At 65.2% G+C, this 225559-nt stretch carries 216 protein-coding genes, 1 tRNA gene and 2 pseudogenes (2 of these 219 only partly in view); 94 read left to right on the top strand and 125 right to left on the bottom strand.

Features of this window, described 5'->3' with window-relative positions; genetic code table 11:
* The 3 genes from waaC to TK49_RS07520 all read right to left on the bottom strand — a co-directional run.
* Positions 1-482 carry the 5' portion of a lipopolysaccharide heptosyltransferase I gene (waaC, locus tag TK49_RS07530; RefSeq protein WP_045786157.1) on the bottom strand. 517 nt of this gene lie to the left of the window's left edge, so only the first 482 of its 999 coding nucleotides appear in the window; the start codon lies at positions 480-482; its stop codon lies off the left edge, out of view.
* Positions 483-525: 43 nt separating this feature from the next.
* Positions 526-1911 carry a phosphomannomutase/phosphoglucomutase gene (locus tag TK49_RS07525; RefSeq protein ID WP_045787799.1) on the bottom strand — a complete coding sequence of 462 codons (1386 nt, stop codon included), beginning with the start codon at positions 1909-1911 and terminating at the stop codon, positions 526-528.
* Positions 1912-1982: 71 nt separating this feature from the next.
* Complete coding sequence (locus TK49_RS07520) at positions 1983-2726, bottom strand: GumC domain-containing protein (RefSeq protein ID WP_240479950.1); 744 nt, start codon at positions 2724-2726, stop codon at positions 1983-1985.
* A gap of 121 nt (positions 2727-2847) precedes the next feature.
* Between TK49_RS07520 and TK49_RS07515 the strand changes: the two genes are divergently transcribed.
* Entirely contained in the window at positions 2848-4143 is a 1296-nt protein-coding gene (locus TK49_RS07515; protein WP_045785571.1) for an ISL3 family transposase, read from the top strand.
* Here the strand turns inward: TK49_RS07515 and TK49_RS24545 are convergent.
* The 3 genes and pseudogenes from TK49_RS24545 to TK49_RS07505 form a co-directional block, all read right to left on the bottom strand.
* A complete protein-coding gene (locus tag TK49_RS24545) occupies positions 4097-4345 on the bottom strand; it encodes a hypothetical protein (protein WP_157773994.1) in 249 nt (82 codons plus the stop codon). The two genes, TK49_RS07515 and TK49_RS24545, sit on opposite strands and share 47 nt — an antisense overlap.
* Positions 4335-5459 carry an MraY family glycosyltransferase gene (locus TK49_RS07510; protein WP_045786156.1) on the bottom strand — a complete coding sequence of 375 codons (1125 nt, stop codon included), beginning with the start codon at positions 5457-5459 and terminating at the stop codon, positions 4335-4337. Before TK49_RS07510 ends, TK49_RS24545 begins: the two co-directional genes overlap by 11 nt.
* A gap of 18 nt (positions 5460-5477) precedes the next feature.
* Positions 5478-6023, bottom strand: a pseudogene (locus TK49_RS07505) (glycosyltransferase); the annotation flags it as partial.
* A 136-nt stretch (positions 6024-6159) separates the two neighbouring features.
* Here TK49_RS07505 and TK49_RS07500 point away from each other — a divergent pair.
* On the top strand, positions 6160-7455 hold the full coding sequence (locus TK49_RS07500) for an ISL3 family transposase (RefSeq protein ID WP_045785571.1): 1296 nt from the start codon (positions 6160-6162) through the stop codon (positions 7453-7455).
* Here the strand turns inward: TK49_RS07500 and TK49_RS24080 are convergent.
* The 10 genes from TK49_RS24080 to rfbB form a co-directional block, all read right to left on the bottom strand.
* Positions 7409-7819: a glycosyltransferase family protein gene (locus tag TK49_RS24080; RefSeq protein ID WP_240479946.1), complete on the bottom strand. Its 411-nt coding sequence runs from the start codon at positions 7817-7819 to the stop codon at positions 7409-7411. The two genes, TK49_RS07500 and TK49_RS24080, sit on opposite strands and share 47 nt — an antisense overlap.
* Before the next feature lie 78 nt (positions 7820-7897).
* Positions 7898-9040 carry a non-hydrolyzing UDP-N-acetylglucosamine 2-epimerase gene (gene wecB, locus TK49_RS24075; protein WP_082076297.1) on the bottom strand — a complete coding sequence of 381 codons (1143 nt, stop codon included), beginning with the start codon at positions 9038-9040 and terminating at the stop codon, positions 7898-7900.
* Positions 9041-9223: 183 nt separating this feature from the next.
* Positions 9224-10138 carry a glycosyltransferase family 2 protein gene (locus TK49_RS24070; RefSeq protein ID WP_157773993.1) on the bottom strand — a complete coding sequence of 305 codons (915 nt, stop codon included), beginning with the start codon at positions 10136-10138 and terminating at the stop codon, positions 9224-9226.
* A gap of 11 nt (positions 10139-10149) precedes the next feature.
* Complete coding sequence (locus tag TK49_RS07490; RefSeq protein WP_276203701.1) at positions 10150-11160, bottom strand: EpsG family protein; 1011 nt, start codon at positions 11158-11160, stop codon at positions 10150-10152.
* A 25-nt stretch (positions 11161-11185) separates the two neighbouring features.
* On the bottom strand, positions 11186-12283 hold the full coding sequence (locus TK49_RS07485) for a glycosyltransferase family protein (RefSeq protein WP_045786153.1): 1098 nt from the start codon (positions 12281-12283) through the stop codon (positions 11186-11188).
* Between the two features lie 10 nt (positions 12284-12293).
* Positions 12294-13553 carry an oligosaccharide flippase family protein gene (locus TK49_RS24065; protein ID WP_157773991.1) on the bottom strand — a complete coding sequence of 420 codons (1260 nt, stop codon included), beginning with the start codon at positions 13551-13553 and terminating at the stop codon, positions 12294-12296.
* 19 nt (positions 13554-13572) lie between these two features.
* Complete coding sequence (gene rfbC / locus TK49_RS07475) at positions 13573-14127, bottom strand: dTDP-4-dehydrorhamnose 3,5-epimerase (protein WP_045786151.1); 555 nt, start codon at positions 14125-14127, stop codon at positions 13573-13575.
* Positions 14124-15002, bottom strand: coding sequence for a glucose-1-phosphate thymidylyltransferase RfbA (gene rfbA, locus TK49_RS07470; protein WP_045786150.1), 879 nt, complete (start codon positions 15000-15002; stop codon positions 14124-14126). Before rfbA ends, rfbC begins: the two co-directional genes overlap by 4 nt.
* A 10-nt stretch (positions 15003-15012) precedes the next feature.
* Positions 15013-15930 carry a dTDP-4-dehydrorhamnose reductase gene (gene rfbD, locus TK49_RS07465; RefSeq protein ID WP_045786149.1) on the bottom strand — a complete coding sequence of 306 codons (918 nt, stop codon included), beginning with the start codon at positions 15928-15930 and terminating at the stop codon, positions 15013-15015.
* A complete protein-coding gene (gene rfbB / locus TK49_RS07460; RefSeq protein ID WP_045786148.1) occupies positions 15920-16984 on the bottom strand; it encodes a dTDP-glucose 4,6-dehydratase in 1065 nt (354 codons plus the stop codon). Before rfbB ends, rfbD begins: the two co-directional genes overlap by 11 nt.
* A gap of 218 nt (positions 16985-17202) precedes the next feature.
* Here rfbB and TK49_RS07455 point away from each other — a divergent pair, with 218 nt between their 5' ends.
* Positions 17203-18057, top strand: a complete 855-nt coding sequence (locus TK49_RS07455) for a symmetrical bis(5'-nucleosyl)-tetraphosphatase (RefSeq protein WP_045787796.1) — start codon at positions 17203-17205, stop codon at positions 18055-18057.
* Between the two features lie 10 nt (positions 18058-18067).
* Here TK49_RS07455 and TK49_RS07450 read toward each other — a convergent pair whose 3' ends face one another.
* From TK49_RS07450 to TK49_RS07420, 7 genes are all read right to left on the bottom strand, one after another.
* A complete protein-coding gene (locus TK49_RS07450) occupies positions 18068-18886 on the bottom strand; it encodes a lysophospholipid acyltransferase family protein (protein ID WP_045786147.1) in 819 nt (272 codons plus the stop codon).
* The gene (locus TK49_RS07445; protein WP_045786146.1) at positions 18873-20150 is read right to left on the bottom strand and encodes a dihydroorotase; all 1278 of its coding nucleotides are present in this window, start codon (positions 20148-20150) and stop codon (positions 18873-18875) included. Before TK49_RS07445 ends, TK49_RS07450 begins: the two co-directional genes overlap by 14 nt.
* Before the next feature lie 7 nt (positions 20151-20157).
* The gene (locus TK49_RS07440; protein WP_045786145.1) at positions 20158-21129 is read right to left on the bottom strand and encodes an aspartate carbamoyltransferase catalytic subunit; all 972 of its coding nucleotides are present in this window, start codon (positions 21127-21129) and stop codon (positions 20158-20160) included.
* 70 nt (positions 21130-21199) lie between these two features.
* The gene (gene pyrR / locus TK49_RS07435; RefSeq protein ID WP_045786144.1) at positions 21200-21718 is read right to left on the bottom strand and encodes a bifunctional pyr operon transcriptional regulator/uracil phosphoribosyltransferase PyrR; all 519 of its coding nucleotides are present in this window, start codon (positions 21716-21718) and stop codon (positions 21200-21202) included.
* Positions 21715-22158 carry a Holliday junction resolvase RuvX gene (gene ruvX, locus TK49_RS07430; protein ID WP_045786143.1) on the bottom strand — a complete coding sequence of 148 codons (444 nt, stop codon included), beginning with the start codon at positions 22156-22158 and terminating at the stop codon, positions 21715-21717. The genes pyrR and ruvX overlap by 4 nt, the downstream gene beginning before the upstream one ends.
* The gene (locus tag TK49_RS07425; RefSeq protein ID WP_045786142.1) at positions 22151-22723 is read right to left on the bottom strand and encodes a YqgE/AlgH family protein; all 573 of its coding nucleotides are present in this window, start codon (positions 22721-22723) and stop codon (positions 22151-22153) included. The genes ruvX and TK49_RS07425 overlap by 8 nt, the downstream gene beginning before the upstream one ends.
* 83 nt (positions 22724-22806) lie before the next feature.
* On the bottom strand, positions 22807-23559 hold the full coding sequence (locus TK49_RS07420; protein ID WP_045786141.1) for a 16S rRNA pseudouridine(516) synthase: 753 nt from the start codon (positions 23557-23559) through the stop codon (positions 22807-22809).
* Between the two features lie 77 nt (positions 23560-23636).
* Between TK49_RS07420 and TK49_RS07415 the strand changes: the two genes are divergently transcribed.
* Positions 23637-25184 (top strand): cryptochrome/photolyase family protein, encoded by a 1548-nt coding sequence (locus TK49_RS07415; protein ID WP_045786140.1) that lies wholly within the window; start codon positions 23637-23639, stop codon positions 25182-25184.
* 65 nt (positions 25185-25249) lie between these two features.
* Here the strand turns inward: TK49_RS07415 and TK49_RS07410 are convergent, their stop codons facing one another.
* From TK49_RS07410 to TK49_RS07385, 6 genes are all read right to left on the bottom strand, one after another.
* Positions 25250-31171 (bottom strand): hybrid sensor histidine kinase/response regulator, encoded by a 5922-nt coding sequence (locus tag TK49_RS07410; RefSeq protein ID WP_045786139.1) that lies wholly within the window; start codon positions 31169-31171, stop codon positions 25250-25252.
* Between the two features lie 83 nt (positions 31172-31254).
* Positions 31255-33486, bottom strand: a complete 2232-nt coding sequence (locus tag TK49_RS07405) for a methyl-accepting chemotaxis protein (RefSeq protein WP_045786138.1) — start codon at positions 33484-33486, stop codon at positions 31255-31257.
* A 208-nt stretch (positions 33487-33694) separates the two neighbouring features.
* The gene (locus TK49_RS07400) at positions 33695-34240 is read right to left on the bottom strand and encodes a chemotaxis protein CheW (protein WP_045786137.1); all 546 of its coding nucleotides are present in this window, start codon (positions 34238-34240) and stop codon (positions 33695-33697) included.
* Between the two features lie 76 nt (positions 34241-34316).
* Positions 34317-34685, bottom strand: coding sequence for a response regulator (locus TK49_RS07395; RefSeq protein ID WP_045786136.1), 369 nt, complete (start codon positions 34683-34685; stop codon positions 34317-34319).
* Between the two features lie 30 nt (positions 34686-34715).
* A complete protein-coding gene (locus TK49_RS07390) occupies positions 34716-35231 on the bottom strand; it encodes a response regulator (RefSeq protein ID WP_045786135.1) in 516 nt (171 codons plus the stop codon).
* A gap of 281 nt (positions 35232-35512) precedes the next feature.
* The gene (locus TK49_RS07385; protein WP_003261842.1) at positions 35513-35695 is read right to left on the bottom strand and encodes a rubredoxin; all 183 of its coding nucleotides are present in this window, start codon (positions 35693-35695) and stop codon (positions 35513-35515) included.
* Positions 35696-35897: 202 nt separating this feature from the next.
* Here TK49_RS07385 and hemL point away from each other — a divergent pair, with 202 nt between their 5' ends.
* Positions 35898-37199, top strand: a complete 1302-nt coding sequence (gene hemL, locus TK49_RS07380; protein WP_045786134.1) for a glutamate-1-semialdehyde 2,1-aminomutase — start codon at positions 35898-35900, stop codon at positions 37197-37199.
* Positions 37200-37288: 89 nt separating this feature from the next.
* Here hemL and TK49_RS07375 read toward each other — a convergent pair whose 3' ends face one another.
* The 3 genes from TK49_RS07375 to dapA all read right to left on the bottom strand — a co-directional run bounded on the left by TK49_RS07375 (position 37289) and on the right by dapA (position 40414).
* Positions 37289-38518 (bottom strand): S1 family peptidase, encoded by a 1230-nt coding sequence (locus TK49_RS07375; RefSeq protein WP_045786133.1) that lies wholly within the window; start codon positions 38516-38518, stop codon positions 37289-37291.
* Positions 38519-38605: 87 nt separating this feature from the next.
* Positions 38606-39049, bottom strand: coding sequence for a hypothetical protein (locus TK49_RS23730; RefSeq protein ID WP_052698598.1), 444 nt, complete (start codon positions 39047-39049; stop codon positions 38606-38608).
* Between the two features lie 456 nt (positions 39050-39505).
* On the bottom strand, positions 39506-40414 hold the full coding sequence (gene dapA / locus TK49_RS07365) for a 4-hydroxy-tetrahydrodipicolinate synthase (protein WP_045786132.1): 909 nt from the start codon (positions 40412-40414) through the stop codon (positions 39506-39508).
* A gap of 406 nt (positions 40415-40820) precedes the next feature.
* On the opposite strand from dapA, the gene TK49_RS07360 reads away from it, so the two are divergent.
* From TK49_RS07360 to TK49_RS07275, 18 genes are all read left to right on the top strand, one after another.
* Positions 40821-41447 carry a LemA family protein gene (locus tag TK49_RS07360; RefSeq protein WP_082062813.1) on the top strand — a complete coding sequence of 209 codons (627 nt, stop codon included), beginning with the start codon at positions 40821-40823 and terminating at the stop codon, positions 41445-41447.
* 22 nt (positions 41448-41469) lie between these two features.
* Entirely contained in the window at positions 41470-42321 is an 852-nt protein-coding gene (locus TK49_RS07355) for a TPM domain-containing protein (protein ID WP_045786131.1), read from the top strand.
* 17 nt (positions 42322-42338) lie between these two features.
* A complete protein-coding gene (locus tag TK49_RS07350) occupies positions 42339-42863 on the top strand; it encodes a TPM domain-containing protein (RefSeq protein WP_045786130.1) in 525 nt (174 codons plus the stop codon).
* Between the two features lie 635 nt (positions 42864-43498).
* On the top strand, positions 43499-43714 hold the full coding sequence (locus TK49_RS07345) for a hypothetical protein (RefSeq protein ID WP_045786129.1): 216 nt from the start codon (positions 43499-43501) through the stop codon (positions 43712-43714).
* 525 nt (positions 43715-44239) lie between these two features.
* Positions 44240-44416: a Flp family type IVb pilin gene (locus tag TK49_RS07340; RefSeq protein ID WP_027678035.1), complete on the top strand. Its 177-nt coding sequence runs from the start codon at positions 44240-44242 to the stop codon at positions 44414-44416.
* Positions 44417-44538: 122 nt separating this feature from the next.
* Entirely contained in the window at positions 44539-45081 is a 543-nt protein-coding gene (locus TK49_RS07335; RefSeq protein WP_045786128.1) for an A24 family peptidase, read from the top strand.
* A 363-nt stretch (positions 45082-45444) separates the two neighbouring features.
* On the top strand, positions 45445-46302 hold the full coding sequence (cpaB, locus tag TK49_RS07330) for a Flp pilus assembly protein CpaB (RefSeq protein WP_045786127.1): 858 nt from the start codon (positions 45445-45447) through the stop codon (positions 46300-46302).
* A 149-nt stretch (positions 46303-46451) separates the two neighbouring features.
* On the top strand, positions 46452-48335 hold the full coding sequence (locus TK49_RS07325; RefSeq protein ID WP_045786126.1) for a type II and III secretion system protein family protein: 1884 nt from the start codon (positions 46452-46454) through the stop codon (positions 48333-48335).
* 28 nt (positions 48336-48363) lie between these two features.
* Positions 48364-48672, top strand: a complete 309-nt coding sequence (locus TK49_RS07320; protein ID WP_045786125.1) for a hypothetical protein — start codon at positions 48364-48366, stop codon at positions 48670-48672.
* Positions 48673-48753: 81 nt separating this feature from the next.
* On the top strand, positions 48754-49947 hold the full coding sequence (locus tag TK49_RS07315) for a CpaE/TadZ family protein (protein ID WP_045786124.1): 1194 nt from the start codon (positions 48754-48756) through the stop codon (positions 49945-49947).
* 45 nt (positions 49948-49992) lie between these two features.
* A complete protein-coding gene (locus TK49_RS07310) occupies positions 49993-51357 on the top strand; it encodes a TadA family conjugal transfer-associated ATPase (protein WP_045786123.1) in 1365 nt (454 codons plus the stop codon).
* Positions 51358-51369: 12 nt separating this feature from the next.
* Positions 51370-52347: a type II secretion system F family protein gene (locus tag TK49_RS07305; protein ID WP_045786122.1), complete on the top strand. Its 978-nt coding sequence runs from the start codon at positions 51370-51372 to the stop codon at positions 52345-52347.
* Positions 52348-52408: 61 nt separating this feature from the next.
* Positions 52409-53353: a type II secretion system F family protein gene (locus TK49_RS07300; protein WP_045786121.1), complete on the top strand. Its 945-nt coding sequence runs from the start codon at positions 52409-52411 to the stop codon at positions 53351-53353.
* Positions 53354-53398: 45 nt separating this feature from the next.
* On the top strand, positions 53399-53845 hold the full coding sequence (locus TK49_RS07295) for a TadE/TadG family type IV pilus assembly protein (RefSeq protein WP_045786120.1): 447 nt from the start codon (positions 53399-53401) through the stop codon (positions 53843-53845).
* A gap of 31 nt (positions 53846-53876) precedes the next feature.
* Positions 53877-54899, top strand: a complete 1023-nt coding sequence (locus TK49_RS07290; RefSeq protein WP_045786119.1) for a TadG family pilus assembly protein — start codon at positions 53877-53879, stop codon at positions 54897-54899.
* 29 nt (positions 54900-54928) lie between these two features.
* On the top strand, positions 54929-56239 hold the full coding sequence (locus TK49_RS07285; RefSeq protein WP_045786118.1) for a glycosyltransferase family 87 protein: 1311 nt from the start codon (positions 54929-54931) through the stop codon (positions 56237-56239).
* A gap of 57 nt (positions 56240-56296) precedes the next feature.
* The gene (locus TK49_RS07280) at positions 56297-57370 is read left to right on the top strand and encodes a glycosyltransferase family 2 protein (protein ID WP_045786117.1); all 1074 of its coding nucleotides are present in this window, start codon (positions 56297-56299) and stop codon (positions 57368-57370) included.
* 17 nt (positions 57371-57387) lie between these two features.
* Positions 57388-57834 (top strand): GtrA family protein, encoded by a 447-nt coding sequence (locus TK49_RS07275; protein ID WP_045786116.1) that lies wholly within the window; start codon positions 57388-57390, stop codon positions 57832-57834.
* Between the two features lie 15 nt (positions 57835-57849).
* On the opposite strand, the gene TK49_RS07270 is transcribed toward TK49_RS07275, so the two are convergent.
* The 5 genes from TK49_RS07270 to TK49_RS07250 all read right to left on the bottom strand — a co-directional run bounded on the left by TK49_RS07270 (position 57850) and on the right by TK49_RS07250 (position 63363).
* Positions 57850-58935 carry a M48 family metallopeptidase gene (locus tag TK49_RS07270; protein ID WP_045786115.1) on the bottom strand — a complete coding sequence of 362 codons (1086 nt, stop codon included), beginning with the start codon at positions 58933-58935 and terminating at the stop codon, positions 57850-57852.
* A gap of 18 nt (positions 58936-58953) precedes the next feature.
* Entirely contained in the window at positions 58954-60030 is a 1077-nt protein-coding gene (locus tag TK49_RS07265; RefSeq protein WP_045786114.1) for a YjgN family protein, read from the bottom strand.
* Positions 60031-60240: 210 nt separating this feature from the next.
* Positions 60241-61884 (bottom strand): chaperonin GroEL, encoded by a 1644-nt coding sequence (gene groL / locus TK49_RS07260; protein WP_045786113.1) that lies wholly within the window; start codon positions 61882-61884, stop codon positions 60241-60243.
* Between the two features lie 92 nt (positions 61885-61976).
* Complete coding sequence (gene groES / locus TK49_RS07255; RefSeq protein WP_045786112.1) at positions 61977-62267, bottom strand: co-chaperone GroES; 291 nt, start codon at positions 62265-62267, stop codon at positions 61977-61979.
* A gap of 757 nt (positions 62268-63024) precedes the next feature.
* Entirely contained in the window at positions 63025-63363 is a 339-nt protein-coding gene (locus tag TK49_RS07250; RefSeq protein WP_157773990.1) for a hypothetical protein, read from the bottom strand.
* 143 nt (positions 63364-63506) lie between these two features.
* On the opposite strand from TK49_RS07250, the gene TK49_RS07245 reads away from it, so the two are divergent.
* The 3 genes from TK49_RS07245 to TK49_RS07235 are packed head-to-tail and all read left to right on the top strand — an operon-like array spanning position 63507 to position 66966.
* Positions 63507-64355, top strand: coding sequence for a gluconate 2-dehydrogenase subunit 3 family protein (locus TK49_RS07245; protein WP_082063015.1), 849 nt, complete (start codon positions 63507-63509; stop codon positions 64353-64355).
* On the top strand, positions 64352-66121 hold the full coding sequence (locus tag TK49_RS07240; protein ID WP_045786110.1) for a GMC family oxidoreductase: 1770 nt from the start codon (positions 64352-64354) through the stop codon (positions 66119-66121). The genes TK49_RS07245 and TK49_RS07240 overlap by 4 nt, the downstream gene beginning before the upstream one ends.
* Complete coding sequence (locus tag TK49_RS07235; protein ID WP_157773989.1) at positions 66118-66966, top strand: c-type cytochrome; 849 nt, start codon at positions 66118-66120, stop codon at positions 66964-66966. Before TK49_RS07240 ends, TK49_RS07235 begins: the two co-directional genes overlap by 4 nt.
* 126 nt (positions 66967-67092) lie before the next feature.
* Here the strand turns inward: TK49_RS07235 and groL (TK49_RS07230) are convergent, their stop codons facing one another.
* The 3 genes from groL (TK49_RS07230) to TK49_RS07220 form a co-directional block, all read right to left on the bottom strand.
* Entirely contained in the window at positions 67093-68715 is a 1623-nt protein-coding gene (gene groL, locus TK49_RS07230; RefSeq protein ID WP_045786109.1) for a chaperonin GroEL, read from the bottom strand.
* 84 nt (positions 68716-68799) lie between these two features.
* Entirely contained in the window at positions 68800-69117 is a 318-nt protein-coding gene (gene groES, locus TK49_RS07225) for a co-chaperone GroES (RefSeq protein ID WP_045786108.1), read from the bottom strand.
* Between the two features lie 174 nt (positions 69118-69291).
* Positions 69292-69918 carry a hypothetical protein gene (locus TK49_RS07220; RefSeq protein ID WP_045786107.1) on the bottom strand — a complete coding sequence of 209 codons (627 nt, stop codon included), beginning with the start codon at positions 69916-69918 and terminating at the stop codon, positions 69292-69294.
* Between the two features lie 190 nt (positions 69919-70108).
* Here TK49_RS07220 and TK49_RS07215 point away from each other — a divergent pair, with 190 nt between their 5' ends.
* The 3 genes from TK49_RS07215 to TK49_RS07205 all read left to right on the top strand — a co-directional run bounded on the left by TK49_RS07215 (position 70109) and on the right by TK49_RS07205 (position 71337).
* The gene (locus tag TK49_RS07215; RefSeq protein WP_045786106.1) at positions 70109-70549 is read left to right on the top strand and encodes an Hsp20/alpha crystallin family protein; all 441 of its coding nucleotides are present in this window, start codon (positions 70109-70111) and stop codon (positions 70547-70549) included.
* Between the two features lie 23 nt (positions 70550-70572).
* Entirely contained in the window at positions 70573-70998 is a 426-nt protein-coding gene (locus TK49_RS07210) for an Hsp20/alpha crystallin family protein (RefSeq protein ID WP_045787791.1), read from the top strand.
* A gap of 90 nt (positions 70999-71088) precedes the next feature.
* Positions 71089-71337 carry a hypothetical protein gene (locus tag TK49_RS07205; RefSeq protein ID WP_045786105.1) on the top strand — a complete coding sequence of 83 codons (249 nt, stop codon included), beginning with the start codon at positions 71089-71091 and terminating at the stop codon, positions 71335-71337.
* A gap of 37 nt (positions 71338-71374) precedes the next feature.
* On the opposite strand, the gene TK49_RS07200 is transcribed toward TK49_RS07205, so the two are convergent.
* On the bottom strand, positions 71375-72424 hold the full coding sequence (locus TK49_RS07200; RefSeq protein ID WP_045786104.1) for an AI-2E family transporter: 1050 nt from the start codon (positions 72422-72424) through the stop codon (positions 71375-71377).
* 334 nt (positions 72425-72758) lie between these two features.
* On the opposite strand from TK49_RS07200, the gene TK49_RS07195 reads away from it, so the two are divergent.
* A complete protein-coding gene (locus TK49_RS07195; protein ID WP_233902528.1) occupies positions 72759-74534 on the top strand; it encodes a GGDEF domain-containing protein in 1776 nt (591 codons plus the stop codon).
* Positions 74535-74608: 74 nt separating this feature from the next.
* Here TK49_RS07195 and TK49_RS07190 read toward each other — a convergent pair whose 3' ends face one another.
* Positions 74609-76411: a methyl-accepting chemotaxis protein gene (locus tag TK49_RS07190; RefSeq protein ID WP_082076339.1), complete on the bottom strand. Its 1803-nt coding sequence runs from the start codon at positions 76409-76411 to the stop codon at positions 74609-74611.
* Positions 76412-76639: 228 nt separating this feature from the next.
* On the opposite strand from TK49_RS07190, the gene TK49_RS07185 reads away from it, so the two are divergent.
* Both TK49_RS07185 and fghA read left to right on the top strand, forming a co-directional pair.
* Positions 76640-77746, top strand: a complete 1107-nt coding sequence (locus tag TK49_RS07185) for an S-(hydroxymethyl)glutathione dehydrogenase/class III alcohol dehydrogenase (RefSeq protein WP_045786101.1) — start codon at positions 76640-76642, stop codon at positions 77744-77746.
* A gap of 11 nt (positions 77747-77757) precedes the next feature.
* Positions 77758-78621: an S-formylglutathione hydrolase gene (fghA, locus tag TK49_RS07180; RefSeq protein ID WP_045786100.1), complete on the top strand. Its 864-nt coding sequence runs from the start codon at positions 77758-77760 to the stop codon at positions 78619-78621.
* A gap of 18 nt (positions 78622-78639) precedes the next feature.
* On the opposite strand, the gene TK49_RS07175 is transcribed toward fghA, so the two are convergent.
* The gene (locus TK49_RS07175; RefSeq protein ID WP_045786099.1) at positions 78640-79152 is read right to left on the bottom strand and encodes a hypothetical protein; all 513 of its coding nucleotides are present in this window, start codon (positions 79150-79152) and stop codon (positions 78640-78642) included.
* Between the two features lie 238 nt (positions 79153-79390).
* Here TK49_RS07175 and TK49_RS07170 point away from each other — a divergent pair, with 238 nt between their 5' ends.
* Genes TK49_RS07170 through TK49_RS07155 form a run of 4 tightly spaced genes read left to right on the top strand, consistent with a single transcriptional unit; the run spans position 79391 to position 83203 of the window.
* Positions 79391-80170, top strand: coding sequence for a paraquat-inducible protein A (locus tag TK49_RS07170; protein ID WP_045786098.1), 780 nt, complete (start codon positions 79391-79393; stop codon positions 80168-80170).
* Positions 80167-80904, top strand: a complete 738-nt coding sequence (locus TK49_RS07165; RefSeq protein WP_045786097.1) for a paraquat-inducible protein A — start codon at positions 80167-80169, stop codon at positions 80902-80904. Before TK49_RS07170 ends, TK49_RS07165 begins: the two co-directional genes overlap by 4 nt.
* Positions 80901-82544 carry a PqiB family protein gene (locus TK49_RS07160; RefSeq protein WP_045786096.1) on the top strand — a complete coding sequence of 548 codons (1644 nt, stop codon included), beginning with the start codon at positions 80901-80903 and terminating at the stop codon, positions 82542-82544. The genes TK49_RS07165 and TK49_RS07160 overlap by 4 nt, the downstream gene beginning before the upstream one ends.
* Positions 82541-83203 carry a PqiC family protein gene (locus tag TK49_RS07155; RefSeq protein ID WP_045786095.1) on the top strand — a complete coding sequence of 221 codons (663 nt, stop codon included), beginning with the start codon at positions 82541-82543 and terminating at the stop codon, positions 83201-83203. The genes TK49_RS07160 and TK49_RS07155 overlap by 4 nt, the downstream gene beginning before the upstream one ends.
* 9 nt (positions 83204-83212) lie before the next feature.
* On the opposite strand, the gene TK49_RS07150 is transcribed toward TK49_RS07155, so the two are convergent.
* Complete coding sequence (locus TK49_RS07150; RefSeq protein ID WP_045786094.1) at positions 83213-84676, bottom strand: aminotransferase-like domain-containing protein; 1464 nt, start codon at positions 84674-84676, stop codon at positions 83213-83215.
* A 194-nt stretch (positions 84677-84870) separates the two neighbouring features.
* Between TK49_RS07150 and TK49_RS07145 the strand changes: the two genes are divergently transcribed.
* Positions 84871-85209 (top strand): hypothetical protein, encoded by a 339-nt coding sequence (locus TK49_RS07145; protein ID WP_045786093.1) that lies wholly within the window; start codon positions 84871-84873, stop codon positions 85207-85209.
* A 23-nt stretch (positions 85210-85232) separates the two neighbouring features.
* On the opposite strand, the gene TK49_RS07140 is transcribed toward TK49_RS07145, so the two are convergent.
* Both TK49_RS07140 and TK49_RS07135 read right to left on the bottom strand, forming a co-directional pair.
* Positions 85233-85442, bottom strand: coding sequence for a lysozyme family protein (locus tag TK49_RS07140; protein WP_045786092.1), 210 nt, complete (start codon positions 85440-85442; stop codon positions 85233-85235).
* Positions 85439-85729, bottom strand: a complete 291-nt coding sequence (locus TK49_RS07135) for a hypothetical protein (protein ID WP_045786091.1) — start codon at positions 85727-85729, stop codon at positions 85439-85441. Before TK49_RS07135 ends, TK49_RS07140 begins: the two co-directional genes overlap by 4 nt.
* A gap of 179 nt (positions 85730-85908) precedes the next feature.
* Here TK49_RS07135 and TK49_RS07130 point away from each other — a divergent pair, with 179 nt between their 5' ends.
* Positions 85909-86493, top strand: coding sequence for a hypothetical protein (locus TK49_RS07130; RefSeq protein ID WP_045786090.1), 585 nt, complete (start codon positions 85909-85911; stop codon positions 86491-86493).
* Positions 86494-86605: 112 nt separating this feature from the next.
* The gene (locus TK49_RS07125; protein ID WP_045786089.1) at positions 86606-87238 is read left to right on the top strand and encodes a hypothetical protein; all 633 of its coding nucleotides are present in this window, start codon (positions 86606-86608) and stop codon (positions 87236-87238) included.
* A 38-nt stretch (positions 87239-87276) separates the two neighbouring features.
* Here the strand turns inward: TK49_RS07125 and TK49_RS07120 are convergent, their stop codons facing one another.
* The 3 genes from TK49_RS07120 to TK49_RS07110 form a co-directional block, all read right to left on the bottom strand.
* Positions 87277-89454, bottom strand: coding sequence for a TonB-dependent receptor (locus TK49_RS07120; protein ID WP_045786088.1), 2178 nt, complete (start codon positions 89452-89454; stop codon positions 87277-87279).
* An 83-nt stretch (positions 89455-89537) separates the two neighbouring features.
* A complete protein-coding gene (locus tag TK49_RS07115) occupies positions 89538-89909 on the bottom strand; it encodes a hypothetical protein (protein WP_045787790.1) in 372 nt (123 codons plus the stop codon).
* A 145-nt stretch (positions 89910-90054) separates the two neighbouring features.
* Positions 90055-91041 carry a DUF6685 family protein gene (locus tag TK49_RS07110; RefSeq protein WP_045786087.1) on the bottom strand — a complete coding sequence of 329 codons (987 nt, stop codon included), beginning with the start codon at positions 91039-91041 and terminating at the stop codon, positions 90055-90057.
* Positions 91042-91272: 231 nt separating this feature from the next.
* Here TK49_RS07110 and TK49_RS24755 point away from each other — a divergent pair, with 231 nt between their 5' ends.
* Entirely contained in the window at positions 91273-91443 is a 171-nt protein-coding gene (locus TK49_RS24755; RefSeq protein ID WP_164490895.1) for a hypothetical protein, read from the top strand.
* A 9-nt stretch (positions 91444-91452) separates the two neighbouring features.
* Here TK49_RS24755 and TK49_RS07105 read toward each other — a convergent pair whose 3' ends face one another.
* A complete protein-coding gene (locus TK49_RS07105) occupies positions 91453-92670 on the bottom strand; it encodes a cyclic di-GMP phosphodiesterase (RefSeq protein WP_045786086.1) in 1218 nt (405 codons plus the stop codon).
* Positions 92671-93021: 351 nt separating this feature from the next.
* On the opposite strand from TK49_RS07105, the gene TK49_RS07100 reads away from it, so the two are divergent.
* Positions 93022-93372 (top strand): hypothetical protein, encoded by a 351-nt coding sequence (locus TK49_RS07100; protein ID WP_045786085.1) that lies wholly within the window; start codon positions 93022-93024, stop codon positions 93370-93372.
* A gap of 43 nt (positions 93373-93415) precedes the next feature.
* On the opposite strand, the gene TK49_RS07095 is transcribed toward TK49_RS07100, so the two are convergent.
* From TK49_RS07095 to TK49_RS07085, 3 genes are all read right to left on the bottom strand, one after another.
* Positions 93416-93934 (bottom strand): MarR family winged helix-turn-helix transcriptional regulator, encoded by a 519-nt coding sequence (locus TK49_RS07095; RefSeq protein ID WP_045786084.1) that lies wholly within the window; start codon positions 93932-93934, stop codon positions 93416-93418.
* A 74-nt stretch (positions 93935-94008) separates the two neighbouring features.
* Entirely contained in the window at positions 94009-95145 is a 1137-nt protein-coding gene (locus tag TK49_RS07090; RefSeq protein ID WP_045786083.1) for an ABC transporter substrate-binding protein, read from the bottom strand.
* Positions 95146-95176: 31 nt separating this feature from the next.
* Positions 95177-96457: a flavin-dependent oxidoreductase gene (locus TK49_RS07085; RefSeq protein ID WP_045786082.1), complete on the bottom strand. Its 1281-nt coding sequence runs from the start codon at positions 96455-96457 to the stop codon at positions 95177-95179.
* 165 nt (positions 96458-96622) lie between these two features.
* Here TK49_RS07085 and TK49_RS07080 point away from each other — a divergent pair, with 165 nt between their 5' ends.
* The 4 genes from TK49_RS07080 (at position 96623) to TK49_RS07065 (ending at position 100920) form a co-directional block, all read left to right on the top strand.
* Positions 96623-97336 (top strand): GntR family transcriptional regulator, encoded by a 714-nt coding sequence (locus TK49_RS07080; RefSeq protein WP_045786081.1) that lies wholly within the window; start codon positions 96623-96625, stop codon positions 97334-97336.
* Positions 97337-97382: 46 nt separating this feature from the next.
* Positions 97383-98060: a DUF2848 domain-containing protein gene (locus TK49_RS07075; RefSeq protein WP_045786080.1), complete on the top strand. Its 678-nt coding sequence runs from the start codon at positions 97383-97385 to the stop codon at positions 98058-98060.
* 22 nt (positions 98061-98082) lie between these two features.
* Positions 98083-99429: an amidase gene (locus TK49_RS07070; RefSeq protein WP_045786079.1), complete on the top strand. Its 1347-nt coding sequence runs from the start codon at positions 98083-98085 to the stop codon at positions 99427-99429.
* A gap of 168 nt (positions 99430-99597) precedes the next feature.
* Entirely contained in the window at positions 99598-100920 is a 1323-nt protein-coding gene (locus TK49_RS07065; protein ID WP_045786078.1) for an MFS transporter, read from the top strand.
* A 332-nt stretch (positions 100921-101252) separates the two neighbouring features.
* On the opposite strand, the gene TK49_RS07060 is transcribed toward TK49_RS07065, so the two are convergent.
* Complete coding sequence (locus TK49_RS07060; protein WP_045786077.1) at positions 101253-102665, bottom strand: methyl-accepting chemotaxis protein; 1413 nt, start codon at positions 102663-102665, stop codon at positions 101253-101255.
* Positions 102666-102789: 124 nt separating this feature from the next.
* Complete coding sequence (locus TK49_RS07055) at positions 102790-105504, bottom strand: sensor domain-containing protein (RefSeq protein WP_045786076.1); 2715 nt, start codon at positions 105502-105504, stop codon at positions 102790-102792.
* Between the two features lie 174 nt (positions 105505-105678).
* Between TK49_RS07055 and TK49_RS07050 the strand changes: the two genes are divergently transcribed.
* The 3 genes from TK49_RS07050 to TK49_RS07040 are packed head-to-tail and all read left to right on the top strand — an operon-like array spanning position 105679 to position 108058.
* Entirely contained in the window at positions 105679-106854 is a 1176-nt protein-coding gene (locus tag TK49_RS07050; RefSeq protein ID WP_045786075.1) for an alpha-D-ribose 1-methylphosphonate 5-triphosphate diphosphatase, read from the top strand.
* Between the two features lie 5 nt (positions 106855-106859).
* The gene (locus TK49_RS07045; RefSeq protein WP_045786074.1) at positions 106860-107627 is read left to right on the top strand and encodes a DUF1045 domain-containing protein; all 768 of its coding nucleotides are present in this window, start codon (positions 106860-106862) and stop codon (positions 107625-107627) included.
* Complete coding sequence (locus tag TK49_RS07040; protein WP_045786073.1) at positions 107624-108058, top strand: MgtC/SapB family protein; 435 nt, start codon at positions 107624-107626, stop codon at positions 108056-108058. The genes TK49_RS07045 and TK49_RS07040 overlap by 4 nt, the downstream gene beginning before the upstream one ends.
* Here the strand turns inward: TK49_RS07040 and TK49_RS07035 are convergent.
* The 3 genes from TK49_RS07035 to TK49_RS07025 all read right to left on the bottom strand — a co-directional run bounded on the left by TK49_RS07035 (position 108055) and on the right by TK49_RS07025 (position 110620).
* Complete coding sequence (locus tag TK49_RS07035; protein WP_045786072.1) at positions 108055-108861, bottom strand: hypothetical protein; 807 nt, start codon at positions 108859-108861, stop codon at positions 108055-108057. The genes TK49_RS07040 and TK49_RS07035 overlap by 4 nt on opposite strands.
* Before the next feature lie 19 nt (positions 108862-108880).
* Entirely contained in the window at positions 108881-109240 is a 360-nt protein-coding gene (locus tag TK49_RS07030) for a hypothetical protein (RefSeq protein WP_045786071.1), read from the bottom strand.
* A gap of 195 nt (positions 109241-109435) precedes the next feature.
* Positions 109436-110620, bottom strand: coding sequence for an MFS transporter (locus TK49_RS07025; RefSeq protein WP_045786070.1), 1185 nt, complete (start codon positions 110618-110620; stop codon positions 109436-109438).
* 183 nt (positions 110621-110803) lie between these two features.
* Between TK49_RS07025 and ku the strand changes: the two genes are divergently transcribed.
* The 4 genes from ku (at position 110804) to mobB (ending at position 116577) form a co-directional block, all read left to right on the top strand.
* Positions 110804-111712, top strand: a complete 909-nt coding sequence (gene ku / locus TK49_RS07020; RefSeq protein ID WP_045786069.1) for a non-homologous end joining protein Ku — start codon at positions 110804-110806, stop codon at positions 111710-111712.
* 18 nt (positions 111713-111730) lie between these two features.
* Positions 111731-114352: a DNA ligase D gene (ligD, locus tag TK49_RS07015; RefSeq protein WP_045786068.1), complete on the top strand. Its 2622-nt coding sequence runs from the start codon at positions 111731-111733 to the stop codon at positions 114350-114352.
* 153 nt (positions 114353-114505) lie between these two features.
* Positions 114506-116065 carry a D-alanyl-D-alanine carboxypeptidase/D-alanyl-D-alanine endopeptidase gene (gene dacB / locus TK49_RS07010; RefSeq protein ID WP_045786067.1) on the top strand — a complete coding sequence of 520 codons (1560 nt, stop codon included), beginning with the start codon at positions 114506-114508 and terminating at the stop codon, positions 116063-116065.
* Positions 116062-116577: a molybdopterin-guanine dinucleotide biosynthesis protein B gene (gene mobB / locus TK49_RS07005; protein WP_045786066.1), complete on the top strand. Its 516-nt coding sequence runs from the start codon at positions 116062-116064 to the stop codon at positions 116575-116577. Before dacB ends, mobB begins: the two co-directional genes overlap by 4 nt.
* Positions 116578-116650: 73 nt before the next feature.
* On the opposite strand, the gene TK49_RS07000 is transcribed toward mobB, so the two are convergent.
* From TK49_RS07000 to TK49_RS06950, 11 genes are all read right to left on the bottom strand, one after another.
* Positions 116651-117682 carry an SGNH/GDSL hydrolase family protein gene (locus tag TK49_RS07000; RefSeq protein WP_045786065.1) on the bottom strand — a complete coding sequence of 344 codons (1032 nt, stop codon included), beginning with the start codon at positions 117680-117682 and terminating at the stop codon, positions 116651-116653.
* A gap of 140 nt (positions 117683-117822) precedes the next feature.
* A complete protein-coding gene (locus TK49_RS06995; RefSeq protein ID WP_045786064.1) occupies positions 117823-118833 on the bottom strand; it encodes an L-threonylcarbamoyladenylate synthase in 1011 nt (336 codons plus the stop codon).
* A gap of 14 nt (positions 118834-118847) precedes the next feature.
* Positions 118848-120083 carry a 5-(carboxyamino)imidazole ribonucleotide synthase gene (locus tag TK49_RS06990; RefSeq protein WP_045786063.1) on the bottom strand — a complete coding sequence of 412 codons (1236 nt, stop codon included), beginning with the start codon at positions 120081-120083 and terminating at the stop codon, positions 118848-118850.
* A gap of 19 nt (positions 120084-120102) precedes the next feature.
* Positions 120103-120612: a 5-(carboxyamino)imidazole ribonucleotide mutase gene (gene purE, locus TK49_RS06985; RefSeq protein WP_045787789.1), complete on the bottom strand. Its 510-nt coding sequence runs from the start codon at positions 120610-120612 to the stop codon at positions 120103-120105.
* Positions 120613-120628: 16 nt separating this feature from the next.
* Positions 120629-121564, bottom strand: a complete 936-nt coding sequence (locus TK49_RS06980) for a phosphoribosylaminoimidazolesuccinocarboxamide synthase (RefSeq protein ID WP_233902524.1) — start codon at positions 121562-121564, stop codon at positions 120629-120631.
* Positions 121565-121677: 113 nt separating this feature from the next.
* On the bottom strand, positions 121678-122742 hold the full coding sequence (gene fba / locus TK49_RS06975; protein ID WP_045786061.1) for a class II fructose-bisphosphate aldolase: 1065 nt from the start codon (positions 122740-122742) through the stop codon (positions 121678-121680).
* Between the two features lie 81 nt (positions 122743-122823).
* A complete protein-coding gene (gene pyk, locus TK49_RS06970; protein WP_045786060.1) occupies positions 122824-124263 on the bottom strand; it encodes a pyruvate kinase in 1440 nt (479 codons plus the stop codon).
* Positions 124264-124311: 48 nt separating this feature from the next.
* Complete coding sequence (locus tag TK49_RS06965; RefSeq protein ID WP_045786059.1) at positions 124312-125523, bottom strand: phosphoglycerate kinase; 1212 nt, start codon at positions 125521-125523, stop codon at positions 124312-124314.
* A 130-nt stretch (positions 125524-125653) separates the two neighbouring features.
* On the bottom strand, positions 125654-126550 hold the full coding sequence (rarD, locus tag TK49_RS06960) for an EamA family transporter RarD (protein ID WP_045786058.1): 897 nt from the start codon (positions 126548-126550) through the stop codon (positions 125654-125656).
* 60 nt (positions 126551-126610) lie between these two features.
* On the bottom strand, positions 126611-126934 hold the full coding sequence (locus tag TK49_RS06955) for an AzlD domain-containing protein (protein WP_045786057.1): 324 nt from the start codon (positions 126932-126934) through the stop codon (positions 126611-126613).
* Positions 126931-127725, bottom strand: a complete 795-nt coding sequence (locus tag TK49_RS06950; RefSeq protein ID WP_045786056.1) for an AzlC family ABC transporter permease — start codon at positions 127723-127725, stop codon at positions 126931-126933. Before TK49_RS06950 ends, TK49_RS06955 begins: the two co-directional genes overlap by 4 nt.
* A 323-nt stretch (positions 127726-128048) precedes the next feature.
* Here TK49_RS06950 and TK49_RS06945 point away from each other — a divergent pair, with 323 nt between their 5' ends.
* The 5 genes from TK49_RS06945 to TK49_RS06925 all read left to right on the top strand — a co-directional run bounded on the left by TK49_RS06945 (position 128049) and on the right by TK49_RS06925 (position 131517).
* On the top strand, positions 128049-128246 hold the full coding sequence (locus TK49_RS06945; RefSeq protein WP_045786055.1) for a zinc-finger domain-containing protein: 198 nt from the start codon (positions 128049-128051) through the stop codon (positions 128244-128246).
* A gap of 61 nt (positions 128247-128307) precedes the next feature.
* Complete coding sequence (waaF, locus tag TK49_RS06940) at positions 128308-129333, top strand: lipopolysaccharide heptosyltransferase II (RefSeq protein ID WP_045786054.1); 1026 nt, start codon at positions 128308-128310, stop codon at positions 129331-129333.
* Between the two features lie 47 nt (positions 129334-129380).
* Positions 129381-129821 carry a YybH family protein gene (locus tag TK49_RS06935; protein ID WP_045787788.1) on the top strand — a complete coding sequence of 147 codons (441 nt, stop codon included), beginning with the start codon at positions 129381-129383 and terminating at the stop codon, positions 129819-129821.
* Between the two features lie 36 nt (positions 129822-129857).
* Positions 129858-130943: a YheT family hydrolase gene (locus TK49_RS06930; RefSeq protein WP_045786053.1), complete on the top strand. Its 1086-nt coding sequence runs from the start codon at positions 129858-129860 to the stop codon at positions 130941-130943.
* On the top strand, positions 130936-131517 hold the full coding sequence (locus tag TK49_RS06925; RefSeq protein ID WP_045786052.1) for a DUF2946 family protein: 582 nt from the start codon (positions 130936-130938) through the stop codon (positions 131515-131517). Before TK49_RS06930 ends, TK49_RS06925 begins: the two co-directional genes overlap by 8 nt.
* Before the next feature lie 9 nt (positions 131518-131526).
* Here the strand turns inward: TK49_RS06925 and TK49_RS06920 are convergent, their stop codons facing one another.
* The gene (locus TK49_RS06920; RefSeq protein ID WP_045786051.1) at positions 131527-133236 is read right to left on the bottom strand and encodes a beta-barrel assembly-enhancing protease; all 1710 of its coding nucleotides are present in this window, start codon (positions 133234-133236) and stop codon (positions 131527-131529) included.
* A gap of 106 nt (positions 133237-133342) precedes the next feature.
* Between TK49_RS06920 and moaC the strand changes: the two genes are divergently transcribed.
* On the top strand, positions 133343-133819 hold the full coding sequence (gene moaC / locus TK49_RS06915; RefSeq protein ID WP_045786050.1) for a cyclic pyranopterin monophosphate synthase MoaC: 477 nt from the start codon (positions 133343-133345) through the stop codon (positions 133817-133819).
* 44 nt (positions 133820-133863) lie between these two features.
* Here moaC and TK49_RS06910 read toward each other — a convergent pair whose 3' ends face one another.
* From TK49_RS06910 to recA, 10 genes are all read right to left on the bottom strand, one after another.
* Positions 133864-134346: a pilin gene (locus TK49_RS06910; RefSeq protein ID WP_045786049.1), complete on the bottom strand. Its 483-nt coding sequence runs from the start codon at positions 134344-134346 to the stop codon at positions 133864-133866.
* Between the two features lie 181 nt (positions 134347-134527).
* Positions 134528-136267, bottom strand: a complete 1740-nt coding sequence (locus TK49_RS06905) for a PglL family O-oligosaccharyltransferase (protein WP_205624845.1) — start codon at positions 136265-136267, stop codon at positions 134528-134530.
* A 74-nt stretch (positions 136268-136341) separates the two neighbouring features.
* Complete coding sequence (locus TK49_RS06900; protein ID WP_045786047.1) at positions 136342-136845, bottom strand: pilin; 504 nt, start codon at positions 136843-136845, stop codon at positions 136342-136344.
* A 247-nt stretch (positions 136846-137092) separates the two neighbouring features.
* Positions 137093-137617: a pilin gene (locus TK49_RS06895; protein WP_045787787.1), complete on the bottom strand. Its 525-nt coding sequence runs from the start codon at positions 137615-137617 to the stop codon at positions 137093-137095.
* Between the two features lie 183 nt (positions 137618-137800).
* Positions 137801-138496 carry a TerC family protein gene (locus TK49_RS06890; protein ID WP_045786046.1) on the bottom strand — a complete coding sequence of 232 codons (696 nt, stop codon included), beginning with the start codon at positions 138494-138496 and terminating at the stop codon, positions 137801-137803.
* Positions 138497-138665: 169 nt separating this feature from the next.
* Positions 138666-139547 carry a succinate--CoA ligase subunit alpha gene (gene sucD / locus TK49_RS06885; RefSeq protein ID WP_045786045.1) on the bottom strand — a complete coding sequence of 294 codons (882 nt, stop codon included), beginning with the start codon at positions 139545-139547 and terminating at the stop codon, positions 138666-138668.
* Positions 139548-139638: 91 nt separating this feature from the next.
* A complete protein-coding gene (gene sucC, locus TK49_RS06880) occupies positions 139639-140805 on the bottom strand; it encodes an ADP-forming succinate--CoA ligase subunit beta (protein ID WP_045786044.1) in 1167 nt (388 codons plus the stop codon).
* A gap of 66 nt (positions 140806-140871) precedes the next feature.
* Complete coding sequence (locus TK49_RS06875; protein WP_045787786.1) at positions 140872-141498, bottom strand: DUF2889 domain-containing protein; 627 nt, start codon at positions 141496-141498, stop codon at positions 140872-140874.
* 289 nt (positions 141499-141787) lie between these two features.
* Positions 141788-142267: a recombination regulator RecX gene (gene recX / locus TK49_RS06870; RefSeq protein ID WP_045786043.1), complete on the bottom strand. Its 480-nt coding sequence runs from the start codon at positions 142265-142267 to the stop codon at positions 141788-141790.
* Between the two features lie 95 nt (positions 142268-142362).
* Positions 142363-143421 (bottom strand): recombinase RecA, encoded by a 1059-nt coding sequence (gene recA, locus TK49_RS06865; RefSeq protein WP_045786042.1) that lies wholly within the window; start codon positions 143419-143421, stop codon positions 142363-142365.
* A gap of 257 nt (positions 143422-143678) precedes the next feature.
* Between recA and TK49_RS06860 the strand changes: the two genes are divergently transcribed.
* From TK49_RS06860 to TK49_RS06825, 8 genes are all read left to right on the top strand, one after another.
* The gene (locus tag TK49_RS06860) at positions 143679-144386 is read left to right on the top strand and encodes a response regulator (protein WP_045786041.1); all 708 of its coding nucleotides are present in this window, start codon (positions 143679-143681) and stop codon (positions 144384-144386) included.
* Positions 144379-145929: a sensor histidine kinase gene (locus TK49_RS06855; RefSeq protein ID WP_045786040.1), complete on the top strand. Its 1551-nt coding sequence runs from the start codon at positions 144379-144381 to the stop codon at positions 145927-145929. Before TK49_RS06860 ends, TK49_RS06855 begins: the two co-directional genes overlap by 8 nt.
* Positions 145926-146231, top strand: coding sequence for a DUF4212 domain-containing protein (locus tag TK49_RS06850; RefSeq protein WP_045786039.1), 306 nt, complete (start codon positions 145926-145928; stop codon positions 146229-146231). The genes TK49_RS06855 and TK49_RS06850 overlap by 4 nt, the downstream gene beginning before the upstream one ends.
* 211 nt (positions 146232-146442) lie before the next feature.
* Entirely contained in the window at positions 146443-148146 is a 1704-nt protein-coding gene (locus TK49_RS06845) for an MFS transporter (RefSeq protein ID WP_045786038.1), read from the top strand.
* Between the two features lie 53 nt (positions 148147-148199).
* Positions 148200-148276, top strand: a tRNA-Met gene (locus TK49_RS06840).
* A gap of 115 nt (positions 148277-148391) precedes the next feature.
* A complete protein-coding gene (locus TK49_RS06835; RefSeq protein WP_045786037.1) occupies positions 148392-149438 on the top strand; it encodes a site-specific integrase in 1047 nt (348 codons plus the stop codon).
* Between the two features lie 142 nt (positions 149439-149580).
* Complete coding sequence (locus TK49_RS06830; protein ID WP_045786036.1) at positions 149581-151611, top strand: ATP-dependent nuclease; 2031 nt, start codon at positions 149581-149583, stop codon at positions 151609-151611.
* On the top strand, positions 151604-153100 hold the full coding sequence (locus TK49_RS06825; protein ID WP_045787785.1) for a UvrD-helicase domain-containing protein: 1497 nt from the start codon (positions 151604-151606) through the stop codon (positions 153098-153100). The genes TK49_RS06830 and TK49_RS06825 overlap by 8 nt, the downstream gene beginning before the upstream one ends.
* A 25-nt stretch (positions 153101-153125) precedes the next feature.
* Here TK49_RS06825 and tnpC read toward each other — a convergent pair whose 3' ends face one another.
* The 9 genes from tnpC to mobC form a co-directional block, all read right to left on the bottom strand.
* Positions 153126-154655, bottom strand: a complete 1530-nt coding sequence (tnpC, locus tag TK49_RS06820; RefSeq protein WP_009238807.1) for an IS66 family transposase — start codon at positions 154653-154655, stop codon at positions 153126-153128.
* A 62-nt stretch (positions 154656-154717) separates the two neighbouring features.
* Positions 154718-155062: an IS66 family insertion sequence element accessory protein TnpB gene (gene tnpB / locus TK49_RS06815; protein ID WP_146049720.1), complete on the bottom strand. Its 345-nt coding sequence runs from the start codon at positions 155060-155062 to the stop codon at positions 154718-154720.
* Positions 155050-155421 carry an IS66-like element accessory protein TnpA gene (gene tnpA / locus TK49_RS06810; protein ID WP_004633552.1) on the bottom strand — a complete coding sequence of 124 codons (372 nt, stop codon included), beginning with the start codon at positions 155419-155421 and terminating at the stop codon, positions 155050-155052. The genes tnpB and tnpA overlap by 13 nt, the downstream gene beginning before the upstream one ends.
* A gap of 380 nt (positions 155422-155801) precedes the next feature.
* Positions 155802-156386: a hypothetical protein gene (locus TK49_RS06805; RefSeq protein ID WP_045787784.1), complete on the bottom strand. Its 585-nt coding sequence runs from the start codon at positions 156384-156386 to the stop codon at positions 155802-155804.
* A 71-nt stretch (positions 156387-156457) separates the two neighbouring features.
* A complete protein-coding gene (locus TK49_RS06800) occupies positions 156458-156775 on the bottom strand; it encodes a hypothetical protein (RefSeq protein ID WP_045786035.1) in 318 nt (105 codons plus the stop codon).
* A 54-nt stretch (positions 156776-156829) separates the two neighbouring features.
* Positions 156830-157048, bottom strand: a complete 219-nt coding sequence (locus tag TK49_RS06795; protein ID WP_045786034.1) for an antitoxin VbhA family protein — start codon at positions 157046-157048, stop codon at positions 156830-156832.
* Positions 157049-157062: 14 nt separating this feature from the next.
* Positions 157063-157428, bottom strand: a complete 366-nt coding sequence (locus tag TK49_RS06790; RefSeq protein ID WP_157773988.1) for a hypothetical protein — start codon at positions 157426-157428, stop codon at positions 157063-157065.
* Between the two features lie 23 nt (positions 157429-157451).
* On the bottom strand, positions 157452-157727 hold the full coding sequence (locus TK49_RS06785; RefSeq protein ID WP_045786032.1) for a hypothetical protein: 276 nt from the start codon (positions 157725-157727) through the stop codon (positions 157452-157454).
* 416 nt (positions 157728-158143) lie between these two features.
* Positions 158144-158671, bottom strand: coding sequence for a plasmid mobilization relaxosome protein MobC (gene mobC / locus TK49_RS06780; RefSeq protein ID WP_052698595.1), 528 nt, complete (start codon positions 158669-158671; stop codon positions 158144-158146).
* Between the two features lie 544 nt (positions 158672-159215).
* Here mobC and TK49_RS06775 point away from each other — a divergent pair.
* The 3 genes from TK49_RS06775 (at position 159216) to virB5 (ending at position 161426) form a co-directional block, all read left to right on the top strand.
* Positions 159216-159584: a hypothetical protein gene (locus TK49_RS06775; RefSeq protein ID WP_045786031.1), complete on the top strand. Its 369-nt coding sequence runs from the start codon at positions 159216-159218 to the stop codon at positions 159582-159584.
* The gene (locus tag TK49_RS06770) at positions 159581-160636 is read left to right on the top strand and encodes a TrbL/VirB6 family protein (protein ID WP_045786030.1); all 1056 of its coding nucleotides are present in this window, start codon (positions 159581-159583) and stop codon (positions 160634-160636) included. Before TK49_RS06775 ends, TK49_RS06770 begins: the two co-directional genes overlap by 4 nt.
* 100 nt (positions 160637-160736) lie before the next feature.
* Positions 160737-161426, top strand: coding sequence for a P-type DNA transfer protein VirB5 (virB5, locus tag TK49_RS06765; protein WP_045786029.1), 690 nt, complete (start codon positions 160737-160739; stop codon positions 161424-161426).
* 494 nt (positions 161427-161920) lie between these two features.
* Here the strand turns inward: virB5 and TK49_RS06760 are convergent, their stop codons facing one another.
* Both TK49_RS06760 and trfA read right to left on the bottom strand, forming a co-directional pair.
* Complete coding sequence (locus tag TK49_RS06760; RefSeq protein ID WP_082076292.1) at positions 161921-162748, bottom strand: toll/interleukin-1 receptor domain-containing protein; 828 nt, start codon at positions 162746-162748, stop codon at positions 161921-161923.
* A gap of 764 nt (positions 162749-163512) precedes the next feature.
* A complete protein-coding gene (gene trfA, locus TK49_RS06755; RefSeq protein ID WP_052698594.1) occupies positions 163513-164409 on the bottom strand; it encodes a plasmid replication initiator TrfA in 897 nt (298 codons plus the stop codon).
* A gap of 355 nt (positions 164410-164764) precedes the next feature.
* Here trfA and TK49_RS06750 point away from each other — a divergent pair, with 355 nt between their 5' ends.
* The 4 genes and pseudogenes from TK49_RS06750 to TK49_RS06735 all read left to right on the top strand — a co-directional run bounded on the left by TK49_RS06750 (position 164765) and on the right by TK49_RS06735 (position 169015).
* On the top strand, positions 164765-166060 hold the full coding sequence (locus tag TK49_RS06750; RefSeq protein ID WP_045785873.1) for an ISL3 family transposase: 1296 nt from the start codon (positions 164765-164767) through the stop codon (positions 166058-166060).
* Between the two features lie 33 nt (positions 166061-166093).
* Positions 166094-166819 (top strand): annotated as a pseudogene (gene phcS / locus TK49_RS06745) (two-component system sensor histidine kinase PhcS); the annotation flags it as partial.
* An 8-nt stretch (positions 166820-166827) separates the two neighbouring features.
* The gene (phcR, locus tag TK49_RS06740; RefSeq protein ID WP_045786027.1) at positions 166828-167934 is read left to right on the top strand and encodes a two-component system hybrid sensor histidine kinase/response regulator PhcR; all 1107 of its coding nucleotides are present in this window, start codon (positions 166828-166830) and stop codon (positions 167932-167934) included.
* Positions 167935-168007: 73 nt separating this feature from the next.
* Positions 168008-169015: a response regulator gene (locus tag TK49_RS06735; protein ID WP_045786026.1), complete on the top strand. Its 1008-nt coding sequence runs from the start codon at positions 168008-168010 to the stop codon at positions 169013-169015.
* A gap of 38 nt (positions 169016-169053) precedes the next feature.
* Here the strand turns inward: TK49_RS06735 and TK49_RS06730 are convergent, their stop codons facing one another.
* From TK49_RS06730 to TK49_RS06695, 8 genes are all read right to left on the bottom strand, one after another.
* Complete coding sequence (locus TK49_RS06730) at positions 169054-170445, bottom strand: THUMP domain-containing class I SAM-dependent RNA methyltransferase (protein ID WP_045787780.1); 1392 nt, start codon at positions 170443-170445, stop codon at positions 169054-169056.
* A 14-nt stretch (positions 170446-170459) separates the two neighbouring features.
* Complete coding sequence (locus tag TK49_RS06725) at positions 170460-170882, bottom strand: CopD family protein (RefSeq protein WP_045786025.1); 423 nt, start codon at positions 170880-170882, stop codon at positions 170460-170462.
* Positions 170883-170940: 58 nt separating this feature from the next.
* Positions 170941-172221: a glutamate-5-semialdehyde dehydrogenase gene (locus TK49_RS06720; protein WP_045787779.1), complete on the bottom strand. Its 1281-nt coding sequence runs from the start codon at positions 172219-172221 to the stop codon at positions 170941-170943.
* Positions 172222-172282: 61 nt separating this feature from the next.
* Entirely contained in the window at positions 172283-173359 is a 1077-nt protein-coding gene (gene holA / locus TK49_RS06715; RefSeq protein ID WP_045786024.1) for a DNA polymerase III subunit delta, read from the bottom strand.
* Between the two features lie 17 nt (positions 173360-173376).
* A complete protein-coding gene (locus TK49_RS06710; protein WP_045786023.1) occupies positions 173377-173889 on the bottom strand; it encodes an LPS-assembly lipoprotein LptE in 513 nt (170 codons plus the stop codon).
* A 30-nt stretch (positions 173890-173919) separates the two neighbouring features.
* A complete protein-coding gene (gene leuS, locus TK49_RS06705; protein WP_045786022.1) occupies positions 173920-176553 on the bottom strand; it encodes a leucine--tRNA ligase in 2634 nt (877 codons plus the stop codon).
* Positions 176554-176727: 174 nt separating this feature from the next.
* Positions 176728-177519 carry a 4-hydroxy-tetrahydrodipicolinate reductase gene (dapB, locus tag TK49_RS06700; protein WP_045786021.1) on the bottom strand — a complete coding sequence of 264 codons (792 nt, stop codon included), beginning with the start codon at positions 177517-177519 and terminating at the stop codon, positions 176728-176730.
* A gap of 123 nt (positions 177520-177642) precedes the next feature.
* Positions 177643-178299, bottom strand: coding sequence for an outer membrane protein assembly factor BamE (locus tag TK49_RS06695; RefSeq protein ID WP_045786020.1), 657 nt, complete (start codon positions 178297-178299; stop codon positions 177643-177645).
* A 154-nt stretch (positions 178300-178453) separates the two neighbouring features.
* On the opposite strand from TK49_RS06695, the gene fur reads away from it, so the two are divergent.
* On the top strand, positions 178454-178885 hold the full coding sequence (gene fur, locus TK49_RS06690) for a ferric iron uptake transcriptional regulator (protein WP_045786019.1): 432 nt from the start codon (positions 178454-178456) through the stop codon (positions 178883-178885).
* Between the two features lie 70 nt (positions 178886-178955).
* Here fur and TK49_RS06685 read toward each other — a convergent pair whose 3' ends face one another.
* The 13 genes from TK49_RS06685 to TK49_RS06625 form a co-directional block, all read right to left on the bottom strand.
* Positions 178956-180005 carry a LysR family transcriptional regulator gene (locus TK49_RS06685; protein WP_045786018.1) on the bottom strand — a complete coding sequence of 350 codons (1050 nt, stop codon included), beginning with the start codon at positions 180003-180005 and terminating at the stop codon, positions 178956-178958.
* 292 nt (positions 180006-180297) lie between these two features.
* Complete coding sequence (gene gap / locus TK49_RS06680) at positions 180298-181296, bottom strand: type I glyceraldehyde-3-phosphate dehydrogenase (protein WP_045786017.1); 999 nt, start codon at positions 181294-181296, stop codon at positions 180298-180300.
* Positions 181297-181373: 77 nt separating this feature from the next.
* Positions 181374-183389 carry a transketolase gene (tkt, locus tag TK49_RS06675; RefSeq protein WP_045786016.1) on the bottom strand — a complete coding sequence of 672 codons (2016 nt, stop codon included), beginning with the start codon at positions 183387-183389 and terminating at the stop codon, positions 181374-181376.
* Between the two features lie 118 nt (positions 183390-183507).
* Positions 183508-184656 carry a galactonate dehydratase gene (dgoD, locus tag TK49_RS06670; RefSeq protein ID WP_045786015.1) on the bottom strand — a complete coding sequence of 383 codons (1149 nt, stop codon included), beginning with the start codon at positions 184654-184656 and terminating at the stop codon, positions 183508-183510.
* Positions 184657-184676: 20 nt separating this feature from the next.
* Positions 184677-185303: a 2-dehydro-3-deoxy-6-phosphogalactonate aldolase gene (locus tag TK49_RS06665; RefSeq protein WP_045786014.1), complete on the bottom strand. Its 627-nt coding sequence runs from the start codon at positions 185301-185303 to the stop codon at positions 184677-184679.
* Positions 185300-186106: an SDR family oxidoreductase gene (locus TK49_RS06660; protein ID WP_045786013.1), complete on the bottom strand. Its 807-nt coding sequence runs from the start codon at positions 186104-186106 to the stop codon at positions 185300-185302. The genes TK49_RS06665 and TK49_RS06660 overlap by 4 nt, the downstream gene beginning before the upstream one ends.
* A complete protein-coding gene (locus tag TK49_RS06655) occupies positions 186103-186987 on the bottom strand; it encodes an aldose 1-epimerase (protein WP_045787778.1) in 885 nt (294 codons plus the stop codon). The genes TK49_RS06660 and TK49_RS06655 overlap by 4 nt, the downstream gene beginning before the upstream one ends.
* Positions 186968-187882 (bottom strand): SMP-30/gluconolactonase/LRE family protein, encoded by a 915-nt coding sequence (locus tag TK49_RS06650; RefSeq protein ID WP_045787777.1) that lies wholly within the window; start codon positions 187880-187882, stop codon positions 186968-186970. The genes TK49_RS06655 and TK49_RS06650 overlap by 20 nt, the downstream gene beginning before the upstream one ends.
* 10 nt (positions 187883-187892) lie before the next feature.
* Positions 187893-188840, bottom strand: coding sequence for an L-arabinose ABC transporter permease AraH (araH, locus tag TK49_RS06645; protein ID WP_249262918.1), 948 nt, complete (start codon positions 188838-188840; stop codon positions 187893-187895).
* A gap of 77 nt (positions 188841-188917) precedes the next feature.
* Positions 188918-190453 (bottom strand): L-arabinose ABC transporter ATP-binding protein AraG, encoded by a 1536-nt coding sequence (gene araG / locus TK49_RS06640; protein ID WP_045786012.1) that lies wholly within the window; start codon positions 190451-190453, stop codon positions 188918-188920.
* A gap of 33 nt (positions 190454-190486) precedes the next feature.
* A complete protein-coding gene (locus tag TK49_RS06635) occupies positions 190487-191491 on the bottom strand; it encodes an arabinose ABC transporter substrate-binding protein (RefSeq protein ID WP_045786011.1) in 1005 nt (334 codons plus the stop codon).
* A gap of 70 nt (positions 191492-191561) precedes the next feature.
* A complete protein-coding gene (locus TK49_RS06630; RefSeq protein WP_045786010.1) occupies positions 191562-192581 on the bottom strand; it encodes a 2-dehydro-3-deoxygalactonokinase in 1020 nt (339 codons plus the stop codon).
* Positions 192582-192613: 32 nt separating this feature from the next.
* On the bottom strand, positions 192614-193678 hold the full coding sequence (locus tag TK49_RS06625) for a porin (RefSeq protein ID WP_045786009.1): 1065 nt from the start codon (positions 193676-193678) through the stop codon (positions 192614-192616).
* Positions 193679-193854: 176 nt separating this feature from the next.
* On the opposite strand from TK49_RS06625, the gene gcvA reads away from it, so the two are divergent.
* From gcvA to TK49_RS06605, 4 genes are all read left to right on the top strand, one after another.
* On the top strand, positions 193855-194781 hold the full coding sequence (gene gcvA, locus TK49_RS06620; RefSeq protein ID WP_045786008.1) for a transcriptional regulator GcvA: 927 nt from the start codon (positions 193855-193857) through the stop codon (positions 194779-194781).
* Between the two features lie 77 nt (positions 194782-194858).
* Entirely contained in the window at positions 194859-195281 is a 423-nt protein-coding gene (locus tag TK49_RS06615; protein ID WP_045786007.1) for a VOC family protein, read from the top strand.
* A 43-nt stretch (positions 195282-195324) separates the two neighbouring features.
* Positions 195325-196074: a 16S rRNA (uracil(1498)-N(3))-methyltransferase gene (locus TK49_RS06610; RefSeq protein WP_045786006.1), complete on the top strand. Its 750-nt coding sequence runs from the start codon at positions 195325-195327 to the stop codon at positions 196072-196074.
* 84 nt (positions 196075-196158) lie between these two features.
* Positions 196159-196752 (top strand): YidB family protein, encoded by a 594-nt coding sequence (locus TK49_RS06605; protein WP_045786005.1) that lies wholly within the window; start codon positions 196159-196161, stop codon positions 196750-196752.
* Positions 196753-196818: 66 nt separating this feature from the next.
* Here TK49_RS06605 and TK49_RS06600 read toward each other — a convergent pair whose 3' ends face one another.
* Entirely contained in the window at positions 196819-197766 is a 948-nt protein-coding gene (locus TK49_RS06600; RefSeq protein ID WP_045786004.1) for a LysR family transcriptional regulator, read from the bottom strand.
* A 181-nt stretch (positions 197767-197947) separates the two neighbouring features.
* On the opposite strand from TK49_RS06600, the gene TK49_RS06595 reads away from it, so the two are divergent.
* From TK49_RS06595 to araH (TK49_RS06565), 7 genes are read left to right on the top strand one after another with little or no spacing between them, the layout of a single operon-like run.
* Entirely contained in the window at positions 197948-199684 is a 1737-nt protein-coding gene (locus tag TK49_RS06595; RefSeq protein ID WP_045786003.1) for an IlvD/Edd family dehydratase, read from the top strand.
* Between the two features lie 13 nt (positions 199685-199697).
* On the top strand, positions 199698-201041 hold the full coding sequence (locus tag TK49_RS06590) for an MFS transporter (protein ID WP_045786002.1): 1344 nt from the start codon (positions 199698-199700) through the stop codon (positions 201039-201041).
* A gap of 39 nt (positions 201042-201080) precedes the next feature.
* Positions 201081-202004: a dihydrodipicolinate synthase family protein gene (locus tag TK49_RS06585; RefSeq protein WP_045786001.1), complete on the top strand. Its 924-nt coding sequence runs from the start codon at positions 201081-201083 to the stop codon at positions 202002-202004.
* Between the two features lie 3 nt (positions 202005-202007).
* Positions 202008-202946: a Gfo/Idh/MocA family protein gene (locus TK49_RS06580; protein WP_045786000.1), complete on the top strand. Its 939-nt coding sequence runs from the start codon at positions 202008-202010 to the stop codon at positions 202944-202946.
* A gap of 54 nt (positions 202947-203000) precedes the next feature.
* Entirely contained in the window at positions 203001-204005 is a 1005-nt protein-coding gene (locus TK49_RS06575) for an arabinose ABC transporter substrate-binding protein (RefSeq protein ID WP_045785999.1), read from the top strand.
* A 57-nt stretch (positions 204006-204062) separates the two neighbouring features.
* Positions 204063-205592 (top strand): L-arabinose ABC transporter ATP-binding protein AraG, encoded by a 1530-nt coding sequence (gene araG, locus TK49_RS06570; protein WP_045785998.1) that lies wholly within the window; start codon positions 204063-204065, stop codon positions 205590-205592.
* A gap of 46 nt (positions 205593-205638) precedes the next feature.
* On the top strand, positions 205639-206649 hold the full coding sequence (araH, locus tag TK49_RS06565) for an L-arabinose ABC transporter permease AraH (protein WP_045785997.1): 1011 nt from the start codon (positions 205639-205641) through the stop codon (positions 206647-206649).
* Between the two features lie 79 nt (positions 206650-206728).
* Here the strand turns inward: araH (TK49_RS06565) and TK49_RS06560 are convergent, their stop codons facing one another.
* The 3 genes from TK49_RS06560 to TK49_RS06550 all read right to left on the bottom strand — a co-directional run bounded on the left by TK49_RS06560 (position 206729) and on the right by TK49_RS06550 (position 210577).
* Entirely contained in the window at positions 206729-207340 is a 612-nt protein-coding gene (locus tag TK49_RS06560; RefSeq protein WP_045785996.1) for a barstar family protein, read from the bottom strand.
* On the bottom strand, positions 207337-207768 hold the full coding sequence (locus tag TK49_RS06555; RefSeq protein WP_045785995.1) for a ribonuclease: 432 nt from the start codon (positions 207766-207768) through the stop codon (positions 207337-207339). Before TK49_RS06555 ends, TK49_RS06560 begins: the two co-directional genes overlap by 4 nt.
* Positions 207769-208231: 463 nt before the next feature.
* Positions 208232-210577 carry an NADP-dependent malic enzyme gene (locus tag TK49_RS06550; RefSeq protein ID WP_045785994.1) on the bottom strand — a complete coding sequence of 782 codons (2346 nt, stop codon included), beginning with the start codon at positions 210575-210577 and terminating at the stop codon, positions 208232-208234.
* A 255-nt stretch (positions 210578-210832) separates the two neighbouring features.
* Between TK49_RS06550 and thiL the strand changes: the two genes are divergently transcribed.
* Genes thiL through TK49_RS06535 form a run of 3 tightly spaced genes read left to right on the top strand, consistent with a single transcriptional unit; the run spans position 210833 to position 212950 of the window.
* Positions 210833-211840 (top strand): thiamine-phosphate kinase, encoded by a 1008-nt coding sequence (gene thiL, locus TK49_RS06545; RefSeq protein WP_238587551.1) that lies wholly within the window; start codon positions 210833-210835, stop codon positions 211838-211840.
* Positions 211837-212415, top strand: coding sequence for a phosphatidylglycerophosphatase A family protein (locus TK49_RS06540; RefSeq protein WP_045785992.1), 579 nt, complete (start codon positions 211837-211839; stop codon positions 212413-212415). Before thiL ends, TK49_RS06540 begins: the two co-directional genes overlap by 4 nt.
* A 34-nt stretch (positions 212416-212449) precedes the next feature.
* Positions 212450-212950, top strand: a complete 501-nt coding sequence (locus TK49_RS06535; RefSeq protein WP_045785991.1) for a CinA family protein — start codon at positions 212450-212452, stop codon at positions 212948-212950.
* A 5-nt stretch (positions 212951-212955) separates the two neighbouring features.
* Here TK49_RS06535 and TK49_RS24050 read toward each other — a convergent pair whose 3' ends face one another.
* Positions 212956-213171, bottom strand: a complete 216-nt coding sequence (locus tag TK49_RS24050) for a metal transporter (RefSeq protein WP_082062858.1) — start codon at positions 213169-213171, stop codon at positions 212956-212958.
* Positions 213172-213211: 40 nt separating this feature from the next.
* Positions 213212-214027: an orotidine-5'-phosphate decarboxylase gene (pyrF, locus tag TK49_RS06525; protein ID WP_045785989.1), complete on the bottom strand. Its 816-nt coding sequence runs from the start codon at positions 214025-214027 to the stop codon at positions 213212-213214.
* Between the two features lie 214 nt (positions 214028-214241).
* Between pyrF and corA the strand changes: the two genes are divergently transcribed.
* Entirely contained in the window at positions 214242-215204 is a 963-nt protein-coding gene (gene corA / locus TK49_RS06520; protein ID WP_045785988.1) for a magnesium/cobalt transporter CorA, read from the top strand.
* A 9-nt stretch (positions 215205-215213) separates the two neighbouring features.
* Here corA and mtgA read toward each other — a convergent pair whose 3' ends face one another.
* From mtgA to mpl, 7 genes are all read right to left on the bottom strand, one after another.
* Positions 215214-215918, bottom strand: coding sequence for a monofunctional biosynthetic peptidoglycan transglycosylase (gene mtgA / locus TK49_RS06515; RefSeq protein ID WP_045785987.1), 705 nt, complete (start codon positions 215916-215918; stop codon positions 215214-215216).
* A gap of 24 nt (positions 215919-215942) precedes the next feature.
* Positions 215943-216869 carry a shikimate dehydrogenase gene (gene aroE, locus TK49_RS06510; protein WP_045785986.1) on the bottom strand — a complete coding sequence of 309 codons (927 nt, stop codon included), beginning with the start codon at positions 216867-216869 and terminating at the stop codon, positions 215943-215945.
* Positions 216869-217783, bottom strand: a complete 915-nt coding sequence (locus TK49_RS06505) for an energy transducer TonB (protein ID WP_045785985.1) — start codon at positions 217781-217783, stop codon at positions 216869-216871. The genes aroE and TK49_RS06505 overlap by 1 nt, the downstream gene beginning before the upstream one ends.
* Before the next feature lie 53 nt (positions 217784-217836).
* Positions 217837-219915: a ribonuclease catalytic domain-containing protein gene (locus TK49_RS06500; protein WP_045785984.1), complete on the bottom strand. Its 2079-nt coding sequence runs from the start codon at positions 219913-219915 to the stop codon at positions 217837-217839.
* Positions 219916-220056: 141 nt separating this feature from the next.
* Positions 220057-220635 carry a chorismate--pyruvate lyase family protein gene (locus tag TK49_RS06495; protein ID WP_045785983.1) on the bottom strand — a complete coding sequence of 193 codons (579 nt, stop codon included), beginning with the start codon at positions 220633-220635 and terminating at the stop codon, positions 220057-220059.
* Positions 220632-221255, bottom strand: a complete 624-nt coding sequence (locus TK49_RS06490; RefSeq protein ID WP_045785982.1) for a YqiA/YcfP family alpha/beta fold hydrolase — start codon at positions 221253-221255, stop codon at positions 220632-220634. The genes TK49_RS06495 and TK49_RS06490 overlap by 4 nt, the downstream gene beginning before the upstream one ends.
* 6 nt (positions 221256-221261) lie before the next feature.
* Positions 221262-222647 carry a UDP-N-acetylmuramate:L-alanyl-gamma-D-glutamyl-meso-diaminopimelate ligase gene (mpl, locus tag TK49_RS06485; protein WP_045787776.1) on the bottom strand — a complete coding sequence of 462 codons (1386 nt, stop codon included), beginning with the start codon at positions 222645-222647 and terminating at the stop codon, positions 221262-221264.
* Positions 222648-222727: 80 nt separating this feature from the next.
* Between mpl and TK49_RS06480 the strand changes: the two genes are divergently transcribed.
* The 5 genes from TK49_RS06480 to accC all read left to right on the top strand — a co-directional run.
* Positions 222728-223402: a hypothetical protein gene (locus TK49_RS06480; RefSeq protein WP_045785981.1), complete on the top strand. Its 675-nt coding sequence runs from the start codon at positions 222728-222730 to the stop codon at positions 223400-223402.
* A 63-nt stretch (positions 223403-223465) separates the two neighbouring features.
* Positions 223466-223990 (top strand): TlpA family protein disulfide reductase, encoded by a 525-nt coding sequence (locus TK49_RS06475; protein WP_045785980.1) that lies wholly within the window; start codon positions 223466-223468, stop codon positions 223988-223990.
* A gap of 183 nt (positions 223991-224173) precedes the next feature.
* Positions 224174-224641 carry a type II 3-dehydroquinate dehydratase gene (gene aroQ / locus TK49_RS06470; protein ID WP_045785979.1) on the top strand — a complete coding sequence of 156 codons (468 nt, stop codon included), beginning with the start codon at positions 224174-224176 and terminating at the stop codon, positions 224639-224641.
* A 140-nt stretch (positions 224642-224781) separates the two neighbouring features.
* Positions 224782-225249: an acetyl-CoA carboxylase biotin carboxyl carrier protein gene (gene accB / locus TK49_RS06465; RefSeq protein WP_045785978.1), complete on the top strand. Its 468-nt coding sequence runs from the start codon at positions 224782-224784 to the stop codon at positions 225247-225249.
* A gap of 132 nt (positions 225250-225381) precedes the next feature.
* Positions 225382-225559, top strand: the 5' portion of a protein-coding gene (gene accC, locus TK49_RS06460) for an acetyl-CoA carboxylase biotin carboxylase subunit (RefSeq protein WP_045785977.1). The gene runs 1190 nt beyond the window's last position; 178 of the gene's 1368 nt are visible here — the first part of the coding sequence; it begins with the start codon at positions 225382-225384; its stop codon lies off the right edge, out of view.

The raw sequence follows: 225559 nt of genomic DNA, 5'->3' as shown, positions 1-225559 counted from the left end.
GTATAGCCCAGCGCCTCGGCCACCATGCGGCGCGAACGCTCGACCACGTGGATGCGCGGCTCCATCATGATCTTGCGTTGATAGAAGAGCCTCGCCAACGGCTCGTAGCCCGCGCCGTCCGTACGGTTGCCGAGCCCCGCGACGAAGCCATTCGGTGCGAGCTTGGCCTGCGCGGCAATCAGCGCCGTCTTGATCAGCCCCTGCGTATCGAGCACGGCATCGTACGGCCGCGTGCGCAGCGCACGCCGAAACGCCGCCATCTCGTTCCACGTCTTGCCAGCGCCGAGCGACTTGCGCCAGCGCCGCAGCGCAAACGGAATCACCTCGCGCACGCCGCGCACGATGCGCACGATGCCAGCAAAGCCCTCCTCGACCACCCAGTCGATCTCGGCCTCCGGATGCGCGCGCAGGATATCGGCCACCACCGGCGTGCAATGCACCACATCGCCAAGCGACGACACCTTGACGATCAGCACACGCATGCCGCCATCCTTTCCCCCAACCTCATGAGTGCGAACCGCTCGATCAGAACGGCAGTTGCGCGTCCGGCTTCTCGGCCAGGATCGCGCGGCGGAACTGCGCCTGGATGCGCGCCATGGCGGCATCGTTGTCCGCCTCGAAGCGCATCACCACCACGGGCGTGGTGTTGGACGGCCGCGCCAGGCCGAAGCCGTCTTCGTATTCCACGCGCACGCCGTCGATGCGGATGACTTCCTTGGCGCCCTCGAACGTCGCGTTCGCCTTGATCTTGTCCAGCAGGGCGAAGGGCTCGCCCTCGGCGCACTTCAGCTGCAGCTCCGGCGTGCAGTGCGAGTTCGGCAGGGCATTGAGCGTGGCGCTCGGGTCGGCCAGGCGCGAGACGATCTCGAGCAGGCGCGCGCCCGTGTACAGGCCATCGTCAAAACCGTACCAGCGGTCCTTGAAAAAGATGTGGCCGCTCATCTCGCCGGCGAGCGGCGCGCCGGTTTCCTTGAGCTTTGCCTTGACCAGCGAATGACCGGTCTTCCACATCGTCGCGCGGCCGCCGTGCTCGCGGATGAACGGCGCCAGCTTGCCCGTGCATTTCACGTCGAAGATGATCTCGCCGCCCGGGTTGCGCGAGAGCACCTCCTGCGCAAACAGCATCAGCTGGCGGTCGGGGAAGATCACCTGGCCGTCCTTGGTCACCACGCCGAGACGGTCGCCGTCGCCGTCGAACGCAAGGCCGAGCTCGCAGTCGGTCGTCTGCAGCGTGCGCACGAGGTCTTGCAGGTTCTCGACGTGCGCCGGATCCGGATGGTGGTTGGGGAAGTGGCCATCGACCTCGCAGAAGAGCTCCGTCACCTCGCAGCCCATCGCCCGGAACAGCGCCGGCGCGAAGGCCCCCGCCACGCCGTTGCCGCAGTCCACGGCAATCTTCATCGGGCGGCTCACCTTGACGTCGGAGACGATGCGGTCGATGTACTGCTGGCGGATGTCCACCTGCACGTACCCGCCCGCGCCTTCGGTGAAGTCGCCCTGCTCGATGCGCGTGCGCAGCGCCTGGATCTCATCGCCGTAGATGGCCTGGCCGGCGAGCACCATCTTGAAGCCGTTGTAGTCCGGCGGGTTGTGGCTGCCGGTGACCATCACGCCCGACGTGGCGCGACGGCCGGCCAGCTCGATGTTGGTGCCGAAGTAGACCATCGGCGTGGCGACCAGCCCCAGATCGATCACATCGACGCCGCTGGCGCGCAGGCCGTCCGCGAGTGCAGCCAGCAGCTCCGGACCCGACAGGCGGCCATCGCGGCCGATCACCACGGCCGACTCGCCCTTGGCGCGGGCGGCGGAACCAAAGGCCCGGCCGATGAGGCGGGCGGTGTCAGCGTCGACGGTTTTTCCGACGATGCCGCGGATGTCGTAGGCTTTGAAGATGGTTGGGTTGATTTGCATCGGCATATGCCCTGTTTCAATCGTTGTATATCAAGAAAGGCGGAAGGGTCACTGGCCAGCGGAGACAGTATTTACGCACCACAGCGAAGAATGCCCTGTCGGCAGTCGCTGTACAGGCCCCAGATCACCGCCACCAGCAGGCCGAACGCCAAGCCCCCTGCTGCAAACACGAGTCCATGCGGGAACACGTGACGCCGACTGACATACATCGGCCCGAAGAGCCGGGTATTGAACGTCCGCTCAGGGTTCAGTTGCTCTCGGATGTTGATCTCGCGTTGGCGTAACACTTGAAGCTGCTTGTCATTCTCAGCCATCAGGCTGGCCAGCAGCACACTTTCCGGAAAGGTCGCCGCACCCTTAGACTGATCGCGGGTACGCGCCAGAGCTGAAAGCTGTGCCTTCCTCGCCTCTTCCGACGCGATCAGGCGAGTGACTTCAGCCATATTCGCGTTGATCTTATCCATGGAGGGCTTGGCGAGTGCAGCGTGGGCGCTTATCAGCTCATCCAGAAAGGCCTTTGCATACCGCTGTGCATCTGCCTGGGAGAAACCGCGCACGGTCACCTCAATCAGGTCGGCATTCTTCAATTGCGCGGTCTTCAGAGAACGGCGGATCAAATCCGTACTGGCGTTTTCCCCAACCGTAACGGGTAGCCCAAGTTTCTGAAGAACCACATCCTCGAACTGCGGCAATTGCAGGCGCTCCACCGCACGGCCCGGTGTTTCGACGAGCGTCACAGGAGATTGCGGAGTCTCGTTGGCAATCTGGCCAATCTGGACGACCGCACTGGCCTCCCATTGCTGGCTCTTCGTCATTTCGTGTGGAACCCAACAGTCACAATGACTCCTGGTCGTCGAGCCCGGTGGGCATGTGTGCAGGCCGCTGGCCGGCCTGTGCACATGTCCACGAGGCGTGTTTGATCAGGAGGATGAGTCCATGGGCATTGCCGTAGAAGCTCTGTTCACCAGCGCGCTGGGCTTGCAGCCGCCGTGGGTCGTCGATGACGTCAGGCTCGACACGGCCAAGCGGCGTATCGACTTCGAGATCGGCTGCCACACCAGCAGGCTCGCCTGCCCGGCATGCGGTGCGGCCACGCAACCGGTGCACGACCGGCTGCGCCGATCCTGGCGGCACCTGGACTTCTTCCAGTTCGAGGCCTGGCTGCACTGCGACGTGCCGCGCGTGGCCTGCGGTGCCTGCGGCAAGACCACGCAGGTGGCCGTGCCCTGGGCGCGTCCGGGCTCGGGCTTCACCGCGGCGTTCGAAGCGCTGGCGCTGACCTTGTGCCTGGACCTGCCGGTGCGCCAGGCCGCCGAGTTGCTGCGCTGCAAGGACAAGCGGCTGTGGCGGCGCATCGAGTTCTACGTCGCGCAGGCGCGTGCGCTGGAAGACTTCGCCGGCGTGCGCACGGTGGGCATCGACGAGACCAGCCTGCGGCGCGGGCAGCACTACATCACCGTCGTGCACGACCTGGATCGCAAGCGGCTGCTGTTCGCCACCGAGGGGCGCGAGCACCGCACGGTGGTGGAGTTCGCCGAGGATCTGAGGGCCCATGGCGGCGATCCCGCCCAGGTGCGGCACGTGTGCATGGACATGAGCGCGGCCTACGCCAAGGGCGTGGCGCTGGCGTTGCCCGAGGCGCAGATCAGCTACGACCGCTTTCACGTCGTCTCGATGGCCATCGAGGCGATGGACCAGGTGCGCCGCGCGGAGATGGCCACCGACGCGCAGGCGGTGCGAGCCGCGCTGGGCGCTGGCGGCCGCAAGACGCTCAGGCAGCTGCTGTGGGGCATGCGGCGCAACCCCAGCAGCTGGAGCGCCCGCCAGCTCCAGGCGATGCACTGGCTGCAGCGCTCGACGCTCAAGAGCGCGCGGGCGTGGCGGCTGAAGATGGCGCTGCGCGCGGTGTACGCACGGGCCACAGCGCACAACAGCATCGAACAGGCCGCATCCGACCTCAGGGCCTGGCTGAGCTGGGCGCGGCGCTGTCGGCTCGAGCCGTTCAAGAAGCTGGCCGCCACGCTCAAGGAGCGGTTCGACGCGGTGGTGCGCGGCATGGTCGATCACCGCAGCAACGCCTTCGTCGAGGCGATGAACGGACTGCTGCAGCAGGCCAAGCGCGCCGCGCGCGGCTTCAGGACGAGCCAGAACTTCATCGCCATCGCCTACCTGCGCATGTCCAAGCTCAAGCACCTGCCGGCCAGCCCGTTCGCGCCGGCGATGCCCCAGTGACAGTGTTGCTTTCCACACGAAACGACATGGAGCCCCATTGCTTCGGCATAGCCAACGCGATAGCGAAAGCCACCGCTGCGGCAACCACCGCGGTGAAACCCAGTTTCCTTAGATGGCGACGGATGAACAGCAGGACCTGTGCCACCGTCATCATCGCCGCGTCCTCGTCGGCCGCATCATCACGGTATTGATTAGTGTTCATGATGCTTTTTTACCCGATGGTGCCTCTTGACAATCAGCCAACGCGGCGACTGGAACCGAACAATGCGCCAGTAGAGCCAAACATAGAAAAAGATAAAAACAGCAACAAATGCCAGCAAAGCGATCTCGTTATTCCAAAATAGCGTCGCCGGCAGCACGGCCATCAGGCTGAGCAACCAGAGATAGGGCGACGTCATGGAATTCCGCCGCAGCCGGTGCCGTTCGTCCTTGCTGCCTACGGCCCAGCGCATGACCCGCTGATAGATCAGGGTGTGAAGATGCACCCCGTCCGGATATCCAGCCGGTACACCCTTCAAGATACGCCTGCGATAGATCGAGAACAGCGTCTCGAAGATCGGATAGATCACCATCAGTACGGGATACCAAGCTGAAACGCTGCCATTGCGCAGCACCAACAGAATGCTGCACTCCGCCAGCACGAAGCCGATCATGTAAGCACCGCCGTCTCCCAGGAAGATGTGCCCCGCGGGAAAATTCCAGATGAAGAACCCTAGGATCGCGCCGATCATCGCGAACGCGATGGTTAAGATCAACGTGTCGCCCACATGGAACGCAACATAAGCAAGCGAGACGAACATCATCATCGCCACCATGGAGGCCAACCCATTGAAGCCATCGATGATGTTGATGGAATTGGCGAGCCCCGCCACCGCAACGGTCGTGATCACGATGGAGACGATGGGAAAGGCCAACGCCAGATCGATCAGGTGGAAGTCGATTCGGACGATCCTTGCGTTTAGAAAGTAGACCGCTGCCAAAGCAGCGGCCATGGTCGCGAGCAACCGCTCACGCGGACTAACGCGCTTGGTCATGTCTTCGATGAAGCCTGCAACGAAAGCAGGCAGGACGCAGACCACCAGCAACAGAAACGGATATCCCACCTGCTTCGGGTCTCGTATCCATGCAGCGACGGCAGCAGCAGTCAGCGCTAGCACAATGCCAAGCCCGCCGATGCGCGGCACAGGCTTCGCATGAAACTTCTGCACACCGTCCAGATCCCAGTCCGCCGTGATATGGGCGTGCAGACTCGAATACCGGATCACCATCAACGTCACGGCAAACGACACAAGAAACGCTATCGACAATGTAAGCATAGAGTTGCGCCCAGTTTTCTAACGTCCGGCAAGCGGGCGCATCGCATTCACACGTGCCAGTGTTTCTTTGTTCAAAAGCCGTCGCTCCGTATCGACAAACCAGCCAAAACGGTTGAAATACAGAAGGGCCGAACGAATGTGCTCGCGCAGGAGCCGCGGCGAACGGTACGACCCTTTACCATGCTCATGCACCACCTCGGCCTGCGGCAAGAACATTACTGCGCCCAGCTTCGCGGCCCGCCGGCAGATGTCAACGTCTTCGAGGTACATGAAATACCGAGGATCAAACCCTCGTAAAGCTATGAAAGCCTCTGATCGAAACGCCAAGAAGGCTCCGGACAGGTTATGAACCTGAAGCTCGCGATCATAGCGGAACGCATGTAGTTCATATCGCGCATCGGCCGCCGCGTAGAGCTGTCGGGGTGCAAATCGCCGCGCGAACAGGTTCCAAGGCGTCGGTAAAAGCTTGCATGAACGATACAGCTGGCCGTCAGGCGACACAATGCGAGGCCCCACCAGCACGACGTCCGAACGCTGACACAACGTATCAACCAACGCCCGCACGCGGCTCTTCGTCATTTCGTGTGGAACCCAACAGTCACAATGACTCCTGGTCGTCGAGCCCGGTGGGCATGTGTGCAGGCCGCTGGCCGGCCTGTGCACATGTCCACGAGGCGTGTTTGATCAGGAGGATGAGTCCATGGGCATTGCCGTAGAAGCTCTGTTCACCAGCGCGCTGGGCTTGCAGCCGCCGTGGGTCGTCGATGACGTCAGGCTCGACACGGCCAAGCGGCGTATCGACTTCGAGATCGGCTGCCACACCAGCAGGCTCGCCTGCCCGGCATGCGGTGCGGCCACGCAACCGGTGCACGACCGGCTGCGCCGATCCTGGCGGCACCTGGACTTCTTCCAGTTCGAGGCCTGGCTGCACTGCGACGTGCCGCGCGTGGCCTGCGGTGCCTGCGGCAAGACCACGCAGGTGGCCGTGCCCTGGGCGCGTCCGGGCTCGGGCTTCACCGCGGCGTTCGAAGCGCTGGCGCTGACCTTGTGCCTGGACCTGCCGGTGCGCCAGGCCGCCGAGTTGCTGCGCTGCAAGGACAAGCGGCTGTGGCGGCGCATCGAGTTCTACGTCGCGCAGGCGCGTGCGCTGGAAGACTTCGCCGGCGTGCGCACGGTGGGCATCGACGAGACCAGCCTGCGGCGCGGGCAGCACTACATCACCGTCGTGCACGACCTGGATCGCAAGCGGCTGCTGTTCGCCACCGAGGGGCGCGAGCACCGCACGGTGGTGGAGTTCGCCGAGGATCTGAGGGCCCATGGCGGCGATCCCGCCCAGGTGCGGCACGTGTGCATGGACATGAGCGCGGCCTACGCCAAGGGCGTGGCGCTGGCGTTGCCCGAGGCGCAGATCAGCTACGACCGCTTTCACGTCGTCTCGATGGCCATCGAGGCGATGGACCAGGTGCGCCGCGCGGAGATGGCCACCGACGCGCAGGCGGTGCGAGCCGCGCTGGGCGCTGGCGGCCGCAAGACGCTCAGGCAGCTGCTGTGGGGCATGCGGCGCAACCCCAGCAGCTGGAGCGCCCGCCAGCTCCAGGCGATGCACTGGCTGCAGCGCTCGACGCTCAAGAGCGCGCGGGCGTGGCGGCTGAAGATGGCGCTGCGCGCGGTGTACGCACGGGCCACAGCGCACAACAGCATCGAACAGGCCGCATCCGACCTCAGGGCCTGGCTGAGCTGGGCGCGGCGCTGTCGGCTCGAGCCGTTCAAGAAGCTGGCCGCCACGCTCAAGGAGCGGTTCGACGCGGTGGTGCGCGGCATGGTCGATCACCGCAGCAACGCCTTCGTCGAGGCGATGAACGGACTGCTGCAGCAGGCCAAGCGCGCCGCGCGCGGCTTCAGGACGAGCCAGAACTTCATCGCCATCGCCTACCTGCGCATGTCCAAGCTCAAGCACCTGCCGGCCAGCCCGTTCGCGCCGGCGATGCCCCAGTGACAGTGTTGCTTTCCACACGAAACGACATGGAGCCCCGCACGCAGCCTGGTTTGACGACGATATCGGGGTTCACCACCAGATGGATGGCAGACCCGACCTGCTCCAATCGATCTAGGACGACGTTATGTCCGCGGCCGAACCCGACATTGCCAGGCGCATCGAGAATTTCGACGTGTTTGCCCGCCAAGCTGGCGTAGCCGCCTTTTTTTTCAGAGTTGTCCACCAACAAGACATGAACGCGCAAATCCGCCTGCAACGATTTGACACACTGGTGGATCTGGTCTACTGAATTGTTGTATAGAACGATCGACGCCGTGATATTGTTCACGATCTGCCAACGGTCAATCGGAAAATTATTGGCCATTTAAAATATCACGCCAGAACCTCAACAATCGGGAACACCCCATAACCAGCACCTCATTATATAAAAACTAGCATTACGTCAATCATTCAAATCGCCATTTTTCCAATAGCTTCTCAATGCGGAAACAATCCGCTCCGCTGCGGTGCCATCGCCATAGGGATTGTGGGCAAATGCCATACGCTCATACTCGACTCTATTGTCGAGCAGCAACCCGACCGCATCATTGATTCGGTCGACATCATTGCCAACGAGTTTCACTGTACCAGCCTCCACAGCTTCAGGCCGCTCAGTTGTTTCACGCATTAGCAGCACTGGCTTACCCAAAGACGGAGCTTCCTCCTGAATACCGCCAGAGTCCGTCAGAATCAGGAAGGATCTCAACATTAAAAATACAAATGGCAAATATTCTAACGGCTCAATCAAATGAACGTTGGGCAACCCTCGAAGAACTCTATTTACGGGCTCTCGCACATTCGGATTAAGGTGCACTGGATACACAAAGTCCACCTCCGCATAGCGCTGAGCGAGCTTAGCGATTGCCACGCAAATTTGTTCAAATCCTCTACCAAAATTCTCTCTTCTATGTCCTGTAACAAGAACAATGCGCCGATCAAATCGGATACTCGGAAATCTGGCCAGCAAATCATCAGATAGATACCTATCACACTCGATTCGATCCCTTATCTCCAGAAGGGCATCAATAACAGTATTTCCAGTAACAACGATTCTCTCTGGCGCAATATTCTCATTAACGAGATTTTTGCGGGCCATCTCTGTAGGAGCAAAGTGCAAATTTGCTAGCACTCCGGTCAATCGGCGGTTCCCTTCTTCGGGCCAAGGAGACATCAGATTCCCTGTTCGCAAGCCAGCCTCTACATGACCCACCGGCACTCTCGCATAGTACGATGCTAATGTCGCAGCGAACGTCGTGGACGTATCCCCATGCACCAACAGAAAATCGGGTTTTACATCATTCAATATCACGCGCAGCTCGGTCAAAATGCCCGTCGTAATTGAAAACAAATCCTGCTGCGGCCGCATAATATCAAGATCAAAATCCGGCTTGATCGAAAATAAATCCAAAACTTGATCAAGCATCTCACGATGCTGCGCTGTCACACAGACCATCGAATCGATTTCTGAGTATGCCCGTAGCGCGTGCACAACCGGTGCCATTTTTATTGCCTCAGGGCGAGTGCCAAACACGGTCAGTACTTTCATGAATAATCCCAAACTTGGGCAGTCCCTTAGATCGCATCAGTTAACAGATAGTGGCTGCCGCATAACCTCGAAACAGCATCCCGGCCATAACCCACATGCCCAAAACAACAAACAAACAAACATCCGGTAATCTGCGTCCCGCCCTATCCATTCCTATATCTGGAATCCATCAGCAGAACACTTTTATAATTTCCTGTACAAACGCGGCCAAAGATCGGAGGCAACACCAGACTTCAACCGCACACCATCCCAAGCAGCAATCATTATTGCAAAAATCTTTCTAAATTTATCGTGCTCATATAATATTATACATACCATCTCATGGAGCATTCTACCTAGATTGCGAAGAAAAAATGCAGGATAGATTTTAAAATATCGAATGGAGAGAATTATCCCATTACGGAATATATAATATCGACGAATCGGTGCATGATTGCTGGGACGCAGGGTGATTCCGAGAAATCTTCGCTCGGAACGCTGGCCTATTGCATGTTGCAGAACGGCACGCGTCTCCATGAAAACTGGGACACCGTGCTGCGCCGCACGCAATGCATACTCGGTATCAACGTGATCGATAAAAAATGATTCATCAAATCCTCCGAGAATCCTTCGTGCTTTACGCGATATAACGCTTCCCGAAGAAATTACGGCAAAGACCCGATGTCGCCCAGGGCGAAGGCACTCAAATCGCTCCGTGCGATAGGACCATTTTGTCAAAATGGGCAGCGTTAAATGCTTTCCTAGATTCACATCGAACACTGCGGGACCTAGGATGAAAGGCTGATCGCCCAATTCCTTGGCCGACTCTTCTAACTGTTCAATGCAATCTAATGTTATACGAGAATCTTGGTCGAGCAATATGACGAGATCGGGGTCACTTTGTAGACCTTCTAGCGCTCTATTAAACGCGCCTGCAATCCCGCCGTGATTTTTATTCACGCATACAGTGATGCCGCGACCACTCCAGTCCGGTACTTTGCAAGGTACGGGGCTGTTATCCACGACCACAAGTTCGTCAAAGTATTGCGAAATGCGTTCTATATTTGCAACGTCATCAACGCTTGGGTTATACAAAACAACCACACCGCCCTTAGTCAAACCTGGCCGTATCATAGAAAGATGGGCTGAATAAAATAATAATTAACAAATGAAAGCGCGATGACCGCAAAAAACATCGCCCTCCCGATTAATATATTTCTGCAAGCAACGATCAATGCCGGGAGCAATGGAATTGCAACAACGTCCAATAATTCACTAATACGAAACGCAAAAACGGGGACACTTGATAATGCGAAATAGGAAACGATTGACAAGGTCCAAATCTTAAAAATCGGCTCAAATATAAAATATTCTTTACACAACCTCTCATATCGGGCGGCCAGTGTAAACCATATAACCACCTTTAGAATCACCTCAACATTAAACAGATGTATTTCGGCGTGCTCGCCTGCGGCCAACAGCTCCAGATAATTCTCCACCTTCGGTACGTAGCTCGCAAAGAAATTAATTAGCGCGCCGTTCATATTGAGCGCAGCGAACAGAAGGCCGCTAGCCACAAGGGGGATCACCGATGAAAGCTTTCTATTCGCAGCCCCGCAGATCGGATATAGCACTATATATATTATTGCTGACTGATGAAATGCAGTTGCTATCAGAACACATATAAGATAGCGCGCCCACCTTCTTTGATGGAGAAATGGTAGGCTGCACAAAAAAATACCTGTAGCAATGCCCGCTCTCACTTGAATCATCTCATGCAACAAAAAATACTTCGAGATATAGACTAAGATGGAGAGCGCGATAAATTGGCTGCTGCGGCAAATCCCAATAATCTTTAGAAATACACCTATTGACGCAACAATCCAAAGATACGAGGCTGCATCTAGGTCAAGCCGCTTCGCCAGCCACGAAAGAAGCATAAAGGCGGGCTCGAAGGGCCCACTCATGAGACCATCGGCAAAGGTATATTTCGTATATTCCTGTAGATAAATCTCAGTATCCGCGGTCGCAAGTCCAAGCCGGAGCGCCGCCGCAGGGATCAACACCCCACAGAGCAATAGGACATTAAGAATGGAAGAAGGCGTAAGCCACCCTCTCCTTACATGCGAACTAGATATCACTTGTGACCTTATCAATCGCGCTGCATTACTCCAATGCCATCCTTTTCCGTTCGATTAATATCTCGGTTAGCGCTGTCACGCCGACCTGATATTGACTCATGAGACGATCAAGACAAACGAAGTTCTTCTTCTGCATAGCAAGAATATCTGCACGGCCAGGAGGTTCGCTAATCTCACTTAACAGTACGAATGAAGCACCCAAGCGTGAAAAATCGCCAATATTCATATTCAATACCACGGGGATTATTCCATACGCCATATATTCTATTGCCTTGGTCGGACACGCCACGCTATTGATGATATTATCGTCACGCAGCAAGAAACCGAACTCGGCCCTCTCGTAATATTTCCCAACCTGATTATGCGGGCAGGATAAAAACTCGGCCTCAATTCCCTCATAACGCGCTGCCTTCAGGCGCAAAATATCGGGATTTGGCGTCAGAAATACATACTTATAGTTTTTATTTTTACTGGCAAATTCGAGCATCAAATCGATATTTTGCCAAACCTGCGTACCACCCGCATAAATTATTGTTGGCGGGTATTTACTTGGTGAAATCTGCTTTTCCATATTTCCCATCATCTGCATATCGAAGATGGGCAAAATTAGAGATCGCGCGCTGCCCGGGTATTTTTTGGCCAGATGGTCCGCCATACGTTGTGTCACGCAGACCAGCGCTGTACTCCTGTATGCGGCCACACGTTCTCCCACAGATCTGATGAGAGCCCTCATGGGTTTCCCCTCAGCGCGGGTCTCCTCCGGCACCACTCCGTGGACGTCTGTCACAACCTCTTTGCCCAAAAGGTAGGCAGGCAAGGCAAAGAGAACGTTGAACACCGAATGAACATACACCCGCTCGGCAGCAAGGATTAATTTCAGGATAAACAGCCAATGCAAAAAGAAGTTCACTCGGTGGACGGCTACAATGCCTCGCTGCTCTGAAACCCGCCTGCAATGTCGACGATAGGAAACGACAACATACTGTCGCGGAACGTTCTCTATGAGACCGTCGATTGCAGCGACGCGCTGCACCATGCCATCGCGCTCATTCTCCGGAGAGGGGTAGGGTCCAAAAAATAGAATCATAGTCAAACGGTAAATATTCTCGCGAATTTCGTCCATGAAGTCTCAATTAGTGCGAATGGAGCTCACGCACAATTGACCTGACCGAGAAAATCAAGAGCATCGTTAGTATTAATTCGCCCCCAAGCATTCCCATGACTACGCCCATCTCCGCCTTCACAGGCGTCAAAACGAACATAATTAGAAGAGTACCAAGCGCTGCGAGGAGAAATGCGTGGGCGTATGCACGCCCTCGCCCCATTGCGCTCAGTATCTGGACTCCCAGCACATTATTTATTACGCCGAGAACGATCCATGGGCACAAATATCTAATTATTGAAGTATAGCGAGGATCCGTCCAATGCAAAAAATCCAACATCCGTGGGGTCGCTATGTACAATAGCGCCGTACCGATAACTGCAGGCAAGAGTAACCACGTCGCGGTTTTCCTCACTGAGCGAAAGCCCTCTTGCGGAGATTCCGCAAAATTTGCCGCATTTACTGGGTAAACACTCTGACTAATGGGAGCCATGCAGCCTACTGCCGCTCTTATAATTTTCTCGGCGGCCGCATAAACACCGACCAGGGACGCGGGGAAGAATAGGCCCAGCACGATTACGCTGCTGTTTGCTAACACCCCTGCCCCCGCTGAGGTAAGAAAAAATGGCGCACCGACGCGCAGTTCGCGTACCATAGTTCGAAAATCTACGGCGGCAAGTTCAAACAGACCTTTACCGCGAAGATTAAAAGTGAAAACAATCGCCACTACCAAGGGTGGAATCGAGTACGCGCAGACTGCAAACAATACATCACTCGGGCCGCGTACAAAGATGAAAATGGCTACTGCGCCAGCCCATTTTGAGAGCCCCGTTGCAATCGCCACAACTTTCATATTGTTAATACCCTGGTAATACCACAATGGCGTAAGCGCATTTCCAATTGCGCCACCCATCATCAGTAAACCGGCGATGAACGATTCGCCTCCTCCGGACCAAAGATAAAGCACAGGCAACGCGAGGGTGCTTACAGCAAAAACAAGCAAGAATTTGCAAGCATGAATCGTTGAAACGTACTCTCTAAGAGTGGCGACAGGCGAAGATGCATAAATAGCGATGTGCCGCGTAGCCGACGTTGAAAAGCCATAGTCAGCGAGGAGCTGGATGTATACGGCCAGCGCCTGCGCAAAGGCGATCACACCAAAACCTTCAGGCTTTAGTCGTGATACAAGCACGGGCAATGTGATAAGCGGAACAACATAATTACTGCCTTGAGCGAGAAGCAGAAAAACTATGTTCTTCAGCAATGAGCTGTGGCGACTGACTGACGTCAAGATATACGTCGAGGAGAATTTACAATTCGAAAATCTCTGCGTTCTGTAGTCCTCGAGCACTCGCATCTTTGCTTGATAACAGCGGTTGCCCGATACTTGGCCAAGCAATGCCAATGTCCGGATCATTCCAAACAATGCTGCGCTCGTGCTCCGCGTACCAATAGTCCGTTGTCTTGTACAAGAATTCCGCGTAATCGGAAGTCACAACAAAGCCGTGTGCGAAGCCCTCGGGCACCCACAGCTGACGCTTATTCTCAGCCGATAACGTCACTCCAACCCACTTACCAAAGGTCGGAGAGCTCTTGCGCAAATCCACGGCAACATCAAAAACCTCACCCACAACCACGCGCACGAGCTTGCCCTGCGGATGTTGGATCTGATAGTGCAAGCCACGCAGCACGTTGCGCGCTGAGCGCGAGTGGTTGTCCTGGACAAACGTCCGCTTGACGCCGGTAGCCTGCTCGAAGCTACGCGCATTGAAGCTCTCGAAGAAAAAGCCGCGATCGTCACCAAAGACCTTGGGCTCTAGGATCAAAACCTCTGGAATGGCGGTAGGAACAACGTTCAGATTCATTTGACGGTTTCCGAAATGATGTGCTGCAGATACTTCCCGTAGCCGTTCTTGCTCAGCGGCTTTGCCAGGGCGGCTACCTGCTCGGCGCTAATCCAGCGATTGCGATATGCAATCTCCTCCGGACAAGCCACCATCAAGCCCTGTCGGTTCTGCAATGTCGCAATGAACATCGCAGCTTCCAGCAACGAATCGTGCGTGCCTGTGTCAAGCCAAGCGTAACCGCGCCCCATGATTTCAACGTCGAGCTGGCCTTTCGCGAGGTAGTGCTTATTGACGTCGGTAATCTCGAGTTCGCCGCGAGCTGACGGTTTGATGTCAGCGGCGATGTCGCAGACCTGGTTGTCATAGAAGTAGAGCCCGGTAACGGCGTAGTGCGAACGCGGCTTCGCCGGCTTCTCCTCCAGGGAAAGCGCCCGGAAGTTCTCGTCGAACTCGACGACACCGTACCGCTCCGGATCATGGACGTGATACGCAAAAACGGTCGCCCCCGTCTCCTGAGCAGCCGAACGCGTGAGCTGAGCCACGAGGTCATGACCGTGGAAGATGTTGTCCCCCAGGATCAGCGTCGAAGGATCATTCCCGACGAAGTCGCGCCCAATGATGAACGCCTGGGCCAGCCCATCCGGCGACGGCTGTATGGCGTACTGCAGGTTGATGCCCCACTTGCTGCCATCCCCCAGCATTTCGGTAAAACGCGGCGTGTCTTCCGGCGTCGAAATGATCAGAATGTCGCGAATCCCTGCCAGCATCAGCGTGGACAGCGGGTAATAGATCATCGGCTTGTCGTACACCGGCAGCAGCTGTTTCGAGACTGAGCGGGTGATCGGGTAAAGCCGCGTGCCGGAGCCGCCGGCCAGAATGATGCCTTTACGCATTGCAGTGCTTTCAGGAAAAGAGTTGATCCAGCAGGAAGTGGACACCCTGCTGCCAGTCCGGCAAATGGACATCAAACGTTTCGGTCAGCTTAGTGGTGTCCATGCGAGAGTTGGCGGGGCGCGGGGCAGGCAACGGATAGGCTGTCGCCGGGATCGCTTCGATGCTCTCCGGATCAACTTTCAGTTCCACTCCACGCGCTTTGGCATAGCGCAACACGGCGGTGGCGTAACCGTGCCAAGTCGTTTCACCCGCTGCCGCCAGGTGATACAAGCCACCAGGAAATGCCGCTCGATCAGCCGGCAGCCAGAAGCGCGCAATGATCTGCGCCGTCACATCGGCGATGAGTGAAGCCGTGGTGGGCGCGCCAAACTGATCCGCAATCACGCGTAGGCTATCCCGCTCGCGGCCCAGTTTCAGCATCGTCTTAGCAAAGTTGCCGCCGTGTGCACCTGCTACCCAGCATGTACGCATGACGAGCGCCGTCGCGCCTGAAGCGGCAATCGCCTGCTCACCGGCAAGCTTGCTCTTGCCATAGACAGACTGCGGATTAACCGCGTCGGTCTCGACATACGCGCCGTCTTTGGTGCCATCGAACACGTAATCGGTGCTGTAATGAACGAGCAGACTTCCGAGTGCTTTCGCCTCTTCTGCAAGCACGCCGGGAGCAACGCCGTTGACCGCGAATGCAGATTCGGCATCTGTCTCGGCCTTGTCTACAGCGGTGTAGGCAGCCGAGTTGACGATGACATCCGGCCGGTACTCGCGTACCAAACGGCGGAGGGCATCCGGTTGGGTCAGGTCACAGGCCCCACGATCGAGCGCAATCACTTCACCAAGCGGAGCAAGGCTGCGACGCAGCTCGAACCCGACCTGGCCGTTGCTGCCCGTAACGAGCAATCGAGGAGCAGCCGATGCTTTACGCTGCATATTGCTTCGCCACCCAGTTGCGATATTCGCCCGAAACGACGTCCTGCACCCACGCCTGGTTGTCGAGATACCACTGAACAGTCTTGCGCAACCCGGTCTCGAAAGTTTCGGCCGGTTTCCAACCAAGCTCACGCTCGAGTTTTCGTGCGTCAATGGCGTAGCGGCGGTCGTGGCCGGGGCGATCCTTTACGAAGGTGATCTGATCGCGATAGGAGCCCGTCGCCTTTGGCTTGAGTTCATCCAGCAGGTCGCACAGGGTATAAACGACGTCGAGATTGGTCTTCTCATTCCAGCCGCCCACGTTGTACGTCTCGCCCAGGCGGCCACGTGCGAGCACCTCACGAATGGCCGCGCAATGGTCGCCCACATACAGCCAGTCGCGCACGTTCTGCCCATCACCGTACACCGGCAAAGGCTTGCCGCTGAGCGCATTGGTGATCATCAGCGGGATCAGCTTTTCCGGAAAATGGTACGGACCGTAGTTGTTGGAACAGTTGGTCGTCAGGACCGGCAGCCCATACGTATGGTGATAGGCGCGCACGAGGTGGTCCGATGCTGCCTTGGACGCGGAGTATGGGCTGTTCGGTGCATACGGCGTGGTTTCGGAGAACTGCGGGTCGGTCGGGCCGAGCGAGCCAAAGACCTCGTCCGTCGAAACATGCAGGAAGCGGAATGCACCCTTGGCTTCGTCGTCGAGTCCACCCCAGTAAGCACGTGCAGCTTCCAGAAGGGTGAAGGTGCCGACAATGTTGGTCTGGATGAACTCGCCGGGGCCATGGATGGAACGATCCACGTGGCTCTCGGCAGCAAAGTGAACCACTGCACGCGGCTTGTACTGTGCGAACAACTGATCGAGCGCCGCACGATCGCAGATGTCCGTCTGGGAGAATACGTGGCGCGGATCGTGCTCCACGCTGGCGAGCGTCTTCCGGTTGCCGGCGTAGGTCAGCTTGTCAACGTTGACGATGCCATCCGCAGCGGGGTTCGCCAGCCAGTTCAGAACAAAATTACCGCCAATGAAGCCAGCACCGCCAGTGACGAGAATATGGGCCAAAACTATGTGCTCCTTGTCGCGCGACTCGCGCACGCGGGCTAAGCCCGCACCGCGCCTGAGGTGCGAGAACGATCAACTTTGTTAAATGCAATAAGAAGTGGCGTATTCTAGCCGACGCTAGGGTTAGCCCTGCCAAACGGCCGAATGTTTTTGTAGCGCGTTGTAACACTTGGGACGCGGACATCCCATCCTGGGACAATGCGCCGCTTTTGATTCACATTCTTATTGTGTCAATCCTTCCCCACGCCATCGGCGACCTCCAGGGCTGCTGCTTCCCCCTCCAAGCCCTCATGGCCGCCCTCCCCCCCAACACCCCCCTGCGCTTCGTCGGCGACCTTATCAACCGCGGCCCCGACTCCCTGGCCACGCTGCGCCAGGTGATCGCCCTATGCGAGGCGGGGCGGGCCCGCACCGTCCTGGGCAACCACGACATCCATCTCCTGGCGGTCGCTGCCGGCGTACGCAAGCCCGGCAAGCGCGACACCATCGCCGACATCCTGGCCGCACCGGATTGCGACCAGCTCATCACGTGGCTGCGCCATCAACCGCTGGCGATCTTCGAAAACAGCTTCCTGATGGTCCATGCCGGGGTACTGCCCCAATGGACCACCGGCGACGTGCTGGAGCTCGCGGGCGCAGTCGAGCGGGAGCTGCGCAGCGCACACTGGAAGACCTTCCTGGCCGACGCGTTTGGCAACCAGCCGGACAAGTGGAGCCCCGATCTCGTCGGCATGGACCGCTTGCGCCTGACGATCAACGCCCTCACCCGCCTGCGTTTCTGCAAGCCCGACGGCACGATGGAGTTCGAGACGACGGATGCCGACGGCGCGCCGGACGGCCACATGCCGTGGTTCGACGTGCCCGGTCGCCGCACACGCGGCACGCCGATCGTCTTTGGACACTGGTCGACGCGCGGGCTGGTGATGCGCGACGACGTGATGGGCCTGGATACGGGCTGCGTGTGGGGCGGCAAGCTCACAGCGGCCAAGCTGGCGCTGGCGCCGGCCGATCGAAGCGTCGTGCAGGTGTCGTGCGAGCAGGCGCAGGACCCGCTCGCCCACAAGGCGAAGTAGCTGAAACGCCCTAGCCCGCGCGGTGGATCAGCGCGGCGACGGCCTGCTCGCTGTGCGCGGCCAGCGCGCGACGGTCCATCTCCGGGGCCATCGCGGCCCCCACGAAGACTTCCACCACCAGCGGCGGCCCGTTGAGGATGGCGTTGACGGAATCGAGCAGCGTCAGGTCGTCGATGTACGCGGGGATCGTCGTCAACTCGCCCGTGGCGGCGATGCGATAGCGCAGCGCCAGCGGGCGGATCGGCGTGCCGGCACTCACCGGCGCCTGGAACAGGTTGGCGTGAAACGGCAGCAGTTGCAGCCCGCTCGACGTCGTGCCCTCCGGAAACACGCACACCACATCGCCCGCGCGCATCGCGTCGGCGATGGCGTGCATGATGCGGTGCGCGTCGCGCTTGCGGGCGCGCTCGACAAACAGCACGCCGGTCTGGGCGCACAGCCAGCCGATCACCGGCCAGGAGCGGATCTCCGATTTGGCAACGAAGCGCGGCGGGTGCCAGCTGTTGATCGCGTAGATGTCGAGCCACGACACGTGGTTCGACACCAGCATCGAGCCGGCCAGGTCCTTGGCGTCGGCGGTTTCGCCGCGCACGACCAATGAGACGCGGAACAATGCCAGCAGCTTGCGCGACCACCGCTGGATCAGCGCCTGCCTGGCGCGCGGCCCGATCCACCAGAAGAGCAGCGCGCAGGTGACGATGCCTTCGGCCAGATGCACGAGCAGCCGCAGCTTGCGCAGCACGAACTTGCGCTGCGGCACGGACGCCGCTGGAGCCGAAGACGTGGCCTCGGGCGCGACGTCGCTCATGCCGCCGTCACTGCGCGTCATAGGCGAGATGGCCCGCGACCAGCGTAGCGCGCACGCGGCCGGTCAACTCGAAACCGAGGTACGGCGAGTTCTTGCCCTGGCTGCGCAGGCTGCGCGGCTCGACCTTCCACGTCGCCTCGGGGTCGAAAACGCACACATCGGCCATCGCACCGACTTCCAGCGAGCCCGCCTGCAAGCCCAGCACACGGGCCGGCTCGCTGGTGATGCGCGCGAGAGCCTTCGGAAGCTCGACCTTGTGCTCGGCGGCCCAGCGCAGGGTCAGCGGCAGCAGCGTTTCGAGGCCCGTCGCGCCGGGCGAGGCCTCGGCAAACGGCAGCAGCTTCTCGTCGTCGTCCACGGGCGTGTGGTCGGAGCAGATCGCGTCGATGGTGCCGTCGGCCAGGCCGCGCACGATGCCGTCGCGATCACGGCCCGAGCGCAGCGGCGGCACGAAGCGCATCTGCGAATTGAAGTAGCCGATGTCCACGTCCGTCAGCGATATGTGGTGGACGTTCACGTCGCACGTCACAGGCAGGCCTTCCGCCTTGGCGCGGCGCACGAGCTCGACGCCGGCGGCCGACGACAGGCGGCACAGGTGCACGCGTGCGCCGGTGCTGCGCATGAGTTCAAAGATCGTATGCAGGCGCACCGTCTCGGCCATCACCGGCACGCCTGAGAGGCCAAGCCGCGAAGCCAGCGGCCCGCTCGCCGCCACGCCGCCCTTGCCCAGGTACGGGTCTTCAGGGCGCAGCCAGACCGTAAAGCCGAACGTCTGCGCATATTGCAGCGCGCGCATCAGTACCTGCGTGTCGGCCATCGGCGCATCGGCTTGCGAGAAGCCCACGCAGCCCGATTCGGTCAGCTCGGCCATCTCGGTCAGCACCGCGCCTTTCAGGCCGACGGTCAGCGCGCCGAGCGGATACACGTGCGCCTGGTTCAGGTTGCGCGCGCGGAACTTCAGCATCTCGACGAGGCCTGGCTCGTCCAGCACCGGGTCGGTATCCGGCGGGCACACCAGTGACGTGACACCGCCCGCCATCGCCGCGGCCATTTCCGACTCGAGCGTCGCCTTGTATTCGAAGCCCGGCTCACGCAAGCGGGCAGACAGATCGATCAGGCCCGGGCAAACGATCAGGCCCGTCGCGTCGATCGTCTTGTTGGCATGGAAGTCCGCCGGTGCGTGGCCCACGCCCACGACCTTGCTTGCCGCGATGTACAGATCCTGTTGCGCGTCGATGCCGTTGGCCGGGTCGATCAGGCGGCCACCTTTGATATGCAGTTTCATCGGTTTCTTAGTCGTTGTTGCCAGCCACGATGCCCATCACGGCCATGCGGACCGCGATGCCGAACGTCACCTGGTTCAGGATCACCGACTGCACGCCGTCGGCCACGGCGGAGTCGATCTCCACGCCGCGGTTCATCGGGCCTGGGTGCATCACGATGGCGTCGGGCTTGGCCAGCGCCAGGCGCTCCTGCGTCAGGCCATAGGCCTTGAAGTACTCCTGCGCGGACGGCAGCAGCGCACCGCTCATGCGCTCGTTCTGCAGGCGCAGCATGATGACGACGTCAACGCCCCGCAGCCCCTCTTCCATGCTGTGGAAGACCCGCACGCCCATGTGTTCGAGGCCGCTCGGCAGCAGCGTGCGCGGCCCGATGGCGCGCACTTCGGCGCAGCCCAGCGTCGTCAGCGCGTGGATGTCGGAACGCGCCACGCGCGAGTGCAGGATGTCACCGACGATCGCCACCGTCAGGTTGGAGAAATCCTTCTTGTAGTGGCGGATGGTGTACATGTCGAGCAGCCCCTGCGTGGGGTGCGCGTGGCGGCCATCGCCGGCGTTGATCACGTGCACATGCGGCGCAACGTGTTCGGCAATCAGGTACGGCGCGCCCGAACTTGCATGCCGCACGACAAACATATCGGCCTGCATGGCCGACAGGTTGTTGATCGTGTCCAGCAGCGATTCGCCCTTGCTCGTGGACGACGCGTTGATGTTCAGGTTGATCACGTCCGCCGACAGCCGCTTGGCCGCGATCTCGAACGTGGTGCGCGTGCGCGTGGAGTTCTCGAAGAACAGATTGAACACGCTCTTGCCGCGCAGCAAGGGCACCTTCTTGACCTCGCGGTCGGCGTCCGAGACGGACACGAACTGCTGCGCGGTGTCCAGCACGTGCGTGAGGATGTCGCGCGACAGCCCCTCGATCGACAGCAGGTGCTTGAGCTCGCCGTTTTTCGTGAGCTGCGGGTTGGCGAAAGTCTTGGGCATGAGAAACGAAAAGCGACGAGGTCAGGTCAAGTCAGGACAGGACAAAGCAGAAGCGATGCAACGCGCAAGCTCAGGCACCCTTGGGCTCGCGCGTGAACGTGAAGCGCGCGGCGCTGCCCTCGCCCGTTTCGCTCAGCACGAGCGATTCGTTGGCGGGCAGCGAGACGCGTTCACCGATGTAATCCGGCGCCACAGGCAGTTGGCGTTCGCCGCGGTCCACCAGCACGGCCAACTCCACCGCCGCGGGGCGGCCGTAGTCGAACAGTTCGTTGATGGCCGCGCGGATGGTGCGGCCGCTGGCCAGCACGTCGTCCACCAGCAGGATGCGGCGCTCGTTCACGTCGAATGGCAGCGTGGTCGGCTGCGCCTTGGCGTGCAGGCCCTTCTTGGCGTAGTCGTCGCGGTGCAGGGCGACGTTGACGACGCCGTATTCCGACAAGCCGAGGTCATGCGCCAGGCGCTTGGCGATCCAGGCGCCGCCGCTCACGATTCCGGCGATCGACCAGGTGTGGCCCTCGGCCATGCGCGTGCGCAGTTGTGCAACGAGGCTCTGGTACAGCGCCTCGGCATCGATCTGTTGCGATGTCATGCGAGTTCGTCGAAAAACTGTTGGAGGATGATGCGCGCGGCCTCGGCGTCGAGCACATCGTCGGAAGCCCCGGCATCCTGCGCGGCGATCGACGAATAGCGCTCGTCCACCCACGTGACCGGCAGGCCGTAGCGGCCGTGCAATTGATTGCCGAAGCGCTTGGCGAGCTTGATCATCGGCTGCTCTTCGCCATCGGGGTGTACGGGCATGCCGACCACGAAGCCGACCGGCTGCCATTCGTTGACCAGGCGCGTGATCTGCGCAAAGCGGAAATCGACCGAACGATTGGGAATCGTCTCCAGCGCCCGTGCCGAGCGCGAGATCGTGTTGCCCAGCGCCACGCCGATGCGCCTTTCGCCGTAATCGAATGCCAGCAAGGTGCCTTCGGCCGGCACGCCGGCGTGGACCGCCCGACCCGCAGACAATGCGGGCTCAGGCATGCCCTGCCTCGCCCGACAGCATGGCGGGGTTGATGCCGAGCAGGTTCAGCGCGGCAGCAAACCGCTCCTCGGCCGGCACGTTGAAGATGATGTCGGGATCGGCCTGGACGGTCAGCCAGCCGTTGCGGCCGATTTCGTCTTCCAGCTGGCCGGCGCTCCAGCCGGCATACCCGAGGGTCAGGATGAAGCGCTGCGGCCCGCCGCCCTGGGCGACGGCTTCGAGCACATCCTTGGAGGTGGTCATTTCCAGCCCGCCCGGCACCACCAGCGACGACGAATACGCGCCCGTGGCGTCATGCAGGACGAAGCCGCGCTCGGTCTGCACCGGGCCGCCGTAATAGACGGGCTGTTCTGCGAGGGGGTGGATTTCGAGCTTGAGGTCGATCTTGTCGAACAGCGTCGCCAAGTCGATGTCGATGGGCCGGTTGATCACGAGGCCGAGCGCGCCGCGCTCGTTGTGCTCGCACATGTACACGACCGTGCCCGAAAACGTGGAGTCCGCCATGCCGGGCATAGCGATGAGGAACTGGTTCGTGAGATTGATGGGTGCGTCCGGCGAGGCCATGCGGCTAGTTTACCAAAAGGGCCCGATCATCGCCCCTTCCATTTGGAGGAAACGGCGCGGGGCGCAGGGTTTTTTGTGGCGGCTCAAGCACCCGAGCTATCGGGGCGTGCCGGCGTGGCATTGAGCGCCTCCAGGTCTGCCGGCTCCAGCCAGCGCCACGCGCCAGGGGCCAGATCGTGGCCCAACGACAGTCCGCCGATGGCGCTGCGGTGCAATGCGGCGACGTGGTTGCCAGCCGCGGCAACCATGCGTTTCACCTGGTGATACTTGCCCTGCGTGAGCGCCATGCGCAGGTGGTGCGAGTCCACGCGCTCGGCCCAGGCGGCGGCGACGTTCTCGTCTTCATCGGCCAGCAGCACGCCGGCGCACAGCCGGGCGACCTGCGCATCGGTCACGGGCTCGGCGGTGGTGATCTCGTACACCTTGGGCACCTGATGACGCGGGCTGGTGAGCGTGTGGACGAACTGGCCGTCGTCGGTGAGCAGCAGCAAGCCGGTGGTGTCCTGATCGAGCCGTCCGACGCATTGCACGCCGCGCTCGCGCAGCGGCACCGGCAGCAGCGTGTAGACGCTCGGATGATGCTTCGGCTTTTGCGAGCACTCCACGCCGGCAGGCTTGTTCAGCATCAGGTAAGCGCGAGCGTGGTACGTCCAGCGCTCGCCGTCCACGTCGAGGACCAGCCCGGCGGTATCGACCAGCGCGTCGGGGTCTTCCATCTCGACGCCGTCGATGGACACGAGCCCCGCCAGCACGAGGTCCTTGCAATAGCGGCGCGTGCCAAACCCCTGCGATTGCAGGATGCGGTACAGCGGGAGACGGGCAGGAGAATCAGCCATGACGACAACGTGAAAAAGAAAAAGCGCGCCGATTTTGCGATACGCTCGGCCGATCCGAAACCCACCGACCACACAGCATGCCGCCCACCGGACCCCGCCAACCCTATGACATTGGAGCGCATTTCGAGCGCGGACTGGTGTGGTTCCGGCGCGACCTGCGGCACATCGACCACGCGGCGCTGCATTATGCCCTGCGCCACTGCCGCGAAGTCTATTGCGTGTTCGTGTTCGACCGCGACATCCTGGATGCGCTACTTGCGCGCGGCCTCAAGGCGGACCGGCGCGTGGAGTTCATCCTTGCCTCCGTCGAGGAACTGCGTAGCGTGTTGCGCGAGGCCGGCGGCGACCTCATCGTCGTGCACGACCACCCGCGCGAGGCCGTCCCGCGCATCGCCCGCCAGCTCGACGTGCAGGCCGTCTTCGCGAACCACGACGAGGAGCCCCAAGCGCAAGCCCGCGACGAAGCGGTGCGCAAGGCGCTGGCGCAGCAGCCGTGCGCCTGGTTCGACTTCAAGGATCAGGTGATCTTCGAGCGCAGTGAAATCGTGAACGGCCAGGGCAAGCCATACGGCGTGTTCACGCCCTACAAGAACGCGTGGCTGGCGGCGCTCTCGCCGTTCGATGTGCGCGCGTATCCGACGGAGCCGTACTTTGGCGCGCTCGCCAAGCCGCACGCACTTGCACGCGCCACGCCTTCGCTGGAAGCGCTGGGCTTCGTGCGCTCGAATCTCTCCGACATCGCCTTGCCTACCGGCATGCGCGGCGCCCAGACGCTGCTCGACGATTTCGAAGGCCGCATGGACGACTACCATGCGCGGCGTGACTTCCCGGCCCTGCGCGGGCCCAGCTACCTGTCGACGCATCTGCGCTTTGGCACCATGTCGATCCGCACAGCAGCCGCGCACGCGCATGCCGCCATGCTGCGTGGCAGCCGGGGTGCGGCAACGTGGCTGTCGGAGCTGATCTGGCGCGATTTCTATTTCATGATCCTGCATCACCGCCCGGACCTGGCCGATGGAGCGTCGTTCCACCCGGAGTTCGACCGCATCCGCTGGGTAGACGGCGAAACCGGCGACGCGCGCTTCGCGGCGTGGAAGGCGGCGCGCACCGGTTACCCGCTCGTGGACGCCGCCATGCTGCAGATCCACCAGAGCGGCTACATGCACAACCGCCTGCGCATGGTGGCAGCCAGCTTTCTGATCAAAGACCTGGGCGTCGACTGGCGGCGCGGCGAGCAGTACTTTGCCGACGTCCTCAACGACTTCGACTTCGCCGCCAACAACGGCGGCTGGCAATGGGCGGCATCGAGCGGGTGCGATGCGCAACCGTGGTTCCGCATCTTCAACCCCGTCACGCAATCGGAGAAGTTCGACCCGCAGGGCCGCTTCATCCGCAAGTACCTGCCGCAGTTGGCGAAGCTGCCCGACCGGTACATCCACGCGCCCTGGACCGCGCCCGCCGACGTGCTGAAGGCAGCGGGCGTCGTGCTCGGCGAGACCTACCCGCGGCCCATCGTCGACCACGCGGGCGCACGCGCGGCTACGCTCGAGCGCTACGCGATCACCAAGGCAAACCGCACCTCGGGCGCCGAAGCGGCTGCATTACGCAAGAGCGGCAACGAGTGAAGCGCGCACCAAACGCAACGGGCCGGTAACACACCTGCCCGTTGTCGTTCCTGCGCGGCGGGGCATCACCCCAGGTTGGCGGCCGGCGCGCGTTCGCCGATCAGCGTGCGCAGATGCTGCAGCAGCTCCTCTTCGTTGTACGGCTTGCCGAGGTAGACATTCACGCCGATCTCCGCTGCGTAGCGGCGGTGCTTGTCCGCCGTGCGCGAGGTGATCATGATGATCGGCGTGGCCCCGATGCGCTCGTCCGCGCGTACGTTGCGCGTGAGGTCGAAGCCGTCCATGTGCGGCATTTCGATGTCGACGAGCATCGCGTCGGGCGTGATCTCCTGCAGCTGACGCAGCGCATCCACACCATCGCGCGCGAGCACGGCCTGATAGCCGGAGCGCGTCAGCAGACGCTGCGTGACCTTGCGCACCGTGAGCGAATCGTCGACCACCATGACGATCGGCGCGGTGGCCAGGCCCGGCACTGCATCGGTGCTGCCGTTGCGCTGCAGCTCGGCCACCGCGCCCGTCGTTTCCTGGTCGGCTTGCGGCAGGCCCAGTGCGGCGGCTTCGCGCTCGAAGCGCTGCGTGAGCACCACCGGGTTGTAGATCAGGACGATCTCGCCGTCGCCCAGCGTCGTGGCACCGGCAATGCCCTCCAGGCGTGCGAGGTGCGGGCCGATGTGCTTGACCACCACTTCGCGGTTGCCGATCACTTCGTCCACGTGCACGGCGGCACGGTCCGCACCGCTGCGCACCACAACGGCCGGGGAATACTTGCGCCCACCCGTAACGGCCTGCGCCTCTTCAAGCAGCGCGCCGAAGTAATGGAACGGCACCGGACCGCTCGGCAATTGCAGCGCCGCCGCGTTGTACGCCTCGGCAAGCGCCTGTGGGCGCAGCTGCTGCACGTGGTCGATCATGCCCGACGGGATCGCATACACACGCTCGCCCACGCGCACCAGCAGCACCTGCGTAATCGCCGTCGTCAACGGCAGGTGAATGGTGAAGCGCGTGCCGACGTCGGGCGTGGTCTGCAGCGAAATCCGGCCGCCCAGGGCGACGGTCTCGGCGCGCACCACGTCCATGCCGACACCGCGGCCCGCCAGCTCCGACACCTGGTCGGCGGTGGAAAAGCCCGGCGTGAAGATCATCTCGGTCAGGCGCGCGTCGCTCGCTTCCTCGTCGGGGGCCAGCAACTGGCGCTCGAGCGCCCGCGCGCGGATGCGGTCGAGGTTGAGGCCCGCGCCGTCGTCCACGAAATGCAGCACGACCTCGTTGCCTTCCTGCTGCACTTCCAGCGTCAGCTCGCCGGCCGGGGCCTTGCCCTTGGCGCGGCGCTCGTCGGCGGGCTCGATGCCGTGCGCAACGGCGTTGCGGATCATGTGCTCGAGCGGTCCGCCCATGCGGTCCAGCACGCTGCGGTCCAGCTCCACCGTACCGCCCTTGATGAACAGGCGGACTTCCTTGCCGGTTTCGGCGGCGGCCTGGCGCGCCACGCGATACAGCCGATCGGCCACCGTATCGAACTGCACCATGCGCGCGCGCATCAGGCTGCGCTGCAGGCCGCGCGTGAGGCGTGCCTGCGTTTCCAGGTCGAGCGAAGCCTGATCGAAGCCGCGGAACAGGTTCTGCTGCACCGTCGCCACGTCGTTCACGCTCTCGGCCATCATGCGCGTGAGTTCCTGCAGGCGCGTGAAGCGGTCGAACTCCAGCGGGTCGAACGCTTCGGCGTGCGCGGCGGCGTCGGCAATGCGCGACTCCATCTGCGTTTCGGCCTGGATCTCGATCTCGCGCACCTGGGCACGCAAACGCGCGACGTTGTCGTTCAGTTCCGACAGGTACGTCTTGAGCGCATCGACCTCGGACTCCAGACGCGCACGTGCCGCACCGACTTCGCCGGCGTCGTTGATGAGGGCATCGAGCGCGCGCGCCTGCACGCGCACCATGGCGCGCTGGCGTTCGGCCACTTCCAGGGCTTCGGCTTCGGCGCTGCGCGTGCCGGCGAGGTCCACGCTGGTCGTCGCGGCCACGGCCGGCAGCATCGACGCGCCGGACGGGGCCTGCGCGTCAGGCGCGACCTGCTGCGGCTCAGCCGCATCGGCCAGGCCCGCATCGAGCGGCAGCACGTTGCCCGCGCCCAGCGCATCGACGTGCGCCTGGATGCGGTCGAACCAGACGTAGAGCTTGCGGAACAGGGCGTCGTCCACGCGGTTCTGCCGCAGGCCGGCCTCGATGGCGCTTTCCATTTCATGCGCGGCCTGGCCCAGCGTCATGGCGCCGGCCATGCGTGCACTGCCCTTCACGGTGTGCAGATTGCGCAGCAGCAGGCCGGCGGTGGCGCGGTCCTGCGGTGCGGCTTCCCACGTGCGCAGTTGCTGGCCGAGCTCCGGCAATGCGACATGCGCCTCTTCGAGGAAGATTTCGAGCAGCGCCGGGTCCAGTGCGTCGGTCGGCGCCTGCCGCACGAGTTCGGCGACGGCGGGTTCTGCGGCGGGCGCCTCGTATACCGGCACGAGCGACGGCGTGATCCCGGTCGGCTCGAATGCGGCTTCGTCGGCCAGGCCGGCGGTTTCGTTCTCGGCTTGTTCGGCGTCGGTCAACACCGGCGGCGCGGGCTCCAGCGGCAGGCGCGGGCGCACCAGCACGCGCTCGCAAAGCTCTCCCAGGCTACGACGCAGCGACTCGTCGGCATCGGGCCACACGCTGGCGGCAAACTGATGCAGCATGCCGCGCATGCGCTCGACGGCCTGGTCGAGCAGGCGGAAATCGCCCGGGTGCATCGCCACCGGGCGGCTGTGCAGGTTCAGCAGCACCTGCTCGAGCGCATCGGCCAACTGGCGCACGGGCTCGAGTTCGACCACGGCGGAGCTGCCCTGCAGCGTGTGCGCGGCACGCAGGGCCAGCTCGCTCGGGGGCGTGCGGCCTTCGTGGCGCCATTCCGAAAAGTCGACGCCCAGGCGCCGGATCAGGTCATCGGCTTCCTGCAGGTAGACGTTGTACAGCGCCACGCTGATGCGCACCGGCCCGATCTCCTTCACGCCGTCGTCGTGTGGGGTCTCTTCGGGGTCGCCGGTCTGCGCGAACGGGAACGGGATCACCTTGGCGTCGCCATCTGCGGCGGGCGCGGCGTCCGAGTCGGCGGGCGGCGCCGTGAATGCGGCGATGGAAGCGCCGGACTCGACGTCCGCGTCTTCGGATTCCGCTTGCAAGCCTTCGGCCTGCACGTTCGGAGCCTCGGGCTCCGCAGCGGCCGGTTCGTCCCAGACGAGCGACGATGCATCGTTGACCGGCGCGGCGGGCGCCGCCTCCTGCGGCTGCGCCACGGTCTCGAGCCACACGAACGGCCCGCCATGGCGCACGCGCTCGGCCGCCGCGACGAGCGGTTCGATCGGGTGATCGGCCTGCGGCGACTGCGCAATGGCCGCCGCCCATGCCGACAGTTCCGATTCGGCGCGCGCGAGCAACGCAGCGAGGTCGTGCGTGGGCACGCGGCTCTCGGCAAGCCACACGTTCATGACCTGTTCGATGGCCCAGGCCGCTTCGCCGTAGCGCGTGAGGCCGACCATGCGGCCGGAGCCCTTGAGCGTGTGGAACGCCCGGCGCAGCTGCGTGAGCAGATCCAGGTCGGAGCCGGCGGCCACACCGCCCGTGCCGGCATCCGCGGCGGCGTGCAACGCTTGCAGATCGGTCCGCACGCCGGCCAGCACGTCTTCGGCTTCGGACAGGAAGATGTCGAGCAGTTCGGCATCGATGGATTGCGTGTCACGCGCAGGCACGGCGGGCGCGGGGCCCGTTGCCGGCACGGCCACCGGCGCGGCCAGTGCGGCCTGCAGCCGCTCGAGCGCGCCGGCGCTGCCCACCTGCCAGGCATCGAACTGGGCCAGCGCCTCTTCCAGACGGCGGCGGCGGGCCGGGTCGTCGTCGATGGCGGCGGCGTCACGCGCCTGTTGCAGCGCGGTGCGCAACTCGGCGGCCAACGGGTCGGCGGGGTCAACCGGCTGCTTGGCCAGCAGGCGATCCAGCAGCGCGTGCAGCGGCGACGCGGTATCGGCCTCGATCGCGCTGCTGGGTTGCACGTCGGTATGCGTTTCGCGGCGGGTGAGCATGCCCGATTCCGCATCGAATGCGAACGCGCGCCAGGCGGTCTCGCGCTCGGTCGGGGTCAGGCGACCTTCGATGACGATCTCGTCGATCTGCGTGCTGCTCAGCTCCGTGCCGGCAGACAGCGCGTCGAGCAGGCTCTGCAGGCCGCTCACGTTGGCAGCCAGCGCGGCGAGATGGCTTTCGCGATCGGCGGCTGCACCGCTGCCGGTGGCCTGCAGCGCGGCGATGGTGGACTGGGCGGCCGCGGTCGCATGGAGCGCCTCGCCGGCGTCCAGCGCTGCGAAGGCGTTGTGCATCTCGCCAAACAGCCGCGCAGCCTCGTTCAGGCTGCCGCCCTCGTCGCCCTCGCGCTCGAACGCATCGAGGTGCGTTTCGGCAGAGGCCAGCAGCGTCTGCAGCGCGCGGACCTGTTCGGCACGGGTGCGGCGCTGCGCGATTTCGTGGGCCAGCAGCGTCAGCCAGGCGGGAGCCGGTTCGGCGTGATCGCGCTCAACGGCGCCCACATGCTCGGCCAGTTCGCCGCAGCGGGCGGCAAACCAGGCGCTGCGCAGGTCGCCGGATTCGCCATGCAGCGCCCACGGTCGCGCCAGCATGCGCGACAGGAATTGCAGCGTGGGCACCACGTCGTGACCGCGCGCCTCTGCCAGCCGTTGCGACAGATCGCGCAATGCGGGCTGGCCCAGCGTGTCGGTATGCAACGCGAGCGTCTGCAGCGCGGCGTGGAGTTCCTCGGCGTCGGGCGTAGGCTGCTGGCTGAGCGCGTCGAGCGTGCGTCCGACGCGCTGCAGCGTCTCGCTGGCATCGGCGGGCAGCAACGCGTAGTACTGGCGTGTATGCAGGGCGCCGGCCGGTGCGTGCGTGGGCGGAATCGCAAACGCCTGGACGCAGGCGACGATGTCCGGGCCCAGGGTGTCGTCCCCGACCGGCGCGGCAGGCGCGTTGCCGTAGGCCATGCCGGCCAGCAGGTACAGGGCGTCGTTCAGCAGGCCCTGCGGCAGTTGGATGTTGTTCTGCGAATACTGGCGCAGCAGCAGGTTGACGCGCGCGGCCAGCCGCTTGGCCATCAGGTCGGCCGGCACGAGGCCCGCGCGCAGCGCACCGAAGGTGAGCGCCAGCACGAGCCAGAGATCGCGCTGGAGGTGGTCGCCGGCGCGGCGCGGTTCGCGCTCGAGTGCGCGGATGTTGTGCAGCAGGTCTTCCAGCGGCGCGTACGCGGCGGCAGCGGCGGCCGGGTCGGCGTCGGGGCCATCCACGCCGGCCGGGGCGCGCAGCGCGGTCAACAGCGCCAGCTCAAACTTGCGGCGCAGGCGCGCCAGGCCCGCCAGGTCACGCGAGGGCAGCAGCAGCGCCGGCAGGTGGCGCAACTCGTCGGCCCACAGGTCGGCCGGGTGGATGCGCTCTTCGCCCAGGCGGGCGAGCACGGCCTGATACGGCTGGAACAGGCGCAGCGGCTCTTCGGCCATGCCGGCCATCAGGTCGGCCACGTATTCCTGCAGCGCCTGCACGGCGCGCGAGAACACGTCCAGCGTCTGCACATCGGCCGGCACGGTGCCCGCATCGACGGCTTCGAGCAGGCGCTTGGCGGCCTGGCAGTACACCTCCACACCGCGCAGGCCGACGATCAGCAGCGCACCGGCAGCCTGGTGCAGGTACTGGCCGGCCAGGCGCAGCGACGTCGTATCGCGCGCGCCGAGGACTTCCGGATGGGCAATGACGTCCGCCGCGTATTCGCCGAACTCACGCACCGCGTCGTCCAGCGCGGCGCGCATGTTGGGCACAACCCAGGCGAGCGCAGAAAGGTCGCGCGCCGGCACGGAAGACGGCGCGCGCGCAGGGGCTCCAGCCGCCTCAAAGGAAGCGGTTTCGGGCTGGGCGGAAGATGGATGACGCATGTGTGCTTCCAAAAAGCAGGTGGCGGTTGCCGCGTTGACCGCTTGGCGCTCCCGCCCGAAATCCACTGACGACGTGACGCCGATCAAGCGATGCGGAACCGCGCCACCGAGTCACGCAGTTCTTCGGCAAGCTGCGTGAGCTGGCGCACCGACTGCGCAGTCTGGCGCGTACCGTTGGACGTCTGTTCCGTGATGTGCAGGATCTGTTCGATGTTCTGCGCAACGTCCGAAGCCAGCGTCGCTTCGTGCGAGGTCGTCTGCGAAATGCTCTCGATCAGCTCTGCAAGCTGCCGCGACACGCGACCGATCTCCACCAGTGCGGCACCGGCGTTATCGGACAGCTTCGCCCCTTCCACCACACCCGCCGTGCTGCGCTCCATGGCGTGCACCGCGTCTTGCGTGTCGGTCTGAATCGTGCGGATCAGGGCGCCGATCTGCTTGGCTGCCTCGGCGGAACGTTCTGCCAGGCGCTGCACTTCTTCTGCCACCACCGAGAAGCCGCGGCCGGCTTCACCAGCGGAGGCCGCCTGGATGGCGGCGTTCAGTGCCAGCACGTTGGTCTGCTCGGTAATGTCCGAGATCAGCTCCACGATTTCACCGATCTCCTGCGACGATTCGCCCAGGCGCTTGATCCGCTTCGAGGTTTCCTGAATCTGGTCACGGATGTCGTTCATGCCCGAGATCGCGTTCTGCACGGCCTGCTGGCCTTGCTCGGCAGCGGCCAGCGAGGCGCGTGCAACGTTGGCCGATTCGGCTGCGCCGCGCGAAACCTGCGTAATGCGGTCCGCCATCTCCACCACCGACTGGCCAGTCTGGCGAATCTGGCGCGACTGTTCTTCCGATGCGGCCACGAGGCTTTCCGACGTGCTCTGCACCGCCGACGATGCCTGCGTCACCTGCTCGGCCGTCTGCTGCACCCGGCCGACCAGCTCGCGCAGTTCTTCCACGGTGTAGTTCACGGAGTCGGCAATGGCGCCGGTAATGTCTTCCGACACGGTGGCCTGCTTGGTCAAGTCACCGTCTGCGATGTCCTGCAGCTCGTTCATCAGACGCAGAATGGCGGCCTGGGTGGCGTCGTTGTTGCGCTTTTCCACCATCCGGCGCTCTTCGGCTTCACGCTGACGCGCTTCGGCTTCCATCGTTCGCACGCGCGAATCGCGCAGGTACAGGGCAGCGAGGCCCGCCAGGCAGACCACGGTGAGGATGGCCGACAGCACCACCGCGCCGAGGGTCAGCGGGCGGTTGCGCACGCTGCTCGCATACGCCGACTGCAGATCCGACAGGTCGGCACGCAGCTTTTCGTTGTCGTTGAAGATCTGCTGCTGCGCGCGCTTGGCGGCGATCAGGCCCGGCAGGTTCTCGAGGATGATCTGCGTGGTCTTCTGCACGTTGTCGAAACGCGTCGACAATTCTTGCAGGTAACCCTTGGTCTCGGGGTCGGTGGCGGGCGACAGGCGCAGCGCTTCGGAGCCGTTGAGCAGGCCGTTCAGCGTTTCGCGGAAGGTGTTGGTGTCCTTGCCGAGCAGGAACGCCGTTTCCGGGTTCACGCCTTCACCGGCCAGGAACTCGTTCATGTTCTTACCGAGGCGCTGCGTCAGCATCACGAGCTGCGACGAGGCGGCCACTTCACGCGCCGGCGCGTTGGTCTGCAGCTTCATCGAGGCGATCTGCTCGGCTTCTTCCAGCAGTTCGGGGTTGGACGCGTTGAACACGTTCAGCGTCTTGCCCACCGCCACCAGCGTCTTCTCTTGCGCGAGCACCGCCTGGGCGCTCTTTTCGCTGCGCTTCCATTCTTCGATGGACTTGTCGAGCAGCGCCTGGGCGTCGCCGCCCGAGGTGGCGCGCACACCGCGATCGGAGTTGCCGTTCTTGAGCGCGTCGAGATTGTCCTGCAGGCGCGCGCGGCTCTCCTTGAGCTGGGCGAACGCGTTGGCGTTACCGAGCAGCGCCACGGGCACCGCCTTGGCCAGACGCTGCGAGTGCATCAGCGTGTCGCCGGCGATTTCAATCTGGACGGAGCCGTTATTTGCCTGGCGGTTATCGAGGTACACGGAAATCAGCAGGGCCAGCAGGCCGAGCACCAGGCCGATCGTGAAGACACGCTGCTGCGCCGCAAACGGCACGCGCTCCATCCAGCCGACCACGGCGTCGATGGGCGTGCGGCCCAGCTGCGTGGGAGGGCCGGCAGGATCGTCGTCATCCACGTGGGGCGCATTGTCCGACTGCGCCAACTGCACGGCGGCGGCCGACGCCCCTTCCGCTGCAACCTCCGGCGCCCCTGCCCTGCGCCCCGCGTTGAACCACTTGAACCCCATAGGACCCCTCTTGTCTTGTCGACGCCGCCCCCGTCTGGTTGGGATCGACGGCATGGATTTCCCATCCGCGTCCACGCCTTGTCATGCCTGGCGTGGTCCGCACCTCTTGCCCTGTGCGCGCCCGCTCCCGTCGCGAACGCGCCCAATCGCTTGTTGTGTGCTGGCGGGCCGATCGAGCGGCCCGGTCGGTACTACGTATGCCGCACGGTCACGCGCGGCTGCGGCCCACCTGCAGGAAGGCCGGATCGGCCAGCAACTGCCGCACATCGAGCTCGCGCCACAGGGTGCCCTGCGCATCGCGCCAGGCGCGGCCCTGCCACGGACGGCTCTCTTCCGTGGCCACGTCAGCCGGCTGCAGATCGGTCAGGCTGCGCAAGCCCGCCACACGCGGCACGACGATCGCGCACGCCCGCTGCGGGTCCTTGGACAGCACCACGATCTTGGCGCCGGGGCCCGCGGCCGTGGGCGCCTCGCCGCAGAACAGGCCGAGGTCGATCACGCCGAGCAGGTTGCCGCGCGCATTCACGAGACCGAGGTACCACGGCTGCGTGAGCGGCACGCGCGTGGGCGCCTGGTAGTCGAGCACCTCGCCCGTGTCGGTGAGCGACAGAAGCCAGTGGCGCTCGCCGACCTGCACGCCGAGGAAGCCTTCCGCCGACGACTTGGCGCGCGCCTCCTGCAGGCGGCGTGCGAGCATCGCCTGGTATTCGTGCAGGCGCTGGCGCGAGGTCAGATTGGTGCGCTGTTCGTTCACGTCTGGCTCATCTCCGTGCTGCATCTGTGCTGCGCGCCCGACTTGGCGTCGCGAGGTTGAACAAGTTGCTGCGGCGTTACTGCGCCAGCTTCGCGATCTTGTCGAGCAGGTCTTCGGCCTTCACCGGCTTGACGATGTAGTCCGACGCGCCCTGGCGCATGCCCCACACGCGGTCGGTCTCCAGCCCCTTGGTCGTGCAGATGATGACCGGGACGTCCTTGAAGCGATCGTCCTTCTTGATCGCGCGGGTCGTCTGGTAGCCGTTCTGGCCGGGCATCACCACATCCATCAGGATCAGGTCGAACGGCTCGGCCTCGAGCTTGGCCATGGCCTGCTCGCTGTCGGCCGCAACCGTCACCTTGAAACCGTTCTTGCCGAGGATCTCCGACAGGTGCAGCGCTTCGGTCGGAGAATCATCGACCACCAACACTTTCTTGATTGCCATACAAACAGTCCTTCGTTAAGGGAGATGCCATCACTGCGCGGCCAGGGCCTGGGCCGGCGCCGCGGGCAGATGCGTCTGGACCGCCTCAAGCAGCGCTTCCTTCGTGAAGGGCTTGGCGAGGTGATCCACCGCCCCGACCAGCCGGCCGCGCGCACGGTCGAAGATTCCGTCGCGCGAAGACAGCATGATCACGGGTGTGGCATGAAACTTCGGGCTTTTCTTGATGAGCGAGCAGGTCTGGTAGCCGTCGAGATTCGGCATCAGGATGTCGCAGAACACGAGATCGGGCTTCAGGTCACCGACCTTGGCCAGCGCATCGAAACCGTCTTCGGCCAGCACGACCTGGCAGCCGGCCTGGGAGAGAAAGATCTGCGCGGTACGGCGGATGGTGCTGGAATCGTCGATCACCAGGACTTTGCAGCCCGCAAGCGGCGTCACAGCACTGGCCAGCGTGGAAGACGCCAGCGGTTGGGAGTCGGTCAGTTGTTCCACCCGCGCGGTTTGCATCATGTTCTCGCATTGCGCGACCACGGGTCGCCACGACATTCTGACCGGATGGATCGCGGCAAATCGCCGCGCAGCGCGCCCGAACGGCCACGCTGGCGACGACTTCAAAACTACGCCCCCCGGCCCGCTTATGAAGTGTGAAGCTCAGAATTTGACGAAGTGTGACAAGTCACCTATTCGCCGTCAATGGCGCCGGCTTGTCGCCGACCGCTTGTGGCATGGAAGCGACGAGACCTTTCGGATGCGTCACTTGCCGATATCTGGCGGCTGGCAAGAGGGCAATCGCTCACTTGCCGGCCGTGGGACAGGTCAGATCCGGATCAGATCTGCACCATTTCGAAGTCTTCCTTGCGCGCGCCGCACTCGGGGCACGTCCAGTTGATGGGCACGTCTTCCCATTTCGTGCCGGGGGCGATGCCGTCGTCGGGCGCACCCTGTTCTTCGTCGTAGATCCAGCCGCAGATCAGGCACATCCACGTCTTGTATTCAATCTGTTGTTCCATAGGGCAAAGCTTCGGTGGTTCCGTCTATTAAAATGGCAGGCCAGATGGTACCCAAACCCGCCCCGGCACGCCAGAACACGCACGGCGGCGGCGCGGCGTTTGACTGCATCCGGCTGGCATCTGCGTCAAACCACTGCATATCCGACTTCAAACCGCGCCGCTGCGCCATTTCGCGTGGCGCCACTCTATTCCACTCGTTTCCATGTCGACTCCTTCCCGTAGCGCTGCCCTGTTTGAACGTGCCCAGAAGACCATCCCCGGGGGCGTGAATTCGCCCGTCCGGGCCTTCCGCTCCGTGGGCGGCACGCCGCGCTTCATTGCCAAGGCAGCCGGCCCGTACCTGTGGGACGCCGACGGCACGCGCTACATCGACTACGTCGGCTCGTGGGGCCCGATGATCGTTGGCCACGCACATCCGGACGTCGTGCGCGCCGTGCAGGAGGTGGCGGCCGACAGCTTCTCGTTTGGCGCGCCGACCGAGGCCGAAGTCGTCATGGCCGAGGAAATCTGCAAGCTGGTCCCATCGATCGAGCAGGTGCGCCTCGTATCGTCGGGCACCGAGGCCACCATGAGCGCGCTGCGGCTGGCACGCGGCTTTACCGGCCGCGACCTGATCGTCAAGTTCGAAGGCTGCTACCACGGCCACGCCGACAGCCTGCTGGTCAAGGCGGGCTCGGGCCTGCTGACGTTTGCCGACACCACGCAGAACGCACCTTCGTCCGCCGGTGTGCCCGAAGACGTGGTCAAGCACACGATGGTGCTGCCGTACAACGACGTTGGCGCGCTGCGCGAGGCATTTGCGCGGCACGCTAACGAAATCGCCGCCGTGATCGTCGAGCCGGTGGCCGGCAACATGAATCTCGTGCGCGGCAGCACCGAGTTCCACCAGACCATGCGCTCGCTATGCACCGAGCACGGGGCCGTGCTGATCTTCGACGAGGTGATGACGGGTTTTCGCGTGGCACTCGGCTGCGCGCAGGCGTTGTACGGCATCACGCCGGACCTGACGTGTCTGGGCAAGGTCATCGGCGGCGGCATGCCCGCTGCGGCGTTTGGCGGCCGGCGCGACATCATGGGTTTCCTGGCGCCGCTGGGCAGCGTGTACCAGGCCGGGACGCTGTCGGGCAACCCGCTGGCCGTGGCGGCGGGTCTCACCACACTGCGCCTGATTGCCGCCGACGGTTTCCACGACCGCCTGGCCGCGCAGACACGCAAGCTCGTCGATGGGCTGTCCGAGATTGCACGTGAAGCCGGCGTGCCGTTTGCCGCGGACAGCGTCGGCGGCATGTTCGGCATCTACTTCCGCGAAGGCGTGCCGACCAGCTTCGCGGAAGTGACCCAGAGCGACGTGGGCCGCTTCAATGCGTTTTTCCACGCGATGCTGAATGAAGGCGTGTATCTGGCGCCTTCGGCTTTCGAGGCGGGGTTCGTTTCCTCAACGCATGATGATGCGGTTTTGGATGCGACTTTTGCGGCCGCGCGGAAGGCGTTCAAGGCCATCTGACCCGACCGGATTGAGGAGCGAGGCCGCGCAGGCCTCCCTTTCGTTTCCCGTCGTATCCGGGATTGGAGCCGCCGCTGTGCGGCTCCTTGTCATTCAACGCGGTGTTCGACGAGTTCGAGCGTTTCGGCAAGCACATCGGCGCGATTTGAATAGCCACCTGAAAATCGCACAACGCGCCCAAGCTCAGGGGCATACCAAAGTGTCGCCTTGTATGGAACGGAGCTGGAGCCCATGCCGTTCATGTAGCCACCCCGTTGCAGGTAGCCGCGATAGGCAATGCGGATGGCCCGATAGGTGCCTGCCGCCACCCGAATCGTCTCTTCCTGCTCGGCAATGCCCTCCAGGCTGATGTCGGTCCCCCGCTTCGATCGGCTGTACGCGACCTTCCAGCGATTCCCCACCTTCACGTTTGGCGGCACCCAGCCGCCCGGAGGCGTAGCCACGTCAAACTCGCCCCCAATCGAGGTATTGATGCGGTCAAGCCTGCCATCGAGAAACTCAACGCGCGCGCCCTGGTTGAAGAACACGCGGCCGTTGTCGATTCGGTCAACGCGGTAGGAGACATCGTGGCTTCTGCGAGTGAGGTCGTCGCGCAATTGGTAGCGCCAGACTTCACCCACCTTCGGCGAACCAACTGAGGACGCCTGCGTCGGTACGGCATCTCCCGGTCGATTGACCGCTGCCGCCCGGTAGCTGGCCATAGCGGCAACACCGCGCGTGCGAATCTCCGGAATCCAGGCGGCCGGAACCGCCTGCTGGCGCGCGTCCTTGGGCGAGCCCGGGCTGACGAGAATCCCTACCAGCCGCCCGCTCTCATCGAACAGGCCACCGCCGGCAGCGCTGGCATCGGCCGCAACCGAAGCGTCGATGCGATCGAGCTTGCCGTTGGTATCCGCCTGCAGGCCGGCGATCGTCGCCGTGCGCACGACGATCGCGTTGCCGCTGACCGACGCGGCCACGACCTTCTGCCCGAAGCCGGGTGCGACCGCTACCGACAACGGCACGCCGGGTGCATTCAGGTCAGGCACTTTCAGCAGGCACAGGTTGCGCTCCACATCCGGTGCCTCGAGCGTGGCGCCGTAGCTGACGTTGCCGCGGCGCACCGCAATCGTCCTGGAGCCGGCCAGCACATTGCAGGTGGTGACGATCTGACCCGGCCCGATCGCGACACCGGACCCGGCGCGCAACAGGGTCTCCTGCTGCCCGTGGGCCTGGACGGCATAAACACTCGCGTTCAACTGCTCCAGGTCGAGCGCGAAAGCGGGCGTGGCAGCAGCAGAAAGCAATCCGAGAACAACGGGCAAACGGTAGGTGTGCATGGCAGCGAAGGACGGGAACGGTAGAACAGGCGCGGGCGGACGTTGCACTGCCCGGCATCGCAACATGTAAAGGCTGATGGGCACGGATCAGCGCGGCAGCACGTCGCGCAGGTCGTCCATCGTTGGGCGCTTGGGCTCGCGGCCAGGCTGAACCGGCGCGCTGGGCTGCACCGCTGGCACAGACGGGTTGCCGGACGTAGCCGCGCCCGAGGCCGGCGTGCCTGACGCGACGATCACGGGGCCGCTGTCGCCCCCGCCGTTGCGTGCATCGATGACCACGCTCTCGCCCATGCTCACCCGGATCAATTCCGGATAGTCGTAGGCCGCGCCCGAGCTGGTATCCACCACAACGCCAATCGCCCCGCCAAACAGGATGTTGCCGAACGCAAGCGCCTTGGTGGCGGAGACCACCGTCGCCTGCCCTGCATCCATCCCATCCTTGTCGCACCGGACGGTCAGGTTGCCGTACGCACGGCCAATCGTGACCGTGCCGGGTGTCGTTACGTAGTAGGTGCCCTTGCTGTTGACCATTTCACAGCGCGCGCCGTCCACAGGACGTTCGGCTTGATGGGTTTCGACGGAGACCACCTGCCCGGTGCCGCCGACAATGGACGCGCAACCGCTAGCCAGACTCGTGCTGGCAATGACCAATAACAGCGTTGACCGCATTTTCCCTGACGCCCTGGTGTTGTTTTTCTATTTCTTCCGATATCTGCGTTCTGGCAGATGGCCGGTAATGTAGCGCGGGGATTGAACCGGACGCGCCCTACTTCAGCAGGGTGGCCAGCATAATCGAAATTCTTGGCCGCCCACAGTATTGCCAGTTTGATTTGCCAGTCGCGCATAACGCTCGAACGGGCCAGGCTTGATGCATTCACCCTTTCAAGAAACACCGCCGCATTGCAATCACTCGGCCAGGCGGCGCGGAATTCAACAGGCCTTGCTTGCGGAAAGCGACATACGGCGGCGCGCCACAGCCAAATGCAATCAAACCGCCTTCACTGCCTCCGCCAGTTCGGCGCCGATTTCCTCGGAGGCGGCCACCATGGGCGGCCGCAACACGTTCTTCACCAGCCCTTCGGCGGCTAACCAGGCCTTCAGCGGCCCCGGGTTCGTCTGCGCAAACAGCAAGCGGATCACGGGCGCCAGCGCATGATGCAAGCGCCGCGCATCGTTCAGGCGTTGTTCATGCACGGCTCGCGCCATCTCCACAAACAGCTCGGTCCGCACATGGGCGGCCGCAATGATCGCGCCCACGCCGCCCGCGCACAGCGTGCCGAATGCCTGGGCATCCTCGCCCGCCAAGACTTGCAGCCGGCCGTCGGCAATCACGCGCTGCGTCTTGTCGGCATCGCCGCCGCAATCCTTGATGCCATGGATGTTCGGGTGCGCGGCCAGCGCGAGCAGCGTTTCGGTCTCGATGGTGACACCAGTGCGATACGGGATGTCGTACAGCAGCACCGGCACGCGCGACGCATCGGCCAGGGCAGTGAAGTATTCGATGAGCCCAGCCTGCGATGGGCGGATGTACGAAGGCGCCGGGATCAGGAACGCGGCCGGACGATGCCCGGCAAGGCGCAGCATGCGCTCGTGCACCGGTGCCAGCGCGCTGCCCGACAGGCCCATCACGACCGGCAGGCCATCGGCGGCGGCACGCACGGTATCGAGCACGTCGGCCTGCTCCTGATCGGTGAGCGCGGCCGCCTCGCCCGTGCTGCCGCACGCGACGAAGCCGGCGACGCCCAGGCCGCGATAGCGCACGACCAGCGCATACAGCGCGCCGTAATCGACCGAGCGCGCCGCATCCTCGGCAAACGGCGTGACGATGGGCACCCAGATGCCCGCGTACGACGGACGCATGCTGGCGGACGAGGGGGTGAACGGGTTTTCAAGCATGACAACACTCCTGGACGAATCAACGACCGATCGAAGACCGTCAGGAGAGCATCGGGAAGGCAGGCCCGCGAGATGCGGGTGAGTAGATCAACCGTGTCGAACCGCTGGTTGTCCGCTGTTCCGTCGCCCATCTGACGGAACAGCGCTCCGGTCAGACGAGCGGCTGTTTGGAGGCTTTTTTGGCGCGTGCGAGCGTCGACGCAACCCACCGGCTGAAGGCCGGTGCCGTGCGGTTCGACGAGGCAGGGGAAATCACGCGCATGGAAATTGTCAAAAATGTCCCAATACCGTACTGATGTGCGACCGGAGCGTCAAGCGCATAAGCTAGAGATGGCCGGAACGCCGTGAGACGATGTCGGTCTCATGCCACATCTGTTGCCGATTGTTCGATCCAGAAGAGGACTTCATGACCCCTGCCCTGACCTTCCGCTCGACGCGTTTCTCGATGCTGCGCGCGCTGGCGCTGTCGCTGGCCGTGCTGGCTGCACCGCTCCTGTCGGCCTGCGGCTACAACGACTTCCAGTCGAAGGATGAAGCCACCAAGGCCGCCTGGGCCGAGGTCGTCAACCAGTACCAGCGCCGCGCCGACCTGATCCCGAACCTGGTGAACACGGTCAAGGGCTATGCCTCGCACGAAAAGGACACGCTCGAGGCCGTGACGCGCGCCCGGGCGGCCGCCACGAGCATCCAGGTCACGCCGGAAACGCTCAACGACCCCGAGGCGTTCAAGAAATTCCAGCAGGCGCAGGGCGAGCTCTCGAGCGCGCTGTCTCGGTTGATGGCGGTGTCGGAGAACTACCCGCAACTCAAGGCCGACCAGTCGTTCCGTGATCTGCAATCGCAGCTCGAGGGCACCGAGAACCGCATCACCGTGGCGCGCCAGCGTTACATCAAGTCGGTGCAGGACTACAACGTGCTGGCCCGCAGCTTCCCGACCAACCTGACGGCCAAGGTGATGGGCTACCAGGTCAAGCCGAACTTCACGGTCGAGAACGAGAAGGGCATCTCCACCGCCCCGGCGGTGAAGTTCTGACAAGCACTTGAACCTGCCCCCCATGCCGATGCGCGTGCGTGCCTTCTTCGCCCTCCTGCTGACAGCGGCCCTGTGGCTGATGGCAGCGTTGCCCGCGCGTGCGCAGACCGACATGGTCGCCGTGCCGCCGCTGGCCGCGCGCGTGACCGACCTGACCGGCACGCTCAGCGCCGAGCAGCGCGGCGCGCTGGAACAGGTGCTGGCCGACTACGAACAGCAGCGCGGCAGCCAGATCTTCGTGCTGATGGTGCCGACCACCGCGCCCGAGCCGATCGAGGCCTACGGCATTCGGGTGGCCGAAGCGTGGAAGGCCGGGCGCAAGGGCGTGGACGACGGCGCGATCATCCTCATCGCCAAGGACAACCCGGCATCGCTGCGCAAGATGCGCATCGAGGTCGGGCGCGGGCTGGAAGGCTCGCTGACCGACCTGCAATCGAAGCACATCCTCCAGGACGTGATGGCGCCACACTTCCGCCAGGGCGACTTCTATGGCGGGCTGTCGGCGGGCATCTCGGCCATCCAGACCGTCATCGCGCAGGAAAACCTGCCGCCCGCCGAGCGCGCCAAGCGGCAGCAGAGCAGCGGCATCGGAGATTGGCTGCCGGTGCTGTTCCCGCTGGCGATCATCGTGTTCTTTGTGCTGAGCGCGGCCATGCGCTCGGGAGGCCGTGTGACGGGCAGCCTGCCCGGGCGGCCCGGTTCGCGCGTGGTGCTTGGCAACCGTGGCTGGGGCCCGGGCGCCATGGGCGGACTTGGCGGCGGGCTGGGCGGTGGCTGGGGACGCGGCGGGGGTGATCTCGGTGGCGGGGGCGGCGGCTTCGGCGGAGGGGGCGGTGGCGATTTCGGCGGGGGCGGCGCCTCCGGCAACTGGTAACGACAGACGACGCGACCATGGCTTCCCATACCCGACACCATCGCGGCGCCCGCCGGGCCCTGGCCCATCTGCTCACGACGCCGTCGCGCGCGCGGCGCGCGTTCCCGCTCGCCGATCTGCAGCAGCTCGAAGCGGCCGTGCGAGAGGGCGAACAACGCCATCGCGGCGAGGTGCGCGTCGTCATCGAAAGCGCCCTTCCCGTGCGCGATGCGTGGGCCGGCATCACGCCACGCGAGCGCGCCCGCACGCTGTTCGGCCTGCTGGAGGTGTGGAACACCCGCGAACACGTGGGCGTGCTGCTCTACATCAACCTCGCCGACCACGCGGTCGAGATCCTGGCCGATCACGGCATCGCCGCCAAAGTCGACGCGCACACGTGGCGCGCCATCTGCGACACGATCACGGGCGGCTTTGCGCAGCGTGTGTCGATGGCACCCGTGCTGGAAGCGCTGGCGCAGATCAATGACCTGCTGGCCACGCATGCGCCGTCCGACGGTGCGCCGCGCGCGAATGAGTTGAGCGATCGGCCGGTCGTGCTGTAACCGCTCTGCGCTTGAGCCCTTTTCGCCTGCTGCCGCGTCCGCCGTGTTTCACGACTGAAACCGTTTTGACCGGCGCCCACTCGCCATCGCTGTCGGCCGTGCGCCTAATCCTTCCGCATGAGCCGCCCGACGCCACCGCATCGGGCATCGAGGTCAGGCCCACCGTCCGCTCTAGGCTGTCTGACCGATCACGCTGTCCCCTCTTCCCTGAACCCCTATCCAGAGCGGCCCCGCACCCGCGCCGCCACGGTCGGCTGCCACGCACCGGAGCGTGTCTCGTCCAAGGCCGCCATGTTGCAGGAATGCACGCATTCACAGCGTCCACGTGCATGCGGGCTAACCCGCGGGTTGTTTGCGCATACAGCGCCTTCGCATCACTTTCACGTTTGGCGTTTGCGCAAATCGAAAGTGCGTAACCGTTTGCTATATCGCATCGCGCACAATGCGCGCCCGGTGCCCGGGGAAACAAGGCGCGCCGCTTCGTCGCGTCCCCGCCCTTACCCGCGTCCCTACCCTTTGAAAATCAAGGACTTGGCTGCAATGGCACGCTCGTCGCTCTATGGCTTCCGCCGCCATAGCGCGGCGCTGTTTAGGAACAAAAGAGCATAAGCGCCATACACCTTGGGGGGTGCGATGTGAAAACCAGGGACGCACACATCAAGCACTGCCAGACCGGCGCGGCCACTGTGGAGTACGCGCTACTGATGGTGATGGCGGCGTTGGTGCTGGTCAGCGTCATGGCGAGCGTCGAAACCAGCGTGGGCGATTTCTGGAGCAACGCGGTATCGGTGTTGATGACACCTGGTGGGTTCGGATCATCGGGCTCGCAGGGCGGTGGTTCGGGTGGTTGATATTCCGAGGCCTGGGTAGCACGCAATCGCTGCACGAGCCAGTCGCACACAGCGCATGCCGGACGAGCAGCGCAGCGAACAGAACAGAACAGAACAGAAGACGTACGGGGAAGTTGTCAACGCGCTGGCACAAAGAGGCCAGCCGGCTGCAGGGACCGGCAACCCGCCGGGAGCGCCTGTGGCGAACACCGAAGTTGTTGCACTTTCAGGCGTGAGCCGGTCCCTGGAGGAATGGTGGACCAGCCCACGGCGCCCAGTGGGCACCTGCTGCGATTTGCGGCGATGTCCGGGCGAGCGACCACCAGCGGCCACGCCGGTGCGAGCCCTGAGAACTGGTGAAGTCGGGGGAGCCTCTTGGTGTTGTCGTGCTCCGGAACATGCTGGCCTTCGCGCCGGTGTGGCACCGGTGTGCGCACACGATCTCCGGAACCCCTGGTTTGGCCTTGGCCGGCTTGTCTGGCCAGAACCCAGCGCCCGATCTTCAGCGGTGCGCCTTTCCTTGAACCATGACGTGAGGAGATTGAAATGAAAGCCATGATCAAGCGTTTCGTGCGCGAAGAAGACGGTGCAGCCGGCGTGGAATACGCACTGCTGCTGGCCTTTGTGGCTCTGGTGATGGTGACCTACGGCACCACCGTCAAGACCGCGGTCGGCGCCATCTGGAATTCGATCGCAACCCAGCTGTCGACGGCCGCCGCCTGAGCAGTGCCAGTGCGCCCAGGTCAGGTCCGGCAGCCCCGGGCCTGATCCGGCCGAATACACGCTGGCCCGCGGCACCCGCTGCCGCGCGGACAGCCAGAACAATCGCCCGAGAGGAACCCGAGATGACCACCCTGACAAGCCTGAGCGCCCTGGCGAACCTCAGCCTGATCGTGCTCATCGTGATGGCCGCGGCGAGCGACGTGCGCTCGCGCCGCATCCCGAACTGGCTGGTGGCATCGGGCCTCGTGGCAGCGCTTCTCGCGCAATGCCTCACACAGGGCTTCACCGCTGGCGCGCTCGCCTGGCTCGGTGGCGCAGCGGTGGGCATGGGCCTGTGCATCGGCGTCTATCTGCTCGGTGGCATGGGCGCCGGCGACGTGAAGCTGATGGGCGCGATCGGTGCCTTCATGGGGCCCTTCGGCGCCTTCCACATTGCCTTCGTGAGTTTTCTGGCAGGCGGGGTGCTCGCGCTTGCCATGGTGTTGCTGCGCCGTGACGCGCAACGCTCGTTGGCAGGAGTTTCAACGCTGCTGATGTCGCTGCCGTTCGGTGGCAAGGCCGTGCCTTCGCCGGACAGCGGGGGCAAGCGCAGCGGAACGATCCAGTTGCCGTACGCGGTGGCGTTTGCCGCGGGCACGTTGCTGGTGAAGTGGGGAGTGTTGTAGCCGAGGGGGGAACCCCTGACGCGTGCCGATGCGGTGCAAGACAAGCACACGGCGTCGCCGCAGCCAGCCTGACGGAATGAACGCCACCAGGCACGCGCCAGACACACAAGGCATCAAGGACCACGCAAGAACGGTCCGGGACCGGGGAGAAGTGACATGCGTCAATCCAGTCGCACCATCGGGCAAGCCAGGACCTGCGCGGCGCCCCATCGCCACGCCTGTGGACCGCGTCCATCCTGGCACGCACCGCCCGCCTCCCCCTCTTCTTCGGCTGACCGGCGCCTTGGCCGGCCGTGCATGCCCGCTACGTGTCTTCGGACCAGGTGGCGGTGGGATTGAGAACCATCCGAGTGGGGTTGGGAAATGAAAAACCTGCGCATTCTCTCCATGTTGCTGATCGCCACGATCGCCGGCCTTGCGGCGGTGGTCTTCGCCTCGCGCTGGCTCACGCAGCAAAGCAGCAGCGGCATCACCAAGGTGGCCGTGGCCGCCGCCGACATTGACCTCGGCCAGCGCCTGTCGCCGGACTTCATCAAGGTGGTGGACTGGCCGACCGCCAGCCTGCCGCCCGGCGCCATCTCCGACGCGCAAGCGCTCAGCGGCCGCGTCGTGCGCGCCAGCCTGACGCGCGGCGAGCCGGTACTGGAATCGAAGCTCACGCCGCAGGGCACGGCAGGCGGCTTGTCGGCCGTCATTGCCGAAGGCAAGCGCGCCATCACCGTACGGGTGAATGACGTGGTGGGCGTGGCGGGCTTCGCGCTGCCGGGCAGCTACGTCGACATCATCGTCAACACGCTGCAAGACAACAAAGACGGCAAGGCAGCGGCGAGCGATCGGTCCGATCAGTCGATCTCGAAGATCGTGCTGGAAAAGATCCTGGTGCTGGCCGTCGCGCAAGAGGTCAACCGCGACGACACCAAGCCCAAGGTCGTGAACGCCGTCACGCTGGAAGTCACACCTGAACAGGCCGAGAAGCTCGACCTCGCACGCAGCGTGGGCACGCTCTCGCTGGTGCTGCGCAACCAGATCGACCCGCAACCCGCCGACACCACCGGCGCGACCAAGAGCACGCTGCTCAAGGAGCCCAAGATCACGGCGGCCGTGGCGGTGCCGGTGGTCAAGACGGTGCAGGTGGTACGCCGCGTGGCTGCTGCGCAGCGCGCACCCGGCAACTGCATCGGCGTGATTGCCGGCGTGGATCGCGGCGCCGAGTGCTTCTGAAGCGAAGCGCATCACCCAAAAGTCACGGGCAACGATCAACAACACAACAGGAAGAACAGACCAAAGGCCCCAGGAAGAGGGCTCCGGCACGGTCACAGGCAACACATAACCGGCCTTGTCTTGCAGAACAACCAATCTGGGGGATCACCATGAACCGACTCATCACGCAACGCGGCGAGACACGCTGCATGGGGACGTACATGAAGGCGACTGCAACCGCAGTGGCCATGTTGGCGGGGCTTTGGGCAGGTGCGGCGCACGCGCAGGTCGGTGTGGAATCCGCCATCCTGACCAATAACGCGGCGGCGCCAGCCAAGCCGATGCGCATGTCGGCCAGCGGGCCGATCCAGCTGACCATCGGCAGCGCAAGCAACGCAGAAGCCAGCCGCGATTCGGCACCCAAGGGGCCGAACTGCACCGGCGCCATGCGCGAACACAGCGAGGTGACCGTCCCCATCGGCAAATCGACGATGGTGCAGCTGCCGGAAGCCGTACGCAGCCGCACCGTCGGCAACCCCCGCGTGGTGCAGGCGATGCTGGTGTCGCCGCAGACGCTGTACGTGCTGGGGCTGGAAGTCGGCTCCACGAACATGATCGTGCAGGGCCGCAGCGGATCGTGCACGGTCATTGATGTGTCGGTGGGCGCAGACCCGGCCGGCCTGCAAGCCGCGCTGCGCCGCCTGGTGCCGGGCGCGAAGAACGTTGAAGTCTCTGCCGCCGCCGACAGCATCGTGCTGGGCGGCACGGTGAGCGATTCGGTGCAGGCGCAGAAGATCCTCGACATCGCCAATGCGTTTGTCACGCGTCAGGCGCGCGGCCCCGTGCGAGAAGAAGGCGGCGGTGGTCAACAAGCCACCGGCCAGATGAATGCAGGCGGGCAGAACGGCGCGCCGCTGCGCAGCCCACGCATCATCAACATGATGGCGGTCGAAGCCCCGCAACAAGTGATGCTGGAAGTGAAGGTGGCGGAAGTCTCCAAGACCCTGATCGACCAGATGGGCTCGGCGCTCAATGTGGCCGGTGCCTTCGGCAGCTGGTCGGTCGGCGCGCTCGCCAACTTCCTCTCGGGCTCCAACGACATCGTCAACTTCAGCAAGAACAACCGCCTGCCGCTGAAGTTCGCCCTGGATGCGCAGAAGGGCGACGGGCTCGTCAAGGTGCTGGCAGAGCCGAGCCTGATGGCGATCAGCGGTCAGGAAGCGAGCTTCCTTGCCGGCGGCAAGATCTTCATTCCTGTCGCGCAAGGGGCTGCGGTGGGCGGTGTCTCCACCATCGTGCTGCAGGAAGAAACGTTCGGCGTGGGCCTGCGTTTTACGCCCACGGTGATGGAAAACGGCCGCATCAACCTGAAGGTTTCACCGGAAGTTTCGGAGCTCTCTCCGACCGGTGTATCGGTGACCTCACCCAACACCAACAACACGCAGATCCTGCCGCTGATCACCACGCGGCGCGCTTCCACCACGCTGCAGGTGCATGACGGCCAGAGCTTTGCCATCGGCGGGCTGATCAAGAACAACATCACGGGCAGCCTGAAGGCCATCCCCGGTGTCGGCGAGTTGCCGGTAATCGGTGCGCTGGCGCGCAGCACAAGCTTCCAGCAGGACCAGACGGAGCTGGTGTTCGTGGTCACCCCGCGCCTGGTCAAGCCGCTGCCCGCCGATTACCCGCTGCCGACGGATACGTTCGGTCAGGTCAACACGGGCGAGATCCTGCTCAACGGCAACATGGAAGGGCACAAGGCCAAGCCGGTCAAGGCACCGGCCGCGATGGCCGCCCCGGCTTCCTCACTGCCGGCACCGAAGGCTGCCGAAGCTGCACCTGCAGCGCCCGCAGCCCAACCTGTTCAAGCGCCAGCCCCCACCGCGAGCGCTTCGGCTGCAGCCGACACCGCAGCCGAAGCGCAAGCCCCCGCAGCCGCCACGGTACCTGCTGCACCGGCCCACAACGGCACACCGCCCGCGCCGGCTCCCATCGCGCCGGCACCGAAGGCACGCCGCTTCGTGTCGATGGGCGAACAGCCCTTCCACGATTGACCCGATCGCAACCTTCAAGGAGACGATCATGAACATCACCTCGAAGCTGGCGCGGGCCGGACGCTGCAGCGCAATCGCCCTCACCCTGGCTGGCTGCATGACGACCACCCCGGAGTACGACAAACACTTCGGTGAGGCCGTCCGCTCGGTGCGGGCCATGCAGACGCTCAACCCGAGTGCATCGGCCAACACCAACCCGGTCACGGGCGTGGACGGACGTGCCGCCACCGCCGCCATGGACCGCTACAACACCCAGTTCGTCAAGCCGTCGGCCGATGTCAGCGCCTTCACGGTGGGTGTGGGATCGGGCAGGAGCCTGAGTTCGGAAGACCGGTAGATCGCACCACGCAAGAACGCTGAAAGAGGAAAACGCGCCGCCACCCGCGGCGCGTCACCAGACGCTCACAGGAGCCCGGCCATGGCCAAGATCGCTCTCGTATCCGCCGACGAATCGCACCTGCAATACCTCGCGGGGCTGATCGCACAGGCCACCAGCCACGTCGTTCACCGCACGTGCGCCGCGCCCGCCCAGGCACTCGGTAAGCCAGGGCTTGCGCAGGGCGCGGATCTGCTGATCCTGGAGGCTGCCACCTTCAGCGCCGACGACATCCAGCAGCTGCGCCGCCTGACGACGGACCGCCCCGACACGCTCTGCATGCTGCTGACGGAAAACCCGTCCGCCGACCTGCTGATGCGGGCCATGCGCGCGGGCGTGCAGTGCGTGCTGCCGTGGCCGCCCGACGCGCACGAGTTTCGCGACGAGCTGCAACGCTGCACGAGCCACGCGCTGTCCGGCTCGCGCAACGAGGGCCAGGTGCTGTCGTTCCTGTCGTGCAAGGGCGGCAGCGGTACCACCTTCACCGCCGCCAACTTTGCGCATGTGCTCAGCGCACGGCACGGCAAGCATGTGCTGCTCGTCGATCTCTGCCAGCAATACGGCGACGCCGCCTTCCTGGTGACGGACCAGACCCCGCCGGCAACGCTGGCCAATGTCTGCAACCAGATCGACCGGCTCGATGCCGCCCTGCTCGATACCTGTGTCACGCATGTCGGCCCCGACTTCGACGTGCTGGCCGGCGCGGGTGACCCGATCAAGGCCGGCGAGATCAAGGCGATGCATCTGGAACGCCTGCTGACGCTCGCCGCATCGATGTACGACGTGGTCGTGTTCGACCTCGGGCAGGACATCAACCCGGCGTCGATCCTGGTGCTGGACCACAGCAGCGCGATTTACGCCGTGCTGCAACTGAATCTCGCCTACCTGCGTGCCGGCCGCCGGCTGATGGAGATCTGCCACTCGCTCGGTTATCGCGCAGAACGGCTGAAACTCATCGTCAATCAGTACGAGAAGCGCGTGCCCTTCACGCAGAACACCCTGGAAAGCGCCTTCGGGATGCCGGTCTCGCATGTGCTGCCGTATGACCCGGCCACCGTGCGCGACTCTGTCAACGAGGGCCGCCCAGTCCTGGACGTGGCCGAGAACAGCCCGATCAGCCGCGCGCTGACGGACATGGCGCGGCAGCTCTTCCCTGCCACGCAGCCGCAGCGCGACGGCCTGCTGCGCAAGCTGTTCGGCCATGCCAACCATGTACCGGCGCCGGTGCGGGCCTGACAGGCGCCCGACACGTCTCTAACCCTCGATCGCGTGGAGCCCATCATGTCACTGCGAGAACAACTCTTTCAGCAAGCCGGCGAGGCGCTACCGCAACGCGTGACGAACGCGAACGGCTCGAATGGCCACACCAGCGCGGCCTATCAGCAAGTGGCGCAGGACGTGCACCAGATCATCATCGACCGCGTGGAACTGAGCCGCCTGCAGCAGCTCACGCCCGAGCAGATCAAGCGCGAGCTGGCGCAACTGGTCGAGCGCATCGTCGATGAAGGCAAGCACCAGCTCAATGAGAGCGAACGCCGCCGCCTCGTCTCCGACGTGCAGGACGAGATGCTCGGCTACGGGCCGCTCGAACCGCTGCTGGCCGACCCGACCATCTCCGACATCCTCGTCAACACGCACAAGTATGTGTACGTCGAACGCCGCGGCAAGCTCGAGCTGACCAGCGTGACGTTCCACGACGACGCGCACCTGATGCGCGTGATTGAAAAGATGGTGTCGCGCGTTGGCCGCCGCATCGATGAATCGAGCCCGATGGTCGATGCGCGGCTGCCCGATGGCTCCCGGATCAACGCGATCATTCCGCCGTCGGCGATCGATGGGCCGCTGCTGTCGATCCGGCGCTTTTCCGTCAACCCGCTGACGATCCAGGACCTGGTCAACTTCCGCACGATGACACCGGAAATGGCGCAGCTGCTCGATGCGATGGTCAAGGCCAAGCTGAACATCCTGATCTCGGGCGGCACGGGCAGCGGCAAGACCACGCTGCTGAACATCCTGTCGGGCTACATCCCGGCAAACGAACGCATCGTCACCATTGAAGATGCGGCCGAACTGCAACTGCGCCAGAACCATGTGCTGCGCCTGGAAACGCGCCCCGCCAACATCGAAGGCCGCGGCGAGATCACGCAACGCTCGCTGGTGAAGAACGCCCTGCGGATGCGGCCCGATCGCATCATCCTCGGCGAAGTGCGCGGTGCCGAAGCGCTCGACATGCTGCATGCGATGAACACGGGCCACGAAGGGTCGCTCGCCACCATTCACGCGAACACACCGCGGGACGCACTCACGCGTCTCGAGAACATGGTCAGCATGGCGGGCCTGCAACTGCCGCCCAGGACGATGCGCCAGCAGATCACCTCGGCATTGACGGTGGTCGTCCAGGTGACGCGCCTGACCGACGGCAATCGCAAGCTGGTGAGCGTGCAGGAGATCACCGGCATGGAAGGCGAAGTCGTGAACATGCAGGAGATCTTCACCTTCCGCCGCAAGGGCATCGACGCGGACGGCCGCATCAAGGGCCACTTCTGCGCGACGGGCGTGCGGCCCAAGTTCTCGGAACGTCTGCAGGCCTTCGGCATCCATCTGCCGGAAACCCTGTACGACCCGTCGGTGCAATACGAGGTCTAAAGGAGAACCGACATGGACACCATGGTGATCGGTTTCACGCTCTCGGTTTTCGTGGCCATTGTGCTGGGCGTATCCGCTGCGTATCTGTGGTGGGACAGCCGCCACAGCCAGACCGCCAAGCGCCTGAGCCAGCGGCTGAAGATGGCGCTGCTCAGCAGCGCACGGCACGGCGCCGACGAGAGCATCCTCAAGCAGCGCGTGCTGGCGGAATCGCCCGAAGTGGCGGCACTGCTGGGCCGGCTGCCACGCGTCAATCGGCTCGACCTGCTGTTGCTGCAATCGGGGCTGGACTGGTCCGTCGCCCGCTTTCTGGCGCTGACGCTTGTGGTGCCCGTGGTGGTGTTCGTCGGCATCTCGCCGTTCAATCCGCCGTGGGTCGCCTCGCTTGCATTGGCCGCTGCGGGCGCCTCGTTGCCGCTGTTCTACGTGCTGCATCGACGCACGCGCCGGCTGATGAAGCTCGAAGCGCAACTTCCGGAAGCCACCGACCTGATCAGCCGCGCGCTGCGTGCCGGCCACTCGCTGCCGAGCGCGCTGGAGATGGCGGGCGATGAACTGCCGCAGCCGATCGGCGCCGAGCTGGCGATGGTGTTCAGCCAGATCAACTACGGCGTCTCGTTGAACGACGCACTCGCCGGCCTGATCGACCGCGTGCCGGTGGACGACCTGCGCTACCTGGTGATCGCCATCCTCATCCAGCGCGAATCCGGCGGCAACCTGGCCGAGATCCTGGACAACGTGGGCTCGCTCATTCGCAAGCGCCTGCAATTGCTCGACAAGGTGCGCGTGCTGTCGGCAGAGGGCCGCCTCGGCGGCTGGATCCTGACCGCGCTGCCACCGGGCATGGCACTGGTGGTCTACCAGTTGAACCCGGAATTGATGTCCACGCTGTGGAAAGACCCAACGGGCATTCAGATGATGTGGTCGGCCATTGTGATGACCTGCGTGGGCGTGTTGTGGATCCGCCAGATCGTACGCATCCACATCTGACACGACACGGCGCCATAGAGCACAGAACAGAATTCGGAGGCGGGGGCAACCCCGGACGGATATGCACATCGCACAGACAGTCTTGCTTGGCGGCACGTTCATCATCGTCTTTGGCGCGGTGCTGGTGGCGCTCAATGTGCTGCGCCCGAGTGCGCTGCAGCGGCGTCTCGGGCAGATCGACCGTGAAGCGCCCAGCCTCGTGCCGCAGGACACTTCCAACGACTGGCTGCACAAGATCAGCCGGATCGCCAAGCCGCTGGCCAAGGCGTCGCTACCCAAGGATGGCTGGGAATCTTCCGACCTGCGCACGCGCTTCGTGCATGCCGGCTGGCGCTCGCCGGATGCACCCGCCATCTACTTCGGCATCAAGACGCTGCTGGCGATCGGGCTGCCGCTGCTGCTGTCGGTGGTGCTGCTGGGCCGCTTTGACGCCAACCATCAGAACGAATTCCTGAGCGTGCTGTTCGGTGCCGCGCTGCTGGGCTTCTACCTGCCGAACATCGTGCTGCGCGCAAAGATCCGCCGCCGCCAGCGCGACATCTTCGAAGCGTTTCCCGACAGCCTGGACCTCATCATGGTGTGCGTGGAAGCGGGCCTCGGCCTGGATGCCGCCGTGCTGCGCGTGGTGGAAGAAATGCGGACCGCGCGTCCCGCGCTGGCCGAAGAGTACGAACTGCTGACACTCGAACTGCGGGCCGGCCTCGCACGGGAAAAAGCCCTGCGCAACCTCGCCGCCCGCACCGGCGTGGAAGACGTCAGCATGCTGGTGGCCATGCTGATCCAGGCCGACCGCTTCGGCACCAGCGTGGCCGAATCGCTGCGTGTGCATTCGGACATGCTGCGCACCAAGCGCCACATGCTGGCCGAAGAACGCGCCGCCAAGATCGGCACCAAGATCCTCTTCCCGCTGATCTTCTGCATCTTCCCGTCGCTGTTTGTCGTGCTGCTGGGCCCCGCAGCCATCCAGGTGATCGGCGCACTGCGTTCGGTCGCGGCCCAACAGTAAATCGAAGTCAGACAGCCGACCCGCCATCGCTTCAAGGAGACCATCATGCGCTCCCGTGCCTCCCAACGTACCGCGCACCGCCCTGCCCGCACGCGCAAGATGCGCGGCGCGGCCGGCGTCGAGTTCGCCCTGGTCTTTCCGATCCTGCTGCTGGTGGTGTTCGGCATCGTCGAATTTGGCGCGGCGTGGTACGACAAGGCGGTCATCACCAACGCCAGCCGCGAGGCCGCGCGCGCGGGCGTGGTGTTCAGCAACCCTGTGCCCACGAGCACGAAGATCCAGAGCGTGGCGACCAACTACTGCCAGAACCGACTGGTGACGTTCGGTGCCGCAGCCAACTGCACGGTGGGCGCGGTGACGACCTGCTCGGCCTCCGGCAATCCACTCACGGTGACGGTGTCGTACACGTTCACGGGCCTCGTGCTCGGCAAGCTGGCGCCATTTACAGGATCGCTGGCGATGAGCGCGCAGACCACCATGCTCTGCGAATAGCCCGCAGCTCCTGCACTGTGCGAGGTATGCCATGACCCAGCAAGCCCTCTCTCTACGGCAACGCGGCGCGGTCGGAATGATTGCCCCGATGCTGCTGGTTGTCTTCCTGTCGATCGGTGCGATCGCCGTCGACGTGGCGCACCTGTATGTGGTGCGCAATGAGCTGCAGAACGCGGCGGACGCGGCGGCACTGGCAGGCGCGGCGGGGCTCAACCCGATCAGCCCCACGCCGCAGTGGAGCAACGCCGTCACCAAGGGCACCAACGCCGTCACGCTCAATGCTTCCGATGGCACAAAGCTCGCCACCGGCACGGTCACGGCCGGCTACTGGAATCTGACCGGCACCCCGGCCGGCATGCAAGCGCAGAGCATCACACCGGGGAAGAACGACGTGCCAGGCGTGCAAGTGACCATTACGCGCGCATCGGGCGTCAACGGTGGCGCCGTCAAAGGCTGGTTGACGTGGGTGTTTGGCGGCGGCACGGCGGACATCCGCGCCACGGCGGTCGCTGTCATTGCCGCGCCGGGCACGGCCAACCCGGGGGCGCTGTTTCCGGTGGCACTCAACAAGTGCCTGTTCGATCTGTATTGGAACTCCACCACCAACCAGCCCATCAACGACCCGGCGACCGGCCAGCCAAAGGTCCTTCAGATCAACACCAGTTATGGATCGGGCAGTGGCACTTGCGCCAGTGGCGAGTGGACGGGTTTCAACGGCCCTACCGATGCGAACACCGAGAAGGGACTGGTTAGCAGCGGCAACCCGACAACGATCAACGTTGGCGACAGCATCAACATCTCAACCGGGGTGAAGACCAGCGTCTACAACGCAATCCCGTCGCTTCCGTACACCGTGACGATGCCCGTGGTGGCCAACGTTGTGCCCGGCTCAAGTTCGCCTGTGGTGGCGTTTGCCGGCTTCACGATCACAAAGGTCGTCACCAACGGATCGCATTCCTACATCGAGGGCAACTTCACTACCAACACGAAAGTCAGTGGCGGCGGTTCCGGCACGAACTACGGCGCCTATGTGCCGCCGCGCCTCGCAAACTAGGCTCACAGACCATTCACGGAGAAGGCGCCATGGTCCAGTCGAATCAACAGCAACACACGCAGCCGGTGGCCGATCGTCATTGGATCAACGCCGGCACCGTGCGCAAAGGCAGCAAGCTGGCGCTCGCTGTCTTCCTGCTGATCTTCACGCTGGGTGCGTGGGTGACGAACGGCTTCACGGATACGCGCATTACCGGGCCAGGGTCGGACTTCTCGGTGTTCTGGGGCGCGTCGCACATCGCCCTCCATGGTCACCCGCTCGACGCCTACGACATCGACAAGATCATGGTGGTGATCAACCAGTTCGGCACGCTGGAAGCGGGCAGCGATCGCATCCTGCCGTGGCTCTATCCGCCGACCTTCCTGCTGGTGGTGCTGCCGTTGTCGCTGTTGCCGCTGTGGCCGAGCTATCTGCTGTTCATGCTCGCCACCGGCGGCCTGTATGTGAAGGCCACAACCCGGCTGCTTGGTGACAAGGTGGATGCGCGCCAGCACGCGTGGATGTCGGTGGTCAGCTCGCCGGCCGTGTTCGTGACGGTGCTGATGGGGCAGAACTCCATGCTCACCGCGGGGCTGGCCGCTACGGCCGTGGCATGGCTCGACAAGCGGCCCGTGCTGGCCGGCATCGCCATGGGCCTGCTCGCCATCAAGCCGCAACTGGCGCTGCTGTTTCCAGTGGTGCTGCTCGTCACCCGCGCATGGAAGACGATGGCCAGCGCGGCAGTCACCGCGGTTCTGTTCGCCGCCATCAGCGTTGCCGTCTGCGGCTGGGACACCGTGCCCGCCTTCATCCGGAGCGCGCACTGGGCCGAGACCAACCTCGTCGAACACGGCGGCACCGCGTGGTATGTCATGCCGACTTTCCTCGCGGCGGCGCGCGCAGCCGGCATCGGTATCAAGCTGGCCTATGCGATTCAAATGTCGGTGGCCGTACTGGCAACGCTTGCCGCCGCCATCGTGTGGCGCCGCACGAGCGATACCGGGCTGCGTGTTGCTGCGCTGGCAACCGCCACGCTGCTCATCTCGCCTTATGTGCGGGCGTATGAACTCACGTGGCTCGTCGTGGCGATCGCGGGCTACGTCAGCCATGGCATTCGCTTCGGCCTGTCGGGCATGGAGCGCGGGCTGCTGGTTGCGGCATGGCTGTTGCCGGTATTCGAATTCACCAATCCGTTGTTCCAGCTACCGCAGGTCGGGCCGTTTTTCCTGGTGGCGATGATGGCGATGACCGTGCACCGAACGCTCACGCACGCACGCGTGCACACCGCCACCAGCGCCAGCTCCGGCCTGCCGGCTGCGACAGCCATGCCGGCAGCGGCGAACGCACGCACCACCGCATAAGCATCGACAGACCCGTCATAGGTCTGCATATCGTCATCAGAGTTCTTGGGGGAAGTCATGCAACCGAATCATCAAGACCCACACGACGCGCCTCTGCTTTCCCTCGTCGTACCGTTCTACAACGAAGGCGATGCGCTGCACCTCTTCTTCGCCCGCGTGGTGCCGATCCTGGAATCGATCAGCACCGTGCAGTTCGAGATCGTGTGCGTGAACGACGGCAGTACCGACGATACACTCGCCAAGCTCGTCACCGTCTCGCATGCCGACCCACGCGTGCGCGTGGTCGACCTGACACGCAACTTCGGCAAGGAAGCCGCGCTCACCGCCGGGCTCGACGAAGCGCAGGGCGATGCCGTCGTTCCCATCGATGCTGACCTGCAGGATCCACCCGAGTTGATCCCGGCGCTGGTCGCACACTGGCGCAACGGCGCAGAAGTCGTGCTCGCACAGCGCGCCAATCGCGCATGCGACTCCTTCCTCAAGCGCGTGACGGCGGCCGCGTACTACCGCATCCACAACCGCCTCTCCGACCTGAAGCTGCCGGAGAACGTCGGCGACTTCCGCCTGATGGACCGCGCCGTGGTGAATGCCCTCAAGCAGTTGCCCGAGCGGCATCGCTTCATGAAAGGCCTGTTCGCCTGGGTGGGCTTCAGCACCGTGATCGTCCAGTACGAACGTGAGAAACGCAGCGCGGGGACGTCAAAGTTTTCCGGCTGGCGCCTGTGGAATTTCGCGCTTGAAGGCATCACGAGCTTCAGCACGCTGCCGCTGCGCAGCTGGACGTACCTTGGCGCACTCGTGGCCGCGCTGGCGTTCTGCTACGGCGCCTTCATCATCGTGCGCACGATGCTCTTCGGTGTGGTGGTCCCAGGTTACGCCTCGGAGCTATCGCTGATGCTGTTCTTCGGCGGCCTGCAGATGATCGGCCTGGGCATGATCGGCGAATACGTCGGCCGCATTTACGATGAAGCGAAGGGCCGACCGATCTATCTCGTCAAACGCCGCTACCAGGAGCGCCGGCCGCGCAGCCGCGTCCCCGGCAATGGCAGCCGGCAGGTCATCCCGATTGCCAGCGCGCGCACACGCCAGCCGCAAGGCGAACGCCAACGCAGCCACGCCACGCGCCGCTGAAGCAACGGAGCCACATCATGCGACAAACCGAATCCAGCGTCATGGCCGCATTGGCTGGCAGGCTGCCGCCGCCTCTGGCGCATTGGCTGCCGGATCCGGCCATGCTGATGCGCATCTTCCGTTTTGGGGTGTCGGGCGTGGTGGCCACCGGCGTGCACGTGGCGATCGCCACCGCGCTCATCAACGGAGTGTCGGCGTCTCAGGTGACAGCCAATGGCGTGGCATTTGTGTGCGCCAATGTGTGCTCCTACCTGCTCAATGCGCTGTGGAGCTTTTCGGCCAAGCCGGGCGGCGCCAATTTCCTGCGCTTCTACGCCGTTTCGCTGCTGGGCCTCGCGTTGACGCTGGCGATCTCTTGGACGGCCCAGACGCTGGGCCAAAGCTACTGGATCGGGCTGACGGCCATCCTGGCGACAGTGCCGCCGTTGACCTTCGTGCTGCACCGGTGCTGGACGTTCCGCTGAAGGCACGCCGGTGCGTCAGTCGGCCTCGCCGTCGCTGGCACCATGCGTCCGATCAAAACGCCGCAGCGTCTCGATGCGCTCGCGCGTGAGCGGATGCGACGAGAAGAACGCCGAGGCGTCGTCATCGCGGGCCGCATCGCGCTTCTTGTTGGCATGCGCCTTGCGCGTGCCGGCGTGCGTGTCTTCGAGTGCCTGCAGCACGTCGGCAAACGCACCGACGGACAGGCCGTTCTCCTGCAGCATCCTGGCGGCGTAGCGATCGGCGTCACGCTCGTAGTCGCGGGAGTAGCGCAGGGTGAGCATCGCCGCCGGCACGCCGGCCAGAATGCTGGACACATCGCCAAACAGCAGCGCCGCCGTGGCGCCGATCGCCGATGACTGGATCAGCTGACGCAGCCCGTGGCGGTACTCCACGTGGCCCGCCTCATGCGCCAGCACACCGGTGAGACCATCGCCCTCGCCCACCAGCGTCACCAGGGCGTCGGTCAAGATGATGTCGCCGCCGGGCAGCGCGAAGGCGTTCGCGCCCAGCTTGCCCGCGTCGCGGAACACGATGTTGTAGGTGTGCGTGGCCTCGTGCGGCGTGCGCAGTGCGGCAAAGCGCGCGCGGATGCGCTGCTGCTGCGCTGCCGGCAGCTTGCTCGGCTCGAGCCAGCGCTCGTCCAGCGCCCGCAGCGTGCCGTGCCCGAGCTGCGTCTCCACACGTTGCGGCACGAGGTTCGCCACCACCTTGGCGCCCCACGGCAGGCCGTACCGGTAGCCCAGCACGAGCACCAGAATCATGGCCACGAGCGCACCCAGAGCAAGCTTCCAGCTGTTCTGCGCCAGCACCACCCAGCCTTCGTGATATCCCGTGCGATGCAGCAGCGCATTGAGCGCCGCCTGTTCGGCCGCGTCGCCGATCTCGCAGAAGGCCCCGTCGGCAAACGTGATCAGGCGCGGCGCATGCTTGACGCGCTCCGACACCCGCAGCGTGGAAAGCGGCGCACGGCGCAATGGCGTGCCCTCGGGGTCGAACAGCACCGCCTCGCCCGCCTCGACGGCGAGGCGCACTGGTTGCGCGCGCGAGGTGCGGCCGTCAAAGTAGGTGGCGAGAATCACGGGCGGGGCCTTGCGCGGTTACAGGGCGATGTCGATGTCGTACCAATCCACGGCGGCGTCGCCCAGCGCGCCGACCTTGGCGGTCTCGCCGGCGACAAAGGTATCGAGCGAACCGGCCGCCAGCATCGTCACCGAATCGAGCTTGTAGCGCAGCGTGCGTACGCGTGCAAACGGCGTGAACAGCCCGACGGTGATCACGGTCAGCACGGCGTTCGAGATGAAAATCCAGAACAGCTTCGCTGCGCCCACCTGGCTCTGGAAACGGTGCGCACCCAGCGTCGTGTGGTTCCACACCACGTTCTGCAGGCGCGACATGAAGTACGGGGTGAGAAACAGCATCGCCGCGTAGGTCAGCACGACCGTCAGCCCGATGGCGAGGATACGGCCGGCGCTGCCATGCCCCTTGCCGACCGAGACACCCAGCAGCAGCAGGACGCCAAATGCCACCACAAGTGCGAGCACCGCCAGGCCGAACGTGCGCAGGTACACGCCGTAGAAGTTGCCCGGCGTGCCGGAAAAATCAAACGGCGTGGTGCCGAAGCGCGTGTTCTTGTGCTGATAGCGCTTGAAGCGCTGATGCGCCAGCGGCGCCAGCAGATACAGCGAGAACACACTCAGGATCGGCCACACCAGGAACACCATGTAGCCCTCGGCATCCTTGCCCGCAAAGGCAAAGCGCAGGCCGCGATAGCTCGAGTTGGCCATGCGGAACCGCAGCGAGCGCACCAGCAGCCACGGGAACACCGCCGCCAGCAAGACGAGGAACACCAAGCCCAGCACCGGCGATGAATGGCTCAGCACATTGAACGCCAACGCCAGCACGAAGATGATCGCCCGGCCCTTGAGAATGGCGATCGGGCTGCCGTGGTAATCAAAGCTCGACCCTGCCAGTTGCGTGTTGCGATAGAAATACTGCAGCGTGCGTACCTTGGCCCAGGCCGAGTAGATGCCCAGCGTGACGATGGTCAGCAGCAGGTTGACGATCCAGATGCGGAAGTATTCCGAACCGCTGCCGATAAAGCGCAGGCGCAGCGGCCGCGGGACTGCCGGAGCGGGCGCGCTGCCCAGGACGGACTCGCTGGCGATGTCGTTCATCTTGTTCCCTTCCCTGAGTTGTTGTGATGTCCCGCTTGGCCACGGGTGGGCCGATTGTAGCGAACCGGCCGCCCGGCACCGTTAACAGCGCCTTAACAAAGCGCCGGCGCGCGGGCAACAAAAAACCCCGCGGGCTCGCACCCACGGGGTTCTTGTCTGGAACGACCACCGGAAGATCCAGCGGTCGGGCCGGTCTGCCGGACAGGCAAATTACATCATGCCGTCCATGCCGCCCATGCCACCCATGCCGCCCGGCATTGCCGGAGCTGCATCGTCCTTCGGCAGTTCGGACACGGCGCAGTCCGTCGTCAGCATCAGCGATGCAACCGAAGCGGCGTTCTGCAGCGCGGTGCGGGTCACCTTGGTCGGGTCCAGCACGCCCATTTCGACCAGGTCGCCGTACTCGCCGGTGGCGGCGTTGTAGCCGTAGTTGCCCTTGCCTTCGATGACCTTCGCCACCACGACCGACGCTTCTTCGCCAGCGTTGGTGACGATCTGGCGCAGCGGCTCTTCCATCGCGCGCAGCACGATCTTGATGCCGGCGTTCTGGTCAGCGTTGTCGCCTTGCAGGTTCGAGATGGCAGCGCGGGCACGCAGCAGCGCAACACCGCCGCCAGCCACGATGCCTTCTTCCACGGCAGCGCGCGTAGCGTGCAGCGCGTCTTCCACGCGGGCCTTCTTTTCCTTCATTTCGACTTCGGTGGCAGCGCCAACCTTGATCACGGCAACACCGCCAGCCAGCTTGGCCACGCGCTCTTGCAGCTTCTCACGGTCGTAGTCCGAGGTCGCCTCTTCGATCTGGGCACGCACTTGCTTGACGCGCGCTTCGATGTTCTTGGCATCGCCGGCACCGTCGATGATCGTGGTGTTTTCCTTGCCGATTTCGACGCGCTTGGCTTGGCCCAGGTCGTTCAGGGTTGCCTTTTCCAGCGTCAGGCCGACTTCTTCAGCGATGACCTGGCCGCCCGTCAGGATGGCGATGTCTTCCAGCATGGCCTTGCGGCGGTCGCCGAAGCCCGGAGCCTTGACGGCAGCGGTCTTCAGGATGCCACGGATGTTGTTCACCACCAGCGTTGCCAGGGCTTCGCCTTCGACGTCTTCAGCGATGATCAGCAGCGGACGGCCGGCCTTGGCCACTTGCTCGAGCACCGGCAGCAGGTCGCGGATGTTGCTGATCTTCTTGTCGAACAGCAGCACGAACGGGTTGTCCAGCTGGACAACCTGCTTTTCCGGGTTGTTGATGAAGTACGGCGACAGGTAGCCGCGGTCGAACTGCATGCCTTCCACGACGTCCAGCTCGTCGGCCAGCGACTTGCCGTCTTCCACGGTGATCACGCCTTCCTTGCCGACCTTGTCCATGGCTTCAGCGATGCGCTGGCCGATGGATTCGTCGCTGTTAGCCGAGATGGCGCCAACCTGGGCGATTTCCTTGCTGGTCGTCGTCGGCTTGCTGATCTTCTTCAGCTCTTCGACGGCGGCTGCCACGGCCTTGTCGATGCCGCGCTTCAGGTCCATCGGGTTCATGCCGGCGGCAACGTACTTCATGCCTTCGCGCACGATCGACTGGGCCAGCACCGTTGCGGTGGTGGTGCCGTCACCGGCGTTGTCGCTGGTCTTGGAAGCGACTTCCTTGACCATTTGCGCGCCCATGTTCTGCAGCTTGTCCTTCAGCTCGATTTCCTTGGCGACCGACACACCGTCCTTGGTCACGGTCGGGCCACCGAAGCTGCGCTCCAGCACCACGTTGCGGCCCTTCGGGCCCAGGGTCACCTTCACGGCGTTGGCGAGAATGTTCACGCCTTCGACCATCTTGGCACGTGCGGCATCGCCGAACACTACGTCTTTAGCTGCCATCTTGAGAATCTCCGAAATCTTGGGTGTTGCCCGCACCGTTGTGCGAGCAAGGAAAACCGTTTACTGGTAAGCCGTTGCGACCGAGCGCACGCTTACTTTGCCACCACGGCCATGATGTCTTCTTCACGCATGACCAGCACTTCCTGGCCATCCACCTTGACGGTCTGGCCGGCGTACTTGCCGAACAGCACGCGGTCGCCGACCTTCACATCCAGCGCGATCGCATTGCCCTTGTCGTCTTTCTTGCCCGGGCCGACGGCCAGCACTTCGCCTTGATCCGGCTTTTCTGCGGCGGCGTCGGGGATGACGATGCCGGAAGCGGTCTTCGTCTCGTTGTCCAGGCGCTTCACGATCACGCGATCATGCAAAGGACGCAGGTTCATACAAACTCCTCAATGCAAAGTGAGTGTTTATTCACAAAAACGCGCCGCACAAGCGCGGCGCATCGGGAAAGCATCGGGGGCCGGAGCCCATTGTTAGCACTCCTGCCCGGCGAGTGCTAATTATAGGGATGGGGTATGACGATTTCAAGAACGGGGATTGCCCGGGGTGTTTGGCGAGATTCACTCAACCTTGAACTCTCCCCCGTCCGCGCCCCCTTCCCTCGAAGACCGGCTGCCGCTTCCGGCCCACTGCGGACAGCCACATAAACGGCCTGTACGTCTGACAGGCCGCCAGGGAGATACGCCTGTGCCGCGATGGCGCCGTTCAGGTCGGTGCGGTTCTTGGTGAGCCTGCCTGTGTCGGATGACGTGGGCGCGGGGGCTGGGTGGTGATGCCAGGGGAGACGGGTACGACACGGGGCGGTGCCCGCTTTTGACAGATGGCATGTCGGCCTCTCCAAGTTGGATCGGAGGCTCCCCATCTGGTTGCTACACGGGGTGGCGGGCCTGACGGCGCGGGTAGCAAACCGGCCCTTAGAGAACGACCGGCGGACCCGAAGGTCTCCCCGCCCGGCCCGCCATGAAGACCACAAGCGAACGAAATCGGACCGTCGCTTGCGCGACAGTCTCTCTAAGGATTGCTGTGCAGGTTGCTACGCCCGGCTGCCGTTGGTGCGGCAGCGCCGACGTGGGCGTCTTTCACGGTGCGATTCGCGTAGCGAAACGGACTGGACCGTGGCTCCACGTCGTCTTCCCATCATGGCTTGCGCACGGGCTCACCGCGCATGTCGGCCGAGCCGCCCGATCCGGCTGCAGCGCCGGTACCCGGCAGGCCGTCGCTTCCACCGGAGCCGCGCGAGCCTGCAGAGGTGCCGGCGCCATCCGTTGAGGAAGGCGCTGCCGCAGTGGGCAGCCGAGCGTCCTTTGGATGCGTGCGCGGCCCGCGCTTGCCATGCGTGGCCTGTGCGTCCGACGCAGCAAGGGGCGCGGAGGCGGCCCCCGGCGCCGGCGGTACCTGCGCGAATGCTGCGTCCACGCCGCACAAGAGCGCGAGCCACAAGGCGGCTGCCTTCCGTGTTGGCTGCATCGTGCGCATGTCGGCCTCCATGTCGTGCCGGCACACAAGCAGTGCGCGTGCCCGGCGTGCCGCTCGCGCGCGGCGTTGTCACGCTTCTTGCTGCAACGCTGCGCGGCCCCGCGCGTGCGGGAAGCAAAGACCCCGCAACACGGAGCGCAGACATGGACGACGACTTCAAACCGGTTCGACGCCGCTTGCTGAAGGCCCTGGGCATCACGCTTCCGGTCTCGACGGCGGTGTTTGCCGACGCGCAGCATCCGCCCACAACCAGGCCATCGCCTGGGCAGTCCGCCGCATCCACGCCAGGCTCCGATGCGGCGGAACACGTGAGTCTCTTCTTCAACGTCGACGAGCGTGCGGCAGTCGATGCGATCGTCGCGCGGCTGATTCCGGCGGATGAACTCGGCCCCGGCGCCAAGGAAGCCGGCGTGACGACGTTTCTCGACCGGCAACTGGCGGGCACGTTCGGGCAGGGCGCCAATTTCTATCGACACGGTCCCTTCCAGCAAGGCACGCCGGAACAGGGCTACCAGCTGGCGCTCACGCCGGCCGAATGCTATCGCCTCGGGCTTGCCGGGCTGGACCGGGTGTGTGCAAGCCGCTATGGCGGCCGGCGCTTCGCGCAGCTCGATGTCGCCACGCAGGACGCCATGCTGCGCGAGGCCGAAGCCGGCAAGCTCGACCTGGGCGCCGTGCCGAGCGCGGTGTTCTTCCAGGCGTTGCTTGACGGCGCCATCGAAGGTTTCTTCTCGGACCCCGTCTACGGCGGCAACCGCAACATGGTCGGCTGGAAGCTCGTCGGCTTTCCGGGTGCGATGGCCAGCTTTGCCAACGACATCGAGCGCCACAACGTGCCCTACACGCGGCCGCCCGTGCCGATCGCCACGGCGCATGGGCATGCCATGCCGCCACCGCAGTCCCAGGTGCAGGCGCAGCCCGTGGCCTTCGTTGCGCTCGCCGGCAACGCGGTATGCCGCAGCCAGCCGGCCGCCAACGGGGGTGGCGAATGAGCAAGACGCTGCCAGCAGTGGATGCCGTCATCATCGGTGGCGGGTGGACGGGCGCCATCATCGGCAAGGAGATGGCCGCCCGCGCCTCGCGCGTGGTTGTGCTCGAACGCGGGCAGCCGCGCTGGCCGTCGCCGGACTTCCAGGCACCGGCCATCCATGACGAACTGAAGTACGCGCGCCGGCATGCGCTGCACCAGGACACGGCCACCGAAACCTTCACCTTCCGCAACCGCACCGACCAGGTGGCGCTGCCGATGCGCCGCTGGCAGTTTGCATATCCGGCCACGCATCTGGGCGGCGCGGGCAACCACTGGTCCGGCGCGTACTACCGGTTCGACCCGACCGATCTCAAACTGCGCAGCCACTACCGCCAGCGTTACGGCGAGCACATCTTCGACGCCGACCTCACCGCCCAGGACTGGCCTCTCACCTACGACGAGCTCGAACCGTACTACGACCGTTTCGATTACCTGATCGGCGCCTCCGGATTTGCCGGCAACCTGAAGGGCCAGCTGCAGCCCGGCGGCAACCCGTTCGAGCCGTGGCGCTCGCGGCCCTATCCGAACCCCCCAATGAAGGTGCCGTATGCGTCGGCGCTGTTCGGCACGGCCGCGGCGGCGCTGGGCTATCACCCGTATATCCAGCCGTCTGCGCTGTGCACGCGCGCGTATGTCAACACCGAAGGCCTGGCGATGAACCCGTGTGTGTATTGCGGCTTCTGCTCGAACTTCGGGTGCGAGCATTTTGCGAAGGCGTCGCCGCAGGTCTGCGTGCTGCCGGCGGCGCTCAAACTCAACACGTTCGAATTGCGCACCAATGCGCATGTGCTGAGGGTGGAGCTCGACCAGGCCCGCCGGCACGCGCGGGGCGTGACGTATGTCGATGCCGCCGGGCAGGAGGTCTTCCAGCCCGCGGAGATGGTCGTGCTGTGCGCATTCAGCATCAACAACGTGCGGCTGCTGTTGCTGTCGGGCATCGGCAGGCCGTACGACCCTGCCACCGGCCAAGGCGTGGTGGGCCGCAACTACACGCACCAGACCACCTCGGGCGTGAACCTGTTCTTTGACGAGAAGACCTGGCTCAACCCGTTCATGGGTGCCGGCGCGGCGGCCGTGACGATGGACGACTTCAGCGCCGACAACTTCGACCACGGGCCGCACGGCTTCGTCGGCGGCGGCTACATCCAGATCCAGGTGGTCAGCGGCGCGCCCATCGGCTACCACCCGACGCCGCACGGCACACCGCAATGGGGCAGCGCATGGAAGCGGGCCGTCAAGCGCTATTACAACCACTCCGCATCGATCACCATCACCGGCTCGGCCATGCCCACGCGCGGCGGCTACCTCGACCTCGACCCGACGTACCGCGACGCCTGGGGCCAGCCGCTGCTGCGCATCACCTACGATTTTCCCGACAACGACATCCGCATGTCGGCCTTCCTGACCGAGCGCGGCAATGCCATCGGCAAGACCATGCACGGTGTGGTCGCCACCGAGCCCGGCCCGCGCAAGCGCCCGTACACGGCAACGAGCTATCAGTCCACGCACCTTACCGGCGGCGCGGCCATCGGCGACGATCCGGCCACCAGCGTCGTGAATCGCTTCGGGCAATGCTGGGACGTGCCGAACGTGTTCGTCACCGGGGCGAGCCTCTTCCCGCAGAACTCCAACTACAACCCGACCGGCACCGTCGGCGCCATGGCCTACTGGATTGCGGAGGCCATCAACACGCGCTATCTGAAGTCGCCAGGAAAGGGGCTGGTATGAGCGCCGGCCGGCCCCCATCGCGCCGATTGCCCACCGCGCTGTGGCTGCTGCCTTCGCTCGGCATTGCGCTGCCGCTTTGCGTGGCCGTTTATGCCGTGCTGTCAGACCGCGGCATGCCGTTGCCGCGCAAACCGCAGGCCCCGCAAGAGAGGGGCCAACCACCGGCGCCGGTCGTGCGCCGCGCCACGGATTTCGTACCGAAACCCGCAGCGTGGTCCGCGCTGCTGGCCGGCGCGCCGCGCGATGACGCCGCACGAGGGCGGCGGCTGGTCACGCAGGGCAACGGTGCCGTGCCGCCAGCGTGCGCGAGCTGCCATGGGTCGAACTCGCCTGCCCCGCAGCCGTTTCCCACGCTGGAAGGCCTGCCGGCCGAGTACATCGTCAAGCAATTGCTCGACTACCGCAGCGGCGCGCGGCAGTCTTCCATCATGCAGCCCGTGGCAAACGAACTTGCCGACAGCGATATCGCGGCCGTCGCACGGTACTACGCGGCGTTGCCGCGGCCCGCCGGGGCGACGCTGCCAACATCCGGCCCGGCCGCAACGCTGCATTGGGCCGGCGAGAACGCGCGCGCGTTGCCCGCATGCGCCGACTGCCATGGCGCATCCGGCGGTGGCGGCGGTCCGGTCCTGCCGCCGCTCACGGGGCATCCGAAGGGCATGGTGGCCGCGCAGCTCAATGCGTTCCGCGCGGGCACACGGGCCAATGATGACGGCGCGATCATGCGCGCCCTCGCGCATCGGCTGACGGATGCGGAGATCAACGCGCTCGATGGTTTCTACACCGGTGCGGCGGCGCCCGCTGCGAAGGGGCAGAACGTACAAGGCACGCAGGACGCGCGGTAAGACCACAGGGGCGTGCGGTATCGGCGGCGCAAAAAAAAACGGCACCGCGGCAAACAGCCTGCGATGCCGAAGTGCAGTTGCACCGGCCGGCGAGCCGACCGGTGGATGGCAGCACAACTGCTCAGGTCAGTAGTCGAGCTCCGGTGCCGGCGCAGCCGCGGGCTTCTCTTCCTTCGGCGCTTCGGCAATGGTCGCGTCGGTGGTGAGGATCAGGCCGGCAACCGATGCCGCGTTCTGCAGCGCCGTGCGCGTGACCTTGGTCGGATCGACCACGCCCGCTTCCACGAGGTCGCCATATTCGCCGGTGGCGGCGTTGTAGCCGAAGTTGCCCTTGCCTTCGAGCACCTTGGCGATCACCACGGACGGCTCTTCACCCGCGTTGGAGACAATCGCGCGCAGCGGTGCTTCCAGGGCCTGCCGCACGATGCGGATACCGGCGTCCTGGTCGCTGTTGGCGCCCTTGAGGTTTTCCACCGCCGAGCGTGCACGCAGCAGCGCCACGCCGCCGCCCGGAACGATGCCCTCTTCCACCGCCGCGCGGGTGGCGTGCAGCGCATCGTCCACGCGGTCCTTTTTCTCCTTCATTTCCACTTCGGTCGCTGCGCCAACCTTGATCACTGCCACGCCGCCGGCCAGCTTGGCCAGGCGCTCCTGCAGCTTCTCGCGGTCGTAGTCGCTCGTGGCTTCGTCGATTTGCACGCGGATGGACTTCACGCGTGCATCGATGCGTGCCTGGTCGCCCGCCCCGTCGATGATGATCGTGTCGTCCTTGCGCACCTCCACGCGCTTGGCGCGACCCAGGTCTTCGAGCGTGGCCTTCTGCAGCTGCTTGCCGGTTTCCTCCGAGATGACCGTGGCGCCGGTGAGGATGGCGATGTCTTCGAGCATGGCCTTGCGGCGATCGCCAAAGCCCGGCGCCTTGACTGCCGCCACTTTGAGGATGCCGCGCATCGCGTTGACCACCAGCGTGGCCAGCGCTTCGCTTTCCACGTCTTCAGCAACGATCAGCAGCGGCTTGCCGGCCTTCGATGCCGCTTCCAGGATGGGCAGCAGGTCGCGGATGTTGGAGATCTTCTTGTCGTGCAGCAGGATCAGCGCGTCGTCCAGATACGCCGCCTGCTTCTCGGGATCGTTGATGAAGTACGGGCTCACGTAGCCGCGGTCGAACTGCATGCCCTCGACCACGTCCAGCTCGTTCTCGAGCGACTTGCCGTCCTCCACCGTGATCACGCCTTCCTTGCCGACCTTCTCCATGGCGTCGGCGATGATCTTGCCGATGGCTTCATCCGAGTTGGCCGAGATGGCACCGACCTGCGCGATCTCGCGGTTGGTCGAAATCGGCTTGGACAGGTTGCGCAGCTCGTCGAGCACGGCACTCACCGCCTTGTCGATGCCGCGCTTGAGATCCATCGGGTTCATGCCGGCGGCCACATGCTTCATGCCTTCCTGCACGATGGCCTGGGCGAGCACGGTGGCGGTCGTGGTGCCGTCACCGGCAATGTCGGCGGTCTTGGAGGCGACCTGCTTGACCATCTGCGCGCCCATGTTCTCGAAGCGATCCTTCAGCTCGATTTCCTTGGCGACGGACACGCCGTCCTTGGTGATGGTCGGGGCGCCGAAGCTGCGCTCGATGACGACGTTGCGGCCCTTGGGCCCGAGCGTCACCTTCACGGCATCGGCAAGCACGTTCACGCCCTTGACGATGCGGGCGCGCGCGCTGTCGTGGAATTTGACGTCTTTTGCACTCATGTTCGTTGCTCCGGGGTAAGTCGTTGACTCAACGCGTCGCGGAACGGCGGGTCAGTGTGCGGGATCCGCGACCGGTAAGCGGCTTCAGGCAGCCTTGCGCGCTGCCTCGGCGTCGGCTTCCACCACGCCCATGACGTCTTCTTCGCGCATGACGAGCAGCTCCTCGCCGTCAACCTTGACGGTCTGGCCGGCGTACTTGCCGAAGATGACTTGATCGCCGACCTTCAACTGCAGTGCACGCTGCGTGCCGTCCTGCAGCAGGCGGCCGGTACCGACCGCGATGACTTCACCCTGCTCGGGCTTCTCGGCGGCCGAGTCCGGGATCACGATGCCCGAGGCCGTCGTCCGCTGCTGCTCGATTCGCTTGACGATAACCCGGTCGTAAAGGGGACGAATCTTCATTTCCATCTCCTGAGCGATAACAGATCACCAAAAAGGAATCCGGCTCCGCACCGCTGCCGGACCGGGATGGCCGAGGGGCGCGCAAGCCGTGCCAGAACTTGGCGGATTGCGAAATAGAGGCGCTCCGCGCCGCCTTCAAGAGGCGGCGAATTCGCGAATTTGTAACAATATGTTTCAGCGAAGCAGGATGCGCCGCACCTCGCCCAGGCGGTAGACCTTGCGGCCGCGGCCCCCGCGCGGCTCGGGGATGACGGGACACGGCGGGCGCCGTCCGCCATCGGACTCCAGCGTGTCGTCGGGCTCGTCCAGCGCGCGCCACAGGCCGCCCTTGACGGGACGGAACAGCCAGCGCACGTAGCCGGCGTCTGCGGCCATCTGCATCAGCTCGCCGCGGTCGGGCGCGCCGTCGACAAGCGCTTCATCCGGTGCGCTGTCGGGGTAATCGCCGAACGCCTGCCGGCACGCGAGCGCTTCGCGGGCGGAGGCGCCGACCACGTTGCAGCCGCGCTGCTCCACGCGCTCCAGATCCCACGCGCCGAGTTGCCACGCCGCGTCGAGCAGCGCCTCATCCACAGCTTCAAAGCGATGCCACGGCTGTCCGAGCTGGAGGGCCGAGCCGGGCACTGGGCGCGGTGGAATGTCGACCCCCGGCAACACGAGCGGACTGGCGCGCCGGAACCCGTGCCAATGCAGGATCGCCACGAGCGGCGTGTTCACCCGCCGCACCGCCGTCACCGTCACCGCCACGAGCGGCAGACCGACCGCTTCCATCTGTTCGTGCACTGCGTCGAAAAGCTCCATGAAGCCTCCCAATGACGTGTCCAACGGCCTCTTGAAAACCGGGCTTGCCGCCCTATTTTAGGTGTTGCTCAGGCAGTCGCGGTTCACGCGCTGCGTGTTTCGATTTGTTTGTCAGTGGGCCTGCTCGCGGACGGACGAACTGGAGCGCGTAGTCCGGTTCAGCTTCCGTGCGGCCCGTAAGGAGCCCATCATGAGCGACATGTTTTTCGGCACCGACCTGCTGGGCGAAATCGATCGCCTGCAACGTCAGATGGCCACCCTTTTCGCGGGGTTCCCCGCGAGCCTGCGCGCCACGCGCATCGGCGCGTTTCCTCCCATCAACATCGGCAGCACCGACGAGTCGGTCGAGATCGTCGCGTTCGCGCCGGGGCTCGACCCCGCACAGATCGACGTGTCGATCGACAAGGGGCTGCTCACCATCAGCGGCGAGCGCAAGCGCCCCGACATGGATTCGTCGGATGAGACGCGCGTCTACGCCGACGAGCGCTTCGCCGGCGCCTTCCGCCGCGTGATCGAGCTGCCACAGGACGTGGACCCGGACAAGGTCAGCGCGCGCTACGTCAACGGATGCCTGACCATCAGCGTCGGCAAATCGGAGGCGTCGAAGCCGCGTTCGATCACCGTGCAATGAACACCGGCATGTTGGAGGACATCATGAGCGATACCACCCAATTGGCCACGCACGCGCAAGCCGGCAACAGCGCCGTGGCCCGGCACGATCACGATCGTGAACCGCCTGCAGCGCGGCAGACGCACATGGCGCCGCCTGTCGACATCTTCGAGAACCGCCACGGCATCACGCTGTACGCCGACCTGCCTGGCGTGGCACGCGACAAGCTGGACGTGCGGGTGCAGGACGGCACACTGACCATCGAAGCCGATCTCGTCGTGCCCACACCAGCCGGCCTGCGGCTGCACCACGGCGAAGTCCGGCACCCGCACTTCGCGCGCACGTTCGTGCTGAGCCCCGACTTCGATGCATCGCGCATCGACGCGCAACTGCGCGATGGCGTGCTCAAGCTGACGATCCCGCGCCGCGACGAAGCCAAGCCGCGGCGGATCGAGGTGAGCGCCGGCTGACCGCGCAGCAGCTGCTGCACCGTTTCGCGTTCACACGCGCATTGGCACCGTGCCCCCTGGTTACGGTTGGATTGTTGCTAGGAGACAGAGATGCTGAGTCCACACGAATTCGCCACCTTGATGCTCGTCAGCCAGTCGCCCGAGCAGGTCGACATGAACCGCGCGGAGCTCGATACGCTGCTCGAGCGGCAGCTGGTCATGCTCGAGAAGTCCGCAGAGGGCCATCGCCGCGCGCAGCTGACGGACAGGGGGCAATCGTTCCTGGAAGCGCTGAACCCGGACGAGCGACGCAGGCGCAGGATCCTGCGCGAGACGCCCAGCCCCGAGCGCATGAACTGAGCGCCGCGCTGGCCGTGCCACCCCCGCGCGGCCGGCGTCACTCGCCCTGCGCTCGCACGAAGATGTCCCAGCTGGCCATGAACAGCGCGGCCACGAGCGGGCCGATGACGAAACCGGTGATGCCGAACAGTTCCATCCCGCCGAGCGTCGAGATCAACACGACCCAGTCGGGCATCTTGGTGTCCTTGCCTACCAGCAGCGGCCGCAGCAGGTTGTCGACCAGGCCGATCACCCCGCCGCAGAACGCGATCAGCACCACGCCCTTCCAGACCGCGCCGGTCATCAGAAAATAGACCGCGACCGGCACCCAGACGATGCTCGCCCCGATGGCGGGCAGCAATGACAGGAAGGCCATCAGCGCGCCCCACAGCACGACCCCCTCGATGCCGAGCACCGCGAAGATGAAGCCGCCCAGCAGGCCCTGCACCAGCGCCACCACGATGTTGCCCTTGACCGTGGCGCGCACCACCGTCGTGAACTTGGTCAGCAGCAGGCGCTTGTGCTCTTCGTCCATCGGCAGCGCGCGGCGCACGTGGCGGCCGATCGCCGGGCCGTCGCGCAGCAGGAAGAACACCATGTAAAGCATCACGCCAAAGCCGATGACGAACTGGAACGTGTTCTGCCCGATGCTGAGCGCCTGTGCCGCGGCAAACTGGCTGATCTGCGCCGCGCCATCGGCAAGTTTCTTCTGGATGCCCGGGATGTTGGTCAGGCCCGCCTTGGCGAGCAGGTTCTGAAGCCCCGTCGGCAGCGCCTGGATGAACTGCTGCAGGTACCGCGAGTAATTGGGCTGCGCGGTCTGCAACTGCTGATACCCGACCGTGATCTCCTGCACGATGGTGGCCGCCACGAAGATGACGGGCAGGATCACCATGAGGATGATGAGTACCAGCGTGGCCAGCGCGGCGAGGTTGTGGCGCTTGTCAAGACGCAGCACCAGCCAGCGCTGCACCGGCTGGAACAGGATCGCGAGGATCACGCCCCAGAACACCGCGCCGAAGAACGGCGAAAGAATCCAGCACAGGCCGGCAGTGACGGCAAACAGCAGCAGGTAGAAGAATTTCTGTCGGTCGTGTCCGCTATCCATGATCGTTCGACGAGGGTGTATCGGGGCAAGGCCGCGCTCGGCGGAGGTTCAGGACCGAGTATGCCCGCTCAGGCACCGTTGTCATAGCTGCCGCGGCAGTACTGGACCCGGCAGACACGCGCACGCGCCAGAAAAGGCCGCGCATGCAGTCAACCCACCTGCCGTGGGGGCGCTTACATTTCCGCCACAGTCGATTTTCATTTGTTTGCACTCTGGGGGCCCGGGCGCGTTTCAATGCGCCCATCACGATGCCTGCGTCTTGCCGGTCGCGCGGAGTGTGGCCTGTGCGGCACCGCCTTCCGAAGTACCGGTCCGGACGCCCATGCTTTCGGTCATGTCTTCTGAAATGTCGATGGACAGGCGCTTTGGCACGGCAGTCGCCATCGTCCTCGTTCCAGTGCTGTCGTTATCATGCTGGCTGCTGGGCTATGCGTGGCTCGCCTACGGTCGCGCGGACGCCGCCGCGCACAGCCTTGAGGCGCTGCGCGTGGTGCTGCTGACCATGGAGAAGATCTCGGCCGAGCGGGGCCCGACCAACGGCGTGCTCGGCGAAGACCTGCCGATACCGGCCGAGCGCCAGGCCGCCCTGCTGCGTGCCCGCGCCACGAGCGATGCGCATCTGGCGCAATTGCTCGACGTGCTGCGCCCCGAACACTGCCGCCTGTGCGACGCCGACACCGACGCCGCGCGAGGCGCCCGCGCCAGCCTCGCGGCAGCACGCGCCAACGTCGACCGCCTGATCGCCCTGCCGTTGCGGGCCCGCGAAAGCAGCGCGCTGACCGATGCCGTTGACCGCATGATCGCCGTCATCCCCGAGCTGTTTCCGGTGGTGAACCTGCGGACGGCCACCGTCGGGCGTGGCGACCCGGACGCGCTCAACTGCCTGCTGCTGGCGCGGCTTGCCGCCGACCTGCGCGAATACGCCGGCCAGCTCGGCTCCCGCTTTACCGGCGCGCTGGCCCTGCGGCGCGCGCTGACGCCGGAGGAGCAGTTCGCCATCGAACGGACGCGCGGGCGCATCGAGCAATTGCGCCACCTCATCGACACGCGCACCAACGGCCGGCTCGCCCTGACGCAGCACGTCACGACCCCCCTGAATGCGCAGTACTTCGTCGAGGGCCTGCGTTATGTCGATGCGGTACGCCAACAGGCCAGCCGGCCCGGCGGCGCGGACATCTCCACGGCGGAGTTCGCCGAGCATTACGTGCCGACCATGCGCGCCATCACGGATTTCCGCGACAGCGTGCTGCGCGTGGCCGAAGAGGAGATCCGCAAGCACCGGCGCGCCATGCTGCTCGTGCTGATCGGCTCGGCAGCGGCGGTACTCTCGGCGCTGGGGGCGCTGGCGTGGATGACAGTGTCGTTCCGCCGCGATGTGGTGGCGCCGTTCGTACGGGCCACGCAGTTGATCGACGCCATCGCGCGCGGCAACCTCGGGGTGCACATCCCGACCGGCTACGCACGGCGCGAGATCCGCGCGATGTTCGAGGCGATTCGCATACTGCGCGTCTACAGCATCGAGCGCCGCCGCCTGGAGATCGAGCGTGCGCACCTCATGGAGGAACTGGCGCGCATGGCCGAAACCGACCCGCTCACCAAACTGCTGAACCGCCGCGCCTTCGAAGACCGCGCCCAGGCGATGTGCACATCGCCGCAACCGAAGGGAAGGCTGGTGGCGCTCATCATGTTCGATGTCGATCACTTCAAGCAGATCAACGACACCTACGGCCACGGCGTGGGCGACGAGGCCCTGCGTACCGTTGCCGGGCTGTGCCGCACCGATGGGCCTTCGGCCGACGTGGTGGCGCGCATCGGCGGCGAGGAGTTCGCGGTGATGGTGTGGGCAGACAGCGTGGCGCAGGCGCGCGACGTGGCCGAACGCCTGCGCCGCCGCATTGCCGACGTCAGGGTGCCGACGGGCGCGCAGCCGCCTTGCCGGATGACGGCCAGCTTTGGCGTGGCAGTGGTGCCTACCGCCGACCGGCCCTCGCCCGAGTTGCTGCTGCGGCGCGCCGACCGCTTGCTCTATGCCGCCAAGCTGGCCGGGCGCAATTGCGTGATGACCGACGCGCCGCCTGCTTCACCGGACCTGTCGACCGCTGCGCAATAGCCTGCAAAGCACAAGGCCGGGCGCCCGCATCAGCAGCGGGCCCGGCCTCGTCAGCCGTTGCGACTGTGCGGCACTCAGTGCGAAAGCCGGAACATCCCCACCGCCTCGTTCAGGTTGCGGGCCTGCTCCTCCAGCGATTCCGCGGCGGCGGCGGCCTGCTCCACGAGTGCGGCGTTCTGCTGCGTCACCTGGTCCATCTGGTTGACGGCCTGGTTGACCTGCTCGATGCCGCTGCTCTGCTCTTCCGACGCGGCGGAAATCTCGCCCATGATGTCGGTCACGCGCTTCACCGCATCGACGATCTCCGCCATCGTCACGCCAGCCTGATCCACCAGCGCCGTGCCGTTGGCGACGCGGTCCACCGAGTCGTGGATCAGCGCCTTGATTTCCTTCGCGGCACCGGCCGAGCGCTGCGCGAGGCTGCGCACTTCGCTGGCCACGACGGCAAAGCCGCGGCCCTGCTCGCCGGCACGTGCCGCTTCCACCGCGGCGTTCAACGCCAGGATGTTGGTCTGGAAGGCGATGCTTTCGATCACGCCGATGATGTCGGCGATCTTCTTGCTGCTCTCGTTGATGCCGCCCATGGTCTGCACGACCTGGCCGACCACCTCGCCGCCGCGCGTAGCAACGTCCGACGCCGTCACGGCAAGCTGGCTGGCCTGACGCGCGTTGTCGGCGTTCTGCTTCACGATGCTCGTCAGCTCTTCCATGCTCGATGCGGTTTCTTCCAGCGAACTGGCTTGCTCTTCCGTGCGCTGCGAGAGGTCTGCGTTGCCGGCGGCAATCTCCTGCGCGGCCGAGCGCACCGAATCGCTGCCCAGGCGGATCTGCTGCATCACCGCGGTGAGCTTGTCTGCGAAGGTATTGAACGAACGCGCGATCTGGGCGACTTCGTCTTCGCCGTCGGACGGCAGGCGCTTGGTGAGGTCGCCGCTGCCCGAGCCGATGTCGTCCATGGCATCGCGGATCCTCGACAGGCGGCGGAACGCACGTGCCGTCATCGCACCCACGATGAGTGCCGCAACGATGGCCACGCCCACCAGCGCGCCAATCGACGTCATCACCAGCGAACGCAGGCCGGCAGTGGCATCGGACTCGTCTAGCGCAACGATGAGACTCCAGTCGGTGCCCTTCACGCCCTGGCGCCAGAGCAGCTTGGGAACGCCGTCAATCGTGACTTCCGTGAGCTTGTCGACCTGCCCCAATGCGGCCAGCGCGCTCTCAGTGAGCGCCGCGGACAACTCGGTCGCCGGCTTGAGGGTGAGCTTGTCGTTGGAATGCGCGACGATCTTGCCTGCGGCATTGACGAGGAAGCCAAAGCTGGCAGGGGTCGGCCGGATGGACTTCACGTTCGCGATCACGCTGTCCATGGCCACATCACCGCCGATCACGCCCTTGAGCGCGCCACCCTGCAGGATAGGCACCGCAAAGGTTACAACGAGCTGCCCCGTGCTCGCGCTTACGTACGGCGGCGTCACCACCGGCTTACCTGCTTCCACCGCCTGCTTGTACCAAGGCCGCGCGGTCGGGTCGTAGGTGGGCGGAATGCCCTCAGGGTTCGAGAACTTGTACGACTTGTCGGGGTACCCGACATAGATGTTGATGAAGCCGCCAGCCTGATGCACGGCCTTGAACAGCGGAACTGGATCGGCGCTGAGCGCGACGTCCTGCAGCGACGCAACCATCTGCGTCTTGGTGGCGACCCACTCGTCAATGGCGGAAGTCCGGCCGCGCACGTTCGCCTGCAGGCTCAGCCGGGCCGATTCTTCGTTGTACGAACGCGTGACGAGATAGTTGAGACCGCCAGCGAAGGTCAATGCGCCGACCACGATGGCAACGCAGGTGAGCAAAATGCGAGTACGGATGGATGCAAGCACGGTATGGTTTCCTACGAGGCCCATGGCGGGGGTTCCGCCATGTAAGGCATGCGGCACGCGGCCCTGTCGGCCTGCCGTCGCACAAGAAACGGCCGTCGTAAGAAAATCTGAAGTCTGATGTGCCGAACATGACGTTGCTGGCACGTTGCCGCGGCAGACATCGTCCTACAATCGCACTCACTACGCTGCCCGGGTCGGGCTGGCTCCACTTCAAGAAAAGGAATGCGCATGAAAACGAAAGCCGCCATCGCCTGGAAAGCCGGTGCTCCGCTCACCGTGGAAGAAGTCGACCTGCAAGGCCCGCGTGCCGGCGAGGTGCTCGTCGAGATCAAGGCGACCGGCATCTGCCATACCGATTACTACACGCTCTCGGGTGCCGACCCGGAAGGCATCTTCCCGGCGATTCTCGGCCATGAAGGCGCGGGCGTGGTGCTGGAGGTGGGCGCGGGCGTGACGTCATTGAAAGCGGGCGACCACGTGATTCCGCTTTACACACCGGAATGCCGCCAGTGCAAGTTCTGCCTGTCGCGCAAGACGAACCTGTGCCAGGCGATTCGCGCCACGCAGGGCAAGGGCCTGATGCCGGACGGCACGTCGCGATTCTCGCTCGATGGCAAGCCGCTGTTCCACTACATGGGCACGTCAACGTTTGCGAATCACATCGTGGTGCCGGAAATTGCGCTGGCGAAGATCCGTCCCGACGCACCGTTCGACAAGGTCTGCTACATCGGCTGCGGCGTGACGACGGGCGTGGGCGCGGTGGTCTACACCGCCAAGGTGGAAGCCGGTGCCAACGTGGTCGTGTTCGGTCTGGGTGGCATCGGGCTGAACGTGATCCAGGGCGCCAAGATGGTCGGCGCCGACAAGATCATCGGCGTGGACCTGAACCCCGCGCGCGAGGCGATGGCGCGCAAGTTCGGCATGACGCATTTCATCAACCCCAACGATGTGGAAAACGTGGTGGACCACATCATCCAGCTCACCGACGGCGGCGCGGATTACTCGTTCGAATGCATCGGCAACACGAAGGTCATGCGCCAGGCGCTGGAGTGCACGCACAAGGGCTGGGGCCAGTCGATCATCATCGGCGTGGCCGAGGCCGGCGCGGAGATCAGTACACGCCCGTTCCAGCTCGTGACGGGCCGGCAGTGGAAAGGCTCGGCCTTTGGGGGCGCGCGAGGCCGGACCGACGTGCCGAAGATCGTCGACTGGTACATGGAAGGCAAGCTCAACATCGACGACCTCATCACGCACACGCTGCCGCTGGATCGCATCAACGAGGGCTTTGACCTGATGAAGCGCGGCGAGTCGATCCGCTCCGTCGTGCTGTACTGAGGCGCCACGCGATGACGAGTCCGACACCCGTGCTTGAACTGATTTCGGAGCACGCCTGCTTTGGCGGCGTGCAGCGGTTTTATCGGCATGACTCAGCGGTGATTGGGCTGCCGATGCGCTTCTCGGTCTACCTGCCGCCGCAGGCGCTGGCCGGCACGCGGTGCCCTGCGCTGTTCTATCTGGCCGGGCTGACGTCTACGGAAGAGACGTTCGCCATCAAAGCCGGCGCGCAACGCGTGGCCGCACGCGAGGGGCTCATCCTGATCGGGCCCGACACCAGCCCGCGCGGCGCAAACGTCCCCGGCGAAGCCGACCACTGGGATTTCGGCATCGCCGCCGGTTTTTATCTGGACGCGACGCAGGCCCCGTGGCGCGAGCACTACCGTATGGAAAGCTACGTCGCGGACGAGCTGCATCACATTGCGCGCGTGGCGTTTCCCGTGGCACCCGGACGCATCGGAATCTTTGGGCATTCGATGGGCGGCCACGGCGCGTTGACGCTGGCCCTGCGCCATCGGGAACGCTTTGCTTCGGTGTCGGCGTTTGCACCCATCGCGCACCCGTCGGTGTGCCCGTGGGGCATCAAGGCCTTCACCGGGTATCTCGGGGAGGACCGCACCGCCTGGGCGGCGCACGACGCTACGCAATTGATGCGGCTGGCTTCATGCCCGTTTCCCGGCGGCATCCTGATCGATCAGGGCGAGGCCGACAAATTCCTCGCCGAGCAGTTGTATCCGGAAGACTTTGCCGCCGCGTGCGCCGCAGCCGGGCAGCCGCTGCAACTGCGCCGCCACCCCGGCTACGACCACGGCTACTACTTCATCGAGACCTTCATCGAAGATCACCTGCTGCATCACGCAGCGCAACTGCGTTAGCAGCAGGTTAGCGGGCGGTTAGCGGCCGCTCCCACCGCCGCTGCCGCCCGCGGCGCCGCCGGCGCCCCCGCTGCCTGCTCCGCCACCGACGCCGCCACCGACACCGCCCGAGCCGGCAGCACCGCCGCCATTGCCCCCGCCCGGCGCGCCCATCGAGCCGCCGGTACCCGGGGCGCCGACCCCGACCCCGCCCGAACCGCCGCCGGTCGTGCTGCCGGTCGAATCGTTCGCGCTGCCGCCATAGCCGCCGCTGGAACCGGAGCGCGACGATGTATTGCCGGAGCGCCCTTGCTTGCCGGTGGCATTGCGATTACGGGTGGCGTCCCGGCCGCTGCCCGTCGAGCCGCCATTGACGGCGGTGCCCCCCGTGCCCGTGGCCGTTGCGTCGGTGCTGGTACCGCCGGCCGGCGACATGGTGCTGCCCCCCGCCGTGCTGTTCGATTGGGCCGCCCCCGTCTGGGCATACGCCGCCGCGGTACCGCCTGCCAGCGCCAGCGCGACTACAAGAGAAGATGCACGGAGATACGTCATGAATGGCTCCTTTGAGGTTGAGGATGTGCCCCTCCAACTCAGCAAGGGCCGTTCCGCCATCACCCGGTGCCCATCGTCGAACGCGCTGATTGGCGGGATATTTGCTTGTGACCGTGCGTCAAAATGCGGAAGCCGGCACTCAGCTATACATTCAACCCTGTATGTATAATCGCCTGCCCGACTGTCGGTGCGCCGTCCCGCGTGAATTCAACGCTGCCGCTGCGCCTTCAGCCCGACGATGGAGGTGTTAACCGTGAAATTCCCCTTCCCGCTGCCGCGATCATGGCGCGCAGCGGGCGATGCCCTCGACGCCAAGGCCGCCCCGGTCGCGCAACCGCTGCCGGGCGATCCGGATGCCTGGATCGCCTGCGAGCATTGCGACACCCTGCATCGCCACGAAGTCATTGCGCTCGATGAAGAGGCGCACTGCACGCGCTGCGGCGTGAAGCTGTACCGCAACCAGAGCGAGCGGCTGTCGGTGCTGCTGCCGCTGGTGGTGACGGGCCTCATCGTCTACATCGTCGCGAACATCTTTCCGATTGCCGAGATGAACGGCGGCGGCAACCGGCACGCCACCACGCTCTGGGGTGCCATCGTGGCGCTGTATGACTACGACATGCTGTTCACTGCCGTGCTGGTGGCGCTCACCACGGTGTTTTTTCCGCTGATGTACATGTCGGTGCTGGCGCCGCTGCTCATCGCGCGATGGCGCGGGCGGCAGCATCCGGCCGCCGCGCTGGTGCTGCGCGCGGCAGCGTTGATTCGCCCGTGGGCGATGGTCGAGATCTTCATGCTGGGCGTGGTGGTGGCGCTCATCAAAGTGGCACGCATGGTGTCGCTGGAAGCCGATGCAGGCTTGTGGGCGTTTGCCGCGCTGACCGTGTTCCTGACGGTGGCGTTGTCGATCGACCTGCGGCCGTTCTGGCGCGAGATCGGCCTGACGCTGCCGCCGGGCTCGCAAGTGGACGCGCCCACGGGCGTAGATGCCGCCGCCCGGCCTGGGGAGAAGCGCTCATGAGCAGCGCCACCACGCCTGCCTCCGCACAGCCGGCGCAACAAGCCCGCCCGCTGCGCGCCGCCGCGCATGGCCTGGTGACATGCGAGCGCTGCGGCCTGCTGGCGCGCATGCCCGAATCAGAGGCCGCCACGCGAGCGGTGCTGACCCACGAAGACGCGCCCGACGAAACCGCCCCAGCGCCAGTCTGCCCGCGCTGCATGTCGCCCCTGCACGTGCGCAAGCCCGACAGCCTGGCGCGCTGCTGGGCGCTGCTGATTGCGGCAGCCGCCATGTACCTGCCGGCCAACCTGCTGCCGGTGATGATTACCGACACCCTCCTCGGCACGCAGCAGGACACCATCATGAGCGGGATCGTCTACCTCTGGACGTCGGGCTCGTGGCACCTGGCCATCATCGTGTTCATCGCAAGCTTCCTGGTGCCGCTGGCCAAGCTCGGCATCCTCGCGGTGCTGTGCCTTTCGGTGCAGCAACGCTGGCACTGGAACCCGCGATTGCGCACGCGCCTGTATGCGCTGGTCGAGATCATCGGCCGGTGGTCGATGCTCGATGTGTTTGTGGTGACGCTGCTCGCAGGTCTTGTGCACCTCTCGACGCTGGCCGTCATCAAGCCCGGCCCTGGTGTCGGCCCGTTTGCCGCCGTGGTGGTGCTGACCATGTTCGCCGCCCGCTGTTTTGATCCCCGCCTGATCTGGGACGTCATCGACGAGCCCGATCCCGAAGAGACCGATGTATGACCGACCCCGTCGATAACGAAAACATTCCCGCGCCGCGCCGCACGAAGCGCAAGCGCTGGCTGCCCTCGCTGATCTGGCTGGTGCCGATCGTGGCGCTCGTGGTGGGCGCCACACTCATGGCGCGGGTGATCCTGGCGCGCGGCGCGCAGGTCACCGTCACGTTCAGCTCGGCCGAGGGCATCGAGGCAGGCAAGACGCGCGTCAAATACAAGAGCGTCGATATCGGCGTGGTCAAGGCGGTCGGGCTGACCGACGACCGCTCCGGCGCCGTCGTGCTGATCGAACTCACGCATGACGGCAAGGCGTTCGCCGCATCGGACACGCGCTTCTGGGTGGTGCGCCCGCGCGTGGCGGCCGGCAGCATTTCGGGGCTCGGCACGTTGCTCTCCGGCGCCTATATCGGCGTGGACGGCGGCCGCTCGCAAGAGAAGAAATCCGTCTTCAGGGGCCTCGACACACCGCCGGCCATTTCGGCCGACGCGCCCGGCAAACAATTCACGCTGCACGCACCCGACCTGGGCTCGCTCGACATCGGTGCGCCGGTGTATTTCCGTCGCGTGCGCGTGGGCCAGGTGACGGCTTACGACATCGACGCCGACGGCAAGGGCGTGACGTTGCACATCTTCGTCAACGCGCCGTTCGACAAGTTTGTGGCACGCGGCACGCGGTTCTGGAACGCCAGCGGCATCGACCTGAAGCTCGACGCCAATGGGCTGAAGGTCGATACGCAATCGCTGCTGACCGTGGCGCTCGGCGGCATCGCGTTCCAGACGCCCGAGGAAGCCGATCACGAACCGGCTGCGTCCGACGCGCAGTTCCAGCTCGTGCGCAACGAAACTGCAGCGCTAAAGGACCCGGAACACCTGTCGCAGACCGTGGTGATGTACTTCCACCGCTCGCTGCGCGGCCTCAACGTGGGGGCGCCGGTGGAGTTCAAGGGCATCAATGTGGGCGAGATCAAATCGATCGGCATCCACTACAGCAAGAAGCGCCACGAGTTCGTGCTGCCCGTGACGGCTACGCTGTACCCGACCCGCTTCGGCATGGACATCCGCGACGACAATCCGCAGCACGCCGCCGAAGACGTCCGCACGCAGTTCGATGTGCTGGTGAAGAACGGCATGCGCGCGCAGCTGAAGAGCGCGAGCCTGCTGACGGGCCAGCAGTTCGTGAACCTCGACTTCATCGACGCAGCGGACCGCGACAAGACTCCGCCGCGCTTCGGCATGCGCGATCGTGACGGTGCGTACGTCTTCCCGACTGCCGACAACCCGACCGACGACCTCGAGGCGCAGATTGCCGGCATCGCCAAGAAGCTCAACAAGGTGCCGTTCGAGCAGATCGGACAGGACGTCCACCGCACGCTGACCACGCTCGACGCCACGCTCAAGCAGACCGAGCAGTTGGCCAAGACCGTCAACAGCGACCTCGCTCCGCAGATGAAGGAGACGCTGGCCGAGGCCCGCCGCACGCTGGATTCTGCGCGCCAGGTCTTCTCTGACGATGCCCCGCTGCAACGCAATGCGCGCGATACGCTGGAACAGGTGGCCAAGGCCGCCGCGTCCGTGCGCGTGCTGACCGACTATCTGGACCGCCATCCGGAAGCGCTGATCCGGGGCAAGGCAAAGGACGCGCAATGATGCCGATGCAAACGACGATGCTGTCTTCTTCTGTGCGCCTGGCCTGCGCGGCCGGCGCGGCTGCAATGGTAGCGGCGTGCGCCTCGCCCGAGCCGACGCTGCACACGCTGTCGGCGCGCCCGGCCGCCGCCGACACGGTGCGCTTCGAGCGGGCCTTCCGCCTCTCGGGCGTGCGGGTGCCAGACCGCCTCGACAAGCCGCAGATCGTGCTGCGGACATCGGACAGCGAAGTGCAGGCGCTCGAGCAACAGCGTTGGGCCGCACCGTTCGGCGCGGAGTTACGGGATGCGTTGTCCGTCAATCTGGCGGCGGCGCTGGCCGCGGTGGACGTCGGCGGCGGCGCGGCGCCCGCCGGCGTGCCGCTCTACCGCATCACTGCCGACATGCGCAGCTACGATGCGCGCCCCGGCCAGCGCGTCGCGGCGCTGCTGACCTGGCGGGTCGCGCGCGACGTCGCCAAGCCGGATATGGCGCAGCCCGCCGCCGCCGCACTCACGTGCCAGACCGCGCTGAGCGAGCCGGTGGCCGGCGACCAGAACGCAGGCGTCGATGCCGTGGTGTCCGCCACGCAGCGCCTGGTGCAGCAGTGGTCGGCGCAGATTGCGCAGAGCGTGCAGGGGCTCGAATCGCCGTCCTCCGTGCCGGCGTGGTGCCGGTAAGGCGATGCGTCAGCGCTCTGCGAGTTGCTGCGTGAGCCGGCCGAGCGTGGTGAGCGCCGCTTCCAGGTCGGCCGAAGGCGGCAGCCCGAAGCACAGCCGGAAGTAATGATCGAACCGGTTCAGGTTCGAGAACATCGTCCCCGGCGCAATGCGGATGCCCTGCGCCAGCGCCGCATCGAACAGCGCCACCGACGACACATTGGCCGGCAGTTCCACCCACATCGCCAGACCGCCGGCCGGCACCGACAGCCGCGTGCCGGCCGGAAAACATCCCGCGATCGACTCCGCCATCCGCTCGCGCTGCTCGCGCAAGGTCTGCCGAAGCGTGCGCAGATGCCGGTCGTACGCGCCCGATGCGATGAAGCGCCCGGCCATCACCTGCGACCACGACTCGTTCGGTCGCGACTGTGCAAACTTCAGCATCTGCACGCGCTCGTGCCAGCGGCCCGCCGCCATCCACCCGAGGCGCAGGCCGGGCGCCAGCACCTTGCTCAGTGACGCGCAATAGATGACGTTGCCTGTGCGGTCCCATGCCTTGATTGCCTTCAGCGGCGTGGGGCTGTCGGCCAGTGCGCTGTAGGTGTCGTCTTCGATCAGCGCGATGCGATGCGCATCGCAAAACGCCGCCATCCGCCGCTTGGCCGCGTCAGGCATGATGCTGCCCAGCGGGTTCTGCAGGTTCGGCACGACCACCACCGCCCGGATGTTGCCGTAGGCCTGCACCGCCATCTCCAGCGCCTCGATCGACATGCCCGTGCGCGGGCTGGTGGGAATCTCGACCGCGCGCATGCCAAGGCTTTCCAGCACCTGCAGCAGCCCGTAATACGTGGGCGATTCCACGGCCACCGTGTCGCCGGGCTGGGCGACGGCGCGCAATGCCAGATTCACTGCCTCGATGCAGCCGTGCGTGACCACCACGTCGTCCGGCGCAATCTGCACGCCCATGTCCAGCGCCCGGCGCGCCACGGCGGTCTGCAACTCGGGATGCCCGTTCGGTCGCACAGCCTGCGTGAGCAGGAGCGGATGCCGGCGCAGCATCTGCGAGGCAATCCGGTTGAGCGCTGCCGATGGATACAAGGTGGCGGCCCCGCTTGCACCCGACAGGTCGACGCGCAGAGTAGCCTGCTGCCCGCGCGCCACGATGGCCGACACGCGCGCATGCACGCCCACGTAGGCAGCGGGGTCGGGCGTTGCCACCTCCGGCTCCTTGACGGGGGCCAGCAACGCGCGGCGCGGCTGGCGCACGAAGTAGCCGGAGCGCTCCCGCGCCTCGAGCCAGCCTTCTGTCTCGAGATGCCGGCATACCTGCAGGGCGGTCGACAGGCTCACACCGTGCGTGCGCATCAACGTGCGCACTGACGGCATGCGCTCGCCGGGCGCGAGGACGCCGCTGCGGATGGCGCCGAGGTAGTGATCGGCCAACGTGCGATACAGCGGCTGTGCGGGCGGCGGAGTCAACTCGGCGACGGACATGGCGGGCGATAACACGGTGAGGTGCCCGGCACATCATGCCGGGCACGGCCACACCGCAACAGATACAGAGAGCACAAAACTGTACCGCAACAGATGTACGCCGGTGCGCCGCTGTTGCGTCCCACACGGCCGGCTCTGTGCCTGTTGCGGCACGGCGCACCACCCTACGCTGCCTTCATGTTCAGGAGATCGACATGATCGCAACGACGACACCCTCTCTCGAAGCGCTGCGCCTCGGTGCCGCACAGAACGGCCTGCACTGGTTCGCGGCCGGGACCACGCTGATCGTGCTCGAAGGGCGCGCCCAACTCGAACCTCCATCGCGTACGCAAGCCCCCGTGCGGCACACGGTCGACGCCGGGCACGCGCATGTGCTGGAGACCTCGGGCTGGTGGCACCTGTATAGCGCAGGCCGCAGCGGCGTCCACCTGCGCGTGGTACCGCCTGCTCACCCTGCGCTGCAACGCACTTGGCTGCAGATGTGGCAGTGGCTGGCAAGATCGACTCAGCCACGCAGGGTCTCGCGTGGCTGAGTGGTCAATGGCAGGACGCCGCGCTAGCGACGCTCGCCTGGAGGCGCATGCGGCGCCTGGGGCCGCTTGCCGTCATCCTTGCGAATCGACGCGTTCTCGAAGTCGCCCGGGTCTTCTTCGCCCACGCCGCTTTCGCTCGGGATCGCCGGGGCCGCGGGCCGGGCGGTCGGCTCGTCCGCGGACGGCTCCGGGTGCGCCTGCTCGCCGTGGCCGGGCCGGTTCTCGGTGCTCATGGCTGCTTGCGGCTGTTCTGATGCTGCCCCAGGCGCTGCTGGTTCTGCGGCATCTGGCCCTCTTGCGCGGCGGCGCGGCCGTCTTCGGTGGGCGTTTGCGCGGCGCGCTTGATGGACTGGTCGGTGCTGTGCTGCCGTGGCGAGCGCAGCGCGCGGTCCGCCTCTGAACTGTCCTTCGTGCCTCCGTGCGCCTGGCTGTGCTCGGTGTGGCGGTCCCCCTGGTGCATGCCCTTCTGGTCAGCCGGCTCGGCAGTGGGCTTGTGCTGTTGCTGTGCATGTTGCTTCATCGTCGGACTCCTTGTCGATTGCGGGCCGCTCAGGCGACGTGCCCGCAGCGCACACCTCACGCAACCCGCGTGCCGCCGTCACAGCGCAGAGCAGTCCTCCCGGTTGGCGCGCGCGGGTATCCGCCTTGCTGGAACTGCGGTGTCGCGCCCTGGCGCACTCGCATGCATGGAGATCCCACATGGCAACCAGCAACCTGTATCGCACTGGCGAAGCACCTGCTCAGACCGGCAAGGGCCACGGCACCGAAGCGCTTGGCCCATCCGACAGCTCGGACACCGGCAGCGACGTGGTCGGCGGCCCCGGCCTCGGCAGTGATGTTGAAGACCGCTTCGACGACGACCCCGCCGTCCACCCGCATGGCAACGCGGCCAACCGCACGGCCGGCGCAGACCTGGGCGACGTCGAGCTCGACAGCGACACCGACTCCACAGGCACCGGCGAGCGCCGCGCCGCGGGCCACGATTTCGTCACCCGCGAGGGCGGCGACCTGATGCCGGACACGGTGCGCGACGTGCGCGACCCGGGCGTGGAAACGCTGCTCGACGACGAAGCCTTCGAGCACGCCACCGGCCTGGCCGGTGAAAACGACGACGCCGACGCGCCCGACGCGGTCGACCTGGACGAAGCGCCCATCGAGCCGCAGCCCGGCACGCGCGATGTGCCGGTGCAGTCGCCATCCGGCGGCACCGATTGGTCCGACGACATGCGCCGGAACCGCCCGACTTACAAAGGCAAGCGTGTGCCGGGTCAGCACCGCAGCTAGCGAAGGGCATGGGTCTGCACGCGGCAGCCATCGCGTCTAGACTGGTGGCGGCCGCCGCAACCGGGCAGCGGCCCGCCGCGCCCGCGCCGGGCGTACATCCTGGCCCCTCCCGATGATCCGTCTTCCCCTCATCCTTCGTACGGCCGCGCTGGCAGCGGCGTTGGCCGCCGCCTTCCCGATGGCGGCCTCCGCGCAGAATGCGCAGGCCCCGGCCCGCGTGCGTGCCACCATCGACGCTGTCCACGGCAACGCCCTCGACGTCACGGACACCGCCGGCAACCAGGCCACGGTGGCGCTGCCGGCGGACCTCAGCGTGACCGAAGTCGCGCCGACCGAGCCGTCAGCCATCCGCCCCGGCAGCTACATCGGCACGGCCGCCGTCAAGCAGCCGGACGGCACGTTGCGCGCGCTGGAAGTGCATGTGTTTCCCGAAGCCATGCGCGGCACCGGCGACGGCCACCGCCCATACGACCTCGGCCCCGACAGCACCATGACCAACGGCACGGTCGAGCAGGCCGGCGCCGTGACGGCTGCCCAGGGCCGCACGCTGTCGGTGAAGTACAAGGATGGAGAGCAGCGCATCGTGGTGCCGGCCGACGTGCCCATCGTCACGTTCGCGCCGGGCCGGCGTGATGCGTTGAAGGCCGGCGCGCACGTCGTCATGTTCGTACGCGCCGACGCGCACGGCACGCTGACGGCGCAGCGCGTGCTGGTGGGCAAGGACGGGATGGTCCCGCCGATGTAAGGACCGCGCGGGCCGGCCTCGCGCGCCGGCCCGCCTTGTTAGAACGGCTTGCTGACCGAGAGCAGGAACGTGCGGCGCGGCGCGAACTGCGGCGCACCCACGCCGATACCCGTGCCATCGCGCAGCTGGTAGCTGCGGTCGAAGACGTTCAACACCGTCAGGCGCGTCTTGAACTTGCCGAGCATCGGCAGGTTGAAGTCGCGCGCGGCACCCACGTTCATCTGCCAGTAGGCCGGCAGGCGGTCGGTATTGGCAAAGCCGTTGCGCAGGCCGCTGCCGAACAGCACATCGGTCATGTACGTCGTGCCGGCATACCGATACGACACGCCGGCCGACGCGGTCAGGCGCTGGTCGTGATCGAGGTTCACCCAGTGGTTGTTGATGTAGGCCAGCTCCTCGGCGTCGAAGTTGAACTGGCCGGTCTCGATGCCCTTGCCCTGCGCGCGCGACACGGCCACATTGAGGTACGCACCGAAGTTGCCGTTGCGGTAGTTCGCGCTGCCTTCCAGGCCATAGATGCGGCCGCGCTCGAAGTTGAACGCCGAATACAGCAGCGCGTTGCCGAACTGGCCTTCGTCCTGCAGATGGCGCACGTCGCGGTAATACGCATCGAGCCCGAGCGTGAGGTGCGGCGTGACCTGGTGCGAGACGCCGATATCGAAGTAGTTCGAGCGCTCCGACCTGACCGCCGTGTTGGCATCCGACGGCAGCGCGTTCGTCGTGCCGGCAAAGGCCTGCACCGAGGTGGTATCGAACTTCTCGGTGGGTGGCGGCGTGAAGTACCGCGCATAGCCGGCATGCACGCGCGTGCGCGGCGTCAGGTCATACGTCACGCCCAGGCGCGGACTCAGTTGCTGCTCGCTGACGATGGTATTGACGTGATCGTAGCGTGCGCCGTAGTTGACGGTCAGCTTGTCGGTGGGCTTCCACTCGTCCTGCAGGTAGACGCCCAGGGTCGTGCCGCTGCCGCTGTGGTTGTCGACGATCGTGAACGGCGTGGTGCTGGTCTGCGCGCCGGTGTCATCGGCGGGGAAGACGCTGGAGGTGTTGTCGGCCACGTAGCGCTCGCGCTGCGCGAAGACGCCGAAGCGCAGCGTGTGCTTGTCACCGAGCTTGTAGCTCGCATCGCCCTGCACGCCGTACGCCTCGTTGCGGCGCGTGATGTCGGCAGCCACGCCGTTGTAGACGAGGTCGCCAATCGGATCGGGCATGTAGTCGATGCGGCTCGCGCGGCGGAACACCGACACCTGGTAGTCCAGCCTGGACGACACCTTCTGCTGGTACGTCAGGATCTGGAAGTCGGTCTTCTCGCGCTGGTTCGCATTGAGCGCCTCCGATGCCGGCGGTACCGCGCCATCGAGCGTGAACTGCGGCGCAAGCCCGGGGCGCGTGGGAATCTGGAAGCGCCCGTTGGACGTGCCGAACATGAAGCTCACGCGGCTGTCGTTGTCGAGCAGGTACGAAAGCATGCCGAACGACTTGTTCTGCGTGGTGTGGTCGTGCGTGGCGTTGCGGTTGCCCGTGGGGTTTTCGATGCCGAGGTTGTTCTCCAGGAACACGCCCGACAGGTAATAGCTGAAACGGTCCTTCGTGCCCTGGATCTGGGCGTTGACCTCGTGCGTGGCGTTGCTGCCGAGCACCGTGCCGATCTCGCCGCCGAAGGCCTTGGGCTCGCCGTCCTCGTCGGAGGCAGCGCCCTTGGTGGTGATGTCGACAATGCCGGCGGTGCGATAGCCGTACTGCGCCGGCAGCGCGCCGGTCAGCACGTTGATCTGGTTGGCGAAGCGCGTGTCGAGCATCTGGCCGAAGCCGCTGATCGGCTCGGGAATGATCACGCCGTTGATGCGGTACTGCAGGTTGGAGTGGTCGCCGCGCACGTGCAGCTGGCCGTAGGAATCCTGCACCACGCCCGGAGCCTGCAGCAGCACCTGGTTGAGCGGGGTCGCATCGCCCAGGGGCAGGCGGGCGATGTCGTCGGTGTCGAACTTGTAGACGGAGCTGCCGGTGTCGGGCGAGAGCGCGTTGCGCGCGGCATCGAGCCGCTTGGCGCTCACGCGGGTTTCGCTGAGGTCGCGGACACTGCCGGCCGGCGTGGCGGCGTTGCCGGCGTTGGCGGCAGGCGGGGCGGCTTCCTGCGCGAAGGCGGAAGCGGCCGCAAAAGGTGGCAGGACGGCGGCAAGCGCCATCACCAGCTTGGCGGGCTGGAACGGAATCATGGACAGACCTTTGAATCGAGCGGATGCGTCAGACAGCGGCTCGCGCGCGCATCACCACACGGAGCCGACGGGCAAGGCAGGAATCAAAGGGGGAACGGAGGATCGCGCGAACACACGGCCACCGGAAAGACCGGCGCGCCTGCACGGAAACCGATGCGCGGAAAGTGCCAGCGCCGGGTATGGGCCAGGCCCATCGCCGCCAGCATCGGCAAGGCGGCCGCAAGCGCTGCAAACGCTGCGCATTGCAGGCAGACGGCATGTTCCTGCGCGGGGCTGCGCTCGGTGCCGCCGGGCGTGGCCGCAGCGGTACTGACAATGCGGGGGCCGCCGCTGGCTTCCTCGCCCCAATGCGACAGCGCATGCCGCAGCGCGCCCTGCTGCCCAAACAGCAGGAACGCGGTCAGCAGGCAGGCCAGCCAACGCAATTGGAGGAAGGAGGAGCGGAACGAACGCACGGTCAGGGACGCAGATGCCGGCGCCCGACGCGATAGGGCATCGCGCGCCAACATGCAACTAAGTTGCGAATTCTGACACCGGCCGCCTGATTCAGCAATCCGTCAGGCGGGGGGCAGGACAACCCGCAACCGTAGCGCCTTTGTGTTACAGCCGCGTGTGCGCAAACCCCGCAGCCAGACCGGTCGGCAAACCGAGGCCCGGCACGGACACGCGCTTCCAGCTGGCCCGCGTCTTGCGGGCTGCCCCGGCGCGTTGCGCGGGTGCGCCCACTTCGGCGGCGTCGTGCAGCCCCGCCAGCCATGCGCCGTAGTCGAACCAGCCGTCACGCACGAGCTGCTCGCCCACGCAGTTGGCGAAGCGGTCGGACTTGGGCAGGAAGCACAGTTCGAAGCCTTCCGTCTCGCGGCGGCCATGCATCCAGCGATGCGGCACCTGGTGGCTCGCCAGCGCCTCGGACAGGCGCGTGCCATAGCGCTGCTGCGCCTGGCGGCGGGCACCGATGACGTGGAAGCTGTCGAGCAGCCGGCGCAGCCCGAGCGCCGAGCGCACGTGGCGCACCTCGGCGTCGACAAGCAGTTCGCGGTTCTGCGTGCGCGCCTGCAAGACCAGCGCAGCAAAATGGTGCGCGCCCCACTCGTTCATGTAGAACAGTTCGCCGCCGGCAAAATCGTAGGCACGGAACACGTTGACCTGATCTGCGTAGCGGAACACGTGGCGCCGGTTGGCAGCAAAGTCGGCGTCGGTGCTGTGTGGAATGCGGCGGCAATGCTGATGCGCGAACACCAGCATGCTCGGGAACGAATGCACCGAGCACGGCGACTGCGCCAGCCCCGTCACGGCGCGGATATCGACCTTGCAATGCTCGCGGCGCATGCCCACAAGCTGGCTTAGATGGTGGTGCAGTTCATCGACCCAATCAGCGTGCGGCAGATGCTTCGGAAACAGCTGATGCGCCGGCTCGGCGAGGCCGCCCTCAAGCAGGAACGGCACGCTCTTGTGCCAGATATCGAGTTTCCAGTGCGACAGCGCATCGCTTGGCGTGCGGTGGTGCGCAACCGATTGCGTGATGCTGAAAGCGCGCGACTGCAACACCCAATGCGACGCCGCGTGCAGCAGATTGGAAACGTTCATGTCACCCCCCGGAAGACTGAATCGTTCGTTTGCGGATGGCCGACCACGCTCTGGCTCTGCGGCGCAGGTTCGGCAACGTCAGGAACAACGACTCAAACGTACCCCACTTTAGAGGGGTGTGCCATGAAGTTTGTTGAAGTCCGTGTTAATAAAAATACACATACGGCGTGGGGGCTTGCCAGGCGCGCGGCGTGCTGCAAGACGGGGCATCCCCACCCGCAGGAGAGCGCGATGCCCACCCAGCCAGGCCGCACCCAAACCGACACGACGCAGCCGCCGGCCCCGTCCAAACCCGGCGCCGCGCCCGAGCAGCGTCCGCGCCAGCCCGGCGACAAGCTCGTTCCGTCCGACACGCGGCCCGACAACCCCGACCGCAAGGAACCGCCCGTGGAAGACGTCTGAGCCGCGCGCTCAGACCAGGCACATGTCGGAGACTTCCTCGTCGGACAAACCCCACGTGGTGGCGTCTTCCACGCTGACGATGGCGTCGTCCGACTTGCTGAGGCTGATGCGCTCGGGGCGCACGCGCGTCTTGGTGTTGCCCGAGTAGAACACGACCACGTCCGGCTTGAGCGCGGAGGCCTCGTTCTGGTTGACGACCACGCCGAGCCGGTTGGTGCGCAGCTTGACCAGCGTGCCCACCGGGTAGATGCCCACGCTGCGCGTGAAGGCCTGGAAGATGGTGCGGTCGAACTGCGTGTCGGTGCGCGCCATCATGTACTTGAGCGCCTGCGCCGGCGACCACGCATGGTGATACGGGCTGCTCGAGGTGAGCGTGTCGTACACATCGCAGATGGCACCCATCTTGGCCCACAGGCTGATGCCGTCGGCCTTCTGGGCGTCGGGGTAGCCGCTGCCGTCGATGCGCTCGTGGTGGTGCAGGCAGATCTCGCGCGCGATCTCGCTGAACTGCCCGGTGCCCACCAGCAGGTGGTGGCCGCCCACGGCGTGCGTCTGCAGCAGCGCGAGTTCGTCCTTGGTGAGGGCCGTGCTCTTGTCGAGCAGCGTGCGCGGCATGGCCGACTTGCCAATGTCATGCACCAGCCCGCCCAGCCCGCATTCGCGGATCTCGTCTTCAGGCAGGCCCAGCGTCTTGGCCAGCGCAACCATCAGCGCGCAGACCGCAAACGAGTGCAGGTACGTGTAGTCGTCCTTCGTCTTCAGGCGCGCCAGGGCGATGAGCGCATACGAGTTGCGTGCCAGCGAATTCGACACGTCGTCCACCAGCAGCAGCGCCTTCTCGGTTTCGAGCGCCCGGCCCATGCGGGCCTCGGCGAACATGTGGCCGAGCGTGGCCTTGCCGTTCTGCACCAGCTGCTGAGCGTGCTTCCACTCTTCCTTGAGCGACGTGGGTGTAATCGGCGGCCGGGCGGCAAGGGTCTCGCGCGTCAGTGGTTCAGGCTCGGGTACCGCTGGCGCAGAGGTCGGCATCAGGTTGGCAGGCAGTACGTCTTCGCCGCGTTCCGGATCGATCCAGACCTCGGTGATGCCCGCCTTGCGGATGTCCTCGATCTGTCCCTGGTTCGACAGCTGGAACTGCGTGCGCCAGAACGGATGCTTGAGCCATGACCCACCCAGCTTCATGACAAACATGCCGACACGCAATTGGCTCGCATCGATTTGCTTCATACCCTGCCTACCTCGGCTCGAAGTCCGGTTTTCTGATTGAAATAAGGGGCGGCATGCCTGCCGGCGCTGGCGCCGTCCTCGCCTTGACGTGGGTGCTCTGGGCCACAGCGAGTCGAGCCGCGCTTGGCCTATCGGCACGAGCCGGCAAAACTTGAGGGCGAATGTGGCGCGGACCGCATACCCCAGGGCCAAGGGGAGGCTCGCGGCGTGGCTGTTCGATTCAAACGGGTAAAGCGTCAAGACCCTCCCGTGTCGGGCTGGCAGACGGCGCCAAGCGGCGTACACTAAGCCCAGGGTGGGTGCACACCGGCCATGTATGCGGCTCCAGTGTGATCAGGCCCTCATGGATGCATGCACGATATGACCCCAGATCCCGCGTCCCAACGCAAGCAGCCCGGCCCCGACGACTTCGCGCTCAACCGCGAGGCGATCCGCTGGCTGGCGTCCCTGCCCGACGAAGTGCGGCCGATCGAGCTGGGCCGCAGGTTCCCGCGCATCATCAACACGATCGCCGCCAAGTGGGTGGACTTCATCGGCTGCCGGCGCTACCTGAACAGCCTGCAGATGGATGACCGCGGCGGCCGGCAGGGCTTTCCGTTCGAGATCGTCCAGGAAATCTGCACGCTGCGCGAATACTTCGATTCGCTCTACCCGCCCGAGAAGGATCCGTGGCAGAAGGCCATGGACGCCGACAAGCGCTGATCCGCCGTGGCAAACCGGACACGGCCCGCATGCGGGCCGTTCGTCATTCAGGCGCGGCGGCCGGCCCCGCGGCGAGCTTGTTGAGCAGCGCGAGCAGTGTCCGCCGTTCGTCGCCCGACAGATGTGCCGTCACACGGGCGTCGTGCTCGGTGACGGCACGTGTGATGTCCTCCAGCGTCGTCGCGCCCCGGGCCGTCAGCACGAGCCGGAAGGCGCGCTTGTCCTTCGGGGACGGCTGGCGCTCGACCATGCCCATCTCTTCGAGCGTGTCGACCAGCAGCACCGCGCCCGAGCGCGCCACGCCCAGGATGTTCGCCAGTTCCGTCAGCTTGAGGTTCGGGTTGTGCGCGATGACGGTCATGGCCGAAAAGCGCGGCGGCGTGATGTTCCACGCCTGCAGCGAGCGCACGAAATCTTCGTAGATGTGCAGCTGCGCGCGCCGCACCGCATAGCCGACCAGCCCGTCGAGGGCGCCATATTCCACATCGGCGAGGTGCGGGTTGAAGTGGCCGGATGCGGCCACGGCGGGGTAGAGATCGTCGGCTTTGGGCGTGCGCGGCATGGCGTTGGCGGTGGTGGCGGAGTCTCGGGATGATCGTCGGCGGCGTGCCGCTTGACCATGCGCGCACGCGCGCTTCAGTTCAGCAGTTTCCACTTGCCGTGCTCGATGGTCAGCAGCACACGGCCGCGCGCATCAAAGCCGAAGTGGTCGGCGGCCGTGTAGTTCAGCACCCCATGCGAGACGACGATGTCGCGCTCCGACTCCAGCGCCGTCTTCAGCGCCTGACGGAACTCGGGCGTGCCCGGCCGGGCCTGCTTGAGCGCCACCGGCACGATACGCTTGAGCACCTGCAGCGCGTCCCACGTGTGGGCGCCGAACTGGGTGCGCGTGTCCGGGCCGTTGGCCTTTTCGTAGCGGGTGACGTACTCGAGCGCCGTCTTCTTGCTGGGATGGCTGTCGGGCAGCTGCTCGGCCACGATCACGGGGCCCGCCGGCAGGATGGCGCCATCGACCGTCTTGCCGCCGATGCGGATCAGGTCCTTCGTCGCCGCGCCGTGCGTCTGGTAGATCGGGCCCGCATAGCCGCGATCGCGCAGCGACGTATGCGGCAGCGCAGCGCCCGTACCGGCGCCGGCCACCAGGATCGCATCGGGCTTGATGCTGACGAGCTTGGCCACCTGCCCGGTCACGCTGGTATCGGCGCGCGCATAGCGTTCCACATCGACGATCTTGATGCCGCGCGGCGTGGCGGCGGCGGCGGTGAAATCCTTGAGCCAGCTCTCGCCGTACGCATCGGCAAAGCCGATGAAGCCGACGGTCTTGACGCCGGACGCCGCCATGCGCGCGGCAATCGCCTCGGCCATCAGCGAGATCGGCTGCGCGAGGCGATACGTCCAGTCGCCCTTGCCCGGCTTCAGCTCGACCGGCGCGAGCGACAACTGCGGCGTGTGCGATTCGGTCGCGACCTCGGCGATCGCAATCGACGGCGCCACCGCCGACGAGCCGACGATGATGTCGACGTGGTCTTCCGTCACGAGCTTGCGTGCCATGCGCGTGCCGGTGGTTGGGTCCGACGCGTCGTCCACCACCACGAGGCGCAGCTTTTCGCCGCCGATGCTGTCCGGGTAGAACGCCAGCGAATTCTTCTGCGTGATGCCCAGCGACGCCGACGGCCCGGTGGTCGACAGGCTCACGCCCACGACCACGTCGGCATGGGCAGTGGTCGCAAGCAGCAGCGCGACAGCGGCGCAGATGGTGCGGCGAATGGTCATGGTCCCCTCTTCTTTTCTGGTGGTGTTGTCGTCAGGCCGGCGCGCCGCCGCCGCGGGCGGGCATGGGCGGCTGATCGCGCAGCGACTGCGGATCGAAACCGGCGAGTTTCTTGTAGCGTATCGCAATCCCTTCCAGCTCGGCGCGTGGGATCACGTCATCGATGCGGGAAAAGCCCTGCGGCGCGCGTTCGTGCGCAAGCTGCATGACCTGTTCCGGCCCGTTCAGACGATTGCGCAGCACGATGCCGGCCGTGCGCGGCAGGCGATCGGCCTCGTACTCGCGCAGAGCGATGCCGATCTCGCGTGTGCTCAGCAGGCAATCGATCAGCGCGCGCGCGTCGAGAATCGCCTGCGCGCTGCCGTTCGAGCCGATCGGGTACATCGGGTGCGCCGCGTCGCCCAGCAGCGTGACGCGGCCGAACGTCCAGCGCGGCAGCGGATCCTTGTCGACGAGCGGGAATTCGTACACGGCCTGCGCGCCGTCGATGAGCGCGGGGATGTCGATCCAATCCCATTTCCAGTCGGCAAAGGCGCTGCGAAAGATGGCACGGTCGACTTCGCGGTTCCAGTCGCTGCGCGGCGGCGCCTCGTCGGGCACGCGCAGCTCGGCGATCCAGTTGATGCGCGAGCGGCCCTGCTGGCGCAGCGGCTCGGAGATGGGGTAGGCGACGAACTTCTGGTCCTGGTGGCCGGCCATGAACATCGTGCGGCCATCGAGATACGGTTGCCCTTCGGTGACGGCCCGCCACAGCATGCGGCCGGCAAAGCGCGGCGCGTCGCCCGTGGGGTAGAACTGACGGCGCACGGCGGAGTGGATGCCGTCGGCACCGATCAGCACGTCGGCCGACGATTCGACGATGGCGTCATTGGCGCGGTCGCGCAGCGTGAAGCGCACGGGGCCGCCGCCCTCGCCAGTCGACCGGACCGCCTCGAAGCTGTGGCCGAGATGCACGGCGTCGCGCCCGAGCCGCTCCATCACGGCATCGGCCAGCGCCATCTGGAATTCGCCGCGGTGGATGGAGAACTGCGGCCAGTCATATCCCGCCGCCAGCCCGCGCGGCTCCTGCCAGATCGGCTGGCCGAAGCGGTTGTAGTACGCCAGCGCCGACGTGCGGATCGCCAGCGCGCCGAGCGTGTCTTCGAGCCCGAGTTCGCACAGCTGGCGCGCCGCGTGCGGCAGCAGGTTGATGCCCACGCCCAGCGGCCGCAGCGTCTGCACCGCCTCCCATACCTCGACCTCAAAGCCCTGCCGCTGCGCCATCAACGCAAGCGTGAGCCCGCCGATGCCCGCCCCGATGATGGCGATCTTCATGGCTGTCTCCGTCCAAATTTTTGTTGCAGTCTATAACAATTTTTCCGGATGGCCAGACCGCGTGCATCAGGGCAATCCCTAGCCCGGAGCGATGGCGCGATCGCTTGACGCTCTGTGAGATATCACAATACCATCACTCGACTTTTACAGATTCGAGGTTCTGCGATGTCGCGCCCGATCAAGCTGGTTTCTCCCGGCGCCGCCAACCCTGCCCCGTTTGCAGTGGAACCGGCCGCGCACGCCCCCAAGGGCGCGGCCATGCGCGAGCTCGCCTATGCCGAGATCAAGCGCCGCATCATGGCGTGCGAGTTCCGCCCCGGCGAGCCGCTCAACGAGGCGCAGCTCGGTGCGCTGCTCGGGCTCGGCCGCACGCCGATTCACCAGGCACTGCATCGGCTTGAAGTCGAAGGGCTGGTGCAGATCCTGCCGCGCAAGGGCGTGCTGGTGACGCCGCTCTCGCTCAACGACGTGCTCGACATGATCGAGGTGCGCGCGACCAACGAAGTGCTGTGCGTGACGCTGGCCGCCGAGCGCGCCCACCCCGCCGACCTGGAAGCCATGCGTGCCATCGTCGACGCATCGCCGGCCCTGATCGAGCAGCGCGACATTGCCGCGCTGGCGGCGCTCGACCTCAAGTTCCACCTCGCCATTTCGGCTGCCTCGCGTAACCGCGTGCTGGCCGAATTGCTGCGCGGGCTGCATGAAAAGCAGGCGCGCTTCTGGTTCCTCTCGCTTTCCGAGCCGCAACACCTGCAGAACGTGTACGACGAACACCTCGCCGTGCTCGACGCGCTCGAGCGCCGCGACGTGCCCGCCGCGCGGGAGGCCATCCGCGAGCACATCGACGAGTTCCGCCGCACGATCATCCGCACGCTCTGATTTCGATTCCCCCTTGGCTTGTTTTCCCGCTTCTTCCGGATTCCGCATGACCACGCTGCACCTGAACCTCATTGGCCACGGCCCCATCGACGTGACTGTCGACCACCTCGTCATTGCCGGCTGGACCGGCCGCGACGCCGAGGCCGTCGAACACCACATCGCCGAACTCGAAGCGATCGGCGTGGCGCGCCCAGCCCGCGTGCCGTGCTTCTATCGCGTGTCGGCGTCGCTCTTGACCACCGATGCGCGCGTCGAGATTCCCGGCGCCGATTCGTCCGGTGAAGCGGAATTCGTGCTGTATTCCACGCCGATGGGCCTGCTGGTCGGCATCGGGTCGGACCATACCGACCGCAAGGTCGAAGCCTATGGCGTGACGGTCTCCAAGCAGATGTGCGCCAAGCCCGTGAGCCGCGACGTGTGGCGCTTCGACGCGCTGGCCGACCACTGGGACAGCCTCCAGATGAAGACTTGGCGCACACGCGACGGCCAGACCGCGCTGTACCAGGAAGGCAGCGTCACGCGCATGCTCGACCCGCGCGACCTCATCCGCCGCTACACCGGCGCCGACACGCTGCCGGTGGGGACCGCCATGTTCTGCGGCACGCAGCCGATCATCGGCGAACTCGGTTTTGGCGAGGCGTTCGACATGGCGCTGATCGACCCGGTGTCGGGCAGCGAGCTGCGCCATCGCTATGCTGTCCACACCCTGCCTGTTGAAGGCTGAAGCGCCCACCGGAGATTGCCGCATGACGACGCCCCGCCCCAACACCATCCGCGCACTCGCCGCCGACCTGGCTGCCGGCCGCACCACCAGCGTTGCCTTGACTGAAGCCGCGCTCGAGCGTGCCGAATCGCACCGCGCCTCCGGTGGTGCCGCGTACGTGAGCCTCGATGCGCAAGCCGCGCTCGCCATGGCGCGTGCCGCCGATGCCGCACGCGCGGCAGGCAATGTGCCCTCGCTGCTGGCCGGGCTGCCGGTGTCGATCAAGGACCTGTTCGACGTGGCCGGCCAGGTGACGGCCGCCGGCTCCCGCGCACTGGCCGACCGGCCGCCCGCCACCGCCGACGCCGCCGCCGTGGCGCGCCTGCGCGCAGCCGGTGCGGTGCTGCTCGGCCGCACCAACATGAGCGAGTTCGCGTTCTCGGGCCTCGGCCTGAACCCGCACTACGGCACGCCGCGCACGCCGGCCGACAACGCGCGAGCCGCCGGCGGCTCCACGTCCGGCGGCGCCGTCACCGTGGCGGGCGGCATGGCCGTCGCGGCGCTGGGCACCGACACGGGCGGGTCGATCCGCATTCCGTCGGCGTTCTGCAATCTGACCGGCTTCAAACCCACGGCGCGCCGCGTGCCGATGACGGGCGGCGTGCCACTGTCGACCTCGCTCGATTCGGCCGGACCGCTGGCGAACTCCGTCGATTGCTGCGCCATCGTCGATGCCATCCTCAGTGGCGAGACGCTCGACACCGATGCCGTGCCGCTGGCCGGCTTGCGCCTCGGCGTCACGCAGGACTACGTGGGCGCGGGCCTCGACGACACGGTCGCCAGGGCATTCGACCGCGCCGTGGAACAGCTCGAACGCGCAGGCGCACACATCGTGCGTTTCGAATTTCCCGAACTGCTCGAACTGCCGGAGATCAACGGCGGCGGCGGGCTCACGGCCGCCGAGGCCTGGGCGTGGCACCGTCCGCTGCTGGCCCGCGCCGAGGCCCACTACGACCCGCGCGTGGCCGCACGCATCCGCCGCGGCGAGCAGATGGGCGCGGCGGCGTACATCGACGTCATGCAGGCACGCGCACGCATGATTGCCGCCGCACGCAAGCGCCTGGCCAACTTCGATGCGTGGCTGATGCCGACGGTGGCCATCGTGCCGCCCGAAGTCGCCCCGCTCGAAGCCGACGACGCACAGTTCTTCCGCACCAATGCACTCGCGTTGCGCAACCCGAGCGTGATCAATTTCCTGGACGGCTGCGCGCTGACGCTGCCTGCCCACGCCGCTGGCGAACTGCCGGCGGGCTTGTCGCTGTGTGGTCTCGCGGGCGACGACGCGCGCGTCCTGCGTGTCGGCCGGGCGGTGGAGGCTGCGCTGCGTTGATCGGCTAGCACGAACCTGCCGCCTGCCGCTGGGCCACGCGGGCGGTTCTCTTCAATCACCACGAAAAAGGCGCGCCGCAGACGCGCCCGGCCCTACTCACGCCTGCGTTTCGTCGCACAAAGCGGCACAACGAAGCGCCGGCAAGCTCTCACGCTATCGGAGGAAACCATGTCGCAAATCCAAGCCTTGCCGGCCCACCCCACGGATCCGGCCAGCAGCCCCCCTGAAGACGCCGCGCTGGAGGCCACCTACCGCCGCATCGCCATGCGGCTCGTGCCCTTCCTGGTGATCCTGTTCATCCTCGCGTGGATCGACCGCGTGAACGTCGGCTTCGCCAAGCTGCAGATGCTGCAGGACCTGCAGTTCAGCGAAGCCGTCTACGGCTTGGGTGCCGGCATCTTCTTCATCGGCTACTTCCTGTTTGAAGTGCCGAGCAACCTGCTGCTGGAAAAGATCGGTGCGCGCAAGACGCTCGCCCGCATCACCATTCTGTGGGGCCTGGCCTCGATGGCGATGATCTACGTGAAGACGCCCACGTCGTTCTACGTCATGCGCTTCCTGCTCGGCATCTTTGAAGCCGGGTTCTTCCCGGGCGTGGTGCTGTACCTGACGTACTGGTTTCCCTCCGCACACCGCGCGCGCATCAACGGCTTGTTCATGACGTCGTTTGCAATTGCCGGCGTGGTGGGCGGCCCGATTGCCGGCTTCATCATGAGCCGCATGGAAGGCGTGGGCCACCTGGCCAACTGGCAATGGCTGTTCCTGCTCGAAGGCATTCCGTCGGTGCTGGCCGGCTTCGCGGTGCTCGCCTGGCTGCCCGAAACACCGCGCCAGGCCAAGTGGCTGTCTGCTGCGGAGCAAGACGCCGTCATCCGCGCCGTCGAGGTGGAGAACCGCGACCCCGCAAAGCACGCCTCGTTTGGCGCGGCGCTGGCCAACGCCCGCGTGTGGATCTGCGCGCTGATCTACTTCTGCGTCGTCAGCGGCAACGCCACCATCGCCTCCTGGACGCCGTCGATCATCAAGGAGCTTGGCGTGCAGGGCAATTTCCAGATCGGCCTGATCGCGGCCATTCCGTTCATCGCCGGCACGATTGCGATGGTCTGGAACGGCGCGCATTCCGACCGTACCGGCGAGCGCCGCATGCACTGCGCCATCGCCGCTCTCATCGCCAGCGCCGGCCTCGTCGCCACCGGCGCGCTGCTCGGCACTCCGCTGCTGGCGCTGCTGGCCCTGACCGTCGCCGCCATCGGTATCCTCGCCGCGTTCCCGGTGTTCTGGTCGATCCCCGCTGTCTTCCTGGCCGGCACCGCAGCCGCAGGCGGCATCGCCCTCATCAACTCCATCGGCAACCTCGCCGGCTTCGTCGCGCCGTACATGATCGGCTGGCTGAAGACCAGCACCGGCCACCTCTCCGCCGGCCTCTACTTCGTAGCCGCGCTGGAGCTGGGCGCCGCCGTCCTGGTCATCCTGGGCACGCGCAAACACTAAGCCCCAACAGCAAACAGACCATCGTCGCGCCAATCCCCGCGCCGCGATGGTCTGGCCGTTGAGGTTCCTGCCCTAGATGGCGCCTTGAATTTCTGTTGCAGGGAGGAAAAAGGAAGGAGGCCTGTCTGAGCGCAGCGAGTTTGCCTCCTTCCCCTCCCTGCGACAGAAATTCAAGGAGTGGGTCGCCATCTCGGGCACGCCTTTCTTTGCTTACCTTTCTTTGGCAAGACAAAGAAAGTAAGTCGGCCCCGGCAGGGGACGAAACAAGCGATGCACGATCAACAACAAAACCCCGCAAGCGGGGTCCCAAACCCCACCGCGCGTTACGGTCTTCAACTGACCACCTTGTAACCCATCCGGAACCCACCCCAGTGGCGGCCCCTGACGTAAATCGGTGCCGACACATCCTTCATCATCACGAACGTCCCGTTCCCCATATCCCGCCGATAAGTCTGCAGCAAGAACGCCTCGGTATTGCGCGCAGCCCCCAGCCCCGTGCGGTCAGTAAAGAGCCGCCGGTTGCGGCTGTTCGCAGCATTCCATGCCGGATCACTGCCCTGCGGCTGCGAGAACTTCAGGTTGTGCGTGGGCAGATAGCCGTTGTTGTCCACCGCGGCACAGAACACCACCCGCGGGTCCAGCGCGAGCAGCGGCTCCTGCACCGCAGGCAGTGCGCGATCGGTCAACGCGGTAAAGCGCGTCAGGTACTGCGGCGGGTCGGTATTCGGCACCGGCTGATACGCGCGGTCGAACAGGTCGGCCTCGCTGATATCGCCACGCGCCAGCGCCGATTCAAACAGCACACCGATCTTGCGCGCTGCCGCCTGCACGGCCTCGATGAAGGGCGTGTCGCCACCCTTGACGCCGGTCGATGCCGTCAGCCGGATCAGCGTTTCCGAAGCGCCCAGCAGACCGGCCAGCTGCTGCTGCGCGCTGTCGATGTTGTGGCTCGACTGCTTGACGCCCTCGGCCATGGCGTCCACCTCGTGCGCGAGTGACGCGCATTCCGCCTCGATGGCGGCGGTGGACTCGGCAATGCTGGTGGCTTCGGCGTCAAAGCGTGCGATGGCCTCGCCGGCCACGCCGATCACCGCGCCGATGGCCTGCGTGCCCGCGTCCACGCGCTGCGCGCGCGACACGTTGGCGCTGCTGTCGCCGATGAGCTTGTCGGTCTGGCCGGACAGATCGGCCAGCGTGGTCTCGATACGCCGCGTGGCGTCGGCCGTCTGTCCTGCCAGCTGCTTGACGGCACCGGCCACCACCGCGAAGCTGCGGCCCGATTCTCCGGCGCGCGCGGCCTCGATGGCGGCGTTGATGGCGAGCAGGTTCGTCTGCTTGGCAATCTGCGAGATCTGTTCTGCAGCCTGGGCCACCTGCGTGAGCGCCTCGCGCAGGGCGGCAACCTGCTGCTCCATGCTGGCCACGCCGACGGCCAGTTCGCGGATGTCCCGCAGCGACGCATCGACCGTGGCCCGCGAGCCGCTCACCTCCTCGCTGGCGTGCGAGGCCACTTCACGCGCGTGGCGCGCTGCCACGGCGATGTCGTGGTTGCCGCGCATGGTGGCATCGGCAGCGGCGCGCAGCTGGTCGAACACGTCGGCCTGGCGGCGCAGGCGCGCAGCCACGTCCTCCACATTGCCGGACACCTCGCAGATGCCGATGCCGACGCGGCCGGCTTCTTCGGCAATGCGGGCCACCAGGTCAGGAGAGGCATTCGGGCCGCGGCCCCAGGCGAATGGCTTCACTTGCGTTGGTCTCCGGTTGTTGTTGTGTCGGCCCCACGATGGCGCGGGGCAACCCTCTACGGGGGTTATCGGCGCCGGCGGGCGCCCACTTGAGTGACGCTACCTGCCCGGGCTTACGCAGGCATTACGCGAGTGCCGCGCGGCCCCGGCGCAGCCGCGCCTCGTAGGCCTCGGCCGTCATGGGCGGCCCGAACAGGAAGCCCTGCAGCTTGTCGCAGCCGGCGGCCTGCAGGAATTCCGCCTGCTCCAGCGTCTCGACGCCCTCGGCGGTGACGCTCATGTCGAGCGACGCGGCCATCGCCACCACCGCGCGCGAGATCACGACCGAATCGCGATGGCGCGGAATGCCCGAGACGAACGACCGGTCCACCTTGAGGTTGTCGATCGGAAAGCGCTGCAGGTACGACAGCGAGGAGTAGCCCGTGCCGAAATCGTCGATGGAAATGCGCACGCCCAGCGCCGTCAGGGCATCGAGCATCGGCATCACGGCGGCGGTGTCGCGCATGAGCAATCCCTCGGTGATCTCCATCTCGAGCGCGCTGGCGGGCAGGCCGGCCTCGTCCAGGCAACGCGCGATGGTCGGCACCAGCCCCTCCCCGAACTGGCGCGGCGAGAGGTTCACCGCCACGAAGAACTCCGGCATGCAGGTGGCGCGCCAGTGCGCAGCCTGGCGGCATGCCTGTGCCAGCGTCCACGCGCCGATGTCGTTGATGAGCCCGGCGTCTTCGGCCACGGGAATGAACTCCGCGGGCGACACCTCGCCGAGTTCCGCACTGTGCCAGCGCAGCAGCACCTCGGCGCCGACGATGTCCATCGCTGTGGCGTCGACGATCGGCTGAAAGCGCAGCGAGAGCTCGCCCGCACCGAGCGCGCGGCGCAGGTGGTGCTCGAGCTGGAAGCGCCGCTGTGCACGCTGCGACAGGCGCGCGGTGTACACGCGGTGCTGGTTGCGCCCGTTCTGCTTGGCGTTGTACATGGCGGCATCGGCGCTGCGCAGCAGCGTGGCGGCATCGGCGCCGTGCTCGGGGTACAGCGCAATGCCGATCGACGCGCCAAGGTAGTACTCGATGCCGCCGGTGGAAAACGGCTGCGCGATCGCGCGGACGATGCGCCTGGCCAGCCGCTCGGCCTCGCCGAGCGAGCGCACGTCGTCGAGCAGCACGACGAATTCATCGCCGCCGAGGCGGGCCAGCGTATCGCTCTCGCGCACGCAGCCCGACAGCCGTTGCGCGACGATGCGCAGCAGGTGGTCTCCGGCCTCATGGCCGGCCGTGTCGTTGACCTTCTTGAAGCCGTCCAGGTCGAGAAACAGCACGGCCACCTGGCGGTGCTCGGACGCGGCCCGGTCCATCACGGCCTGCATGCGCTGTGAGAAGAACGCGCGGTTGTACAGGCCGGTGAGCGCATCGCGCTGCGCCAGGAACGTCAGCTGCTGCTGCGCGGCGCGCGCGGGCCCGATGTCGTTGAACGAGATGAGCACGGCCGATGGAGCCTCGTCGCCGGGGCGGATGATCGGCAGCACGTTTTCGTGCACCCATACGATCTCGCCGTCCACGAGTTCGAGACCGATGGTCAGACCCAGCAGCGGACGTCCGGTGTTGAGCACCACGCGCGTGGGGCGCTCGTCAAACGGGATCTCGGTGCCGTCTTCGCGCAGCGAACGCCGCATCAGCGCGAGATGGCTGGTGCCCACCGGTGAGACGGGGCCCGCGCGCAGGATGCGCCGCGCGCTCGGGTTGCACGCGAGGATGGTGCCGTCGGCCGCCTGCACGACGATGCCCTCGGTCAGGTTGTCGACGGCCAGGCGGTAGCGCTCTTCGCTCTCCTGCAGCTCGCGCGCGATATGCGCCTTCTGAATCGCCACGCCGACGATGTCGGTGATGGCGTCGAGCAGGCCCATCGCATCGGCCGTCGGCGCGCGCGGCGTGTCGTAATAGATGCCCATCGCGCCGATCATCTGCGCGTTGTCGCCGCGGATGGGCGTGGACCAGCACGCGCGCAAGCCGAGCGGGACCACCAGCTCGCGGTAGTCGTCCCACAGTGGATCGGCGAGGATGTCCTCCACCACCACGCGCCGGTTGAGGTACATGGCGGTGCCGCAGGAGCCGTGCGCGGGGCCGATCGCCAAGCCCACGAGCCCCTGCGAGAGCACGGACGGCAGCGACGGCGCGACGGCTTGCGTAACGTGCTCGCCGTCGCTGCACAGCAGCACGGAACACATGGCGCCGTCGCCAAGCAGCCCTTCCACCAGCCGGCATACCTCGGCGAGCAGGTCAGGCAGCGGAACATTGCGCGAGCTCAGTTCGAGCACGGTTTTCTCGCACCGCAGCAGTTCCTTGGCGCGCGCGGTTTCCGCGGCCAGGGCGCGGTAGTTGGCTTCCGATTCGCGCAGCGCCTGTTCGGCCTGCTTGCGCTGCGTGATGTCGCGCGCCACGACCTGGATGGCGGTGCGCCAGCCAAGCTGCACCGGGGCGGAGAGCACCTCCACCTCCACCGGCGTGCCATCGCAGCGCAGCAGCGTCTGCTCCACCGGCGGCAGACCCGCGCCGTGTTCGACCATCCAGACGCGCCGCTGGCGGGCCAGTTGCACCGAGTTATCGTGGACGAATTCATCGAGCTCGCGGCCGACGATATCCCGCGCGCTCTGCCCACCCAACAGCCGAACGCCCGCCTCGTTGATGAAAACGATGATGTCGTCCGCCACGATGTACAGCGCATCCGGCATTTGCCGGACGAGTGCCTCGTAACGATCGTCAGCGAGCGGCAGCGGCCTGGGGGCGTCCGGGACGGTCGCATCCTGTCCGGGACGGTCAGGCCGCTCGGTGGAAGTGGCGTCCATATGGCCTGGGCTGTTTTCTGAGATATCGACCAAGGCAGCCGGAAAGTTAAGGCGTTCGGATGGGGCTCCCCACTACAGAGTGGGACAAACGACCGAGGCGCCGACAGCCGGCACGCCGGTTGCGGCACAATGCCGGCACGACACCGAACAAGTGCGCACACCGAAGTGGGCCCTATGCAATCGTTTTCGTCCTCTGTCGGCCACGTGGCCGGCCTCGTTTCGCGCCGCACCCTCCTCGCCGACGGCCTGGCGGAAGCGGCCGTGCAATTCCGCGACGGGCGGATCGTCGCATGTGACGCCCAGCCGACGCGCGGCATGATCGACTGCGGCGACCTGCTGGTGCTGCCCGGCATCGTCGACGTGCATGGGGACGCCTTCGAACGCGCCGTCATGCCGCGCCCCGGCGTGGCCTTCCCGTACGAAACGGCCCTGGCCGACGTCGACGGCCAACTACTGGCCAACGGCATCACCACCGAGTTCCACGGCGTCACGTATTCGTGGGAAGGCGGCTTGCGCGGCCGCAGCTATGCGCTGCGCATGCTCGATACGCTCGACGCCATGCGCCCGCACCTCGGCGCGCAGCACCTGATGCACCTGCGCTTCGAGCTGCACCATGCCGACGGCGTGGCCGACGCACTGGCCTGGATGGAGGCCGGGCGCGTGCATTTCCTGTCGTTCAACGACCACCTGCCCGTCATGCGCGACAAGCTGGGCGACGCGCGCAAGCTCGGGCAGTACGCCGACCGCGCCGAATGCGACGTCGACACGTTCCTTGTCCGGTTCCATGCAGCGGCGGCCAACGCCGGCAAGGTGGACACGGTGACCGCCACGCTGGCCCGGGCCGCCCGCGAGCGCGGCATCCGCATGGCCTCGCATGACGAGCCCGACGTGGCCACGCGCGACGCGTTCCACGCGCACGGATGCACCGTCACCGAATTTCCGCTGACCGAGGCCGTCGCCCGCGCCGCGCGCGCACACGGCGGCCACATCGTGTTCGGGGCGCCCAACGTGGTGCGCGGCGGCAGCCACAACGGCGCGCCGGATGCCACGGCCATGGTGGCTGCGGGGCTGGGCACCGTGCTGGCCTCGGATTACTACTACCCAGCGCTCCTGGCCGCGCCCTTCAAGCTGGCAGAGCGTGGCGTGGCAAGCCTGCCGCAGGCGTGGAAGCTCGTGGCCGCGCATCCCGCCGAAGCGGCAGGGCTGGCCGACCGCGGCACGCTCGCCACAGGCATGCGCGCCGATGCCATCGTCGTGGACGACCGCCGCCCCGGCCTGCCGCGCGTGGTGGCCGCCGTGGTGGGCGGCCGTCTGCGCCACGCCGCGGGGCATCTGCCGCTGATCGGCTGAACGCGATGCAAGCGCTGCCGCCCCTGCCCACGGCCTGGCGCTACGCACTCTATCTGCTGCCGCCCGAACCCTGGTACACGCTCGGCACCCGCTGGCTTGGCCGCTGCGCGCGCAGCAATACCGTCATCGAAGCACACCTGCGCGAGCCCTTGGCCCGCGACGCCGGCATCGACCTCGCCACGCTCGACCGCTGGACAGACGCGCCGCGCCAGTACGGCCTGCACGCGACGTTCAAGCCGCCCTTCCGCCTCGCCGCCGAGCACACCGTGGATGAGCTCGACGCGGCGCTGCGCCGGTTTGCCGCGCAGCAGCAGCCCTTCACGATTGCACCCACGCTGCACACGTTGCGCGGCTTCCTGGCGTGGCGCCTGCGCCATGGCGATCCCGCCCGTGACGCCCTGCACGCCCTCGCAGACGCCTGCGTGCGAGAGTTCGACGCGTTCCGGGCCCCACCCCCGCCCGCAGAACTGGCACGCCGCCGCCGTGTGGGCCTGTCGGCGGCGCAGGAACGCCACCTGCAGCGCTGGGGGTATCCGTACGTCTTCGATACGTTCACGTTCCACATCACGCTGACCGGCCAGCTGGGCCACGCCGAACAGCTTGCGTGCTATCGCGCCCTGGAAGCCACGCCGGTGGTGCTGCCGGCGGCCATGCCGGTCGACCACATCGCCGTGTTCACGCAGCCCGAGGCGGGCGCGCCTTTTACCGTGGCGCGCGTTTATCGGTTCGATGGCAGCGTCGAGTCGTTCGGGCCTGAGCAGGAAGCGGCATGACGCTCCACGACATGGCGCTCCGCATGGCCGCCGCACTGCTGGTGGGTGCGCTGCTGGGGGCCAACCGTAGCCTGCATGGCAAGTCGGCGGGCGTCCGCACGCTTGGGCTGGTGTCATTGGGCGCGGCCCTGGCGGTGGCGTTTTCCGCCAACGGGTTCGGCCCGGACGGCGTGACGCGCACCGTCCAGGGCGTGATGGCCGGCGTGGGCTTCCTGGGTGCCGGCGTCATCATCCACCACCCGCACAACGAACGCGTGCAAGGGCTGACCACCGCTGCCTCCATCTGGCTTGCCGCCATGCTGGGCGCGGCATGCGGCGGCGGGCAATACGCGCTGGTGGCGATCAGCTTCGTGCTGGCGCTGGCGCTGCTGGTGCTCGGCGGGCCCATCGAGCGCCGGATCCAGCGGCCACCGCGCGGCGGCCCGCGCTAGCGCTGGAGATCGACTACATCGATGGTCTGCGTCTGGCCGTGCTGCTCGACCTCCTGCCGCATCACCACGCCGGCTTCGGGGCAGTACCAGTCGGTGAGATGCGCGACGGTCGGTTCCGGCTCGATGGTTTCGTTGCCGAGCCGCAGCACGCCCAGCCTGGCGGTGCGGGTGTAGCGGATCGGCCGGCATTGCAGGATGCCGACCACCGTGTTCATCGGCTGCGCCGGCCCGACCTGGCGCTCCGACACTTCCACCCTGGCGTGCGCGGCGCGCATGCGGCCCACGGAAATGCCCAGCCGCGGCGATACCACGTCGAAATCGAAGCTCGACTCGTACGTATCGCCGGGCAGCATCTCGGCCTCGGGTGCAAGCCCGGCGCCGTAGAGGAACATGCCCGAGATGGCGGTGCTCACCGTGCCCACGAGGTCGGCGTGCTCGCTTTGCGCAAAGACGTGCCCGTTGATGCTGACCACGCGGGTGACGACGCCCGCTTCGTCCACGAGCAGTTGGTGATCCTGTACCGTCTCGACCGGCCGCCCGCCAAGCGCCACGAGCCCCGACTTGGCATAGATGTGCAGGCCGATCTCGCAGCCATCCTGGATGTCGTGGTTGACGTCGTGCAGCGTGAACTCGACGATCATCGGCGTCTTGCCGTTGCCGTCCAGGCGCAGCCGGGTGCCATCGTGCACCCACGGCGCCGTGCACAGACCGGCGGCCTGCACGGGCAGCGCGACACACGCGAGGACCGCCGCCGCCCACAAAGAAAAACGCCGATGCATCGGGTGATGCATCAGCGTCTTCATGCACGTCGAGGACACCGGCTTACTTCTTCGCGCCGTCGGTGTACGGGTCGGTGGCCTTGGCACCCTGGCTGTACGGGTCGAACTTGTCGCCCGCCTTGGCACCCTGGGTGTACGTATCGTACTTGCCCTTTTCAACGTTGGCCGGCTGTGCGCCCGGGTTCAGCGCGCTGGCCGTGCTGTCGTTCTTGTTAGCGCCCTGGCTGTATGGGTCGAACTTGTCGCCCGCCTTGGCGCCTTGGGTGTAGGGATCGAACTTGTCGCCAGCCTTGGCGCCCTGGGTGTAGGGGTCGAACTTCTTGTCGGTCTGCGCGTGGGCCATGCTTCCGATGGCTGCCACGACAGCAGCCGCTGCCACGAGGGTGAGACGTTTGTACGGCATCTGAAGCTCCTTTCCTATGGGTCGTTTGGGCTGATCACGTGGTGCAGCCTCGTTTTGAACGTACCCCGATGCCACCTCACGGCCAGACCATGGCGGCGGCGCCGGGAAACCCCCTCTCCTCGTCGTAAGCTATGGCAAGCGCCCAGGAAAGTCAACGAACAGGAATCGCCTGTTTCTTGGGCCGATGCACACCGTTTAACGATGTTCCGGCCGGCGGATCGCATGGGGGCCGGCCACGGCAATCAGCGCCATGGTCAGCGCCACGACCGACAGGCCCCAGCGCAGGTCCGAGCCGTGCGCGATCAACCCGATGATGACCGGGCCGACCAGCAGGCCGACATAGGCAAAACGCGCCACGGCGGCAATGCCCTCGGCCGCCGGCACACCCGGCAGGCGCGATGCGGTGATGAAGAAGATCGGCACCATGTTGGCCGCACCCACGCCCATCAGCCCGAACCCGGCCAGCACTGCCGCCGGCGCCGGCCACAGCAGCGCCAGCAGGATGCCCGCCGTGGCCAGCACACCGCTGGCACGGAGCACGCGCATGTTGCCCCAGTGGCCGCGGGCGACATCCCCGCCGAACCGTGCAAGCGCCATGCCGCCCGAGAACGCTGCATAACCCGCGCTGGCAATGGCCTCGGGCGATTGCGCAATCTCGCGCATGTACACGGTCGTCCAGTCGTACATGGCGCCTTCGCCCACCAGCCCGAAGAAGGCCAGCAGGCCGAGCACGAACAGCGTGCGCCCCGTGGTGGGATGGGCCGGCTCGCCTTCGGCATGCACGTGATCGGGCAGCATGAACGGCCCCGCGCACAGCGCCGTGGCCATGGTGACGAGCGCCATGCCGCCGCAATGCACCGCCGGCGGCACACCAAGCTCGAGCAGCACGCCGCCTGCCGCCGCACCCGCCATGCCGCCCAGGCTGAACATGCCGTGCAGAGACGAAATGATCGGCTTATGGTGGTTGGCCTCGACCGTAGCCGCCTGCGCGTTCATGGCCACGTCGAAACCCGCGTTGGTGATGCCGAACAGCAGCAGCACAGCCAGCAGCGTCGGGTAGGTCGGCATCAGCATGATGAGCGCCGTCATGACACCGAAGGCCACGCCCGCCTGCACGCTGGCGCGGCGCGTGCCGATGCGCGCGGCCCAACTGCCCGCGAACTTCATCGCCACGATGGCGCCTGCCGCCACCATGAACATCGCCAGCGACAGCGACGCCTCGGACAACCCGAAGCGCGCCTTGACCGTGGGAATGTGAATCCCCCACGTCGCAAACGTTGCACCGTTGACGAAAAAGAGAGCCATCGTCGCCGCGCGGGCCGACAGGGGGAGCCGGCGTGGCGAGACGACGCCGGCGCGTTGCACAAGTTCGGAAGACATGGAAGCGGCTGGAAGACATACGCGCGGCGCCAACCCGTTGCGCCGCCAAGCCGTCATGCTACCGCGCGCCGCCCAAGAGCGTATGACAGCGGGCCGGGCGGCGCCCGCGTCACGAAGGTGACCGATGCGCGGGTATGCCGCTTGCGTCACCGCCCGTGCACCCCCGCATCCTGGAGACCCGCCATGCCTCGCGTGATCTGGAAAGGCGCCGTGAGCTTCGGCCTCGTCCACATTCCCGTCGCGCTGTATCCGGCCACCCGCAGCGACGATCTCGACTTCGACTGGCTCGACCGCCGCACCATGGACCGCGTCGGCTACAAGCGCATCAACAAGGCCACCGGCAAGGAAGTGCCGCGCGAGCAGATCGTGCGCGGCTTCGCCTACGAGAAGGATCGCTACGTCCTCCTCACCGACGACGACATCCGCGCCGCCAACCCGGTGTCCACGCAAACCGTCGACCTGCTGGCCTTTGTGGACGCGACCGAGATCCCGTTCCTCTATCTCGACACGCCATACTTCCTGGCGCCCGACCGGCGCGGCGAAAAGGTGTACGCGCTGCTGCGCGAGGCCATGGTGCGTTCGCAGAAGGTCGGGGTGGCCAACGTCGTGCTGCACACCAAGCAGCACCTGGCCGCGCTGATCCCGCTCGGCCCTGTGCTCGTGCTGCACACGCTGCGCTGGTCCACCGAGGTGCGCGACTGGTCGGAACTCGACCTGCCGGCCGAAGGCGCCAAGGCCGCCAAGCTCACGGCCAAGGAGATCGAGATGGCCGAAAAGCTCATCGAAGACATGAGCGACACCTGGGATCCGACGCAGTACCACGACACGTTCCGCGACGACATCCTCGCGCTGGTCGACCGCAAGGTGCGCGAGGGCCGCACCGAATCGGTCGAGCCGATGGAGGCCGAGCACGCACCGCCTGCCACCAACGTGATCGACCTGACCGACCTGCTGCGCCAGAGCCTCGCGCGGCGCGGCAAGGGCAAGGCCGCTTCCGAAGGCGAGGAAGACGAGGCGCCGCCGCGCAAGCGTGCGCCGCGCAAAGCCGCCGCCAAGACGGCACGCAAGACCGCCGCGCGCAAGCGCGCATGAACGACCGGAGCCGACGCCATGCCACGCCATCTCGCCGACTACCGCCGCAAACGCGATTTCACCCTCACGCAGGAGCCCTCCGGCGCGCGCCGCAAGGCCGACGAACAACGCAGACGCGGCGACGACGGCGCGCTGCACTTCGTCATCCAGAAGCACGACGCGCGGCGGCTGCATTACGACTTCCGCCTCGAACTCGACGGCACGCTCAAGAGCTGGGCCGTACCGAAGGGCCCGAGCCTCGACCCGCACGACAAGCGCCTCGCGGTGCATGTCGAAGACCATCCGCTCGACTACGCCGACTTTGAAGGGCACATCCCCGAAGGCCAGTACGGCGGCGGCGACGTGATCGTGTGGGACCGCGGCACGTGGCGCCCGCACGGCGATCCGCGCAAGGCCTATCGCGAGGGCAAGCTCAAGTTCGAACTGGACGGTGAAAAGCTGCACGGCGCGTGGGCGCTGGTGCGCACGCATCTGCGCGCCACCGGCCGGCAGCCGAAGGAGCAGTGGCTGCTGATCAAGGAACATGACGACCACGTGCGCGCCGCGGCCGACTACGACATCACGCGCGCGTTGCCCGGCAGCGTCATCAGCGGCAGGCATGTCGGCGAAGAGGCGCCGCAGGCGCGTGCCGCCAGGACGCCCGCCACCGGAGCCCCTGCCGATACCGCGGTGCGGCCGCCCGCCGGCGCCGTGCCGGCCGCGCTGCCGAAGACGCTGGAGCCGCAGCTGGCCACGCTGGTCGATGCGCCGCCCGCGCACGGCGAATGGGACTACGAGGTCAAGTTCGACGGCTACCGCATCCTCGCGCGCATCGACGGCGAGAGCATCCGCCTGTTCAGCCGCAACGGACGCGACTGGACGGCCAAGCTGCCGCGCCAGGTGCGCACACTGCCTGCGCTGGGCCTGCGCGAGGCATGGCTCGATGGCGAGGTCGTGGTGATGGGCGAGCGCGGCGTGCCCGACTTCCAGTCGCTGCAGAACGCGTTCGAAACGTCGCACGCCGAGCACATCGCGTATTACCTCTTCGACCTGCCGTTCTGCAACGGCATGGACCTGCGCAACGTGCCCCTGCGCGAGCGGCGCGCGCTGCTGCAGCGCATCCTGGACGCGGCGCCGGGTGACCTGGACCGCGAGGCCGTGCTGTTCTCCGGCGCCTTCAACGCGCCGCCGGAAGACCTGCTCGCCTCGGCATGCAGCATGTCGCTTGAAGGCGTGATCGGCAAGCGCGCCGATGCGGCGTATCGCTCGGGCCGCAGCCCTGCATGGATCAAGCTCAAGTGCGGGCGGCGGCAGGAGTTCGTGATCGGCGGCTACAGCGCACCCAAGGGCAGCCGCAGCGGCTTCGGCGCACTGCTGCTCGGCGTGTACGACAACGCGGGCAAGCTCCAGTACGCGGGCCGCGTGGGCAGCGGCTTCAACGAGACGAGCCTGCGCGCGCTCCATCACGAACTCACCAGCCTGGCGACCGACACGCCCCCGTTTGTGAACCCACCCACCGGCTCCGACGCGCGCGACGTGCAATGGGTCAGGCCCGAGCGCGTGGCCGAGGTCGCCTTTGCCGAATGGACGCGCGAGGGCATCGTGCGGCAGGCCGTCTTCCAGGGCCTGCGTGACGACAAGCCGCCTCGCAGCATCGTTCGCGAAACCGCCAGAGCGCCCCGTGCAGGCGGCCGCAAGGAGAAGCCCGCCGTGAGCACCGCCCAGACGCGCCCCGCCGAACGCAAGATCCGCGCGGGCGCGGAGCGCATCGCGGGCGTCGACGTGACGCACCCGGACCGCGTCATCGAAAAGGCCAGCGGCACCACCAAGGCCGATCTGGCGCGCTACTACGCGAGCGTCGCCGACTGGATGCTGCCGCACCTGCGCAACCGGCCCACGTCGCTCGTCCGCGCGCCCGACGGCATCGAAGGCGAACGCTTCTTCCAGAAGCATTCGGCGGCGCTCAAGCTGCAGGGCATCACGCAGCTCGATGCGTCGCTGGACCCGGGGCACCCCTCGCTGCTGGCGATCAACTGCGCGGAGGCGCTGGTCGGCGCGGTGCAGATGGGCACGGTGGAGCTGCACACCTGGAACGCACTCGCCGATCGCATCGAACAGCCGGACCGCATCGTCTTCGACATCGACCCGGACCCCGCCCTGCCGTTTGCACGCGTCATCGAGGCCACGCAGCTGACGCTGGCGATGCTCGACGAACTCGGGCTGAAGGGCTTCCTGAAGACCAGCGGCGGCCATGGCATGCACGTGGTGGTGCCGCTCACGCGCCGGGAGTCGGCCGGCTGGGAAGCGCTGAAAGGCTTTGCGCAGGCCGTGGTCCAGCACATGGCCGCGACCTTTCCGGACCGCTTCGTCGCCAAGATGGGGCCGCGGAACCGCGTGGGGAAGATCTTCATCGATTACCTGCGCAACAACCGTGGGGCGAGCACGGTCGCGGCGTATTCCGTGCGCGCACGCACGGGGCTGCCGGTGTCGGTGCCGATCCGGCATGACGAACTGCAGACGCTGCAGTCTTCTGCGCAGTGGACGCTGCGTACGCTGCCCGACCGCCTGGCCAAGCTCAAGGACGACCCTTGGGCCGATTACGCCGGCACGCGCCAGTCCGTCACGTCGGAGATGCGCAAGCGCATCGGCCTCAAGGCCTGAGCGAGGTGGGCCCACCGTCACAGCTGGGCGGTTGTGCGCGAATTGGCCGGTGAAGGGCCCCGTGCTTGTCGGCCGAAGTGTCGGGCTGCTGCGTTAACATGCCTGCGTCTGCACTTGGCACACGTGTCTTGCGCTCCCCAACCCGCCCCCCCGATGGCCCGAATTCGTCCGACCCGCTTGCTGTTCCTGTCGCGCCGTGTGCTCGCCTGCGCGATGCTCGTTACCGTGGCCGCCGCGCCGCTGGCCCACGCGAAGAAACCGAAACCGCACGGCGCGCATGCTGCGCCGCGGCCCACCGCGACCCAGGTACGCCAAGCTGCGCACAACCCGGCCGGGCTTCCCGCCAACGTTGCCTTGGCGTTTGCGCGCGCCCACATCCCCCTCGATGCGGTGAGCGTGTTCGTTATCCGCACCGGCAGCGACACACCCATCCTGCAATGGAATGCCGACACCGGCATGAATCCGGCGTCGACCATGAAGCTGCTCACCACCTTTGCGGGGCTGGATCTGCTCGGACCGAACTTCCGCTGGAAGACGTCCGCGTACGCCGACAGCGCCCCCGTCAACGGCACGCTCAATGGCAATCTGTACCTGCGCGGACAGGGCGACCCGAAGCTGATTCCGGAAGAGCTCATCAAGCTGGTGACCGATATACGCCGCGCCGGCGTGGACGAGCTGGCCGGCAACATCGTGCTCGATCGCACGTACTTCGAGAACGGCCTGTCCGAAGCCCCGCCGCTCGACGGCGACAGTGCGCGCGCCTACAACGTCGCGCCCGATGCGCTGCTGTATTCGTTCAAGACGCTGACGTTCACGCTCACGCCGGCGGGCGATGACGGGTCGGGCGCACACACCGTGAACATCGACGTGTCGCCGCCGCTGGCGCAACTGCAGATCGACAACCGGCTGCGCGCCACGCGCGGCGGCTGCGGCGACTGGAAGACCCTGTCCGGCGCCAGCATCAGCACGCAGCCCGATGGCCATGTGCTCGCGAGCTTCGACGGCCGCTATGCCGCCGCGTGCGGGGAGCGCGTCTACAACCTCGCGGCGCTCACGCATGCCGATTTCATCTGGGGCGGTTTCCTGGCGCTGTGGCAGCAGGCCGGCGGCACGACGCGCTTCACCCCCGGCCTGCGCGAAGGCAAGGTACCGCGCCAGGCCGTGCTGCTGGCCACGCACTACGGCCCCACGCTGGCCGAAGTGGTGCACGACATCGACAAGTATTCGAACAACGTGATGGCGCGCCAGCTCTTCCTCACCATCGGCGCGGAGATCGGCCGCAAGCCCGCATCGGTGCGGCAGTCGACCGAAGTCATCCAGCGCTGGCTCGCGCGGCAGAACCTGACGATGCCCGAACTCGTGATCGAGAACGGATCGGGCCTGTCGCGCATCGAGCGCATCAGCGCGCGCAACATGGGCCGCCTGCTGCAACAGGCCGATGCCAATCCGAACGGCGGCATCCTGCGCGATGCCCTGCCGGTGGTGGGCGTCGACGGCACCATGCGCAACCGCCTCACGCGCGCGGGGGTGGCTGGCAATGCCGAGATCAAGACCGGTACGCTCAATGACGTGCGCGCCATCGCGGGCTACGTGGAAGGCGAAGGCGGCCAGCGCTTCGTGGTGGTCAGCATGATCAACCACCCGAACGCCGGCGCCGGCCAGGCCGCGCACGATGCCCTGCTGCAATGGATCTACCAAGGCGCACAACGATGACGACACACGCGGCACTCCTGGGCATCACCGGCACGTCGGGCAGCGGCAAGACCACCCTGGTCGAGCAGCTGATCGCGCGCTTCGTGCAGGACGGGCGCCGCGTCGCGGCCATCAAGCACACGCATCACGGCTTCGATCTCGATTCGCCGGGCAAGGACTCGTATCGGATGCGCGATGCCGGCAGCGCCGAAGTGGTGCTCGTGGGCGGCGAGCGCCTCGTGCTGATGCGCGAATACACCCACGCGCACGAGCCGGAGCTGGCGGACGTGCTGGCGCTACTGGCGCCCGAAACCGACCTCGTCATCGTCGAAGGCTACAAGCGCAGCACCTTCCCGAAGATCGAGGTCTTCCGCCCGTCGCTCGGCCGCGCCCCGCTATGGCCCGAGATCGGCGGCGTGGTGGCCGTCGCCACCGACGCGCGCGATGCCGTGCAGCCGCCAGCGGGCGTGGCTGTGCTCGACCTGAACGATGTCGATGCGGTGTACCGCTTCGCCGCCGCGCTGGTGAAGTAGTCCACGCGGTGTTGCGCCCAACAAAAAACGCCCGCGGCAATCGCGGGCGTTTCGTTTGGCATGGGGTGTGCGCTCAGTGCACCAGGTTGTCGGCCAGCAGGCGTTGCAGCACGTTGCTGGCAATCAGGCGATGGCCGCCGGTGGTCGGGTGCACGCCATCGGCAAAGAGGTAGGTCTGGTCCGCCCCCGTCGCCACCAGCGTGCTCGACGAGCAGAACAGCGAGCTGCCTGCCGCGCTCGCCGGCATCTTGTTCGGATCGCACGCCGGCGTGCTTGTGTTGGTGAAGCCGAACATCGCGCCGTTCTGGATCACGGCAGTCAGTTGCGAGTTGAAGTCGATCACGCGTGCCGACGTGCCGGCCAGACCGTTCTGCAGCGTCGTGTTGAACACGCCCACCAGCGTATGCAACAGCGCCTGCGCCGCAGGGCCTTGACCCACACCTTGCGGCGTGAGGCTGCTGTCGGGCAAGTTGAACACGTACAGTTGCGTCGCGTTCTTGCTGATCATGTCTTTGATGTAGCCGACAAGTTCCGTGGCGGCCTGCTGCACCTGCGCCGCGGCAACGGTGGGCGTGACGGTGGTCGGGTTGGCCGCCACGGCGGCGGCCCAGTAGAAGATGTCGTTGTTGCCGCCAAAGACGAACACCACGTCGCTGTTGCCGTTGAAGGTGTTGTTGCTGGCCGCGTAGAAGTTGGCCAGCTGCTGCTTGATCGGGTACGTGAGCGCACCAGCGCCGTTGTTGTGGCCGATGCCGTTCGGGTCCGTCACGCGCGAGCCGCCCTGTGCATAGTCGAAGCAGCCGGGTTTCGGGCAGCTCTGCACCTGGTTGGCGTAGCCCATCACGGCCGGCGTGAGCGCGACGCCCATTTGCGAGGCCACGGTTTCCGCCCAGACCGGGCCAGGGTTGGTGGTGAACTTCCCGCCGCCCACAGCCTGCGCGACTGGCGTGTAGGTGCCGGCGTCGCTCAGGCTGTCGCCGAACACGACCATGCGCTGCACCCTCGCGATGTTGCTGTTGCCACCCTGATCGGATTCGCCGCCGCAAGCCGCCAGGCCCAGCGCGAGTGCCGCCGACGCGACGCCCATCCATTGACGCAACTTCATGTCTGTCTCCCGTGTGGATTTTTTTGGTCTGTGGTGCCGCGGTACAAACCTGCGCGCGCGCTTGAAGCACGCGGAACGACACACAACGCCCAAGTGTAGCGAGGTTGCCTGGCGGAAGGCGGGACCCCGCCCCGGAAGAATTAGAGGTTGCCTTCGAACGCGGCGGCGGCGCGACGCAGGCGGTCGTTGACGGCCGCCCAGGCGGGGGTATCGGCTAGGGTTTCCACCCAGATGGCGTCGTAGCCGCCACGGTCGAGCTCGCGCAGGAGTGCGTAGAGCGCGTTGGCGTAGGCCGCGGGCGTGGCCGGCGCGGCACGCTGGTCGCAACCCTCGGGCAGCGCCACCGGCGCACCGAGCCAGACGATGCGCTTGCCGGCCGGCAGCGCGGCAAGGCGCGCGGGCACCTCGGCGGCAGAAAGGAGATACAGCGGCGTGCGCGGCGCATAGTGCGCCTTCAGCGTGCCCGACGCGCGCGGCGCGGCAGCATCCGGCAGCGCGGGCACCTCGCCCGTGACACGTTCGATGTCTTCCGGTGTGATGGCACCCGGGCGCAGCAACACGGGGCCAATGCCCTGGTCCAGCCGCGAGAGGTCGATGATGGTCGACTCGATCCCGACGTCGACGCCGTCGCCTTCGAGCACGAACACCGTATCGCCAAATTCATCGCGCACATGCTGCGCGGTGGTGGGGCTCACCTGGCCGAACTTGTTGGCCGACGGCGCCGCAATGCCGCCACGTCCGCGCTTGAAGCGCGAGAGCAGCGCCTGCGCCACCGGATGCGAAGGACAACGCAGCCCGATGCTGTCCTGCCCCCCTGCCACGGCGGCCGGGATGTGCGGCGCGCGCTTGAGGATCATCGTGAGCGGGCCGGGCCAGAACGCTTCGATCAACTGCAGCGCAATGCCGGGCACTTCGTCCGCCCAGTACGAGATGTCTGCGCCGTCCACCACGTGAACGATCACCGGGTGGTTGGAGGGCCGCCCCTTGGCGGCGTAGATCTTCGCGATCGCCTGCGGGTTTTCCGCATCGGCGCCGAGGCCGTAGACGGTCTCGGTCGGGAAAGCAACCAGTTCGCCGGCCTCCAGCCTGCGCGCGGCCTCGTCGAGGCGTTCGCGCGGGGGCATGACGATGGGCGCGGTCGGCCTGTGCATGGCGATGCTCCTGCTCACTCCGCCCGCAGGCCCAGCACATGCGCGGCGTGGCGGAACGCCTCGTCCACCACCTCGGGCGACGTGCCGACGCAGTTCACGTGGCCCATCTTGCGGCCGGGGCGCGCATCGGCCTTGCCGTACAGATGCACCTTCGTGCCGCTGTGGCGCATGACTTCGTGCCAGGCCGGCGTGCGCTCCAGACCGTATTCGAACCACACGTCGCCCAGCACGTTCAGCATGCGCCCTGGCGAATGCTGGCGCGTGCTGCCCAGCGGCAGCCGTGCCATGGCGCGCACCTGCTGCTCGAACTGGCTGGTCTCGCACACGTCCATGGTGATGTGGCCCGAGTTGTGCGGGCGCGGCGCCATTTCATTGGCGACCAGCGAGCCGTCCTGCAGCACGAAGAACTCCACGCACAGCACGCCGACGTAGCCCATCTCTTCGGCGATCATGGCGGCGGCCGCACGGGTGCGCGTGGCAATGTCGTCGGAGACGCTGCGCGACGGCATGATGGTCGAGAACAGAATGCCGTCACGGTGTTCGTTCTCGGCCAGCGGCCACGTGGCGGTGGTGCCGTCGGCGGCGCGGGCAGCCAGCACCGACACCTCGTACGCCAGCGGCAGCCTCTTCTCGAGCACGCACGGCACGTGCTGCATGGCGCCCCACGCTGCGCGCAGCTCTTCGACGGTGGAGACACGTGCCTGGCCCTTGCCGTCATAGCCCATGCGGGCGATCTTGAGGATGCCGGGCAGCAGATCAGCGGGCAGCTGGTCGATATCGGCATCGTGCTGGATCACCCAGCTCGGTGCCGGCTGGATGCCCGTGCGCGCGGCGCACAGCGCGAAGAATTTCTTCTCGGCGATGCGGTTCTGCGCGATCGACACGCAGTTGGCGCGCGGAGCAACGAAGGCGCCCAGCTGCTCCAGGCGGTCCAGGGCCTGTGCCGGCACATTCTCGAATTCGGTCGTGACGGCCGGGCACAGCGCGGCCATTTCGGCCAGCGCCGCCTCGTCGGTGTAGCCGGCGCACAGGTGGCGCTCGGCAATGGTGCCGGCGGGGCTGTTCGGGTCCGGGTCGAGCACGCAGACCTTGTAGCCCATCGCCTGTGCGGCATGCGTGAACATGCGGCCGAGCTGGCCGCCGCCTAGCATGCCCAGCCAGGCATCGGGCAGGATCGCGTTGGGAACGTTCAGCGCGCGGGATTCCGGCGTGTGGGCTTGCGCCAGGCGCGGGTTCAGGTCGTCGGCCATGAATCGGGTCGTGGTTGGCTTAAGCACCGTGCACCGGCAGCGTCATGCCGCGTGCCACTTCGGTCTGCTGCGCGCGGAAGGCTTCGAGCTTGTCGGCCAGCGCCGGGTCGGTGGTGGCAATGGTCGCGATGGCGGCAAGCGCTGCGTTGGCCGCGCCCGCTTCGCCAATGGCGAACGTCGACACCGGGATGCCCTTGGGCATCTGCACGATGGAGAGCAGCGAATCTTCGCCGCGCAAATACTTGGACGGCACCGGCACGCCGAACACCGGCACGATCGTTTTGGCGGCGATCATGCCGGGCAGGTGCGCCGCCCCGCCGGCACCGGCAATGATGGCGCGCAACCCCCGGTCGCGTGCGGCTTCGGCGTAGCGGAACATCTCGTCCGGCATGCGGTGCGCCGAGACGACCTGCGCCTCGAACGGAATGCCGAACTGGGTGAGCATGTCGACGGCGTGGCGCATCACGTCCCAGTCGGAACTGGAGCCCATCACCACGCCAACGAGCGGAGCAGATTGCTGTGCGGTCATCGTCATGGCTCCAGGATCAGCGCAGCGACTGCCCGGTCAGGCGGGTCAGCGCTTCGCGGTACTTGTCGGCGGTCTTTTCGATCACGTCGGCGGGCAGTTCGGGCGCCGGCGCCGTCTTCGGCCAGGGCTTGCCGTCGATGCGCACGGCTTCGAGCCAGTCGCGCACGAACTGCTTGTCGAACGACGGCGGGTTGGTGCCCACCTGGTACGAATCGGCCGGCCAGAAGCGCGACGAATCGGCGGTGAGCGCCTCGTCCATCAGCGTGAGCGTGCCGTTCTCGTCGAGGCCGAACTCGAACTTCGTGTCGGCGATGATGATGCCGCGCGTGGCGGCAAAGTCGGCCGCCTCCTTGTACAGGCGGATGCTCACGTCGCGGATCTGCGCGGCCAGTTCCTTGCCGATGCGGCGCTCGACTTCGTCGAAGGCGATGTTCTCGTCGTGCTCGCCCACGGCGGCCTTGGCGGCGGGGGTGAAGATGGGCTCGGGCAGCTTCTGCGCATTCTGCAGGCCGGCCGGCAGCTGGACGCCGCAGACGGCGCCCGTGGCCTGGTAGTCCTTCCAGCCGCTGCCCGCCAGGTAGCCGCGCACCACGGCTTCCACCAGGATCGGCTTCAGGCGCTTGACCACGATGGCGCGGCCGCGCACCTGGTCGACTTCATTCGGGGCGACCACGGTTTCCGGCGCGATGCCCGTTTCGTGCGTCGGCACGATGTGGCGCAGCCTGTTGAACCAGAAATCCGACATCTGCGCGAGCACGCGGCCCTTGTCCGGAATCGGCTGGCCGAGAATCACATCAAACGCCGACAGACGGTCGGTAGTGATCATCAGCAGCTTGTCGTCGCCGACGGCGTAGTTCTCGCGCACCTTGCCGCGGCCGAGCAACGGCAGGCTGGTGATCGACGATTCGTAAAGGGCGGAGGCGGCTGTGGGGTTGTCAGATGCGGCGGACACGGCGGAACCCAGTGGAAGGTCAAAAAACGTGGAAGGCCGACATTATACGTGTGGGCCCCATGCAAAACGGCTGGCGCACTGCCAGCCGTTTCACTTTGACGCGGCGCGCGTGCTTATTGCACCACTTGCGCCAGTTCGCCGTTCTGGTACTTCTGCGCCATCACGGACAGGCTGACCGGTTTGATCTTGCCGGCCTGGCCTTCGCAGCCGAACTGGATGTAGCGCGCCTTGCAGACCTGCTTGGCGGCTTCGCGCGCGGGCTTGAGCCATTCGCGGGCGTCGAACTTGTCCGGGTTTTCGGCCAGGAACTTGCGCACCGCGCCCGTCATGGCCAGGCGGATGTCGGTGTCGATGTTGATCTTGCGCACGCCGTACTTGATGGCTTCCTGGATCTCTTCGACCGGCACGCCGTACGTTTCCTTCATCTTGCCACCGTACTGGTTGATGATGGCCAGCAGCTCCTGCGGCACGCTCGACGAGCCGTGCATCACGAGGTGGGTGTTCGGGATGCGCGCGTGGATTTCCTTCACGCGGCTGATCGCCAGGATGTCGCCCGTGGGCTTGCGCGAGAACTTGTACGCGCCGTGGCTCGTGCCGATGGCGATGGCCAGTGCGTCGAGCTGCGTCGCCTTGACGAACTGGGCGGCTTCTTCCGGATCGGTCAGCAGCGCCGAATGGTCGAGCTTGCCTTCCGCGCCGATGCCGTCTTCCTCGCCGGCCATGCCGGTTTCCAGAGAGCCCAGGCAGCCGAGTTCGCCTTCCACCGTCACGCCGACCTTGTGCGCCATCTCGACGACCTTGCGCGTCACCTCGACGTTGTAGTTGAAATCGGCCGGGGTCTTGCCGTCTTCGCGCAGCGAGCCGTCCATCATGACCGAGCCAAAGCCCAGGTCGATGGCGCCCTGGCAGATCGCGGGGCTCTGGCCGTGGTCCTGGTGCATGACCAGCGGGATTTCCGGGTAAGCCTCGACAGCCGCCTGGATCAGGTGCTTGATGAACGATTCGCCGGCGTATTTGCGGGCGCCCGCGCTGGCCTGCAGGATCACCGGCGCGCCGGTTTCCTTGGCCGCTTCCATCACGGCCTGGACCTGTTCCAGGTTGTTCACGTTGAACGCCGGCAGGCCGTAGCCGTTTTCAGCGGCGTGGTCGAGCAGTTGGCGCATCGAGACGAGTGGCATGGTTTTCTCCTATGGGTCGATCTGTATTCGGTCTCAGGAACGCATCTTGTTTGCGTAGCAAGCAGCGTTCCGTGGTGTGCGTCAGTGCATACCGACGCGGACAATCTTGAGCGTGTTCGTGCCCCCCGCCTGCCCCATCGGCTCGCCGACGGTCAGGACGATGAAGTCGCCGCGCTGCACGACGCCGCGCGCGACCAGCAGTTCTTCGGCCTGGTGCAGCGCTTCGTCGCGGTCCATGCTGCTGGCCAGCGGCAGCGACTGCACGTTGCGGTACAGGGCCATCTTGCGCTGCGATGCCACGTTTGGCGTCATCGCATAAATGGGAATGTTGATGCCGTGACGGCTCATCCAGAGCGCCGTGGCGCCGGAATCGGTCAGCGCCGCAATCGCCTTGACCTGCAGGTGGTGCGCCGTGAACAGCGCGCCCATGGCGATCGACTGGTCGATGCGGGTGAAGGTCTGGTCGAGGAAGTCGGCGTCCAGATGCACCGGCTGCGACTTTTCCGCTTCCACGCAGATGGCAGCCATGGCCTCGATCGTCTCGACCGGATAGCGGCCGGCAGCGGTTTCGGCCGACAGCATCACGGCATCCGTGCCGTCGAGCACCGCGTTGGCAACGTCGGACACCTCGGCGCGCGTCGGCACCGGGTTGACGATCATCGATTCCATCATCTGCGTGGCGGTGATCGTCAGCTTGTTGGCTTCGCGCGCCAGCTTGATCATGCGCTTCTGCAGCGCCGGCACGGCCGCGTTGCCCACCTCCACGGCCAGGTCGCCGCGCGCGACCATGATGCCGTCGGACGCGGCCAGGATCTCCTCGAGCACGCCGGGGCGGATGGCCTCGGCACGCTCGATCTTGGCGATCATGCGGGTCTTGTGGTTGTGCGGCGCGCCGGCCACGGCGGCCAGCTGGCGCGCCATCTCCATGTCGGTGGCGTTCTTCGGGAAGCTGACCGCGACGTAATCGGCGCCCAGCGCCATCGCGGTCTTGATGTCTTCCATGTCCTTGGCCGTCAGCGCCGGCGCCGACAGGCCGCCGCCCTGGCGGTTGATGCCCTTGTTGTTGGAGAGATCGCCGCCCACCTTGACGATGGTTTCGATCTCTTCGCCCACCACGCGCTCGACCTGCAGCACGATCAGGCCGTCGTTGAGCAGCAGCAGGTCGCCGGGGCCGACGTCGCGGGGCAGTTCCTTGTAGTCGAGGCCGACGCGCTCCTGGTTGCCGAGTTCGCAACGCGCATCGAGCGTGAAGCGATCGCCGGGGTTGAGCGTGATCTTGCCGTTCTCGAACTTGCCGACGCGGATCTTCGGGCCCTGCAGGTCGGCCATGATGGCCACTTCGCGGCCCACCGAGCGCGCCGCCTCACGCACCAGCTCGGCGCGTGCCACGTGGTCTTGCGCGGTGCCGTGCGAAAAGTTGAGCCGCACCACGTCCACACCGCCCGCGATCATCCGCGTGAGGATTTCCAGCGTGTTGGATGACGGGCCGAGGGTGGCGACGATCTTGGTGGCGCGGGTCATGGGCGGCGGTGTCTCGTTGGTGGGATGGGCGAAGGAAGCGAGGGGCCCTCAGGCCTGCGCGGTCTGGCTTCGGGCACGCTGCTCCAGGATCTCCACGGCCGGCAGCGTCTTGCCTTCCAGGAACTCCAGGAATGCGCCGCCGCCGGTGGAGATGTAGCCCACCTTATCGGCGATGTTGTACTTGGCGATGGCCGCCAGCGTGTCGCCACCACCCGCGATCGAGAAGCCCGACGAGGCAGCAATGGCCTCGGCCAGCACCTTGGTGCCGTTGCCGAACTGGTCGAACTCGAACACGCCGACCGGACCGTTCCACACGATCGTGCCGGCGGACTTCAGCTGCTCGGCGAGCCGCGCGGCCGTCTTCGGCCCGATGTCGAGGATCATGTCGTCGTCCGCCACATCCTTCACGTCCTTGACGGTGGCGGCTGCCGTGGCACTGAATTCCTTCGCGCAGACCACATCGACCGGGATGGGCACCGACGCGCCGCGTGCGGCCATCAGGTCGATGATGGCCTTGGCATCGCCCACCAGGTCCGGCTCGGCGAGCGACTTGCCGATCTTCAGGCCCGCCGCGAGCATGAACGTGTTGGCGATGCCGCCGCCGACGATCAGGTTGTCCACCTTGTCGGCCAGCGACTTGAGAATCGTGAGCTTGGTCGAGACCTTGGAGCCCGCGACGATGGCCACCAGCGGGCGGGCCGGCTGGCCCAGCGCCTTGCCCAGCGCGTCGAGCTCAGCCGCCAGCAGCGGGCCGGCGCAGGCGATGGGGGCAAACCTGGCAATACCGTGGGTGGTGGCTTCCGCGCGGTGGGCGGTGCCGAACGCATCGTTGACGTAGAGATCGCACAGCTTGGCCATCTTCTGGGCCAGTTCGTCGCTGTTCTTCTTCTCGCCCTTGTTGACGCGGCAGTTTTCCAGCAACACGACCTGGCCGGGCGCGACATCCACGCCGTCGACCCAGTTCTGGACGAGCTTCACGTCACGGCCGAGCAGCTCGGACAGGCGCTTGGCGACCGGTGCCAGCGAGTCTTCCGGCTTGAACTCACCCTCGGTCGGGCGACCCAGGTGCGAGGTGACCATCACGGCGGCGCCAGCGCCCAGGGCCGCCTGGATGGCCGGCACGGAGGCGCGGATGCGGGTGTCTTCGGTGATGTTGCCGGCATCGTCTTGCGGCACATTCAGGTCGGCGCGGATGAACACGCGCTTGCCGGCAAGCTTGCCTTCGGAGATGAGATCGGACAGACGCAGGACGTGAGGCATGGCAGCTACGGAAGAATCGCGGAAAACGGCGATTTTACCCGATGCGCCTGGTCAAAACGTGCGTTTCGCGGCGGCGTCCTGCCGGCTCCACCGTCCTGCCGAGGCCGATCGGCCGGGAGCCTGCAGGACGCTATGCCGGCAGCGGCGTGCGGCGGCGCAGCCACATCCAGCTTTCGGCGGAATACACGGCCAGGCCGATCCAGATCAGCACGTAGCCCGTCACCTTCGGCCCCGCGAAAGGCTCGTTGTACAGCCACACGCCGAGCAGCAGCTGCAGCGTTGGGCTCACGTATTGGAGCAGGCCCAGCAGCGACAGCGGAATACGCCGCGCGCCGGCGCCAAACAGCAGCAGCGGCAGCGCCGTCAGCGGGCCGGCCAGCGCCAGCAGCAGCTGGACGTGCGGCGATGCGGCCAGAAAGGCGTTCTGGTGCTGTGCCGCCAGCCAGCCGAGGTAGGCCAGCGCCAGCGGAAACAGCAGCAGCGTCTCGAGCGTCAGCCCTTCGAGCGCACCCAGTGGCGAGGTCTTGCGCAACAGGCCATAGAAGCCGAATGAAAATGCCAGCGCCAGCGCAATCCACGGCAGCCTCCCAGCCTGCCAGGTGAGCCACGCAACGCCGGCCGCGGCCAGCGCCACCGAAATCCACTGCACCGGCCGCAGCCGCTCGCCCAGCACCAGCGCGGCCAGCATCACAACCACCAGCGGGTTGATGAAGTAGCCGAGGCTCCCCTCCAGCACGTGGTCGTGGTTGACCGCCCAGATGTACGTCAGCCAGTTGGCCGCCAGCAATGCCGTGCTGGCGGCATACCGCCCCACCACGCGCGGCTGCGCGCGCAACGCCCACAGCCACGCCCAGTGCCGTTTCACCAGCAGGATCACCACCATCACCGCCAACGACCAGATCACCCGGTGCGACAGGATCTCCACCGGCGACACCGCCTTGAGCAGCTTGAAGTACAGCGGGAACAAGCCCCACATCGTGTAGGCCAGGAAGGCGAAGATCACGCCGTTGCGGGTGGAAGCGGGCACGCTTGTGTCTCCATGAGGGTCGGTTCACGTCGGAATGGACGCGTTGATTGGGCGCAGCTTCTATCCCCAGAGCCGCAGCACGGTAAACACGCCCATGCCGACGAAGATCATGCCCAGCATGCGCCGCGTCGCCACGTAAAACACCGTGGCTGCAATGCCGGCCATCAGGCGCGGGTTGTTCCAGCTCGGATCGAAATGGCCCTGGTTCCACAGCAGGTCGGGCAGCACGATGGCGATGAGCGCGGCCGCCGGCGCAAAGCGCAGCGCGTGCTGCAGGCGCGTGGGCAGCGCCATGCGGTCGCCCACCGCCAGAAAAAGCGAGCGCGTGAAAATGGTCACCACCGTCATGCCCAGAATGACCAGCCAGATCTCCAGCGTGCTCATGCGTCCTCCCGCTCGCCGCTCGCCTGTGCGGCGCGGCGGCGCTGCCATTGCAGGCGTGCCGCGGCTTCGTCGCCCGCCAGACCGGCCGCCATCGCGCCGGTGACGGCAATCACCAGGCTCAATCGATATGGCAGCTTGAAGGCGATCAACGCCAGCACCGCGGCCACGGCCACCGCCATGAGCGTGGCACGGGAACGAATGGTCGACACCATGACAGGAATCAGTGCGAGCGTCCCGGCCAGCGCCAGGCCCCACGCATCCGGAAAGAGGCTCGCCGCGACGATGCCCAGGATGGACGACACCTGCCACACCACGAAATTCAGCAGGACCATGCCCCAGTAATAGCCTTCCTTACCGGCTTCCCGCGCGGCCGATGGATACCGCTGGGTGAACAGCACGAACGGCAGGTCGCCGTTGAACGACCCGAGCACCACGCGCCGCACGAAAGGCAGATGGCCGAAATGCTGCATCAGCCCCGCGCTGAAGATGATGAAGCGCACGTTGACGATGAACGCCGTGAGCAGCACCGTCCAGATCGGCAGCCCGGCCGCCAGCAACGGCAGTACGGCCAGCTGCGACGAGCCTGCATACACCAGCAGCGACATGCCGATCGCCTGCGGGATGGTCAGCACCGACTTGCTCATCGCCACGCCCGTCACCGCACCCCACGCAAAGACCGGCAGCGTCGAGGGCGCATAGGCCCGCAAGCCGGCAATGAAACCGGCGCGCTCGTCGGCGTCGATCGCCAGCCAGCGGCGTTGCAGCGCCGCGCCCCACCGCACTAGCGCCATGATGCCCCCAAAAGCGGCGAATGCATCTCTTTTTGCGCGACCGTACTGCGCGCGCAGTCAGCGCCTGAATGCACGGGAAAAGGCGGGAACGTCGGGGGCGACATGGAAGGCTCGGAGGAAACACGCGATTATACTTTTGATGTTAAGCATCTGCTTAACGCCGATGCGCAGACGCCCCCCCGCGCGTGACGATTCACGCCGTGCACCACGCAGTGCAACAATCGGCGTTGGCGGGGCCGCGCCCACCCCTTACAATTTCGCCTTTGTCGGCACTTCAAGCGTGGCTGACCCTCGTCAGACCACGCCGGCACTCCTCACTCACCATGACGACGCAAACCGCCTCCACGATCGAAATCGGCGCAGACGACCTGCCGCTGCACTGCCCGACCGCCAAGACGCCGGCCTGGAACTACCACCCGCGCGTGTTCCTCGACATCGCCGATACGGGCGAAGCCAAATGCCCGTACTGCGGCACCGTCTACAAGCTGGCTCCCGGCGTTGAACTGAAGGGCCACCATTGAGCCGTCTTCCCCTGCAGCACCTCCGGCGCGACGTGCGTCCGGCAAACCGTGTGGCGAACGGATGATGCGCAAGATTCTCGTCATCGCCCCCAACTGGATCGGCGACGCGCTGATGGCGCAGCCGCTGTTTGCGCAGTTGAAGGCGCGGCACCCGCGCGCGCAGATCCACGCCGTCGCACCGAAGTGGGTGGCGCCCGTGCTCGCGCGCATGCCGGAAATCGCGCGTGTGCTGCCGACCGACCTGGCGCACGGCAAGCTGCAGCTCGGCAGCCGCACGATGTTTGCGCAGCAGCTCAAGAACGAAACGTTCGACGCGGCCTACGTGCTGCCGAACTCGTTCAAGAGCGCCCTGATCCCGTGGCTGGCCGGCATTCCACTGCGCATTGGCTACAAGGGTGAATCGCGGCTGGGCGTGCTCAACGTGCGCTACCCGAATCCGCCCAAGGCCGAGCGCCCGCCCATGGTCCAGCACTACGCGGCGCTGGCCTTCAAGCCTGGCGCCAAGCTGCCCGACACGCTGCCCGATCCGAAGCTGAATGTGGATGTACAGCGCGTGGCGACCACGTCGGCCAAGTTCGGCATTCCCGGCAATGCACGGCTGATCGCCTTCTGCCCCGGCGCGGAATACGGCCCGGCCAAGCGCTGGCCCGCCGAGCACTTTGCTGAACTCGCACAGATGCTGCGCCGCTCGTTCCCGTATGCGCAGATCGTCGCGCTCGGGTCCGGCAAGGATCGCGAAACGGCCGACGCCATCGTCGAGCGCGCCCCGTTCGTGCGCAACCTCTGCGGCGAGACCTCGCTCGACGAGGCCATCGAACTGCTTGCCCGCGCCGAGGCCGCCATCTGCAACGACTCCGGCCTGATGCACGTGACCGCCGCCCTGGGGCGCCCGCAGGTTGCCGTGTTCGGCTCGAGTGACCCGCGCCACACCCCGCCGCTGTCACCGGCTGCGAGTATCATGTGGCTCCATCTGGAGTGCAGCCCGTGCTTTGCGCGTGAATGCCCGCTGGGCCATCTGCGCTGCCTGCGCGACATCGGCCCCGAGATGGTGTTTCATGAACTGCGACGGCTGCTGCAGCCGCTTTGACGCCATTGCATGCGGCCTTTCCGCACGCCTCCTTCCACGCCACCACCATGCCACGATTTGCCCGCCTGTTCGAAGCCGCCGAGGACATCCTCGAAGCCTATCGCGAAGCGCTCAAGCGACGCGATGCCGATGGCGCGCTCAAGCTGTGGCTGGACGAAGACTCGGTGAGCTTCATCCTGCCCGACGGCCAGCGGCTGCACGGCCATGAGCAACTGCGCGGCTGCCTGGATGCGCTGGTCGAAAAGAACCCGGTGTGGATCGAGTGCCTCAGCCAGCAGGTGCATTCGTCGCTGGGCGTGTCGATCTTCGAGTCGACCGAGGCGCTGCGCTTTTCCGCCACGGCCACCGAAGCCGACCTGTACGTGCATACGACGTACGTGCTGATGCAGAACCACGAAGGCTGGCGCATCGCGCACGTGCATTCCAGCCAGGCCGCTGAAGAGCGCGTGGCGGCGTCCATCTCCAGCGTCACGCACTCCCTGCACTGAGCCGGCCGCGCGCGGTGTGGCAGCCGATTTCTTCCGATGAGCCCCCCGTCTCGCCACGCTGCTCCCCTTGAGCTGGATCTGGGCGCCCTGCTTGCGGGGCCGTTCGAGCCGCACGCGTTCCGCTCGCCGTGGTGGCTGATCGGCGGCAATGCGCAGACGATCGTGCCGGCGCGCCTGTGGCGCTTTCCGCGCATCACGTATCGGCGCGAGCGGTGGGACACGCCGGACCACGACTTCATCGACCTCGACTGGACCACGCACGGCACGGATGCCCATGCGCCGCTGGTCGTCATGTTCCACGGCCTCGAAGGCGACTCGCGCAGCCATTATGCGCGGCTGCTGATGGACGCGCTGCGTGCGCGCCGGTGGCCGGGCGTCATCCCGCATTTCCGCGGGTGCTCGGGCGAGATGAACCTCGCGCCGCGCATGTACCACTGCGGCGATGGCGCGGAGATCGCGTGGATCGTGGAGCGCCTGTATCGGACGGTTTGCCAGCCGCAGGGCCGCAAGCTGCTGGCGGTGGGCATCTCGCTGGGCGGCAATGCGCTGCTGCGCTATCTCGGCGAACACGGTGCCGATGCGCGGTGTGTGAGCGCGGCGGCGACGGTCTCTGCGCCGCTGGACATGCGCGCCGGAGGCGCGGCGCTGTCCAAGGGCTTCAACATGGTCTATACGCGCATGTTCCTGCGTACGCTCAAGGCCAAGGCGAATGCCAAGCTGGAGCAGCACCCGGGCCTGTACGACCGCGCCGCCATGATGGCTACACGCACGCTCGGCGAGTTCGATAACCTCGTCACCGCGCCATTGCACGGCTTCCGTGATGTGCTCGACTACTGGACCCGCGCGTCGTCCAAGCCCGTCCTGCGCGACGTGCGCGTGCCGACGCTGGTGCTGAACGCGCGCAACGACCCGTTCCTGCCCGGTCGCCACCTGCCCGGCCCGGCGGACGTGTCGCCGGACATCGTGCTGGACCAGCCACTGCACGGCGGCCATGTCGGCTTCCTGCTGCGCGACGGCCGCGGAGGCCACGCCGGCCGCATCGACTGGATGCCTGCACGGCTGCTGCGTTTCTTCGATGACGTGCTGGGCCTGCAGCCCCATGCGGGAGAAGCCCATGGATGAGATCGTCCGCCAAGCCATGGCCAAATGGCCCAACGTGCCGGACTGCTTCGGCTGGCTGGCGCTGGACCGGCGCGGCCAATGGCGCATGCGCAACGAGTTCGCGCAGGCCAACAAGCTGTCGGGCGACCCGATCCGCCACGCGCCGCTCATCGACTTCATCGTACGCAACTACACACACGACGAGGCCGGGCGCTGGTTCTTCCAGAACGGGCCGCAGCGCGTATTTGTGGAGCTCGACTACACGCCGTGGATCCTGCGGCTGTCCGCCGACGGCGCCGTGCCGACCTTCACGACCACCACTGCCGCCGCCTTCACGCCAACGGGCTGCTTTGCCGACGAGGGTGGCAACGTGCTGCTGTCCGGCCGTGTGGCCGGGCACGACGCAGAAGACACCATCGCCCTGCTGCACGACCATGACCTGGAGCCGTTTTCGTCGCTCGCGCAATGGCATGGCGACGCCTGCGGCGCCGCGCTCGGCACGCTTGCCATCAACCACGCCACGTTCGACATCGAGCCGATCCACAGCGCCGACGTCGCGCGGCGCTATGGGTTCGTCCAGCATCCGGCCGGCTAGCGTGGCGCCCTACTTGGGCAGCGCCTTGTCTTCGACCTTCTCTTCCTTGTATTGCCGCTCCATCTGGTGCAGGCGCGCGTCGACCTCGGAGAGCGTGTAGAAATCGGCATCGCCCGCGTCGCGCGCCAGCTTCAGCTGCTCGACCGCAGCGCCCCAGGCACCGTCGCGCGCGTATTTCTCGGCCAGCGCCCGGTGTTGCTCGACGCGCTTGCCCTTGTCGGCATAGGCGCGGGCGAGCAGATCCCACCAGATGGACTGCGCGGTCTCTTCGCGCGTCTTGTCCTTGAGATAAGGGATGGCGTCGTCGGCGCGGCCGGCGGCCAGCAACGTCTGCGCATAGGTGATGCCCACCGCGCGTGAGAGCGGATATGCAGCCAGTGCGGCACGCGCGAGCGTCAGCGCTTCCGGCATGCGGTTGCGGGCGCGCGCGAGCTCGATGGCCGTGACATCGAGCTCGACGCTGCCCGACGTGATGCCCGGGATGTTGCCGTACAGGCGGCGCGCCTCCTGCAGCGCCTGTTCAGCGGCGTCCAGCCGACCCGCCATCTGGTTGGCGACCGCAATGCCGTACCACAGCGCCGCGCGCTTCTCCACCGGGGCATCGGGCGCCGATGACAACTGCGAGCGCATCGCGTTGCTCACGTCGATATAGCCGCTGGTGGACGTTTCTTGCAGCACACGCGCGCGTGCCCTGGTGAACCCGAACTCCGGCCGGCGCGGCTGGCGCGGGTGCGGCAGGCCGCGCGCGCGGTCTTCCATATCGGCGATGCGCTCGCCGGTCAGCGGGTGGGTGCGCGCATAGCCGGGGATCACGCCGGTATCTGCGATGTTCGTCACGCGCTGCAGCCGGCGGAAGAAATCGGGCATGCCCTCGGGGTTGTAGCCCGCGCCGGTCAGCAGCGTAAAGCCGACGCGGTCGGCCTCGCGCTCGGCGCCGCGCGAGAATGCCAGCTGATTCGAGACCGCGGCAGCCTGCCCGCCCATCGCCACGGCCTGCGCCGCATCGCCGCTCTTGGTCGCGGCCAACCCGGCCAGCAGGATCGACGCCAGCGCGATCCACATCGACTCGCCCGACTTGTCGATGCCGCGCGCAATGTGCCGCTGCAGGACGTGGCCGATCTCGTGGCCGAGCACGGAAGCCAGTTCGGATTCGCTCTCCGTGGCCACCAGCGTGCCGGTGTTCACGCCGATGAAACCGCCGGGCAACGCAAACGCGTTGATGCCTGGGTCGCGCACGGCAAATAACTCGAAGCTCGACGCCGACGTGCTGCCCGCCACGTGCTGGCGGCGCGCGGCGTCGATCAGCTTGTAGCTGATGGCGTTGAGGTAATCGGTGATGAGCGGATCGGGCACGTAGTCCGGATCGCGCCGGATCTGCCGCATGACGCGGTCGCCCAGGCGGCGCTCCATCTCGGGCGACAACGACGCGGTGGACGGATCGCCCATGTCAGGGAGCTCGTACGTCGGCGCATCGACGACGGCGGGCTCTTTCGGCAGATACGGCGACTGCCGGCCGATCTGCACACTGCGGTTCAAATTGCTCTGGACCTGGTCAGCGGCCGCCGCTGAGCCCAGGCCCGGATTGGCCGTTGTGGCAAGCGCTGGCGCGGCCCCTTGCGCCAGGGCCTGCAGCGGCAACGGCAACGGGGCCAGCCAGATCGACAACAACACGGCAGCCGTGAGCTTGCGCGCTCGCGGACGGGACAGAAAAGGCGTCATACGGAAAGCACAGTGCGCGGAATCCGCGTGGCGAAGTCGCCAGCGGCTGGGTGCTTGCTATCATAAAACGCTTCGCATTCTGCCCCGCAAATCGGCGGTTTCCACCATGTCGCAACTCACCCACTTCGATTCCGCCGGACAAGCCCACATGGTCGACGTCGGCGACAAGGCCGTCACGCATCGCGTGGCCGTCGCCACCGGCACGATCCGCATGCTGCCCGAAACGTTCGCCCTCGTCCGCGACGGCACCGCCAAGAAGGGCGACGTGCTCGGCATTGCGCGCGTTGCGGCCATTCAGGGCTCCAAGCGGACGTCGGACTTGATCCCGCTGTGCCATCCGTTGGCACTGACGAAGGTTGCCGTCGAGTTCGAGCTCGATGAGGCCGCGCACAGCGTCCGCTGCACCGTGCGCGCGGAGACGCGTGGGCAGACCGGGGTGGAGATGGAGGCGCTGACCGCCGTGCAGGTCGGCTTGCTCACGATTTACGACATGTGCAAGGCCGTGGATCGGGGGATGGTGATTGGGGATGTGCGGCTATTGGAAAAGCATGGGGGGAAGTCGGGGGATTGGGTGGCGAACTGACACACAAAAAAAGAAGCGCCGGGTGAGCGCTCTTTTTTGTCGCGTTAGGTTTCGGTATTTTCCCTAGCCGGTACCCCAGTCTTCGATTGGCTGCACGGCTTGGTGCCTGTGCCAGCAAGGACCCACGTTATTACGTTCGGACTCGTCGTACTGTCAGGCGTGGCCGTGACCGTGCAGCTTCCCACAACGGCTGATCCGCTCATGGTGATGACGCCCGAGGCACCCAGACTTAGCGTCACATTCGGGGGCTTCGGAAGCCCTGTGTACCCCGTGTGCTCCTTTAGGAGGTCCTCGGTATCGCATGTTCCCGCAATCGTCCCGCTATTCTTCTGGGCACATTCGGCAATTGCAAGCTTCAATGGTTGAATTTGCGTATACACGTCCGCCCACCTGGAACGCGTCACGTAGTCTTGATACTGCGGGACCGCAATGGCGGCCAGAATTCCGATAATCGCCACCACAATCATGAGCTCAATCAGCGTAAAACCCCGCTGGTGCCGAGAAACGTTTTGATATTTGACTCGCATCGATACTCCATCATCAGTGAGTTTCATCTCGCACGGAGGAGATGAAGCGAGTCGAGATTAATGGAAGCCGCGCTGATTTATTTCACTCACAACGAATTTTTACCAACACGTAGTCCGATTCTTAAAAAGAAAAGCGCCTGCATGAGGCGCTTGGAAAAAACGGGTTGATCGCCACCATTGCTCAGCTTGAGCCAGCAAGCAACCCATCAGACTTCAGGCGCGAGCAAAACGTTTTCAAGCTTTCGGCATAGCGCAGGCAAGCCTGCCTCAGGGTCGGAGTTTGCGCGGGAAAATCCGTCCAGTAGTGGTGATACAGGCGGTGAACTTGCGTGACGGCCTCGTCGTTCTTCCCTTGAAACGCCAACGCAAGTGCATAGCGCTGAACCGGCGCTGGGCCGGGATAGAACTGTGCCGCCTGGCGTTCAAGCGCTGCCATGACGGGCGCCATCTCCGGACTAACTGAAGCATTCATGGCGATGGCCAATGTCGCGTAGGGCACCAGCAACAGTTGCCCGCTACCCTGGTATCTTGCCAACTCTTTCGCGACGCCATCCTGGGTGAAATAGAGCCGCTCCACACCCTTGTAATCTGGCCAAAGACGGACGACTAACGCCATGCCGCAAATGACGATAACCCCGGACAGCATCCTGGTCATTCCCGGAGAGGGAAACCGCAGATCGTTGCCGTCCAAGTATCCCAGCACAAAGGCAAAGGGGAACAAAAAGAAGACGTAATGCAACGGGTACTCCAATAAGGAATGTACGAGCATGACCGCAACCAGAGCAAACAAAAACGCCGTATCCGGTTCGCACAAGCGCTTACGGAGGCCCAGCACCCAGAACCCCAGCGGGATCAACACCGCGAGCAGACCCGCCAAGCCGACCTTCGCCAGGAGATCCAAGGCGATATTGTGTGCATTCATCGACATCTCGACGTGGCCCAGCGTCTCGGTTTGCACGAACTGGTTCCATGCATAGTCGCCCCATCCGCCTCCTAGCCATGGGTGGGCAAGAAAGATGTGCCAAGCATGCTTCCAAAGTAACGGGCGCAAACCCACCCCCGCTTCAAAGCGTTCCCCCATCGAGCCTGGGAGATCGAAGGTCCAGATGCTGTTGGCTACCGCAATCACCCAGTTCCAGCCTTGGAACGCCACCGCCAGCATGAGCATCGGGCCAACTAAGATGAGTAGCCGGGCCGGCCAGATGCGAGTTCGGGATTCCGCATTAAGTGACATGCCCGCCAGGAAACCGACCACAGCAATATGCAGCCAAGCCATTCGGGAAAATGTCAAAGCCATACCGAGCAGCAACAGCAGCACGGCCAGCACCAGAAACGCTCGCCAGCGCGGATACCGATACGCCAAGAACAAACAAGCGGCCAGCCCAAAGCTCAAATACGTTGCGACTTGGTTAGGTTGGTTCAAGTTGCCCCACATGCGCCTGCCTGTGCCCGATGGCAGCATCGAGAAGAACGCGCTGGGCAAGTTCGGAACGCGGAACAGCTGAAACAGTTCAACGACGACAGTTAGCAAACCACCAACGATGACGGCAGTTCCTACAGCAACCAGCACGCCCTGCATACTGCGGCAGCGTGCACCCAACCCACAAATGACGACCGCTCCAAGCAACACGACGATGGCGCCAAAGGAAAAAAACGGATTCAAGGGCGGGGCAACAGCGAGCTGGGCAATCAGCACCACGATCAGCGCTAACGGCGCCAGCGCAATGCTGGGCAACCCGGTCGGCCGCTTCCACGCGACGGACAGCACCAGCACAGCAGCAACAATCCAGCAAGCTGCTGCCGCGGATTCTGAATAGAACGTTGGAACAGGGTAGGTGTGGGGCGCTACCAAGAAGGGGATGCTCCAGCACGCTCCGAGAGCGAGCCAGATCGGGCACAGGAGAATGGGGAGTCGACGCATTCGGAATGCCGGCAAGAAAGGCTAAAACAAAAAAGAGCGCCCTAAGGCGCTCTTACTAGGCGAGCTAGTTTAGCTTAGCGGCACTCAGCCGGCGCATACTTGGCTGGGAGCGTACCTTGTGTCAGGTTGACGCCGGACGGTGCCGAAGCGCCTTTAGCAGCGCAGCGCCACTGTACCGGCGCGGTCGGCACAGAACTCGTAGCAAGGTTCGTGAGCGTGCCGCTATTGTTATAGTACGGCGTGATCGTCAGATCACCGTTCCCGGCGTTAGTGTCGTACGTGATCGTGATGTGCCCGTCCGTACCGTTGATCTGCAGGTTTTTGACGTTCTTCGTTGCTACAAACGGCGCCGAACCAGCCGACAAATCAGACTGCGCATTCGCAGCGTTTTCGGCCACGAGAACCTTAGCAGCAGCAGCCAACGACAACCCTTCCGTCACACGCGCACGGATCGTGTAGTCCTGATAAGCCGGAATGGCGATAGCAGCCAGAATACCGACGATCGCGACCACGATCATCAGTTCGATCAGCGTGAAACCCTTCTGGACACGCTTGTTCAGACGACGCATCGACTTCATGAATTTTCCCCCGGAAAAATTTGGTTAAGGATGATGCGGGCCTATTAGAGCAGGGACTGTGCCAAGCCGAATCCACGAATTTCGACTGGAAAACTGACGCTATTCCGGCGATTGCCGGCGCATGGCGTGACATTTTTTGACACATCATGACGGGGATCGTCAATTTTTATGGGCGTCACACCACATCTGCGGTGTCAGCCAAAAAGACCAGGCGCCCGCAGGCGCCTTCCACTGAGCCCCTAACGCGCTAGCGGCATTCGGCAGGCGCGTATCGAGCCTCGAGCGTTGGCGTGGCAGTCCGGGTGACGTTGAGCGGCATCTGCTTGCCCTTCGCCGAACACGCCCACATCACCAGTGTCGGAGGTGTTGCGCTGGCGCTCAGGTTGACGTACGTGGACGAAGCCGCGCCCGAATACGGCGTAAGGATCAACTGATTCGACCCCGCTTGGGCCACCGCTGATGAGAACTGGATCGTGATCTCGCCGTTCCCGCTATTCACTTGCATGCCGGAGACGTTCTTGCCAATAGGCAGCGAGGCCCATCCCAGCGATAGATCGCTCTGTGAGTTGGCGGCGTTCTCAACCACCAAAGCCTTGGCTTGAACCGCGACAATCAATCCTTCAGTCACCCGCGACCGAATCGTATAGTCCTGATACGCCGGGATCGCAATCGCCGCGAGAATCCCCACGATCGCCACGACAATCATCAATTCGATCAAGGTAAAGCCGTCGTCAGACCGGCGCCTTGTTCCCTTGCAGTGCTTGAAGCCCATGACCTCTCCCAAAGGCATTTTGTTATCCGAACACCCCTGTGCACACACTATGCCAACGCGTACACCATACTTGGGAGGAAAGAACTGGCGCGCCTTGTTGAGAACTCGGGCCAAATCTGACGGTTGTTGGCAAGAGTTGCGACAAATACCGTCATCACCTACTTTCGTGGGGAATTGTTTGAACTAGGCCTGCCGTAACGCCCGCCGACTCAACCACCACCCCACCAGCACCACCACCAACGCCCCAGCACAACCGACCACCACATCCGCATGCGGCACGGCACTCTCAAACCATGCTGCATCCACCGGATCGGTCACGAGCATGTCGCCGGCCAGGTACCCCAGCAGCGCCGCCCCCAGCGTGACGATGACCGGAAACCGCGCCATCACGCCCACCAGCAGCGTGCTGCCAAAGACGATGAGCGGAATCGACAGGCCAAGCCCCAGCACCAGCAGCAGGAACGTCGTCCCCGGCGGACCCTTCTCCGCCGCGGCGGCCACGGCGACGACATTGTCGAGCGACATGACGAAGTCGGCGATCAGGATGGTCTGAATGGCGGGCCACAGGCCGTCGCGCTGGTGGCGGTCAGCGGCCTCCTGCTCCGCCTCGGTCAGCAGCTTCACGCCGATGTAGACCAGCAACACGGCGCCAATCGTTTTCAGGTACGGCAGCGCAAGCAGCTTCACGGCCAGCACCGTCAATACGATGCGCAGCACGATGGCGCCGGCGCTTCCCCAGAAAATGGCCTGCTTCTGCTGGCGCTTGGGCAAGTTGCGCGCGGCGAGCGCGATGACGACCGCGTTGTCGCCCGACAGCACGATGTTGGTCAGGATGATGGAGCCGAGGGCGAACCAGAATGCGCTGGAGGTGAGCGCCATAGTGTTCCCGGATTGTGCTTTGTTGATGGACGGGGACCTGCCTTGAGCCCGCTGGAGTTGAGCTTATACACATGTCGTGCCCGCTACGCACGGCGCGATGACGGTGCGGCGCACAAACAAAAACGGGAGGCCAGGCCTCCCGTCTCCGTGTTACCGCAAACCTTGCCGATTACAGCAGCGACTTCAGCAGTCGGCCCATTTCGGACGGGTTCTTGGTGGTCTTGATGCCGCACTCTTCCATGATGTCGAGCTTGGCTTGCGCAGTGTCGGCACCGCCCGAGATCAGCGCGCCGGCGTGGCCCATGCGCTTGCCCGGAGGCGCGGTCACGCCAGCGATGAAGCCCACCACCGGCTTCTTCATGTTTTCCTTGATCCAGTAAGCCGCGTTGGCTTCGTCCGGACCACCGATCTCACCGATCATGACCACGGCGTCCGTTTCCGGATCGTCGTTGAACATCTTCATCACGTCGATGTGCTTCAGGCCGTTGATCGGGTCGCCGCCGATACCGACTGCCGACGATTGGCCCAGGCCCAGCGCGGTCAGCTGGCCCACGGCTTCGTACGTCAGCGTGCCCGAGCGCGACACCACACCGATGCGGCCCTTCTTGTGGATGTGACCCGGCATGATGCCGATCTTGATTTCGTCCGGCGTGATCAGGCCAGGGCAGTTCGGGCCCAGCAGCAGCGTCTTGCTGCCAGCCTTACGCATCTTGTCCTTGACCATCATCATGTCGCGCACGGGGATGCCTTCCGTGATGCAGACCACGAGATCCAACTCGGCTTCAACGGCTTCCCAGATGGCGTCAGCGGCGCCTGCGGGCGGCACGTAGATCACCGACACGGTCGCGCCGGTCTGCGCCTTGGCGTCCTTGACGGTTGCGTAGATGGGAATGCCTTCGAAGTCTTCGCCGGCCTTCTTCGGGTTCACGCCGGCGACAAAGCAGTTCTTGCCGTTGGCGTAGTCGCGGCAGCCGCGCGTGTGGAACTGGCCGGTCTTGCCGGTGATCCCCTGGGTGATGACCTTGGTGTCTTTGTTGATCAGAATCGACATGCTGTAATCCTTTTATGCAGCGAGCCGCGCTGTCGTACTTTTCGTACTTGGGCGCCGCTCACGTTCGCGTAGGGTTCGTTCAGCGGGCGGCTTACTTGCCGGCGGCTGCGGCCACGACCTTCTGGGCGGCCTCTTCCATCGTGTCAGCGGCGATGATGGGCAGACCCGAGTCGGCCAGCATCTTCTTGCCGAGGTCTTCGTTGGTGCCCTTCATGCGCACGACCAGCGGCACCGACAGCGACACAGCCTTCGATGCGGCGATCACGCCTTCGGCGATCACGTCGCAGCGCATGATGCCGCCGAAGATGTTCACCAGGATGGCCTTCAGGCCCGGGTTCTTCAGCATCAGCTTGAAGGCTTCGGTCACCTTCTCGGTGGTGGCACCGCCGCCCACGTCGAGGAAGTTGGCCGGCTCGCCGCCGAACAGCTTGATGGTGTCCATCGTGGCCATGGCCAGGCCGGCACCGTTCACGAGGCAGCCGATGTTGCCGTCCAGCGAGATGTAGGCCAGGTCAAACTTCGAGGCCTCGATTTCGTTCGCGTCTTCTTCATCCAGGTCGCGGTAAGCCACGATTTCCGGGTGGCGGAACAGCGCGTTCGAATCGAAATTGAACTTGGCGTCCAGCGCGATGACCTTGCCTTCGCCGGTCAGGATCAGCGGGTTGATTTCCGCCAGCGACGCGTCGGTTTCCCAGAATGCCTTGTACAGGCCTTGCAGCGCCTGGCGCGCTTGCTGGATCGAGGCGTCAGGAATGCCGATCTTCTTGGCAATGTCGTCCGCATCGGCGTCCTGCAGGCCGGCTTGCGGGTCGATGATCAGCGTGTGGATCTTCTCCGGCGTGTGGGCAGCGACCTCTTCGATGTCCATGCCGCCTTCGCTCGAGGCCATCAGGGCGACCTTCTGCGACACACGGTCCACCACCAGCGACACGTACAGTTCCTTCTTGATGTCAGCGCCCTCTTCGATCAGCAGGCGGTTGACCTTCTTGCCTTCCGGGCCGGTCTGGTGCGTCACCAGCTGCATGCCGAGGATGTTGGTGGCGTATTCCTTGACTTGGTCGATGCTCTTGGCAACCTTCACGCCGCCGCCCTTGCCACGGCCGCCCGCATGAATCTGCGCCTTCACGACCCACACCGGGCCGCCCAGATCTTCAGCGGCCTTCAGAGCCTCGGCCACCGAGAAGGCCGGAATGCCGCGCGGAACCGGCACATTGTATTTGCGCAGGATTTCCTTGCCTTGGTACTCATGGATATTCATGCGTGTTTCCTTTGCTAGGCTGGATGAGTGTGATGAATGTTGAAAACGCGAGCGGTGCGGGCTTTGTCAGGACGACGGCTCCGACGACGGCTCGGTGACTGGCGGTAGGATCTTGGCTTCGGGCTGGTAGGCGAACCAGCGCGGATAATGCTTGCGGACCACCTCGCCCTCGAAATGCAGGGCATGGCAGCCGTGAAGTTGGTATGGCGGCGTTTCACCGGGCTCGATGGGCCGATGGTCGTTGGAATTGTCGCGCACCGGAAAGACATCGCCCGCAAACGCCTGGATGGCGGCAGTCGGCAGCACGCCGCACAGCTCGGTCAGATGCGTACAGCCCGCCACGCCACCCAGTCTCTCACGCGCGGCCTTTCGGAAACCCTTCATCAGGTTCAGGCCGATGAGCTTGCGATAGGCCGGGCCGATCGTGTCGCAGTGTGTGGGATACGGCACCCAGTCGGAGCACGCTTCGGCATCCACCACGTTCATGCGGGTATCGATGGTCACGCGCAGCCACAGGTCGTGCAAAGGCTCGCCTTGAGGACGGACGCCTCCGCTGGCCAGCGGGATGTCGCGCGGTTTGGTGTCGGTCAGGCGTGCCTCGATGTCCCACAGGCCGTCTTCCCGCAAATAGGCCTCCACCGTGATGGCACGGCGGTGGCGCATGGCGCGCGGGACGGGGGCAGACAGAGGCATGGACCAGACAGACCGATAGGACCGACGGAGCAGGCGCGCGCGGATCTCGCGCATCACCCACGGGACGTGGACGGCAGCGCATCAGCCGCCATACACGAACACAACCCGCCCTGCCACCGGAGTAGAGGGCGGTATCGAAGCCCGGGATTTTAACACGTCGTCACGACGGGACTGGGCCGCGTGCTGCAATGCAATGCCAGAAGCGTTGCAACAACCCGCCGCGGACGCCCCCCCCTGCTTGATGGCGCGGCCAGATTGTCCGGCCGGATTGTTGCACGATCAGCGACGTTCAGGACGAATCGTCACCGTCGTCGAGCAATTCGTCTGCGCCGGCGATGATGCGTGACACCACCGACCGTGAAAACCCGCGCGCCACCATGTAGCGCACCTGTTTTGCCCGTTCGGCCGGATCGCCAGGCGGCCGGCCGAAGCGCTTCTCCCACAGCGCCCTGGCCCGTTCGGCCTCGGTACTCTGCAGTTGCGCTTTCACTTCACCGAGCGTCTCATCGCCGAGTTGGTGTGTTTTCAGTTCCTGCATCAGCCGGGCTGTTCCATAACGGCCAGCGCGGCGGTGCACCAGGCTCTCGGCGAAGCGTGTGTTGGACAGCCAGTTTTCGCCTTCCAGCCAATCCAGCAGCGCATCCACTTCTTCGGCGGTTTCCGCATGGGGCGCCAGCTTGCGGCGCAGTTCGGCCCGGCTGTGCTCCCGCCGGGAGAGGTAGCCCAGCGCACGCGCCTTCAGCGACAGGGGTTGACGCGGCAACGGCATCGGTTTCACGCCCAAAGAAAAACGCCCACCGTTGGGGGACGGCAGGCGTGTCAAATCTCGATAGGACCGCCGATCTGCGCCGACGGCCAACCCAATTACTCTTCCTCGACTTCCTCGGCCACCGCGACGGCGCCCATCGGCGTCACGCCCAGATGCTCACGAACCTTGTTTTCGATCTCGCGGGCCAGATCCGGGTTCTCGCGCAGGTATTCGCGGCAGTTGTCGCGGCCCTGGCCGATGCGCTCGCCGTTGTAGCTGTACCAGGCGCCAGACTTCTCCACCACCTTGGCTTCCACGCCCAGGTCGATGATTTCGCCCTCGCGCGACACGCCCTGCCCGTAGAGGATGTCGAAGATCGCCTCGCGGAACGGCGGCGCCACCTTGTTCTTGACGACCTTGACCTTGGTCTCGTTGCCGACCACCTCGTCGCCCTTCTTGATCGAGCCGATGCGGCGGATATCCAGGCGCACGGAGGCGTAGAACTTGAGCGCGTTACCGCCCGTGGTGGTTTCAGGCGAGCCGAACATCACGCCGATCTTCATGCGGATCTGGTTGATGAAGATCACCATGCAGTTGGTGCGCTTGATGGTGCCGGTCAGCTTGCGCAGCGCCTGGCTCATCAGGCGGGCCTGCAGGCCGGGCAGCGCGTCGCCCATTTCGCCTTCGATTTCCGCCTTCGGCACCAGGGCAGCCACCGAGTCGATGATGATCAGGTCGACCGAGCCCGAGCGCACCAGCGCGTCGGCGATTTCCAGGGCCTGTTCGCCCGTGTCCGGCTGGGAGATCAGCAGGTCCGGCACGCTCACGCCGATCTTGTCGGCGTAAGTCACGTCAAGCGCATGTTCGGCGTCGATGAACGCGCAGGTGCCGCCGAGCTTCTGCATCTCGGCCACCACCTGCAGGGTCAGCGTGGTCTTGCCGGACGATTCCGGGCCGTAGATTTCGATCACGCGGCCGCGCGGCAGGCCGCCGACGCCCAGCGCGACGTCCAGCCCCAGCGACCCGGTGGACACCACCTGGACCGGCTCCACTTCGGCATCGCCCATCTTCATGATCGAGCCCTTGCCGAACTGCTTTTCGATCTGCGCGAGCGCGGCAGCCAGCGCCTTCTGCTTTTCTGCGCTCATCGTGGCCGCCTTCTTGCCGTCTTCCATGGTCGTCCTTCGTGCAAATTGGTGTATAAATGGGCCGCGAGGCTTGTGATTCCAGCGGTTGTCTGCAACAGCGGGCCGCAAAACGCAGCCGACTTCATGACTCTAGCGCCGCCAAGACTACAGCACGGCGAATTCGGGATACTGTATAAAAAACCAGTGGTTTTGACAAGTCTCCCGACGTTCGTGTCGCGCAAAAACCATGTGGCGGGCGGCATGGGCGAACAGACACGTCGCCCGAGCATCGCGGGGAGACACGCATGCGCATCCTGATTGCCGAAGACGACGCCACGCTGGCCGACGGGCTCACCCGTTCGCTGCGCCAGGCGGGCTATGCCGTCGACCGCGCCGCCGATGGCGCCGCCGCCGATGCGGCGCTGTCCGCCCAGACGGCCCAGACCTATGATCTGCTGATCCTCGACGTGGGCCTGCCGCGCCTGTCGGGGCTGGAGGTGCTCAAGCGCCTGCGCTCGCGCGGAGCGATGCTGCCGGTGCTGATCCTGACGGCCGCCGACAGCGTCGAGGAACGCGTCAAGGGCCTGGACCTGGGCGCCGACGATTACATGGCCAAACCCTTCGCCCTATCCGAACTGGAAGCGCGCGTGCGGGCACTGGTGCGGCGCGGCACGGGCGGCGGCGCCACCCTCGTGCGGCATGGACCGCTGGCGTTTGACCAGGTCGGGCGCATTGCCTACATCCATGACCAGGTGGTGGAGCTGTCGGCGCGTGAGATCGGGCTGCTGGAAATCCTGCTCGCGCGCGTGGGGCGTCTGGTGTCGAAGGAACAACTCGTCGACCACCTGTGCGGCTGGGGCGAGGAAGTCAGCAACAACGCCATCGAGGTGTATATCCACCGGCTGCGCAAGAAGATCGAGGTGGAGGGCGTGCGCATCGCCACCGTGCGCGGGCTGGGCTATTGCCTCGAGCGCATGGCCAGCCCCACCACCACGGCCGCCGCCCATGGCTGACCGCCTGGCCTGGCCGTGGCGCCGCTACCGCTCACCGCGCGCCCCGCAGGCCAGCGCCAGGCCCGAGGCTGACGACCGCGACCTCGCCGACACCCTCCCCCACCTCGAAGACGACGCCACGCGCCCGGTCGCCCGATCGCTGTTCGGCGAAATTCTGGACTGGATGCTCGCGCCGCTGCTGCTGCTCTGGCCGATGAGCATTGCGGTGACGTACCTGGTGGCCAAGTCCATCGCCAACGCGCCGTACGACCGCGCCCTGGAATCGAGCGCCATCGTGCTCAGCCAGCAATTGCGCGAGGTCAACGGGCGCATCACGCTGCAGTTGCCGATTTCGGCACGCGAGATCCTGCGGGCCGACGAGACCGACAACATCTACTACCAGGTGCTCGGCACGAACGGCGAATTCGTCTCCGGCGACCGCGACCTGCCGCTGCCGCCCGAAGAGGACGCCAGCGCCGGAGGCCTCGTGCAACTGCGCGACGACCGCGTGCACGGAGCGGACATCCGCGTCGCCTATACGTATGTGCAGAAGCCGGGCGGCAAGCCCGCGCTGGTGCAGGTGGCCGAGACGCTCGACAAGCGCGCGCAGCTGGCCAACGAGATCATCAAGGGCGTGATCCTGCCGCAGTTCGTGATCCTGCCGCTGGCGGTGGTGCTGGTGTGGTTCGGGCTCACGCGCGGGCTGGCGCCGCTCAACGCGATCCAGGAGCGCATCCGCGCGCGCAACCCCGGCGACACGAGCCCGATCGACGAAGGCGCCGCGCCGCAGGAACTCACGCCGCTGGTGGCCTCGTTCAACGAGCTGCTGGGGCGGCTTGAGCAATCGGTGCAGACACAGAAGCGCTTCATTGCCGATGCCGCCCACCAGATGAAGACGCCGCTGGCCGGGCTGCGCATGCAGGCCGAGCTGGCACAACGCGAGCAATCGCCCGACGAGCTGCGCCGCACGCTCGCGTACATCGCCGACAGCTCGGACCGCACCGCCCACCTCGTCAAGCAGCTGCTTTCGCTGGCGCGCATGGAGAACATGGGCGCGACCGACGGCCTGGTGCCGCTCGACATCTGCGCGCTGTCGCGCCAGGTGGTGGCCGACTGGCTGCCCAAGGCGTGGGCCAAGCGCATCGACCTCGGCTACGAGGAGCCCGGGCCGCCGGTCATGACCCCGGGCAACGCCACCATGCTCGCCGAGATGCTCAACAACCTGCTCGACAACGCGATCCGCTACACACCCGACGGCGGCCGCGTGACGGTGCGCGTCACCACCGCGCCGTTCGAGCCGTTCGTCTTCATCGACGTGGACGACACGGGCCCGGGCATCCCGGTGGCCGAGCGCGAACGCGTGATGCAGCGCTTCTATCGCATCCTGGGCACGCAGGCCGAAGGCAGCGGCCTGGGTCTGGCCATCGTGCGCGAGATCGTCCAGCAGCACGGCGGCGACATCGAGGTGCTGGACAACGTCTATCAGAGCGCGCCACGGCTGGCGGGCGCGCGCTTTCGCATCACGCTGCATCGCTGCGCGCCGGGCGAGGAGCCCGCCGCATGAGCATCACGCCCGGAACCCCCGCGCGCCGACGCTGGATGACGAACATGCGCTGGGTTGCCGCGCTGCTGGCGATCTGGTTTGTGGTGACTTACGTCGTGGCGTTCTTCGCGCGCGACCTCACCATGCGCTTCTTCGATTGGCCCTTCGCCTACTGGGTCGCGGGCCAGGGGGCGCCCGTCGTCTATGTGCTGATCACAGTGCTGTACGCGTGGCGCACCAACCGCGCCGCCGATGCTGCAGCGCAAGATACCGAGGCGCCGCAGCACGACGCCTATGCGCCGCCTCCCCCACCTTCCATTTGACGCGCTGAAGCAGCCCTGGCTGGTTGCACTGGCTGGCGCACGCAAGCGCCGCAGCCTCGCGTATACCCCGATGAAATTGCTGCGTTCGCTGGGGGTGCATGTCAGAACGCAGTAAGTTTCGCTTCCCACAATCGTTCACAATTCCGCGGGCGACTGTGTTGCGTTGTCATGTCCATGCCCAGCGGGACGACCTATGAAAACAGGAGACAACATGGCAACCGTGCAGAGTGCACCGAACGCGCCCGTCGGGCGTGTGCAGCCCGCACCCATGACGAAGGAGGAGAAGAAGGTCATCTTCGCCTCGTCGCTGGGGACGGTGTTCGAGTGGTACGACTTCTATCTCTATGGGTCGCTTGCGGCCATCATCGCCAAGCAGTTCTTCTCGGGACTGGATCCGACGGCGGGTTTCATCTTTGCACTGCTCGCCTTTGCCGCGGGCTTCCTGGTGCGCCCGTTCGGCGCGCTGGTGTTCGGCCGCCTGGGCGACATGATCGGGCGCAAGTACACGTTCCTGGTCACCATCGTCATCATGGGCACGTCGACGTTCATCGTCGGCCTGCTGCCGTCCTACGGCACGATCGGCGTATCCGCGCCGATCATTCTGATCGCGCTGCGTCTGCTGCAGGGCCTTGCGCTCGGCGGGGAGTACGGCGGTGCCGCCACGTATGTCGCCGAACACGCCCCGCACGGCCGCCGCGGCGCCTACACGTCGTGGATCCAGACGACCGCCACGCTGGGCCTGTTCCTCTCGCTGATCGTCATCCTGGTGGTGCGCGAACTGACCGGCAAGGCCTTCGACGACTGGGGCTGGCGTATCCCGTTCCTGGTGTCGATCCTGCTGCTCGCCACCTCGGTGTACATCCGCCTGTCGATGAGCGAGTCGCCGGCATTCCAGAAGATGAAGGCGGAGGGCAAGACCTCCAAGGCCCCGCTGACGGAAGCCTTCGGCCAATGGCGCAACCTGAAGATCGTGATCCTGGCGCTCGTCGGCCTGACCGCCGGCCAGGCCGTGGTGTGGTACACGGGCCAGTTCTACGCGCTGTTCTTCCTCACGCAGGTGCTGAAGGTCGACGCGTTCACGGCCAATGTGCTGATTGCCGTGGCGCTGGCCATCGGCACGCCGTTCTTCGTGTTCTTCGGCGCGCTGTCCGACCGCATCGGCCGCAAGTGGATCATCATGGCCGGCTGCCTGCTGGCGGTGCTGACGTACTTCCCGCTGTTCAAGGCGCTCACGCACTACGCCAACCCAGCGCTGGAGCGTGCCCAGCAAACGGCGCAGATCGTCGTGAAGGCTGATCCGAAGGAGTGCTCGTTCCAGGGCAGCCCGATCGCGCGGGAAGTCGATTTCCGCTCGTCGTGCGACATCGCCAAGCGCACGCTGGCGCAGTCTTCGGCCAGCTATGAGACGGAAGAAGCCCCGGCCGGTACGGTCGCCACGGTGACGATCGCCGGCAAGGAGATCGCCTCGCTCAACGCCGGCCGCACGGCTGACGGCCAGAGCTTCGACGCCGAAAGCAAGGCCAAGATCGCCGACTTCAAGAAGCAGGTGGCGGAATCGCTCAAGGCCGCGAACTATCCGAGCAAGGCCGATCCGGCGCAGATGAACACGGTCATGGTGCTGGTGATCCTGGTGATCCTGGTGATCTATGTGACCATGGTCTACGGCCCGATCGCGGCGATGCTGGTGGAGATGTTCCCGACGCGCATCCGGTACTCGTCGATGTCGCTGCCGTATCACATCGGCAACGGCTGGTTCGGGGGCCTGCTGCCGACCATCTCGTTCGCCCTCGTGGCCCAGAACGGCAACATCTACCACGGGCTGTGGTACCCGATCTGGATTGCGGCCATCACGTTCGTGATCGGTGCGCTGTTCGTGCGGGAAACCAAGGACGTGGATATCTATCGCAACGACTGAGCGCAATCAGGGGCTTGACAACCTCGCCGAAGACGGTACAATCCCGCTTCTTCGGCGAATTAGCTCAGTCGGTTAGAGCGACGGAATCATAATCCGCAGGTCCGGGGTTCGAGTCCCTGATTCGCCACCATACAAAACAAGGGGTTAGGCATCGCCTAACCCCTTTGTCTTTCCGGGTTCCGGTTTTTTGTCCAAAATCTGTCCAAATGAGGCCGCCAGGTCTCACACAGGTAAAGGCAAAAACGATGGCATCCTTCCGCAAGCGCGGCGAGCTCCAGTGGCAAGCCCGTATCGCCCGCAAGGGCTTTCCTCCTCAAGTCAAGACTTTCAACACAAGAGCCGAAGCCGAGTCGTGGGCGCTCGAAGTCGAGGCTTCCATGAAACGAGGAACCTTCGCCGATCGCAGCGAAGCCGAGCGGACCACCTTGCGCGAAGCCTTTGAGCGATACGAACGCGAGGTTACGGTGCACAAGAAAAGCGCCACACAGGAAAAGGGGCGCATCAAGACCCTCAAGGACAGCGCTCTGGGATCGATGCCGCTGGCCTCCATACGGGGCAGCGACGTCGCCAGCTACCGCGACAAGCGCGCCACCACAGTGTCCGCCAGTTCGATACTCAACGAGCTTGCAGCCCTGTCCCATCTGTTCACCATCGCCCGAAAAGAATGGGGGATGGAGCATCTGGAAAACCCGGTCCTTTTGGCGCGCAAGCCGAAGCGCCCTGCCGGCCGGGACCGCCGATTGATGGACGGTGAAGAACAACGCTTGCTAGACGCTTGCGAAAAAAGTCAGTCCGTAGCCCTGGCTCAGTTAGTCATCGTCGCCGTGGAAACCGCTATGCGGCTTGGCGAATTACTTAGCCTCACCTGGGACAACCTTGATCTCAAGCGGCGCGTGGCTATGTTGCCGGACACCAAGAATGGCGACGCCCGCCTGGTTCCGCTATCGAGCCGCGCAGCCAACGCACTTCAGGCGGTGAATCGCCACATCCAAGACAAGCGGGTTTTCTGGAACTGGCAAGCGAGCGACAGCGTACGCCACGGCTGGCAGCGCGCGATACAACGCGCACGTACCCAGTATGAGAAAGAGTGCCTAGAGCTTAGCCGTGAGCCCGACGCCGACTATCTCACGGGCTTGCGGTTCCATGATCTGCGCCACGAAGCCACCTCACGACTGTTCGAGCTGGGCTTCAACCCAATGGAGGTGGCTGCGATTACAGGACACAAGACCCTGCAAATGCTAAAGCGATATACGCATTTGCGCGCGGAGGATTTGGCAAAACGCTTGGCCTAGGGTGTGGCGGTTTTCCTCAGCACTTGATCTGGCGTTTGCGCTCCAAGGAAGCAAGACGGGATCTGGCTCAGCCTTGGGAGTACAGTATCAAGAAGGGCGCACATACAAGCGCCAGCAGGCATCGTCGCGTTAGGGGGATTGAGTGCGAATTGAATCGGTCGAGATCAAGAACTTCCGCCTGCTGGCGGATGCCACTCTCGCGCTTGAGGAGCAGACTACAGTCATCGTAGGTCGCAACAACAGCGGCAAGACATCATTGTCTGAAGTCATTAAGCGGCTGATGACTGACGCCAATGCGAGCTTTCACCTGGAGGACTTCTCTAGCGCTAGCTATGAAGGCTTCTGCCAGGCGCTTGCGGCGAAGAACGCCGGGACAGGCGATCAGATGGTGCGCGAGCTACTGCCCGCGATCGAGTTGCGCATCCGCTTCCGCTATAGCGCCGACCAAGCCGATTTTGGGCCCCTCGCTCCGTTCGTGGTCGACCTTGATGTCGACTGTAACCAAGCGCTGGTGGTTATCCGATACGAACTGAAGGATGGCGCGATCTCCGCCTTTTTCGAGGATCAGCCACAGGAAGCACTTACCGACGAATCCCGCATCGCGTTCTTCCGTGTACTGCGGGAACGGGTGCCCCGCCTCTTCGGAGTGACGATCAGAGCCGAAGACCCTAACGATGCAACCAACTGGCGCACAATGCCGCCCGCATCGCTCCGCCACCTTGTCAAAACTGGCTTCATCAACGCACAGCGAGGCCTCGACGATGTGACCTCGCGGGAAACCGACGTGCTGGCCAAGGTGCTGGAGAACATGTTCTCGACCGCAAACTCGGAGGCTGCAGACGAAGGCGACCATGCAATAGCCGAAGCACTAACCAACGCCGTTAAGGATGTCCAGGAGCAGCTTGACCAGAATTTTTCCGGCCAGCTCGCGAACCTGCTGCCTGCGCTCGAGAGCTTCGGCTACCCCGGCCTCGGTGGTCAGGAGCTACAAACTGAAACAACGCTCGACGTAAAGCGACTGCTCTCCAACTTCACCAAAGTCCGCTATGGCGGCTTCAGCGGCGTGACACTGCCGGAATCCTACAACGGTCTTGGCGTCCGCAACCTGATCTTCATTCTCTTTCAACTCGTCAGCTTCTATAAGGCTTACCGAGCCGAGCCAACCACCCCTGGCGTGCACCTTATCTTCATCGAGGAACCAGAAGCCCACCTCCATCCGCAAATGCAGGAGGTATTCATTCGGAAGCTTGCCAGTATCGCCCAACAGCTTGTCGGGGATGAGGCCAACGAAGCGGCCTGGCCGGTACAGTTTGTGGTCTCAACCCACTCATCGCACATCGCAAATGAGGCTGGGTTCGAGAGCATCCGCTATTTCCTCTCGACTGCCGTACCTGGCACACCGATCGGCGTCCGACAGACCAAGATCAAAGATTTGCGCACTGGGCTCACGGGCAAGCCGGAGCCAGAAAAGCGCTTCCTTCATCAATATATGACGCTTACGCGCTGTGACCTGTTTTTCGCCGATAAGGCGATCCTGGTTGAAGGTTTAAGCGAACGGCTCATGCTGCCCGTCATCACTGCCAAGCTGGAGGAGGCGGAACCTGGCACACCTAAGCTTTCGAGCCAATACACCTCGATCATCGAGGTCGGCGGCGCCTATGCTCACCGCTTCGTCGATCTCCTGAACTTCCTTGAGCTCCGCTCGCTCATCATCACCGATCTCGATGCAACTCTTACCAGCGGGGGCGCTGCTTGCGCTGTCCATCAGGGTACAGCAACGAGCAACGCCTGCATCAAGAGCTGGTTCGAGGATGATCCCCTTACATTGGCAGTGGTAACGGCCAAATCCGACGCCGACAAATGCAAGGACCGCACTCGCATCGCCTATCAATGCCCGGAGGCGGTAGACGGCCCGTGCGGGCGCACCTTCGAGGATGCCTTCATCCTCGCCAACGCCGCCAAGTTTGGCATTGCAGGCGAGGACTCGAACGCGCTCGAATTAGCTGCGCAGGCTAAAGCAAAGGAGTTCAAGAAGTCGGATTTTGCCCTCACCTATGCGATTGAGGACCAGGATTGGGTTGCGCCTAAATATCTCACCGACGGTATCCGGTGGCTGGCCAGCGACGGAGTGTCCGCCGCCAACGTCAACGCCGAGGGGGCTCCCCATGCCTGAGACGCCGGCCGAGGCAGCCAGCCGTGTCGCACTGGAGCGCGTCTATGCAGCGCTGACGGAGGGACGAAGTTTCCGGCTGGAGGCGGGTGCCGGCGCGGGGAAGACCTACTCGCTCATCAAGGCACTGGAGTTCCTGATCGATAAGCATCAACGGGACATGGCGCGCTGCGGGCAGCAGATTGCGTGTATCACATACACCAATGTTGCGCGCGATGAGATCGTAGCGCGAACGGATCGCCATCCAATCATCCGCTGCGACACAAACCATGCCTTTTGTTGGTCGCTTATCAGTGGTTTCCAGCGCCAACTTCGAGAGCTCGTCACAGCTATGCCCGTTTGGGAAGAGCGCATTGCCGAAGCTGGCGGGCTAGGCGATCGCCCCATCGAATACAGTCTTGGCTTCCGGGCAATTCGCGAGAAATCGGTGTCGCTTCATCACGACGACGTGCTGCCGCTGACCATTTCGCTGATGGGCAACCCCAAGTTCCGGCGACTGCTCGTTGAGCGCTATCCCATTATCCTGATCGACGAGTATCAGGACACCGACGCTACGTGGGTCGAAGCGATCAAGCAACATTTCCTCGGCGCAAATGGCTCACCGCTGTTCGGCTTTTTTGGCGATCATTGGCAGAAGATCTATGGAAACGGCTGCGGCAAGTTAGAGCACCCAGCGGTCGAGGAGATCGGCAAAGAAGCAAATTTCCGTTCGGTCCAGACCATCGTCACTACGCTCAATGCGATGCGCCCGCAATTGCCCCAGTTGGCGGAAGATCCGCAATCAGTAGGCGAGGTGCGTGTATTCCTGACGAACAACTGGCAAGGACAACGCCAAAATGGCGGGCATTGGGGCGGCGACCTCCCGACTGAAGTGGCACACAACGCGCTGGTCGCAGTTCGGACTGAGCTCGAAGAGAGCGATTGGAACATTACGCCCGAGCACACCAAGATACTGATGCTCACCCATCGCGTGCTCGCGGCTGAACAGGGTTATGCAAGCCTGCCGAACGCGTTTCGCTACAACGAGTCGTTCACTCGCAAAGAGCATCCCTACATATCCTTCTTCGTCGACATGCTGGAGCCTGCCTGCGAAGCCTATGCCGCGCAGCGCTATGGTCAAATGTTCGAGGCTTTCGGATCGAATGTGCCGCACTTGCGGCGACCTGCCGACAAAGTGGCCTGGGCACAAGCGATGGACGCCTTGATAGCGCTCCGGCGGAACGCCACAGTCGGCGACGTAATTGACCATCTTCGCCAGTTGCGCCGACCGCGTTTGCCCGATGCAATTGAGGAGCGCGAACGTGAGCTAGCTGCCTTCGATCGTGACGCTGGCGAGGAGATGCCCGCCGCTTTGAGCGAGATCGACAGGCTCCGACGGGTGCAATATACCGAAATCCAGGCTTTGAGAAGCTACCTCGACGGATCATCGCCCTTCGAGACGAAGCATGGTGTGAAGGGCGCAGAATTTGAAAATGTGCTCGTAGTAGTGTAAGCACCCGGTGAACCCGTCTTGCCAGCTAGGTGGCGCTGGGCGTCCAGCGATGCGGGAGCAGTTCGGCGATGTCGGCCGCCTTGTGGGTCGGCAGTCGCGTGAGGACGTCTTTCAGATAGGCGTAGGGATCGTGCCCGTTGAGCTTGGCCGATTGGATCAGGCTCATGACGGCAGCCGCGCGTTGACCGGCGCGCAGTGAGCCTGCAAACAACCAATTGGAGCGACCCAGGGCAACCGGCCGGATCTGTCGCTCGACGTGGTTGTTGTCGATGGGCACCGTCGGGTCGTCGAGGTAACGCACGAGAGCCGGCCACCGCTTGAGGCTGTAGTCAATGGCCCGCGCGATCGCCGAGCCGTCTGGGACGCGGCGTCGCTGTTCCTCGAGCCAGGCGTGCAGCCGCTCTAGAATCGGGCCAGCCCTTTGTTGCCGCGCTGCCAGGCGCTGGTCTGGCTCAGCATCCCGCACTTGCGCCTCGATCTCGTACAAGCTCACCATGTAGCGCAGTGCCTGGCCCGCCAATTCGCTCTTGTGCTTGTCGTGCAGTTCAAAGAACTTGCGCCGCGAATGGGCCATGCAACCGATCTCAGTGACGCCACCGTCGAAGCTGGCCTTGTAGCCGGCGAAGTCATCACATACCAGCTTGCCTTGCCACTGCCCCAGGAACGCGCGAGCGTGCTCGCCGCTGCGGCTGGGCGCAAACTGGTAAATCACCGCGCGCATCTTCTCGAACTCGCTCGGCGCATAGGCCCACAGGTAGGCGCGGTGCGTCTTGCCATTGCCGGGCGCGAGCATCTGCACTGGCGTTTCGTCGGCGTGCAGAACACCGTGGCTCAGAACCTCTTCTTGCAGGGCGTCCACCAGCGGTTGCAGACGCACGCCACAGATGCCCACCCACGCGCCCAGTGTCGATTGCGGGATGGCCAGACCGGCGCGCGCATAGATGCGCTCCTGCCGATACAGGGGAAGGTGGTCGCCGAACTTGGACACCAGCGTATGTGCCAGCAGTCCGGCCGTCGGGATGCCTTTGTCGATGACGTGGGGTGGCACCGGCGTCTGCACCAGCGTCTCACACTGATCGCACACCCATTTGCCGCGGATGTGACGCTCCACGGTGAACGTGCCCGGCGTGTAGTCCAGCTTCTCGCTGATGTCTTCGCCAATGCGCTTGAGCGCACACCCACAGGTGCAGGTCTCTGCGTCCGGCTCGTGGTGGATGTCGGTGCGCGGCAACTGCGGCGGCAATGCCTGGCGCTTGGGCTTGCTCTTGGCTTCAGATTTGGACGACGGCAGGAGCGCTTCCAGTTCGGTCTCAATCGCCTCGAGGTCTGCGTCAATGGCTTCGTCCAGCAGACTCGCCTGTTCAGATGTCAGTTGCTCGCTGCGCTTGCCGAACTTCCAGCGCTTGTGGATGGCCAGCTCGTGTGTGAGCTGGTCGATCTTGGCTTGCCGGTACCGCAACTCCCGGTCCTTCTCGCCGACCTGGGCCATCAACTGCGCAGCCAGTGTGCGCAGTTCGTCCGGGCTCAGGGCATCGAGGTTGGTGGGTAGGTTCATGCGGCGAGTCTGCCAGAACCCCAAGTCCTCTGGAAGGAAGCCAGTTTACGGCTTTGGGGGTATTACACGACCGTGATCGCGTGGTCGTGGGTGAGCGTCTGCCAAGGCAGCCCCGTCACCAGCGCACGCAATTGCTCGGGATTGAGCGCCGTGGCGATCGCCTGGTCGCCGTTCGTCCAGATGAAGCGCCCCTTGTTGAGGCGCCGCGCGGCCAGCCAGATGCCGAAGCCGTCGTAGACCAGCACCTTCATGCGCGTCGAACTCTTATTGGCAAACAGGTAGGCGTGGTGGGGGCGTGCCGCGCCGAACACCTTGACGACCCGCGCGAGGATCGTTTCGGTACCGGCGCGCATGTCCAGCGGCTCCACGGCCAACCAGATCGCGTCCACCCGAATCAACGCAACCACCCTTGCAGCCACTGGGCGCACTGCGCTGCGGCCGATCCCGGCCAGCGAAGACTGATCGTCGTCGCGCCACGGCGGACTTCGATCTGGATGTCCGGCACGGCAGTGGTCGGCTCGCCGATCCGCAACGGGATGAACTCGCCTTGCGGCACCCTCATCAACTCGCGGTCCTCAGGCGCGCCATTCTTTGCTTCCTGCTCGGCGACCCAGCGCCGCAGCAGATTCGCATTGAGGCGATGGTGCAGGGCTATCGCCGCGATCGAAACACCCGGCTGCATGCACTCCTGCACTGCCTTGGCCTTGAACTCGGCGCTATGCCGACGTCGGCGCCGTATTGGCGCGCTCTCTTCGATAGTGTCCACGTGTCCACCTAGAACTAGATGGACACGATGCTCCTTGCTACGCGGGTCCCCTTCAAGACGGGTTCACCGGGTGCTTACGTAGTAGTGGGGCGCGGTTGGAATCAATACAACTTCAACGACATGCTGGAGCTGGCGTCGGCGCAGGCGATCCCGCCGAATCGGTTGGCAATGTACGAGCGCAATAGAAATCTGTTCTATGTTGCATGCTCAAGGCCCAGGCGACGACTTGCGCTCCTGTTCACACAATACCTTTCACAGGCCGCCGTTACGACTTTGCAGCGATGGTTTGGGCCAGACTCGATCGAAACGTTGGTGCTATAAGCGGAGATAGGTTCTTCCCGTGCCAGGCTCCACACGATCCCGTTGCAGCCGAGAAGCGATCAGCTTGCCAGCTTGAATTTGATGTAGGGGTTCTGATCAATCGCTCCGACTTTCCACGTGTACGCCTTACTGAACATTCCCGGAGTGCCGCTGGCATTGTGCGAGATGACTTGGGCATTGGAAGGGAGTCGCACCTCAACCGTGCCATCAACCTTGATACCGAGCTCTCTCAGCCCACTCTTGTCCTTCTCCTTAAGAGCAATTGGCGCGATTGTGAAAACGCCGTCCTTGTCCTTGGTGACAGAGATCACGTTCATCGGCTCTGCCCGCTGGCCAATCTGCAAGTCCCGCTCAATTGAAAGGTCGTAACGGCCTCCACCGAGATACGAGAGCTTGCGAACGCCATCGGCCTTGGACGCCTTCTCTGCGTCTCTCCTCAGCGCGTCTTCGTCCTTGCTTGGCAAGGCTCCCGACTTCTTGATAGCCATAGCTGCCAACGCATGAGTAGCGGTGCCATCGTATTTGTACGTGTAGGACCCGTCCGGCTTTACGTTAACCGAGGCCGTAAACTTCTCTGGAATCAGGCAGCCGGCAAGCGTGGCGACGAGGGCAAGGCTTGAGAGAAGGCGAAGCGTCTTGAGCATTAGATTCCCTTGGAGAGCAAATGACTTCAGTTCGTGTAACGACCTGTCGCCCGCAGGCTTGAGTACCAAGCTCAATTTTCCAGCCCGGACGCCGGCATGACAGAGTTAGCCTGCGCCGACGCTGCGCGCCGCTCCGACAAGACGCGACACATGTGTTCGATGTCCGCTATTACCTTAAGCAAGCACTCGGAGGACTCTTCGAACGATTCGAGGAAGGCATCCATGCACTGTCGTTGCTTGCCTGGGTCTGCCGTCGCTATCGCCTGATCAATCAGCGCCGAGCGCCTTGCCGTTCCTTCATCGAGGTGACGGCTCATCGCATCGACGTCAATCGGCTGAATTTCAGCTTCTGCGGTTCTTCGAGCGAGCGTCCGGTTGCTGTGCTTCATGGTTGTACCCCTTCAACTTATCGATAGCGAGTCGATCGAGTGTTCTTCAAACCTTCAGCGATGGCGTGCGGCCGCCTTGATTGCCTCGATGTGTTCGTCGCCCGTCAGCTCGCCGTCAATGAATCGGCGGTTGATTTCCTCCACTTCCGGGGACAGCACGAAGCCCTCGAAGCGCACGCTGCCACGCGCAAAGTCGATGGCCGCCTTACGGCGGGCGCGCTCATGCTCGTCAATCGGTGGGCGTTGGTGTTGTGGTTTTGCGATGGTGGCCATTGAATTTCACCGTGTCAGAGCGAGCGCATCATGTCCTGCGATGACAACGCCATCAGGATGTAGTCATAGGCCCACATCACGACGAAGCTACCGAAGCTGATAACGCCGAAACCCCAAGTCATGTAGGTCTTCTCCGGGAAGGCATACAGGCTAAACAGCCAAAACAACAATGCAGGCACAGAAACGGCGCTGCACAGCAGGATGACTAGGCCACGCAGCCAGTACATCACCAAAAACAGCGGCAGTCGCAACACCACCCAAACAAAGCCGAGCGCCCTCAGAAAGGCTTCTCGCCGTGGCAAGGGCACCTCAATTGCATCCGCCTGGATCGGCAATCCGCCCTTTTGCATTGGGAACGGCACCACTTTGCGTGAACTCATGTTGGTAGCGTCCACGGAAATCATCAATAGATGGCGGTGGTCGGCCGCCACGAATCGAAATGCAGCCCTACTACGGATTGAATCGCCGGGGCATCCGCCAACACATCGAGCACCTGTTCGATCGTGCGAAACCGAAGGCGCCCCCCGGCATCATCCGTTACTTCGATCTGCTCCCCGCCCGACTCCAATCGGAGCGCATAGCCATACCTGTTGTCGGCGATCACGTGAGGCACAGGACTTGGCCCCTCTCCCGGCAGATCAAAAGCGTCATACAGATCGCGTAGGAAAATTGTTTTCACGTCCTCTCCTCGATAAATTGGCCAATACGTGACTGAAGCCAGCCATTAATCAACCGCCCCCCTCAACCAGTCAACCAGTCAACGCGCGTACCGCAGCGCCCCCGGCTTCCACTCCGCCATTTCCACAGTGAGATGCGTGATACCAAGCGAGCGCAGATAGCGCATGCAAGTTTCCCAAGACTTAAAGCATCGGACCCGTCCACGCCCTGTCATTAGAAAAAGCGGCGCCGAACCCCTTGGCTTTGCAACGACCTGAAATCCGTCGACAACCGCGCGCACCTCGACAGATTCTAAGGCTCGCGCCATCGCCCATCCGGCAAGAAGTCTTTGCGTAAGTCTCATTGTGCATCCGTTCGGTGAACGCAACAATCGTAAATCATATGGTTTTGCGCGGCCAAATACTGGATTCCTGCTGTCTATTTGCTCTCGATACCCCATACCCCGTTTGAGGAACGCACTAGGGCCGACATCGAAGCCTTAGTTTCATCGACGGCAGTGGCAAGTTCAGCTAGCTTTTCGAGAGGTATCCGATCGATTTCATGAGGCGCATCGTTCAGTGCCCTCGCGATTTGATTGATATTCCGCCCGACAGCGGCCAGCTCCCTCCGAGACGCACTTACGGCCGCCAATTCGGCATCTGTCAGCACGGGAACTCGCATGAGGTTTGATTGCACCAGGGAAGAAACCCAACGACCCATGGACATTCCCGCTGCTCTGGCCCGTCCTGCTACAGCGCGCTTCAAGAACGCAGGGAGCCTCACCGTGATTCGCTCGATCCCAGCGACATCCAGGTCGGCCGCTACGCCAGTTGGCGGTGTTGGGCCGTTGTCCACCTGACCCAGTAACAACAGCATATAGGCGTTCTCAGAAACACCCGCATTGGCCGCGAGTTGCCGCAGCCTGGATTTCTGTTCATCGGTCGGGCGCAAGTAAATAGTTGGCATGCGAGTAGGGGGCGGTTAAGCACGCATTGCATGCTAGCAGTGTGCCGCGCATAAGCCTATCCTGCCCTAGATTTACCCCCCTTACTTTGACTCTAAGCCCTTGTGCATTTTTGATGCGGTTATACGGCAAGAATGCTGCATTTATGTTGCAGTTTTTATGCAGCCCTAATGCACTTGTGATGCACAAATGTTCGAAATTGAGGCATTTCTGATGCAGTTCTGGTGCAACAGTACGTCCTCATGACAGGGCCAAAACATCCCACGTACACGGACGATACACATTCAGGACAATTTCAAGAAACTTCTGGCAGGCTCGTGGCGTGCGGCGAATATCACGGTTAAAATCAACTAAAACATACTTATTTTCACGCGCAAAACACCATAATTTGTAAAGCGAATGTCAACCTATATCGCTTTACATGAATTTTTCCCAACTATTCAGAAACGCTTGTTTGAAGCGGGTACGCCGTCGCATCGGCTGATTTCATGGCAAACACTTTGTCTCACTAAATCACTTGTCAGGTGTCCCTAACGGAGATCAATCATGAGCAGCAGCGTAACCCCTGAAACCGCCTCCGCAGTTGCAGGTGCGGTGTCCATTGCGACGGGCGCGGTAGCCGTTCTTACCTACCGAACCGCGAAGATGTGCCGCTCCATCGTTTCGCAGGTAGGCATGGAAGCCTTGCTGACTTACGAGAACAGCGGTCAGCTACTGATGCATCTCTGCCTGCTGTTCGCCTGGCGAGTCTTTGTAGATGTCAGCATCGACGTGTTGAGGCATGGGGACTCCTTCGCCTCGATGGTGGGCTTCGGTGGCCTGCTGGCGGGCTTCTCAGTGATGCGGATTCGCGCCATGTCCCCAAAGAACTCCAGGACTCAGCCTAAGGCCCTCAACAACGGAGATGCGGTATGAGCGTGCCAGTTGCATCGGAATTCCATTTCTATACCGACATCTTCAACCGCCTGAATGGACTTCTACAGACATACGTTTCGGACACGTCATCGGCAGTGGCCGGCACCGTCTCAGGGGTGGCGACGCAACTTGTCGTGATTTACGTGATGCTCTGGGGTTGGTTAATGATGCGCGGCATGATCCAGGAGCCGATGCTTGACGGCGTATCTCGAATCATCCGAATGTCCATCATCGTTGCTGCGGCTACAAGTATCGGCGTATACAACGAATACGTTCGCGACTTCCTATGGAATCTGCCGGACGATCTGGCGCGACTGGTCGCTGCCGGACACGCCGACAACGGCGGCAACGTGAGCTTTCTGGACACTCTGTTCGGTCGTATGTATGACGTCGGCGCGGCCTACAAGGAGAAGGCCAACTCCACTGGCGGAATGCTGCCCGACCTTGATCTCTTGGCTGCCGGTTGGGTGATCTGGATTATCGGCCTTGGTGCAACGCTGTTCGGCGCGTTCTGGTTGATCTTGTCAAAGCTGATGCTTGCGCTGCTCCTAGCGATCGGCCCGATCTTCATTCTGACCATCATGTTCGAGGGAACGAAGCGCTTTTTCGACGCATGGATTGGTCAGGCGCTTAACTACGTGCTTCTCGCCATGTTGGCGTCTGCGGTCATGCAACTGCTGTTCTTCCTGGTAACGGCGTATCTGGATTCTGCGTTTCCATTGTCTGCATCGGCCGATCCAAACCTCAGCGCAATCTTCCCGTTGGTGGCGATCAGTGCGATCTGCATTGTGGCCATGTTGCAGGTGCCAACAGTGGCGTCGGCGCTGAGCGGTGGCGTCGCATTGTCATCCATGGGCGCCGTTGGTTGGGCCATTGGGAAGACCGCGTCTAGCATGTCAGGAATGCGGCCAACCAACCTGCGGCGAAGCCTCCACAAAGCAAGCGCGGATGCTCGAATTGTCCGCGGTGCAGCCAAAGCAACAGCAGGAGCACCCTTGGGCGTCTATCGCAGGATCACTGGCGGAAGAGCCAACCGGATGACTAAGGGCTGACGCATTTTCGCGGACGCGAAAAAAGGGGAAGTCGGCGAGCGTGATGAAGAACTCTCACGACCGCCCTCCAATGTGCGCATCAATTTTGGCGGGTACGAACATGAAAAATCTCATTTGCACACTGGCTGTCGTGGCGGGCCTAGCGTCCGTGCAGGGTGCGCTTGCTCAAGGCATTCCTGTGATCGATGCGGCGAACCTCGCCAACTCGATCCTCCAGGTTCAGTCGTGGATGCAGCAGTTCCAGCAGATGCAACAACAGCTTCAGCAGATGAAGGGAACATATGACAGCCTGAACGGCGTCCGGGGCATGGCGAGCCTGGTCAACAACCCAGCGCTGCGCAACTATTTGCCGTCTGAGTATCAAGACATGCTCAACGGTAAGAACATGGGAGGCAGCATCTCTGGTTCGATCTCGTCGATTCGTGACGCCGCTAAGCTGGTAGGAATGGATAGCACCGGCCTGACGGCGACAAGCGATGCCGCACGCGCATTTCAGAGTGCCCAGAATCAAAATGCACTGAATCGCGCGATCGGGGAGGAAGGTTATCGGCAGGCCAGCCAGCGGTTCGCTTCCATCCAACAGTTGCTGGACAAGGTGAATGCGGCACCCGATCAGAAAGACATCCTCGATCTGCAAGGGCGTATCCAGGCCGAGCAGGTGATGATGCAGAACGAGCAAGTCAAGCTGACGATGATGATGCATCTCGCCCACGCTCAACGGGATGTTCAGCAACAGCAAGCCAGGGAGATAGCCATCAAATCAATTCGGGGCACACCGCCTCGCTTCTAAGCTCGTGCTGCAGCGAAGCTTGACCGAGCGTTGTCCGGCGCCTATGCCCGGCCAGCGCTGAACACACACGCAACATCCAACATCCGAATTTTCGCGCCCGCGAAAATTTCGCCAATCTGCGGGGCGTTGCCCCGCCCCCCCACCGGGGGCCGCCCCGGACGCTCGAGGGGCAGGGGAAGAACCACCCCTGCCCCTTTCGCTGTCAGGCTAACCCACCCCATCCAGAATCAAGGGTTCGCCCCGGACGGCCCGTGTCCTCGCCTTCGGCTGCGGGCCGCGCCAGCCGGCCGGGGCCGCTGCGCGCCCTTGACACTGGCGAGGACGGGGACGCTTAGCCGGATGCGGCTGTACGGCGGAAGGAGTTGGGGGACGCCAGGGACTCGATTCGGCCGATAGTGTTGAAAAACTCCTTCTCTCGCACCGAGGGACCGGCTCGCGAAAGATCGACCTCTCAGGCCGCCCTATAAGCTGTTTGTGAGCGCCGGTTGGGTGCATCAAGCCAGAAGTTCTGCGGCGTTATCAATAATTGATTTTGCGTCGACCTTCAGCGTTATCATTCGACCGTTAAAACTGGCTGTTTCAGAAAAAAACATTCCCGGCTGCTTGCCGATCACCGTCACTATTCCAGCGAGTGGGCCGTTCTGGAATTCGAGCAGTTTGGTGTAAATTTCGTCCGGCATCGAGCCAAGGTTGACATCAATCCAGGCGGAATTGTGGACATTCTTGTGCGCGAGATCGACTAGCGCAGTGAGATTTTCATCGCTGGCACGCACGAGTTTGAAAAGCTGTTTGAGGGAATCGCCTACCGTGTATTTGCGCTCAAACTCAGCGATGTCATTCGCCAATGCAGTGAAGTCGGTATGCAAGCTCCCGTTTTGAACGCCCAGGGCACCTTGGAGTGCGCGGAACGCATTCTTTAGCTGCGCAGCATCCGCCGCAATCACGCCGTTGAGACTACCGAGTGGTTGGGGGAGAGTCGCGGGGCTAGCACCTGAATGACACAAGGGAATCGTCGGCACGGGAGCATTATTGGCCCGGCGATTCACAGCGTCGCGCGACCAGATCGCTCCAAGTTCGAAATTGATCCACGGGCGCGCCTGCGATGCCGGACTAATCAGATAGATCGCAGCGACACAGTTTACAAGCGCATCGTCGATCGCTGTGAGAAAGTTCGCGCCGGCAGGAATACTTCGGCCGCCATCGGATGAAACAAAAACGGTGACGAACCCGCCGAACTCACGCTCGATCGCGAGCTGCAACATCAGCGCAAGCTCCTTTTCTTGATGGATATGCGAAAGAAAAATCGTTGATTTACTTGTCATGGTGGCAAAAACCTGTGCGTTGCAAATAGCGCAACGAAAATGGAAAAGCCCCAGCGGGACGGGTTCGAATCCGAGCTTGTGGTTTCGCTCCGTGTCCGCCTCTTATGACTTCCGACACGATAGCTAACGGATTATATGGTGCTCGGCAGAAAATTATGGCGTGTCGTTGATCACCGTCGGCCATTATTGACCGGTTGAATCCGCACTGCTTTTCGTGCCACTTTCGGTCATGCAAATTCCTCCGGGACATCGCCGGTTATCGACAGACGCATACGAAAGCTGGAAGGTCGACGACACGTATTTCGGCCAGTACCCGGGTCAAGGGCGGCACCGGAAGCCGCATGCGGAACGTAGCCGTAGGCGAGCACCGAACGGGTGAGGATGACGGCGTAGCGCACCCTTGACGCGGATGGAGGTTACGGAGCCTAACGGCAAGGGGCAGGACAGAGCGAAGCGGCGGCCTGCTCCCGCAGCCAGTCGGGCAAGTTCCGACGCGGGGGTGCAGCCCGAAGGGGGCTGCCCAAGCCCAACGGGCGCGAAGTTGCCTGAGATCAAGACTTCCCCTACCCAAGGTTATCAACAACAGAAGCTAGGTAGAAAGAGGATAGAAAGAAGGTAGAGAGCGCTCGACGCGTCTAAAACCCTTGTCGCACAAGGCATCCAGCGGCATAGGTGGAACGCTACACCGATCGGGCGGAATGCAACACCGACGATGCGGAACGCTACACCGAAGGCCCCGGAACGCTACACCGATGCAAGGGGTGCTACTTATCCACAACTCGGACCCATACGGCCTGTTCTTTACCCTTGCTGCTCAACTCAATGCGCGAGCCGGCGATGACGCCGACTCGTTCAAGCTCGTGCATAGCAGCCTTAAGAGATTCCTTAAACTTCCGCATGGGGCTGCTGTATTGCATCTTCTCCCGGAGCCAGTCCAATGCGTGCCGTTGCACACGGTCGGCAGATGTCGCCGCAAGGCGCTGCAGTGCCTTAGCCATGTCCTGCCCTTGTTTGATTCGTTGGCGCTTCTCCCAGTCGATCAGTGCAAATTCCCGGTTGGCATACATCCCACGCCATCGCGGATCAATGCGGAGCGTGTATTCCTCTCGCTGAGGGTCGTAGTCGAAGGCCTCGATCATATGTAACGCACGCGTGTGGCCAATACTCAGCTTGTGCTTGCCGCCTTTGGTTATTTCGATGACCAACATGGCGAACGTGAGCGCATGCATAGTGCGATGCAGCCACTCGTATTGCCATCGGCCAGTGTCACGCCCGATGGCTTGCAGAAACGCTGCACGGTTGATGGTTACCGGCTCGCCAAGCGATGCCCGTCCGGCCTCGTGCATTGCCTGCATCCAGACGTCTGCCTGCGCTTCGTCCAATTGCTCTCCCGAGAACTTGATCACCGCGTCTGCACGACTCACCAGCACAATGTCCTTGTGCAGTTTTTTTCGGCCGCGCGCTACGGGAGCGAAGAGGCTGGATCGAGCAATGTGGTTCGGCATTGCCCGCATGAACTCTTCCAAGCCAGGTAGAAAGAGCTGGACCTGTTGATCTTCCTTTCGATCAGCAGTGCCAAGTTTGGCCGCTCTCCCTTCCATGCGAGCCAGTAGGTCTTTGAGGCTGCATGGGCGATTCGAAGCCAGTGTATCGAGGGACATGGATTACCCCTCAAAACGCAACCAGACCGTTCTCCTTGCCCGCTATGGGCATGCTCGCCAGCAATCTTACTTGCTGCTGAACCTTGGTCGGTCGCCCGCGTTTCGGCCGCCTGTTCGCCGGATGGCTAGGGTCGGCCGCGCACAAACCGTCGATATACGTTGCCACGTCGAGCAAGCGGAAAACCCGCTTGCTGCCGATCTTGAAAGAGGGAATGGGGTAAGGTCCTTCGTCATTTCGTGTGGAACCCAACAGTCACAATGACTCCTGGTCGTCGAGCCCGGTGGGCATGTGTGCAGGCCGCTGGCCGGCCTGTGCACATGTCCACGAGGCGTGTTTGATCAGGAGGATGAGTCCATGGGCATTGCCGTAGAAGCTCTGTTCACCAGCGCGCTGGGCTTGCAGCCGCCGTGGGTCGTCGATGACGTCAGGCTCGACACGGCCAAGCGGCGTATCGACTTCGAGATCGGCTGCCACACCAGCAGGCTCGCCTGCCCGGCATGCGGTGCGGCCACGCAACCGGTGCACGACCGGCTGCGCCGATCCTGGCGGCACCTGGACTTCTTCCAGTTCGAGGCCTGGCTGCACTGCGACGTGCCGCGCGTGGCCTGCGGTGCCTGCGGCAAGACCACGCAGGTGGCCGTGCCCTGGGCGCGTCCGGGCTCGGGCTTCACCGCGGCGTTCGAAGCGCTGGCGCTGACCTTGTGCCTGGACCTGCCGGTGCGCCAGGCCGCCGAGTTGCTGCGCTGCAAGGACAAGCGGCTGTGGCGGCGCATCGAGTTCTACGTCGAGCAGGCGCGTGCGCTGGAAGACTTCTCCGGCGTGCGCACGGTGGGCATCGACGAGACCAGCCTGCGGCGCGGGCAGCACTACATCACCGTCGTGCACGACCTGGATCGCAAGCGGCTGCTGTTCGCCACCGAGGGGCGCGAGCACCGCACGGTGGTGGAGTTCGCCGAGGATCTGAAGGCCCATGGCGGCGATCCCGCCCAGGTGCGGCACGTGTGCATGGACATGAGCGCGGCCTACGCCAAGGGCGTGGCGCTGGCGCTGCCCGAGGCGCAGATCAGCTACGACCGCTTTCACGTCGTCTCGATGGCCATCGATGCGATGGACCAGGTGCGCCGCGCGGAGATGGCCACCGACGCGCAGGCGGTGCGAGCCGCGCTGGGCGCTGGCGGCCGCAAGACGCTCAGGCAGCTGCTGTGGGGCATGCGGCGCAACCCCAGCACCTGGAGCGCCCGCCAGCTCCAGGCGATGCACTGGCTGCAGCGCTCGACGCTCAAGAGCGCGCGGGCGTGGCGGCTGAAGATGGCGCTGCGCGAGGTGTACGCACGGGCCACAGCGCACAACAGCATCGAACAGGCCGCATCCGACCTCAGGGCCTGGCTGAGCTGGGCGCGGCGCTGTCGGCTCGAGCCGTTCAAGAAGCTGGCCGCCACGCTCAAGGAGCGGTTCGACGCGGTGGTGCGCGGCATGGTCGATCACCGCAGCAACGCCTTCGTCGAGGCGATGAACGGGCTGCTGCAGCAGGCCAAGCGCGCCGCGCGCGGCTTCAGGACGAGCCAGAACTTCATCGCCATCGCCTACCTGCGCATGTCCAAGCTCAAGCACCTGCCGGCCAGCCCATTCGCGCCGGCGATGCCCCAGTGACAGTGTTGCTTTCCACACGAAACGACATGGAGCCACCGCAGCCTCGTCGAGATCAAGGGCCAGCTCCTGCAGCAGGAAAAGATGGCCGCCATCGGCACGTTGTCGGCGGGGCTGCTGCACGAGATCAACAATCCGGTCAATTTCTGCCTGATGGCGATCGCGGTGGCTCAGGAAGACCCGACGGCCAAGGCCAGCCCCATGCTGCTCGAGTGCCTGGCCGACGCAAAGGAAGGCATGCAGCGGGTGCAGCACATCGTGTCGGACCTGAAGACCTTCGCGTACCGCAGTCCCGAAAAGGGCGAGGCCGACGCGCCCTTCCTGGTGGAAAAGGCCATCGATTCGGCCGTCCGCCTGACGAGCCACGAATTGCGCGGCGTCACCGTCGAGCGCAAGCTGCCGCCCGACACGCTCGTGCGCGGTGACGAGGCGGCCATCATCGGCGTGCTGATCAATCTGCTCTCGAATGCGGCGCTGGCCATGCAGAAGGTCCAGCGCGAGCAGCCGCGCATTGAGATTGCCGCGGAGTGGATCGGCGATCGCCTGCACGTGGTCGTCACCGACAACGGCCCCGGCATCTCCGAGAAAAACCTCACGCGCGTGTTCGAGCCGTTCTTCACCACGCGTGAAGTCGGCAAGGGCCTGGGGCTGGGCCTGTCGATCAGCTACAGCGTGATCCAGCGCCACGGCGGCACGCTCGCCGTCACGAGCAAGGAAGGCGAATGGGCGCGCTTCACGTTCGACCTGCCGCGCGCGGACTAGGCCGCACCATGGACGCCACGCCCGATACCGTCACCATCCTCTACGTCGACGACGAGGAGCAAGCCTGCAAGTGGTTTGCTCGCGCCATCGGCACGGGCTACGACGTGCTCACGGCCAACAGCGTCGACGAGGCGAAGGCCGTGCTGCGCGACGCGCACGAGCGTATCAGCGTCGTCCTGACCGATTTCCGCATGCCCGGCGGCGACGGCACGGAGCTGCTGCGCTTCATCGATGCCGAATATGGCGATATCGCCACCATCCTGGTCACCGCGTATGCCGACAAGGATCTGCTTATCCAGGCCGTCAACACCGGGCGCGTGTTCAAGATCCTGGAGAAGCCGTATCAGCCAGACGATGTGCGGCGTTCGTTGCAGGAAGCCCTCGTCCTGCGGCAGGACCGCCTGTTGCGTACCCAGCGCCTGATGGCCATCGACGAGACTCTCGCCTTCCTCGCGCACGAGCTGAATACGCCGCTGGCTGCCATCTCGAATTTCGCGCGCGGCATCCGCATGCGCATCGATCAGGCCGAGCGCCCTCCCGAGGCGCTGTCCGAAATCGGCCGCGCCGCCGACCGCGTGCAGGACAACGCGCGCTACTGCCTCTCGGTGATCGCCTCGTTCCTGAACTCCGTGCGCAACACGTACGGCAAGCCGGGGGCCGGCACCACACCGAGCAGCGCGAGCGAGCTGATCCGATCGCTGCTCGATACGTACCCCTTCACGAACGCGCAGCGCGAATGGGTGTCCTACCGCGTGGACGAGGATTTCCCGGTCGTCACCCTGCCCAACTGCGTGATGCTGGTGCTGTCTTCACTGACCAGCAATGCGCTGCAGGCGCTGCAGCACAGCCCGCAGCCACGGCTCGAGATCGTCGCGGGCCAGGCGCCCGACGCGGGCGGGGGGCGGCACATGATCCGCATCGAGGACAACGGCCCCGGCATCGCCCCCGACGTCCTCGCCCGGCTCACCATAGACCCCGTGACGACGCGCGCCGAAGAGGGCGGCAACGGCATGGGCATGATTTTTTGTACGCGGATCATGCAATCGTTCGGAGGAGCGATTGCGATCGATTCCGCACCCAGCGCAGGCACGCGCGTGACCTTGACGTTCCCATGACAACACCATTCACAACACGAGCCGCGCCGCACCGGCTCCGCGCATTGACTGCACTTGCTATGAGGAGTGATGGATGACCAATCCCGGGGGCAATGAGCCCAAGATCCTGTACGTGGACGACGAGACATTGGCGCTGACTTACTTCGGCCGTGCCATCGGTTCACTGGCGCCGGTCGTCACCGCCACCTCGGTCGAAGAGGGCAAGCGCATGCTCGACCAGCACGCCGCCACGCTGGGCGTGCTCGTATCCGACCAGCGCATGCCGGGCGAGCTCGGCAACGAACTGCTGCGCTACGCGCGCGAGCGCTATCCACACCTGGTGCGCATCCTGACCACCGCCTACTCGGAAATCGAGGACACGGTGGAGGCTGTCAACCAGGGGCAGATCCACCGCTACATCAAGAAGCCGTGGGACATCACCGCGCTGCGCGTGGAGCTCAAGCAGGCGCTCGAGTTTTCCGACCTGCGCCGCGAGCGCGACGCCCTGCTGCGCGAGAAGATGACCGTGCGCCAGAGCCAGACGCTCACGCACCGCATCGGCGCGCTGCAGACGCTGTACATCGCGGTGTCGGGGCTGTCGTCGTTCAGTGCCGTCAACGATTACCTGCGCGCTGCGGCCGCCGTCGGGCTGCATTCGGTGGCGCAGCCGGACTGGGCAATGAAGGACTACACAGAACTCGTCGGCGAGGAAAGCGTGCGCACCGGCCAGTTCAGCCACGCGGTCCGACAGGCCTACCAGGCGCTGTCGTCGCGCTTCGAGAGCAAGCCGGCCGCACAGGCTCTGGAGGTGCTTGCCGATGTGCTCAACGGCCAGGTGTCGCCGGCCGGCGCGGATGCAGCGACGATCGTCGAGCCGCCCACGCTGACGGAATTCCTGGAAGCGGCATCCACGCACAAGGTATCGGAAGCGCATGCCCAATGGCTGGCATTCCTGCTGTGGCTGGACGGCAAAGGCTGGTCGGTCAAGGCCGAGCGGGACGGGGCGGCCGTCAAGCTGCGCCTGCTCGACAGCCAGACGCCGCTCACACCGGATCAACTCGCGGGCTGGATGGAACACTTCCAGGAGCAGCAGGCGGCGTGAGCCGTTCCCCCGCCACGCCGCAACGCAGCGCCGAGGCCTTACGCCTCGGCGTTATCGTTTGAGGCATCGCCCTTTGCGGAGCGCTCCGGGCGATCGCGCATACCGCCCTTGACCATCTCGAAACGGAACAGGCGGCATTCGATGTTGCCGTTGTAGAGCGGCGTGCGCTGCGATTCCTTGAGCCGCATGCGGCGCGGCATCGACAGGTCCCCGGTAAAGACGAACGCCTTCCAGCCGGCAAACTCGCGCTTGAGCGTGCCTGCAAAGGCCTGGGCGAACTCGTTGGCGGCGGCTTCTTCTTGCGGATCGACGGGCGGCGGCGGCTCCGGCTGGCGACGGAATTCATCGCGCGGAGCGCCCATGGCGCGGCTGGCACGCTCGAAGACGGTGCCGCCTTCATCGCCCTCGCCTTCCGGCCGGCGGCGGCGCGAACCCTGCGCACCACGCACGGCGATGCGCTCGCCGTACGGCGGGTTCATCAGCAGCACGCCGGGCGCATCAAACGGCGGCCGGCCGAAACGCGCATCGACCTGCTTGAGCATCGGCTCGCCGGGCAAGCCGGCACGCTGCCAGTTGGCGGCGGCGTAGGCGAGCATGTCGGTGGAAATATCGGCGCCGGCAACCAAGGGCGGCGCGCGGCGCATGGCGGCCGCGGCGGCATCGGCGGCCGCTTCGCGCAGGCGCTTGAAGCATTTGGCGTCATGGTCCTGGAACCACTCGCATGCAAAGGCGCGCTGGCCGCCCGGTGCGATGCCGAGCGCGCGCTGCGCCGCTTCCACGAGGAACGTGCCGCTGCCGCACATCGGGTCGTAGAACGGCACGCCTTGCGCGCCCGTCCAGCCGGTCAGGCGCAGGATGCCCGCCGCGAGATTTTCCTTCAGCGGCGCCTCGCCTTTCTCCTGGCGCCACCCGCGCTTGAAGAGCGGCTCGCCGGTCGTGTCGAGGTACAGCGTGCAATCCGTCTCGGTGAGGTACGCATGGATGCGCACGTCCGGCGAGACGGTGTCGACGCTGGGCCGCGCGCCGGTGCGCTGGCGGAAGCGGTCGCAGATGCCGTCCTTCACGCGCAGGCCGACAAACTTCAGGCTCTGCAGCGGCGATTTGTGCGCGGTCACGTCGACGCGGATCATCTCGTCGGGCGTGAAGTGGTCTTCCCAGCGCTGCGCGGCGGCCAGCGCGTAGATGTCGTCTTCCGAGCGGTACCCGCGCGCGGCCAGGCGCATCAGCACCCGGCTGGCGATGCGGCTGTGCAGGTTGACGGCATACGCCGCGCCCGGTGTGCCGAAGAAATGCACGCCGCCTGGCACGGTGCGCCCGACCTCGAACGCCGCCAGCTCATCCACCTCGGGGCGGATGGCGATTTCGGCCAGTTCATCGGCCAGCGCCTGTTCAAGACCACGGGGGCACGGTGCAAAGTAAGCAATCGGCATCGGAAAACCAACCATCAGAACGGCTTGACCACGACGAGGATCGTGATCGCCAACAACAACAGCACCGGCAGTTCATTGAACCAGCGGTAGAACGTGTGCGAGCGCTTGTTGGCGCCGGCTTCAAACTTGCGCAGCAGCACTCCGCAGCCATGGTGATAGCCGATCGTCACGAGCACCAGCGCCAGCTTTGCGTGCATCCAGCCATTGGGCGGATACATGCCGATGCGGTAGCCGAGGAACAGCCACAGGCCGAGCAGGATCGCCACGATCGCCAGCATGGTCGTGAAGCGGAACAGCTTGCGCGCCATGATCAACAGGCGCGTGATCGCCACGCGCTCGGTTTCCATGGCGAGGTTGACGAAGATGCGCGGCAGGTAGAAGAGTCCTGCAAACCACGACGCGATAAAGACGATGTGAAAGGCTTTGACCCAGAGCATGTCGTTCTCGTTGAAGCAATGCGCGCCGCTCGTGGCGGCGCGCTGGTGGTGAGCCGGATCAGGTGCGGATCTCGCCGTGCCCGAACACGACGTACTTGAGCGAGGTCAACCCCTCCAGCCCGACCGGCCCGCGTGCGTGGAGTTTGTCGTTGGAGATGCCGATCTCCGCCCCCAGCCCATACTCGAAACCGTCGGCAAAGCGCGTGGAGGCATTGATCATCACGCTGGCCGAATCGACCTCGCGCAGGAAGCGCATGCCGGTCGAGTAGTTCTCGGTGATGATCGAATCGGTGTGCGCCGAGCCGTAGGTGTTGATGTGCTCGATGGCGGCATCCAGGCCGTCGACCGTGCGGATCGAGAGGATCGGGGCCAGGTACTCGGTATGCCAGTCGGCTTCGACGGCATCCTTGAGGTTGCCGAAGCCCGCGGCTTCCAGGGTGGCGCGCGTCTGCGCACACACGCGCAGCTCCACCCCCTTCTCCTGGTAGATCTTCACCAGTGGCGGCAGTGCACGCGCGGCAATGTCGCGCGAGACGAGCAGCGTTTCCATCGTGTTGCACGGCGCGTAGCGCTGGGTCTTGGCGTTGTCGCACACGCGCACGGCCTTCTCGATGTCGGCATCGGCGTCGATGTAGACGTGGCAGATGCCGTCCAGGTGCTTGATCATCGGCACGCGCGCCTCTTCCATCAGGCGTGCGATCAGGCTCTTGCCACCGCGCGGCACGATCACGTCGACGTATTCCGTCATGGTGATGAGCTTGCCGACGGCGGCCCGGTCCGTGGTGGCCACTACCTGCACGGCGTTGGCGGGCAGGCCCGCGTCGGCCAATCCTTCCTCGATGAGCGCGGCCAGCGCGCCGTTCGACTCGATGGCTTCCGAGCCGCCACGCAGGATGGTCGCATTGCCTGACTTGATGCACAGCGCAGCGGCATCGACGGTCACGTTCGGGCGCGACTCATAGATGATGCCGATCACGCCGAGCGGCACACGCATCTGGCCGACCTGGATGCCGGTCGGGCGGAACTTCATGTTGCTGATCTCGCCGATGGGGTCGGGCAGCGCGGCGATCTGCTCCAGGCCCGCTGCCATGGTGTCGATGGCGCGATCGGTGAGCGTGAGCCGATCGACAAAGGCAGCATCCTGCCCGTTGGCGCGCGCACGCTCGACGTCGCGGGCGTTGACCTCCTTGAGCTTGGCGGCATCGCGGCGGATGGCGGCGGCGATATGCAGCAGCGCGCGATTCTTCTGCGCGGTGCCGGCACGTGCCATGCCGCGCGAGGCGACACGCGCCTGCCGGCCGACGAGGGCCATGTATTCGTTCACGTCGAGCTGCTTCATGATGGTCGCGGCCGGCGCATGCACCGGCGATTCAGATTCAAGTGAGAAGGGAAGGCGCCGGCTACACGGCGACCGGGAGGCTGCCGGGGCGCGCAACGCGCATTGCCAGCTGCAGCAGGCCATCCCATGGCTCGGCCGGCAGCGACGGTTCGCGCAGGCCCTTGACCTGCCGGTCGAGCCTGGCGGCCATGGCCAGCGCATCTTCCAGTTCCCGCTGCGACAGGCGCTGCGCCGCCTGCGGCACCAGCCGCTCACGCGGGCCCCAGACCCGCAGCTCGCGCAGCATCGAGGCCACCGGCTTGCCCAGGGCGGCGCCCGAGGCGATTTTTGATAATACGCGAATTTCCTCGGTCAACGTCCACAGCACCAGCACCGTGGCCTCACCCTCGCCGCGCAGGCCTTCGAGCATGCGCACCAGGCGCGGCACGTCGCCGGCCAGCATCGCCTCGGACAGCTTGAACACGTCATAGCGCGCCACGTTGAGCACCGCATCGTGCACATCGTCGAACGTCAGCACGCCCGGCGGGTGCAGCAGGCCCAACTTCTGGATTTCCTGATGGGCGGCCAGCAGGTTGCCCTCCACGCGATCGGCAATAAATTGCAGGGCACGTCGACCCGGCTCGCCGGGTTCCACGCGCTGCTGCTGGCGGGCAAGACGTTCGCCGATCCAGCCGGGCAGCTTGGTGCGATCCACGGATTCGACCTTGATCGACACGCCGGCGCCTTCCAGCGCGGCAAACCATGCCGACTTTGCCGTCGCAAAGTCCAGGCGCGGCAGCGTGATCAGCGTGATGGTGTCGGTGGCAGGGCCGGACGGCGTGCCCGCGGCAAGGGCGCGCAGGGCTTCGCCGCCATCCTTGCCGGGCTTGCCGGACGGAATGCGCAACTCGACGATCTTGCGATCGCCGAACAGCGACATCGACTGCTGCGCCTCCGTCACGCGCGACCACGAAAAGCCGCGCTCGACGCTCATCACTTCGCGCTCGGTGAAGCCCTGGGCGCGTGCGGCCAGACGCAGCGCATCGACGGCCTCGAGCACGAGCAGGTGCTCGTCGCCGTGCACCACATACAGCGGCGCCAGGCCCTTGGCGGCGGCCTGCTTCAGGTGCCCTTCGAGCGCGTCGAGCCGCAGTTGCATGACGGGGCGGCCGCCGCTTACGACGGCAATTTGACAGCGGCCAGCCGGCGCACCAGCTGGTTGACGACATCGCCCTGCATGTCGCGGTAGAGCGCCGCTTCCTCGTAGTCCTTGGCGAGCACCTGCGTCTCGTTGTACGAGAGGTCGCGGAACTGCGTGATCTCCGACGGCGGGATCAGCAGATTGTCGCGCGCATCGCGCAGCTGGAACCGGAAGCGGTACGTGATGCGGTACTCGCGCACCACGCCCTGCGGCGTGAGCGACGAGATCGTCTTCACGCGGTCCTCGGCCAGCACGTCGAGCAGCGCATCGGCGTCCTTCTTGTCCGACACGATGACCGTGTCGGATCCGTTGTCGATCAACCGGCGCAGCTGCGCGCGCATCTGCGAGTTCTGCGGCAGGTTGATGTACAGCTTCTTGAAGGCGAAGTCGGTATTGCCGCGCAAGTGGAAACCGCAGGCGGACAGCACCGGCAAAGCCACAGCCAGCGCGAAGACGGTACGGCCGAAGTGGCGACGAGACAGCGACATAACCTTGCGTTCCTTGAGTGAGGGGCCCAATCAGGCCACCACGTTCACCAGACGGCCGGGCACCACGATGATCTTCTTCGGCGGCTTGCCGTCGGCAAAGCGCTGCACGGCCTCGTCCTTGGCGGCGAGCGCTTCGATGGTGGCGCGGTCGGCATCGGCCGGCACCACGATGCTGCCGCGCACCTTGCCGTTGACCTGCAGCACGAGTTCGATCTCGCTCTGCACCAGCGCATTCTCATCGACCTGCGGCCACGGGGCGTCGAGCAGGTCGCCATACACGCCTGCATAGCCGAGCTCCTGCCACAGTGCATGCGTGATGTGCGGCACCACCGGGTACAGCACGCGCAGCAGGATGCCAAAGCCTTCACGGCGCGCGTCGGCGCCCGCGTCCTTGGCGCCTTCCAGCGCGTTGAGCATCTTCATCGTCGCAGACACGACGGTGTTGTACTGCAGGCGCTCGTAGTCGTAGTTGGCCTGCTTGAGCACGGTGTACAGTTCGCGGCGCAGCGTGCGGTCGGCATCGGTGGCACCGGCGACGACGCCATTGCCATGTCCCGCGCGAATCGCATCTCCATGTACGACGCCGAAGTTCCACACGCGGCGCAGGAAGCGCGAGGCGCCCTCCACACCGGCGTCGCTCCATTCGAGCTGCTGCTCGGGCGGCGCGGCAAACATCGTGAACAGGCGCGCCGTATCGGCACCGTACTGGTCAATCAGCGCTTGCGGGTCGATGCCGTTGTTCTTCGACTTCGACATCTTCTCCACGCCGCCGATCACCACCGGCTTCCCGTCGGCCTTGAGCGTGGCGCCCACGGGGCGGCCGCGTTCGTCGGTCTGCACGTCGACGTCCGCCGGGTTGATCCACTGCTTCTTGCCCGCAGCGTCTTCGCGGTAATACGTCTCGTTGAGCACCATGCCCTGCGTAAGCAGGTTGGTGAACGGTTCGTTGAACTTGACGAGGCCCAGGTCGCGCATGACCTTGGTCCAGAAGCGCGCGTACAGCAGGTGCAGGATCGCGTGCTCGATGCCGCCGATGTACTGGTCCATCGGCATCCAGTAATCGTTGCGGGCGTCGACCATCGTGGCGCCGTCCGGGCACGTATAGCGCATGTAGTACCAGCACGAATCGATGAAGGTATCCATCGTGTCGGTCTCGCGGCGCGCGGGCTTGCCGCACGACGGGCACGTGCAATTCAGGAAGCGCGGATCCTTGGCGAGCGGGTTGCCCGTGCCGTCCGGAACGAGGTCTTCGGGCAGACGCACCGGCAGGTCCTGCTCGGGCACCGGCACGACGCCGCAGCTCTCGCAGTGGATCAGCGGGATCGGCGTGCCCCAGTAGCGCTGGCGCGAAATGCCCCAGTCGCGCAGGCGCCAGGTGGTCTTCTTCTCGCCGACGCCCTGGGCGGCCAGGTCGGCGGCCACGGCATCGACGGCTTGCTGATAGTTCAGGCCATCGTACTTGCCGCTGTGGACGAGCACACCGTGCTCCTTGTCGGCGTACCAGTCGGCCCAGGTGGTGGTGTCGTACGGCTGGCCTTTCACATCCACGACCTGCTTGATCGGCAGGCCGTACTTGTTGGCGAACGCGAAGTCGCGCTCATCGTGCGCGGGCACGCCCATCACGGCGCCGTCGCCGTAGCTCATGAGCACGTAGTTGCCGACCCACACCGGCACGGGCTCGCCCGTGAGCGGGTGCGTGACCGTCAGGCCGGTCGGCATGCCCTTCTTTTCCATGGTCGCCATGTCGGCTTCCATGACGCTGCCGTGCTTGCATTCGTCGATGAAGGCCGCGAGTGCCGGGTTGGTCTGCGCGGCATGCGTGGCGATCGGGTGTTCGGCCGCCACGGCGCAGAAGGTGACTCCCATGATGGTGTCGGCGCGCGTGGTGAAGACGTACAGTTTGCCGTCATTGATCGGCTTGCCATCTTGGCCCGGGATGGTGTGCGGGAACGCAAAGCGCACGCCCTCGCTCTTGCCGATCCAGTTCTGCTGCATCAGCTTGACGCGCTCCGGCCAGCCCAGTGCATCCAGATCGGAGAGCAGTTCCTGCGCGTACTCGGTGATGCGCAGGTAGTACATCGGGATCTCGCGCTTTTCCACCACCGCGCCCGAGCGCCAGCCGCGCCCGTCGATCACCTGTTCGTTGGCGAGCACGGTCTGGTCGACCGGATCCCAGTTCACGGTGCCAGTCTTGCGGTAGGCGATGCCCTTCTCGAGCATCTTCAGGAACAGCCACTGGTTCCAGCGGTAGTAGTTGGGGTCGCAGGTGGCGACCTCGCGCGACCAGTCGATCGCCAGGCCCATCGACTGCATCTGCTTCTTCATGTAAGCGATGTTGTCGTAGGTCCAGGTGGCCGGGGCCACGCCGTTGTTGAGCGCCGCGTTCTCCGCCGGCATGCCGAAGGCGTCCCACCCCATCGGCATCAGGACGTTGTACCCCTTCATGCGCAGATGACGCGTCATCACGTCATTGATCGTGTAGTTGCGCACGTGGCCCATGTGCAGCTTGCCCGACGGATACGGCAGCATCGAGCAGGCGTAGAACTTGGGCTTGTCCGAGCCGTCAGCGGCGCGCGCGTGTTCGGTCACGCGATAGGCGTCTTTGGCCTGCCAGTGTTGTTGCGCCAGCTGTTCAACGTCAGACGGGGAATATTTCTCTTGCATGGTGACGGAACGCCCGGATGCTGCGGGCGATTGCAGCCGCGGCGCCTGCGCGCGCGGCCGGATTGGATAACGGAAAAGGCCCGATTATACCGTCGCCACCCGCCCCGCCGGAGCCGCGGCAACGGCGCAAGAAGGCGCCGAACAGGCCTGCCGGCGCCTCTTTTTGTGCGCTTGTTACAGGCCCAGCACGTCGTTCATGTCGTACAGGCCCTTCTTGCCGGCCACGAACACCGCTGCGCGCACCGCGCCCTCGGCATACGACTGCCGCGTGTTGGAGCGATGCGTGATCTCGATGCGCTCGCCTTCGCCGGCAAACAGCACGGTGTGGTCGCCGACGATGTCGCCACCGCGCACGGTGGCAAAGCCGATGGTGCCCAGCTCGCGCGGGCCGGTCTCGCCTTCGCGCGCATAGACGGCGCGGTCGGCCAGCCGGGTGCCCTGCGCCTCGGCCACGATCTCGCCCATCTTGAGCGCGGTGCCCGACGGCGCATCGATCTTATGCTTGTGGTGTGCCTCGATGATCTCGACATCGTAGCCCTGCGCCAGGATCTTGGCCGCCACTTCGATCAGCTTGAACGTGGCGTTCACGCCCACGCTCATGTTGGGCGCCCAGACCACGCCGATCGACTCGCCGTAGGTCTTGAAGCTGGCCTTCTGCTCGGCCGAGAAGCCGGTGGTGCCGATCACCACGGCCTTGCCGAGTTCACGCGCGATGTCCAGGTGGTGGATCGTCGCGTCAGGGCGGGTGAAATCGATCAGCACGTCAGCCTGCGACAGGCCTGCGCGCACATCGTCGGTCACGATCACGCCCGTGGCCTTGCCAAGCCTAGCGCCGGCGTCCTGCCCCACGGCATCGCTGCCCGGACGATCCAGCGCAGCGCCCAGCGTCACGCCGGGGGTGCGCAATACGGTGTCGATCAGCATCTGGCCCATGCGGCCCGAGGCGCCTGCAATCGCGATTTTCATGTCGGTGGAAGCGAAAAGCTGCAAAAGGGGAAACGGTCTGTAAAACGCACAAGCGGCGGAACCCGTCCGCCGCTCGCTCGAAGTCGTGATGCCGGCGCGCTGGCTATGCGCGCTTCACGGCGTTTACTGCGATTGGGTGGCCGGCGGCGGAACGCTGGTATCCGTGCCACCGCCGCCGCTGCGGCGCTCCGGCAGCGTCACGTCGACGTTGTTCTTCGAGCCGGCGGTCGATTGCACACGGTCGCTCACTTCGGCCGACGGGATGGACGGCGCACGCGATGCCGGCGCTGCGCCCGCCGCTGCAGCGGCCTGGGCAGCGTCCTTCTTCGGACGCTTAATGCCGTCGATCTCGGCAATCAGGTCCTGCTCCGACGGCAGGTCTTCAGCCCCGGCCCATTTAGCCAAGCGATCGCCGTCGAACCACACCGTCAGCTTGCGCTCCTGCACGACGTTGGTATTGCCGCGCTTGAACGAGAAGATGTAGTCCCAGCGGTTGGCGTGGAACATGTCGGTCAGCAGCGGCGAACCGAGCACGAAGCGCACCTGGTCGCGCGTCATGCCTTCTTTGAGCTGCGCGGCCTGCTCGCGCGACACGAAGTTGCCCTGCACGATATCGATGCGATACGGCGTGATGGCATTCGCGATCCTGCGCGTGGTGCTGTCATAGGTGCCGCACCCGGCCAGCAACGCCGACGCGGCGAGCATGGCGCCCATCAACAGGCCGCCGCGACGGGCGACATGGGCAAAACGGGCAGGACTGCGCGCAAAGGAAAAGGTCATGAGCGATCGGCCTTCAAACGGTTCCGGGGCAAGCCCGGCACGGGGGGTTCTGGCGACGGCCCGGGCACCTGAGGCAGGCCCGTCAATGGGACTTTTATCGCCAAAACCCTTATGATTGGAATATCCGAACATTGTACTCTAGGGAGCCTGGCGCATGCCGAGTCCTGCAGACCTCAAGAACATCGGTCTGAAAGCCACGGTGCCGCGGTTGAAGATTCTCGAGATCTTTCAGACCAGCGATGAGCGCCACATGAGCGCTGAAGACGTGTACCGCATCCTGCTCGCGGAACACATGGACATTGGCCTGGCCACGGTCTATCGCGTCCTCACGCAGTTCGAGCAGGCGGGCCTGCTGTCGCGCAACAACTTCGAATCCGGCAAGGCGATCTACGAACTCAACGAAGGCAAGCACCATGACCATCTGGTGTGCCTCGATTGCGGCCGCGTGGAAGAATTCTTCGATGCCGAGATCGAGCAGCGCCAGCAGAGCATTGCCCGCGCACGCGGCTTCGCGCTGCAGGAACACGCGCTGTCGCTCTACGGCAACTGCACGAAAGAGCCCTGCCCGCACCGCCCGAAACGCTGACGCATTGCTCCGGGGAAAAAGAAACGGCCGCTTCATCTGCGGCCGTTTTTGTTGAGGCGGGAAGCGCGGGTCACACGGACAACCGCGTCTCACCCTCCTTTTCCGGATCCCCCTTGCTGCTCCTGGCAGCCTTGCCCTTGCCGGAGCCATCGGACGGCAGCGTCGGATGACCTGAGGCATCCACGGGCTGCCCTGTGTATTCGGCCACGACCTGCTTGAACAACTGGCGCGCCCACACGAGCATCGGGTGCGTGTTGCGGCTACGGTGCCACAGCATGTTCAGGCCAAGGACGGTTTCGAGTTCGGTGGGCAGCGGGAAGGCGTTCAGCTCGTACGTCTGGCAGACCAGCTCTTTCATCAGCGAATTGACCGTGAAGATCATGTCGGTTTGCGCCGCCACCTCGGCCTGCGTGCGCCAGCCGTGCACGGTCATGGTCGAATTGCGCTTGAGCCCGCGCTGCTGCAAGGCGTAGTCGAGCGGGATCAGCGACGGCGCGACGCGGGCGCCGGGGCTGCCCTGCGCCACGAAGATGTGCTCGCAGTCGAGGTACTGCTCGAGCGTGCAGCCATTGCCCAGGATCGGGTGGCCCTTGCGTGCGCAGACCCACATGTTGAAGGAGGTCACGACCTCTTCCACGATCTCGGGATGGCGCGTCGGGAAAGGCGAGAACGCCAGATCCAGCTCATTGGCGCGCATGGCGGCCACGTCGGCCTCCCACGACGACGACTCGGTCAGCCGGACCTGCAGGCCCGGCGCGAGGCGCTTGATGCGCAGCAGGAAGCGGTCGAACAAGGCATCGCCGAGCGTGCCGGCAAAGCTGATGTTGAAGGTGCCCGTCGCCTCGGCCGGCTCGAACGCGGCGATATCGCCCTCGTTGATGGCGGCCCACAGATCGAGCATCTCGCGGACCTTCGGGCCGAGTTCCAGCGCCTTGGGGGTCGGGGTCAGCCCGTGCGGAACACGAATGAAGAGGGGATCATCGAAGATTTCCCGCAGGCGGCCCAGCGAATGCGACACCGCCGGCGCCGTCATGTGCATCTTTTCTGCCACGTAGGTGGCGTTCCGCTTGCTGAGCAGCTCGACAAAAATCACCAACAGTTTGGTATCGACGTTGACCATGGGACGCCTTGGCTCAGACACATTGGAAGGTGCAGGGGCAACCATTGCCGAGGCAATGGGCCCGGCGCGGCAGACGCGGTTGCCGCACCCGAATGTAGTATTTGTTCAGTGTACGGAAGGCAACCCGAATTTCAAAGCAAATTCCAATGGACGCGCACGTCCGGTTGACCCCGCTGCAAACGTTTTCCTCCAACTGTATAACAAAAAAAGCGCCGCTGGCCGAAGGAATGCCGGCCACCGGTTAAAAGAAAACGCGCCCGAAGGCGCGTTTTTTCCTGGGCGGCGTACCGGCTTACTTGGCCACCACGCGGGCCATTTCGAGCACCTTGTTCGAGTAGCCCCATTCGTTGTCGTACCAGCTCACGACCTTGATGAAGGTGCCGTCCAGCGCGATACCGGCTTCGGCGTCGAAGATCGAGGTGCGCGCATCGCCGCGGAAATCCGTAGCGACGACCTTGTCCTCGGTGTAGCCGAGCACGCCCTTCAGGGCGCCTTCGCTCTGCGCCTTCATTTCGGCGCAGATTTCGTCGTACGTGGCGGACTTTTCCAGCTCGACGGTCAGGTCGACCACCGACACGTCGGAGGTCGGCACGCGGAACGACATGCCGGTCAACTTCTTGTTCAGCTGCGGGATCACCACGCCCACGGCCTTGGCGGCGCCGGTGGAGGACGGGATGATGTTTTCCAGGATGCCGCGGCCGCCGCGCCAGTCCTTGTTGGACGGGCCGTCAACGGTCTTCTGCGTGGCGGTGGCAGCGTGCACGGTCGTCATCAGACCGCGCTTGATGCCCCACTTGTCGTTCAGCACCTTGGCAACCGGTGCCAGGCAGTTGGTCGTGCACGAAGCGTTCGAGATGATCGCCTCGCCCTTGTACGTTTCGTGGTTCACGCCATACACGAACATCGGGGTGTCGTCCTTCGACGGGGCCGACATGATCACCTTCTTGGCGCCTGCGTCGATGTGCTTCTGTGCGCCTTCCTTGGTCAGGAAGATGCCGGTGGATTCGACCACCACGTCTGCGCCGACTTCGCCCCACTTCAGTTCGGCCGGATCCTTGACCGCGGTCAGGCGGATCTTCTTGCCGTTGACGACCAGCGTGTTGCCGTCGACCGAGACTTCACCCTCGAAGCGGCCGTGCACCGAGTCGTACTTCAGCATGTACGCCAGATAGTCCGGCTCGAGCAGGTCGTTGATGGCAACGACTTCGATGTCCTTGAAGTTGGCGACGGCGGCGCGGAACACCATGCGTCCGATGCGGCCGAAGCCATTGATGCCGATCTTGATGGTCATGGTCAGTCTCCTGATAGCAGAAAAGAAATCGACGAAAGCAACGCGGCACCTCGTGGGTGCCGCGCGCGCAAATTCAGTTAGGCAATGACGCTCTTGGCGGTGTTCGCCACGTTCTCGACCGTGAAGCCGAAGTGCTTGAACAGCACGCCTGCCGGGGCGGATTCACCGAACGTGTCGATGCCCACCACGGCCTGCACCTGGTACTTCCACCAGAAGTCGGTCACACCGGCTTCGACGGCAATGCGCGGCACGCCATGCGGCAGCACACTGGCCTTGTACGCGGCGTCCTGCTTGTCGAACACCGTGGTGGACGGAATCGACACCACGCGCGCGTGAATGCCCTCGGCGGCGAGCTGGTCGGCTGCACCGACGGCCAGGCCGACTTCCGAGCCGGTGGCGATGATGACCACGTCCGGCTTGCCGTTGGCGGCATCGCGGAGCACATAGCCGCCGCGCGCAATGGCCTCGCGCGTGGCCGGATTGCGCGCCTGGAACGGCAGGTTCTGGCGGCTGAAGATCAGGCAGCTCGGGCCATGCTGGCGCTCGATGGCGGCAGCCCAGGCCACGGCGGTTTCGGTGGTGTCGGCCGGACGCCACACATCCATGTTGGGGATCAGACGCAGGCTGGCGACGTGCTCGATCGACTGGTGCGTCGGGCCGTCTTCGCCCAGGCCGATGGAGTCGTGCGTAAAGACGAAGATCGAGCGGATCTTCATCAGCGCGGCCATGCGCAGCGCGTTGCGGCTGTAGTCGGAGAACGTCAGGAACGTGCCGCCGTACGGGATGTAACCGCCGTGCAGCGCGATGCCGTTCATGATGGCGCTCATGCCGAACTCGCGCACGCCGTAGTTGATGTGGTTGCCCCAGGCGTCCACACGCACGGCCTTGCTGCCGCTCCAGTTGGTCAGGTTCGAGCCCGTCAGGTCGGCCGAGCCGCCCAGCAGTTCGCCCAGCACCGGACCGTACGCTTCGAGGGTGTTCTGGCTCGCCTTGCGCGTGGCGATGGTCTCGGCCTTGAGTTCGCACTTCTCGATGAACGCGTCGACGGCCTTTTCAAAGCTGGCGGGCAGTTCGCCGCGCATGCGGCGCTCGAATTGCTCGGCTTCGGCCGGGTAGCGGTCGGAATAGGCATCGAACAGCGCATTCCAGGCCTTCTCCAGCGCCTGGCCCTGGCCCTTGGCGTCCCACGCGTCGTACACGGCTTGCGGCACTTCGAACGGGGCGTGCGGCCAGGCCAGCGCTTCACGCGCAGCGGCAATTTCCACCCCGCCCAGCGGGGCGCCATGCACGTCGTGGCCGCCTTGCTTGTTCGGCGCGCCCTTGCCGATCACGGTGCGGCAGCAGATCAGCGTCGGCTTGTCGGACTTCTTCGCTTCGGCAATGGCGGCGTCCACGGCGTCGACGTTGTGGCCGTCCACGGCGCGGATCACGTTCCAGCCGTACGCTTCGAAGCGCTTCGGGGTGTCGTCGTTGAACCAGTGGACGACGTCGCCGTCGATCGAGATGCCGTTGTCGTCCCACAGCGCGATCAGCTTGTTCAGCTTGAGCGTGCCGGCCAGCGAGCAGGCTTCGTGGCTGATGCCTTCCATCAGGCAGCCGTCGCCCAGGAAGACGTAGGTGTGGTGGTTGACGATGTCAAAGCCGGGGCGGTTGAACTCCTGGCCCAGGAGGCGCTCGGCCAGTGCCATGCCGACGGCGTTGGTGATGCCCTGGCCCAGCGGGCCGGTCGTCGTCTCGACGCCCGGGGTGATGCCGTATTCGGGGTGGCCGGCGGTCTTGCTGTGCAACTGGCGGAAGTTCTTCAGTTCCGACATCGGCAGGTCATAGCCGGTCAGGTGCAGCAGCGCGTAGATCAGCATCGAGCCGTGGCCGTTGGACAGCACGAAGCGGTCGCGATCGGGCCAGCGCGGGTTCAGCGGGTTGTGCCGCAGGTGGCGACTCCACAGTGCCACGGCGATGTCAGCCATGCCCATCGGCGCGCCGGGGTGGCCAGAGTTGGCCTGCTGGACGGCGTCCATGGCAAGCACGCGGATGGCATTGGCCATCAGCTGGGTGGGCTGGGTCGTATTCGAGTGGAGTGCGGGGGCGGTCATGCGAACCTGCGGGCGGAAAGACGGTAGGCGGGAAAACCGCGATTTTACCAGACCGACACGGCCCGGCTGGGGCCGTTTTGGCGATCTTCGGCCCGCCCGCTGCCCTCCCCCGCCCGGCTTACCACTCCGCGACGGAGCCGTCTGCGTGTCGCCACACGGGGTTGCGCCAGTCGGGGGCTTCCTTGCTGCGTTCGATGACCAGCGCCTCGTCGATGTCCACGCCCAGGCCGGGCAGGCGCGGCGGGCGGATGTAGCCGCCTTCCAGCGCGAAGTCGGCCTTGTTTCGCACGTAATCGAGCAGTTCGGCGCCCTTGTTGTAATGGATGCCCATGCTCTGTTCCTGCAACGTCGCGTTCCAGCTGACGAAATCCACGTGCAGGCAGGCCGCCAGCGCGATGGGGCCAAGCGGGCAATGCGGCGCCAACGCCACATCGTAAGCCTCGGCCATGGCGGCGATCTTCACGCATTCGGTAATGCCGCCCGCGTGAGACAGGTCCGGCTGCAGGATCGACACCCCGCCTGCCTCCAGCACCCGCTTGAAGTCGAAGCGCGAGAACATGCGCTCGCCAGCGGCGATGGGCAGATGGGTGTGGGCGGCCAGGCGGGCATAGGTTTCGGCCTGCTCGGCCAGCACGGGCTCTTCGATAAAGAGCGGGCGATACGGCTCCAGCTCCTTGATGAGCACCCTGGCCATCGGCGCAGACACACGACCGTGAAAATCCAGCCCGAATTCGACAGTGTTGCCAAACGCCGAGCGGATCTCGGCAACCTTGGCCACCGCCGCGTCCACCGCGCGGGACGTGTCGATGATGCCCATCTCTTCGCAGCCGTTGAGCTTGAAGTGATCGAAGCCGCCGGCCTGCAGCGCCTTCATGCCGGCAATCACGTCGGCCGGGCGGTCGCCGCCGACCCAGCTGTAGGTGCGCATCTTGTCGCGCACGAGGCCGCCGAGCAGTTCGTACACCGGCACGCCCAGCACCTTGCCCTTGATGTCCCACAGCGCCTGGTCGATGCCGGCGATGGCACTCATCAGGATCGGCCCGCCGCGGTAGAAGCCGGCGCGGTACATGGTCTGCCAGAGGTCGTTGATGCGGCTCGGGTCCTGGCCGACGAGGTAGTCGGACAGCTCGTGCACCGCCGCTTCCACCGTGCGCGCACGGCCTTCGATGACGGGCTCGCCCCAGCCGGTGACGCCCTCGTCGGTCTCGACTTTCAGGAACATCCAGCGCGGAGGCAGGCGGTAGGTGGTCAGGCGGGTGATTTTCATGGATCGAATCGAAGGTGCGTTCAGGTGCGGACAGATTGGACGGCGCGGTAGGCCGCGACAAAGGCGCGCGCGCGTTCGGCGGTGCGCTCGGCGGGCTGGCCGGGGCGATACAGGTCGCTGCCGAGCCCGGCGCCGATGCAGCCGGCGGCAAGGTAATCGGCAAGGTTCTCCGGCGTGATGCCGCCGACGGCAAATACCGGCACGTCAGCGGGCAGCACGGCCTTGAGCGCCCGGACATAACCGGTCCCGAGATTGCCGGCCGGGAAGATTTTCAGCGCCTGCGCGCCTGCGTCGAGCGCGGCAAAAGCCTCGGTGGCGGTCATGCAGCCGATACAGGTGACGAGGCCGGCGTGGACGGCAGCGCGGATCACCGGCGTATGCGTGTTGGGCGTGACGACCAGCTTGCCGCCGGCCGCGACCATCAGGTCAACGTCTTCGGCGCGCAGCACGGTGCCCGCGCCGATCAGCGCGCGGTCGCCAAAGGCACGCGCGGCGAGTTGCACGCTCTGCGCCCAGTCGGGCGAGTTCAGCGGAATTTCGATGGCGTCGAAACCGGCATCGACCAGCGCCTGCGTGTGCGCGAGCACCTCGTCAGGCCGGATGCCGCGCAGGATGGCGATCAGCGGAAGGTGGGTTGTCCAGGTCATTCGTGATAGAGCTGCGAGCGGCCGCCATCGATCAGGATGTCGGTCGCGTTGATGAAGCGCGCCTCGTCGGAGGCGAGGAACAGCGCGGTGTAGGCCACTTCTTCGGGCTCGCCGATGCGCTTGCACGGCAACAGCTCGGCCTGGCGGCGGCGTTCGGCTTCCGGATCGGGGGCAGCAGCAAAGCCGGCCTCGGCAATCGGCGTGAGGATCAGTCCCGGCGAAATCGAATTGACGCGGATACCGCGCGCCGCATATTCGATACCCAGCGCACGCGTGAGCCCGATCAGCCCATGCTTGGCCACCGGATACGGAAACGCGCCCGGAATGATCTTGTGCCCGTGCACCGACGCGATGTTGACGATGCTGCCTGCCCCGCGCGCCAGCATGTGCGGCAGCACGGCGCGCGCGCAATGCCACGCACCTTCCAGATCGACGGAAAGGCAGCGCGCCCAGTCGTCCTCGCTCAACGCGAGCGGATCGGAAAACACGTTGATACCGGCGTTGTTGACCAGCACATCGATGCCGCCAAAGCGCTCGACGCCGGCAGCGACCATGGCGTCGATCTGGGCGCGGTCGCGCACGTCGGCTTGCACGAGGAGGATGTTGTCGTCGCCAACGCTGTCGCCCATTTCGGCGGCAAAGGCTTCGGCGCGCGCGTCACGCACCAGCGCGTTGACGATCACGCGGGCGCCGTGCTGCGCGAACAGCTTGGCAATCGCGCCGCCAATGCCTTGCGTGGCGCCCGTGACCAAGGCGACCTTGCCGGCAAGACGCGGCGGAAAAGACATCGGAGAAACAATCATGCGTCAGTTCGGTTCACGGTGAATTGATAGCTGCGCTGCAGGCTCTGGCCCGTGCCGAGAACCGTCAGCCCGTGGTCTTGCGCCAGGCCGGGCAAGTTGTGCGCGTTGATGGCGTGGTCGACCGGCTCGAAGCAGAAGAAGTCGTACCCGGCTGGGGTGTACAGCACATAGCGCGACGTGTCGGCCGTGATCTGCACCGACAGGCGGCGGCTGGGCCAGACGATCTCGGCGTGGCCATCCCAGCCTTCAAAGCTGTGATTGATGGCGGCGTTGGCTTCGAGCTTCCGGAGCTTGCGAAAGTCTGCATCTGCATGTGGCGCCTGCAGAACCGTCGGCAGATGGTCCGATGCGGATTCCCACATGGCCGTGGCGCTGGCGAGCAACCGAACATCCGGCGTGCGCGGAAAGAACGGATGCATGCCCAGGCCAAAGGGCAGCGGCGCACCTTCGTTGCGTACCGTCAGCGAAATTTCCAGCGTGTTGCCCGCGAGCGTGTAGCGCTGCGTCGTCAGGTAGCGGAAGGGGCGGCCGTGGTGGACCGTTGCGGCGAGTTCGACCGACGTGTCCGTTTGTGAGACCACCTCCCACGGCATCAGCCAGCCGTGGCCGTGCAGCGGATACGCTTCGTCGTCACGCGTGCCCGGCACGTCGATGGTCCGCCTCTCGAACTGGAAGCGCCCACCGCCGATGCGGTTGGACCACGGCACGAGCGGAAAACAGGCGAGCGCTCTCGGATCGTGCAGCGCGGCTTCTGCTGTCCCCGGCCGGAAGATCGGCGCGACATCGCCGTCAAGCAGCAGATCGAAACGCAGCAAGCCGCCACCGGCTTCGGGCAATACCTCGGCGCGCAGCGTGCCGTTTTCAAGCTGCAACGTAGGCATGGCCAAACCGGCCCTCCGGCAATCCGCGTACGTCCGGCACGGCGATCTGCAACGTCGCGCCGGCATGCACGTCTTCTGCCAGGCGGCGCGCCGACAAACCATCGCGCGCCGTCGTCAGATACAGCGTGTCGAGCGCCTCGCCGCCAAATGCCGGGCATGTGGGCTGCGAAGCCGGCACGGACACGCGCGCCAGCACGCGGCCGTCCGGTGCGTAGCGCGTCAGGCGGTTGCCGCCCCACTCGGCATTCCACAGGCAGCCGTCTGCGTCGACGGTCGAGCCATCGGGCGAGCCCTTGTGGGCGCCATCGGCATCCTGGTCACGCAGATCGGCGAAGACGCGAATATTGGCGACTGCACCGGTCTGCCCGTCGTAGTCGCACGCGTGGATGCGGCGGCTGAGCGTATCGCACCAGTACATCGTCCCGCCGTCGGGGCTGAAGGCAATGCTGTTGGCAATCGCGATGGAGGGCAGCGCCAGGCGTTGCAGCACGCCCATCGGCGTGAAGCGGTAGAAGCTGCCAGTCGGTTCGGGGCCGCCTTCATGCAAGGTGCCGAAGACGTAATTGCCGGTGCGGTCTGCGCGACCGTCATTGATGCGCGTGGTCGGGTTGTCGGATTCGACGTCGGCCAGCAGCGTGAGCGCGCCGGTGCGCGTGTCGAAGCGGGCGATGTTCTTGGCAAGGCCGAGGATCAGCACGCCGGGCTCGTCCGTCAGCACGAAAGAGCCCACGCGTTGCGGCAGCGGCCATTGACGCTCCTGCCCCGTCGCCGGATCGTGCTGCCACAGCAGCGATTCCTGGATGTCGGTCCACCAGAGCACGCGCAGGGCGTCGTCCCAGACGATGCCTTCGCCCAGCGTGCAGCGCAGATCGGACAGCGTGGTTGCGGTTGTCATCTGCACGGCCTCACTCACGGCCGCCACGGTTCTTCAACTGGTCGACCAGCACCGCTGCCAGCAGGATCGCGCCGCGCACGAGGTACTGATAGAACGCGTCGATGTTCAGCAGGTTCATCGCGTTCTGCACGGTGCCCATGATGAGCACGCCGACCAGCACCCCGCTGATGGTTGCGCGACCGCCGAGCAGCGACACGCCGCCCAGCACGCAGGCCGAAATCACGTTCAGCTCAAAGCCTTGCGCCGCATTCGGCTGACCGCTGGTGATGCGCGCGGCCAGGATCACGCCCGCCAGCGCGGCAATCACGCCCTGGATCAGGAAGATCACGATGCGCGTCATGTTGACGTTCACGCCGGCCAGCCGCGCGGCTTCCGGGTTGCCGCCAATCGCCAGCGTATTGCGGCCGTAGATCGTCTTGTTGAGCAGCACGCCAAACACGACAAAGCACAGCGCCGCGACCCACACCGGCGTCGGCACACCAAAAAAGATCGTGTTTCCGAGGTCGAAGAAATCCATGTCGGACACGCCCACCGCCTGCCCATGCGAGGCGATGAAAGCGAGGCCCCGCACGATTTCCATCGTGGCCAGCGTTGTGATCAGCGCATTGATCTTCAGCTTGGCGATCACGAAACCATTGATGCCGCCGATGATCGCGCCCGCCACCAGGCTCGCGCCAATGCCGAGTGCAATGCTGCCGGTGGCGTTGATGATCATGGCGCACAACACGCCGGCAAACGCCACCGTGGAGCCGATCGACAGATCGAAATCACGCGACGCCAGACAGAACATCATCGTGCAGGCAACCATGCCGATCTGCGAGACGGACAGCGCAAGGCCGACCATGTTCTGCCACGAGAAGAAATACTCGACGGAGAACGACAGCGCGGCAAAGAGAATGGCGAAGATCAGCGGCAGGCTGAAATCGTCCAGCAGGCGAAGCAGGCGCGTCTTGTTCATGGCAGAGCGTGCCGATGCGGCAAGCGCATCGGAATGTTGCAGGGGTTGAGACTGGGACATCTTGGACTCCGGGGTTCTCATGCCGCCAGCGGCGGCAAAGGTGCGGACGGCAACGGCGCGGACTCTGGCCGCAGCGCGAGCTTGAGCACGGCCTGCTCGTTGGCCTGTTCGCGCGGCAATTCGCCGGCGATGCGGCCTTCGCTCATCACGAGCACGCGGTCGGCCACACCGAGGATTTCCGGCAGCTCGCTGGAAATCATCAGCACGGCCACGCCGCGTTCGGCCAGCTCGTACAGCACCTGGTAGATCTCGTTCTTGGCACCGACGTCGATGCCGCGCGTGGGCTCGTCGATGATCAGCACGCGCATGTCGTCTTCGGCCAGCCAGCGCGCCAGAATCGCCTTCTGCTGATTGCCGCCCGACAGCAGGCGGATCGGCTGCTCGCGGTTGGGCGTCTTGATGCGCAGGCGCGTGATGTAGTGATCGGCCGTCTTCGCTTCCTGCCGGTCGTTAACGAACAGGCCGAAGCGGCGCTGGTTGCGCCGGCAGCTGATGTTGATGTTTTCCGACACCGAGCGGCAGCCGATGATGCCCTCTTCCTTGCGGTCTTCCGGGCACAGCACGATGCCTTGGCGAATGGCATCGGCCACATCCCGGATGCGGATCGGCGCGCCATCGAGCGTGATGCTGCCCGCCGTCTTGCGATCGGCCCCGTAGATCAATCGCGCCAGTTCCGAGCGCCCTGCGCCCACCAGCCCGAACAAGCCGACAATCTCGCCGCGGCGTACGGACAGGCTTGCCGGCTCAGCAAGCTTCGGGCCCATCAGGCCATCCACCCGCAAGCGCACCTCGCCCAGCGGCCGCGCGCGGTAATCGAAGATGTCGTCGATCTGGCGGCCGACCATCTGCGCCACCAGCTCGTCGCGCGTGACGTTGGTCATCGACGGGAAATCCGCCACCTTGCGGCCGTCGCGGAAGATCGTGCAGCCATCGCACAGCTCGAAAATCTCATCGAGCCGGTGCGAGATGTAGATCAGCGCACGGCCCTGCGCGCGCAGGTCTTTCACGAGGCGGAACAGGATGTCGGTCTCCCGGATCGACAGCGAACTCGTCGGCTCGTCCAGCGCAATCACCCGCGCATCGCGCAGGATCGCCTTGCAGATCTCGACCATCTGGCGCTGGCCGATCGACAGGTGCTTCAGCTTGGCGCGCGGGTCCAGGTCGACGCCGATGCGGCCGAGCTGCTCGCGCGTCCACGCCATCGCCTCGCGCTGACGGATGAACCCGCCGCTGGCCGGCAGGTGGCCGAGCAGCAGGTTGTCCATCACCGTCAGCTCGGGCACCGTCTGCAGCTCCTGATGGATGACCGCAATGCCGGCATCCAGCGCCGCGCGCGTGGTCGGAAATGCGGTCGGCTTTCCCTCGACGACGATCTGCCCACCATCGGGCTGATAGTCGCCGCCCAGGATCTTCAGCAGCGTCGACTTGCCCGCGCCGTTCTCGCCCAGCAAGCCGTGCACGCGACCGCATTCGATGCCGAACGACACATCGGACAGCGCCCGCACACCCGGAAACACCTTGCTGATGCCACGAAACTCAAGAAACGCCGACATGGCAAGTCTCCTTCAACAACGTCGTCCGCAGGATCACAGACCCATCTCCTGGCGGACCTGCTTCTCGTTCTCGCGCGTCATCAGGCGGCCGCTGGTCAGGATGAGCGGGTCCGGCGCCTTGTTGTTCTTGATCCACTCGTACATGTTGACCGAGGTCTCGTAGCCGTGACGCTTCGGGCTGATGAGCACGGTACCGAAGAAGCCGGTCTTCTCGGGCTTGGCAAATTCGTTGAGCGCCGACTGGCTGCCGCCGATGCCCACCCCGATGATGTCTGCCGGCTTCACGCCATGGCCTTCCGCCGCACGCACGGCGCCCAGCACGGCTTCGTCATTCAAGCCGAAGGCAATCCAGTGCTTGAACTTCGGGTTCTTGGTCAGGGTGATGTTGGCGGCGTTGAACGCGGCCTCGGTATCCGTCTTGGCCTGCGGGCTGGTCAGCACGTTGGCGGCCGGAAAGCCTGCCTTGGTGAGCGCGGCGACGGCGCCGTCGGTGCGTTCCTTGGCGGTCGGCAGCTGGTCATAGGCGATGCGGATGGCGCCAACCTCTGACAGGTTCCAGCCGCGCTTCTTCATCTCCTGCGCGATGGCATCGCCCACCTGTTCGCCGATCTTCGTGGCCGAGATGCCCATGTGCGGCACGGCTTCGATCGGCTTGCCTGCGCCGTCGACCAACCGGTCATCCACCGTCATCAGCTTGAGGTTGTTCTGCTTGGCCTTGGCGACGACCGCCGGTCCGAGCTTCACGTCGGGCACGCAGATCACGAAACCCTGCGCGTGCTGCGCGCCCAGGTTGTCGATGGCGGTCAGCACTTCGCCGCCGCTGGGCACGCCGATCTTCACCAGCTTGAAGCCTTTCTCCTTGGCAGCCTGGTCTGCGAACTTCCATTCGTCCTGGAACCACGGCTCTTCGGGCTGCTTGACCAGGAAGCCGATCTTCACGTCATCGGCTGCGTGGGCAAAGACCGAAAGGCCGCCTGCCATGGCGAACAGTGTGGCGGCCGCAATGGCCTTGAATGTCCCGCGTCGTTGTTGTTGCATGTTGTCTCCTTGCGATGCCGTCCTGGCGGCACCTGTCTTGCGTTGGATGAAAGTCTGGCGGTGCGGAGCGCTAGCCCTGCGCCACCTTCAATGTCTTCACCAGGCCACGCTCGCGGGCGATGGCGATCGCGCCGCTGCCGGCCAGGTGTTCCTGCTGTTCAGTGCTCGTCACCGTGACCTTGCCGGAGAAGAAGTCGTCCTCCGACACCAGCACGGCCAGCGCTTCACGCAGCAGCGGCTTGCCCGTGATGACGAACTGCGTGCCCGGGTTCATGCGGATCGCGCTGCTGTTCTTGAGCGTGAGCAGATCCGCGCCCAGTACCGCGCCCAGCAGGAAGTTCGCCCTCGCATTGCGCTCGTAGATCGTGAACTGGCCCAGCGTGCGCACCATGAAGCAGGCACGCCCGAGGCCGATGCTGCTGGCGCTGCGCGCGCCGGCGAGCAGCATCTCCGGATCGACCTCGCTGGCGAAGTCGGAATCCAGCGCATCGGCCAGGATGGTGTTGTGCGTGATCACGTGCAGCAGCTCGCCGGCGAGCGTCGTCACGCAACCGGTGATGCGCTGGTCGGCGTCCAGGTGTACGAACTTCGAGTGGGAGCCCGGCAGCACGATCACCGCCGGTTCGTTGATCCCGAGGCGCGAGACCAGGCCCATGGTCTCGACCTCTTCGCCACGCATCATGTCCATCGACTCGATGTTGTGCAGGCCGAGGTTGTCCACCGGATTGCGCACGCCGGGCACAAACCAGATCGGCTTGGCGCACACCTCGGGGATGCTGGCCTGCACCATCCCCGCTGCCAGGTCGCGCAGCCCGGCTGGCGCCACCAGGTGCGGCACCTCGTGCAGGCCGACGTTGGAGGTGATCATGCCGGAGGCCAGCACGAGGTCGACCTGGCCGATGCCGAAGCCGGCCCTCTGCAGCGCGGCTTCGATGGTGTCCTGCACGCCGCGCTGCAGCGTCGTCCGGTTGCCGGTGATGGCGGTGTCGCGCACCCCCACCTGGCGCGCGGCCTGGCAGAGTGCAACGTCATCACGCCACACCGTGACGCGCGTGTTGGTGGTACCTGTATCGATGGTGAGGATGTTCATGCGTGGCATTGCTAGGGGAGTGGGCCGCGGGTTTAGAACGAGTGAACGATACCCGTATAGGCACCCAGCTGGTTCTTGCCCGGCGCCGGGTTGTTGTTGGTCGCTTCCACCGAGATGTTGGCGTTGGCGCTGTTCTGCACCGTGCCGACGCTCGCGTACAGCATCGTGCGCTTCGAGAGGTTGTAGTTCGCGCCGGCCATGAACAGGTTCGCGTTGCCGCCGCCATGGTTCACATTCACGCGGTATGCCGCGCCGATCAGCGTCAGCGCCGGCGTCACCTCGTAGTTCACGCCAAGCCAGTAGTGGTGCGCCTTGGTGGGGGCACCGGCCACGGCATCGGGCGCCGACAGGTTTTCATACACGGCAAACAGCTTCGCCTTGCCGATGGTGTACGTGCCGCCGATCGTCGCTTCCTTCGAGAAGTTGAAGATGTCGCTGAACTTGCCGTTGCCGTCGCGGATCACGTCGTAGATCGCGCGCACCTCCACGGGGCCGGTCTTGTAGACGGCCGATACGCCATCGCGGCGGCCGTTGCTGAACGAGCCCGGTTGTTCGCCCAGCCCGGTCTGCAGGCCGATCTGGAAGCCACCCCAGGTCGGGCTCTGGTACTCAACGATGTTGTTCGCGCCCGGCCAGTTGCGCCCGCGCACGAGCGTGGCCGAGCCGATGAACTGCTGGCCGGTCGGGTCGAGGAACCAGACGTCGTTGCTGATGAAGAGGTTCTTGCCGGCCGTCAGCGTGCCCCAGGTCGGACTGGACAGGCCGACGTACGAACGGCGGTTGAAGAGCGCATCGCCGTTCGTGCGCCCCTTGCTCGCGCCAAAACCGGATTCGAGCCGGAACACCGCCTGCAGGCCGCCGCCCAGGTCTTCCTTGCCCATGAGGCCGAACATGCTGGTTCCCCACTGGTTGTCGGCGCCGCGCCAGAGGCTGCCGCCCGGCGACGTGGACGTGGGGGCCACGTTGTTCTGGTAGTCGATGCCGGCAGCCACGCGGCCGTACAGCGTGACGTTGGTTTGGGCGAAGGTGGGAGCGGTCCAGCCTGCCAGCGCAATCGCGCACGCAAGCATCCCGCCAACAGCGGTGGTTCGATTCATGACGTCTCCTGAAGTGTTTTTGTAGGACGGGGTCCGGCGCGCCGCGCGGTTCGAGATCGCTGGAGGCACACACCAGGCATCGTCGCCGTCCCCGGGCGTATTTGTAGTGGGCGTGCCCGAAGCGTGGCAAACTACAAATTCTTCGCGAGACGTTAAATTTTTCTTAACGAGAACGCATGCCACGGCGCCTCCCTCCCCTCAATGCATTGCGCGTCTTTGAAGTCGCGGGCCGTCACCTGAGTTTCAGCCGGGCCGCCGACGAGCTTTGCGTGACCAACGCGGCCGTCAGCCACCAGATCAGGCAGCTCGAGGATCATCTCGGCAAGAAGCTGTTCGCCCGCCGCAACAACCAGCTCACGCTGACAGACGCCGGCGAGAACTACCTGCCCCGTGTGCGCGATGCCCTGCGCGCACTCGAGCAGGCCACCGACCTGCTGATGGACACCGCCGATGCGCCCCTGCGCGTGGCCGTCCCGCCGACCTTCGGCGCCAAGTGGCTGGTTCCGCGGCTGTATCGCTTCTTCAACCAGCATCCGCATGTGCGCGTCGAGGTCTCCACCGCCGACGTGCAGGACCACGGCCAGTTCGACCTGTGCATCGACGACCGCCAGGTCAATGCGCCGAACCTGCGCGTGGAATGGTTCACCTCCACCGACTTCTTTCCCGTCTGCAACGCTGCGCTGCAGGCGGCCATCCGCATGCCGCAGGACCTGGCCGCCCATACGCTGCTGCACGAACGCGGCGGACGCCACCTCGCGCACCACCCCACCTGGCAGCAATGGCTCGACGAGGTGGGCGTGCGCCAGATCGACGCGACGCGCGGCCCGGCATTCTCCGAAGCGCTGATGGCACTGCAGGCCGCGATCGACGGCCACGGCGTGGCGCTGGGCCAGGGCATCCTCGTCGAATACGACATCGCCGCCGGCCGGCTCACGCGCCCGCTGGCGACCGAGGCGTCGCTGCGCCTGTCGTACTACCTGATCCACCCGCACCAGGCTGCCGAACACCCCGGCTTTGCGCTGTTCCGCCAATGGCTCATCGATGAAGTCGCACGCAGCGGCGGGCGCGCGCGCAACGTGCCGCCCACCAGCGAGGTGTTTTGATTTCTTTTTGATTGTGTCGTGGCGGGCGCTCTACACTAGTCGTCCCTGGTTGCCCTGAGCCGAACAAGGAGCCCGCCATGAGCATCCCCCGCCCCGCCAACACACCGTGGCTCGTGCCCTACCTGACCGTGCGCGACGCGTCGGCCGCCATCAGCTTCTATCGCAACGCGTTCGGTTTCGATGTGCAGGACGAAGTTCATGACCATGGCAGGCCGATCCACGTCGAGATGACCTACCACGGTGAACTGACGCTGATGTTCGCCCCCGAGGGCGCCTTCGGCTCCACCGCCAAGGCGCCGGCCAGCGCGGGCTTTGAATGCCCGCAGAACTTCCACCTGTATTGCGAAGACGTCGATGCCGTCTACCAGCGCGCGCTGAACCAGGGCGCCACGTCGGTCATGGCCCCGCACGACGCCTTCTGGGGCGAACGCTACGCCGCCGTGCGCGACCCCGACGGCTACCGCTGGGGCCTGGCCTGCCGCCCCGCCGCAGCCGCCTGATTGCCTGATCGCCTGACCGGATTCACCACAAGGACCGCTTCAAATGGGGCTTCCCCGCTTTTACGTCGACACCCCGCTCGCCCCGGACACCACCGTCGCGCTGCCTGAACCGGTGACGCGCCATATCCATGTGCTGCGCCTGGCCGTGGGCGATGACGTCTGCCTGTTCGACGGCTCCGGCCAGGAATTCCGGGCGCGGCTCGACGCCATCAACAAGCGCGATGCCACCGCCACCCTCGCAGAGGCGACGCAACCCGATACCGAAGCACGCTATCACCTGACGCTCGCCCAGGGCATCGCCGGCGGCGACAAGATGGACTGGCTGATCGAAAAAGCCGTCGAGCTTGGCGTGCACGCCATCGCCCCGCTGCAGACCGAGCGCGGCGTGGTGCGGCTCTCCGGCGAACGCGCCGTCAAACGCGTGCAGCACTGGCAGGCGCTCGTACAGGCCGCATGCGAGCAATGCGGCCGTGCGCGCGTGCCAAGCGTCGCACCCATCGCCACGCTGCGCGAGTGGCTGGCTGCCGCCCGCTCGACCGACACACCGCGCGTGTTGCTGTCGCCGCGCGGCACGCAATCGCTCACGCAGTGGGCGGCGCAATCCCGCGCACGCATCGAAGCTGCGGGCATCGTTGTGCTGATCGGCCCCGAAGGCGGCCTTTCCCCCGACGAAGAAGCGCTTGTCCAGGCTGCCGGTTTCTTACCACTGACACTTGGACGACGTATTCTCAGAACGGAATCGGCTGCGCTGGTGGCCGTGTCCGCGCTGCACGCCGTACTTGGCGAGTTTTGAGCTCTGACGACAACACCTTGACCGTTTGATCTCACCCCGGCGGGCTTTCTCCCTTTGCCCGCCACTGACCAAAGGAGCTTCATCATGGGTCTACTCGATTCCATCCTCGGCGGCACTGACGCCAATGGCGCGCCATCGTCCCTGCTCGGCAACAAGAAGCTATTGCTCGCCGTGGGCGTGCTGGCGTACCTGGCGATGAAGCACCGGTCCCAAGGTGCCGACGACGCTGCGCCGCAGGCCCAGGCGGACCAGGGCGGCGGCCTGTTCGGTTCGCTCGGCGGCCTGCTCGGTGCAGCCGGTGGCGCGGGTGCCCTTGGCAGCCTGCTCGGCGGGGCCGGCGCAGGTGGCCTGGGCGGCCTGCTAGGCGGGCTGCTTGGCGGTGGCAACGCCGACCATGCGGCTGCCGTCGATGCGGCAGCCCCGGCCGGCATCGGCCCGCTGCAGCAGATCCTGGAGCAGGCCGGCCTGGGCGAACAGGTGAAGTCGTGGATCGGCAACGGGCAAAACCTGCCGGTGTCCGGCGAACAGATCGCACAGGCGCTGGGCGGCACGGGCGCCCTGTCGCAACTCGCGTCGAGCTTCGGAATCAACGAAAGCGATCTTGCCGACCAGCTCGCGGAAGGCCTGCCCGAGGCGGTAAACCACCTGACGCCGCAAGGCACGCTGCCCAACGCGTGAGCGGCAAGCCCCCACAGCAGAAAGCCCGCAAGCGCGGGCTTTTCTTGTCTTCAGGCCGAGGCTGCATCACGCCGCGCCGTACGCCGCCCGCCCCGCCGCGCGCAAGGCTTCCACCACGTGCAGCGCGGCGGGCGACAGCAACCGGTCCGTGCGCGTGATGATGCCGAAGTCGTCCATCTGGCACGGCATCGGCAGCGGCAGGATCTCCACCATGCGATACGACGCGTAGTACTGCGCGACGTCGACGCCAATCACGGCCAGCATGTCGCTCTGCTCGAGGATGCGCGTGAGGAACAGCAGCGCGGAGGTCTCCACCACGCTCGTCGGTGCGGTCAGGCTGGCGCGCTGGAACATGAGATCGAACCGATGGCGCAGCACGCTGCCGATGGGCGGCACCACCCATGTGGCCGATTGCACATCGTTCAGCGTCAGGCTCGGCGCGGCCAGCAGCGGATGCCCCGGGCGGGCGACTGCCACCACCGGCTCGTCGGCCAGCGGCTCGTAGCGCAGGTGCAGCTTGTCGTGCTCGGCAAACAGCCGGCCGACGACAAGGTCGAGCTTGTCTTGCGCCAAGCGCTCCAGCAGCACGTTGCTGTTCTCGATCTCGAGCGACACCCGCAGCCCCGGGTGCTCGCGCGTGACCTGCGCCACCACCGGCGGCAGCAGCCGCACGCCCGGCGACGTGATCGTGCCCACCGCCACATGACCAAGGTGGCCGGCCTTGAGGCCCAGCACTTCCTCCTGCGCCTGGTCCAGGCTGCCGACCACCGCGCGTGCGTGGCGGATCAACGCTTCGCCATAGCGCGTCGGCCGCATGCCGCGCGGCATGCGCTCGAACAGCGGCACGTCGAGCATCGCCTCGAGCTCGCGCAGCAGCTTGGAGGCGGCCGGCTGCGTCATGTTGAGCACCGCGGCGGCGCGGTGGATGTTGCCTTCCTCAGCCAGCGCAATAAGCAGCAGGAGTTGCCGCGTCTTCAGGCGCGCACGCACGTACCACGGACTGGTGTTCGACATCGGAGTGTTCCTGGGATATCGGATTCGATATCGATAGGGGCCAATATTTCATTGGAAGGATATCAGGGCCCTCCGTACACTCGGGGCGATCAAAACCACAACCACACCGGAGACAACGGACGCGCCGCGGCTTCTGCATGCTGCGCCGCCAGTATTGCGCGCGTCCGTCCCACACGCACCCATGGCGGAAACAAAACCCAAGCTGCGCTCGGCCCAATGGTTCGGCACTGCCGACAAGAACGGCTTCATGTACCGGAGCTGGATGAAGAACCAGGGCATTCCCGATCATGAGTTCGACGGCCGCCCGGTCATCGGCATCTGCAACACTTGGTCGGAGCTCACGCCGTGCAACGCGCATTTCCGCAAGCTGGCGGAGCACGTCAAGCGCGGCATCTACGAAGCGGGCGGATTTCCGGTGGAGTTTCCGGTGTTCTCCAATGGCGAATCGAACCTGCGCCCGACCGCCATGCTCACACGCAACCTCGCGGCCATGGACGTCGAAGAGGCGATTCGCGGCAACCCGATCGACGCGGTGGTGTTGCTCACCGGCTGCGACAAGACCACGCCGGCCCTGCTGATGGGCGCGGCCAGCTGCGACGTGCCGGCCATCGTGGTGACCGGCGGGCCGATGCTCAACGGCAAGCTCGACGGCAAGAACATCGGCTCGGGCACCGCCGTGTGGCAACTGCACGAAGCGCTCAAGGCCGGCGAGATCGAGCTGCATCACTTCCTCTCGGCCGAAGCGGGGATGTCGCGCTCGGCCGGCACGTGCAACACGATGGGCACGGCGTCCACCATGGCGTGCATGGCGGAGGCGCTGGGTACCTCGCTGCCGCACAACGCGGCCATCCCGGCGGTGGATGCGCGGCGCTACGTGCTGGCGCACATGTCGGGCATCCGCATCGTCGAGATGGCCCTGGAAGGGCTGGCGCTGTCGAAGGTCCTCACGCGCGAAGCGTTCGAGAACGCCATCCGCGTGAACGCAGCGATCGGCGGCTCGACCAATGCGGTCATCCACCTCAAGGCGATTGCCGGGCGCATCGGCGTGCCGCTCGAGCTCGAAGACTGGACGCGCATCGGGCGCAACACGCCGACCATCGTTGACCTGATGCCCTCGGGCCGCTTCCTGATGGAGGAGTTCTATTACGCCGGCGGCCTGCCAGCCGTGCTGCGCCGCCTGGGCGAGGCCAAGCTGCTGCCGCATCCCGACGCGCTGACGGTCAACGGCAAGACCCTGTGGGAGAACGTCAAGGACGCGCCCATCACCGACGACGAAGTCATCCGCCCGCTCAGCAAGCCGCTGATCGCCGACGGCGGCATCCGCGTGCTGCGTGGCAACCTGGCGCCGCGCGGTGCGGTGCTCAAACCCTCCGCGGCGAGTCCGGAGCTGCTCAAGCATCGCGGCCGCGCCGTCGTGTTCGAAAATCTCGAGCACTACAAGGAGCGCATCGTCGACGAAACCCTGGAGGTGGATGCCAGCTCCGTGCTCGTGATGAAGAACTGCGGACCGAAGGGCTATCCGGGCATGGCCGAGGTCGGCAACATGGGCCTGCCGCCCAAGCTGCTGCGTCAGGGCGTGAAGGACATGGTGCGCATCTCCGACGCCCGCATGAGCGGTACCGCCTACGGCACGGTGGTGCTGCACGTGGCGCCCGAAGCCGCCGCCGGTGGACCGCTCGCGGCCGTGCAGGACGGCGACTGGATCGAACTCGACTGCGAGGCCGGCACGCTGCACCTCGACATCTCGCCTGAAGAACTCGCCAGCCGCCTGGCGGCCTACCCGCACCAGCGCTCGCACGGCGAAGCGGGGGGTTACCAGCGCCTGTACGTCAACCACGTGCTGCAGGCCGACGAAGGCTGCGACCTCGATTTCCTGGTCGGCTGCCGGGGCGCGGCCGTGCCGCGCCACTCCCACTGAGCCGAGGGCACACATGGCGACCACTCAAACCGTCAGCACGCCGACTTCGGCCCGCACCGCCCACACCACCCTGGCCGACGCCTCGCAGGAGCAGCGCATCATCGGCATGCTCACGCGCAAGCTGATGCCGTTTCTCGCGCTCATCTACGTGGTGGCGTATATCGACCGCTCGGTGGTCGGATTTGCGAAGCTGCACATGAATGCGGCGGTCGGTATCGGCGATGCGGCCTACGGGTTGGGCGCAGGGTTGTTCTTTGTCGGCTATTTCCTGTGTGAAGTGCCGAGCAACCTGGCGCTGGAACGCTTTGGCGCGCGCCGCTGGTTCGCGCGCATCCTGTTCACCTGGGGCGTGATCACCATGGCCATGGCGCTCGTGAGCGGGCCCGTCAGCTTCTACGTGCTGCGCTTTCTGCTCGGTGCGGCCGAAGCCGGCCTGTACCCCGGCATCCTCTACTTCCTGACCAAGTGGTTTCCGATGCGCCATCGCGCACGCGTCGTCGGCCTGCTGGTGCTGGCGCAGCCCATCGCGCTCATCATCACGGGGCCGGTGGCAGGGTGGCTGCTGTCGGTGCCCGGCGCGTTCGGGCTGTCGAGCTGGCAGATGCTGTTCGTGTGGAGCGGCTTGCCGGCTGTGCTGCTGTGCCTGCCCACGCTGCGCGTGCTGCCGGAATCCCCGGCGCATGCACGGTGGCTGCCCGCCGCCGACCGCGCGTGGATCGAGCACGAGCTGGCCGCAGACCACGCCGCCTATGCGCTGAAGTCGCACGGCAACCCGCTCAAGGCGCTCAAGGATGTGCGCGTCCTGGCGCTGGCGCTGCTGTTCCTGCCGTTTCCCCTGAGCATCTACGGCCTCTCGCTGTGGCTGCCGACCATCATCAAGCAGTTTGGCGTGAGCGATGCCACCACGGGCGTGCTGTCGGCGGTGCCATATCTGTTTGCCGTGGTGGGCCTGCTCCTGGTGCCGCGCCATTCGGACCGCACGGGCGAGCGGTACTGGCATATCGCCGCCCTGTCGGCGCTGGCTGCGGTGGGCATGGCGGCCAGCGCGTGGGCGCAAACGCCCGCGCTGCAACTGGCCTGCCTGTGCCTCTTCGGGTTTGCGGCCTATGCGATCCAGGCCGTGGTGTGGGCGCTCCCGGGGCAGTTCCTGACAGGCGCGAGCGCCGCGGTCGGCATCGCCACCATCAATTCGCTGGCCAATCTGGGCGGCTACTTCGGCCCTTACGGCATCGGCGTCATCAAGAACGCCACGGGCAGCCTGTCCGCCGGCCTGTACTTCCTCGCCGCCGCGCTCGTGTTTGCCGTGATGATGACGTTTGTCGTGCGCGCCCTGCTGACGGCGCGGCCTGCACGCTGATCGCAACACGTTCGCTGACTTCCTCCCATTCCAGATTCCATGACCCGCAAGCCGCGCTATCAGGGCATCTTTCCGGTGGTGCCCACCACGTTCACAGAAACCGGCGAGCTCGACCTCGCCAGCCAGAAGCGTGTCATCGACTTCATGATCGACGCGGGCTCGGACGGCCTGTGCATCCTGGCCAACTTTTCGGAGCAGTTCTCGCTGTCCGACGACGAGCGCGAAGTGCTCACCCGCACGGCGCTCGAGCACGTGGCGGGCCGCGTGCCGGTGATTGTCACAACGTCGCACTACAGCAGCCAGGTGTGCGCACAGCGCAGCCGCCGCGCCCAGGACATGGGCGCCGCCATGCTGATGATGATGCCGCCGTACCACGGCGCCACCTTCCGCGTGCCAGAAGCGCAGATCTACGAATTCTTCGCGCGCGTGTCCGACGCGGTGGACATTCCGATCATGATCCAGGATGCGCCGGCCAGCGGCACGGTGCTGTCGCCCGCCTTCCTCGCGCGCATGGCCCGCGAGATCGAGCAAGTGGCCTACTTCAAGATCGAAACGCCCGGGGCTGCGGCCAGGCTGCGCGAACTGATCCGCCTCGGCGGTGACGCGGTGGAAGGCCCGTGGGACGGCGAAGAAGCCATCACGCTGCTGGCCGATCTCGACGCCGGCGCCACGGGCAGCATGACCGGCGGCGCGTATCCCGACGGCATCCGGCCGATCATCGAGGCGCACGCCCAAGGGCAGCTCGACCTAGCCTTCGAGCGCTATCAGCGCTGGTTGCCGCTCATCAATCACGAGAACCGCCAGGCCGGCCTCCTCGCCGCCAAGGCGCTGATGAAGGAAGGCGGCGTGATCGCGTGCGAGGCGCCGCGCCACCCGTTGCCGCCGATGCATCCGGAAACGCGGCGCGGCCTGATCGACATTGCGCGGCGGCTCGATCCGCTCGTGCTGCGCTGGGGGCGATAGACCATGCACCGAGAACTCACGCAGGTGTCGATCGGCATCGTCGGTGTGGGCAAGATCGCGCGCGATCAGCACCTGCCGGCGTTGGCCGCAGAACCGGGATTCAGCCTGGCAGCGTGTGCGAGCCCGCATTCGCGTGTGGAGGGGCTGCGGCACTACACGTCGCTCGAGGCCATGCTGGCCGCCGAGCAGGAGTTGCAGGCCGTATCGCTGTGCACGCCGCCGCAGGTGCGCTTTGCGCAAGCCCGCACGGCACTGGCCGCCGGCAAGCACGTGATGCTGGAGAAGCCGCCCGGCGCCAGCGTGTCCGAAGTCGGCCTCCTCGCCCAGATGGCACGCGAACGTGGCCGCACGCTGTTCGCGTCCTGGCATTCGCGCCACGCCCCGGGGGTCGAGGCGGCACGCGCGTGGCTTGCTGAGCGGGCCATCTTCTCGGTCGACGTGCAATGGAAGGAAGACGTGCGCCGTTGGCACCCGAACCAGCAGTGGATCTGGGAACCAGGCGGGCTGGGCGTGTTCGACCCCGGCATCAACGCGCTGTCGATCCTGACGCGCATCCTGCCGCGCGCGTTCTTCCTGAAGTCCGCCGAGCTGTGGGTACCCGCCAACCAGCAAACGCCGATTGCCGCGAACCTCAACTTTACGGATGCGCGCGGCACGCCCATCCACGCGGAGTTCGACTGGCGCCACGATGCCGGCGAGCTCTGGCAGATCGAAGTCGCCACGCGTGACGGCACGCTGCGGCTCGCGCATGGCGGCAAGGAACTGACCATCGACCGGGTCGGTATCGAGATCGGCCCGGAGCGCGAATACCCCAGCCTGTACGCCCGCTTTCTTGAGCTGATCCACGCCGGCCAGAGCGACGTGGACGTCCGCCCGCTGCAGCACGTGGCCGACGCCATGCTGCTCGGCCGGCGCCACCTGGTCGAACCGTTCGAGCCCTGAAGTCACACCGCAGTACGTCGTGCCACTAGAGCCATACCAACGAGGAGACAAACCATGCAACACAAACTTCGCCGGCTGACCCTGTCCGCCCTGGCCGCTGCCCTGTGCCTGGGGTCGCTGGCCGCCAGCCTGCCCGCCCATGCAGACGAGCCGCTCAAGATCGGCTTCCTGGTCAAGATGCCCGAGCAGGCCTGGTTCATCAACGAGCAGAAGGCCGCCACGGATCTCGGCAAGAAGGACGGCTTCACGGTCGTGAACATCGGTACGCCCGATGGCGAGAAGGTGCTGTCCGCCATCGACAACCTCGGCGCGCAAGGCGCCAAGGGCTTTGTCATCTGTGCGCCCGACGTGCGCCTGGGCCCGGCCATCAAGGCGCGCGCCAAGCGCTATGACATGAAGTTCGTCACCGTGGACGATCAACTCGTGGATTCGTCCGGCAAGCCGCTGGCCGACGTGCCGCACCTCGGCATGTCCGCCTTCAAGATCGGCAACCAGGTCGGCCAGGCCATCTCCGACGAGATGAAGCGCCGCGGCTGGAAACCCGAAGAGGTCGGCGCGCTGCGCATCACCAACTACGAGTTGCCGACCGCCAAGCTGCGCACCGACGGCGCCACGCAGACGCTGCTGGCCGGCGGCTTCAAGAAGGAGAACATCTTCGACGCGCCGCAGAAGACCACCGATGACGCAGGCGGCTTCAATGCGGCGTCGCCGGTGCTGGCGCAGCATCCGAACATCAAGAAGTGGGTGATCTTCGCGCTCAACGAAGAAACCGTGCTGGGCGGCGTGCGGGCGACCGAGCAATTGCACATTCCCGCGGCCGATGTGATCGGCGTCGGCATCAACGGCGCGGGGGAGGCGTTTGCCGAGTTCCAGCGCAAGGAACCGACAGGCTTCTTCGGCACGATCGCCGTGAGTTCGACGAGCCACGGCAAGGACAGCGCCGCCAACCTCGTCCAGTGGATCAAGACCGGCAAGCAGCCGCCCGCCGATACGCAGACCACCGGCAAGCTGATGACGCGCAGCAACTGGCAGGAGGTGCGCAAGGAACTGGGCATTTGATGCAACGCGCGGCGCGGGCCTGCTCCGCGCCCCACGCGCATCCGCAAAGAGCAATCGATGACAGTCCAATCACTTGATGCGAGCGGTCCGGCCGACGCTTCCGCTGGCGCCTATCTGAAGCTCGACGGCATCACCGTGCGCTTTCCTGGCGTGCTGGCGCTCGACCACGTATCGCTCGACATCCGTCGCGGCGAGGTGCACGGCCTGATGGGCGAGAACGGCGCCGGCAAATCGACGCTGCTCAAGGTGCTGTCGGGCGTCAACCAACCGGAGGACGGCACGCTGTCGCTCGGCGGCGTGCCGCAGCAGTTCACGAACACGCGCGCGGCCATCGCGGCGGGCATTGCGATCATCTACCAGGAGCTGCACCTCGTGCCGGAGCTGACGGTGGCCGAAAACCTGATGCTCGGCGCGCTGCCCAACCGCCTCGGCGTGCTCGACGAGAAAACGCTCATGGCGCGTGCGCTGCGCGAGCTCGAACGCCTCGGCGAGAAGCTGGACCCGAACCAGCCGGTCAAGCACCTGTCGATCGGCCAGCGCCAGATGATCGAGATCGGCAAGGCGCTGATGCGCGATGCGCGCGTCATCGCATTTGACGAGCCGACGAGTTCGCTGTCCTCGCGCGAGACGCAGCAGCTGTTCCGCATCATCCGCGCGCTGCGGGCCGAAGGCCGCGCCGTCATCTACGTGACGCACCGCATGGAAGAGGTGTACGAGCTGTGCGACCGCGTCACCGTGTTCCGGGACGGCCGGCGCATCGACACGTTCGACGCCGGCGCGGGCCTCGACCGCGAACGGCTGATCCGCGGCATGGTCGGCCGCGACATCCAGGACGTCTACGGCTATCGGCCACGCCAGCTCGGCGAGGTGCAGGTCGACGTGCGCGGCCTGATGGGCCCGGGCCTGCGCGAACCCGCCTCGTTCACGGCACGCGCCGGCGAGATCGTGGGCTTCTTCGGGCTGGTCGGCGCGGGGCGCTCGGAATTGATGAAGCTGCTGTACGGCGCAGTCAAGCCGACCGCAGGCGAGGTGCACCTCAAAGGCAGGCGCGTACAGTTCAGCACGCCGCGCGATGCCGTGCGCGCCGGCGTCGCCCTCTGTCCGGAAGACCGCAAGCAGGAAGGCATCGTCGCCATCGCCTCGGTGTCGGACAACCTCAACATCAGCTGCCGGCGCCACTTCAGCCGCTTCAACGTGCTGAACAACCGGCAGGAGGCGCGGACCACGAAGGCGTTCATCGACAAGCTTGCCATCAAGACGCGCAACGGCGACACGCCGATCGGCAAGCTCTCGGGCGGCAACCAGCAGAAGGTGATCCTGTCGCGCTGGCTGGCCGAAGACATCGACGTCTTCCTGATGGACGAGCCCACGCGCGGCATCGACGTCGGCGCCCGCAGCGAGATCTACAGCCTGCTCTACGGCCTGGCCGAGGCCGGGCGCACCGTCATCGTCGTGTCGAGCGACCTGGCCGAAGTCATCGGCGTGGCCGACCGCGTGCTCGTCATGAAGGAAGGCCGCATCGTCGGCGATCTGCCGAGGCAGCACGCCACGCCCGACGCACTGATCAAACTCGCGCTGCCGCGCTGAAGGCGCGCCACTCACGGGCCGCGCAACGACCATGGAAACCGAACCTATGCAAACGCCATCCACCGAACCTGTGTCGGGCGCGCCATCGCTGGCACCTCCGCGCCTCGGCAACCGCGCCACCCTGGCGTGGGAACTCGTCAACCGATCGGGCATCGTCGTGGTGTTCCTGCTGCTGTTTGCGACCCTCGCCTTCACCGTGCCGGGCTTCGTGAGCAGCCGCAACATCCAGGGCCTGCTGCTGTCGGTCACCCTCATCGGCTCGATCTCGGTGACGATGATGTTCGTGCTCGCGCTCGGCGAGGTCGACCTGTCCGTCGCGTCCATCGTCGCGTTCGCGGGCGTGGTCGCCTCCACGCTCATCACCGCCACGCACAGCGTGATGCTGGGCGTGGCGGCGGGCGTGCTGGCCGGCGGCCTGGTCGGGCTGGTCAACGGGGTGCTCGTGGCGCGGTACCAGATCAACTCGCTGATCGTCACGCTGGCCATGATGGAAGTCGTACGCGGCCTCGCCTACATCACCTCCAACGGCGACGCGGTGATGATTTCCGAAGAGCGTTTCTTCGATCTCGGCGGCGGCGCGTTCCTGGGCATCTCCTACCCGATCTGGAGCAACATCGTCGGCTTCGCGCTGTTCGGCTTCCTGCTCAAGAAGACCGTCTTCGGCAAGAACGTGCTGGCCGTGGGCGGCAATGAGGAGGCGGCCCTGCTGGCCGGCCTGCCGGTCATGCGCATCAAGATCGCCGTGTTCGTGCTGCAGGGCCTGGTGACGGGCTTTGCCGGCGTGATGCTCGCCTCGCGCATGAGCCTGGGCGACCCGAAGACGTCGGTCGGGCTGGAGCTCGGCGTGATTTCCGCTTGCGTGCTGGGCGGCGTCTCGCTGACGGGCGGCGTGGCGACGGTCTCGGGCGTCCTCGTCGGTGTGCTCATCATGGGATCCGTGCAGAACGCGATGAGCCTGATGAACGTCCCGACGTTCTATCAGTACCTGATCCGCGGCGGAATACTGCTGCTCGCGGTCTGGTTCGACCGCATCCGCCGCAACAAGCGCGCGGCCTGAGCCGCAGCGTTCACCAGACGCAAAAAAGCCCGCAGTTGCGGGCTTTTTCATCGCTACGCCGAGGAACCGGCCGGCCGCCTCAGGCGAAAGAGTAGAACACGCGGAACTGCACCTTCCGCTCCGCCCAGAACTCGGCCGCATCGCGAAACACATCCAGCAGCGTCTCGCGCGCTTCCTTGTCGAACTTGGGCTGGCACGGCAGGCCCTCGAGCACGATCACGAAACCCGGTTGCGGGCCGGCCTTGTAGATCATGTCGGTCAGACAATCGGCCAGCGCATCGAAGTTCTTCCCGAAATGCTTGGGAAAGAGGAATTCGCGCGCGATGACGTCCAGCACTTCGCTCTTCGTGGTGGCCGCCGAACAGTTGGCGTACAGGAAGTGCTGGCCCAGGCTTGCCGCCGATTCGGCCAGGTCCGCCACGCGAAACGCACGAATCGACTGCACGATGTTCGGACGCACGGTCTTGAACAGGTTCATGGCGTCTTCGCGGCCTCCGTCGTCCGTCTTGGTAATGTCCTGCGTCATGCTCGTCTGCGGCGGTTTTGCCGTCGCACCCCCAAGGCGTGCGCCGAGGGATTGCATCCCGACCACGCCGTCGTACAGATTTTGCGCCTTGTGCCACGCTTCGCGGGCCACGCGCTCATCGCGTGCGGTGAGCGAGTCGTCCAGCCCAAACATGTTGGTCGTCATCGCTGTATCCGTTGAAAACTGTTGTAGTGATCTTCCGTGTAATAGCAGTCGTTGGCCGCCTGCTGGTCGCCGCCGCAGATAATGCGCCTGGCGCCCCGGTTGCGGGCACCGCGCGTCTTGACGGTGTATTCGCGGTAGTAGCCGCGCCGTTGCGCCGGCAAACGTCGCTCATAATTGCCGAAGGTGGTGCCATCTTTCGCATACGGAAAGGGGCCGCCCTGCTCAATCAACGCGAGCGTGCGCTGCGCCTCGTTGGGCAAATCTGCGACGCGAATGGTTCCCAGCCCGGCGTTGAGATTCGTGGTATCTCGCGCAATCGCGCTGGCCGGCACTCCGGCCACCGAGAACGCCAGCGTCGCCGCTACCGCGCCGCGCACCGCCACCTGGCAAACGGAGCGCCTGATCCACGCTCCAAGTCGCTTTGTCATCAGCAAGGCCCTAACGGGAGAATCGCGCCGACAGGACAGCCCGGCGCAGGTTACAAGCGCAGGCGGCCGTCTCGTGAATCCAGACGACCGGTTTGCAGCTGAAAGCGAAGCGGCTCAATCAAGAGGCCTTGCGGGGAGAATGACAAGTCGGGCGAGCGCCGAAGACGACTTGGGGAATCCTTCCGCTTGCAACACCGATTGCGTGCACAGAACAAGGCAAACCGAACGCGTACAAAACATCGCTTTTTTGACTGCGCCCAGGCGATTACCGGCCTCGTGTGCTCAGAAGCACCCCTTCAGGCCGTAAGGGTACGCTCATCGATGACAACAATCAACCGGCGGCCGATGTTGGAGCGGTTTTTTGTTGCCAGTCTTAACGCTGTCGCAATGTGAGCGCACACACACTTGGCGAGCCAAAAAAGAAGAGCGCAGCATCGTGCGCCCCCTTCTTGTGCAATGCCAATCAGCGCTGCACTTGCGCGGCCGCATCCACAACGGTCAGGGCCGTCATGTTAAGGATGCGCCGCACGGTGGCCGACGGCGTGAGGATGTGCACCGGCTTCTTCGCCCCGAGCAGGATCGGCCCAATGGCGATGTTGTTGCCGGCGGCCGTCTTGAGCAGGTTGTACGCGATGTTGGCGGCATCGATGTTCGGCATCACCAGTAGGTTCGCTTCACCTGCGAGGGTGGAATCCGGCACCAGCGAGTTGCGCAGCTTTTCGTCCAGTGCGGCGTCCCCGTGCATTTCGCCGTCGACCTCGAGTTGCGGGGCACGTTCGCGCAAGATGGCGAGCGTTTCGCGCATCTTGACCGCCGACGGCGCCTCTGACGAGCCAAAGTTCGAGTGCGACACTAGCGCGACCTTCGGTTTGATGCCAAAGCGGCACAGCTCCTCGGCGGCCATGATGGTGATCTCCGCCAACTGCTCCGCCGTCGGGTCGATATTGACGTGGGTGTCGGCCAGGAAGATCTGACGCCCCGGCAGCACCAGACCATTCATTGCGGCGTATACGCTGTTCGTGCCACCCAGGACCTGGTCGATGTAACGGAGGTGCGCGGCCGTGTTGCTGACCGTGCCGCAGATCATGCCATCGGCTTCGCCCTTGTGGATCATGACCGCGCCGATGAGCGTCGAGCGGCGGCGCAGTTCGAGCTTGGCGTACTGTGGCGTCACGCCCTTGCGCGCCATGAGCTTGTAATAGGTTTCCCAGTACTCGCGGAAGCGCTGGTCGTGTTCGGGGTTGACCACGGTGAAATCCACGCCTTCGCGCAGGCGCAGGCCGAAGCGCTCGATGCGGTGTGCGATCACGCCCGGGCGGCCGATCAGGATCGGGCTGGCGAGCTTTTCGTCCACGACGATCTGGACGGCGCGCAGCACGCGCTCTTCCTCGCCCTCGGCAAAGATGATGCGCTTGTGCTCCATCGGCACCTTGCGGGCCGCCGAGAAGATCGGCTTCATCAGCGTGCCCGAGTGGTAGACGAACTGCTGCAGGTGCTGGCGATAGGCGTCCATGTCTTCGATCGGACGCTGCGCCACGCCCGAAAGCATGGCCGCCTGCGCCACGGCCGGCGCGATCTTGACGATCAGACGCGGGTCGAAGGGCTTCGGGATCAGGTATTCGGGGCCGAAGGACAGATCCTGGATGCCGTAGGCGGAGGCGACGATGTCGCTCTGCTCCTGGCGGGCCAGCTCGGCCACGGCGTGCACGGCGGCAATTTCCATCTCACGCGTGATGGTCGTCGCGCCCACATCGAGCGCGCCGCGGAAGATGAACGGGAAGCACAGGACGTTGTTGACCTGGTTCGGGTAGTCCGTGCGACCCGTGCCCATGATGACGTCGGGGCGCACTTCCTTGGCCAGTTCCGGCAGGATTTCCGGGTTCGGGTTGGCCAGCGCGAAGATGATCGGCTTGTCGGCCATGCGCTTGACCATGTCCGGCTTGAGCACGCCCGCGGCCGACAGGCCCAGGAAGATGTCGGCGTCGTCAATGACTTCGGCCAGTGTGCGCTTGTCGGTCTTCTGCGCAAAGTGGGCCTTGTCCGGGTCCATCAGCTCGGTACGGCCTTCGTAGACGACACCGGCCAGGTCCGTCACCCAGATGTTCTCGCGCGGCAGGCCGAGGTCGACCAGCAGGTCCAGGCACGCCAGCGCTGCGGCGCCCGCGCCGGACGCAACCAGCTTGACCTTCTTGATGTCTTTGCCGACCACCTTGAGGGCATTGGTGATGCCCGCGCCCACGACGATCGCCGTGCCGTGCTGGTCGTCGTGGAAGACGGGAATCTTCATGCGCTTGCGCAACTCGCGCTCGACGAAGAAGCACTCGGGTGCCTTGATGTCTTCGAGGTTGATGCCGCCGAAGGTCGGCTCCAGCGAAGCGATGATGTCGACCAGCTTCTGCGGGTCTTTTTCGTTGATCTCGATGTCAAACACATCGATACCGGCGAATTTCTTGAACAGGCCCGCCTTGCCCTCCATCACCGGCTTGGAGGCTTCCGGGCCGATGTCGCCCAGGCCCAGCACGGCGGTGCCGTTGGTCACCACGCCCACCAGATTGCCGCGCGCGGTGTAGCGGAACGAATTGGCGACGTCTTCGACGATCTCTTCGCAGGCTGCGGCCACACCCGGCGAATAGGCCAGGGCCAGATCGCGCTGGTTCGACAGCGGCTTGGTCGGCGTGACGGAAATCTTGCCCGGCGTCGGAAACTCGTGGTACTCCAGCGCGGCCTTGCGCAAGGCGGCGCGTTGCTGCGCCTTGAGTTCTTCATCCGTGCGGGCGGGCTGCTGAGGCTGGGTATCCACCGTGGTCATGGGTCTCTCGTATCGGGTGGCCAGCGCGCACGCCGGCCGTCGCATCTAGCGGGCCGCCGGGAAACCCTCACGAGCGTCTCGGGATAGGCCGATATCCGGCCCTAGGTCCGCCTCCTTGGGCCCGTCATTTTATATAGTGAAAACTGATCTCACAACGGGATTTTGGGTGGGACTGCTGTGCGCATTCGCTACAATATTCCACCGCCTTGCCACGGCACCATCGGGCTTGCCCCACTTCCTTCCAACACCGCTGCCGTGCCCACATCCGCCGCGCCCTCCAACTCCGCCGATCTGACCGCAGAATTGTCGGAATTCGGGCTGATCCGCCGTTATTTCACGCGCCCCGCGCGCCGTGCCACGCTGGGGGTGGGCGACGACTGCGCCCTGCTCGGGCCGCGCCCCGGGCATGAACTCGCCATTTCGACCGATATGCTGGTCGCCGGCCGCCATTTCTTCGCGGATGCGCAGCCACGCGCACTTGGACACAAGGCGCTGGCTGTGAATCTGTCGGACCTGGCCGCCATGGGCGCGGAGCCTCGTGCGTTTACGCTGGCATTGGCGCTGCCCGACGCGAATCCCGCGTGGCTCGGCCCATTCTCGGAAGGGTTGCTGGCATTGGCGGACGCGCTCCATTGCGAGCTGATCGGCGGTGACACCACGCGCGGTCCGCTCACGCTCAGCCTGACCGTCTTTGGTGATGTCCCGGCCGACGTCGCACTGCGCCGCGATGCTGCCCGCCCAGGCGACGATGTGTGGCTTTCGGGCACCGTCGGGGATGCGAGGCTCGCACTGGGCGCGCTGCGCAACGAATGGCCGCTGCCACCCGGGGCGCTGGCCCAGGTGCAGCCGCGCATGGACATGCCGACGCCGCGCGTTGCACTGGGCCTCGCGCTGCGGGGCATCGCCCGGGCGGCGCTCGATGTTTCCGATGGGCTGCTCGGCGACCTGGGCCACATCCTGGCGCAATCGCGCGTCGGGGCGACGATCGACGTGGCGCGCGTGCCGCGCTCGGCGACGCTGTCTGCGCAACCGGCGGCGCTCCAGTTGCAATGCACGCTCGCCGGCGGGGACGACTACGAGCTTTGCTTCACCGCGCCGGCTGAGGCGCGCGGTGCCGTGGTGGCTGCCGGCCGGCAGGCAGGCGTGGCCGTCACGCGCATCGGCCGCATCGAAGCCGAAGCCGGGCTGCGCCTGGTGGACGCGCACGGGGCGCCGGTCACTTTCACGCACGGCAGCTTTGACCATTTTTCTTCCGCATCATGATGTCTTCTGCACCGTTTCCTCCCTCCAACCCGCCGGGCCAGCCCGAAGCCGTGATCCTCGAGGCAGGACAGACCGCGCAGGTCCGCCGCCCCACCGCCCGCTTCATGTTCGGCCATCCGGCGCGCATCCTGGCGCTCGGTTTTGGCTCGGGCCTCTCGCCGGTGCTGCCGGGCACGATGGGGACGCTGTATGCCTGGCTCATCTACGTGGTCTTGGCGCGCTGGATCAGCGGGCCGGCCTGGCTCGCGATTGCCGCCGTGGGCTTCGTGGTCGGCATCTGGGCCTGCGCCCGTACCGCGCGCGACCTGGGTGTGGCGGACCACGGTGCCATGGTGTGGGACGAAATGGTGGCGTTCTGGCTCGTCCTCGCCTTCGTGACGCCGACCACGCTGGGCGGGCAGTTTGCCGCGTTCCTGTGGTTCCGCTTCTTCGACATGGCCAAGCCCGCGCCCATCCGCCATTACGACCGCACGCTCAAGGGCTTTGGCCTGCGCGGTGGCTACGGCGTGATGGTCGACGACATTCTGGCGGCCTTCTACACGCTGCTCGTATTTGCGCTCTGGCGCTCGATCTGAAGTCTTTGAAGTCCGAAGTCCGGAAGGTATTGCAATGGCTGAATCCCGCGCACTGGCTCAACTGGCCGAACTGGTTGGCGACACACTCCACAAGCGCAGCCTGATGATGGCGACGGCCGAGTCGTGCACCGGCGGCCTCGTGTCGGCCGCGATCACAGATGTGTCAGGCTCGTCGGGATGGCTCGAGCGAGGCTTCGTGGTGTATTCCAACGAGGCCAAATCGCAGATGCTGGGAGTGCCGGCGGCGCTGATCCGCGAGCACGGCGCGGTGAGCGAGGCCGTCGCGCGCGCCATGGCCGAAGGCGCTGTGCTCAATAGCCGCGCCCAGATGGCGGTGGCGATTACCGGCGTGGCCGGCCCGACCGGCGGCACGCCCGACAAGCCGGTCGGCATGGTCTGCTTCGGCTGGAGCAACCGGCTGCAGACACGCGTGGAGACACGTCACTTCAAAGGCGATCGCAAGCAGGTGCGGCTGCAAGCGGCGGAGCACGCCCTGCGCGGCCTGCTCGACTTCCTGGACGCAGCCGAGTCCTGACCGCTTCAGTCGGTTGGATGATCGGGCCGTCGATGCGGCGCGTGGTCGTGTTCCGGCTGGTGTTCGTGATCGTGCTCGTGGCGACGGTCGCGATCGTGATCGCGGCGCGTCGTCTCATGCTCGTGGGTGTCGTCGCGCTCTTTCTCGAGCTTGCGGTCCGGATCCTTGCCCGTCTCGTCCCGGTGGGTACCGGCCACAGGCGGATGTGGATGCGTGGTCATGGCGTCCTCGCTCTCACAGCGACCGGGCCGGGAACCCGGCTCAGTTGCGGAACTGGTTGATCTGGTCGCGGGTGTGTTCCGCGACGCGCCGGGCGGCATCGGCGAAATCGCTGTCGCTGCTCGCGTACAGGATCGCGCGCGACGAGTTGATCATCATGCCGGTCCCGTCGGCAGTGCGGCCAGCGCGCACGGTGGCCTCGATATCGCCGCCCTGGGCGCCGATGCCCGGAATCAGCAGCGGCATGTCGCCGACGATCTCCCGCACCTTGGCGATCTCCTGCGGAAACGTCGCGCCCACCACCAGGCCCATCTGGCCGCTGGTGTTCCACACATCGCGCGCGCGTTCGGCCACGACCTGGTAGACGGGGCGGCCGCCCGTTTCCAGGAACTGCACATCGCTGCCGCCCGCATTGGACGTGCGGCACAGCACGATCACGCCCTTGTCGGCGTGCGCCAGGTACGGCTGCATGGAGTCGAAGCCCATGTAAGGGCTCACGGTGATGGCGTCGGCGTGATAGCGCTCGAAGGCTTCCTTCGCGTAGTGTTCGGCCGTCGAGCCGATGTCGCCGCGCTTGGCATCGAGGATGACCGGAATGCCCGGATAGGCCTCATGGATGTAATTGATGAGCTGCTCGAGCTGGTCTTCCGCGCGCTGCGATGCGAAGTACGCAATCTGGGGCTTGAATGCGCAGACGAGGTCGGCGGTGGCATCGACGATGGCACGGCAGAACGAGAAGATCGCGCCGCCCGTGCTGGTGAGCGACGCCGGCAGGCGCGCCGGATCGGGATCGAGCCCGACGCACAGCAAGGAGTTGTTGCGCTGCCAGGCGGCAGCCAGTTGTTCGGTAAATCGCATGGTGTCGGGAAGGTGAGGACGCGGCCGGGCTGCCGCATGACTTCGCTCCATTTTACCCGCGGGGCGGCCAGGTGGCGGCATCATCCTGGCGTCGCATCCATCCCACGCGTGCGGGCCGAGTCACGGTTTCTGGCTGATTCCGCCGTGTCTTTACGCTACACTCGGCGCGATTTTTCGCCCCGCTGTTCAACGCCCCGCTCCAAGGAAGCTCCGCATGATCAACCTGTTCGTCGTGCAAAAAGGCCGTCTCGCGCAGGAACAGGTCGAAGACCGCAGCGAGTTGCTGCAGCACAAGCCGATCTGGATCGACGTGATCGACCCGGATGACGAAGAACTCGCCTGGATCAAGGAAGCCTACGGCGTCGTGCTGCCCGAACTCGAGCAATTGGGCGACCTGGAGGCTTCCGCCCGCTACTTTGAAGGCGAAGACGGCCACATCCACATCCGCACCGATTTCCTGCTCGACGAGGAGACCACGTCCCGCAACGTGCGCGTGGCGTTCGTGCTGACCAAGGATGTGCTGTTCTCCATCCACGACGAAGACCTGCCCGCGTTCCGCCTCGTGCGCATGCGGGCGCGGCTGCGCCCGGGGTCGGTACGCAACGCGAAAGACGTGCTGATGGATCTCTACGCCACCGACGCGGAATATTCGGCGGACTCCATCGAGGAAGTCTACGAACGGCTGGAGGACGCCAGCAAACGCGTGCTGGCCGATGAGGTGACGGACGCCGCCGCCGCCGACGTGCTGGAGATCATCGCCCGCGTGGAAGACCTGAACGGCCGCATCCGCCGGAACGTGATGGATACGCGTCGCGCCGTGTCGTTCCTGCTGCGCAGCCAGCTGCTGTCGACCGATCAGCAGGACGAGGCGCGCCAGGTGCTGCGCGACATCGACTCCATCGAGAACCACACGGCGTTCCTGTCGGACAAGGTCAACTTCCTGATGGACGCCACGGTCGGTTTCATCAACATCAACCAGAACAAGATCATCAAGCTGTTCTCGGTGGTGTCGGTGGCGCTGATGCCGCCCACGCTGATCGCCTCGATCTACGGCATGAATTTCAAGGTGATGCCGGAGCTGGAGTGGGCTGAGGGCTACCCGTATGCAATCGGGCTGATGATCGTGTCGGCAGCGATTCCGCTGATCTACTTCCGGCGCAAGGGCTGGCTCAACTGAACCGGCGCGTCAGTCCGGCAGCGTGGCCGAGCCCATCCGGTTGGCAATGATGGTCGCCTTGCGCGTGAAGTTCACGTGCACATTGGCGCAGTAGCTCTTCTTGTCGAAGCACTTGGGTGCCGGCAGCGCCGCGGCGAGGCGAGCCGCCTGGCCCACCGTCAACTGCGAGGCAGGGCGCTTGAAGTAATGCTGGGCAGCGGCCTCGGCGCCGAATACGCCCTCGCCCCACTCGACCGAGTTCAGATAGATCTCGAGGATGCGCTCCTTGTCGAGCCAGAATTCGAGCATCCACGTGATGAGCAGCTCCTCGCCCTTGCGCAGGTAGTGGCGCTCGCCCGAGAGGAACAGGTTCTTGGCCAGTTGCTGCGTGATGGTCGAGCCGCCCGCGACGACACGGCCGCGCTTCTTGTTCTTCTCCCAGGCGTCGAGCATGGCGTCGACTTCCCAGCCGCTGTGCGAGACGAAATCCGCGTCTTCGCTGGCGATGACGGCCCGCTTGAGGTTGCGCGAAATCTGGTCGTAGTTCACCCAGCGATGGTCGATCCTGCAGGTGAAGACGTTGGCGCCGCACAGGCGCATGCGCTCCGCACGCATGAACGAGGTGGACGAGGGATTGAACACCTGCCAGCTCGCGATGGCAGCGAAGAAGTACAGGTTGAGCGCGACCACGCCCGCCACGAAACAGCCGATCACGTAGCCGAACCAACGCATCATCGCGGGTCTTCGCTAGGGGGCGGTTCAGCGTTGCGTGCGCGCGGCCACCGCGGCTTCGCCCTGCAGGCCTTCACGCATGGCGTGCAGCACCGGCGCGGTTTCCGGGCGCACGCCGCGCCAGACGAGAAACGACTCCGCGGCCTGCTCGACCAGCATGCCCAGTCCGTCCCACGCACGCGTGCCGTTGCGCTTGGCGAACTCCATGAATACCGTCGGCCGCGGCCCGTACATCATGTCGTACGCCAGCGCGTTGGGCCCGAACACGGTGGTCGGGATCGGCGGCACCTCGGCCTGCAGGCTGCTGGCGGTAGCGTTGATGATGACGTCGAACACGTCGTCGACACCGAGCTGGTCATAGCCGCTGCCGATGAGTTCGACTTCGTGGAGCTTGGCGGCCGCCTCGAAGCGCTCCGCCAGCATGACTGCGCGGTCAGCGGTGCGATTGGCAACGAACACCCGTGACGGCTTGTGCTCCAGCAGCGGCAGCAGCACGCCGCGCGCCGCGCCTCCGGCGCCGAGCAGCAGCACGCGCTCGCCTTCCAGGCTGTTGCCGATGTTGTGCGTGATGTCACGCACCAGGCCCACGCCGTCGGTGTTGTCGCCGAAGATCTCCTCGCCGTCGAACTTCAGTGTGTTGACCGCGCCTGCGGATTGCGCCCGCAGCGACAGCGACGTCGCCATCCCATATGCATCGAGCTTGAACGGCACGGTCACATTCAGCCCGCGTCCGCCTTCGCGTACGAAGTTCTGCACGGTCTCTTCGAATGCGATGAGCTCGGCATAGATGCGTTCGTAGCGGATGTGCTGGCCGGTCTGCTGCGCAAACGCGGCGTGGATGGTGGGCGACTTGCTGTGCGAGATCGGGTTGCCGATCACGCCATAGCGATCCGTGGGCGGCGCGCTCGCGGCGGCGAGAATCGCGTCTTGGAACGAAGACTTGGACGACGACATCAGCGGGTCTGCAGGTGCGTTTCGAGCCCTGCCCGGGTGAACTTGAACGTGGCGACCACATCCTGGATGTCGACGCGCTTGCGCATCTCGGCCGGGAAGCTGCCGAACGGGGCCGACGAACGGACGATGGCGATGGCCTGGCGATCGAGCGCCGGGTTGCCGGAGCTCTTGGCAATCTCGATGCCCTCGATCTTGTAGCCGTCCTGGTTGTAGCCAAGCTGGCCATCTCGGTTGATGCTGATCACGACAATCAGTTCGCCGTACAGCGGGTGGCCGTTCTGGCTCGGAAAGTTGGCGGTGCCGCGCGTCTCGATCTTGCGGCGCACGGCATCGTAGTAGCGGGCGTAGTCGACCTGGCGGGCGCTGGCGGCGGTCAGCACGTTGCGGCGCGGGCGCTTGGCGTAGTGCTCGAGATTGCGGTCGATCTCGGCCTGCAAGCGGGCGATTTCGTCTTGAGTGGTGCGGTCGTCGGTGCCGTTGGTGGGCGATGGCTGCGGACGCTCGCCCGGTTTGACCTGGCGGTCGTTGACCAGCGGCGCGCGCTCCTTCGATTGCGTCAGCAGGCGGCGCTGCTCCTGCTCCAGATACTCAAGGCGGCGCTGCGTAAGCTTGATGGCATCGCCGGTCTGTTCGTTGGTATCGGCCGGCAGCGGCGTGGTGGCGCGCTGCTGGTCGAACTCACCGCCGCCGTTGAGGTTGACCTGCGCCACGGCCGTCGCCTTGGCCGGCGCCGTGGATGACTTGGCATTGACCAGCACCACGTCCAGCCCCGGATCGTCGCGCTTGATGTCGAATGCCTCCGGCGCTACCACGCGCACGAACAGCAACAGAACGTGCACGGCCAGCGACACCACCAGCGCCTTGGTGAGCGTACTGCTGCCGGACCAGTCCGGGCGGTTTGCAAGGGCGGCCATGTCGAGGCGGTTCCTGAGCGATGCGCGAAGAAAAAAGCTGACTGCGATTGTAGTTATGCGGCCGCGGGCGTTCCACCGGTCTCGCCATCCTGCGGCGGCGGCGCCACAGCTGTCTCGGCTTCGGCATGCGCCTCTTCCCCATCGGCGCCAGGTTGTGGTTCGGCCGGGGCTTCGGCCAGTTCTTCTTCCATCGCCTCGGCTTCGGCTTCGGCGTCCGCGGCAGGCGCAAGGATTTCCACCACGCGGCACGACACCTCCAGGCCGATCTCATCGGTGTCCAGGATGTCGAGCACGACGTGCGTGCCGCGCGCGGCCTGTGCCAGTTCCGGCACCTTGGTCACCAGCGGAATCTCGGCGAAGCGCACGGCGCCGTCCTTGAGCACCACAGCCGGCATGCGCGTGCGGTTTTCCTGCTTCAGCCAGCGCAGGCACCAGTAGCGCTCCATGGTCGACTGATGATCGGCGTAAGCGGCGTAGGTCGCTTCGAAATCGGCCACGGCGGCCAGCAGGTCGGCGTCTTTGGGCTTGAAGGGCGCAACCAGCTTGGCCGTGACGCCATGCTGCGCCACCGCAGCAATCTGCCACTGATTCACGAGGTCGACGTAGCGGCGCAGCGGCGACGTGCTCCACGCGTATTGCGCCACGCCCAGGCCCTCGTGCGGCGCGGGATACGTCTGCATGCGCGTGCGGTGCATGCCCCACGCCTTCTGCGTGCGATAGATGCCAGGCACGCCGGCGTCCGCCAGCATGCGACCCCACGTGCTGTTGGCCAGGATCATCAGCTCGGCGACGATCTTGTCCAGCGGCGAGCCGCGCTTGCGCTGCTCGATGCGTACGCGCTCGCCGCCGCCTTCGGCCTCGGGGATCGGGTCGATGTAGAACGAGTAATCGCCCCGCTGCGCACCCTCGGGTTTCAGGCCACTGGCAATGCGTGCCTGCTGACGCGCGTCGTACAACGCGCAGGCAAACGGCCACAGCACAGCCAGCTCCGCCTTGAACGGGTACTCGCCCGAGCCTTCGGCCAGGGCCTCGGCGGTGATGACCTCCTCGAGCAGGTTGTGGCGCAGGTTGGCCGCCACCGTCACAGATTCGCAGCGCGTCTGGCTGGCGGTCACCGTCCACGTGGTACGGTCGACCGTCACATACAGCGACAGCGATGGGCACGCGCGCCCTTCCTGCAGCGTGTAGCGATCGACCACCGATTCCGGCAGCATCGTGATCTTGTCGCCGGGGAAGTACACGGTCGACAGGCGCTGGCGGGCGATCGCATCGAGCGCATCGCCGCGCTGGATGCCGAAGCCCGGCGCGGCGATGTGGATGCCGATGCGCACCGTCGTGTCGTCGATCGGCGTGACCGAGATGGCGTCGTCGATCTCGGTGGTGGTCACGTCGTCAATGGAGAACGCGCGCACATCGGCCGCCGGCAACTCCAACGCCGGTTCCGGCACGGCTACCTCCGGAAAGCCGGTGCCCTTCGGGAAGCACTCCGAGAGGAAGCGCGCTTCGTGCAGCGCGCGCGCATTGGCAATGCCGCCGACCGCCACCATCAGGCGCATCGGCGACAGGCCCAGCGCCGTGCATGCCGCATCGAGCGCCTTGTATTCGAGGCTGTTCTTGTCCGGCTTGAACAGCAGCTGCAGCGTCTTGCCGCGGAACGCTTCAGGCAGGCGCATGGCCTTGAGCTCGGCCTCGTATTCGGCCTGCAGCGCGGCTTGCTGCTTCTTGCGCTCGAGGCCTGCCAGCGCGGCCTTCAGCTGATCTTCCGGCGCACGCTGGTACCGGCCGCGGCCCTTGCGGCGGAAGTAGATGGGTGCGCCATGCAGCGCGAGGGCCAGCGCCGCTTGCTGGGTGGCATCTGCCCCGGCGCCGAAATACTCGGCCGCCAGATCGGTAAAGCCAAACTCATCGGCGGGGGCGCACTCCCACAGGAAATCCAGATCGATCTCTGTCGACAGCGCCTGCGCAGCCTGCGACAGCTCGCCCGCCGACGGCTGGGCGAACTGCAGCAACACGTCCCGGGATTTGACCTTGGTGCGCTTGGCACTCGGCAACTCGACCTGGTAGGCCTCGCCCTGTTGGGACAAGACGGTGCCCGCGCGGATCTCGCCGCCTTCTTCGAACAGCAACTGCATGGATTTGTCTGGATCGCGGCACGAACGCAATGTCTGGCCGCTCTGAATGAGGTGGAATCGCCACACCCGAAGCGTGTGCGGCAACGAAAAGTTGGGGCCGATGATACCGCACTGACCGGGCCCCGCGCCCGCGAAATGCGCCTACCGCGGCGGGTGAAAAGCCGCCAGCGCCGGCAGGAAAACTTCCGTCACCAGCATCGCACTGGCGCCGCGCCGGAACACCGACCGCCGCGCCGGCAGACGCCCACTCCTGGCGACCGGTGCGTCTCCCAGGGCATCGTCTGCGCGACGTACCAGCGGATGCCGCGCGTCAAGCAGCGCAAACTCGAACGCGCCGCGCTCGACCCGCGGATCGGCAAACAGCGAATGGCCGAGCGGCTGCGTGCCAAGCGCCTTCAGGAACGGCCAGTCGAGCGCCACGCTGCGGGGATGCACGACGGTGTGCGCATAGACGACCGGGATGCCGTTGCAGGCGAGCAGTACCTCGCGCACCAGGGTCTCTGCGGGCCCGGTCATGCCGAGACACCGCCATTCGTCCCGCAACGGCATCGCGCGCTTCTGGCCAAGCAGCCGCACCTCGAACGTGGACGAGGCCGCACGCAGCCGTGCCGTCAGCGAACTGGCGCCGACTGCCCAACGCGCCCAGTGCCGGGCATACACGACGGCGGGAGGCAACGCGCGACGCCAGGCGCTACGCGGGTACAACGGGGTCCCGGTCATGTGCCGTCGAAGGGATGCGTCGCCAAGATGTCGGCCGGAACGCCGCAGAAGACGAGCACTTCGTCCATGTAGCGCGCGAAATCGCTGATCCCGTGGTCGCCGCCTTCGATGATGCGCGTGGCCGCGCCGGGGAAGTGGGCCAGCATTTCACGGTAATCCAGCACCTCGTCGCCCGTGGCAGCCAGCAGGTAATAGCGCTCCGGCTGCGTGACGGCCGGCACGGCCAGCGCCCGCAGCTCGTCGAGGTGATGCGGCTCGACGCGAATCGTGCCGCCACCGTGCCACAACGGCTGCTCGCCGACGTACTTGGCAAGATCGCGGTCAGGGCGGGTGGCGGGATTCAGCATCGCCGCACGCAAGCCGTGTCGCTCCGCGAGCCATGTGGCGTAGTAGCCACCCAGCGAGGAACCGATGAGGGCCGGCTTGACGCCGTCACGCGCTTCAAGTTCAGCGATCAACGCCTCGACCTCTTCCAGGGCATGGCGCGGCGAGACAGGCAGCGCGGGGCACACGTAGCGGCCGGCCAGCCCGACAGACGCCATCCGCTTACCAAGCAACTGCGCCTTGAAGGAGCGCGGCGACGAGCGAAATCCGTGCAGATAGACGATGGATGCCAGCATATGCGCTCAGTGCGCCGCGCCGACGCGGGCGGCCAAGGCGTCGAGCAGCTTCTGATGCACCCCACCGAAACCGCCGTTGCTCATCACAAGCACGTGGTCGCCCGGGCGGGCGGCAGCCGTGACCGCCGCCACCAGCGTCGGCAAATCGGAAAACGCAGCGGCGCGCTTGCCCAGAGGCGCCAGCGCGCCGGCGAGGTCCCAGCCGATGGCGTCCCGGCCATCGGCGGCGCCGAACGCGAACACCTGGTCCGCGCCGGCGAGGCTATCCGGCAGCTGCTGCTTCATCACTCCCAGCTTCATGGTGTTCGAGCGCGGCTCCAGCACAGCGAGGATGCGGGCATCGCCCACGCGCCGGCGCAGGCCTTCCAGCGTCGTTCGGATGGCGGTGGGGTGATGCGCGAAGTCGTCGTAGACCGTCACGCCGTCCACGGTACCGCGCACCTCCATCCGCCGCTTCACGTTTTCGAAGCGCCCCAGGCTTTCAATGGCCTGCGCGGGCGGCACGCCGACGTGGCGGGCTGCAGCAATGGCAGCCAGGCCGTTCATGCGGTTGTGGTCGCCTTGCAGCGCCCAGCGTACCCGGCCCTGCGGTTGACCGTGGAACACCACGTCGAAGCTGTCGTCGGCGCCAAGGTCGGAGATGTTCCACCCTGCTACGTCTTCTGCGCCGAAATGCTCGACTTCCGACCAACATCCGCGCTCAAGTACGCGCTTCAGGCTATCCTCGCGGCTATTGACAAGGAGTCGCCCCTGGCCCGGCACCGTGCGCACGAGGTGGTGGAACTGCGTCTCGATCGCGCCAAGATCGGGGAAGATGTCAGCGTGATCGAACTCCAGATTGTTGAGGATGGCCGTGCGGGGACGGTAGTGGACGAACTTGCTGCGCTTGTCGAAGAACGCCGTATCGTATTCGTCCGCCTCGATGACGAAAAAGTCGGATTCGGTCAGCCGCGCAGACACACCGAAATTGCGCGGCACGCCGCCCACCAGGAAACCGGGCTGGTAGCCGGCGTCTTCCAGGATCCACGCCAGCATCGAGGTCGTCGTGGTCTTGCCGTGCGTGCCGGCCACCGCCAGCACCCACTTTTGCCGCAGCACGTTGTCGCCCAGCCATTGCGGGCCCGACACGTAAGGCAGGTTGCGGTCGAGGATGGCCTCCATCAGCGGGTTGCCGCGCGAAACCACGTTGCCGATCACGTACAGATCGGCGCCGACCGACAGCTGCCCGGGGTCGAACCCCTCGATGAGTTCAATGCCCTGCGCCTCGAGCTGGGTGCTCATCGGCGGATAGACGTTGGCGTCGCAACCCGTGACGCGGTGGCCGGCCTGACGGGCGATCAGGGCAATACCGCCCATGAAGGTGCCGCAGATTCCAAGGATGTGGATATGCATGGGAGACGTCTCGACTTCGTTGCGCGGCATTGTACCCGCTGGTTTCGGGGCGGCTCCCCCCGCTTCAGTAAAATAGAGCCATGTCAAAACGCCCTACCCTCGACCCCGTCCGCGTGCGGGAGGAAATCGCCGCCGTTGCCGCCCGCATGATCGCGGAGGACGGTGCCGACTACGCCACTGCCAAGCGCAAGGCCGCACGCCAGGTGCTCGGCACGGAAGCGCGCGCAGTCGGCGAGTGGCTTCCGGATAACGAGCAGGTCGAAACCGAAGTCCGTGAATACCAGGCGCTGTTTCAGGCGGATTCCCAGCCGCGCGTGCTTGCGCTGCTACGCCGTATCGCGCTGGTCTTGATGGAGGGCCTCGAGGTCTACAACCCGTATCTGGCCGGCGCAGTGTTCAACGGCACCGCCAGCGAGCACTCCGACATCCACCTGCAGGTCTTCTGTGACAGTCCGAAGGACGTCGCGATCTTCCTGCTCAACGCCGGCGTGGATTTCGACACGACAGAGAGTGCTCACTTCGCTGGCCGCGACGAAGTGGAAACGCTCAGCTTCCTGTGGCGCGGTCAATGGCCGGCGGGGCCCGAATCGCGCGATCTCGCCCGGGAGCTGCGCGCGCAGACGGGCACCCCCGTCGGCGTCCACATCGCCCTGTATGACCTGGACGACGTGCGTGGCGCCCGCCGCCCCGACGCCACCGGCAAGACCCAGCGCGGCGATGCCGAGGCGGTGCGCAGCCTGCTGTCCGGGGGGTGAGGGCCGACAGGAGTACAATCCCGCACGCCATCGCGCTGTATACAATAGGGGCCCACGCCGACCATGTCCCGCCGCACCACTTTGATCGCCCTGCTGGTTGCCGGCACGGCCGCCGCCGCGCTGGGCGTCTACATCGGGCATCGCCACACCGAACCGAAGCCGCCGGCCAATGCGGCCGTCGCCACGTTCTACGGCACCAAACTGCCGGACGCGAGCGGCGCAACCCTGGACCTGGCGGCGTTCCGTGGCCAGACGGTCGTGGTCAATTTCTGGGCGCCGTGGTGCGGCCCTTGCGTCGAGGAAATGCCGGAGCTATCCGCGCTGGCCAACGAGCAGAAGGGCAAGGTCCGCTTCGTGGGCATCGGCATCGACTCCGCTGCCAACATCCAGGCGTTTCTGAGTAAGGTGCGCGTCACCTATCCGGTTGCGGTGGCCGGTTTTGGGGGCACGGAACTCGGGCGCCAGTTCGGAAACGAGGTAGGGGGCCTCCCGTTTACGGTGATCCTGAACCCTCAGGGTGATATCACCTTCCGGAAGATGGGCCGAGTGCATGCGGAGGAATTGCGCGTCGCGTTGCAACGCATATGAAACTTGCAAAAACGTCATATGACGTTCATGTGCAGGCAACTCCCCTTCTTTTTGCCGGAAACTGCCGTCGAAAGCGCCAAGATCCGTGAAAACACCGATTTGTCGATACTTTTTCAGCAAAAACTAGACAAAGCATTCTAAGTTGCTGTAAATTGCGCCCAACTTCGCTCAACCGGTCAAATCGTGGCTGACAAACCGACCACCAAAGCGCTTCACAGCGTGCTCGTCTTGCACGGGCCCAACCTCAATTTATTGGGAACGCGTGAACCGGAAGTCTATGGGGCGACCACCCTGGCCGACATCAATGCCGCCCTGGTGGAACGCGCCCAGGCGCGCGGCGTGACGTTGGCGCACTTTCAGTCGAACCACGAAGGCGCGCTGGTCGACCGCATCCACGCCGCCAAGGGTGAAGGCGTCGAATTCATCATCATCAACCCGGCCGCCTACACGCATACCAGTGTGGCGCTGCGCGACGCGCTGGCCGGCGTGGCGATTCCGTACATCGAAGTCCACCTGTCCAACGTGCACCGCCGCGAGCCGTTCCGTCACCACTCGTATCTGGCGGACCAGGCAGTCGGCGTCATCTGCGGGCTCGGCTGGCGCGGCTACCTGGCGGCGCTGGACTACGCAATCGATCAACACGGCGGCTGAACGGCCGTCTCTTTCCTTCATTCAACCTACTTTAACCAACGCAACCACGCCAGCGCCTGGAGCACCTGGACCGATGTGCGGCCGAAAAGCCATTCCCGCACATCCCCTGACCCAGACGCCGACGCTGCAGGAGAACGTTCATGGATTTGCGCAAGCTGAAAACGCTGATCGACCTCGTGGCCGAATCGGGCATTTCGGAACTCGAAGTGACCGAGGGCGAAGGCAAGGTCCGCATCGTCAAGTCGGCCCCGCAGCAAGTGGTGGCTGCGCCGATGCAGTATGCGCCGATGCCCGCTGCCCCGGCTGCCCCCGCCGTGACGGCGACCCCGGCGCCCGCCGCCGGCGCTGAAGCCTCGACCCCGGCGCTGCCTGCGGGCCACATCGTGACGTCGCCGATGGTCGGTACGTTCTACCGTTCGCCGTCGCCCGGCGCGGCCGAGTTCGTCAAGGTGGGCGACACGGTCAAGGAAGGCCAGACGCTGTGCATCATCGAAGCGATGAAGCTGCTCAACGAAATCGAAGCAGACAAGGCCGGCGTCATCAAGGAAATCCTGATCGAGAACGGCCAGGCTGTGGAGTACGGCCAACCGCTGTTCGTCATCGGCTGATCTCCAGGCATCCGACCCTCATCGTGCGGCGCGCAGCGTGCCGCATCCGAGCGCGAGCCGGCGCACAAGGGCTGCCACTGAGTGCAGCCCGGCCACAGCGCCCTCGCCTCTCCTTTTTGTAGCGAGAACACGATGTTCGACAAGATCCTGATCGCGAATCGCGGCGAGATCGCTCTTCGCATCCAGCGCGCCTGCCGCGAGCTCGGCATCAAGACCGTGGTGGTCTATTCCGAGGCGGACAAGGAAGCCAAATACGTCAAATTGGCCGACGAAGCCGTGTGTATCGGCCCGGCACCGTCGCCGCTGTCGT

Origin of the sequence: Ralstonia mannitolilytica (assembly GCF_000954135.1) — a bacterium.
Lineage (GTDB): Bacteria > Pseudomonadota > Gammaproteobacteria > Burkholderiales > Burkholderiaceae > Ralstonia > Ralstonia mannitolilytica.
The sequence above is the reverse complement of the archived record's forward strand: the minus strand, read 5'-3'. Positions and strand labels throughout refer to the sequence as shown.

Bases quoted from the DNA above. Each gene is read 5' to 3' on its own strand.
- TK49_RS07025 (WP_045786070.1), bottom strand. From the start codon at position 110,620: ATGTCTTCCGAACTTGTGCAACGCGCCGGCGTCGTCTCGCCACGCCGG.
- moaC (WP_045786050.1), top strand. From the start codon at position 133,343: ATGTCGCAACTCACCCACTTCGATTCCGCCGGACAAGCCCACATGGTC.
- TK49_RS07335 (WP_045786128.1), top strand. From the start codon at position 44,539: ATGACCACCCTGACAAGCCTGAGCGCCCTGGCGAACCTCAGCCTGATC.
- TK49_RS07125 (WP_045786089.1), top strand. From the start codon at position 86,606: ATGATCCGTCTTCCCCTCATCCTTCGTACGGCCGCGCTGGCAGCGGCG.
- ku (WP_045786069.1), top strand. From the start codon at position 110,804: ATGCCTCGCGTGATCTGGAAAGGCGCCGTGAGCTTCGGCCTCGTCCAC.
- TK49_RS23730 (WP_052698598.1), bottom strand. From the start codon at position 39,049: ATGGTCAACAGCAAGGGCACCTACTACGTAACGACACCCGGCACGGTC.
- TK49_RS06895 (WP_045787787.1), bottom strand. From the start codon at position 137,617: ATGGGCTTCAAGCACTGCAAGGGAACAAGGCGCCGGTCTGACGACGGC.
- TK49_RS06905 (WP_205624845.1), bottom strand. From the start codon at position 136,267: ATGCGTCGACTCCCCATTCTCCTGTGCCCGATCTGGCTCGCTCTCGGA.
- TK49_RS06860 (WP_045786041.1), top strand. From the start codon at position 143,679: ATGCGCATCCTGATTGCCGAAGACGACGCCACGCTGGCCGACGGGCTC.
- pyrR (WP_045786144.1), bottom strand. From the start codon at position 21,718: ATGACATCGCAACAGATCGATGCCGAGGCGCTGTACCAGAGCCTCGTT.
- TK49_RS06770 (WP_045786030.1), top strand. From the start codon at position 159,581: ATGAGCGTGCCAGTTGCATCGGAATTCCATTTCTATACCGACATCTTC.
- TK49_RS06935 (WP_045787788.1), top strand. From the start codon at position 129,381: ATGCCACGATTTGCCCGCCTGTTCGAAGCCGCCGAGGACATCCTCGAA.
- TK49_RS07265 (WP_045786114.1), bottom strand. From the start codon at position 60,030: ATGAACGACATCGCCAGCGAGTCCGTCCTGGGCAGCGCGCCCGCTCCG.
- TK49_RS06835 (WP_045786037.1), top strand. From the start codon at position 148,392: ATGGCATCCTTCCGCAAGCGCGGCGAGCTCCAGTGGCAAGCCCGTATC.
- TK49_RS06625 (WP_045786009.1), bottom strand. From the start codon at position 193,678: ATGAATCGAACCACCGCTGTTGGCGGGATGCTTGCGTGCGCGATTGCG.
- TK49_RS07375 (WP_045786133.1), bottom strand. From the start codon at position 38,518: ATGCACACCTACCGTTTGCCCGTTGTTCTCGGATTGCTTTCTGCTGCT.
- TK49_RS07245 (WP_082063015.1), top strand. From the start codon at position 63,507: ATGGACGACGACTTCAAACCGGTTCGACGCCGCTTGCTGAAGGCCCTG.
- TK49_RS07100 (WP_045786085.1), top strand. From the start codon at position 93,022: ATGCACGATATGACCCCAGATCCCGCGTCCCAACGCAAGCAGCCCGGC.
- TK49_RS07355 (WP_045786131.1), top strand. From the start codon at position 41,470: ATGCCGATGCGCGTGCGTGCCTTCTTCGCCCTCCTGCTGACAGCGGCC.
- gap (WP_045786017.1), bottom strand. From the start codon at position 181,296: ATGACCATCAAGATCGGCATCAATGGCTTCGGCCGCATCGGACGCATG.
- TK49_RS07200 (WP_045786104.1), bottom strand. From the start codon at position 72,424: ATGGATAGCGGACACGACCGACAGAAATTCTTCTACCTGCTGCTGTTT.
- TK49_RS06710 (WP_045786023.1), bottom strand. From the start codon at position 173,889: ATGTCGCTGTCTCGTCGCCACTTCGGCCGTACCGTCTTCGCGCTGGCT.
- TK49_RS07215 (WP_045786106.1), top strand. From the start codon at position 70,109: ATGAGCGACATGTTTTTCGGCACCGACCTGCTGGGCGAAATCGATCGC.
- TK49_RS07170 (WP_045786098.1), top strand. From the start codon at position 79,391: ATGGAGGTGTTAACCGTGAAATTCCCCTTCCCGCTGCCGCGATCATGG.
- fghA (WP_045786100.1), top strand. From the start codon at position 77,758: ATGACGAGTCCGACACCCGTGCTTGAACTGATTTCGGAGCACGCCTGC.
- sucC (WP_045786044.1), bottom strand. From the start codon at position 140,805: ATGAATATCCATGAGTACCAAGGCAAGGAAATCCTGCGCAAATACAAT.
- TK49_RS07500 (WP_045785571.1), top strand. From the start codon at position 6,160: ATGGGCATTGCCGTAGAAGCTCTGTTCACCAGCGCGCTGGGCTTGCAG.
- TK49_RS06580 (WP_045786000.1), top strand. From the start codon at position 202,008: ATGCACCGAGAACTCACGCAGGTGTCGATCGGCATCGTCGGTGTGGGC.
- TK49_RS07485 (WP_045786153.1), bottom strand. From the start codon at position 12,283: ATGGACGAAATTCGCGAGAATATTTACCGTTTGACTATGATTCTATTT.
- TK49_RS07105 (WP_045786086.1), bottom strand. From the start codon at position 92,670: ATGAAGCAAATCGATGCGAGCCAATTGCGTGTCGGCATGTTTGTCATG.
- TK49_RS07290 (WP_045786119.1), top strand. From the start codon at position 53,877: ATGACCCAGCAAGCCCTCTCTCTACGGCAACGCGGCGCGGTCGGAATG.
- groL (WP_045786113.1), bottom strand. From the start codon at position 61,884: ATGGCAGCTAAAGACGTAGTGTTCGGCGATGCCGCACGTGCCAAGATG.
- trfA (WP_052698594.1), bottom strand. From the start codon at position 164,409: ATGTCCCTCGATACACTGGCTTCGAATCGCCCATGCAGCCTCAAAGAC.
- TK49_RS07195 (WP_233902528.1), top strand. From the start codon at position 72,759: ATGTCTTCTGAAATGTCGATGGACAGGCGCTTTGGCACGGCAGTCGCC.
- TK49_RS06945 (WP_045786055.1), top strand. From the start codon at position 128,049: ATGACGACGCAAACCGCCTCCACGATCGAAATCGGCGCAGACGACCTG.
- TK49_RS06760 (WP_082076292.1), bottom strand. From the start codon at position 162,748: ATGACAAGTAAATCAACGATTTTTCTTTCGCATATCCATCAAGAAAAG.
- TK49_RS06920 (WP_045786051.1), bottom strand. From the start codon at position 133,236: ATGACGCCTTTTCTGTCCCGTCCGCGAGCGCGCAAGCTCACGGCTGCC.
- dgoD (WP_045786015.1), bottom strand. From the start codon at position 184,656: ATGAAAATCACCCGCCTGACCACCTACCGCCTGCCTCCGCGCTGGATG.
- TK49_RS07405 (WP_045786138.1), bottom strand. From the start codon at position 33,486: ATGGGGTTCAAGTGGTTCAACGCGGGGCGCAGGGCAGGGGCGCCGGAG.
- TK49_RS06750 (WP_045785873.1), top strand. From the start codon at position 164,765: ATGGGCATTGCCGTAGAAGCTCTGTTCACCAGCGCGCTGGGCTTGCAG.
- TK49_RS06585 (WP_045786001.1), top strand. From the start codon at position 201,081: ATGACCCGCAAGCCGCGCTATCAGGGCATCTTTCCGGTGGTGCCCACC.
- wecB (WP_082076297.1), bottom strand. From the start codon at position 9,040: ATGAAAGTACTGACCGTGTTTGGCACTCGCCCTGAGGCAATAAAAATG.
- TK49_RS07155 (WP_045786095.1), top strand. From the start codon at position 82,541: ATGATGCCGATGCAAACGACGATGCTGTCTTCTTCTGTGCGCCTGGCC.
- TK49_RS07085 (WP_045786082.1), bottom strand. From the start codon at position 96,457: ATGAAGATCGCCATCATCGGGGCGGGCATCGGCGGGCTCACGCTTGCG.
- TK49_RS24050 (WP_082062858.1), bottom strand. From the start codon at position 213,171: ATGACCACGCATCCACATCCGCCTGTGGCCGGTACCCACCGGGACGAG.
- TK49_RS06790 (WP_157773988.1), bottom strand. From the start codon at position 157,428: ATGAGTTCACGCAAAGTGGTGCCGTTCCCAATGCAAAAGGGCGGATTG.
- TK49_RS06795 (WP_045786034.1), bottom strand. From the start codon at position 157,048: ATGGCCACCATCGCAAAACCACAACACCAACGCCCACCGATTGACGAG.
- TK49_RS07030 (WP_045786071.1), bottom strand. From the start codon at position 109,240: ATGCCGTACAAACGTCTCACCCTCGTGGCAGCGGCTGCTGTCGTGGCA.
- groL (WP_045786109.1), bottom strand. From the start codon at position 68,715: ATGAGTGCAAAAGACGTCAAATTCCACGACAGCGCGCGCGCCCGCATC.
- groES (WP_045786112.1), bottom strand. From the start codon at position 62,267: ATGAACCTGCGTCCTTTGCATGATCGCGTGATCGTGAAGCGCCTGGAC.
- TK49_RS06730 (WP_045787780.1), bottom strand. From the start codon at position 170,445: ATGCCGATTGCTTACTTTGCACCGTGCCCCCGTGGTCTTGAACAGGCG.
- TK49_RS07325 (WP_045786126.1), top strand. From the start codon at position 46,452: ATGAACCGACTCATCACGCAACGCGGCGAGACACGCTGCATGGGGACG.
- TK49_RS06500 (WP_045785984.1), bottom strand. From the start codon at position 219,915: ATGCAGTTGCTGTTCGAAGAAGGCGGCGAGATCCGCGCGGGCACCGTC.
- TK49_RS06595 (WP_045786003.1), top strand. From the start codon at position 197,948: ATGGCGGAAACAAAACCCAAGCTGCGCTCGGCCCAATGGTTCGGCACT.
- TK49_RS07525 (WP_045787799.1), bottom strand. From the start codon at position 1,911: ATGCAAATCAACCCAACCATCTTCAAAGCCTACGACATCCGCGGCATC.
- TK49_RS07045 (WP_045786074.1), top strand. From the start codon at position 106,860: ATGCAAGCGCTGCCGCCCCTGCCCACGGCCTGGCGCTACGCACTCTAT.
- TK49_RS24080 (WP_240479946.1), bottom strand. From the start codon at position 7,819: ATGGCCAATAATTTTCCGATTGACCGTTGGCAGATCGTGAACAATATC.
- TK49_RS06555 (WP_045785995.1), bottom strand. From the start codon at position 207,768: ATGACAAAGCGACTTGGAGCGTGGATCAGGCGCTCCGTTTGCCAGGTG.
- TK49_RS07250 (WP_157773990.1), bottom strand. From the start codon at position 63,363: ATGCGCACGATGCAGCCAACACGGAAGGCAGCCGCCTTGTGGCTCGCG.
- TK49_RS07210 (WP_045787791.1), top strand. From the start codon at position 70,573: ATGAGCGATACCACCCAATTGGCCACGCACGCGCAAGCCGGCAACAGC.
- TK49_RS24755 (WP_164490895.1), top strand. From the start codon at position 91,273: ATGCCCACCCAGCCAGGCCGCACCCAAACCGACACGACGCAGCCGCCG.
- recX (WP_045786043.1), bottom strand. From the start codon at position 142,267: ATGCCGTTGCCGCGTCAACCCCTGTCGCTGAAGGCGCGTGCGCTGGGC.
- TK49_RS06890 (WP_045786046.1), bottom strand. From the start codon at position 138,496: ATGGCGCTCACCTCCAGCGCATTCTGGTTCGCCCTCGGCTCCATCATC.
- TK49_RS06490 (WP_045785982.1), bottom strand. From the start codon at position 221,255: ATGCTGGCATCCATCGTCTATCTGCACGGATTTCGCTCGTCGCCGCGC.
- TK49_RS06990 (WP_045786063.1), bottom strand. From the start codon at position 120,083: ATGGCCGACGACCTGAACCCGCGCCTGGCGCAAGCCCACACGCCGGAA.
- mobB (WP_045786066.1), top strand. From the start codon at position 116,062: ATGACGACACACGCGGCACTCCTGGGCATCACCGGCACGTCGGGCAGC.
- TK49_RS06630 (WP_045786010.1), bottom strand. From the start codon at position 192,581: ATGAACATCCTCACCATCGATACAGGTACCACCAACACGCGCGTCACG.
- TK49_RS06660 (WP_045786013.1), bottom strand. From the start codon at position 186,106: ATGATTGTTTCTCCGATGTCTTTTCCGCCGCGTCTTGCCGGCAAGGTC.
- TK49_RS07300 (WP_045786121.1), top strand. From the start codon at position 52,409: ATGCACATCGCACAGACAGTCTTGCTTGGCGGCACGTTCATCATCGTC.
- TK49_RS06850 (WP_045786039.1), top strand. From the start codon at position 145,926: ATGAGCATCACGCCCGGAACCCCCGCGCGCCGACGCTGGATGACGAAC.
- mpl (WP_045787776.1), bottom strand. From the start codon at position 222,647: ATGCATATCCACATCCTTGGAATCTGCGGCACCTTCATGGGCGGTATT.
- TK49_RS07360 (WP_082062813.1), top strand. From the start codon at position 40,821: ATGACCCCTGCCCTGACCTTCCGCTCGACGCGTTTCTCGATGCTGCGC.
- virB5 (WP_045786029.1), top strand. From the start codon at position 160,737: ATGAAAAATCTCATTTGCACACTGGCTGTCGTGGCGGGCCTAGCGTCC.
- TK49_RS07415 (WP_045786140.1), top strand. From the start codon at position 23,637: ATGCCGCCCACCGGACCCCGCCAACCCTATGACATTGGAGCGCATTTC.
- TK49_RS07295 (WP_045786120.1), top strand. From the start codon at position 53,399: ATGCGCTCCCGTGCCTCCCAACGTACCGCGCACCGCCCTGCCCGCACG.
- araH (WP_249262918.1), bottom strand. From the start codon at position 188,840: ATGAACAAGACGCGCCTGCTTCGCCTGCTGGACGATTTCAGCCTGCCG.
- TK49_RS07080 (WP_045786081.1), top strand. From the start codon at position 96,623: ATGTCGCGCCCGATCAAGCTGGTTTCTCCCGGCGCCGCCAACCCTGCC.
- mtgA (WP_045785987.1), bottom strand. From the start codon at position 215,918: ATGATGCGTTGGTTCGGCTACGTGATCGGCTGTTTCGTGGCGGGCGTG.
- TK49_RS06725 (WP_045786025.1), bottom strand. From the start codon at position 170,882: ATGCTCTGGGTCAAAGCCTTTCACATCGTCTTTATCGCGTCGTGGTTT.
- TK49_RS07280 (WP_045786117.1), top strand. From the start codon at position 56,297: ATGCAACCGAATCATCAAGACCCACACGACGCGCCTCTGCTTTCCCTC.
- TK49_RS07075 (WP_045786080.1), top strand. From the start codon at position 97,383: ATGACCACGCTGCACCTGAACCTCATTGGCCACGGCCCCATCGACGTG.
- TK49_RS07390 (WP_045786135.1), bottom strand. From the start codon at position 35,231: ATGTCGTGGCGACCCGTGGTCGCGCAATGCGAGAACATGATGCAAACC.
- TK49_RS06615 (WP_045786007.1), top strand. From the start codon at position 194,859: ATGAGCATCCCCCGCCCCGCCAACACACCGTGGCTCGTGCCCTACCTG.
- TK49_RS06800 (WP_045786035.1), bottom strand. From the start codon at position 156,775: ATGAAGCACAGCAACCGGACGCTCGCTCGAAGAACCGCAGAAGCTGAA.
- ruvX (WP_045786143.1), bottom strand. From the start codon at position 22,158: ATGCCTGAGCCCGCATTGTCTGCGGGTCGGGCGGTCCACGCCGGCGTG.
- tnpC (WP_009238807.1), bottom strand. From the start codon at position 154,655: ATGAACCTACCCACCAACCTCGATGCCCTGAGCCCGGACGAACTGCGC.
- waaF (WP_045786054.1), top strand. From the start codon at position 128,308: ATGATGCGCAAGATTCTCGTCATCGCCCCCAACTGGATCGGCGACGCG.
- araG (WP_045785998.1), top strand. From the start codon at position 204,063: ATGACAGTCCAATCACTTGATGCGAGCGGTCCGGCCGACGCTTCCGCT.
- TK49_RS06655 (WP_045787778.1), bottom strand. From the start codon at position 186,987: ATGCCTACGTTGCAGCTTGAAAACGGCACGCTGCGCGCCGAGGTATTG.
- TK49_RS06650 (WP_045787777.1), bottom strand. From the start codon at position 187,882: ATGACAACCGCAACCACGCTGTCCGATCTGCGCTGCACGCTGGGCGAA.
- TK49_RS07285 (WP_045786118.1), top strand. From the start codon at position 54,929: ATGGTCCAGTCGAATCAACAGCAACACACGCAGCCGGTGGCCGATCGT.
- TK49_RS07515 (WP_045785571.1), top strand. From the start codon at position 2,848: ATGGGCATTGCCGTAGAAGCTCTGTTCACCAGCGCGCTGGGCTTGCAG.
- TK49_RS07350 (WP_045786130.1), top strand. From the start codon at position 42,339: ATGGCTTCCCATACCCGACACCATCGCGGCGCCCGCCGGGCCCTGGCC.
- TK49_RS07275 (WP_045786116.1), top strand. From the start codon at position 57,388: ATGCGACAAACCGAATCCAGCGTCATGGCCGCATTGGCTGGCAGGCTG.
- TK49_RS06605 (WP_045786005.1), top strand. From the start codon at position 196,159: ATGGGTCTACTCGATTCCATCCTCGGCGGCACTGACGCCAATGGCGCG.
- holA (WP_045786024.1), bottom strand. From the start codon at position 173,359: ATGCAACTGCGGCTCGACGCGCTCGAAGGGCACCTGAAGCAGGCCGCC.
- TK49_RS06635 (WP_045786011.1), bottom strand. From the start codon at position 191,491: ATGCAACAACAACGACGCGGGACATTCAAGGCCATTGCGGCCGCCACA.
- TK49_RS06475 (WP_045785980.1), top strand. From the start codon at position 223,466: ATGTCCCGCCGCACCACTTTGATCGCCCTGCTGGTTGCCGGCACGGCC.
- TK49_RS07070 (WP_045786079.1), top strand. From the start codon at position 98,083: ATGACGACGCCCCGCCCCAACACCATCCGCGCACTCGCCGCCGACCTG.
- TK49_RS07090 (WP_045786083.1), bottom strand. From the start codon at position 95,145: ATGACCATTCGCCGCACCATCTGCGCCGCTGTCGCGCTGCTGCTTGCG.
- TK49_RS06845 (WP_045786038.1), top strand. From the start codon at position 146,443: ATGGCAACCGTGCAGAGTGCACCGAACGCGCCCGTCGGGCGTGTGCAG.
- TK49_RS07035 (WP_045786072.1), bottom strand. From the start codon at position 108,861: ATGAAGACGCTGATGCATCACCCGATGCATCGGCGTTTTTCTTTGTGG.
- araG (WP_045786012.1), bottom strand. From the start codon at position 190,453: ATGTCGGCGTTTCTTGAGTTTCGTGGCATCAGCAAGGTGTTTCCGGGT.
- TK49_RS07440 (WP_045786145.1), bottom strand. From the start codon at position 21,129: ATGCCCAAGACTTTCGCCAACCCGCAGCTCACGAAAAACGGCGAGCTC.
- dapA (WP_045786132.1), bottom strand. From the start codon at position 40,414: ATGCTTGAAAACCCGTTCACCCCCTCGTCCGCCAGCATGCGTCCGTCG.
- TK49_RS07185 (WP_045786101.1), top strand. From the start codon at position 76,640: ATGAAAACGAAAGCCGCCATCGCCTGGAAAGCCGGTGCTCCGCTCACC.
- ligD (WP_045786068.1), top strand. From the start codon at position 111,731: ATGCCACGCCATCTCGCCGACTACCGCCGCAAACGCGATTTCACCCTC.
- TK49_RS07120 (WP_045786088.1), bottom strand. From the start codon at position 89,454: ATGATTCCGTTCCAGCCCGCCAAGCTGGTGATGGCGCTTGCCGCCGTC.
- TK49_RS07040 (WP_045786073.1), top strand. From the start codon at position 107,624: ATGACGCTCCACGACATGGCGCTCCGCATGGCCGCCGCACTGCTGGTG.
- TK49_RS07450 (WP_045786147.1), bottom strand. From the start codon at position 18,886: ATGACGCGCAGTGACGGCGGCATGAGCGACGTCGCGCCCGAGGCCACG.
- TK49_RS07310 (WP_045786123.1), top strand. From the start codon at position 49,993: ATGTCACTGCGAGAACAACTCTTTCAGCAAGCCGGCGAGGCGCTACCG.
- TK49_RS07305 (WP_045786122.1), top strand. From the start codon at position 51,370: ATGGACACCATGGTGATCGGTTTCACGCTCTCGGTTTTCGTGGCCATT.
- TK49_RS06950 (WP_045786056.1), bottom strand. From the start codon at position 127,725: ATGGCGCTAGTGCGGTGGGGCGCGGCGCTGCAACGCCGCTGGCTGGCG.
- purE (WP_045787789.1), bottom strand. From the start codon at position 120,612: ATGACCGCACAGCAATCTGCTCCGCTCGTTGGCGTGGTGATGGGCTCC.
- TK49_RS06505 (WP_045785985.1), bottom strand. From the start codon at position 217,783: ATGGCCGCCCTTGCAAACCGCCCGGACTGGTCCGGCAGCAGTACGCTC.
- TK49_RS06535 (WP_045785991.1), top strand. From the start codon at position 212,450: ATGGCTGAATCCCGCGCACTGGCTCAACTGGCCGAACTGGTTGGCGAC.
- TK49_RS07385 (WP_003261842.1), bottom strand. From the start codon at position 35,695: ATGGAACAACAGATTGAATACAAGACGTGGATGTGCCTGATCTGCGGC.
- dacB (WP_045786067.1), top strand. From the start codon at position 114,506: ATGGCCCGAATTCGTCCGACCCGCTTGCTGTTCCTGTCGCGCCGTGTG.
- TK49_RS07095 (WP_045786084.1), bottom strand. From the start codon at position 93,934: ATGCCGCGCACGCCCAAAGCCGACGATCTCTACCCCGCCGTGGCCGCA.
- TK49_RS07000 (WP_045786065.1), bottom strand. From the start codon at position 117,682: ATGAAGTTGCGTCAATGGATGGGCGTCGCGTCGGCGGCACTCGCGCTG.
- TK49_RS06825 (WP_045787785.1), top strand. From the start codon at position 151,604: ATGCCTGAGACGCCGGCCGAGGCAGCCAGCCGTGTCGCACTGGAGCGC.
- TK49_RS06855 (WP_045786040.1), top strand. From the start codon at position 144,379: ATGGCTGACCGCCTGGCCTGGCCGTGGCGCCGCTACCGCTCACCGCGC.
- TK49_RS06925 (WP_045786052.1), top strand. From the start codon at position 130,936: ATGGATGAGATCGTCCGCCAAGCCATGGCCAAATGGCCCAACGTGCCG.
- TK49_RS07130 (WP_045786090.1), top strand. From the start codon at position 85,909: ATGGCAACCAGCAACCTGTATCGCACTGGCGAAGCACCTGCTCAGACC.
- TK49_RS06955 (WP_045786057.1), bottom strand. From the start codon at position 126,934: ATGAGCACGCTGGAGATCTGGCTGGTCATTCTGGGCATGACGGTGGTG.
- TK49_RS07150 (WP_045786094.1), bottom strand. From the start codon at position 84,676: ATGTCCGTCGCCGAGTTGACTCCGCCGCCCGCACAGCCGCTGTATCGC.
- TK49_RS06875 (WP_045787786.1), bottom strand. From the start codon at position 141,498: ATGCCTCTGTCTGCCCCCGTCCCGCGCGCCATGCGCCACCGCCGTGCC.
- TK49_RS06695 (WP_045786020.1), bottom strand. From the start codon at position 178,299: ATGACCTTTTCCTTTGCGCGCAGTCCTGCCCGTTTTGCCCATGTCGCC.
- sucD (WP_045786045.1), bottom strand. From the start codon at position 139,547: ATGTCGATTCTGATCAACAAAGACACCAAGGTCATCACCCAGGGGATC.
- leuS (WP_045786022.1), bottom strand. From the start codon at position 176,553: ATGCAAGAGAAATATTCCCCGTCTGACGTTGAACAGCTGGCGCAACAA.
- TK49_RS06590 (WP_045786002.1), top strand. From the start codon at position 199,698: ATGGCGACCACTCAAACCGTCAGCACGCCGACTTCGGCCCGCACCGCC.
- TK49_RS07410 (WP_045786139.1), bottom strand. From the start codon at position 31,171: ATGCGTCATCCATCTTCCGCCCAGCCCGAAACCGCTTCCTTTGAGGCG.
- pyrF (WP_045785989.1), bottom strand. From the start codon at position 214,027: ATGCGATTTACCGAACAACTGGCTGCCGCCTGGCAGCGCAACAACTCC.
- TK49_RS07140 (WP_045786092.1), bottom strand. From the start codon at position 85,442: ATGAGCACCGAGAACCGGCCCGGCCACGGCGAGCAGGCGCACCCGGAG.
- tkt (WP_045786016.1), bottom strand. From the start codon at position 183,389: ATGACCGCCCCCGCACTCCACTCGAATACGACCCAGCCCACCCAGCTG.
- recA (WP_045786042.1), bottom strand. From the start codon at position 143,421: ATGGAAGACGGCAAGAAGGCGGCCACGATGAGCGCAGAAAAGCAGAAG.
- TK49_RS06735 (WP_045786026.1), top strand. From the start codon at position 168,008: ATGACCAATCCCGGGGGCAATGAGCCCAAGATCCTGTACGTGGACGAC.
- TK49_RS07340 (WP_027678035.1), top strand. From the start codon at position 44,240: ATGAAAGCCATGATCAAGCGTTTCGTGCGCGAAGAAGACGGTGCAGCC.
- TK49_RS07315 (WP_045786124.1), top strand. From the start codon at position 48,754: ATGGCCAAGATCGCTCTCGTATCCGCCGACGAATCGCACCTGCAATAC.
- TK49_RS06805 (WP_045787784.1), bottom strand. From the start codon at position 156,386: ATGCTCAAGACGCTTCGCCTTCTCTCAAGCCTTGCCCTCGTCGCCACG.
- gcvA (WP_045786008.1), top strand. From the start codon at position 193,855: ATGCCACGGCGCCTCCCTCCCCTCAATGCATTGCGCGTCTTTGAAGTC.
- TK49_RS06610 (WP_045786006.1), top strand. From the start codon at position 195,325: ATGGGGCTTCCCCGCTTTTACGTCGACACCCCGCTCGCCCCGGACACC.
- TK49_RS07135 (WP_045786091.1), bottom strand. From the start codon at position 85,729: ATGAAGCAACATGCACAGCAACAGCACAAGCCCACTGCCGAGCCGGCT.
- TK49_RS06910 (WP_045786049.1), bottom strand. From the start codon at position 134,346: ATGCGAGTCAAATATCAAAACGTTTCTCGGCACCAGCGGGGTTTTACG.
- TK49_RS06560 (WP_045785996.1), bottom strand. From the start codon at position 207,340: ATGACGACCAACATGTTTGGGCTGGACGACTCGCTCACCGCACGCGAT.
- TK49_RS24545 (WP_157773994.1), bottom strand. From the start codon at position 4,345: ATGAACACTAATCAATACCGTGATGATGCGGCCGACGAGGACGCGGCG.
- TK49_RS06685 (WP_045786018.1), bottom strand. From the start codon at position 180,005: ATGGTCAACGTCGATACCAAACTGTTGGTGATTTTTGTCGAGCTGCTC.
- TK49_RS06930 (WP_045786053.1), top strand. From the start codon at position 129,858: ATGAGCCCCCCGTCTCGCCACGCTGCTCCCCTTGAGCTGGATCTGGGC.
- TK49_RS07425 (WP_045786142.1), bottom strand. From the start codon at position 22,723: ATGGCCTCGCCGGACGCACCCATCAATCTCACGAACCAGTTCCTCATC.
- TK49_RS07205 (WP_045786105.1), top strand. From the start codon at position 71,089: ATGCTGAGTCCACACGAATTCGCCACCTTGATGCTCGTCAGCCAGTCG.
- TK49_RS07110 (WP_045786087.1), bottom strand. From the start codon at position 91,041: ATGAACGTTTCCAATCTGCTGCACGCGGCGTCGCATTGGGTGTTGCAG.
- phcR (WP_045786027.1), top strand. From the start codon at position 166,828: ATGGACGCCACGCCCGATACCGTCACCATCCTCTACGTCGACGACGAG.
- TK49_RS06540 (WP_045785992.1), top strand. From the start codon at position 211,837: ATGATGTCTTCTGCACCGTTTCCTCCCTCCAACCCGCCGGGCCAGCCC.
- TK49_RS07445 (WP_045786146.1), bottom strand. From the start codon at position 20,150: ATGAAACTGCATATCAAAGGTGGCCGCCTGATCGACCCGGCCAACGGC.
- TK49_RS06900 (WP_045786047.1), bottom strand. From the start codon at position 136,845: ATGAAGTCGATGCGTCGTCTGAACAAGCGTGTCCAGAAGGGTTTCACG.
- TK49_RS06575 (WP_045785999.1), top strand. From the start codon at position 203,001: ATGCAACACAAACTTCGCCGGCTGACCCTGTCCGCCCTGGCCGCTGCC.
- TK49_RS07510 (WP_045786156.1), bottom strand. From the start codon at position 5,459: ATGCTTACATTGTCGATAGCGTTTCTTGTGTCGTTTGCCGTGACGTTG.
- TK49_RS07055 (WP_045786076.1), bottom strand. From the start codon at position 105,504: ATGGACGCCACTTCCACCGAGCGGCCTGACCGTCCCGGACAGGATGCG.
- TK49_RS06550 (WP_045785994.1), bottom strand. From the start codon at position 210,577: ATGACCACGGTGGATACCCAGCCTCAGCAGCCCGCCCGCACGGATGAA.
- TK49_RS06665 (WP_045786014.1), bottom strand. From the start codon at position 185,303: ATGACCTGGACAACCCACCTTCCGCTGATCGCCATCCTGCGCGGCATC.
- rfbC (WP_045786151.1), bottom strand. From the start codon at position 14,127: ATGAATCTGAACGTTGTTCCTACCGCCATTCCAGAGGTTTTGATCCTA.
- TK49_RS07175 (WP_045786099.1), bottom strand. From the start codon at position 79,152: ATGACGTATCTCCGTGCATCTTCTCTTGTAGTCGCGCTGGCGCTGGCA.
- TK49_RS07145 (WP_045786093.1), top strand. From the start codon at position 84,871: ATGATCGCAACGACGACACCCTCTCTCGAAGCGCTGCGCCTCGGTGCC.
- hemL (WP_045786134.1), top strand. From the start codon at position 35,898: ATGTCGACTCCTTCCCGTAGCGCTGCCCTGTTTGAACGTGCCCAGAAG.
- TK49_RS07160 (WP_045786096.1), top strand. From the start codon at position 80,901: ATGACCGACCCCGTCGATAACGAAAACATTCCCGCGCCGCGCCGCACG.
- TK49_RS06720 (WP_045787779.1), bottom strand. From the start codon at position 172,221: ATGAAGCAGCTCGACGTGAACGAATACATGGCCCTCGTCGGCCGGCAG.
- TK49_RS06965 (WP_045786059.1), bottom strand. From the start codon at position 125,523: ATGCCTCACGTCCTGCGTCTGTCCGATCTCATCTCCGAAGGCAAGCTT.
- TK49_RS07220 (WP_045786107.1), bottom strand. From the start codon at position 69,918: ATGGAGCTTTTCGACGCAGTGCACGAACAGATGGAAGCGGTCGGTCTG.
- rfbA (WP_045786150.1), bottom strand. From the start codon at position 15,002: ATGCGTAAAGGCATCATTCTGGCCGGCGGCTCCGGCACGCGGCTTTAC.
- pyk (WP_045786060.1), bottom strand. From the start codon at position 124,263: ATGACCCGCGCCACCAAGATCGTCGCCACCCTCGGCCCGTCATCCAAC.
- TK49_RS07235 (WP_157773989.1), top strand. From the start codon at position 66,118: ATGAGCGCCGGCCGGCCCCCATCGCGCCGATTGCCCACCGCGCTGTGG.
- TK49_RS06600 (WP_045786004.1), bottom strand. From the start codon at position 197,766: ATGTCGAACACCAGTCCGTGGTACGTGCGTGCGCGCCTGAAGACGCGG.
- TK49_RS07395 (WP_045786136.1), bottom strand. From the start codon at position 34,685: ATGGCAATCAAGAAAGTGTTGGTGGTCGATGATTCTCCGACCGAAGCG.
- mobC (WP_052698595.1), bottom strand. From the start codon at position 158,671: ATGCCAACTATTTACTTGCGCCCGACCGATGAACAGAAATCCAGGCTG.
- fba (WP_045786061.1), bottom strand. From the start codon at position 122,742: ATGCCACTCGTCTCGATGCGCCAACTGCTCGACCACGCCGCTGAAAAC.
- TK49_RS07065 (WP_045786078.1), top strand. From the start codon at position 99,598: ATGTCGCAAATCCAAGCCTTGCCGGCCCACCCCACGGATCCGGCCAGC.
- TK49_RS07165 (WP_045786097.1), top strand. From the start codon at position 80,167: ATGAGCAGCGCCACCACGCCTGCCTCCGCACAGCCGGCGCAACAAGCC.
- TK49_RS06775 (WP_045786031.1), top strand. From the start codon at position 159,216: ATGAGCAGCAGCGTAACCCCTGAAACCGCCTCCGCAGTTGCAGGTGCG.
- TK49_RS07050 (WP_045786075.1), top strand. From the start codon at position 105,679: ATGCAATCGTTTTCGTCCTCTGTCGGCCACGTGGCCGGCCTCGTTTCG.
- TK49_RS06495 (WP_045785983.1), bottom strand. From the start codon at position 220,635: ATGACCGGGACCCCGTTGTACCCGCGTAGCGCCTGGCGTCGCGCGTTG.
- TK49_RS07420 (WP_045786141.1), bottom strand. From the start codon at position 23,559: ATGGCTGATTCTCCTGCCCGTCTCCCGCTGTACCGCATCCTGCAATCG.
- corA (WP_045785988.1), top strand. From the start codon at position 214,242: ATGATCAACCTGTTCGTCGTGCAAAAAGGCCGTCTCGCGCAGGAACAG.
- dapB (WP_045786021.1), bottom strand. From the start codon at position 177,519: ATGAAAATCGCGATTGCAGGCGCCTCGGGCCGCATGGGCCAGATGCTG.
- araH (WP_045785997.1), top strand. From the start codon at position 205,639: ATGCAAACGCCATCCACCGAACCTGTGTCGGGCGCGCCATCGCTGGCA.
- cpaB (WP_045786127.1), top strand. From the start codon at position 45,445: ATGAAAAACCTGCGCATTCTCTCCATGTTGCTGATCGCCACGATCGCC.
- TK49_RS06480 (WP_045785981.1), top strand. From the start codon at position 222,728: ATGTCAAAACGCCCTACCCTCGACCCCGTCCGCGTGCGGGAGGAAATC.
- aroE (WP_045785986.1), bottom strand. From the start codon at position 216,869: ATGTCGTCGTCCAAGTCTTCGTTCCAAGACGCGATTCTCGCCGCCGCG.
- accB (WP_045785978.1), top strand. From the start codon at position 224,782: ATGGATTTGCGCAAGCTGAAAACGCTGATCGACCTCGTGGCCGAATCG.
- fur (WP_045786019.1), top strand. From the start codon at position 178,454: ATGCCGAGTCCTGCAGACCTCAAGAACATCGGTCTGAAAGCCACGGTG.
- groES (WP_045786108.1), bottom strand. From the start codon at position 69,117: ATGAAGATTCGTCCCCTTTACGACCGGGTTATCGTCAAGCGAATCGAG.
- TK49_RS06995 (WP_045786064.1), bottom strand. From the start codon at position 118,833: ATGCACAGGCCGACCGCGCCCATCGTCATGCCCCCGCGCGAACGCCTC.
- TK49_RS07240 (WP_045786110.1), top strand. From the start codon at position 64,352: ATGAGCAAGACGCTGCCAGCAGTGGATGCCGTCATCATCGGTGGCGGG.
- rfbD (WP_045786149.1), bottom strand. From the start codon at position 15,930: ATGCAGCGTAAAGCATCGGCTGCTCCTCGATTGCTCGTTACGGGCAGC.
- TK49_RS07320 (WP_045786125.1), top strand. From the start codon at position 48,364: ATGAACATCACCTCGAAGCTGGCGCGGGCCGGACGCTGCAGCGCAATC.
- TK49_RS07520 (WP_240479950.1), bottom strand. From the start codon at position 2,726: ATGACGAAGAGCCAGCAATGGGAGGCCAGTGCGGTCGTCCAGATTGGC.